The organism is Phreatobacter sp., from assembly GCF_016793595.1.
Taxonomy (GTDB): domain Bacteria; phylum Pseudomonadota; class Alphaproteobacteria; order Rhizobiales; family Phreatobacteraceae; genus Phreatobacter.
In genome coordinates, this window is sequence record NZ_JAEULY010000004.1 from 718782 (window position 1) to 942838 (window position 224057).

Consider the following 224057-nt stretch of genomic DNA (forward strand, 5'->3'; position numbering starts at 1 on the left):
GGCGGTCGGCGCGCGCCACGAAGCCTCGTTCCGCCGAGCGGTGATCCTCTCGGGCATCTGGGCCATTGCCTTCGGTACAGCCGCCTCTCTGGTCTTCTTCGGCTTCGGCGGGGCCGCCATCGACCTGATCTCGACATCCGAGGCGGTGCGCGCGGAGGCGCGGCGCTACCTGCCTTACGCGGCGCTGACACCCTTTACCGGGGTCATGGCCTTCCTATTCGACGGTGTCTTCATCGGCGCGACATGGTCCGCCGCGATGCGCAACTGCATGGTCGCCGCCTTCGTCACCTTCATTGCGGCGTGGTGGCTGCTGAAGGGCTACGGCAATGACGGGCTGTGGATCGCCTTCCTGATCCTGCAAGCCGTGCGCGGGCTCTATCAGGCCGCCGTGCTGCCGGGCCTCGTGCGGGCGACGTTCAGAACCTAGCTTTGCCTTGTCGCGTTTTCTTCACGCGAACCGGTACCCACTTCGCTCGAAAACGCTCCGGGTCAGCTCAGCTTCCAGTCGGCGTTCTGCGTGCCGACCACCGCGGCGATCGAAGCGTGCCCGTCGCGGCGCAGGCGCGCGAGGAGCCCGGCCTTGATATCCTCGACGAGGCCGAAACCCCTGAACACCATGGCCGAATAGAGCTGCACCAGCGTCGCGCCGGCGGCGATCTTGGCATAGGCGTCGTCAGCCGAGGCGATGCCGCCGACGCCGACCAGCGGGAACTGATTTTCGACCCGCCGATACGCTTCCGCCAGCATCTGCGTCGAACGGTCGAACAGCGGCGCGCCGGAGAGGCCGCCCGCCTCTTTTGCCGTCGCCTGATCGATCAGCGTATCCGGCCGGGCTATGGTGGTGTTCGACACGATCATGCCATCGACGCCGCGCCTGCGGCTGACCTGAACCATGTCGTCGAGGCCGTCGAGCGAGAGGTCCGGCGCGATCTTGACGAGGATGGGTCGGCCGGACGCCGCCCTGTCGCGCGCCTCGATGCAGCGCGCCAGCACCTCGTCCAGGAAGCCCGCCTGCTGGAGATCGCGCAGGCCCGGCGTGTTGGGCGACGACACGTTGATCGAGAGATAGGAAACGTGGGGCGCCAGCTTCTCGACCAGAAGGCCATAGTCGGCGATGCGGTCGGCTGTGTCCTTGTTGGGCCCGATATTGACGCCGACCACGCCGCTGCGACCCGCGCGGCCGGCAAGCCTCCGCGCGACGACATCGACGCCGTCGGAATTGAGGCCGTAGCGGTTGATGACCGCCTCGTCGGGCACGAGGCGGAAGACGCGCGGCTTCGGATTGCCGGCCTGCGGCTTCGGCGTGACACCGCCGACCTCGACGAAGCCGAAGCCGAGGCGCAGCGCCGCGTCCGGCACTTCCGCATGCTTGTCGAAGCCCGCTGCGAGCCCGACCGGGTTCGGAAAGGTCAGGCCGAAGGCGGAGACGCCGAGACGGCGGTCGTCATCGGCGCAGCGCGGGATCGGCAGCGCCTTCAGCGCCGTGATGGCGAGCTGATGGCCGGTTTCGGCATCGGTCGCGAGGAGCAGCGGCCGGGCTAGACGGGAGGCGAGCGAGAGCAGCGACATAGCCGGTGTTTGGCATTGTCGCGACGGGGCGGCAAGGGCTACGGGGGTCGCCAACCCTCTCCCATGGGGAGAGGGTTGGCGAGAGCCTCACAGCCTGACGATCTTGGCGTCCGCCGGCCATTCCAGCGTCTTCAGCGCCTGCGCCAGGTCCTCGATCAGGTCGTCAGGGTCCTCCAGACCCACCGACAGGCGCAGCAGGCCGTCGGTGATGCCCATTTCGAGCTTCTCTTCCGGCGTGAAGCGGTCGTGCGTCGTGGTCGGCGGATGGGTGATCAGGCTCTTGGCATCGCCGAGATTGTTGGAGATGCGGATGATGTTCAGCGCGTTCGACACGCGGAACGCGCCGGCCTTGCCGCCCTCGACCTCGAAGGCGATCAGCGTCGAGCCGCCGCGCATCTGGCGCTGCGCCAGCTCGTATTGCGGGTGATCCTTGCGGCCGGGATAGATGACCTTCGTGACTCTCGGCAGTTCGGCCAGCGCATCCGCCACCTTCGCCGCGTTCTGCGTCTGCCGCTCGACGCGCACCTGCAGCGTCTCCAGCGATTTCAGCGCCACCCAGGCGGTGAAGGGGCTCATGGCCGGGCCGGTCTGGCGCAGGTACTGGTAGATATAGTCCTGGATGAACTGCTTCGAACCGAGGATCGCGCCGCCGAGGCAGCGGCCCTGCCCGTCAATGTGCTTGGTGGTCGAATAGACGACGCAGTCGGCGCCAAGCTCCAGCGGGCTCTGCAGCAGCGGCGTCGCGAAGACGTTGTCGACGGTCACCTTGATACCGGTCTTCTTGGCGATCTGGCAGATAGCCGCGATGTCGTAGACTTCCAGCGTCGGGTTGGTCGGGCTTTCGAGGAAGAAGACCTTGGTGTTCGGCCGCACCGCCGCCTGCCACTGGGCGAGGTCCGCGCCATCGACCAGCGTCGACTGGACGCCGAAGCGCGGCAGCAGGTTCTCGATGATGTAGCGGTTCGAACCGAACAGCGCCTTGCACGCCACGATGTGGTCGCCGGCGGAGAGCTGGCCGAATAGCGCCGCGTTCACCGCCGCCATTCCGGTCGCGGTCGCCTTGGCAGCCTCGGCGCCTTCCAGCAGCGCCATGCGATCCTCGAACATCTGGACGGTCGGGTTCGAGAAGCGCGCGTAGATGAAGCCGGGATCGGTGTTCTTGAAGCGTGCTTCGGCCTGTTCGGCGGTCTCGTAGACGTGGCCCTGCGTCAGGAACAGCGCCTCGGAGGTCTCGCCGAACTCGGAGCGCAGCGTGCCGCCGTGGACGAGGCGGGTCGCGGGCCGCGCGCGGGCGGGATCGAACGGCTTCTTCATGGCGGACCTCAGGCGCGCTGCGGGGCACTTGTCCCCGGAAAAAACAAAACCCGACCTGGCAAAAGCCGAGGCCGGGTTGATCCCGTGCGCCCGGCCTTTTAGCGAGATGTTTAGCGTGGATCGCAAGCCGGCCGGCCAAATCTCCACGTCGTGGTCAGCTTGGTAGGATTGCCGAGAGAACGCGTCAAGTGTTTTGTTCGTTTTGACGAACGTTTTGTTCGTCGGGAGTTCGCCGGATGGTCGAGGACATGGCTCAGGGCATTCTGCCGGCTCAGGCGATCGAGGAACTGATGGCGCGCGGCGCCATCCGCATCGCGCGGGCGCTGGATGTCGATCAGGTGCAGCCCGCCTCCCTTGACCTCCGCCTCGGCTATCGCGCCTACCGCATCCGCGCGAGCTTCCTGCCCGGCCCGAACACGACCGTCGCCGACCGCCTGCAATCGCTCGCGTTGCACGAGATCGACCTTGCGCGTGGCGCGGTGCTGGAAACGGGCTGCGTCTATCTGGTCGAGCTGCTGGAGGGGCTGGCGCTGCGCGACGGCATTTCCGCCACCGCCAACCCCAAGAGCTCGACCGGCCGGCTCGACGTGTTCACCCGCGTCATCCTCGACCGGGCGCAGGCCTTCGATACGATCCCGGCCGATTATGAGGGGCCGCTCTATCTGGAAATCTCGCCGCAGACCTTCCCGGTGCTGGTGCGGACGGGATCACGGCTGTCGCAGATCCGCTTCCGGCGCGGCCGGGCGGAACTGACGCTCGACGAGATCAATGCGCTGCAGGAGACCGAGCGCCTCGTCGACACCGGCGCGCCGGTCGTCGGGCCGGTCGGCATCGCTGTCTCCATCGACCTGATGGGCGAGGCCTGGGGCGGGCTGCTCGGCTATCGCGCCAAGCGCCATTCCAGCGTCATCGATGTCGACAAGAAATCCGCCAATGACGTGCTCGACTTCTGGGAGCCGATCCAGGAGCGCGGCAAGGGCGAGATGATCCTCGACCCCGACGAATTCTACATCCTCGCCTCGAAGGAGGCCGTGGTGGTGCCGCCTGACTATGCGGCGGAGATGCTGCCCTTCGACCCGCTGGTGGGCGAGTTCCGGGCGCATTACGCGGGCTTCTTCGATCCCGGTTTCGGCCATGCCGCCGCCGGCGGACGCGGCGCCCGGGCGGTGCTTGAAGTGCGCTCGCGCGAGGTGCCGTTCATTCTGGAGCACGGGCAGATCGTCGCCCGTCTGGTCTATGAGCGCATGACCGAGCGGCCGCGCAGCCTCTATGGTGAGGTCGGCTCGAATTATCAGGCGCAGGGCCTGAAGCTGTCGAAGCACTTCCGGTCGGAAGATTGATCGCGCTCCGAGCCCGCCAAACCCTCTCCCATCGGGAGAGGGTGGCACCGGCAGGTGTCGGGTGAGGGGTTCGGACCCTCACCTCGACTCGAAATAGACGCGACCATTCCGTTGAGGACTTTCCCCTCACCCGCCTGCTCCGCAGGCACCCTCTCCCATGGGAGAGGGTTCATTCTGCTCACACCCCCGACAATTGCTGCTCCACCAGCCGGGCGAAGCAGCTCGCGCCGATCGGCAGCAGTTCGTCGTTGAAGTCGTAATGGCCATTATGGACCGGCACCGCCTTGTGCATGTCGGTGACCTGCCCAAGCAGCATGAACGCGCCGGGAGCCTTCTCCAGATAGTAGGCGAAATCCTCGCCAGCGGTCAGCGAGGGCAGATCGGTCTTGATGAGATCGTCGCCGACCACGTCGCGCGCCGCCTGCTCGAAGGCGGAAGCCTCCTCGATCGTGTTGATGGTCGGGGGATAGGAGCGCTTGTAGTCGAGTTCCAGTTCGATGCCGTGAGCGGCGCAGAGGCCGTTCACCGTCTGGTGGAACAGTTCGTCCATCGCCTTGCGGGTCGAGGGCTTCAGCGTGCGGATCGTGCCGGAGATAGTGACGATCTCGGGGATGACGATCTGCGAGGTGCCCGCAAGGAACTTGCCGATGGAGAGGACGACGGTATCGTGCGGGTCCATGCGGCGGCTGACGAGGTTCTGCAGCGCCGTGTAGATCTGCACCGCGCAGGGCAGCGGGTCGAGGCCCTTGTGCGGCTGGGCGGCGTGGCTGGAGCGGCCCTTCAGCGTCATGGTGAAATAGTCGACGGCGGCGAGCACGGTGCCCGGACGGATGGCCGCCGTGCCGAGAGGCAGATCCCAGGAATTGTGGATGCCGTAGACCTGATCGCACGGGAACTTCTCGAACAGGCCGTCGCGCAGCATCTCGGCGGCGCCGGTCAGCCCCTCCTCCGCCGGCTGGAAGATGAGATGCACCGTGCCGGAGAAGTTGCGGGTTTCGGCGAGGTAGCGAGCCGCGCCCAGCAGCATGGTCGTGTGGCCGTCATGGCCGCAGGCATGCATGCGGTTTTCGTATTTGCTCTTGTGCGCGAAGTCGTTGAGCTCCGGCATCGGCAGCGCGTCCATATCGGCGCGCAAGCCGATCTTGCGGTTGCCGGGACGGCCGTGGATGACGCCCATCAGGCCGGTTTTGCCGAAACCGCGATGGACCTCGATGCCCCAGGATTCCAGCTTCTCGGCGACGATGCCCGACGTGCGGACCTCCTCGAAGCCGATTTCCGGATGAGCGTGGAAATCGCGGCGCCATGCGGTCATCTCGTCGTGGTAGGATTTGATGCGGTCGATGACGGCCATGGCGGACTCCTGATGCTGGAAGCCCGGAGGCTATCGGCGGCGGCGCGCCGCTGTCGAGCGCCCGCGCGGCAGCGCAGCCTTGCGGTGGCCAATCTTGCCTGCGGCGGCCTAGCGCGGCATTCGCCCCGCCGGAACCGGCACGCGACGGCCGCCGATGTCGATGAAGGCGCAGGCGAGCCCGAAGACTTCAGCGAGCCTCGCCTCGGTCAGCACCTGGTCCGGGGCCCCGAAAGCCGCCGCCCTGCCCCCGTCGAGCACCAGAATGCGGTCGGCGAAGCGCGCTGCCATGGTCAGGTCGTGCAGCACGGCGACGACGGTGCGGCCTTCGCCAGCCAGCGCGCGCATCAGGTCCATCACCTCGAACTGATGGGCGGCATCCAGCGCGGCGGTCGGCTCGTCGAGCACGAGCAGCGGCGCGCCGGTGGCCAGCACGCGCGCGAGCATGACGCGGGCGCGCTCGCCACCGGAGAGTTCCGTGACCGGGCGGCTCGCGAAGCCGATGAGGTCGAGCCGCTCCATCGCGGCATCGACCGCCGCGCGGTCGGTGGCTGAGAGCCGGCCGAAGGGATCGCCGTGCGGCAGGCGACCAAGGCCCACAGCGTCGCGCACCGGCAGCGCCCAGGCGAATTCGGCGCGCTGCGGCAGGTAGCCGATGCGACGCGCACGCTCACCGGCCGCAAGCCCCGCGATGTCGATGCCGTCGAGGCTGATCGTGCCACCATGGAGCAGCAGCCCGGCGAATGCGCGGAGCAGGCTGGTCTTGCCGGCGCCGTTCGGTCCGACGATCACGGTGAGGTTTCCGGCCGGCACGGCGGCCGATACGCCATCGACAACCGTGCGGCCGCCGAGGTTCACGCTCACGCGGTCAAGGACGAGCCCGTTCATGCATCCTCCTCCGACCGCCGCGACTTGAGGATGCGCCAGAGGAAGAAGGGCACGCCGACCAGCGCCGTGACGACGCCGGTCTTGATCTCGGTGGTGGCCGGGATCAGTCGGGCGACGATATCGGCGGCGGTCAGCAGGGCCGCGCCGGCCAGTGCTGCCGGCAGCAGGATGCGCGCGGGATCGGAGCCGACAGAGCGGCGCACCAGATGCGGCGCGACCAGCCCGACGAAGCCGATGGCGCCGGTCACCGACACGGCCGCGCCGACGCCGAGCGCGAGGCCCATCGCGACCACGAGCCGCGCGCGGGCGACATTGGCCCCGAGGCTCGCCGCCACCTCCTCGCCGAGCGTCAGGGCGCGATAGGCGCGCGCCTGCGAGACCAGCAGCACGGCTCCCGCCACCATGAAGGGACCGGCCAGCGCGACATGGACGAAGGAGCGGTCTTCCAGCGACCCCAACAGCCAGAAGGCGATCTCGAGCGCGGCGAAGGGGTTCGGGGCGAGGTTAAGGACCAGCGCCGTCGCCGCGCCGAACAGGCTGTTGAGCGCAAGGCCAGCCAGCAACAGGATGGTGACACCCGCCCGGTTTCCCGCCACCAGGAACAGCGCCGCCACCGAGACGAAGGCGCCGGCCATGCCCGCCGTCGGCATCCAGAACGACAGGACCGACGCGCCGCCAAAAGCGAGCATGGCGGCCGAAGCGAAGGCGGCGGCCGCAGGCGCGCCGAACAGGGTCGGCTCGGCCAGCGGATTGCGGACGAGGCCCTGAAGCGCCGCGCCGGCAAGGCCGAGCGTCGCGCCGATCATCAGCGCGAGAATGGTACGCGGCAGACGGATGTCGTGGACGATGATGCCAGCGGTCGTGTCGCCGCCGGCGAGGGCATACAGCACGTCGAACGGCGGCAGCCAGACCGGGCCGACCATCAGCGACAGGCCGGCCAGAAGGATGCAGAGAAGCGCGAGCGCCGCCGTCACGATGTCTCCCGGCGGATCAGCTTCGCCGGAACGTCAGGTAGCACGGTTTGCGCCCTTCGCGCAGGGCCTTGGCCTCGTAGCGGGTCGATTCCCAGTTCGGCCAGGGCGTCGTCCAGTCGGCGGCCTTCGTGGCCGCAAAGGCGAAATCCGGCGAGCGCAGCAGCCGCTCCAGCGTCCATGCGGCGTAGTGCTCGATATCGGTGGCGAAGCGGAACTCGCCGCCCGGCTTCAGCACGCGGGCGAATTCGGCAACCGTCTGGTCGGAGACGAAGCGGCGCTTGTTGTGCCGCGTCTTCGGCCAGGGGTCGGGATAGAGCAGATAGACGATGTCGAGCGAGGCATCCGGGAACCACGGCAGCAGCAGGCCAGCATCCTGCGTGTGCAGGCGGACATTGCCGATCGTCTTGCGCTCGATCTCGGCGAGCATCTTGGCCATGCCGTTGATGAACGGCTCGACACCGACGAAGCCGAGATGCGGGTGGGCGGTCGCCTCGCGCACCAGATGCTCGCCGCCGCCGAAGCCGATCTCCAGAACGTGGCCCTCGACCGGCCGGGAGAAGAGGCCGGCGAGATCGCAGGGCGCGGCCGGATCGACGCGCAGGCGCGGCAGCAGGGTCTCGAACAGGTCGGCCTGATGCTGGCGCAGGCCCTTGCCCTTGCGCCGCCCGAAGAAGGAGCCCTGCCCCGAGAGGCGTTTATCGTCGGTCATCGCAAGTCCAGATATGACGAAGGGGGCCATGCGGCCCCCTTCGAGAACGCGTTCGGGAGCGTCGCCTCAGCCGGCGACGGCTTCCTTCAGCTTGGCGACGAGGTCGGTCTTCTCCCAGGAGAAGCTGCCGTCGCGGCCAGCCTTGCGGCCGAAATGGCCATAGGCCGAGGTCTTGGCGTAGATCGCCTTGTTCAGGCCGAGATGCTCGCGGATGCCGCGCGGCGAGAGGTCCATGACCTCGGCCAGCGCCTTCTCCACCTTCGCCTCGTCCACGCCCGGCTTCGCGGTGCCGTGCAGATCGACATAGATCGACAGGGGCTTGGCGACGCCGATGGCATAAGCGAGTTGGATGGTGCAGCGGTCGGCGAGCTTGGCCGCGACGACGTTCTTGGCAAGATAGCGCGCGGCATAGGCGGCCGAGCGATCGACCTTGGTCGGATCCTTGCCGGAGAAGGCGCCGCCGCCATGCGGGGCCGCGCCGCCATAGGTGTCGACGATGATCTTGCGGCCGGTGAGGCCGGCGTCACCGTCCGGGCCGCCGATGACGAACTTGCCGGTGGGGTTGATCCACCACTTGCAGTCCTTGGCGATCTCGAGGCCGTTGAGCGTCTCGCGGATCACCGGCTCGACGATCTTCTGCACGTCCTTGGAGGTCAGCTTGCCGTCGAGATGCTGGGTCGACAGCACGATCTGCGTGACCGCGGCCGGCTTGCCGTTCTCGTAGCGGATGGTGACCTGGCTCTTGGCGTCCGGGCCGAGCTTCTCGCAGCCCTTCTCGCCCGCCTTGCGGTACTTGGTGAGGTTCTCGAGGATCTTGTGGGCGTAGTAGATCGGGGCCGGCATCAGTTCCGGGGTCTCGCGGCAGGCATAGCCGAACATGATGCCCTGGTCGCCCGCGCCAACATCCTTGTTGCCGGCCTCGTCGACGCCCTGCGCGATGTCGGCGGACTGGGGATGAAGAAGAACGTCGATCTTGGCCTTCTTCCAGTGGAAGCCGTCCTGCTCGTAGCCGATCGCCTTGATCGCCTTGCGCGCCACCGACTTGAACTTGGAGGGATTCACGACCGGATTGCCATGGGCATCCTTGATCGCCTTGCCGTCCTTGTCCTTCTTCAGGAGCGTGTCGGGAACGCGGACTTCACCGGCGATCACGACGCGATTGGTGGTCGCCAGCGTCTCGGCGGCAATGCGCACATTCGCTGCGTCGAGACCGGTCTTGGCGGCTTCCTTGAAGATCAGGTCGACGATCTCGTCGGAGATGCGGTCGCAGACCTTGTCCGGATGGCCCTCGGACACGGATTCCGACGTGAAGAGATAGGAACTGCGGGACACGAAAGTCCTCCGAAAAGCAAGCCGCGGGGATCGCGGGAGCGAGGCGCCGTCGTTATCGGTGGCGCCATGAACCGGAATTGAACAGCCGCCCGCCCGACGAGGGCGCGCGGTCGCCAAGGGACGGCATGGTCGTCCGACGCCAGAGCGCGCGAGGTTCTCGCAACAGCCGTGGCGGCGGTCAAGCCTGAATATGGCAAAAAGGCCGGTTCGTTCGCAGAAAAGAACGCGGACGCTGCCGAAAGGTCGCTTTTCGGCCGGATCACCGCCGGCAGGCGTGTCAGGTGGGCTCGTCTTCCGAGCCAGCCACCGCATTGACGAGATCGACGATCTTGCGCCGGACCTTGGCATCCTTGATGCGGATGAAGGCCTGATTCAGCGACAATCCTTCGCTGGTGGACAGGAAATCGGCGACGTAGGAGGCGCCGCTCGCTTCCGCGAACCCGCCCTCGGGCAGCGGCTCGCCGGTCGGCGCGCCGTCGAAGAAAAAGGACACCGGCACGGAGAGAATCGTGCCGATCTGCTGCAGGCGGCTCGCGCCGATGCGATTGGTGCCCTTCTCGTATTTCTGAACCTGCTGAAAGGTCAGGCCGAGGCGCTCACCCAGCTTTTCCTGACTCATGCCCAGCATCATGCGTCGCATGCGGACGCGGCTGCCGACATGCTTGTCGATGGGGTTCGGCGCCTTCTTGACCATCAAACTCTCCATGCCTCCTCAGCCCATGCCGCGAGGCTGCCGCATCCCCCCATGCGGCCGCCTTACCCCCCCAGGTCACTTGCCACTAAATGCAATGCAGTCCAAGGAGCTTTCCTGCTTATGGCGAATTGTCCAGATCGTTACAAGTAAACCTCAAGGGCGTTCGCCGCGCTTCATGCAATCGGAGGTCGCGGGCGCGACCGTCTGATCAAAGCAAGGAAAAGACCGAACAGCGCGACGAACAGCGGCACATGTCCGGCACGGGCAAAAACGGTCGCCGGCAGAGCAGCCGGCAGGTCCGCATCCAGCGCGTCGCGGGCGCCTAGCGGTAGCGACCTGACCGTGCGGCCAAGCGGGTCGATCACCGCTGAAACGCCGTTATTGGCCGCGCGAACCAGCGGCAGACCCTCCTCGATCGCGCGCACCGCGGTCTGATGCAAGTGCTGGTAGGGGCCGGGCGTGAAGCCGAACCAGGCGTCGTTGGTGACGTTGAGCAGCCATTGCGGACGACGCTCCGTGGAGGTCACAGCGCCGGGAAAAATCGCCTCATAGCAGATCAGGATGCCCACCGGCGGAGCACCCGGAACGGCAATCGTGCGCCGCCTGTCGCCCGCGGAGAAACCGCCACGCTGACGCGTGAGGGCCTCAAGGCCGAGTTCCTCCAGCCGTTCCTGGAACGGCAGATATTCGCCGAAGGGAACCAGATGCACCTTGTCGTAGGTCGCCATGATCGCGCCCTGATGGTCGATCACATAGGCGGAGTTGAAGACGCGCGGCTCCCGCCGTCCGGGCAGCGGCTCGTCGGGCCGCGCCGCGCCGGTGATCAACGTGACGCCCGGCGGCACGAGGTCGGCGATTTTCGCCAACGCCTCGCGGTCCCAGATCAGGAAGAAGGGAAAGGCGGATTCCGGCCAGATCACATGGGTCACATCACGGATTCCCGACCGCTCCGGCGACGCGGCCTTGTCCGACAGCGCAGCATAGCGCGCGAGAATCTCGTCGCGGGCCTCGGGGCGGAAGCGCTGGTCCTGCGGAATATCCGGCTGGACGATGCGGAGCTTCACGCCGGGAACGCTGGCGATCTGGGCGGTCGAGACGCGCCAGCCGCCGAACAGGGCGAGGCACATGAGCGCAAGCGCGGCGCCGATGGGGATCGCGACCCGGCGCGGCGTCTCCTCGGGGTCGTCGCCGAGAACGCAGGGGCTGGCGAGAACGATGATCGCGACAAGCGTCAGACCATAGACGCCCACATAGGCCGCGCCCTGCGCGAGCCAGGCATATTGCGTCAGCGCGTAGCCGTAGAGGTTCCACGGAAACCCCGTCAGCACCGAGCCGCGGAGGAATTCGCCGAGCGTCAGGCCGAATGCCAGCGCCAGGACGCGCCTGCCGCCCGGCCGCCAGAACAGGCGCGCGATCGCCGCGCCGAGGGCGGTGAACAGGGCCAGCCCGGCCGGCAGCAGGGTGACGGCGGCGGGAAGAAGCCAGGCGAAGCGGTCGGCTTCGACGAGGAAGGCGGAACCGACCCACCAGAGCCCGGCCAGATGGTAGCCGAAGCCGAACCACCAGCCGGTGCGTGCCGCTGCGAGGATCGTGCGCCAGCCGCCGCCGGCCGCCGAGGCGCCGTCGAGAAGCCAGACGAGAACCGGGAAGCTGATCGCAAGAACCGGCAGGACGCCGAAGGGCGGCATGGCCAGCGCGCCAAGCGCGCCAGCGCCGAAGGCCAGCGCCGTCCGCCGCCACCCCCAGGTGAGAATGACCGTGCGGGCGAGCGACTGCACCGTCACGGGCGGCGGCTCCGCGCGGCAGCGGACGATTCGGTGTCGCGGTCGCTCATGGTTCCCGTGTCGGCCACCTCCCCCGCGCGGTCAAGCGCGGCGGCAGTCAGCTGGCCTTGCGGATATCGGGCGAGACCGAATCCGGTGCGGCAGGCCCCTGCCGATCCTGGCTTGCAGGGGCCGGAAGCGAATCGGGCAGTGGTGGCGACGGCATGGCGACGGACACCGGGGTCGAGGCCGCGGCGGCAGCCGCTGCCTGTTCCTCCTCGTCCTTGCGCCGGCCGCGCGCCGGCTTGTCCACGAGCCCCCTGCCACGGGTGATCTTGACCCGTTTCACGCGCCGCGGATCGGCATCGATCACCTCGAACTCGAACTCGCCGGGGCCGGCCAGCAACTCGCCGCGCACCGGCACATGACCGGCCAGCACGGTGAGATAGCCGCCGAGCGTATCGACCTCGTCGGCCACCTGCTCGCCGGGATCGAACTCGGCACCGAGCGCCTCGCGTACTTCATCGAGCGTCGCGCGCGCATCGGCGACGAAGGCGCCGTCGGCGGTTGCCGCGATGGTGCGGCCATCGTCGACGTCATGCTCGTCCTCGATATCGCCGACGATGCTCTCGACGATATCCTCCATGGCGATCAGGCCGTCCGTGCCACCGTACTCGTCGACGACGAGGGCAAGCTGGATGCGGGTCGCCTGCATGCGGGCCAGAAGGTCGATGGCCGGCATGGAGGGCGGCACGAATAGGATCGGGCGGATCAGCCGGGTCGAGGCCAGCGCGACGCCAAGGTCGACCGCGCCGAGGTCGAGGTCGCCTGTCACGCGGGATGTTTCGGATTTCGGCTCGCGCTTCGGCGCAACCACCTCGTCGGCCGCCTTGGCATCGGCTCTGGCGCGGCTGCGCTTTTTCTTCGTCGCCTTCTTGGCCTCGGTGAACAGGTGCTTCACCAGATCCTTGATGTGGACCATGCCGACAGGATCGTCGAGCGCGTCGTCATAGACCACCAGCCGGGTATGGCCGGCATCCTCGAAGGTCTGCATGAGGGCGGCGAGCGTGATGTCTTTCTGCACCGCATTGATGTCGGCGCGCGGCTGGGCGAGATCGACGACCCGGCTCTCGCGCAGATCCAGAATGTTGCGGAGCATGGAGCGCTCTTCCGGCGAAAAGCCGTCGGAGGCGGGCGTATTGTCCTCGAGCACGTCTTCGAGATTCTGGCGCACGGTGGCGCTGGACTTCAGACCCAGACGGGTGCGCAGCCGGTCGATCCAGCGCTCCTGGCGCTCACCATTCCGCTCCGCAGGCGCTCTGGCGGCCTCCGGAGCGGTCTCTGGTTGGGGCGCGGCCTCGGCCGCGGTGCTTCGGTATCGACTGTCGCTAGGGTCGGGCATCGGGTCCTTCGGGCATCATTCGCCCGGCGGCGTGTGGGTCCTTGATTCCAAGGCCGGCCAGAATAGCGGTTTCGATGGCTTCCATCTCCAGCGCCTCCGGTTCGGTCAGGTGATCATAGCCCAAAAGATGCAACAAGCCATGGACCGTCAAGAGGACAAGGTGGTCGCGCGGCGCGACGCCCTCCTCCACCGCTTCCCTTTGCAGGGTCTCATAGGCGATCACGACATCGCCCAGCAGCGGTCCATGAGGGGCGGGAAAGGACAGCACGTTGGTCGGCTTGTCCTTGGCCCGGTAGTCGCGGTTGAGGTTCCGGACCGTCGCGTCGTCCGCCAGCGCGATGGACAGTTCCGCATCCGCCGGAACGCGGCCGGCGACATGCGCCGCGGCCGCGCGGACAGCGGTACGCACCACATCCTCGGCCTCGGCAAGGCCGTCCCAGAGATCGCTGAGGACGGCGATATCCGTCTGGATCGCCTCGTCCTCGTCCTGGCGCTCGCTCATCCCTCGCGCATGCGCCTCGGCTTGTGGGGCGCGGCGTGCTCGCCGGCGCGCGTCGCGGCCTCGTAGGCCTTGACGATGCGGCCAACCAGCTCGTGGCGCACCACGTCATCCTCGGAGAAGTAGCACTGGGCCAGGCCCTCGACGTTCTCCAGAAGGTCCAGCGCCTCGGCGAGGCCCGACTTCATGCCCGAGGGCAGATCGACCTGACTCGGGTCGCCGGTGATGATCATGCGCGAGTTCTCGCCGAGGCGGGTCAGGAACATCTTCATCTGCATGGATGTCGTGTTCTGGGCCTCGTCGAGGATCACCACCGCGTTGGTCAGGGTGCGACCGCGCATGAAGGCGAGCGGCGCGATCTCGATCATGCCGGACTGGATGCCGCGCTCGACGCGGGGAGCATCCATCAGGTCGTAGAGGGCGTCGTAGATCGGCCGCAGATACGGATCGACCTTCTCCTTCATGTCGCCGGGCAGGAAGCCGAGCCGCTCGCCGGCCTCGACCGCCGGACGCGTCAGGATCAGCCGGTCGACCATGCCCTTGTCGAGGAGGGCCACCGCCTGCGCCACCGCCAGCCAGGTCTTGCCGGTGCCCGCGGGACCTATACCGAAGACCAGCTCGTTGCGCTTGAGCGCTCGGATATAGGCGTCCTGCGCGGGCGTGCGCGCGCGGACCGTGCGCTTGCGTGTGACGATCTCCTCGTGGCCGATGCGCGGCGCGCCGTCGGCCTCGAACAGCGACCCTTGAGAGGTCGTCATGCGGATCGCACCGTCGACATCGCCGAGATTGATGTCGTGGCCGGTCTTCAGCCGCGCATAGAGATTTTCGAGGACGGTCTTGGCCTGCTCGCAGCGCTCGGCCGGGCCGACGAGATTGACCAGATTGCCGCGCGCAGCGGCCTGGATGCCGAGCCGCTTCTCGATGAAGGCGAGGTTCTGGTCGTACTGACCGAACAATCGGCTGGCGAGGCGGTTGTCGTCGAAGGAGAGCGTGATTTCGGCCTCGGCCGTGTCATCGTGCGTCGCAAGCCAAGGAATGTTGCGCCCGCTGTCCGGCCCGAAGCCGCCCCCTGTGGGATTTTTCAAACCCGCCGTCCTTCGTTCATGAGGTTCTGCTGGAACTCACTCTGCCGCATGCACTGCCATCATATGGTCGCTCTCCCGCCGATCGCCACCGGCTTCGACAAGGTCGCCGTCAAGGGAGTTTGTCTTGGCTCCCGTGATTCGGACAGGGACGATCGTGCCAGCGAGAGACGACGGTCCGATGACCTGCACCGGCGACAGATAGGGCGAGCGTCCGACCATCTGGCCGGGCTTGCGGCCCGCCTTCTCGAACAGGACGTCGACGACCCGCCCGACAAGGCTCGCCTGGAATGCGTGCTGCTGCGCGGTGATCAGCGCCTGCAGTTCGTGAAGCCGCGCCGTCTTCAGGGGCTCGCCAAGCTGGCCGTCCATCTCGGCGCCCGGCGTGCCCGGTCGCTGCGAATAGGAGAACGTGTAGGCGGAAGCGAAGCCGATCTGGCGCACGAGGTCCATCGTATCCGCAAAATCGGCGTCGGTCTCGCCGGGGAAGCCGACGATGAAATCCGAGGACAGGGCGATGTCCGGGCGCGCCTGCCGGATGCGGTCGACGAGGCGGAAATAGTCGTCTCGGCTGTGCTTGCGGTTCATCCGCTTCAGCACCGCCGTCGATCCCGACTGCACGGGCAGGTGCAGATAGGGCATCAGCGTATCGAGGTCGCGATGCGCCTCAATCAGGTCGTCGGTCATCTCGCGCGGGTGGCTGGTCGTGTAGCGCAGGCGCGCGACGCCGGGGATTTCGGCGAGGCGGTAGAGAAGCTTCGCCAGCGTCCACTCGACGCCGTCCGGCCCGATGCCGTGATAGGCGTTGACGTTCTGGCCGAGCAGAGTGATCTCGCGCACGCCGGCCTCGACGAGCTTGGCGGCTTCGGCAACGACCTGCGCCACCGGCCGGGACACTTCTGCGCCGCGCGTATAGGGCACGACGCAGAAGGTGCAGAACTTGTCGCAGCCCTCCTGAACGGTGACGAAGGCGGTGAGGCCGCGCGACCGCGTCTTCGCCTCGGACGCCGCTGGCAGGACCTTGAACTTGTCCTCGACGGGAAATTCGGTGTCGACCACGCCGGGCTTCGCCCTGGCGCGGGCGATCAGGTCGGGCAGGCGGTGATAGCTCTGAGGACCGACGACGAGGTCCACGACCTTGGCCCGTTTGACGATCTCCTCGCCCTCGGCCTGCGCGACGCAGCCGGCCACGCCGACGAGAACCTCACGCCCCAGCGCCTTCGCCTCGTCCTTCAGCACGCGCATGCGGCCGAGCTCGGAATAGACCTTCTCGGCGGCGCGCTCGCGGATGTGGCAGGTGTTGAGGAGGATGAGATCGGCCTCCTCGGGCGTCGCGACCTCGCGATAGCCCTCGGCGCCCATGACATCGGCCATGCGCTGGCTGTCATAGACGTTCATCTGGCAGCCATACGACTTGACGTAGACGGCCTTCGGCTGGGGCTTGGTGTCGGTCTCGCTCATCTCGTGCTCCGAAGAGCGGAGCTATAGCGAGTTGGACGCCGTGCGTTAAGGGGGATGCCGTCGGCGGTACCGCCGACGGCTCGGGCCGGCTCAAGCCGCGCGGATATTGCCGAGGAATCCGGACACCTCGCGGCGCAGCGTGCTCGCCTGCTCGGAAAGCGCGTTCGCCGCCTGCAGGAACTCGCTCGCGGAATTGCCGGTCTGGGTGATCACCTCCGACACGCCGACGATATTTCCGGCCACTTCATTGGCGCCGATATAGGCCTGCTGCACGTTGCGGGCGATCTCGCCCGTGGCGGCCGTCTGCTCTTCCACCGCGGCGGCGATCTCCGCCGCGACATGATTGATGTCGCGGATATTGCTGGCGATACCGGTGATCGCGCCAACCGACCCGGTCGTCGCCTCCTGGATGGCGCCGATCTGGCGGGCGATTTCGGTGGTTGCCTTGGCGGTCTGGTCGGCGAGCCCCTTCACCTCGGCCGCGACAACCGCGAAGCCCTTGCCGGCCTCGCCGGCCCGCGCGGCCTCGATGGTCGCGTTGAGGGCGAGAAGATTGGTCTGCGCGGCCACGCCGCTGATCAGCTCGACGATCGCGCCGATGGCGTTCACCTTGCCGGCCAGTTCCTGGATGTTGGCGGCCGTGCCGTCGGCGGTCGTGACCGCCTCGTTCGCCATGGTCGCGGAGCGCGCCACCCGGCCGCCGATCTCGCGCACGGAGGCCGCCATTTCCTCCGCAGCGGCGGCCACTGTCTGGATGTTGCCCGAACTCTGCTCGGACGCGGCGGCGATGGCCGAAGTCTGGCTGGAAGCCTCCTCGGCGGATGCCGACAGGCCCTTGGCCGCCATCGACAGCTGTTCCGCCGAGGCCGAGACGGCGGAGACGATGCCGCCGACCGCAGCCTCGAACTCGTTGGCCACCTGATGCATCATCGCCCGCTGCGCCGCCTCGGCGCGCACCTTCTCCGCCTCCTGCTCCGCGCGCAGGGCAAGGTTGTCGCGGGCCGACTGCTTGAATATCTCCAGAGCGTTGGCGAGCTTGCCGACTTCGTCGCGCTGGCCGGCGGCCGGCACTTCGATGTCGAGATTGCCCTCGGCGACCGCCATCATCGCCCCGGTCATCCCGACCAGCGGGCGCACCACACCCCAGACGACCAGCCAGACGGCGAAGGCGAGACCGAGGATCGCGCCGATCGAGCCGACCAGACCGACGATCCAGAACGCCCTGGCGCCGGCTGTTTCCATCGCCGCCGATTCATCGACGAAGCTCTTCTGGATCACCTCCTCGATCGCTTGGATCGTCACGCGCATGCTCGAGACGAGACCGGCGGCTTCGAAGGCGATGCGGCCGGACTTCTCGAGATCACCGGCATTGGCGGTGACCAGCACCTGTTCGTGTTGCCTGTGGTAGGCCTCCAGACTGGTCCTGATCGAAGCGAGCTGAGCCGTGAACTGGCCGCGCCGATCGTCATCGGCGATCTCCTTCAGCCGCTGATCGAAGCGGCGGCTTTCATCCGCGGCCTGATCCTGGAAGCGGCGGCGCTGGTCAGCCGGCAGATCCAGCGGAATGAACTCGACGGCGCGGGCGTAGGACAGGAGATTGGCCGTGCCGCGCCCGGCGTGCTGGAGCATCTCGCTGGCGTGCTGGACACTGCGGCCACTGCTCAGCGCCAGGGACACTCCGGAAAGGCCGGCCGCGGCGACCAGCCCGGCGACGACAATCAGGAAACCGACAGCTGTGAGTAGCTTCGGGCCGATGCTGATATTGCGGAGCCACGCCATGGGTTCGTCCTGCGCTGGAGAAGACCCGATATGGCGTAACGAATCAGGGTTAACTCTTTCAAAATGCCGCGATTTTCGGCAAAAAATCACACGCTGAACGGGCGAGCCCGCACGCTATGCAATCGTGGCGCGCGCCACAGGCAGCGCCCACGGTACGGAGGTGCCATCTGCCTTTATCTCAACCTTGGATTCAGCGCGTCTCGCAGCCAGTCGCCGAGCAGGTTCACCGACAGGACGAGCCCGGCGAGCACCGCGCCGGGGAAGATCACCACCCACCATTCGCCCGAAAACAGAAACTCGTTGCCGATCTGGATCAGCGTGCCGAGCGAGGGCTGAGTCGGCGGCAGGCCGACGCCGAGGAAGGACAGCGTCGCCTCGGTGATGATCGCGAGCGCCAGATTGATCGTCGCGATGACGAGCACCGGCCCCGTGACATTCGGCAGGACGTGCCGGAACAGGATGGTCGGCCGCGACAGGCCGATCAGACGGGCTGCCTGCACGTACTCCTTGTTGCGCTCGACCAGCGTCGAACCGCGAACGGTGCGCGCGTACTGGACCCAGAAGGACAGCCCGATCGAGACCACCAGCACCCAGAAGATGATCGTCTCGGAACGCTGGTTGCCGAACAATGCGCGTGTCGTGCCGTCGATCAGCAGCGCGATGAGAATGGCCGGGAAGGTCAGCTGCACGTCGGCGATGCGCATGATGAGGCTGTCGGCCGCGCCGCCGAAATAGCCGGCGATCAGGCCGAAGGTGATGCCGATGGTGGCGGCCAGAAGCACGCCGAGGAAGCCGACGATGATCGAGATGCGCAGCCCGTAGAGGATCGAGGAATAGACGCAGCGCCCCTGCTGGTCGGTGCCGAGCGGAAAGCGCCATTCGCCGTCGGCAGTCCAGGCCGGTGGCTTGGAGCCGTCGAGCAGGCTGAGCGTCGCGGGGTCGAACGGGTCGTTGGTGGCGATCAACGGCGCCAGAATGGCCGCGAGCACAAGGACCAGCGCGACGAAGGCCGCCAGCATGGTCACCCAGGAGCGGGTGAAGGAGAACCAGAGGTCGGAATCGAGGAAACGCCGGAAGGCCGACGCCCGGGCTTCGGCAGAAGGTGCGGATTCGCTCATGGCCATGTCCCGCCCCTCAAGCCGGCCGCCCGGCGATCCGGATACGCGGATCGACGGCGACATAGAGGAGATCGACGATGAGGTTGATGACCACGAACAGCGTCGCGACCAGCAGCAGATAGGCGGACATGATGGGGATATCGACGGTCTGCACGGCCTGCAGGAACATCAGCCCCATGCCCGGCCACTGGAACACCGTCTCGGTGATGATGGCGAAAGCGATGATGGAGCCGATCTGCAGGCCGGTGATGGTGATGACCGGGATCATCGTATTCTTCAGCGCATGGCCGAAATTGATGGCGCGGCTGGTGAGGCCGCGGGCGCGCGCGAACTTGATGTAGTCGGCGCGCAGCACCTCCATCATCTCGGAGCGCACCAGCCGCATGATCAGGGTCATCTGGAACAGGCCGAGCGTGATCGACGGCAGGATCAGCGAAGACCAGCCCTGAAGCGTCAGGAAGCCGGTGGTCCACCAACCGAGGTCGACGACACCCTGCCGGCCGAACGATTTCAGGAGCCCGAGCGATACCGGGAAGACGAAGATCAGGATGATGCCGATCAGGAATGTCGGCAGGGATATGCCGACCAGGGATATCGTCTGGAACAGCTTGGTCAGCGCGGAATTGGGCTTGAGCCCGGAATAGACGCCCATGGGAATGCCGACGAACAGGGCGAACAGCGCCGAGACCAGCGCCAGCTCCATGGTGGCCGGGAAGCGTTCTGCGATGAGTTTGGCGACGCTCTGCTTGCTCTGGTAGCTGACGCCGAAATCGAAGCGCGCGGCCTTGCCGACGAAGCGCGCGAACTGCACGACGACCGGGTCGTTCAGGCCGAGCTGGCGGCGGATTTCGGCGCGCTGCTCGGGGGTCGTGTCCTGCCCCACCATCTGGTTGACGGGGTCGCCGACGAAGCGGAACAGCGAGAAGGCGATGAGCGAGACCGTCAGCAGAACGACGACGGCCTGCCCCATGCGCCTCAGGATGAAAGCGAGCATCGCTCCCCTCGAAACGAATGGGAGCGGCGCGAGCGCCACTCCCGTTGCGGAACTGTGCCGGGCGCGCCGCGCCCGGCGATACGGATCAGCGCTTGTTCACCCAGTGGAACAGGAACTGGTTGTCGGCGCGCTGCACGAGCTCGACATTGCGCGCCACGCCCCAGGCCAGAGCCTGCTGGTGCAGCGGGATGTGGCTGAATTCCGAGGTCATGATGCGATAGGCCTGGGCGATCAGCGCACTGCGCTTGGCCGGGTCCGCCTCGACCAGGATCTGGTCGGTGAGGGAATCGACCTGCTGATTGCAGTAACCGCCGAAGTTGAACGCGCCGCGGCCGCCCGAAGCCGCGTCATCGCGGCAGCGCACGAGGTTCTGCAGAACGTTCCACGAGTCGAAGGAGCCGGGCGTCCAGCCGAGCAGCGAGAACGACGAGTTGAACCCGCCGGTGGCCAGCACCTTGGCGAAGTACTGCGCGCGGGGCACGAAGTTCGGATTGATCTTCACACCGACGCGGGCGAGCATCGCCGTCACCGCCTGGCAGATCGCGGCGTCGTTGACGTAGCGGTCGTTCGGGCAGTCGAACATGATCTCGAAGCGCGTGCCGGTCGGACCGCCCTGACGGGGATAGCCGGCCTCGTCGAGCAGCCGGTTCGCGGCGGCCAGATCGAAGGGCGTGCGCGTGAACTGGCTGGAGCCTTCATAGATCAGCGGCGAGATCAGCAGCGCGGTCGGCGTCGCGGCGCCGCGCATGACCTGACGGCGGATCGCCTCGATGTCGATGGCCTGGAAGAACGCCTGGCGGACGCGCACGTCCTTGAAGGGGTTCTTGCCCTTGACCGAGGAGGCGACGAGCTCGTCGCGGCGCTGGTCGAAGTTCAGGAAGATGGTGCGCAGCTCAGGCCCTTCCATGACGCGGGCGTTCTGGCTGGCATTGACGCGCTGGACGTCCTGCAGCGGCACCGGATCGATCACATCGACCTCGCCGGAGAGCAGCGCCGCCACGCGCGTGGGCGCGGACGTGATGGGCGTGAAGACCACCTCGGCGAGGTTATGCTCGACCTTGCCCCACCAGTTCGGATTGCGCTGGAAGACCGTACGCACGCCGATCTGATGCTGGGCGATGCGGAACGGACCGGTGCCGTTGGCATTGAGCGTCGCGAAGCTCGGCGTCGCCGCCGACGCCGAAGTCGGCTGGACGGCGCCGTTCGCCTCCGCCCACTTCTTCGACATCATGTACCAGGTGTCCCACTCGTAGTGCAGGATCGGGTTCGGCTGCTTCAGCTTGAAGTCGACGGTGTGGCTGTCGACGGCCACCACCTCGACATTGGCATCGATGCGCGAGCGGAGGTCGGAATTCGCCGCGCGCACGCGCGTCGCGGAGAACACCACGTCCTCGGCGGTGAAGTCCTCGCCGCCGTGGAACTTGACGTTGCGGCGCAGATGGAAGCGCCAGCGGAGACCGTTGTCGAGGATCTCCCAGCGCTCGGCGAGGCCGGGGATGATCGACAGATCCTTGTCGCGGCGGGTCAGGCCCTCATAGGCGTTGCCCTGCAGCGACAACGTGGTCGTCTCGTTCAGGCTGTAGGGATCGAGCGTGTTCAGGTTGCCCTGGAAGGCATAGCGCAGGGTCTGGCCCTGGGGCGCCTGCGCCGTGGCGGCGGTGTTCCAGCCGGCAATGCCGGCGCCAATGGCGAGCGCGAGGCCCGCCGAAAGAAGCAAACGCTTCGTGGTCATGTCCTGTCCCTCTCCCGGGGGTGCTTGGCGGCCGAGACGTGTTGGTCCGTCGGGGGCCTGCCGGAAGCGCGCACATTACAGGAGATGCATTGCCCGGAAAGGGGGGGGTGCACAACAAATTCTCTCGCGTTTCCGGCCGGTTCGGATAACGCCCGTTTCGCCGCGTGCGGCGGCTGCCGCTATTGCGGATCGAGCGGCGCCGCACCCGAAGGCGATCCATCGGCGGCAAGCGTGATCTTCTGCACCCGTGCCTCGGCGTCCCGCAGCAGCGCCTCGCAGCGTTTCTTCAGCGCCTCGCCCCGCTCGTAGATGGCAATAGAATCCTCCAGCGGCACATTGCCGCCCTCAAGCTTCTGGACGATTGATTCCAGTTCGCCCAGCGCCTTCTCGAAGGGCATGGCGGCGACGTCCGCGTGCTTGTCGGCTCCAGCCTTGTCGGCCATGTCGGGCTCCGGGGAATCGGTTCGCTATCCCCGCATCAATGCCATGACATGGGCGCCGACGGAACGGCCGAGGCCTTCGAGGTCGTAGCCGCCCTCCAGAAGCGAGACGACGCGCCCGCCGGCCATCTCGTCGGCGGCCTCCATCAGCTTTTTCGTCGCCCAGGCGAAATCGGCCTCGGTCAGGTTAAGATTGGCGAGCGGGTCGCGCTCATGGGCGTCGAAACCGGCCGAGATCAGTACGAGATCGGGCTTGAACGCGCGCAGCCGCGGCATGATCGCGACCTCGAAGGCCTCGCGGAACGGATCCGAGCCGTCGCCCGCGCGCAGCGGCGCATTGACGATCTGGTTGTAGGCGCCCGTCTCGTTCAGCGCGCCCGTGCCGGGGTAGAGCGGCATCTCGTGGGTCGAGAGGTACATGACGCTCGGGTCGGACCAGAAGATGTCCTGCGTGCCGTTGCCGTGATGCACGTCGAAATCCATGATCGCGACGCGCTCGGCGCCATGCACGGCCTGGGCATGGCGGGCGGCGACGGCGACGTTGTTGAACAGGCAGAAGCCCATGGCGGTCGCCGTCTCGGCGTGGTGGCCGGGCGGGCGCGTCGCCACGAAGGCATTGGACGCCTTGCCCTTCATCACCTCGTCCACCGCGAAGACCGCTCCGCCCGCCGAGCGCAGCGCCGCGTCGAAGGAACCGGGCGAGAGCGTCGTATCGCCATCGACATGGACGAGCCCGACGAAAGGCGTCGCGTTCTGCAGGCGCTCGACGAATTCGGGCGGATGGACGCGCACGAGCTGGGCGACCTCGGCGAGCGGCGCTTCGTCGCGGGCGAGGTCGGAGAAGCGCTCGTGCTCCAGCACGTGGGTGATGATGCGCAGCCTGTCGGCGCGCTCGGGATGGCCGAAGGGCGTCTGATGCTCGAGGCACTGGGGATGAGAGAGAAGCAGCGTCGTCACCTGGAGATGTCCCTTTGCTGCACTCTCGCGGTCCTTTGGGGCCGGCGTTTCCACGATCTCCATGAAATAACGCATCGAAGGCCCGGCGCAACCGCGTCGCGCGGCCGAGTGACGCATGCCGGCTGCGCACGCGAACGTGATCGCGCGCGCTGCGGTAGCCGGCCTGCGGCAGTGCGGAATCCGGTTTTCGCCCGGCGGGGCCTATGTCAGCATCGTGACAATCGGCAGATCACTCGGGGATTCCCATGATCCGTGCATTGGTCCTGGCAGCCGCATTGACGCTTGCTACCGCCGGCACGGTGACGCCGCAGACGCGGCAGGCCGCCGCCGAGGTCGACCTCCAGCTCGTCCTCGCCGTCGACATCTCCTATTCGATGGACCCCGAGGAGCAGAGGCTGCAGCGCGAAGGCTACCTGCAGGCCCTGGTTTCCCCGGACGTGATGGACGCGATCCGGCGCGGCCTGATCGGCAGGATCGCCGTCAGCTATCTGGAATGGGCCGGCGCGCACGAGCAGCAGGTGGTGATCGGCTGGCGGATCATCGACGGGCCGGAAACCGCCCACGCCTTCGCCGAGGAGCTGCGCGGCAAGCCCTATCGGCGCGCCTTCCGTACCTCGATCTCCGGCGCGATCAACGCCAGCGTCAGCCTGCTGGAGAGTTCGGGCCTGCGCTCGCAGCGGCGCGTCATCGACGTTTCCGGTGACGGCTCCAACAATAATGGCCCGCTGGTGGAGCCGACGCGCGACGCCGCCCTCGCCAAGGGCATCGTCATCAACGGCCTGCCGATCATGCTGTTCCGGCCGAACAACCGCTATGCCGATGTCGCCAATCTCGACGCCTACTATCAGGACTGCGTCGTCGGCGGCCCCGGTTCCTTCGTCATCCCGATCAAGACACCGGAGGAATTCGTGCCCGCGACGCGGCGCAAGCTGATCCTCGAGGTCGCCGGCATCGCGCCGCTCTGGACGCCGGACACGCCCATGGTCGTTCCCGCGCAGAGCGAGCGGACGGATTGCCTGATCGGCGAGCGCATCTGGCGCGAGCGCTGGGAGCGGAACTGATCAGCGCGTCGCGAGGCGGAGCTTCGTTCCCCACGGATCGGCCGTCTCGAAGCCATCGCCCATGGCCGTGACCGTCAGGCCGGCCTCGCGCAGGCGGCGCTCCTGAGCAGCCAGCATGTCGGCATTCTCCGCCTCCAGCGAGAACCAGCCGAGCCCGGTGGCAGCGGCATCGCGCGGGCCCGCGCCCCGGCTCTGCCAAACGTTCAGGCCGAGGTGGTGGTGGTAGCGGCCGGAGGACATGAAGGCCGCGCCGCTGCGCTGGCGCGTCGGCGCCATTCCCGCCGCACCGTAGAAGGCAGCGGCGGGCGCGAGATCACCGACGCGCAGGTGGACATGCCCGATCCGCAGGCCGTCCGGGGCCGACGCATAGTCGTTGACGCGGATATTGGTCAGCGAGACGAGGTTGTCGATGTCGAGCTGGTCGGTGCTCATGATCACCGAGCCCGCCTCCCAGCGCCACTCATCCGGCGCGCGGTCGGCGTAGACCTCGATGCCATTGCCTTCGGGATCGTCGAGATAGATGGCCTCGCTGACGCTGTGGTCGGAGAAGCCGGTCAGGCGCACGCGGTTCGAGGCGGCATGAACCAGCCAGCGCGCGAGATCGCGGCGGGTCGGCATCAGGAACGCGGTATGGAAGAGACCGGCCGAGCCGGGCAGTTCGAAGGGGGCGGAGGGCTTGTGGTCGAGCACGAGCAGGACGCTTCCGCCGGCGCCGAGTTTTGCCTGCCCTTCGCTCCGCCCGATCACGGCGAGGCCGATGACGTCGCGGTAATAGGCGGTCATCCGCTCCAGATCCTGCACGACCAGCGACACCGCGCCGATGCGCAAGGGCGTGCGGTGGGCGAAAAGCACGGCTGCCGCTTCGCCGCGCGGGCCGGGGGAGATGCCTTCGGCGCGCGCGCCGGCGGCTGCCGCAGCAGCCATCGAGGCCGCGCCCGCCAGTTCCAGCAATCGCCTGCGTGTCGGTCCGGTCATCGCCCGCCCCAATCTCAACGATCAATCGTCCGCCGGTAGCACGGGGCGGGGTCGCAGGCACTTCACGTGCATGTCAGCCGGGGCGCCTCGCCGGATTGACCGCCGCCGCGATCCGGGACGAAGCTCGGCGCGTCCGGAGCCGTGGTCGGCCTCCCGCGGAGCCTTCAATGTCGCTCGAACTCTATTCGGCCTATCTCCTCGCCACCCTTGTCATCGTGCTCGTGCCCGGCCCGAGCGTCACGCTGATCATCGCCAACGGGCTGACGCACGGCACACGGGCGGGCCTGCTCAACGTCGCCGGCACCCAGGCCGGCCTCGTTGTCATGATCGCCGTGGTCGGTTTCGGCCTCAGCGCCGCCGTCGCGACCATGGGGCACTGGTTCGAGTGGCTGCGGCTCGCGGGCGCTGCCTATCTGATCTGGCTCGGCTGGAAAATGATCCGCTCGGCGGGCAAGGGCGCGAACGGCATCGGCCGGACGAGCGCGCCACGCGGCGGCTTCTTCCTTCAGGGACTGGTCGTCGCCCTGTCGAACCCGAAGACCCTCGTCTTCTTCGGCGCCTTCTTCCCCCAGTTCATCGACCCGGCACGACCCTACGGCTTCCAGATCGCCATCATGGGCGTCACCGCGCTGGTCATCGCGGCGGTCTCGGACAGCGCCTACGCGATCGCGGCGGCGCGGACGGGGCACACCGTCTCGCGGGCAGGCATCCGCCTGATGTCGCGGATCAGCGGCGGCTTCCTGATCGGCGGCGGCCTCTGGCTGGCGGTGTCGCGCTCGCGCTGATCTGCCGCGCGAACGGTCCTCTTGCCTTGGCATGCGCTTCGGGCTTGTCTCGGCGCCCGAATTTCCAGGAGGACACCATGGACTTTGGCCTTTCCGACAAGAAGGCGCTCGTGCTGGCATCGAGCCGCGGCCTCGGCCTCGGCATCGCCGAGGCGCTGGCAGCCGAGGGCGCGACCGTGATGCTGGTCGGCCGCACCGCCGACCGCATCAAGGCCAATGCCGAGGCGATCACGGCGCGTGGCAAGGGCAAGGCCTATGGCATCGCCGCCGATCTCGGCGCGCCGGGCGCGGTGGACGAGATCGTCGCCCTCGCCGAGAAGACGCTCGGCCAGATCGACATCCTCGTGAACAATACCGGCGGCCCGCCCGCCAAACCCGCGACCGAAGTCGCCGCCGACGAATGGGGCAAGCTGTTCAAGGTGATGGTGGAGCCGGTGTTCCAGATCACCGCCAAGGTGCTGCCGGGCATGCGCGCCCGCAAATGGGGCCGCATCCTCACCGTCGCCTCCTCGGGCGTCGAGAACCCGATCCCGAACCTCGCGCTGTCCAACGCGCTGCGCTCGACCATCGTCGGCTGGTCCAAGACGCTGTCGACCGAGGTTGCCAGGGACAATGTCACCGTCAACATGATCCTGCCGGGCCGCATCGCGACCGATCGCATCAAGGAGCTGGACGAGGCCAATTCCAAGCGCTCGGGCAAGTCGATGGAGGAGATCCAGACCGCCTCGATCGCGACGATCCCCGCCGGCCGTCTCGGCACGGCCGACGAGTTCGGCGCGACCGCCGCGTTCCTCTGCTCGAACCAGGCCGGTTACATCACGGGCTCGAAGATCCGCGTCGACGGCGGCGCGACCAAGAACGTGTGATCCAAAGCCTCGCCGCCTGTTCCGTGCGCTGATGCAAACGGGACAGGCGGCGGTGCGGGTCGCCACCGGCCCGAACCCGCGCTAGCCTCGCAACATCATCCCGATGCGAAGCGAGGAGCGTCCCATGTCCTTCTCTCCCTCCCCCGATCCGGCCCTCGGCGACAAGCTCGCCTGCGACGCCATCGACATGCTGATCGTGCCGCGCACGCACGACCTCGGCGGTTTCACGGTCCGGCGCGCCCTGCCCTTCGCCAAGCGGCGCATGGTCGGTCCCTTCATCTTCTTCGACCATATGGGTCCGGCCGAGTTCAAGGACGGCGGCGGCATCGACGTGCGCCCGCACCCCCATATCGGCCTCTCCACCGTCACCTACCTGTTCGAGGGCGAGATCCAGCACCGCGACTCGCTCGGCACCTACGTTCCGGTCCGCCCCGGCGACGTGAACCTGATGACCGCCGGGCGCGGCATCGTCCACTCCGAGCGCACCGACCCCGCCCTCAAGGCGAAGGGCCACAAGCTCCACGGCATCCAGAGCTGGGTGGCGCTGCCGAAATCCCACGAGGAGATCGCGCCCGGCTTCGACCATGTCGACGAAAAGGCGCTGCCGGTGATCAGGGGCGAAGGCAAGACGATCCGCGTGGTCATGGGCACGCTCTACGGGGAGACCTCGCCGACGACGCAGAACTGGGAGACGATCTACGGCGACGTCGTGCTGGAAGCCGGCGCGAAACTGCCGGTCGATGCCGACACCGACGAGCGCTGCATCTATGTCGTGTCCGGCGAGATCGACCTGCAGGGCGACATCTTCCGCGAGGGCCAGCTTCTGGTGCTGCGCCCCGGCGACCGCATCACGCTCTCCGCCGTGACCCCGGCCCGCATCATCCTGTGCGGCGGGGCGACCATGGACGGCCCCCGCCACATCTGGTGGAACTTCGTCTCCTCGTCCAAGGAGCGGCTGGAACAGGCCAAGGAGGACTGGAAGCAGCGGCGCTTCGACATCGTGCCGGGCGACGAAGAGGACTTCATTCCGCTTCCAGAATGATTATTTTCCTTGACCAGCGTCACGCTGCCTGATAGGGTTTCCGGCATGTTCGGAAGGTGCGCCCACGCTTCCCGATCAGGCATCGTTCCGCCGCAGACATGGGGTCAGGCCGGCGTCAGGGCCCTCGCCTCGAACTGGGTGAACGCCGCGAAGGCATCGGCCGCATACATGAGCGAAGGGCCGCCGCCCATCTGGATCGCCACGCCGAGGGCCTCGGCAACCTCCTGCCGGGTTGCGCCAAGCTTCACCAGCGCTTCGGCGTGATAGCCGAGGCAGCCATCGCAGCGCGCCGCGACACCGAGCGACAGGGCGATCAGCTCCTTCGTCTTCTTCGAGAGCGCGCCCTCCTTCATCGCGGCCTGCGTCATCGACGAGAAGCCGGCCATGGTCTCGCCGGCTTCCTTGCGGAGCTCGCGCAGGCCGGCGGAGAGGGAACGGGTGATTTCGGGATAGGACTTGGACATCGAGGCTCCTTTTGAATTAGGTATTGCTAATATAATTGATCACTAATATATTCAAGCCACAATGGACGCATCCCCCACGACCATTCCGCAGATGGACCTGACCACGATGGAGGCGAAGGCCGGCGAGGCCGCCGCCCTGCTGGCCAATCTCGCCAATGCCAAACGGCTCATGGTGCTGTGCCATCTCGCCTCGGGCGAGAAGTCGGTGACGGCGCTGATGCGTCTCGTCGGCCTGTCGCAATCGGCCCTGTCGCAGCATCTCGCCCGCCTTCGGGCCGACGGGCTGGTGGCGACCCGGCGCGAGGCCCAGGTCATCCACTACCGGATCGCGCATCCGCTGGTGCTCACCCTCATGCGCAGCCTCTACGAGGCCTATTGCGCCCCCCAGAGCCAAGGAGCCACGCCATGACCGCCAACACCGTCTCCGCCACCACCCTGTCGCAGTGGCTCGCCGCCGACGAGGCGCTGGTGATCGACGTCCGCGAGCCGGCGGAATTTGCCGGCGGCCACATCCCGGGCTCCCTGTCGGTGCCGATGTCCCGGCTCGGCGACATCGATCTGGCCGAGCCCGGCCGGCGCAAGGTGGTGCTCGTCTGCGCCTCCGGCCGCCGCAGCGACATGAGCTGCGCCAAGGTGGCGGAGCGGACGAGCATGCCGGTCCATTCGCTGAGCGGCGGGCTCGCCGCGTGGCGGCAGGCCGGCGGGGCGGTGGAGGGCTCCGGCCGCAACGTGCTGCCGCTCGACCGCCAGGTGCTGATCGGCGCCGGCACGGTGGTTCTGGCCGGCGTCGGGCTCGGATCGCTGGTCCATCCGGGCTTCTATGCCCTTTCGGCCTTTGCCGGCGCCGGCCTGATCGTTGCCGGCACGACCGGTTTCTGCGGCATGGCGCTGATCCTCGCGCGGATGCCCTGGAACCAGACGCCGAGGCCGGCCTGAGCCGTGCCCTGCCTGCGCCAATAAGCCGCCCTGCCCCTGCTGCATTGCGATCCCCAGCTCCGTGGTGTACCCCTCGACGCTCCGCGACAGCATCCGAAGCGTCCCGCACCGCAGCCGGTGACACGAGTGACAGACCGCCCAGCAACGCCTCTCCTCGATACGATCCGCATCCCATCGGACCTGCGAAAACTGCCGGAATCCCAGGTCCGGCAGGTCGCGGACGAATTGCGCGCGGAGACCATCGCGGCGGTTTCGGTGACCGGCGGCCATCTCGGCGCGGGCCTCGGCGTCGTCGAGCTGACGACCGCGCTGCATTACGTCTTCGACACGCCGGCCGACCGGATCATCTGGGACGTTGGCCATCAGGCCTATCCGCACAAGATCCTGACCGGCCGGCGCGACCGCATCCGCACGCTGCGTCAGGGTGGCGGCCTGTCCGGCTTCACCAAGCGGTCCGAAAGCGAGTTCGACCCGTTCGGCGCGGCCCATTCCTCGACCTCGATCTCGGCCGGGCTCGGCATGGCGGTGGCCCGCGACCTGTCAGCCAAGAAGAACCACGTCATCGCGGTGATCGGCGACGGCGCGATGTCGGCCGGCATGGCCTACGAGGCCATGAACAATGCCGGCGCGCGGCACGAGCGGCTCATCGTCATCCTCAACGACAACGACATGTCGATCGCCCCGCCGGTCGGCGCCATGTCGGCCTATCTGGCGCGGCTCGCCTCGGGCAAGACCTATCTCAAGCTGCGCGACATCGGAAAGCAGCTCACCAGCCGTCTCGGCAAGACCATCGACCGCACGGTGACCCGCGCCGTGGAGCATGCGCGCGGCTTCGTCACCGGCGGCACGCTGTTCGAGGAGCTCGGCTTCTACTATGTCGGCCCGATCGACGGGCACAATCTGGACCACCTGCTGCCCGTTCTGAAGAATGTCCGCGACGCGGATTTCGGACCGATCCTCGTCCATGTCGTGACCCAGAAGGGCAAGGGCTATGCTCCGGCGGAGGAGACGCCCGACAAGCTCCATGCGGTGGCAAAGTTCGACGTCGTCACCGGCGCGCAGGTGAAGGCCAAGGCCAATGCGCCGAGCTACACCAAGGTCTTCGGCGAGAGCCTGATCAGGCAAGCCGCGAAGGACGAGAAGATCGTCGCGATCACCGCCGCCATGCCCTCCGGCACCGGCATCGACCTGTTCGAGAGAGCCTTCCCGGCCCGCACCTTCGATGTCGGCATTGCCGAGCAGCATGCGGTGACCTTCGCCGCCGGCCTCGCGACCGAAGGCTACAAGCCGTTCTGCGCGATCTATTCGACCTTCCTGCAGCGCGCCTACGACCAGGTCGTCCACGACGTGGCGATCCAGGGCCTGCCGGTGCGCTTTCCCATCGACCGCGCCGGCCTCGTCGGCGCCGACGGCGCGACCCATGCCGGCTCCTTCGACGTCGCCTATCTCGGCTGCCTGCCGGGCATGACCATCATGGCGGCGGCCGATGAGGCGGAACTCGTCCACATGGTCGCGACCGCCGCGGCCTATGACGAAGGCCCCATCGCCTTCCGCTATCCGCGCGGCGAGGGCGTCGGCGTCGACATGCCCGCCGAAGGCGTGCCGCTGGAGATCGGCCGTGGCCGGATCGTCAGGGAAGGCACCCGCATCGCGCTGCTGTCGCTGGGCACGCGGTTGTCGGAGGCGCTGAAGGCGGCCGAGGAACTCGGCGCGCTCGGCCTCTCGACGACGGTGGCGGACGCGCGCTTCGCCAAGCCCCTCGATATGGATCTCGTCACCCGGCTCGCGCGGGAGCACGAGGTGCTGGTGACCATCGAGGAAGGCTCCATCGGCGGCTTCGGCTCGTTCGTCCTGCATGCGCTCGCCGACCGGGGCCTCATGGACGGCACGTGCCGCGTGCGCTCCATGGTGCTGCCGGACGCCTATCTCGACCACGACAAGCCCGAGGCCATGTATGCCAAGGCCGGCCTCGACGCGAAGGGCATCGTCGCCAAGGTCTTCGAGGCGCTCGGGCGCGAGGTCGTGCCGGCCGCGGTTCCCGGCGCGCTCAGGGCGTGAGCGGCCGCCGGCTCCGCGCCGACCTGCTGCTGGTCGAACGCGGCTTCTTCGACAGCCGCGCCAAGGCGCAGGCGGCGATTGCCGCCGGGCTCGTGATCGCCGCTGGAAAGCCGGTGCGCAAGGCCTCCGAGGACATCGACGCAATGGCTGACATCGTTGCCGAGGCGCCGCATCCCTGGGTGTCGCGCGGCGGCATGAAGCTGGCGAAGGCGCTGGAGACGTTCAAGGTGCGGCCGCTGGACCGGGTGTGTCTCGATGTCGGCTCCTCCACCGGCGGCTTCACCCATGTCCTGCTGACCGAGGGCGCAAAAATGGTGATCGCCGTCGATACCGGCCGCGACCAGTTCCACGCCTCGCTGCGCGGCGATAGCAGCGTGACGCTGATGGAGGGCACGGACATCCGCAAGCTGACGCGGGATGCGCTGCCCGCCACGCCCGATCTCGCCGTCATCGATGTCAGCTTCATCTCGCTGAGACTGGTCCTGCCGGCGGTGTCCTCACTGCTTGCCGCCGATGCTGAGCTGATCGCGCTGATCAAGCCGCAATTCGAGGTCGGCCGGGCTCACGTCGGCAAGAACGGCATCGTCACCGACGAGGCCGCGCGCGACGCGGCGGTCGCCGGCATCCGCGCCGAGGCCGAGGCGCTTGGCTGGCGGATCGGCGGCATGATCGACAGCCCGATCGCCGGCGGCGACGGCAACCGGGAATTCCTGATGCACGGGTTGCGGCCATGAGCGAGCGCATGACCATTTCCCATGTCGGCCATCGCGGCGACGGCGTCTCGGACGGGCGCTTCGTGCCCTATTCGCTGCCCGGCGAGGTGGTGGAGGTTGCAGGCGATGGCGAGCGCGCGGCCCTCGCCCGCATCGTCACGCCGAGCCCCGACCGGGTCGAACCGCCCTGCCCGCATTTCGGCACCTGCGGCGGCTGCGCTCTCCAGCACTGGGCCAGCGCCCCCTATCTCGACTGGAAGCGCGACATCGTTGCCGCCGCCCTGCGCCAGCACGGCCTTGGCGCCGAGATCGCGCCGGCCATCGACGCCCATGGCGAGGGGCGCCGTCGCGTGACGCTGCATGCTCGACGCGGCGACGGGCGGCACCTCAAGGTCGGTTTCGCGGCGGCGCGCAGCCACGCCATCGTCGCCATCGATGCCTGTCCCCTGCTGGCGCCATCCCTGGACGGGGCCCTGCCGGCGGCGCGGACGATCGCGGCGGCGCTTGAGGGGATCGGCAAGCCGCTCGACATCCAGATCACGGCGACGGCCCAGGGCCTCGACATGGAACTGCGCGGCGCGGGCCGGCTCGCCGAGAAGGAGCGCCTCGGACTGATCGCCGCCGGCAATGCGGCACGCCTCGTCCGCCTGACAAACCATGGCGACCTCGTGATGCAGCGCGAGCCGCCGACCGTCGCCGTCGACGGCATCCGCGTGCCGCTGCCGCCGGGGGCCTTCCTGCAGGCGACGGAAGCAGGCGAGACGGTGCTTGCCGGCCTCGTGCTGGAGGCGGTCGGCAAGGCGAAATCGGTCGCGGACCTGTTCTGCGGCATCGGCCCCTTCGCCCTGCGCCTCGCGCGGCGGGCGAAGGTTCTGGCGGCGGATTCCGATGCACAGGCGGTTGCGGCGCTTGCCGCCGCCACGCGCAATGCCTCGGGGCTGAAGCCGATCCGCGCCGAGGCGCGCGACCTGTTCCGCCGCCCCTATCTGACCAGGGATCTGAAGGGCCTCGACGCCGTGGTCTTCGATCCGCCGCGGGCGGGCGCGGAGGCGCAGGTCGCCATGCTGGCCAAGGCGGATATCGGCCGGATCGTCGCGGTCTCATGCAATCCCGGCACCTTCGCCCGCGACGCGGCGATTCTCGTCGCGGCCGGCTGGAAGCTCGGCACGGTGACGCCGGTCGACCAGTTCAAATGGTCGGCCCATGTCGAGCTGGTCGCAAGCTTCACCCGCTAGGTGCGGGGGGCGGCGGCGCGCGCCAGACGGTCGCGGATAGCTTCGCCCAGCCCCTCGCGCGGGATCGGCATGACCGCGATCCCCTTGGTCCCTGACACATCCAGCGCGCGCAGGTGGCCGAACAGATTGGCGGCAGCTTCGGCGAGGTCGCCGGTGGGCGACAGGTTGAGCACACGCGTCGCGCCCGGCAGCGGGTCCGGGCCGAAGGCCAGCAGCGCCTCGCCCGGCGACACCTCGCTGATATCGAGGCGGATCGCCGCGCTGGGCGCATAGTGCGAGGCGAGCATGCCGGGCGCGATGGTCGTTTCATCCGAGGCGGCCGCCAGCGGCCGGCCGATCACGGCTTCGATGGCCTCGCGCGGCACGCCGCCGGGCCGCAGCAGGACAGGTTCCTCGCCAAGGCAGGCGACGATGGTGGATTCGACGCCGACCTCGGTCGGGCCGGCATCGAGGACAGCGTCGATCCGGCCGTCGAGATCGGCCAGAACGTGGGCCGCCGTGGTCGGGCTCACATGGCCGGACCGGTTGGCCGAGGGTGCGGCGACGGGACGGCCTGCGGCGTTCAGCAGGGCGCGGGCAACCGGGTGGCTCGGCACGCGCAGGCCCACCGTGTCGAGCCCGGCGCGGGCGAGATCGGAAATGCCGGCCTCCGCCGCCATGGGCACGACCAGCGTCAAGGGGCCGGGCCAGAAGACGCAAGCGAGCGCCTCGGCATAGCGGTCGAAGACACCCAGCTTCAGCGCCTCCGAGGGCTCCCCGACATGGGCGATGAGCGGGTTGAAGCTCGGCCGGCCCTTGGCCTCGTAGATCGCCGCCACGGCTCGCCCGTCGGTCGCATCCGCGCCGAGGCCATAGACCGTCTCGGTCGGCAGGGCGACGAGGCGGCCGTCGCGCAGGAGGCGCGCGGCGTCGGCGATGCCGGCGGCATCAGCGGTGAGCAGGAGGGTTCGCGACGCGGACATGGCGGGGCGCTTAGCACGCGCGCGCCTGCGCCGTCATCCGTCCGGCGTCCTTGCCGGCCCCGTGCTCGGGACCTAAAGATCGGCCGACCGGAGAATTGCCATGACCTATCGCGCACCCGTCACCGACATGATCGCCACGCTGAAACAGGCGGCTGGCCTCGATCAGGCCATAGCGGAGGGCCTCTACGGCGACCTGACGCTGGCCGATATCGAGGCGATCCTGGAGGAGGCCGGCAAGTTCGCGGGCGAGCGCATCGCGCCGCTCAACACGCTCGGCGACAAGCACGGCACGCCGTTCAAGGACGGGCAGGTCACCATGCCGCCGGGCTGGAAGGAGACCTATACGGACTGGTCGGCCGCCGGCTGGAACGGGCTGATGGCAGATGCCGATTATGGTGGGCAGGCCCTGCCCTGCATCATCAATTCCGCCTGCCTCGAAATGTGGAACGCCGCCTCCGGCGCGTTCGGACTCGGGCCGCTGCTGACGCAAGGGGCCATCGAGGCGATCACCGCCCACGCCTCGGACGAACTCAAGGCCAAGTATCTGCCGAAGATGGTGTCGGGCGAATGGACCGGCACGATGAACCTGACCGAGCCCTCCGCCGGCTCGGATCTTGCGGGCATGCGGACGAAGGCGGTGCGTGCCGGCGACGGCACCTATCGCATCACCGGCTCGAAGATCTTCATCACCTATGGCGAGCACGACCTGACCGAGAACATCATCCATCTGGTTCTCGCCCGCCTGCCGGACGCGCCCGCCGGCACCAAGGGCATCTCGCTGTTCATCGTGCCGAAGTTCCTCGTTGGCGAGGATGGCTCGATCGGCGAGAGAAACGACGTGCGCTGCCACTCGATCGAGCACAAGCTGGGCGTCCACGCCTCGCCCACCTGCACCATGGTCTATGGCGACAAGGACGGCGCCATCGGCTGGCTGGTCGGCGAGGAGAACCGCGGCCTGATGGCCATGTTCACGATGATGAACAATGCCCGCCTCGCGGTGGCCTTGCAGGGCGTCTCCATTGCCGAACGGGCGACGCAGCAGGCCATCGCCTATGCCGCCGAGCGCCGGCAGGGTCGCGCTCCGGGCTATACCGGCGAAGGCATGGGCCCCATCGCGCTGCACCCCGACGTGCGCCGCATGATCGGCACGATGCGCGCCTATACCCGCGCCGCCCGCGCCATCTGCTACCGCCTCGCCTCGGAGATCGACCGCGCGCATCTCGGCAAGACGGCGGAGGAGCGCGCGGCCGGCAATGCCCGCGCCTCGCTGCTGACCCCGGTCGCCAAGGCCTTCTCGACGGATATCGGCAACGAGGTCGCGTCCATCGGCGTGCAGGTCCATGGCGGCATGGGCTTCGTCGAGGAAACGGGCGCCGCCCAGCACATGCGCGACGCGCGCATCTACGCGATCTACGAGGGCACCAACGGCATCCAGGCCATCGACCTCGTGACCCGCAAGATCGGCCTCGAAGGCGGCGCGCTGGTCGATGCCGAGATCGCCCGCATGCGCAAGGTGATCGCCGATGTCGCCGGCACCAATGCCGCCGATTTCGGCCGCACCGCGCCGCGCCTGACCGAGGCCGTGGATGCGCTGGAGCGCGCGACGAAGCACCTGCTCGCCGCGCTGAAATCGGATCAGGCCGATGCGCTCGCGGGGGCGACGCCCTATGCGCGACTGTTCGGCCTTGCGCTCGGCGGCACGTCGCTCGCCGAGAAGGCGCTGGCTGCGCGGGCTGGCACTTCGGATGCCGTCCGCGCGGAGGCGACCGGCCTCGCCCGCTTCTTCGCCGAGAACCTCGCCACCGCCGCCTCCGGCCTTGCCGAGAGCGTCGTTTCCGGCGGCGCCAGCATCACCGACCTCGACATCCCGCTCGCAAGCTGAAGGCCACCATGACCGATCACGTCAGCATCACCCGCCAGGACAACGGCGTCGTCCTCGTCCGCATGACGCGGCTGGACAAGAAGAACGCGCTGACCGGCGCCATGTACGATACGATGCGCGGCGTCATCGAGAACGCGGCGGCCGAGGGCACCCGCGCGGTGGTCTTCGCCGGCGGTCCCGGCGTGTTCACCTCCGGCAACGACATCGCGGATTTCGTGCAGCGCTCGGCAGGCGGGGCCAAGGGCTCGCCGGCGGGCGACTTCATCAAGGCGCTGGCGACCGTCGAGGTGCCGATGATCGCGGCGGTGGACGGCCTCGCCATCGGGGTCGGCACCACCATGATGCTGCACATGGACCTCGCCTATGCGAGCCCGAACGCGCTGTTCCGCATGCCCTTCGTCGATCTGGGGCTGGTGCCCGAGGCGGCCTCCTCGCTGCTGTTTCCGCGTCTCGCCGGCATCAAGAAGGCGACCGAGTACATCATGCTGGCCGAGCCCTTCGGCGCGAAGGAGGCCGAGGCGATCGGCCTCGTCAATCAGGTGGTGACGCCCGAGGAGCTGGAGGCGAAGGCGCTGGCGGCCGCGGCAAAGCTCGCCGCCAAGCCGCCGCAAGCGCTGGCCCATACCCGCCGCCTGCTGCGCAAGGGCTCGGAAGAGACCCGCGCCCGCATGGACGAGGAAGGCGCGCTGTTCGCCGAACTGCTCAGGGGCGACGAGGCGAAGGGCGCCTTCATGGCCTTCATGACGCGGAAGTAGCGGCTCCCCGCAAGACGGGGCGCCTCCTGGCATTGCATATCGCACGCAAAAGGGAGGAGACCGTCATGAGCCTCAACGGCAAGACGCTGTTCATCACCGGTGCCTCACGCGGCATCGGCCTTGCCATCGCGCTGCGCGCCGCCCGCGACGGCGCCAATATCGTCGTCGCGGCGAAGACCGAGACCGCGCACCCGAAACTGCCCGGCACGATCTACTCGGCGGCCGAGGAGATCGAGGCGGCCGGCGGCAAAGCCCTGCCGCTGGTGGTCGATGTGCGCGAGGAGGAGAGCGTCGCCGACGCCGTCGCCAAGACGGTGGCGAAATTCGGTGGCCTCGACATCGTCGTCAACAATGCCTCGGCGATCAATCTCGCGCCGGTCGAGAAGCTCGACATGAAGCGCTTCGACCTGATGCACCAGGTCAATGCGCGCGGCACCTACCTGACCTCGAAATGCGCGATCCCGCATCTGAGGGCGAGCGCGGCGGCGGGACGCAATCCGCACATTCTGGCGCTGTCGCCGCCGCTCGACATGAACGTCAAATGGTTCGCGGGCACGACCGGCTATTCCATGGCCAAGTTCGGCATGAGCCTCGTCGTGCTCGGTCTGTCGGGCGAACTGAGGGGCGCGGTCGGCGTCAACGCGCTGTGGCCGCGCACCACCATCGCGACCTCGGCGATCAAGAATCTGCTCGGCGGCGACAACCTGATGGCGATGAGCCGTTCGCCGGAGATTCTGGCGGATGCCGCCCATGCCATCTTCTCGAAGCCGTCGAGCTTCACCGGCAATTTCCTGATCGACGACACGTTCCTCGCGGGCGAAGGCGTCACCGATTTCGACCGCTACCGGATGGACCCGGCACAGGCGCTGGCGCCCGACTTCTTCGTGCCGGACAGCATCGCGCCGCCGGCGGGCGCGACCTACGGGCCGCTGAAGGGCTGAGAGACCTCAGGTCTCCAGCATCTCCGTCGCCTTGATCTCGATGCCGAAGCCGCCGAGACCGACATAGTGGCGGGTCTTGGAGGCGAGCAGCCGGATCTGCGTCGCGCCGAGATCGCGCAGGATTTGCGCGCCGAGGCCAATCTCGCGCCACTGATCGTCGCGCAGCTTGGCCGAACCGTGGCTCTCGTGCAGGTCCGGCCCCGGCGCGGTCGCCGCCAGCGACTGGGCGGGAACCCCGGCCGTGCCGTCGCGCAGGTAGATCAGCACGCCGCCCTTCTCGGCGAGCTTCTGCATGGCGCAGTCATTGACGCGGTTCTTGCCGAAGACGTCGCGCAGCACCGTCTCGCGGTGCAGGCGGACCAGCGTCGTATGGCCCTCCTCGATCTCGCCGAAGACGACGGCGAGATGCTCGACGCGGTCGTAGGGCGTGCGGTAGGCGATGCCGCGCGCCGGGCCGTAGGGCGTTTCGATCGGGAATTCGCCGGCCCGCTCGACCAGCTTGTCGCGCGCCTGCCGGTATTTGATGAGGTCGGCGACCGAGACCATGACGAGGCCGTGCTTCTCGGCGAAGGCGGTGACCTGCGGCCCGCGCGTCACCGTGCCGTCGTCGTTGACCAGTTCGCAGATGACGCCGATGGGCGGCAGCCCCGCGAGCTTGCAGAGGTCGACGGCCGCTTCCGTATGGCCGGAGCGCATGAGCACGCCGCCATCCTTGGCGATCAGCGGGAAGATGTGGCCGGGGCGGACGAAATCGACCGCTCCGACATTCGGATTGGCGAGCGCGCGCACCGTCGCGGTGCGGTCGTCGGCGGAGATGCCTGTCGTGGTGCCGTGGCGGTAGTCGACCGAGACGGTGAAGGCCGTGCCGTGAGGCGAGTCGTTCGAGGACACCATGGGGTCAAGGCGCAGGCGCTGCGCCTCGCCAATGGTCAGCGGCGTGCAGACGATGCCCGAGGTATGGCGGACGATGAAGGCCATCTGCTCGGGCGTGCAGAGCGAGGCCGCGACGATCAGATCGCCTTCGTTCTCGCGGTCGTCGTCGTCGGTGACCACGACGATCTGGCCCTTGGCGAAGGCGTCGAGAGCGGCCTTCACGCGTTCGGTCGCTTCCAGCATGGCTCTCTCCTCGTCGCGCGGCCCCTTGAGGCCGATGAAATCGTTGGGGGTGACGGCGCCGCCGGTCAGTTCGGCAATGCGCTCGGCCGTCTCGCGCGACATCCAGGGCGTCTCGCCGTTGCAGAGCGCCGTGATCGTGCCCGGCGAAACGCCGAGGCTCTTGGCAAAGGCGACGCGGGTGATGCCGGCGCGGGCGAGCCAGATATCGAGCTTCATGCCCGGAAGATGAGCGCGGCAGGAATTTCAGTCAAACTGAAATTTTGCAGAACCTGCCCTGCATTTCGGCAGAGGTGAACGACTTCAGCCGTTCTGGCCGCGATGCCTGAGATAGTGATCGGCTATCACGCAGGCGACCATGGCCTCGCCCACCGGCACGGCGCGGATGCCGACGCAGGGGTCGTGGCGGCCCTTGGTGAGGATGTCCGTCTCGCCGCCCTTTTTGTCGATGGTCAGGCGGGGGGTCAGGATCGAGGAGGTCGGCTTCACCGCGAAGCGCGCGACGACGGGCTGTCCGGTCGAGATGCCGCCGAGAATGCCGCCGGCATGGTTCGACAGGAACAGCGGCTTGCCGTCATTGCCCATGCGCAGCTCGTCGGCATTCTCCTCGCCGGTGAGCGCGGCGGCGGCGAAGCCGGTGCCGATCTCGACGCCCTTGACCGCGTTGATGCCCATGAGGGCCGCGGCGATCTCGGCATCGAGCTTGGCATAGATCGGCGCACCGAGACCGGCGGGCACGCCTTCGGCCACCACTTCCAGCACGGCACCGATGGACGAGCCGGATTTGCGGATGCCGTCCAGATAGGTCTCGAAAAACTTCGCCTTCTCGGCGTCGGGACAGAAGAATGGGTTGTTGCCGATCTCGTCCCAGTCCCATTTGTCGCGGTCGATGGCGTGCGGACCCATCTGGACCAGCGCGCCGCGCACGGTGAGGCCGGGCACGACCTTGCGCGCGATGGCTCCGGCGGCGACGCGCGCCGCCGTCTCGCGCGCGGAGGCCCGCCCGCCGCCGCGATAGTCGCGGATGCCGTATTTCGCCTCGTAGGTGAAATCGGCATGGCCGGGGCGGAACTTGTCCTTGATGTCGGAATAGTCCTTCGAGCGCTGGTCGGTGTTCTCGATGACAAGCGCGATCGGCGTGCCGGTGGTGACCTGCACGCCCTCGTCATTGGTCATGACGCCCGAGAGGATCTTCACCTCGTCCGGCTCGCGGCGCTGGGTGGTGAAGCGCGACGTGCCGGGCTTGCGGCGGTCGAGATCGGCCTGGATGTCCTCGGCGGTGAGCGGGATCAGCGGCGGGCAGCCGTCCACCACGCAGCCGAGCGCCACGCCGTGGCTTTCGCCGAAGGTGGTGACACGGAACAGGTGGCCGAAGGTGTTGTGCGACATGGTCGGGGATTACAGCCGCGCGCGACGGCGGGCAAGCGCCGCCTAGCGCGTCTGCTCCAGCACGCCGCCGACGCGCAGGGCCTTCGCGGAGGTCGCCAGCCCGTTCGCGCCGATCTCGACGACGATGCCGGACAGCGTGCCCTCGCCCCCGGCGGGCTCCAGTTTGCCGCCCGGCGTCTTCTCGCGCATGCGGCGCAGCGGCTCGGTCTTGTCCATGCCGATGACGCTGTCGTAGTCGCCGCACATGCCGATATCGGTCTGATAGGCGGTGCCGCCCCTGAGCACACGATGGTCGGAGGTCGGGATATGCGTGTGGGTTCCGACCACCAGCGAGACGCGGCCGTCGAAGATGTGGCCGAACGCGTTCTTCTCGGAGGTCGCCTCGGCATGGACGTCGACCACGATGGCATCGGCCACGCGGCCGAGCGGCGCCGCCTCGATCTCGCGCTCGACGGCGACGAAGGGGTCGTCCAGCGGGTCCATGAACAGGCGGCCCATGACGTTGATGACCAGCACCTGCGCGCCGTTCTTCGCCTCGATCAGCGCCGCGCCACGGCCGGGCGTGCCGGGCGGGTAGTTGGCGGGACGCACCAGCCTCGGCGCGCGGTCGATGAAGACGAGCGCCTCGCGCTGGTCCCAGGAATGGTTGCCGAGGGTGACGCAGTCGCAGCCGGCGTCCAGCAGGTCCTGGTAGATGGCCTCGGTAATGCCGAAACCGTGGGCCGCGTTCTCACCGTTGATGACGACGCAATCGAGCTTCAGGTCGGAGACAAGACCCGGCAGCCGTTCGGTGACCGCGACACGGCCGGACTTGCCGACGACATCGCCGAGGAAGAGGAGACGCATCAGAAAGCCCTGAACCCGGTCTCGGTGAGAAGGAAGTCGAGCCTGCGGTCATGGGGCTCGTGGGGCACGGCGTCAACCTCCTGGCACGAAAAGGCGATGCCCACGGCGATGCGCGGCGCGATGCGGTCGAGCCGCGCCAGCGCGAAGTCGTAGTGGCCCTTGCCGTAGCCAATGCGGTTGCCGGCGGCGTCGAAAGCGGCGAGCGGGGTCAGGAGAATGTCGGGGTCGAGCTCGGCCGCCTCCGGCCCCGGCCCAAACGTGCCGAAGCCCATCGGCACGAGGTCCGCGCCGCGGATCAGCTCACGGAACACCATCGGGCCCTTGCGGTCCGGGAAGGCCGGCAAGGCGAGGCGCGCGCCGGCGACGCGGAGGCGATCCATGAGCGGGCGGGTGTCGATCTCGGACTGGATCGGCAGGAAGCCGGAGACGATCTTGCCGGCCACGGAAATGCGGTCGAGCGGGAAGGCCTCGGAGATCGCAAGCGCGGCCTCGATGCGGAAGGCGGGATCGAGCGCATCGCGCCGGGCGAGCGCCGCTTCGCGGAGGGCGGCCTTGAGAGAAGCGGTCATGACGACCGCATCACTGCCAGAGCCCGCGCCGGTTGGGAAGCGGAGCCGCTCCGCCGTCGGACAAGCGATCCCGGGAACCTACCTAAGTAGGTGGGCGCCGTGTGCCCAAGTCCACGGACAAGGGCAGGAACAGCTCCCATGAGATCGATAAGGCCCCGGGGAAAATGTGCCCTGACGTGCGTCGCAGCTCCAGGACACAAGATAGGGCCGAAGCCGCGCCGGCGAAAGAGCCGGCAGGCCCGCCCCACGCGAAATCGGCGTGGGCGAAATCAGCGCTGCCATCCGGCCTTGCCGGTTGACGCTGCGCACCATGGCGGCTGAATAGGCTGAGATTTCGAGGAACGCCCGCCCGCCATGCCTCTGCCGAAGCCATCAGCCGCTCTCGCTCCACCCATGCCGGCCGATCTGATCCGGCGCTTCGCCGCCATCGTCGGCGAGCGCTACGCGATCACAGACCCCGACGACCAGGCGCCCTATCTGCGCGACGACCGTGGCCTCTATCACGGCCGCACCCCGCTGGTGGTCCGGCCGGGTTCGACCGATGAGGTCGCGGCGGTGATGGCGCTGGCCAACGAGACCGGCACGCCGGTCGTGCCGCAGGGCGGCGCCACCGGCCTCGTCGGCGGCCATGTGCCGCACGAGACCGGCGCGGAGATCGTCCTGTCGCTGAACCGGATGAACCGGGTCCGCGCCGTCGATCCCGCCGGCAACACGATGACGGTCGATGCCGGCGTGACACTGCAGCAGGCACAGGATGCGGCGAGCGAGGCGAACCGCCTGTTCCCGCTCAATATCGGCTCCAAGGGTTCCTGCACCATCGGCGGCAACCTCTCGACCAATGCCGGCGGCACGCAGGCGGTCGCCTACGGCATGGCGCGCGACCTCGTGCTCGGCCTCGAAGTGGTGCTGGCGGACGGGCGCGTCTGGCATGGCCTCAGAACGCTCAAGAAGGACAATACCGGCTACGACCTGAAGCACCTGTTCATGGGCGCGGAAGGCACGCTCGGCGTCATCACCGCCGCCGTGCTGAAGCTCTATCCCGCGCCGCGCTCGATCGAGGCCGCGTGGGTGGCTGTCCCCTCGCCCCATGCGGCGCTGACGCTGCTCGGCCGCGCGCAGGAGAAGGCCGGCCCCTCGGTGACCGGCTTCGAGCTGATGCCGCGGAACCTGTTCGGCTTCGTGCTGAAGCATCTGGCGGGCGCCCGCGACCCGTTGAGCGCGCCTTCGCCCTGGTACGTGCTGATGGAACTGTCGAGCGCCTCCGCCGCCGGCCTGCGCGAGACGCTGGAGGAGATTCTCGCCAGCGGCTTCGACGAAGGCATCGTCACCGACGCCGCGCTCGCCGACACGATCGACCAGCGCAACGCCTTCTGGCGGCTGCGCGAGGGCATGAGCGAGGTGCAGAAACTTGAAGGCGGCTCGATCAAGCACGACGTCTCGGTGCCCGTCGCGGCCGTGCCCGCCTTCATCGCCGAGGCCGTGGCCGCCTGCGAAGCCTATCTCGACGGCTGCCGCCCCGTGCCCTTCGGCCATCTCGGCGACGGCAACATCCATTTCAACGTCAGCCAGCCCATCGGCATGGAGAAAGCAGCGTTCCTCGACCACTGGGACAAGGTGCAGACCATCGTCCACGACATCGTCGGCAAATTCGGCGGCTCGATCTCGGCGGAGCACGGCATCGGCCGCATGAAGCGGGACCTGCTGCCCGGCGTGAAGGACCCGGTGGCCATGGAGATCATGCGCGCGGTGAAGGACGTGCTGGACCCGAAGCGGATCATGAACCCCGGCAAGGTGCTGTAGCAGTCAGAACAAACTCCCCTGCCCGCCATCCCCGTCCGTCTTCTTCGGCACCGCCCGCTTCGGCTTCGCCGGCGCAGGCTTTACCGCTTCCGCTTCCCCCGCCGGGGCCTGAACCTCCGGCCCGTCGTTCGAGACCTTGTTCACCGCCGGGCCGATGCGGACCAGCTCCAACTCGGTCTGGAGCGGCGGCGACAGCAGCGCCTCGGCGCGTTCGGTGCTCGTCGCGGGGTCGAGCCATTCGTTCCAGTTGGCGGGGTCGAGGATGACGGGCGTGCGGTGATGGATCGCCGCCATCGGCCCCTCCGCCGCTGCGGTGATCAGCGCGGCTGTGTCGATCTCGGAGCCGTCGGGCGACACCCACGTCTCCCACAGGGCCGGAAAGGCGAAGGGACCGCCATCGGGACGCCTGATCACATAGGGCGTCGATGTCTTGCCGGCGCGCTGCCACTCGTAGAAGGCGTCGGCCGGCATCAGCGCGCGCCGCCGCAGGAAGGCGGCCCGGAACGAGGGCTTCTCGCGCGCGCCCTCCGAGCGGATGTTGAAGACCAGCGGGAAATCCTTCGGATCCTTCACCCAGCCCGGAATGAAGCCCCAGCGCATCAGCACGAAGCGCCGCCTGCCCTGTTCGATGGTGACGACGGGTACCGGCTGGGTCGGCGCGATATTGTAGCGCGGCGGAAAATTCGGCCGCTCGTCATAGCCGAAGGCCTGCTGCATGGCCTCGGGGCTCATCTTGACCGCGAACCGTCCGCACATGCGGCCAACCTCCCTCGTCCAGCGTCAGAAGCGCCGCCCGGATTACCGGCGCTTAAGCCTTCCTTCACCGCAGCCATGCCTCATTGTGGCAGATTCCGGGGCTGCCTTATCTCAATGCTCGACGACCTTCTCCAGGATGCACCGCCAGTGCTGACGGCCGAGCGCCTGCGCGCGGCCAACATCCATCCGGAGACCAAGCTCGCCACCGACTATCTGAACCATTTCAACGAAGTCATCATGCTTCTGGAACTGGTGCCGTCGATGCCGGACTGCATCGACGATGTGCTCGGCTGGCAGCCCGCCACCTACGAGGAGCATTTCATCCGCTCCAGCTACCGCGACAAGGAACTGGTGCTGGAAGCCTTCGCCCAGGCGCCCGTCGCCTCGCGCCGCCGCTTCCTCGCGGTGGTCGAGGAGATGAACCAGGTCATGGCCGACACGATCGGCCAGCTCACCGCCCAGGGGCCGACCGCCGTCGCCGGCTTCATCGCCGAGGAAGCGGCCGACCGGCTGAAGCATCTCGCCGCCCGCGCCGCCGGCCTGATGAACGCCGTGATCGAGCAGGACGAGGATGTTCTGGAACCGGCCTCGGCGCAGGATGCGATCGACGCGCTGATGACGCGCTGATCCGGAAGACCATGTCGGACCGCTCCTATCCTGCCCGCCCGATCCTCGCCGCCTCGACAGCGGTGATCCGCGATGGACGAATCCTCGTGGCCCAGCGGGCCAACGCCCCCGGCGCCGGGCTCTACAGCCTGCCGGGTGGCCTCGTGGAGGTCGGCGAAACGCTGGCCGAGGCGGCGGCGCGCGAACTGATGGAGGAGGTCGGGGTCGTCGCCGCGCCGCTGGCGATCTGCGGCCATCGCGACATCATCGCCCGCGACGCGCAGGGACGCGTCGAGCGTCATTTCGTCGTCGTCACCTTCGCCGCGCGCTGGACCGAGGGCGAGGGCGCGACAGGGCCGGAAGCGGCCGATGTCAGATGGGTCACGCCGGACGAGCTTGTTGCCCTGCCGACCACGGACGGGCTCGGCGAGATGGTGCGCGCCGCCTTCGCGGCGCTGGGCGGATAAACCGGGCCGTCAACCGTTTCCGGCGGTTCCGGTTGCGCGGCTCCGCCGCCTCGCTCATATCTCGCTCATGCCAAGGCTCGTCGCCGCCCTCGTGATCGCGCTCCTGCCCGCGCCGGCCCTCGCGCAGGCGCAGCGTCCGGCGACGCCGGCGGCCGCCCCGCCACAGCCGGCAGCGGTGCTTCAGGCGCCCTACGAGCCGCAACTCATGCGCCTCGCCGAGATCATGGGCGCGCTGCACTATCTCAGGACGCTCTGCCGCGCACCCGAGACAGGCGCTTGGCGGCGCGAGATGCAGGCGCTGCTGGATGCCGAAGCCGCCGGCGGCGAGCGGCGCGAGCGCCTGACCCAGAGCTTCAATCGCGGCTATGCCGGATTCGAGCAGACGCACCGCACCTGCACCGACGCGGCACGCCTCGCGACCCGGCGCTATATCGACGAAGGCCACCGCATCGTGGTCGATATTACCGGCCGCTACGTCAACTAAAGCGCTGCCCCCACAGTGTCATTTCGGGAACGCCGCGGATTTATTCACCGGCGTTAACCTTCCGGTCAGAATTGGCGCGACCCACCCCCTGCCCGTGGTAGGGTTTCAGCGATGGGACAAGGCCGACGAACAGGCCCGACGTGGACGCGATGATGCATTTCCTACCCGCTGCTGCCGCCCGCTCCGTGGAGGCCGAAGACCAGCGCCATGCGGCCATGGGCTACGTGTCCGAGGCCTTCGCCGAGGCGCGCCTCGACGGGCTGGATACCGACTGCATCGCGCAAGCCGCCCTGTTCGCCTCCTTCGTCGAAATGGTCGCCACCTATGGCGAGGAGGCCGCTGCCGTCTTCGCTGAACGGCTCGCCGAGCGCGTGCGCAATGGCGAGTTCACGGTGGACCGCTCCTCGCACTGACCGCCCTTTCCCCCGAGGCCGACGTGACCCCGCGCAGAACCGCATTGCTGGCAGGGCTCGTCTCGACGATGGTGCTCGGCGTGGCGGTCGCGCAGATCATGCCGGCCGACCGCCACCGCATGCCCGATCCGCAGCTCTCCGGCTCGTCGACGACCATCAGGCCGTCAATCCGCGACGTGACGCCACGGACTGGCGAACCCGCAGCAGGTTCCGCGCAGGCGCCCGCGCCCCAGGTCCAGCCATCGCCTGCCCAGTCATCCCCCGCCCCGGCCCAGCCGCGAGCGGCCCAGCAAGCACCGACGCCACCCCGCCCGGCTCCCCGGCCGCCGGCTTCGGTCGACCTGCTGCCCGACAACGAGGACTTGCGCGAACGGGTCGGCTCGATGCGCGAAAAACTGATCCTCGCGGCGAAATCCGGGAACATCGAGCGCCTTGGCATCGTGTTCCAGACGAACGAAACGATGCCGGTCTTCGCGCGCGGCGGCGAGCGCGACCCCATCGCGTTCTGGAAGCAGGCCTCGGGCGACGGCAACGGCCACGAGATCCTGGCGATCCTGCTCAACATCCTCGACCTGCCGCCGGCCCTCATCAACAAGGGCACGCCGCAGGAAATGTATGTCTGGCCCTATCTCGCCCATGTGCCGCTGGCGAACCTGACGCCGCAGCAATCGGTCGACCTCTACCGGCTGATGACGGCGCAGGACGTGCGCGACATGCGCACGCTGAACGCCTGGGTGTTCTGGCGGATCGGCATCGGGCCGGACGGGACGCTGCACTATTTCCTGGCCGGCGAGTGATCCCGACCTGAGGCCTATTTCCGCGTCAGACTCTGGAGAATGCCGCGCAGTTCCGCCGCATAGGTCTGCTCGCCCTCCTTCGACCCCCAATAGGTGAGGATGACAGCGGCGGAGGGGCTGATGATGAAGACGCTGACGCTGATCTCGATATTCTCGTCGTCCTCGTCCTTGCCGGAATAGGCAAGGCTGACGGCATCCATGCCGTTGATCTGAGCAGCCTGCTGGCGCTGGGTCGAGACGTCGATCCGGACACCCTGGCCGACGAGATAGGCGAGCGTCTGCTTCACCGCGTCCTCGGCATTCTCGATCGCGGCAGGGCGGACCGCGACATAGATCTCGTCGTCGGCGCTGGTGGCTTCGACCCCGCGCTCGGTGACGGTCGGCGACCAGGCATCGGGCAGCGTGACCTGGGCAATGGCCGGCGAGCCGAGCTCATAGGTCGCGGCGGTGGCTGGAAACGCCGCGAGACAGACGGCGGCAAGGGTCGCGAGCAAGGCGGTGACGACGGCGCGCATGGAACCTGTTCCCCGGATGGACAAGGGGCCAGACTGGCAGCAGGCGGCGCTGCCTGTCGTCTCATCCCGCGCAAGGATCGCGTTTATTCCAGCCGGCGCGTCAGAGCGGCGCGTCGAGCACCAGAGCGGTCCAGGAGATGTCGGAGCGGCCCAGCATGTCCGGGTAGCTGGCCATGTGGCGCGCGGCGAAGCCATGGCCGGCGGCGAGCACGGCCGTTTCCTCCCCCGACACGTCGAACATCCGACGGCCCGGCGGCACGGGACCGTGGCGAAGCGTCATGAACAGACGGCCCCCCGGCGCGGCCAGCGCGGCGAGATTCGCCATCGCGCGCGTCCGCTCGCCCGCGTCGAGATGCATCCAGACGGCGGTGAGGAAGATCGCATCGAACCGTTCGCCGAGCGCCATCACGGCCGCAAGGTCCGGCAGCATGTCGTCGATCCAGGCGATGCCACGGCCGGCATGCAGCCTTTGGCCATGGGCCCGCAGTTCCGCGGTCGGCTCGACGGCGGTCACCGCGAAGCCGCGCGATGCCAGCGCCGCCGCGTCGCGGCCGGTTCCCGCGCCGATATCGAGCGCACGGCCCGGCGGCGGCAGATAAGGCAGGATCGCCGCGTGCACCTCCTCGAAGGTGACGCTCTCATACTGGGCGGCGAGCTTGTCCGCCTTCTCGGCATAGCCGGCCGTCGAATTGCCTTGCGCCACGTCGCCACCTTCCTCCACCCGCCATATGGGGCCGCCCCGACGGTCCGCCAGATGCAACAAGCCCGGCCTTGCGGGCCGGGCTTGTCGGATGAACGGGCGGAGGCGCGCCGGGCGAACTCAGTAGCGCGCGACGACCGCCGAGGGGCCGGTGGAGAACAGGTAGCTCACGCCGAGGCGGACCGTATGGGTGTCGAGCTTGTGGCGGGTCTGAGCGCCGGCCACGCCAGTCGTCGAATAGGTGCGCCCACCGTAGTTCGCGTAGAGATATTCAGCGCGAACGGCGACGTTCTGGGTCACGGCGTAGGCGAGACCGGCGCCAACCGTCCAGCCCGCGCGGGTGCCGCCAAACCGCGTGTTGGGGGCGCAGAGATCGCTGGGCCCGAAGGCCGTGCAGCCCGTCGCATTGATGAAGGCGAGACCGCCGGTCGCGTAGACCAGCGCGCGATCGATAGCGAAGCCGGCCGTGGCACGCACGGAGCCGTCCCAGTTGCCGCGGATGCGTGCGACCCGGAGCCCGGAATTCACGAAGGTCTCGCGGCTGGCATTGCCGAGCCAGGACAGATCGCCCTCAAGGCCAAGCACGAAATTGTTCGCGAACTGGTGGCGATAGCCAACGTGCCCGCCAAGCTTGAAACCCTGCGGCGTGGCGGAGCCGAAGAAGATCGGGGCGCCAGGATAGGAGACATAGCTCGGGCCGGCCCAGTAGCCGGCATCCGCACCGGCGTAGAAGCCGGACCAGTTGAACACCGGCGCGATCACCGCCGCCGCGACGGGCGCGCGCGGCACGCCGAGATCGGCAGCGGCGGCCTGACCGGCGAGAGCGCCAATGGCGGCGAATGCGAATGCGAGCTTCTTCATGGTCTGGTCATGCTCCCAAGCGGGCACCGGGCCCGATTCCGTAGGGGAACCCAATACCATGCTACCGGATTCCCGCAGGGAAAAAGCCGCAACAGAGAAGCATATCCCGCAAGATGTTGCAGCATTGCCACTCTGGACCACGGACCGGGTCCGCGGGAGGGGGCGCAGCCCTCTACCGCTGGTCCTGAAAGCGCACGGGCCGCCCGCCCGAGGGCGTCACGAGATCGCCTTCCCACATGACGCGGCGGCCACGGATGACGGTGCCGACCGGCCAGCCGGTGACCTCGACGCCGTCATAGGGCGTCCACTGGCTTTTCGAGGCGATCCAGCCATTGGTGATGGTCTGTTTCCGCTTCAGATCGACGACGGTGAAATCGGCGTCGTAGCCGGCGGCGATGCGGCCCTTGCCGGCAATGCCGAAGATGCGCGCGGGGCCGTGGCTGGTGAGATCCACGAAGCGCTCCAGCGTGAGCTTTCCGGCATTCACATGGTCCAGCATGGTCGGCACCAGCGTCTGCACGCCGGTCATGCCGGACGGCGAGGCGGGGTAGGTCTTGGCCTTTTCCTCCAGCGTATGAGGCGCATGGTCGGAGCCGAGCACGTCGACGATGCCCTGCGCGATGCCCTTCCAGATGCCGGAGCGGGCGCGCTCGTCGCGCACCGGCGGATTCATCTGGGCCAGCGTGCCGAGGCGCTCGTAGCAGTCGGGGGCGACAAGGGTCAGGTGATGCGGCGTCGCCTCGCAGGTGGCGACATCCTTGTGCTGGCGGAGATAGTCGATCTCCTCGGCGGTGGAGATGTGCAGGACGTGGATCTTGGCGTTGAAGCGTTTGGCGATGCCGACGAGGCGCTCGGTGCAGGTGAGCGCGGCGATCTCGTCGCGCCAGACCGGATGCGAGCGCGGGTCACCCTCGATGCGCTCGCCCTTGCGCTCGCGCAGGCGATATTCGTCCTCAGAATGGAAGGCCGAGCGGCGGCGCGTGTTCCTCAGGATCGCCGCGACGCCGTCATCGTCCTCGACCAGCAGCGAACCGGTGGACGAGCCCATGAACACCTTGATGCCCGCCGCGCCCGGCAGGCGCTCCAGCTCGGCGACGTCCTTCGCATTGTCGTGCGTGCCGCCGACCCAGAAGGCGAAGTCGCAGTGCATCCGATCGGTGCCGCGCTTCACCTTGTCGGCCAGCGCCGCCTCGCTGATGGTCAGCGGATCGGTGTTGGGCATCTCGAAGACGGCGGTCACGCCGCCCATGACAGCCGCGCGGGAGCCGGATTCCAGGTCTTCCTTGTGGGTCGGGCCGGGCTCGCGGAAATGAACCTGGCTGTCGATGACGCCGGGCAGGATGTGCAGGCCGGTGCAGTCGACCACCGCGCCGGCCGAGCCCTGCGAGAGGTCGCCGATGAAGGCGACGCGGCCTGCGGTGACGCCGATGTCGCGCTGGCCGCGGCCATCCTGATTGACCACCGTGCCGTTCCTGTAGATCACGTCATAGTTCGGCATGGCATCCTCCCGGCAGGCGGCCGGGCCTTGCTCCCGGCGCGGCCTCGCTTATGTCGGAGAACGACAACGGTGCCAAGCGAACGAAAGGCATTCCGATGCAGACGGCATTCCTGCCCGAACGCGGCGTCATCCGGCTCACCGGGGAAGACCCGGCGAAATTCCTGCAAGGGCTCGTCACCTGCAATGTCGAGGCGATCCCCGCCGGGGAGGCGCGGTTCGGCGCGTTGCTGACGCCGCAGGGCAAGATCGTCGCCGACTTCTTCGTCGTCCCGGTGCCAGAGGCCATGGGTGGCGGGCTCATGATCGATGCGCCGCGCGCGCTCGTCCCCGACCTCGCCCGCAAGCTGACCTTCTACCGCCTGCGCGCCAAGGTCGGCATCGAGGACCAGTCGGACCAGCTCGGCGTGACCGCGCTCTGGGACGCCGAAAGCGCGCCGGAGACCGCCGGCATCGTGGCGCGGGACCCGCGCCATCCCGCGCTCGGCTGGCGGCTGATCTCGGCCCTGCCCGCGACAGCCGACCCGCACCAGGCGGCCTGGCAGGCCCATCGCGTGCGACTGGGCATTCCGGAAGGCGGCCGCGACTTCGCCTATGGCGACGCCTTCCCGCACGAGGCGGACATGGACCAGCTCGCCGGCGTCGATTTCGCCAAGGGCTGCTATGTCGGGCAGGAGGTGGTGAGCCGCATGCAGCATCGCGGCACGGCGCGCACCCGCGTCGTTCCCTTCGCCTATCCCGACCATGCGCCGATGGAAGGCATCGACGTGATGGCCGGCGGAAAGGCCGTCGGCACGATGGGCTCGGCTGCCGGGGGACGGGCGCTCGCCAAGGTGCGGCTCGACCGGATCGAGGATGCGCTGGCGGCTGGAGACGCGATCACCGCGGGCGGCATCGCGCTGACGCCGTCGAAGCCCGACTGGGCGCGGTTCGCCTGGCCGGGCGAGGTTGCCGCGACGACCTGACCAGCTCCCGAAACGCTGAAGGCGGCGGGTTGCCCCGCCGCCTCCTTCCGCCGTGGCGGAGCGATCACCAGTAGCGGCGCACGCGCTCGCACTCGCGGGTGACGTTGTAGACCTCATAGCGGCAGTTGGTCGTGGTGGCGGTGCCGCCCTGCGGAGCCGCCCGGCCGCGCCGCGGCGGGATCTGGATGTTCGGGGCATCGACGAGGCCGGGGATATCTCCGCCGCCACCGCCGCCGCCACCGCCGCCACGGGCGAGAGCCGCGCCGGACATGGCGCCGCCGACGACGAGGGCAAGGGCACCGGCCACTGCAAACCTTCTGGACATGGACATGGTCATTTCCCCTTCGGTTTCGGCGGTTCCGGCACCCTTGCCGCTCGCCTGATGACCATCAGTCGCGGCGGCCGGAAAAGAGGTTCAACGACGCTGCCGCAACGTTCGGCGTCCCTGAGGCGCAAAAGGAAAGGGCGGCGCCGTGAGCGCCGCCCTTCGCATGAACCCCCAGTCAGGCGAGATCGCCCGCCCGGCCCTCACATATGGATGGCGCGCTTGTCGACGGCGAGCGCCGCTTCCTTGACCGCCTCCGACATGGTCGGGTGGGCGTGGGTGGAGCGGGCCAGGTCTTCCGCCGAACCGCCGAACTCCATCAGCACCACGGCCTCGTGGATCATCTCCCCGGCCCCCGCGCCGAGGATGTGGACGCCCAGAACCTTGTCGGTCGTGGCGTCCGCCAGCACTTTCACGAAGCCGTCGGTCGTGCGGTTGGCGCGGGCGCGGCCATTGGCGGTGAAGGGGAACTTGCCGACATTGTAGGCGATGCCGGCGGCCTTCAGGTCCTCCTCGGACTTACCGACCGAGGCGACCTCCGGATAGGTGTAGACCACACCGGGAATGCAGTCGTAATTCACGTGGCCTGCCTTGCCGGCGATGATCTCCGCCACCGCGATGCCCTCGTCCTCGGCCTTGTGGGCGAGCATCGGCCCGCGCACCACGTCGCCGATGGCGTAGATGCCCGCGACATTGGTCTTGAAGTGGTCGTCGATGACGACGCGGCCGCGCTCCAGCGCGACGCCGACGCCTTCGAGCCCGAGCCCTTCGGTGTAGGGACGGCGGCCAATGGCGACCAGCACCACATCGGCCTCCACGGTCTGCGCCTCGCCGCCGGCGGCCGGCTCGACGGTGAACGCCACGCCCTTCTTCGAGGATTTGGCGCCGGTCACCTTGGCGCCGAGCTGGAAGGTCATGCCCTGCTTGCCGAGGAGGCGCTGGAACTGCTTGGCGACCTCGCCGTCCATGCCCGGAAGGATGCGGTCGAGATATTCGATGACGTGGACCTCGGCGCCGAGGCGACGCCAGACCGAGCCGAGCTCGAGGCCGATGACGCCGGCGCCGATGACGACCAGCTTGCCCGGCACCTTGGAGAGCTCCAGCGCGCCCTCGGAGGAAACGATCTGCTTCTCGTCGATGGCGACACCCGGCAGCGGCGTCACGTCCGAGCCGGTGGCGATGACGATAGACTTCGCCTCGACCTCGGTGACCTTGCCGTCCTCGGCCGTCACCTTGACCTTGCCCGGCGCGGCGATCGTGCCGAGGCCGAAGTGCTGGTCGATCTTGTGCTTCTTCATCAGGAAGGCGACGCCGTTGACGTTGCCGTCGATGGTCTCCTGCTTGTGAACCATCATCTGCTTGAGGTTCAGCTTCGGCTCGGGGATGTCGATGCCGAAGGCCTTGAAGCCATGACCGGCTTCGTCGAACAGTTCGGAGGCGTGCAGCAGCGCCTTGGACGGAATGCAGCCGATGTTCAGGCAGGTGCCGCCATGGGTCTTGCGCTTCTCGACCACGGCCACTTTCAGGCCGAGCTGGGCGGCGCGGATGGCGCAGACATAGCCGCCGGGGCCGGTGCCGATGACGACGAGATCGTAGGACATGGATCAGTTACTCCGGAAAACGGATAGGCGTGGCGCTCAGAAGCGCCCGCCGGAAGCGTTGATGAACGAGCCGGTGCAGTAGGAGGCTTCCTCCGACAGGAGCCATAGCGCGGCGCGCGCGATCTCCTCGGGGTCGCCGATCCGCTGCATCGGGATGGTGGGGCGGATGCGTTCGACCCGGCCGGGATCGCCGCTTGCCTCGTGGATCTCGGTGGTCACCATGCCGGGACGCACCGCGTTGACGCGGATGCCCTCCATGGCGACCTCCTTGGCGAGGCCGATGGTGAAACTGTCGACCGCGCCCTTGGTGGCGGCATAGTCGACATATTCGTTGGGGCTGCCGAGCGTCGAGGCGACGGACGAGATGTTGACGATTGACCCGCCCTTGCCGCCCCGCTTCGTCGACATGCGTCTGACGGCCTCGCGGGCGCAGAGGATGGTGCCGACAACGTTGATCGCGACGATCCGCTCGAGGCGCTCGACGGTGTAGTCCTCGACGCGGCCGGACTTCGAGACGACGCCGGCATTGTTGATCAGGCCGGCAAGCGTGCCCATGCGGTCAGCGGCGGCGAAAATATGCTCGACATCGACGTCGACCGAGATATCGCCGCGCACGGCGACCGCCTGCCCGCCATCGGCATTGATGCGCGTGACGACGTCTGCCGCCGCCTCGGTGTCGTTCGCATAGTTGACGACGACGCCGTAGCCGTATTCGGCAGCCAGCAGCGCGCAGGCGCGGCCGATGCCGCGGCTCGATCCGGTAACGACGCAGACGCCCTTGGACATGGTGTTCTCCTGGTTGGGCGGCCGGCTCCGCGCCGGCCGCGCCGATCAGAGATCCATCACGAGCCGCGCCGGATCCTCAAGACTCTCCTTGACGCGCACGAGGAAGGTCACGGCTTCCTTGCCGTCGACGATCCGGTGATCGTAGGAGAGCGCCAGATACATCATCGGCCGGATCTCGATCTTGCCGCCGATGACCATCGGGCGCTCCTGGATCTTGTGCATGCCCAGGATGCCGGACTGCGGGGCGTTGAGGATCGGCGTCGACATGAGCGAGCCATAGACGCCGCCGTTCGAGATCGTGAACGTGCCGCCCTGCATCTCCTCGATCTTGAGCTGGCCGTCGCGGGCGCGCCGACCGAAATCGGAAATGGTCTTCTCGACCTGGGCGATGCCCATCTGGTCGGCATCGCGCACCACCGGCACGACGAGGCCCTTGTCGGTGCCGACGGCGACGCCGACATGACAGAAGTTCTTGTAGATGATGTCGGTGCCGTCGATCTCGGCATTGACCGCTGGGATGTCCTTCAGCGCCTGAACGCAGGCCTTCACGAAGAAGCCCATGAAGCCGAGCTTCACGCCGTGCTTCTTCTCGAACAGGTCCTTGTACTGGTTGCGCAGCGTCATGACCGCCGTCATGTCGACCTCGTTGAAGGTCGTCAGCATGGCGGCCGTGCTCTGGGCCTCCTTCAGGCGGCGCGCAATGGTCTGGCGCAGGCGCGTCATCTTCACGCGCTCCTCGCGCGGCGCGTCCGCGGCGCTGGAGGCCGGACGGGCAGCGACGGGAACGGCCGCCGGAGCGGGCGCGGCCGAAACGCCGGTCGCAATCGCGGCGAGCATGTCGCCCTTGGTCACGCGGCCGTCCTTGCCGGAGCCAGCGACTGCCGAGGCGGCGACCCCGCTTTCGGCGGCGAGGCGAGCGACGGCCGGGCCGTTATCGGCGGAAGCCGCCTTGGCCGGCGCGGCGGCCGGAGCGGCCTTGGGGGCCTCGGCCTTGGGCGCTTCAGCCTTGGGAGCCGCCTTGGCGGGAGCGGCAGCGGCCGCACCCTCGGCGATCTGGCCGAGCAGCGCCGACACGCCGACCGTCGTGCCGGTATCCGCGACGATCTCCGCCAGCGTGCCAGAGGCCGGCGCGTTGATCTCGAGCGTCACCTTGTCGGTTTCGAGTTCGACCAGCGGCTCGTCCTGCTTCACGGCCTCGCCGGGCTTCTTGAACCACTTGGCGACGGTCGCCTCGGTGACGGATTCTCCAAGGGTCGGAACGCGAATCTCGGTGGCCATTGTGCAGTCCCTTGCGGGCCTCTCTCATCTCGATTTCAAACGGGCCGGCGCGGCATCCGCGCCGGGCGGAATTCAGGCGAAGGCTTCGTCCAGGAAAGCCTGGAGCTGGGCGTTGTGGCGGGACATCAGACCCGTGGCGGTGGCGGCGGAGGCCGGGCGGCCGACATAGCGGGCGCGCTTCGACTTCGACCGGGCGGTGCCCAGCACCCATTCCAGATAGGGCTCGACGAAGGTCCAGGAGCCCATGTTCTTGGGCTCTTCCTGGCACCAGATCACCTCGGCGTTCTTGAACCGGGAAATCTCGGTGGCCAGCGCCTTCAGCGGGAACGGATAGAGCTGCTCGACGCGCATCAGATAGACGTCGTCGATGCCGCGCTTGATGCGGTCCTCGTAGAGGTCGTAGTAGACCTTGCCCGAGCACAGCACGACCCGCCGGATCTTCTTGTCTTCGACCAGCTTGATCTCCTGGTTCGGCAGGATTTGCGCATCGTCCCACAGCACGCGGTGGAACGAGGTGCCAGCCTCCATCTCGTCGAGCCGCGACACGGCCCGCTTGTGGCGGAGCAGCGACTTCGGCGTCATCAGGATCAGCGGCTTGCGGATCTCGCGCTTCAGCTGCCGGCGCAGGATGTGGAAATAGTTCGCCGGCGTCGTGCAGTTGGCGACCTGCATATTGTCCTCGGCGCACATCTGGAGGAAGCGCTCCAGACGCGCGGAGGAGTGCTCGGGCCCCTGCCCCTCGTAACCGTGCGGCAGCAGGCAGACGAGGCCCGACAGACGCAGCCACTTGCGCTCGGCCGAGGAGATGAACTGGTCGAACACCACCTGCGCGCCGTTGGCGAAGTCACCGAACTGGCCTTCCCAGAGGGTCAGCGCATTCGGCTCGGCGAGCGAATAGCCATATTCGTAGCCGAGCACGGCCTCCTCCGAGAGCATCGAATTGATGACCTCGTACTTGGCCTGGCCCTCGCGGATGTTGTTGAGCGGCGTGTAGCGGGCTTCCGTCTGCTGGTCGATCAGCACCGAGTGGCGCTGGCTGAAGGTGCCGCGCTCGCAGTCCTGGCCGGACAGGCGCACGCGATGCCCCTCGTCGACGAGGCCGGCGAAAGCCAGAGCCTCGCCGGTCGCCCAGTCGATGCCCTCGCCGGTCTCGATCATCTTGCGGCGGTTGTCCATGAACCGCTGGATCGTGCGATGGGCGGTGAAGCCCTCCGGGATGGTGGTGATCGCCTTGCCCAGCTCGACCAGCTTGGCATGGTCGAGGCCACTCTGGCCGCGACGCGGATCATCATCGGTCGACAGACCGGCCTTGACGCCCGCCCACTTGCCGTCGAGCCAGTCGGCCTTGTTCGGCTTGTAGGACTGGCCGGCTTCCATCTCGGCGTCGAGGCGCTGACGCCAGTCGGCCTTCAGCTTGTCGATCTCGCCTTCGGTGATGATGTCCTCGGCGACGAGCTTCTTCGAATAGACATCGAGCGTCGACGGCAGGCCGCGGATCTTCTTGTACATCAGCGGCTGGGTGAAGGCCGGCTCGTCGCCCTCGTTGTGGCCGAAGCGGCGGTAGCACCACATGTCGATGACGACCGGCTTCTGGAACTTCTGCCGGAACTCGGTCGCGACCTTGGCGGCGAAGACGACCGCTTCCGGATCGTCGCCGTTGACGTGGAAGATCGGCGCCTCGACCATCTTCGCCACATCCGAGGGATAGGGCGAGGAGCGCGAATAGCGCGGATAGGTGGTGAAGCCGATCTGGTTGTTGATGATGAAATGGACCGAGCCGCCGGTGCGGTGCCCCTTCAGGCCCGACAGGCCGAAGCACTCGGCCACGACGCCCTGACCGGCGAAGGCGGCATCGCCGTGGATCAGCAGCGGCATGACGGCCGTGCGGTCCTCGGGCGAGCAGCCATGCTGGTCCTGCTTGGCGCGCACCTTGCCGAGCACGACGGGATCGACGATCTCGAGATGGGACGGGTTGGGGGTCAGCGACAGGTGGACCCTGTTGCCGTCGAACTCGCGGTCCGACGAAGCGCCGAGGTGGTACTTGACGTCGCCGGAGCCTTCCACGTCATCGGGGGCGTAGGAGCCGCCCTTGAACTCGTGGAACAGCGCGCGGTGCGGCTTGCCCATGACCTGGGTCAGCGTGTTCAGGCGGCCGCGATGGGCCATGCCGAGCACGATCTCCTTCACGCCGAGCTGGCCGCCGCGCTTGATGATCTGCTCAAGCGCCGGGATCATGCTCTCGCCGCCGTCGAGGCCGAAGCGCTTGGTGCCGGTATAGCGGATGTCGAGGAACTTCTCGAAGCCCTCGGCCTCGACCAGCTTCTGCAGGATGGCGCGCTTGCCCTCCTTGGTGAAGGTGATCTCCTTGTCCGGCCCCTCGATGCGCTCCTGGAGCCAGGCCTTCTGAGCCGGATCGGAGATGTGCATGAACTCGACGCCGAGCGTCTGGCAATAGGTGCGCTCGAGGATGCCGACCATCTCGCGGATGGTCGCGAATTCGAGGCCCAGCACCTTGTCGATGAAGATCGGGCGATCGTAGTCGGCCTCGGTGAAGCCGTAGGAACGCGGGTCCAGTTCCTCGTGGGTCTTCGGCGGGTCGAGGCCGAGCGGGTCGAGATTGGCGTGGAGGTGGCCGCGCATGCGGTAGGCGCGGATCAGCATCAGCGCGCGCACGGAGTCGCGGGTCGCCTGCTGCACCTGCTCGGCGGAGATTTCGCCACCCGAATCCTTGCCGCCCTTGGCCTTGTCGGCGGCCCTGGCCTTGATCTTGTCGCCGACCGCCTTCTCGATCGCGGCCCAGTTGCCGTCGAGCGCGGAGATCAGCTCGCCATTGGCTGCGATCGGCCAGTTGGACCGCGCCCAGGAGGGGCCCTCGGCGTTCTTGACCACGTCGCCCTTGTCGTCGCCGAGCGACTTGAAGAAGGCCTGCCAGTCGGCATCCACCGAGGCGGGGTTCTTCTCGTACTGCGCGTAGAGGTCCTCGATATAGGCGGCGTTGCCGCCATAGAGGAACGAGGTGAGCGCGATGGTCTCGTCTTGGCGTGCCATGATCGGTTCCCGCAGCGGAGCACCCATATGGCGCTCCGGTTTACGCTGTGCAGAAACGCCTTGAGGCGTTCCCTTCAATGGTCGAACCCGGCCCGAAACGGGCCGGGTTTGTGGTCGAAATCGGTCTCAGCGCTTCTTCTTCAGCACTTCGACCAGGGTCTTGCCGAGGCGCGCCGGCGACGGCGAGACGCGGATGCCCGCCGCCTCCATCGCCGCGATCTTGTCCTCGGCGCCGCCCTTGCCGCCCGAGATGATCGCGCCGGCATGGCCCATGCGGCGGCCGGGAGGCGCGGTGCGACCGGCGATGAAGCCGACAATCGGCTTCTTGCGGCCGCGCTTGGCCTCGTCACGGATGAACTGGGCGGCGTCTTCCTCGGCCGAGCCGCCGATCTCGCCGATCATGACGATCGACTCGGTCTTCGGATCGGCGAGGAACATCTCCAGCATGTCGATGAACTCGGTGCCCTTGACCGGGTCGCCGCCGATGCCGACGGCGGTGGTCTGGCCGAGGCCCTCGCTCGAGGTCTGGAAGACAGCCTCATAGGTAAGCGTGCCGGAGCGCGAGACAATGCCCACCGAACCCTTGCGGAAGATGTTGGCCGGCATGATGCCGATCTTCGACTCGCCGGCGGTGACGACGCCCGGGCAGTTCGGGCCGATCAGGCGCGACTTGGAACCCTCGAGCGAGCGCTTCACGCGGATCATGTCCTGCACCGGGATGCCCTCGGTGATGCAGACGATCAGCGGGATCTCGGCGTCGATGGCCTCGCAGATGGCGTCGGCGGCGCCCGGCGGCGGCACATAGACGACGGAAGCGTCCGCACCGGTCTTGGCGCGCGCCTCGGCGACCGTATCGAAGACCGGCAGGCCGAGATGGACCTGGCCGCCCTTGCCCGGCGCCACGCCGCCCATCAGCTTGGTGCCATAGGCAATGGCCTGTTCCGAATGGAACGTGCCGTTCTTGCCCGTGAAGCCCTGCGTGATGACCTTGGTCTTCTTGTTGATCAGAATGGACATTCCATACTCCTGTGCGACCCGGCTCAGCCGCGTGCGATGAGATTGGTGAGCCAAGGGCCCGCAACGAACGATCCGGCGAAGACGGCCGCGCCGAGCAGCGCCACCCACTTGCCGATACTGCGCTTCTCTTCGAGAAGGTCTGTGATGAAGGTGCCGGCGAGGTCTGACCCGTCGGGGACGACGCGACGGACGAGCCGCCGGACGAAGGCGCTCGGGATTGCATCGATGGTGCGGCCAACGAAAGCCTCGCCGGTTTTCACCGCGCCGCTTTCCTTGACCGTCGTGTAAGCGCCCGTGGCCTGCAGGCGGGAGAAGGCCCTGACGGCGATCCCGAAGCAGACGAACTGGATCAGACCCCAGACGAGAATCGCCAAGCCGATCACAGCAATCAGCGCCGTCACCATCTCTCGACCCTCGACACCCGCCTGACGCTACCGCACACCTTAAGACGGCGCGCGGACCCGACCGGGCCCGCGCGCCGGCTTCACATCACTTCTTGCCCTTGGCCGGAGCCTTGGCGGCGGCCTTGGGAGCAGCCGCCTTCTTGGCCGGGGCCTTCTTGGCGGGAGCTGCGGCGGCCTTGGCCGGAGCCGCGGCAGGAGCAGCGGCGGCCTTGGCCGGAGCCTTGGCAGGAGCCTTGGCCTTGGCAGGAGCCTTCGCCGGAGCCTTGGCGGCGGCCTTCGGAGCCGCGGCCTTGGCCGGAGCCTTGGCGGCAGCCTTCGGAGCCGCGGCTTTCGCCGGAGCCTTGGCGGCAGCCTTGGGAGCGGCGGCCTTGGAAGCGGCAGCCTTGGCCGGAGCCTTCGGAGCAGCAGCCTTGGCCGGAGCCTTCGCCTTGGCCGGAGCCTTCGCCTTGGCCGGAGCCTTGGCAGCGGCGGCCTTGGGAGCCGCAGTCTTCTTGGCGTCCGCCTTGGCGGCGGCAGCCTTCGCGGGGGCCTTGGCCGCGGCCGGAGCCTTGGCCTTGGAGGCGGACTTGGACGCGGTCTTGCTACCCGTAGACTTGGATGCTGCCTTGCTCATTGTCTTCCTCTCTGGTTTTTTGGCGTCAGGCCGCTTGGCCGTAGCCTTCGGGGCCTTGGGCGGCGTGCTGCCCCCCTTGCCGCCGTTGCGGACCGCACTGACGATCTTCTGAGCGGCATCGTCCAGATCGTCGGCCGGGATCACGTTGAGCCCGGACGTGCGGATGATCTGCTTGCCTTCCTCGACGTTGGTGCCTTCGAGGCGCACCACCAGCGGCACCTTGAGCCCGACCGCCTTCACCGCGGCGATGACGCCGCGTGCGATGACGTCGCACTTCATGATGCCCCCGAAGATGTTGACCAGGATGCCCTTCACGTTGGGGTCGGCGGTGATGATCTTGAAGGCCGCCGTGACCTTCTCCTCGGACGCGCCGCCGCCGACATCGAGGAAGTTCGCCGGCTCCTCGCCGTAGAGCTTGATGATGTCGAGGGTGGCCATGGCGAGGCCTGCGCCGTTGACCATGCAGCCGATCGTGCCGTCGAGCGCGATATAGGCGAGGTCGAACTTCGACGCCTCGATCTCCTTGTCGTCCTCCTCGGTGATGTCGCGGAGCGACACCACGTCGGGGTGGCGATAGAGGGAGTTGGAGTCGAAGGAGACCTTTGCATCGAGGACCTTGAGCTGGCCCTGCTTGGTAACGATCAACGGGTTGATCTCGAGCATCTCCATGTCCTTGGCGACGAACGCCTTGTACAGGATGCCCGCGACCGCCTCGGCCTGCTTGGCGAGATCGCCGGTCAGGCCGAGCGCCTTTGCGATGGTGCGGCCGTGATGGGCCATGTAGCCCGTCGCGGGATCGACCGAGAAGGTGAAGATCTTCTCGGGCGTGTCGTGCGCCACCGCCTCGATGTCCATGCCGCCTTCGGTGGAGACGACATAGGCGACGCGGCCAGTCTCACGGTCGACCAGCATCGAGAGATAGAACTCCTTCGCGATGTCGGAGCCGTCCTCGATGTAGAGCCGGTTGACCTGCTTGCCGGCGGGGCCCGTCTGGATGGTGACGAGGGTCGCGCCGAGCATCTGCTTGGCGAAAGCCTCGACTTCCTCGACCGACTTCGCCAGGCGAACGCCGCCCTTCTCGCCAGCCGACTTTTCCTTGAACTTGCCCTTGCCGCGACCGCCCGCGTGGATCTGGGACTTCACGACCCAGAGGGGACCACCGAGCTTCTTGGCTGCGTCCTTGGCCTCGGAAGACTTGAAGATGGCGATGCCGTTGGAAACGGGAGCGCCAAACTCCTTCAAGAGCGCCTTGGCCTGATACTCGTGGATATTCATCTGGAACCCTTGTGTCTGGCGGCCCGCCCGCCCTGAAGGTCTCGAGGCCGCTCGACGGGCAGCCGCTTGATTGCGACTGCCGTGGACGCGAACACCACAAAACGCTTAAACCGCGATGGTTACCCAACCGTCGACGACGGAGCGTCGACGGCCATTGTCGCAGTACGCTGACGCGTACACCTACTCGACGCGCACAATCGCCCGGAAAAAGAGCGATTACTTGGCGAGATCGGGGGCGATGGTCTTGCAGGCGTCGACGAGGCCCTTCACCGAAGCGACGGACTTCGCGAACATCTCCTGCTCGCCCTTGTCGAGCTCGAACTCAACGATCTTCTCGACGCCGCCGGCGCCGATCAGCACGGGAACGCCGACATACATGTCCTTCACGCCGTACTGGCCGGTCAGATAGGCAGCCGACGGCAGCACGCGCTTCTTGTCCTTGAGGTAGCTTTCCGCCATCGCGATGGCGGAGGCGGCCGGCGCATAGAAGGCCGAGCCGTTGCCGAGCAGGCCGACGATCTCGCCGCCGCCCTTGCGGGTGCGCTCGACGATGGCGTCCAGCTTCTCCTGCGTCAGCCAGCCGGACTTGACGAGCTGGTTCAGCGGCACGCCGCCGACCGTCGAGTGGCGGACCATCGGAACCATGTCGTCGCCATGGCCGCCGAGCGTCCAGGCGTGAATGTCCTCGATGGAGACGCCGGTGGCCTCCGCCAGGAACAGCTCGAAGCGCGACGAGTCCAGCACGCCGGCCATGCCGACGACCTTCTCGGCCGGCAGGCCGGAGAACTTCTGCAGCGCCCAGACCATGGCGTCGAGCGGGTTGGTGATGCAGACGACGAAAGCGTTGGGGGCGAACTTCTTGATGCCCGCGCCGACCTGCTCCATCACCTTCAGGTTGATGCCGAGGAGATCGTCGCGGCTCATGCCGGGCTTGCGCGGCACGCCGGCGGTGACGATGCAGACGTCAGCGCCCTCGATGGCCTCGTAGGACCCGGTGCCGCTCATCTTGGCGTCGAAGCCCTCGACGGCCGATGCCTGCGCGATGTCCAGCGCCTTGCCCTTGGCCGTGCCTTCCGCGATGTCGAACATCACGATGTCGCCGAGCTCTTTCAGGCCGGCCAGGAGAGCCAGGGTTCCGCCGATCTGGCCGGAGCCGATCATCGCGAGTTTCTTGCGCGCCATGGAGGGGTCTTTCGCTGAATGGTGTTGCGGTCGCGGAGGCTCCGCTTGCGACACCTCGATATCCAGAATTCCAGCGCCCTTTCAAGCTGTGCTTTGATTCGTCATATCCGTGTGACGTGAGTCGCGCCCGCCGTCAAATATCGGCCCCGGCGGAGCGCGGATTTCTGCCCCTGCCTCAAGGCTTTATCGACCCCTGTTGCAGCCATGCCGCACCGTGGTCGGCGGCCTCGGGCGCGCCGACGCCGGCGAACGCCCAGGCCGCCCTGTTTCGCTGCAATGCAGAATCACCAACTAACAAATTACAAAATTTGTAATATGTAACAACGCCGCGATAACAGCGGATTGCGGGCCTGATCGATCCGGACGGGGGCGCCCGCCGCTACACACCGCCGGCGACGAGGGTGCGGACAGCCGCCCGGATGATGACCGCATAGCGCTGCTCCAGCTGGCTGCGCGGAAGGTCGCGGGTCTCCATGACCAGCACGGGATGGACGAAGCGCTGCATGGCGTCAGCGACGAAGGCAGCCGCCCGCTCCTCGTCCTTCACCTGAAACGGGCCGGCGAGCCCCTCGTCGATGATGGAGGCCAGAAAGGCCCTGAGGCGCGCCCTGTGCGCCATCACCGTGTCGCGCCGCCCGTCCCAGAAGGTCGCGAAGGCCGAATAGATGGCGGGATCGCGGTCGAGGCCGTCGCGCTGCGCCTTGGCCCAGGCGACGAGGAAGCGTTCGAGCTTGTCGTCGGCGGGATCGGGAGCGCTGGCGATGTCGCCGAGCATGACCTCGACGCTGCGCGCCCAGGCGACCACCACCGCCTCGACGAGGCCCGCCTTGGAGGGAAAGAAGCGATAGACGTTGGCGTGGCTCATGCCGGCTTCGCGCGCGACCCCCACCACCGTCACCTTGTCGGGCCCGAAGCGGCGGATGTGCTCGGCGGCGATGGCGATCAGGCGCGCCTCGACGCGGTCTTCATGGGAGGCTGGCGCGGTCGCGAAGGATCGGCGGGACACGGGATCGTCTCACGTTCTGCGTGCCGGACTGCAATGGCCGGCGCTACATCAGAAGGAATAGAGCACTCGCGAGCGCCATGACCAGCGTTGCCGTCCAGCCTCCGACGACCAGATGCGGCGGCAGCGCCAGCCGGCCCATGGCGCGCGGGTTGGTGGCGACAAGCATCGTCACGACCATGACCGGGGCGGCGAGCAGGCCGTTCAGAACGGCGCTCCAGTAGAGCGCCTTGATCGGGTCGATGCCGATCAGGTTCAGTCCCATTCCCGCGAAGGTCGCGGCTGCAATGGTCGCGTAGAACCATCGCGCCTCCTTCGGCCTGCGATCGAGCCCTTCATCCCAGCGGAACAACTCGCTCACCGCATAGGCGGCCGACCCCGCCAGGACCGGAACGGCCAGCATGCCGGTCGCGATGATGCCGGCGGCAAAAAGGACGAAGGCGAACGGCCCCGCGATCGGCTTCAGGGCCTCCGCCGCCTGCGCCGCGGTGTCGATCTGCGAGATGCCGTGCGCATGCAGCGTCGCGGCCGTCGCGAAGATGATGCAGAGCGCGATGGCGTTGGATATGCCCATGCCGACGAGCGTGTCGTCCCGGATGCGCCGAAGCTCGGCGCCCGCCTGCCGCGGCGCGAGGCAGAGCGCCTTGATGTGGCGGCGCCGCAATTCCTCGGTTTCCTGCGCGGCCTGCCAGAAGAACAGGTAAGGGCTGATGGTCGTGCCGAGCACCGCCACGAGCGCGAACAGGTGATTGCGGTCGAAGGCGAAGCTCGGGACGAGCGTGCCGCGCAGGGCCGCGCCCCAGTCGACTCCGGCCGTGAAGACAACGGCCACATAGGCGAACAGCGACAACGTCGCCCATTTCAGGTAGCGGGCATAGGCCGCGTAGCTGATGAGGGTTTCGGCCAGCAGGCACACGACACCGAAGGCCACCATGTAGGCAAGCACGGGCCCGCCGATGAGCAGCGCGACCGCGGCGGCCATGGCGCCGAGATCGGCCGCCAGATTGAAGATGTTGGCGACCAGGAGCAGGCAGACGACCCCGGCCAGCACCGGCCGCGGATAGTGCCGCCGCAGGTTGGCCGCGATACCCCTGCCGGTCACGCAGCCGATGCGGGCGCTCACCGCCTGGATCGCCGCCATGAGCGGAAAGGAGAACAGCATGGTCCAGGCGAGCCCGTAGCCGAACTGCGCCCCCATCTGGCTATAGGTCGCGATGCCGCTGGGATCGTCGTCGGCCGCGCCGGTGACGAGGCCGGGGCCCAGTCGCGCGGCCAATCCGGGGGCGAAAGTTTCGGGCACGGTCTCGTTGTCCATGCCCGACGCCCCTCAAGTCTCGACGATGCCGCCGGTATCGGCGGACAGATTCTGGCGGCGGGCATGTGGCAGAGCCAGATAGTCGTCGGAGCGCATTTCGATCAGCCGTGACGCCGTGCGGTGGAACTCGAACTCCTCGGTTCCCGTCTCGGAGAGATAAAGCCGGTGCGGCTCGGCGCCGGCGCTCGCCACGAGCTTGACCTGATTGTCGTAGAGGGCATCGATCAGGATGATGAAGCGCTTGGCCTCGTTGCGCTTGTCGAGCCCCCGCATGACCGGAATGCGATCGATCAGCACCGTGTGATACTGGTGGGCGATGGCGAGGTAGTCCGCGCCGCCAAGCGGCCTCTCGCAGAGGTCGGCGAAGGAAAAGCGCGCGACGCCGTGGGCCTGCAGCGGCACCGCCACCTGCCGGCCCTTGACCGCCAGCCCGGCCGGCTCGCCCGCCGCGCCGCCGGTCAGGCGCTGCCAGGCCGTGTTCATCGCCGCGTCGGCCTCCGGCCCCGCCGGGGTGATCCAGACGGGCTGGCCCGCCAGCTTCTCAAGGCGGAAATCGGTGCGCGATTCGAGCTTCACCACTTCCATGCGCTCCTGCATCAACTTGATGAAGGGCAGGAACAGCGCGCGGTTCAGCCCGTCGCGGTAGAGCAGGTCCGGCACGACGTTGGAGGTTGCGACCACCACGACGCCCTCCTCGAAAAGCCGGCCGAACAGCCGGCCGAGGATCATCGCATCGGCGATGTCGGTGACGGAGAACTCGTCGAAACAGAGCAGCCAGGCTTCCTCGGCGAGGTCGGCGGCCACCGGCGCGATGGGGTCATCGCCCTTGACCTCGCCGGCCTTCAGCTTCTGGCGATAGGCGTGGATGCGCTCGTGGACATCCGCCATGAACTCGTGGAAATGGGCGCGCCGCTTGCGTTTGACCGGGCTCGCCTCGATGAACAGGTCCATCAGCATGGTCTTGCCGCGGCCGACATCGCCCCAGACGTAGAGGCCGCGGACCGGCTGGCGCTTCTCGCCGCGCGAGAACAGCCAGGCAAGGCCGGTCGACTTGCGGCGGGTCAGCCGATAGTCCGCCAGCTCCGCATTCAGCGCGTCGAGCCGCCTTGCGATGGCCAGCTGCGCGGCATCAGCGGAAATCTCGCCGGCATCGACCAGCGACTGGTATCGGTTGAGCACTTCGGCCATGGGAACCAGCCAATAAAGGCCGCTTCCCGCGCCCGCAAGCGGCACAGGGGCGCGCAAGCGCATGCGAAGGCATGCAAATCCGCCTGTGCGTCCCTCCTTTGTCTCATTCCAGACTCGTTGCGTCGCAGCGTCCAGTCCCTTAAACAGACCGGTGATTTCCGGCGGCGCCCGATCGCGCTTCCGCCGCCCGCCCGAGGTTGCCTTCCATGGCCGATTCAAAGCACGTGATCGAACGCCCGCTTTCGCCGCATCTGCAGATCTACCGGCCGATGCTGACGATGATGATGTCCATCGTCCATCGCGTCACGGGAATGGCGCTGTTCTTCGGCACGATCCTGATGCTCTGGTGGCTGATCGCCGCCGCCACCGGCCCGACCGCCTATGCCACCTTCCAGTGGGCCGCCGGCTCGCTCATCGGCCGGCTCGTGCTGTTCGGCTACACCTGGGCGCTGTTCCATCACATGCTCGGCGGCATCCGCCACTTCATCTGGGACACGGGCCGCGGCTTCGGCGTCAACGAGCGCGAATGGCTCGCCCGCGCCACGCTGATCGGTTCCATCGCCCTGACGATCCTGATCTGGATCGTCGCCTATGCCGTCCGCGGCGGCGTCTGAGGAGGTTCAGCCATGTCCGAAGCCAAGAGCTCCATGCGCACCCCGCTCGGCCGCGTCCGCGGTCTCGGCTCCGCCAAGTCCGGCACCGAGCACTTCTGGATGCAGCGGGTCACCGCCGTCGCCAACGTGCCGCTGACCATCTTCGTCGTCGGCCTGATCATCTCGACCGCCGGCTCCAACTATGCCGCCGTCAAGGCGACCCTCGGCTCGCCCGTCGTCGCCATTCCGCTGATCCTGTTCGTGATCTCGGTGACCTGGCACATGCGGCTGGGCATGCAGATCGTCATCGAGGACTACGTGCCGGCCGAAGGCACCAAGATCGTTCTCCTGCTGCTCAACACTTTCTTCTGCGTGACGGTCGGCCTCGGCTCCGTCTTCGCCATCCTGAAGCTTGCCTTCGGCGTCTGAACGCCGACCTTAAGACTGGAGCTCGACCATGGCTCAAGCTGCCGCCCCCTCGACCGCCGGCCGCGCCTATGACGTGACCGACCACACCTATGACGTCGTGATCGTCGGCGCTGGCGGCGCGGGCCTTCGCGCCGTCGTCGGTTGCGCCCAGGCGGGCCTGCGCACCGCCTGCATCTCCAAGGTGTTCCCCACCCGCTCGCACACGGTTGCGGCGCAGGGCGGCGTCGCCGCCTCGCTCGGCAATATGGGCGAGGACCAGTGGCAATGGCACATGTACGACACCGTCAAGGGGTCGGACTGGCTCGGCGACCAGGACGCCATCGAGTATCTGGTGCGCAACGCGCCCGCCGCCGTCTATGAGCTCGAGCACTGGGGCGTGCCCTTCTCGCGCACCGAGTCGGGAAAGATCTACCAGCGCCCGTTCGGCGGCATGACCACCCATTTCGGCAAGGGCACGGCGCAGCGCACCTGCGCCGCCGCCGACCGCACCGGCCACGCCATGCTCCACACGCTCTACGGGCAGGCGCTGAAGAACAATGCCGAGTTCTTCATCGAGTATTTCGCCATCGACCTGATGATGGGCGAGGACGGCCGCTGCCTCGGCGTCGTCGCGCTCAAGATGGACGACGGCACGCTGCACCGCTTCCGCGGCCGCCAGACGATTCTCGCCACCGGCGGCTACGGCCGCGCCTATTTCTCGGCGACCTCGGCCCATACCTGCACCGGCGACGGCAATGCCATGGTGCTGCGCGCCGGCCTGCCGCTGCAGGACATGGAATTCGTGCAGTTCCACCCGACCGGCATCTACGGCTCGGGCTGCCTGATCACGGAAGGCTCGCGCGGCGAAGGCGGCTACCTCACCAATTCCGAGGGCGAGCGCTTCATGGAGCGCTATGCCCCCTCGGCCAAGGACCTCGCCTCGCGCGACGTCGTCTCGCGCTCCATGACCATGGAGATCCGCGAGGGCCGCGGCGTCGGCAAGAACAAGGACCACATCTTCCTGCACCTCGACCATCTCGATCCGAAGATCCTGCACGAGCGCCTGCCGGGCATTTCCGAGAGCGCCAAGATCTTCGCGGGCGTCGATGTGACCAAGGAGCCGATCCCGGTCATCCCGACGGTCCACTACAATATGGGCGGCATCCCCACGAACTATCACGGCGAGGTGCTGACCAAGAAGGACGGCGACCCCGACGCCGTCGTCCCCGGCCTGATGGCCATCGGCGAGGCGGCCTGCGTCTCCGTCCATGGCGCCAACCGCCTCGGCTCGAACTCGCTGATCGACCTCGTGGTGTTCGGCCGCGCGGCCGGCCTGCGCGCCGCCGAAACGGTGACGCCCGGCGAGAAGCATCAGGACCTGCCGAAGGACGCCGCCGAACTCGCCCTTTCGCGCCTCGACTATTTCCGCCACGTCTCCGGCGGCACCTCGACGGCCGAGATCCGCGACCGGATGCAGCGCGTCATGCAGTCGAACTGCGCGGTGTTCCGCACCGGCGAAGTGCTGCAGGAAGGCAAGAAGCTGATCCACGACGTCTGGCAGGGCGCGTCCGATATCGGCGTCACCGACCGCTCGCTGATCTGGAATTCCGACCTGATCGAGACGCTGGAATTCGACAACCTGATCTCGCAGGCCGTCGTGACCATGGACTCGGCCGCGAACCGCGAGGAAAGCCGCGGCGCCCACGCCCGCGAGGACTTCCCGGACCGCAACGACAAGGACTGGATGAAGCACACGCTCGCCTTCGCGGACACCGAGAAGAAGACCGTGACCCTCGACTACCGCCCGGTCCACACCTACACGATGACCAACGAGATCCAGTACATCGAGCCCAAGGCCCGCGTGTACTGAGGCCTCATTGGAGCCCGCGAGCACCATCGACTGGGAAGCTTTCGCCGGTTGGGCGATGACGGCGGCGCTGTTGCTCGCCGTCATCGGCATCGCTTGGTTCGTCCGATGGCGACGCGACCCCAAGGGTTTCGCGGGAACCTGGTGGCGAGGCCCCGCCAGCAGCTCCCAGGCGAGCCACGGAACGGGTGGAAAAGGACCCGGCGGTGGTCGCCCCTGAACCTGTTCCGGGCATGTTGATCCCGCTCTCGGGTTGACGGCGGCCGTCTGAGCCGGCACATGCGCGGCCTCCGGCATTTGCGAAGATCGGAAGGCCGCACTTGATCATTCTCGGCTTCTACCAGTCGCACGACGCCTGCGCGGCCCTCTACGACGACTACCGTTGCATCGCCTCGGTGGCGCTGGAACGCGCGACGCGCATCAAGACCGACGGCTATCGCTTCCCGGCGGAGGCAGTCGCCGAATGCCTCGCGCAGGCGGGGCTCAACGCGGGGGCCATCGAGGCCGTCGCCTATCCACGCATGCGCTATCCGGCGGCGGACGTCCTGCGCTCCGCCCTGCCGTTCGGCGGCCTTCTCCCCGTGCGCAAGGTCGATCCGATCGCGCCGCTGCGTGCCGGCAAGGTGCAAACGCTGGCCGATGTCGTTGATACCGATGCCTTCGCCGCCCGCCATGGCTGGCCGGCTTCCGCCAAGGCCTATTTCTACAATCATCACCGCGCGCATGCGCTTAGCGTCCTCGCGCACATGCCGGCCGACGACGTGCTGCTCTACACGTCCGACGGCGGCGGCGACGACATCTTCTATTCCGCCCGCGTTCTGAAGGACGGCAAGCTCACCGACCTGTTCGGCGGCGAGGCGGACACGCTGGCGCGGCGCGTGCCGCAGCGCCCCGGCGACAGCCTCGGCAAGCTCTATGCCTATGTCACGGAGGCGCTCGGCTTCCGGTCGCTGCGCCACGAGGGCAAGGTTCTCGGCCTCGCCGCCTATGGCAAGCCTGTTCATGCCGATCGGCTGACGGGCCTCTATGCCGTCTCCGACGACGGCCAGATCCATTGCGCGCTGCCGCGCTGGCGCATCCGCATGCTGGTCAACAGCCTCGCGAAGAAGACCTCGCGCGAGGACATGGCGGCGAGCGTCCAGCAGACGCTGGAGACGGTGACGCTGGCGGCGCTGGCGAAGATGCTGGCGCGCCACCCCGTACGCCACCTCGGCCTCTCGGGGGGCGTCTTCGCCAATGTGAAGCTGACCCAGCGCATCGCCGAGCGCTTCGACCTCGACGAGATCTTCGTCTATCCCGCCATGTCGGATCAGGGCGAAGCCGATGGCGGCGTGCTCGAATTCCTGCTGGAGCGCGACGGGCTCGATACGTGGCTCAAGCACCGCGAGCGGCTCGCCACCGTCTATCGCGGCCGCGACTATTCCGCCGATGTCGAAGCGGTCTTCGGCTCCGGTGCGGTGAAGCGCCCGGTTGGGAACGCCGTCGAGGAAGCCGCCGACCTGATCGTCGCGGGCGAGACCGTCGGCACCTATCTCGGCCGCATGGAATACGGGCCGCGCGCCCTCGGTGCCCGCTCGATCATGGCCAGCGCCGTCGACCGCACCATCAACGACTGGCTGAACAAGCGGCTCGACCGCACCGACTTCATGCCCTTCGCGCCCGTGGTGCTCGCCGAACGCGCCAAGGATCTGTTCGATCTGCCGGACGAACTCGCCTACACCGCCAATTTCATGACGGTCACCTGCAACGTGAAGCCGGAATGGCGCGAGCGCATCCCGGCCTGCGTCCATGTCGATGGCACGGCCCGGCCGCAGCTCATCCATCGCGCGCAGAACCCGGTCTATTACGACGTGATCGCCGCCTATGAGCGGCGCACCGGCATCCCCGCCGTGATCAACACCTCGTTCAACGTCCACGAGGAGCCGATCATCAACAAGCCGGAGGAAGCCCTGCGCGCGTTGAGGGAGAAGCGCGTCGACCATCTTCTGTCCGAGACGGCGATCTGGTCGCTTGCCTGAGAGGCAGCCCGAGCAGCGGCCAGACAAAGCCTATACCCATCCGTCATGCCCGGCCTTGTGCCGGGCATCCGCGACTTCATTTCCGAGCGGCGCTGTTCAAGGCGTGGATGGCCGGCATAGCCGGAACCGAAGTCCCGGCGTTCAAGATTGAATGACGGCGGCCAGAGGCCGCCTGTGCCCGGCCATGACGTGGTTGGCCGCATACGCTCCAAGGAGAGCTGAAACAGAGGGCGCCTTCCGCACGCCGTCAACGCGACATATTGGGGCGGTGATATAGGCCGCATCCTGCACGGGAGCCCCGATGCGCCGCCTCGTCCGCCCCTTCATCGTCCTCGCCGCTCTCGTCATCCTGCTGGAGACGTGGATCTGGGAGCGCGTCGGGCCGATCATCGCCCGGCTCGTCGAACTCCTGCCTCTCAAGGCGGTGAAGCAGGCGATTCACGACGGCATCCAGCGCCTGCCGCCCTACGCGACCCTCGCGGTCTTCGCCATTCCCGCCATCCTGCTGTTCCCGTTCAAGCTGGCGGCGCTGGCGCTGATCGCGCGCGGCCACCTGATCCTCGGCGGCGGCGTGTTCTTCCTCGCCAAGGTGGTCGGCGTCGGCAGCGCCGCTTTCCTGTTCGACGCCTGCAAGCCGAAGCTGATGCAGATTCCGCTGTTCGTCTGGGCCTATGAGCACTGGCTGCGCTGGCTCGCCTGGGCGCACGGCCACATCGATCCGATCAAGGAGCGCATCCGCCGCGTCACGCGCATCCTGAGCGGCGGCCGGCCGAACCGCGCGCTGCGCCTGCTGATGCGCTTCCGCCGCTCGCGCCGCGAGCGGATGCGGCCGGCCAGCGCGCCGACCGGCGCCTGATCCCGTCAGGCCCTCGGGTGGGCGCTCTCGTAGACGCGCAGCAGCGCCGCCGTATCGACCTCGGTGTAGATTTGCGTCGTCGACAGCGAGGCGTGGCCAAGCAGTTCCTGGATCGAGCGCAGGTCCCCGCCCCGCCCGAGCAGATGCGTCGCGAAGGAATGGCGCAGCGCGTGCGGCGTCGCCGTTTCGGGCAGGCCGAGCGCGCCGCGCAGCCGCTGCATGGCAAGCTGGATGATGCGCGGCGATAGCGGCCCGCCCTTGACGCCAACGAAGAGCGGATCATCCGCCCCGAGCGCGAAGGGGCAGAGGCGGCGATAGTCCGCGATGGCGTCCGCGACCTTCGCGATGACCGGCACCTGCCGGACCTTCGCGCCCTTTCCCAGCACGGTGACCTGCCCCGGCTGCCCGGCGAGCGGCGCGTCCTTCTGACGAAGGCCCAAAGCCTCGGAAATGCGCAGGCCCGAGCCGTAGAGCAGGGCCAGCACGGCGGCGTCGCGCGCGATGACCCAGGGCTCGGCATCCTCATGCTCGCGCGTGCCGGCCGAGGCCACGCGCCGCGCGGCGGCAACGTTCAGCGGACGAGGCAGGCGGCGCGCCGTCTTCGGCGTGCGGACGGCGGAAAAGGCGGCCATGCGGCCCTCGCCCTCCCGCTCCAGAAAGCGTGTGAAGGAGCGTACCGCCGCCAGCGCCCGGCCAATGGAGCGGGCGTCCAGCCCGTCCGCTCGGCGCTTCGCCATGAAGGCGCGCACGTCGCGCGGCGCGGCCTCGCCCATCGCCCTGAGCGAAACGGCGTCGCCGTTATGTCCGGACAGGAAGCCGAGGAAGACGCGGACGTCGCGGCCATAGGCTTCGAGCGTCTTGGGAGAGAGCCGCCGCTCGGCGCCGAGGTGCAGCAGCCAGCGGCCCATCGCCGTCACCGTGTCGGGAGCGGCGCCGGGAACGAGCGCGTCGGCGGGAAGGTCGAAAGCGGCCATGGCATCACCCTGCCATGGCCCGGTTCACATGGCGTGAACGGTCAGTCGGCTCCACCCTTGCCGAGATCGCCCATGTGCTTCTGGATGTAGAGCTGCTCGCCGATGGTCTTGATCACCTCAAGCTGCGTCTCGAGGAAGTCGATATGGCCTTCCTCATCGCTCATCAGCTCGATGAACAGGTCGCGCGAGGGATAGTCCTTCACCGTCTCGCAATAGGAGGCGGCCTCCTGATAGAGCTTGCGCGCGCCGATCTCGGCCTTCAGATCGCAGCCGATGATCTCCTTCACCGTCTGGCCGATCTCCAGCGGATCGAGCACCTGCAGGTTCGGGTGGCCTTCCAGGAACAGGATGCGGTCGATGAACTTGTCGGCGTGGACCATCTCCTCGATGGATTCCTTGCGCCAGTATTTCGCGAGGTCGTTGAACCCCCAATTGTCCAGCATGCGATAGTGCAGCCAGTACTGGCTGACGGCGGTGAGTTCGCTCCTGAGGCCCTTGTTGAGATAGTCGATGACCTTCTTGTCGCCCTTCATGGTCGCCTCCGCTGGCAATTCCGCTCGGGTCCTGCGACCCGGCGCCAGTTTAAAATCATTCTAGATATTGAAGCAAGCGAGTTCGGCCGACCGTCACGGCGCGGCAGGGCATAGCGGACAGACTGTCGGATGGTTGTCCCGCCTATTCGGCGGCGACGAGGTGCTCCGCCTCATGGTGCGCGCAGGCGCTCATCGGGCAGGTGTTGCAGGCGGAATCGGCGCCAGCCTCGCGCATGATGGCTCGAATGGTGCGCGCGCAGCGGCCGCAATCGGGGCTGCAGCCGAGACAGGCATAGACCTCGCCCACCACTTTCGGACATTCCGGACCGTCACCGAGACAGGCCCGGATGTCATGGTCACTCAGCACATTGCAATGGCAAACGATCACTGCGGGTCCTCGGAGCGGCGCAACAGGGCTGATCGCCTTTGTTGACCGCATCTGTCAGCTTTCTAATTCGGGTCCCGAGCAAATTCAATCAAGAGCCCGCACATTAGAGCCGTTGTAGAAAAAGCCGCAAACCTCCGCGCCGCCATTCCAAATGTCGCTGGCCGGGATTCCGCTCACGTGATCTTTGATCTGCATCATCGCCATTCCCTTGGCGCGCGCCGCGCGCTAGGCCATCGGCATGAGCCCTCCCCGCTACGCCGACGTGCTGATTCCGGTCGCCGTCGACCGGCCCTACAGCTACCGGATCCCCGACGGGATGGAGCTGGCGCCGGGCGACGTCGTGGCCGTGCCGCTCGGCCCCCGCACGACGCTCGGAGCCGTCTGGGCGCTGCGCGACCAGCCGGGTGGCGTCTCGCACAATCGCCTGAAGGACATCGCCTACCGCTATGACAGTGCGGCCGTGCCCCATGCCGTGCGCCAGCTCTGCGACTGGATCGCCGACTACACGCTGGCCCAGCGCGGCATGGTGCTGCGCATGGCGCTGCGCCATCCCGACGACCTCGCTCCCCCGAAACCGCGCGTCGGGGTCCGGATTACCGAGGTGCCGCCGGGGCGGATGACTCCGGCGCGGAAAAAGGTGCTGGCCGCGCTGGCCGACGGGCTGGCGCGCGCGAAGGGCGAGGCCGCGCGCGAGGCCGGCGTTTCGGGGGGCGTCATCGACGGGCTCGTCGACGAAGGCGCGCTGGAGACCGTGCTGTTGCCGGCGGAAGCCGTCGCCGAGCCGCTCGATGCCGACTACGCGACGACCGTGCTTAACGCGGCGCAACAGGCTGCCGCCCGGCACCTGCGCGATGCGGTCGCGGCCCGGACCTTCAGCGTCGCCCTGCTCGACGGCGTCACCGGCTCCGGCAAGACGGAGGTCTATCTGGAGGCGGTCGCCGAGGCGCTGCGGCAGGGCCGGCAGTCGCTGATCCTCGTTCCCGAGATTGCGCTGACCACGCAGTTCCTCGACCGTTTCGCCGAGCGCTTCGGCCACCGGCCCGCCGCCTGGCATTCCGGGGTCGGCGCGACGCGGCGTGGCCGGGTCTGGACTGGCGTCGCCGCAGGCGAGGTGCCGGTGGTGATCGGGGCGCGCTCGGCGCTGTTTCTGCCCTTCGCGGACCTTGGCCTGGTGATCGTCGACGAGGAGCACGAGGGCGCCTACAAGCAGGATGACGGCGTTCACTATCATGCGCGGGACATGGCGGTCGTGCGCGCGCGCCTGCACGACATCCCCGTCGTCCTCGCCTCGGCGACGCCCTCGGTGGAAAGCCGCGTCAATGCCGACAAGGGCCGCTACGCCCGGCTCGTCCTGCCCGAGCGCTTCGGCGGGCGCGAGATGCCGACAATCGCCACCGTCGATCTCAAGACCGCCGGCCCGGCGCGCGGGCGCTGGATCGCCCCGGCGCTTGAAGCCGCGATCCGGGAGACAAGGCAAGCCGGCGAGCAGTCGTTGCTGTTCCTCAACCGGCGGGGCTATGCGCCGCTGACGCTCTGCCGCGCCTGCGGCGAGCGCGTGCAGTGCCCGAATTGCTCGGCCTGGCTGGTCGACCATCGCTTCCGCCGCCGGCTCGTCTGCCACCATTGCGGCTTCAACATGCCGCCGCCGGACCATTGCCCGAAATGCGAGGCGGTCGACAGTTTCGTCGCCTGCGGGCCGGGCGTCGAACGGCTCGCGGAGGAATGCGCGACGCTGTTCCCGGATTCGCGGCTGCTGGTGCTGTCCTCCGACATGGCCGGCGGCATCGAGCGCATCCGGCAGGAGATCGAGGCTGTGGCGCGCGGCGAGGCCGATATCGTCATCGGCACCCAGCTCGTCGCCAAGGGGCACAATTTCCCGCATCTCGCACTGGTCGGCGTCATCGATGCGGACCTCGGACTGTCGAACAGCGATCCGCGCGCGGGCGAACGCACCTTCCAGCTGCTCCAGCAGGTGGTCGGTCGCGCGGGCCGGGCCAAGGATGGTTCGCGCGCGCTGATCCAGACGCACCAGCCGGACCATCCGATCATCCGCGCCATCGTGCGCGGCGACCGCGAGGGCTTCTACGCGGCCGAGATCGCCATGCGCGAGGAGGCGCGCCTGCCGCCCTTCGGCCGGCTCGCGGCGCTGGTGGTTTCGGCGGAGGCGCAGGCGGACGCCTTTGCCTATGCGCGCGCGCTTGTCCGCTCCGCTCCGCCGAGCAGCGATGTCCAGGTGCTCGGACCCGCCGAGGCGCCGCTGGCGCTGGTTCGCGGCCGGCATCGCGTCAGGCTGCTGGCGCGCTCCGCGCGGGCCTTCGACCTGTCGGGCTGGATGCGCGGCTGGCTGTCGCGGGTCGAGGCGCCGCGCGGCAATGTCCGGCTTGAAATCGACGTCGATCCGCAGAGCTTCCTTTAACCAAAGCGCACGCACGGCGAGATTGCGACGGGCCCCGTTGAACCGAACCGAGGGTTGCCGCGACCCATGGTCATCGCCGGGGCAATGAGCCTGCGGCACTCACGACGAGGACCCAGACCATGACCAGCTTCCGCAAGTTCGCGCTCACCGGCGCTCTCGCTCTCGCCCTCGGCTCGGCCTTCACCGGCCTCGCCAACGCCCAGGCCGCCGGCGGCGGCGGTGGTGGCGGCGGTGGTGGTGCCAGCGACATCGCCGCCACCATCGAAGCGCCGGTCACCCACGCGACGGTTCCGGGCGGCCCGAGCCGCGGCGGCAGCGCCCCGCAGGCCCGCGAAATGACCTGCGGCTACGAGCTGTTCCGCGGCCGCTACTGCGAACCGACCCGTCGCTGATCCAGCGATCTGCAAGACGGATCTGCAAGACGGACCTGCAAGACGATCGAGGGCGGTGGGGAAACCCGCCGCCCTTTTCGTTTGTAGTGGCCGTTGCGGCGGAGCCCGGCACTCCCCATCCGCTGGCGATGGACTGACGGACGGGCTTCATGGGCTGGTGCGGCTGACAACGGCAATCCGCGCCCGGCGTGGCGGGAGCTGCCGGCGGATGGCCCATGCGGAACAGCTTCCTCCGGGGTCTGCCGGTCAGGGCACAGCCTGGGCGCCCGTCGTGCTCCGGCTGCCGGGGATCAGTCCCAGGGATCAGTCCTTGGCTTCGATCTTGCCGGGCTCCACCGGCGGCGGCACCACTGCCTGCGGCGACGTCGCCGTCGGCGGCACGGTCGCCTGACGCGGTCCCTGCTGCGGAACCTGAGCCGTATCCGTTCCGGCGGCAGCCGGCGCCTGCGCCGTGTCGGGAGCCGGCACGGCGGGTGGAGCGGCAACCATCGGCGTGGCGGGCGCTGCCTGCGGCACGGCTGCGTTCAGCGCCGGAACCGGATCGGCCAGACCCGCGCCGAGCTGCGGATTCGGCGTCGCGCCGTGTCGCGCGGTCTGCTGGAGGATCTCGCGCACCTGCGTCGGATCGAGATCCGGCTGGCGCTCCAGTAGCAGCGCGGCGATGCCGCTGACATGGGCCGCGGCGACCGAGGTTCCCGACGAGATCTGATAGCCGCCGCGCGGCGCGGGCAGCAGAATCTCGACGCCCGGCGCCGCCACCGAGACGTGGTTGCCGCGCGAGGCGGCGTCGAACAAGCGGCCCTGCTGATCGGTCGCCGTCACGGCGATGACATTGGGGTCGGCGGCCGGGAAGGAGACGGGGGCGGTCGCGCCTTCGTTGCCCATGGCCGCGATCAGCACCACGCGCTTGCCGGCGGCGTTCTGGATGGCGCGGGTCATCATCGGGTCGCGCGGGCCGGCGAAGCTCATGTTGATCACGCGCGCGCCCTCGCGCACGGACCAGTCCATGGCTCCGAGGATGTGGTAGCTGGTGCCCTGCGCACCGGCGGCCTGGCCGGGCGCGAAGGCCCGCGCCGCGAGGATGTTGGCGCGCGGCGAGATGCCGGTGAGCTGGGCGTGGGCGACGATGGCGCCGGCCATGCCGGTGCCGTGCTCATGCGGCTGGAACGCGCCGCCGACCGCATCGAAGCTCTTGGCGACGCGGCCCGCCATCTCGGGATGGGTCGCCTCGATGCCGGAATCGATCACCGCGATCGGCACCTGCTCGCCGCGCGACAGGAGGTGCGCTTCAGGCAGGCGCAGCGCCTCGACGACATATTGCAGGGCGGCCGCGCCGCTGCGCGTCGTGGAGGCGCTCTGCAGCCGGAACACGTAGTTCGGCCGCTCGAAAATGTAGTTCGGCTGGACATAGGCGACGCCGGTGGCGCGCGTCATGGCGCGGATCGCCGCCGGCACCGTCATGCGGTTGGGCACGCGATAGCGATGGACGACGGTGCCGACCAGTTCCGACTGCTGCTCGGCGATCAGCGTCAGGTTGTAGCGGCGCACCACGTTGCGCATGGCGGCGGGCGGCGCGTCGGCGCGCATGACGAAGAGCACCTCATCCGGCACGTAGCGGCGCTCGCTCGACGGCGGCATGCCTGGCACGTCCTGGGCATTGGCCGACCGTGCGGCGGAGATCAGCGCCGGGGCCGCCATGGCGGGGCCGACGAAGCGCGGGCCGGGGCCGCCGGGCCCGATGGGCGGCGGACCACCGGGCGGCAGACGCCCGCCGCCACCCGGCGGCACGACCACGACCGGAGGCACGAAGGGCGGAATGACGACGACCGGCGGACGGCCGGGATAGCCCGGACGGCCGGGGCGCGGGGGGCGCCCATCGGAGCCTCCGGCGGAATCGTTCGGGCGACCGGGACGGCCGGCGCCGGGTGGGCGGTTGCCCGGCGGGCGCGACACCATGCCGTCGCCGCGGGAACCCGGCCGACCGATGGAGCCGGGACGACCGTTTCCGCGGATCGGACCATCGGTGAAGCGGCGGGGACCACGGCCAGGATAGGCCTCGAGACGCGGGCCGCGCTGGCCGCGCATGCCGCCGAAGCGGTTCGGATCGACCATGCGGCCACCGGGCGCGACCATGCCGGGGCCGCGCATCGACGGCACCCGCCCCATGGACGGGGCGCGGTTGGGCACGCCCATGCGCGGCCGCGCGCCACGGAAACCGCCACCGCCGCCGACGCCGAAGCCGCCGATGGAAATACCGAACTGGGCCTGTGCCGGGCGCGCGTCGACGAGAGTGAGGAAGGTGGAGCCGGCCAGCAACGCGAGGAAGCCGGCAATCACGCCGGTCCTTCCGGACGGGAGCAACGGACGATCGGATGTCTGATCCGTCATGGCCGCACCTCACGAGAAACGAAAGCCGTGCCGAGCTTAGGCCGCGAATATTTCTGTTTGACTGCGCAACGCCCCCTGCGGGCGCGATGCGTCAGGAGGCCGGGCCGACGAAGCGCACGATGGCCGGCTGGCCACGCAGCGTCTGGATGACCCGGTCGAGATCCGCCTGGCTCATGCCGGCATCGCCGACGCGCACCCGGTAGAAACCGCCCGGCCGCGGGCCTTCGATGATCGTGCCGCGCACCTGCTCCAGAAGCCGGGTCATGTCGCCGGTATTGGCATCGGCGTTGAAGCCGATCAGCACGAAGGTACCGGCGGCGCGCGCGCCGGCTCCCGAGGGGCCGTGCGAGGCGGTCTGGAACTGGGCGGGGCCGCCGATGAAGCCGGAGCCGATGACGCCGGCCTGCACGACGAGCGCGAGAGCGGCGGCGCCGGCGGCATAGGCCAGCGTGCGGGGGGCGAGCATGGACAGCTTCTCGCCGAGCCAGTCGGCGAAGGAGGCTTTGGCGCGGGCCGCGACATGGGCGAGCTTGGCGGGTTCCGCCTCGACGCGCTTCATCAGGTCGTCGAGGACGCGCGCGGAGGGGCGGGGCGAGGCTTCGGCCAGCGCGAAGGCGGCGTCCTGGTCCTCGCGGACGATCTCCAGCTCGTCGCGCAGGGTCGCGTCGGCGGCCATCGCCGCCTCGACGCGCGCGGTGTCGGCCGGCGAGAGCGTGCCGGCGGCGTACCAGGGGAGCAGCTCGGAAATGGCCCGGCGCTCGGCATTGTCGATTTCACTGCGCGTCGTCATGGCCAACCTCGGTCGACTCCGGCGCTCTGCATGAGCTCCTGGAGCCTCTTGCGCGCATAGAACATGCGCGTCTTGACGGTGTTTTCCGGGATCTGGACGATCTCGGCCACTTCGGAGATCGATTTCTCCTGATAGTAGACGAGATCGACAATCTCCCGGTGCTCGGGCGAAAGCTGGTCAATGCAGCGGCGGATCGCATGTGCCTTGTCCACTTTCTGAGCCACCACCTCGGGTGTGTCCGCGTCGTCCGCGATCGCGCCGGCCTTTTCCTCGTCCAGTTCCGCTTCCGTCGTCTTCCTCAGCGAGGACAACGCCTTGAACCGGGCCATTCCGAGGATCCAGGTCGAGACGCTCGATCGCCCCTCGAACCTGTCGGCCTGACGCCACACGTCCAGGAAGACTTCGCCGATCAGGTCTTCAGCCTGCCCTTCGTCCTTGATGAACCGGAGTATGAACCGGAACACGCGAACATTATGACGGGCATAGAGGGTCCTGAAGGCGAGACGATCGCCCTTGGCAACCCGGAGGATGAGATCCTGGTCGCTGTCAGACTGCATCGTCACTCCCGAGCCGGTGGGCTCGCAGCATCAGTCGCGGCAACCGGCGAAAAGGTTCAAAGGCCATCGTCAGGTGTCTTGGTGGCCGAGGGATTCTGTCGCGCCCCGTCGATCGGGACCCCACGTAACATGACGAAACATAAGGCGAGGTCAACGGGGGCCGGATCATGCCGGACCGGCGGAATCGAGCCCCATCTGCCAGAAATCGGCCTCCAGCCGCGAAGCCGCGCCGAACAGGCCGGCAAGCTCGGTGAAGCGCCGTTCGGTCATGGCCCGCGCGGCGAAATCGTCGAGGCGGCGGCGGGCATTGGCGGCGACGCCCTGATAGCCCTCGCCGGCATATTCGCCGATCCATTCGCGATAGGGGTGGTTGCCGAGAGCCTCGATGCCGTTCGGAGCCAGCGCGCGGCCGATCTCGGCATAGCCGACGACGCAGGGCGCGAGCGCGACGTGGAGGTCCATGAGGTCGCCGGCAGCGCCCGCATCCAGCACGAAACGGGTATAGGCGACGGTCGCCTGATGCTCGGGGGCCGCCTCGATATCGGCGCGCGACAGGCCCCAGCGGGCGCAGAGGCGGACGTGGAGCTCGGTCTCGTGCAGCACGGAGGCGAGCCCCTCCTGCGCCGACCGTATGTCGGCGAGGGACCGGCTCTTGTAGGCGGCGAGCGCATAGGCGCGCGCGAACTGGATCAGGAACAGATAGTCCTGCACCAGATAGGCGCGGAAGGCCGCCTCGGGCAGCGTACCCGCCCCGAGCTGGCGGACAAAGTCGTGATCGACATAGGCGCGCCAGTCGTCGGCAGCCGCCGCCTTCAGCCGGTCGAAAATGTCCATGCGCCGATTCCCGTATGCCGCGTCCGGGTGGTTGTAGGGCAGCCGGGCGGCAGCGGCCAGACCGGACCCCTCAGCGCGGGATCAGCGCCCAGTAGTCGAGGTCGAGGATGACGGCGGGATCGTAGTCCTCGCCGGTCTTCAGCGGGAAGTCGACGCAGGGCCGGTCCTTGGTGGCCACCGTGCGGATGCGCAGCGCGCCGACATCGTCGCGGCCGGGCAGGTCCTCGACGGCGAGGATTTCCGACCAGGCGAAGACCGTGTTGCCGGCGAAGAGCGGGGCGACATGCCGGCCACCATTGATCGCGGCGATCTGGAAGGCGTTGGCGAGGCCGTTGAACGACAGGGAGCGCGCCAGCGAGATGACGTGACCGCCATAGATGAGGCGGCGACCGAAGCGGCCCTGCCCCTCGGTGAACTGGTTGAAATGGACCTTGGCCGTGTTCTGGTAGAGGCGCGTCGCCATCATGTGCTCGGCTTCCTCGACCGTCATGCCGTCGACATGGTCGATCCTCTCGCCGACCTGATAGTCGCGCAGCAGGTGGCGCTGGCCGGAGAGCCCGCTGTCCCACTCCGCCGGGTCGATGATCGGACAGGCATCGCCGAGCTGGTCGGGCTCCAGCGCCTTGGGCAGGGCCGGCACCTCCTCGGCGAGAATCCGCGCGGCGTCGTCGCGCTTCCTCACCATCACCCAGCGGACATAGTCCAGCACCTCGTCGCCGTGCTGGTTGATGCCGGTGGAGCGGACATAGACGACGCCGGTCTTGCGGTTGGAGTTCTCCTTGAGACCGATCACCTCGGAGGTGGTCGACAGCGTGTCGCCGGGATAGACCGGCGACAGGAAGCGGCAGCCGGCATAGCCGAGATTGGCGACGGCGTTCAGCGACACGTCCGGCACGGTCTTGCCGAAGACCGTGTGGAAGACCAGCAGGTCGTCGAGCGGGCTCTTCGGATAGCCGATCTGCCTGGCGAAGGCGTCCGAGGACTGGACCACGAAGCGCGTGCCGTAGAGCGCGGTGTAGAGCGCGGCATCGCCCGTGGTCAGGGTGCGCGGCGTCGCGTGGCGCAGCGTCTCGCCAAGGCGGAAGTCCTCGAAATAGCGGCCCGGATTGGTCTTCGGCATGGTGGAACTCCCCTCGCCCCGATTTATGGCGTGCTGCGCTGCGAAATCCAACAGGACGAAGGGAGGGGTGAGGCGTCGGCCATGCCGCCCGTTCACAAGCCCTCCCGCATCCGCTATCGAACGGGATCACCCTTCGCCCGCGAACCGACAGGCGTCCATGGCTTCCGTATCCGTTCCCGGCCGGCCGAAACTGGTCCTCGCCTCCGGCTCGCCGCGCCGGCTGGCGCTGCTGCAGCAGGCCGGCATCGAGCCGGACACGCTGGTACCCGCCGAAATCGACGAGACGCCGATCCCGCGCGAAAGCCCGCGCAAGCTGGCGCAGCGGCTGGCGCGCGAGAAGGCTTCCGAGGCCGCCCGCCGCCTGCGCGACGATGCCGACTGGGAGGGCGCGGTGATCCTCGCCGCCGACACCGTGGTCTGCGTCGGCCGGCGCATCCTGCCGAAAGCGGAGAGCATCGACGAGGCCTCCGCCTGCATCCGCCTGCTCTCGGGCCGCTCGCACCGCGTCTATACCGGGCTCTGCCGGGTCGACCAGCGCGGCCGCACGACCACCAAGCTCGTCGAGACGCGGGTGCGCTTCAAGCGGCTGTCACGCGAGGAGATCGAGGCCTATCTCGCCTCGGGCGAATGGCGCGGCAAGGCCGGCGGCTATGCCATCCAGGGCATTGCGGGGGCCTTCGTCGTCAGCCTTGTCGGCTCCTATACCAATGTGGTGGGCCTGCCGCTGGCCGAGGCGGTCGGGCTGATCGGCGCGACCGGCTATCCCGTGACGCTGGGCTGGATCGCGAAGGGCTGAGGCCCTATCTGGATTGGCATGAACCCCGTCAACGACAACGACCAGCCGGTCGATCCGCCGAAAGCCTGCGCCATCTGCGGCAAGCCGGCGACCGTGCGCTACAAGCCGTTCTGCTCGAAACGCTGCGCCGACGTCGACCTCAACCGCTGGCTGAAGGGCGCCTATGCCATCCCGGCGGTGGAAGACCCGGACGAGGATGGTTCCGAGCCGCCGCGCGGCTAGAACACCGACCAGCCCGTCCGCGCCGCGAGCCGTTCGAGCGCCAGCGAACCGACCAGCGAATTGCCGGCGGCGTTGAGCCCCGGCGACCACACCGCGATGGAGGCCCGGCGCGGCGCAATGGCGAGAATACCGCCGCCGACGCCGCTCTTGCCCGGCAAGCCGACGCGATAGGCGAAATCGCCGGAGGCGTCGTAGTGGCCGCAGGTCAGCATGACCGCGTTGATGCGCCGGGCCGTCTCCTCCCGCGCGACCCGGTCGCCGTCGACGGGATCGAGCCCGCCATTGGCGAGATAGAGCCCGGCGCGCGCCAGCTGCCGGCAGGTCATGGCGATGGCGCACTGGTGGAAGTACACGTCGAGCACGTCGTCCACGGGATGGGCGAGATTGCGGAAGGCGCGGATGAAATTGGCGAGGCTGCGGTTACGGAAGCCGGTCTAGGCCTCCGAGCGCGCCACCTCGGCGTCGAAGGCGATGCCGCCGTCATCGGTCCGCTCGCGCAGGAAGCCGAGAATCTCGTCGATGACGATGCGCGGCGACCGGCCGGCCATCAGCACATCGGTCGTCACAAGAGCGCCGGCATTGATGAACGGGTTGCGCGGCACGCCGCGCTCCTGTTCGAGCTGGACGATGGAGTTGAAGGCGGAGCCCGAGGGCTCGCGTCCCAGCCGCTCCCACAGCTTCTCGCCGAGCCGCTCGAGAACCATGGTCAGTGTGAAGACCTTCGACACGCTCTGGATGGAAAAGGCGATGTCGGCATCGCCCGCGGCGGCCGTCTCGCCCTCGCAGGTGATGATGGCGATGCCGAACTGCTTCGGACCAACCTTGGCGAGCGCCGGGATGTAGTCGGCGACTTTGCCCTCGCCGATGCGGGCCGCGACATCGGCATGGACGGCCGCTACGAGGGCGGAAAGATCGGCGCTGTTCGACATGAAGACCCCCCGCCAGCGTGGACCGGGTCCGACGACCCCGTCCACGTCTCTCATGATCGCATTTTCCTCACGCGAACCGGCGACCACTTCGCTTGAAAATGCTTCCTAGCCAAGGGGGTCTCGCGAGGCGAGCGGCACGCCGGACCCAACGGCGCGCCACTCGCCTTCCGGAACAGGTTGCGACCAGGGGAGATCGCGGGCCTGCTCCACTTCCGTCAAATGCGGCTCAGCGCACCTGGATCGCTCCGTTCGGGTTCACGATGACGGCGGTCGCCTGGCAGAGGTTGACGCCCCAGCGGGTGACCTGCGCGCCGTTCTCGTAGCGGACGCGGACGTCGAAGATGCAGTAGCCGGAATGGAAGTCCGGCTGGACGCGCAACGAGGAGCGCGGCGCGACCATGGAATCGCCGAGCAGGTCGCGGCCGAACGAGCGGTCGTCGCGGTGGGTGGCATAGACGCTGTGGATGGCGACGCTGCCCGAGGTGTTCACCACATCGAACCAGCGCTGGTAGCCGTCGCGGGCCTGGGCGGTGGCGGCGGCGCCACCGGCGAGGGCGAGCGCGACGGCGGCGATCTTGAGCGACTTCGAGATGGACATGCGAATCTCCCTTGTCAGGTGGGCGCCGGCCATCGGCGTCCTCGGGGCCTGTTGTGCGGGAGATCGGCGGCCGGCGGCATTGCGCCGGGTTGCAGGGAGTTGAGAGAGGTTGGCGTCAGAGCATCGCCAGCGAGCGCTTGGCGCGCGGCGGCGGGAAGGCCCTGTCGATCTCGGCGAGGTCTTCGGCGGTGAGGGTCAGCGCGGCAGCCGGGCGGTTCTCCTCGACATGCGCCGGCGAGCCCATCTGCGGAATGGCGCAGACCGTGCCGCCGCGCAGCGTCCAGGCGAGCGCGACCTGTGCCGGCGTCGCGCCGGGGTGGCGGGCGGCAATGGCCACCAGCGCCGGATGCTTCGGCAGCCTGCCCTGCTCGATGGGCGAATAGGCCATGATCGGAATGCCGCGCTTCGCCTGCCACCCCGACAGGTCGAACTCGATGCCGCGCCGGCCGCAATTGTAGAGCACCTGATTGGCGGCGACCTTCGCGCCGCCTTCGACCTCGATCAGTTCCTCCATGTCGTCGACATCGAAGTTGGAGACGCCCCAGTGACGCAGCTTGCCGGCGGTCTTCAGCCGCTCGAAGGCACCGACCGTCTCGGCCAGCGGGATCGAGCCGCGCCAGTGCAGGAGGTAGAGGTCGATGCGGTCGGTGCCGAGCCGGCGCAGCGAGCGCTCGCAGGCCTCGACCGCGCTGCGCGCGCCGGCATTGTGCGGATAGACCTTGGTCACGACGAAGGCCTCGTCGCGCCGCCCCTTCAGCGCCTCGCCGACCAGTTCCTCGGAGGCGCCGTCGCCATACATCTCGGCCGTGTCGATCAGCGTCATACCGCTGTCGAGGCCGGCCCGCAGCGCCCGGACCGCGTCGGTACGCCGCGCGGCCTTGTCCGCGATGGTCCAGGTGCCCTGACCGAGAACGGGAATGGCCTCGCCCGTCGGCAGCGTCGTGGTGGCGATAGTCTCGACCATGGCCGGCTCCCCTTGCGGAGCCGGCCGCCCGGCTCACTGCTGGGTGGGGATGTTAGCCTCGCGGATGACCCTTGCCCATTTCTCCGTCTCGGCCTTGAGGAACTGGCCGAACTCGGCCGGCGTCTGCACGGCCGGCTGGGCGCCGAACTTGCCGAAGCGGTCGATGGTGTCCTGTTCCTTCAGCGCGCGGACCATGGCGGCGTTGATCTTCTCGACGACCGCCGCCGGCGTTCCCTTCGGCGCGACGACGCCCGACCAGGAATGAGCGGAATAGCCGGGCAGGCCCGCCTCCTCCATGGTCGGGATATCCGGCAGCAGCGACAGCCGCGCCGGGCTGATGCCGAGCGCCTTCACCGTCTTGGCCTCGACCTGCGGCACGGCGGTCGGCCCGTCCGAGAACATCAGCTGCACGTGGTTGCCGAGGAGGCTGTTCATGGCCGGCGCGCTACCGCGATGGGCGACGTGCAGCATGTCCGTGCCGGTCATGCTCTTGAACAGTTCGCCGGAGAGATGCGTGCCGCCGCCGACGCCGGCCGAACCGTAGGAGAGCTTGCCGGGATTGGCCTTGGCGTAGGCGATCAGCTCCCTGATGTTGTTCACGGGAAGCGAGGGATGGGCGCAGACGATGATCGGGAAGATGCCCGCGCCGCTGACCGGAACGAAGTCCTGCAGGAAGTTGTAGGGCAGGCTCGCCTTGAGGCTCGGATGGACCGAGTGGTGGATGGCGCAGATCAGCAGCGTATGGCCGTCGGGCTCAGCCCGCTGGACCGCCTGCGCGCCGATCACCGCATCCGCGCCCGGGCGGTTCTCGATGATGACGGCCTGGTTCCAGTATTCGGAGATCTTCTGACCGATCTGGCGCGCCGTGAGGTCGACGGGACCGCCGGGCGGGAACGGCACGATCAGCGTGACTCGCTTCGTCGGAAAATCGGACTGCGCGCGGGCCGGCAGGATCGAGGCGGCGGCGAGCGCGCCCGTGCTGGCGAGCACGGAGCGGCGGCTAATGGACGGCATGGGCAGTTTCCCCGGGAATGGTCTCGTTGCCCGGAATGAAATATCATTTCATTCACTGGCGCAAACAGGCCGGATGGGAGAGCGGCAATACCGCCCTCCCCGCATCGCGCCGGCAAAGACGCGTCTCAGTCGACCTTGGCGCCCGAAGCCTTCACGACCTCGGCCCAGCGCGGGATTTCCGTCGCCATGCGGGCCTGAAGCGCCTCGGGGCCCTTCATGGTCGAGGTCGCGCCCATTTCCTCGAAGCGCTTCACGAAAGCGGGGTCCCGCCCGATCTTGATATGCGCGTCGGTCAGCCGCTTGGCGATGTCGGCCGGCAGACCCTTGGGCGCCAGCATGCCCGACCACGAGGTGACGTCGAAATCGGGCACGCCGCCCTCGATCATGGTCGGCACGTTGGGCAGGCCGCCCCAGCGGCGGGCGGTCGAAACCGCGATCGGCTTGATCGTGCCGCCCTGGATCTGGCCGGTAATGGTCGGCAGGTTGTCGAACATGAAGTCGATGCGGCCGGCGATGAGGTCCTGCACCGCCACGGCGCCCGTGCGGTAAGGCACATGGAGCAGCTGAAGCCCGACCTTGCGCGACAGGAACTCGGTGGAGAGATGCGCGGTCGTGCCGAGGCCCGGCGTGCCGTAGGAGACCTTGCCCGGCCCCTTCTCCTTCGCCCAGGCGATGAATTCCTGGACGGTCTTCACCGGGTTCGACGGATTGACCACCAGCACGTTGGGAATCTCGTAGATGTCCGCGATATAGGTAAAATCGGTGCGCGGATCGAAGGGCAGCGTGCGGTAGAGCTCGATATGGGCGGACAGCGGCCCGATCGTCGAGACGCCGATCGTGTAGCCGTCGGGCTCGGCGCGGGCGATGGCGTTGACGCCGACATTGCCGGCGGAACCCGGACGGTTCTCGATGACAACGGTCTGGCCGAGTTCCTTGGACAGGTACTCGCCGATGACGCGGGCGAGCACGTCGGTCGAGCCGCCCGGCGGGAAGGGCACGATCATTCGGATCGGCCGGTTCGGCCAGGCGCTTTGCGCCGAAGCCGCGCGGAGAGCCGGCGCGGCAAGCGCGCCGCCGAGGACGGCGAGGGTCGTGCGGCGTGAAATCATGATCGGGTATCCTCCTGCGGAATGCGGTCGTCTTCGTTGGGACCGGCCAGCGCGGGCGCGGCCGGTCCAAATCGCCAATGCACATAGAGTGCAGGGCCGAACCGGAAAGGTGCAACCCGCGAGGCCGCGGCCAGCAGGCCACCCAGCGAAACCCTGCCCCTCGCGGTGGCGCCTTTCCCCAAGGGCGCATGGCGGCTATGGTCCGCCCTCAATGTTGCACTGCACGCGGCGAGAGCGGCAGGCGCACCCGATCCGGACCCTATCATGGCCTCCCTCTCGGAGCCCGCCGCGCGCGACCGCGCCGGGCTCGGCTTCCGCTCCTTCGTCGCGCTGATCGCCGCCCTGATGGCGACCAATGCGCTGGCCATCGACGCCATGCTGCCGGCCCTGCCGGAGATCGGCGCGGCGCTCGGCATCACCGAGCCCAACGACCGGCAGTGGATCGTCACCGCCTACCTGCTCGGCTTCGGCGCGGCACAGATCGTCTATGGCACGCTCGCCGACCGCTATGGCCGGCGGCCGGTACTGCTCGTCTGCCTCGCCATCTACGCGCTGGCGGGCTTCGCGGCCGCGATGGCGACGACCTTCGACCAGATGATGGCGGCACGCGTGCTGCAGGGCATCGGAGCCGCGGGTACGCGCGTGCTCGCCGTCTCCATCGTCCGCGACAGCTATTCCGGCCGGCAGATGGCGCGCGTCATGTCGCTCGCCTTCATCGTCTTCCTCGCCGTGCCGATCCTCGCGCCGTCGATCGGGCAGGTCATCGTGCTGTTCGCGCCGTGGCGCTGGATCTTCGGCCTGCTCGGCGTGTTCGGCGTGGTGGTGGGCCTGATCGCGGCGCGGCGCCTGCCCGAGACGCTGCACCCGGAAGACCGCGTGCCGATCGAGGCCGGGCCGGTGCTGGCGGCATTCCGCGCGAGCCTCACCAACCGGCTGGCCATCGGCTACACCTTCGCGATGACCTTCATGATCGGCGGGCTGTTCGGCTTCATCAACGCGGCCCAGCAGATCTTCGTCGACGTGTTCAAGGCGCCGGACCTGTTCACCATCATTTTCGCGGCGATCGCGCTGTTCATGGCGCTGGCCTCGTTCCTGAACTCGCGGATCGTCGAGCGGTTCGGCATGCGCCGCGTCTCGCACAGCGCGCTCCTCGCCTATATCGGCGTGACCATCGTGCATGCCGGATTCGCGCTCACCGGCCACGAGACGATGTGGGTGTTCGCGGTGCTCCAGGCGGCCGGCATGTTCTGCTTCGGGCTGGTGGCGTCGAATTTCGGCGCCATGGCCATGGACCCGCTCGGCCATGTCGCCGGCACGGCCTCCTCGGTGCAGGGCTTCATCTCGACCGTCGGCGGCGCATTGATCGGCTTCTTCATCGGCCAGCATTTCGACGGCACGGCGACGCCCACCGTCATCGGCTTCGCCGTCTGCGGCGTGGCGGCGCTGGTCATGGTGCTGTTCGCCGAGAAGGGCCGGCTGTTCCGGCCGCACCAGCAGGCGGCAACGCCGGTCAGGTGACAGGGCTGACCGGCTCCGCCGCCGCATTGTCGCGGCGGGGCCACCTCGGCTAGAATGGCCGCACTGCGCGAGGCCCGCCGCCGCATCCGGCATCGCATCCCCACGAGGATCGACCGATGCCGACAGACGCCTCCGAGGCCGCTATTTCCGCACGCGCCATTGCCCACGACCGGGCGACCTGGCTCGACCCCGTCACCGGCGCCGCCCTCGACCAGCGCGCCCTGATGGCGACAATGGCGACGAAGCGCGCCGTACTGCTCGGCGAGACCCACGACATCGCCGAAATCCACCGCTGGCAGGCCCATGTCGTCGCTCATCTGCACGGGCTGAACCCTCAGATCGCCGTCGGCTTCGAGATGTTCCCGCGCCGGCTCCAGCCGGTGCTCAACCGCTGGGTGGCAGGCGAACTCTCCACCGCCGATTTCATCGTGACGAGCGAATGGGATCAGGTCTGGGGCTTTCCGCCGGACATCTACCTGCCGATCTTCCACTATTGCCGGCAGCACAAGGTGCCGATGCTGGCGCTGAACTGCCACCGGCCGCTGGTCACCCGCGTCGGCAGGGAGGGCTGGGATGCGATCCCCGAGGACGAACGCGACGGCCTGACGCCCTCGGCCCCGGCGACGCCGGCCTACCGGCGCTACCTGTTCGAGCTGACGGGGGCGGCGAACCGCGCGCCCGGCCAGTCCGGTCCGCTGCAAAGCCCCGACGATCCCGGCTGGGACCGCTTCGTCAGGGCGCAGCAGACCTGGGACCGGGCCTTTGCCTGCAACATCGCGAAGGCGCTGGCGGCCGGCACCGCGAAGCTCGTCGTCGGCATTATCGGGCGGGGGCACCTCGAATATGGCGGCGGCACGCCCTACCAGCTCGCCGATCTCGGCGTGAGCGACGTCGCCGTGCTGCTGCCGAACCAGAATGCGGAGCTGACTGTGGAACCCGACCGGCGGCTGGCCGACGCTGTGTTCCGGCTGGACGTGCCGGAGCCGGCGGCGGAGCGGCGGGGACGGGCAAGGCTGGTGGCGGGGTGAGGGTAGAGAGACTCCAGACAGCCGTTGCGGATTACGGCTTTTGGTCTTATTGTAGGAATTATCTCTTGACTTGGCCTGAGACCTTCGGCATGATCCGCCGCCACTGAGACGGGAGGACCGCATGAAGCATGTCATCGTTGTGCTGATCGCCATGTTCCTCTCGGCCAATGCCGCGCTTGCCGACGAGGCGGTGCAGCTTTCCGGCGGCTATGGCCTCGTCAACGCGCCGCGCGCGCCCCGCGCGACAATCGTGCTGATCCCCGGCGGCAACGGCCATCTCGGCATCCGTGCCGATGGCAGTTTCTCAAGCCTGCGCGGCAACCAGCTGGTGCGGACGCGAAAGGCCTATGCCTCGGCCGGCGTCGCCTCGCTGGTGGTCGACAGCGGCGTGTCGATCGCCTCCGCCGTCGCCTATTTGCGACAGCGGTTCGGCCGGCCGGTGACGGTGGCCGCCACCAGCAGGGGCTCGCTCAGGATTTCGGAGGCGCTCGGCGCCCGGCCAAACGGCATCGTCATCACCGCCGGCTTCCTCGATCAGGTGCGCGGCCAGATCGGCTCCCCCGGCGCGCTGCCCGCGACGCTGGTGGTGCATCACCGCCGCGACGGCTGCCATGTGACGCCGCCCTCGGGCGTCGAGCCGTTCAAGGCCTGGGGGGGCCCAAGGGTGCGGGTCGTCTGGATCGATGGCGGGCAGGACCGGGGCGATCCCTGTCAGGCCGGCGGGTATCACGGCTTCGCGGGGAATGACGGGAGAGTGGTGGGGGTGGTCGCGGGGTTTGCGAAGGGTGTGAGGTAGGCCCGCCGGCGCGAGACCGCCGCAGCCGCCGGCGAGCGACACGGCTCGCATGGCCCCGCCCTACCCCGCACCGGATTTTCTCGCCGCCTGTCGCGATTTTTGCAGGCTGAGCGCGCCGTCGCGCGAAATGGCGTAGTCGCCGCCATTGCGCGACACGATCAGCCGCTTCGCGCGCAGCGATTGAAACTCCGGAAAGCCGTAGCCTTCGAGAAACCAGCCCTCCCGGCTGATGAAATCGGCCGCGACGGGCCGGTTCCTGCTGTCTCTTTCGAGCACGATTTTGCCGCCCGTCGACAGCATGTCGAGCGCCCGGCGCTCGGTCTTCGAAATGTTCATGATCGTTCTTCGCCGCGCACCGCGAGATGACACTCGCGGGCGGCGTCCCGAATGAGAGTGCTGGCAGGCGCGGGGGTCCGCCCGCGCCCGGCGGTATCAGCGCGTCAGGCGCATGTGGACCACCGCGAAGGGCAGCCCCTCGCTGTCGGCCGCGCTGCGGCTGGTCTCGGCGAAACCGAGCCGCCCGTAGCATGCGCGCGCGCCGTCATTGGCGGCATAGACGTCCAGCGCGAGTTCGCCCTTCAGCGCATGGGCATGGGCGATGAGCAGACGGCCGATACCCGCGCCCTGCACGCCCGGCGCGACAAACAGCGCGCCGATGAAAGCGCCGATCAGCCCGATGAAGCCGACGGGCTCGCCGTCGCGGACGGCCACCCATGTTTCGGAATCGGGCAGATAGGTGCGCTCGACCAGCTCCTGCTGCGCGCGCAGGCGCGCCTCGCCGAGGAAGGGATGAGCCCGCAGGGAGGCGTCGAGCCAGATGGCCGACAGGGTGTGAAGGTCCGTTGCCTGATAGGCACGGATCGAGATGTCCGGATTGTTCACGATGTACCGTAGTGTTGACTATGCGCAAGAACGCACGGCTCCACGAGCCGGCGACGAGGCCGCGAAACGCGGTTCAGAACTCAACCTCTGCGCATAAATCTCCTTCTACAGACCGGGCCGCGTGTAGCGCCGGGCCGGCCTCGCGTCAATCGCGGCGCGGCGGGCCGGGCGGCGAGATCGGAGCTTGCCATGTCCGGCCCGATCACCACCTTGACACCGCTCTCCCCCCTCCCCTATGGTCCGCGCCTCTTTCAATCGGAGCCGCACGCCGTGCGTTTCATCCTTATTGTATCCGGGGCGCCATCGACGGACGTGTGAGACATCACACGGCGGCCGAACGGTGGCGCTCAACACAAGGTCCCTCGCGGGGCCTTTTTTGTTGCCCGGAACGACCCCGACACCTACAGACCCGACACAGCCTCTTTTCAGGAAAACGACCATGTCCCGCGAGATGACCGGAGCCGAAATGGTGGTGCAGGCCCTGATCGACCAGGGCGTCAACACCCTCTTCGGCTATCCCGGCGGCGCCGTGCTGCCGATCTACGACGCGCTGTTCCAGCAGGACTCCGTGAAGCACGTGCTGGTCCGCCACGAGCAGGGCGCGGTGCATGCTGCCGAGGGCTTCGCGCGCTCCTCCGGCAAGGTCGGCGTGGTGCTGGTCACCTCCGGCCCCGGCGCGACCAATGCGGTGACCGGCCTGACCGACGCGCTGATGGATTCCATCCCGATCGTCTGCTTCACGGGACAGGTGCCGACGCACCTGATCGGCTCGGACGCCTTCCAGGAGGCCGATACGGTCGGCATCACCCGCCACTGCACCAAGCACAACTACCTCGTGAAGAGCATCGAGGACCTGCCGCGCGTGCTGCACGAGGCCTTCTATGTCGCGCAGAACGGCCGGCCCGGCCCTGTCGTCATCGACATTCCCAAGGACATCCAGTTCAAGACCGGCAAATACGAGAAGCCGCGCGACAACCAGCACAAGACCTATCGCCCGCAGATCAAGGGCGACCTCGCCAAGATCAAGGCGGCGGTGGAGATGATCGCGCAGGCCAAGCGTCCGGTCTTCTATACCGGCGGCGGCGTGATCAATTCCGGCCCGCATGCCTCGGCGCTGCTGCGCGAGCTGGTGCGCGCCACGGGCTATCCGATCACCTCGACGCTGATGGGCCTCGGCGCCTATCCCGCGCACGACCCGCAGTGGCTCGGCATGCTCGGCATGCACGGCACCTACGAGGCGAACCTCGCCATGCACGACTGCGATGTGCTGGTGAATATCGGCGCGCGCTTCGACGACCGGATCACCGGCCGCGTCGACGCCTTCTCGCCGAACTCGAAGAAGATCCACATCGACATCGACCCGTCCTCGATCAACAAGACGGTGAAGGTCGATATCGGCATCGTCGGCGACTGCGCCCACGTGCTGGAAGACATGGTGCGGCTGTGGAAGGACGTCGCCGGTCAGGTCGACAAGCCGGCGCAGAAGGCCTGGTGGCTGCAGATCGACGGCTGGCGGGCGCGCAAGTCGCTCGCCTACAAGAACTCCAAGGACGTCATCAAGCCGCAATATGCGCTGGAGCGGCTGGAGGCCCTGACCAAGGACCGCAAGCGCTTCATCACCACGGAAGTCGGCCAGCACCAGATGTGGGCCGCGCAATATCTGCATTTCGACGAGCCGAACCGCTGGATGACCTCCGGCGGCCTCGGGACGATGGGCTACGGCCTACCGGCGGCGGTGGGCGTGCAGCTCGCGCACCCGAAGGACCTCGTCGTCTGCGTCGCGGGCGAGGCCTCGGTGCTGATGAACATGCAGGAGATGTCGACGGCCGCGCAATATCGCCTGCCGGTGAAGATCTTCATCCTCAACAACGAATATATGGGCATGGTGCGCCAGTGGCAGGAGCTGCTGCATGGCGGGCGCTATTCGGAGAGCTATTCGGCGGCGCTGCCGGACTTCGTCAAGCTCGCCGAGGCCTATCACGCCAAGGGCATACGCTGCGACGACCCGGCGAAACTGGATGCGGCGATCATGGAGATGATCGACTATCCGGGCCCGGTGATCTTCGACTGCCTGGTGGCGAAGGAAGAGAACTGCTTCCCGATGATCCCCTCGGGCAAGGCGCATAACGAGATGATCCTCCCCGATTTCGAGGGCGATACCGGCGAGATCATCGACGCCAAGGGCAAGCAGTTGGTGTGAGGCGGTCCGCCGCCTCCGCTCCGCTCATCACAAAGAACAAGCCATGACCCAGTCCCAGTCCGCCTACTTCCTGTCCGACGCCCAGCCGCCGACCCGCCGCCATACCCTGGCGGTGCTTGTCGACAACGAACCGGGGGTTCTAGCCCGCATCGCGGGCATGTTCTCCGGCCGCGGCTACAATATCGAGAGCCTGACGGTCTCCGAGACCGAGCACGAGAAGCACGTCTCGCGCATCACCATCGTGACGACGGGCACCGAGAAGACGATCGAGCAGATCAAGACCCAGCTCGACCGGCTGGTGCCGGTCCATCGCGTGGTCGATCTCACCGTGCAGGGCGAGGCGCTGGAGCGCGAGCTCTGCCTCGTCAAGGTGCGCGGCAAGGGCGATGCCCGCGTCGAGGCACTCCGGCTCGCCGGCGCCTTCGGCGCGCGGACGCTGGACGCGACGCTCAACTCCTTCGTGTTCGAGCTGACCGGCACGACCGAGGAGGTCGAGCGCTTCATCCGCCTGATGGGCGTGGTCGGCCTCGTCGAAGTGTCGCGCACCGGCATCGCGGCCATGAGCCGCGGCGCGGAAGGCATGCTGGAAGCGACCTTGCCGGACGGCGCGCAAGGACGCTGACTGGGAGCATTCTCAAGCGAAGTGGGTACCGTTTCGCGTGAAGAGAATGCGACCTGCTAACAAGACCGGCCATCCTGTGCCGATCCGAGGCTGAAGCCATGCCGACGCATCTGTCCGTCAACGTCAACGCCATCGCGCAGCTGCGCAACCGGCGCAACCTGCCCTGGCCGAGCGTGGTGGGGCTTGCCCGCATCGCTTTGCAGGCGGGCGCGGCGGGGATCACCGTCCACCCCCGGCCGGACGAGCGGCACATCCGGCGTGGCGACGTGTTCGCGCTGGTGGCGATGATCCGCAACGAATTCCCGAAAGCCGAGTTCAACATCGAAGGCTATCCGGACGAGCGGTTCCTGGCGCTGTGCGAGGAGGCGAAGCCCGATCAGGTGACGCTGGTGCCGGACGATCCGGCGCAGGCGACCTCCGACCACGGCTGGGACGTGGCGAAGGACGGCGACCTGCTGACGCGCGTGAACAGGCGGCTGAAGGCGGCGGGCTTCCGCGTCTCGCTGTTCCTCGATCCCGACCCGGCGCTGGTGGCCGGCGCCAAGGCGACCGGGGCCGACCGGATCGAACTCTATACCGGCCCCTATGGCGGCTCGTCCGACCCGGACAAGGCGCAGGCCGAGCTCGCCAAGCTCGCCGCGACGACCGACGCGGCGGTCGCGGCGGGGCTCGCCGTCAATGCCGGCCACGACCTCACCCTCGACAACCTGCCGGCCCTCATCGCCCGCGCGCCGGCCATCGCCGAGGTGTCCATCGGCCATGCGCTGACCGCCGATGCCCTCACCTACGGCATGGCGGAAACGGTCAGGCTCTACCAGAAGGCCTGCGGCGGCTGAACGCCGGCTTGCGCCGGGGATCGCGGTAGGCTAAAGAGCCGAACCGTAACGTACGGTACGGTTCGCTCCCGCCTATCGGCACCCATGACTTCAGCCGCCAAGACCCTTGCTTCCGAGCCTTCGGGCGCCGATCCGGCCGAGCCCACCGCCCGCCAGGCGGCGGTTCTCGACGCTGTGCTGATGCTGATGCAGGAGAAGGGCGGCCAGCTCACCATGGCAGCCGTCGCACAACGGGCGAGCTGCTCCAAGGAAACGCTCTACAAGTGGTTCGGCGACCGCGACGGCCTGCTGACCGCGGCGGTGCAATGGCAGGCCTCGCGCGTGCGCGCCGGCCGCTACGACCGGCAGAAGCTCGATGCGTCGAGCCTGCGGGACAGCCTCAGCGATTTCGCCGCGAACTGGCTGTCGGTCATTTCCAGCGCCACCTCGATCGCGCTGAACCGCGTGGCGATCGCTCACGCGGCGTCGAAGCAGAGCAATCTCGGCCAGATCGTGCTCGACAACGGCCGCTTCGCCATCGGCGACCGGTTGAAACCCGTGCTGGAGGAGGGCCGAGCCGCCGGCCTCTTGGCATTCGACGATACCGAGGCGGCGTTCCGCACCTTTTTCGGCCTTGCGGGCCGCGATGTGCAGATCCGCCTGCTGCTCGGGGACAAGCTGAAGCTCGGCAAGGCCGAGATCGCGCGGGACGCGGCTGCCGCGACCGATCAATTCCTCACCCTCTACGGCCGGGCGAGCCCCGCGCCGGCCACCGCCTGACAACGACGACCCAACCCCGACAACGCCAAGCCAATCCAAGTCAGACCAAGGAAGGAACCATCCCATGCGTGTCTATTACGATCGCGACGCCGATCTGAACCTGATCAAGTCCAAGAAGGTCTGCATCGTCGGCTATGGCAGCCAGGGCCATGCCCACGCGCAGAACCTGCGCGACTCGGGCGTCAAGGACGTGATCATCGCGCTGAAGGCCGGCTCGGCGACGCGCGCCAAGGCCGAGGCCGCCGGCTTCGCCGTCATGACCCCCGCCGAGGCCGCCAAGGTCTGCGACATCATGATGATGCTCACCCCGGACGAGCTGCAGGCCGACATCTACCGCGACGACCTCCATGGCAACATGAAGCAGGGCGCGGCGATCATGTTCGCCCACGGCCTCAACGTGCACTTCAACCTGATCGAGGCCCGCAAGGATCTCGACGTGCTGATGGTCGCCCCGAAGGGCCCCGGCCACACCGTGCGCTCGGAATATCAGCGCGGCGGCGGCGTGCCGACCCTCATCGCCATCCATCAGGACGCCTCGGGCAATGCCCATGACCTCGGCCTGTCCTATGCCTCGGCGAATGGCGGCGGCCGCGCCGGCATCATCGAGACGACCTTCAAGGAAGAGTGCGAGACCGACCTGTTCGGCGAGCAGGTCGTGCTCTGCGGCGGCCTGGTCGAGCTGATCAAGGCCGGCTACGAGACGCTGACCGAGGCCGGCTACGCCCCGGAAATGGCCTATTTCGAGTGCCTCCACGAGGTGAAGCTGATCGTCGACCTCATCTACGAGGGCGGCATCGCCAACATGAACTACTCGATCTCCAACACGGCCGAGTACGGCGAGTACGTCACCGGCCCGCGCATCATCACGGCCGAGACGAAGGCGGAGATGAAGCGCGTGCTGACCGACATCCAGTCGGGCAAGTTCACCCGCGACTGGATGCTGGAGAACAAGGTCAACCAGACCTCGTTCAAGGCGACCCGCGCCCGCATGGCCGCCCACCCGATCGAGGAAGTCGGCGCCAAGCTGCGCGACATGATGCCCTGGATCAAGGCCAAGGCCCTCGTCGACAAGACCAAGAACTGAGCGGCTTCTCGACGGACGGGCGACTGACGCGCCCGTCCTTTGGGATCAAGGCCAAGGCCCTCGTCGACAAGACCAAGAACTGAGCCGGCCGAAACACTCTCGACGGACGGGCGACTGACGCGCCCGTCCTGTCGGGATCAAGGCGAACCTGATCGCACGACCTCAAGGGCGGCTTCGGCCGCCCTTTTTTGCACGAAAGATTTTTTTTCCGCGTGCACCACACGATGCGCGGCGATTCCCTCGGGCCAATCGCAGTCATCTGGCGGTATTATGATGCCGACAAACGGTGCCCTGATGCCGTCGGACGGTGGCCTGATGCCGGCCGGCGGCGCCATTCATCCTACACTCATCCGTATGTCTGCATTCTTGGTCACTATCCCTTGGCGGGTTGTCACAGATCGCGTTACCACCTTACCGTGGGGAACAGTTCAAGAGATTCTGCCACACTCATGACCTACCCCAGTTTCCGCGTCCTATCCGGCACAATCGCCGTCAGGGAGAGCCTGATCGAGCTCTACGAGGCGCGCCGGCGCGGCGACGGCGACGGCTTCGCCGCGGGCTTCGCGGAGGACGGCGTCTTTCACATTCTCGGCGACACCCGGCTGCTTCCGGAGACCGGCCCCCGACACGGCCGCCGCGACATCGCCCGCGTCATCAAGCAGTGCTACCGGCAATACGAGTATGTCGACGCGCTGCTCATCGACGTGATCGTCGACATCAATCTCGCGGCCATACGCCGCCATCTCACCCTGCGCAGCCGCGAGACCGGCGCCGTCGGGGAGTTCGACGTGATGGATTTCATCCGCCTGCGCGACGGCGAGATCGTCGAGCTGACACAGTTCATGGACACCGCCTCTCTCGCCGTCATGTCCGGCAGGGTCTAGCCATGTCCAAGCCCTCCTCCTTCGCCAGCGAGACGACACGCCGCAAGGCGCTGTTCGAGGCTGTTCACGCGCTCTACGATGCGCGTCAGGCAGGCGATTTCGAGGAGTATCTCAGCTATCTGGCGCCCGATGCGCGGATGACGGTCATCGGCAATCCGGTGCTCAATCCGCAATCCGGGCTGAGGGTCGGCCGCGACAGCATCGACCGCTATATCCGCCAGGTGCACGACGAGAACGTCTATCTCGGCCACGGCATCGACCACATCATCACCGAGGGCGACCACGTGGTGGTGCGGTGGCACATGGACCTGCGTCTCGCCCAGAACGGCCGGGAAGCCCGGTTCGACGCGCTCGACTATCTGCGCATCCGCGACAACCGGATCGTCGAGGTGACGCAGTTCTACGACACCGGCACCATGGCCCTGCTCAAGGGACGCGTCCGGATCGCCTGAGCGCGAATCGAAAAGGGCGGCCAGGGCCGCCCTTCCCGACATGCACCCGACCGGATCAGAACCGCACGCGATCCTTGATGGCGGTCAGCGCCTGCTGGTTGACCGACGTGCCGGTCATGCGGCGCTCGAAATCGGCCCAGTCGCGGAAACGGCCCTTGCCGCGCTCGGTGACGATGGCCTGCGCGCGCGCCGCGCCGATCTGCGGCAGGGCGTCGAGTTCGGCGGCGGTGGCGCTGTTGAGATTGACCCGCGCCGCCTGGTTCTGGGCAGCGGGAGCGGCGGCCGCCGGGCGGGCCGGCGTCGTGGCGGCGGGAGCGGCAGCGGCCGGGCGAGCCGGAGCCGCGGGCGTCGTGGCCGGCGTCGTGGCCGGCGCCGTGGCGGCGGGACGGGACGGCTGCGTCGTGGAGGGCTGGGTCGCCGTCTGGGCGAGAGCCGAACCGGCAAGCAGGGCGGAAACCGCGGCGGCGGTGAGGATGCGCGAGAAAGTCATGGGATGGTCCATCCGCAAGCCCGGCCGGAATTCCTCCCGAGATCCGCGGCGACGGCCGGGCAGGCCACCGCGGAAGACTGCCGGAGCTGATCGCCTCGACCCGGTGATCACGCACCCGGACCATGACCGGCATTTGATGCCTTCGCTGCTTTCTTGTGGCCTTCCGGTGAACGGCCGTTGAACGAAGTACCTGACGTGATGGCAGGGTTCACCGATGGGAATTGGCGCGGGCCGGCAAGGCCCGCTAGCGTGACGGCGCTTCATACTCGCCCTCCGCGGAACGCCGCCATGAACATCCTGTCCATCCAGTCCTGGGTCGCCTACGGCCATGTCGGCAACGCCTCGGCCGTCTTCCCCATGCAGCGCCTCGGCCACGAGGTCTGGGCGATCCACACCGTGCAGTTCTCGAACCATACCGGCTATGGCGCCTGGAGGGGCCGCGTCTATGACGGCCCGATGATCGAGGAACTGGTGGACGGCATCGCCGAGCGCGGCGTGCTCGGCCGCTGCGACGGCGTGCTTTCCGGCTATATGGGCTCCGCCGATATCGGCACCGCCATCCTCGATGCGGTCGCGCGCGTGCGCGCCGCCAATCCGAAGGCGCTCTATTGCTGCGATCCGGTGATCGGCGATGTCGGGCGGGGCGTTTTCGTGCGGCCCGGCATTCCCGAATTCATGCGTGATGCCGCCGTGCCGGCGGCCGACATCATCACACCCAACCAGTTCGAGCTGGAATATCTCACCGGCCGCACAGTGACGACGCTCGCCGATGCCAAGGCCGCCGTGGCCGCGCTTCAGGCGCGCGGGCCGAAGACGGTGCTCGTCACCAGCCTCCTGACCGAGGACACGCCGGCGGATTCCATCGACCTGCTGGCGTCCGGGCCGGCGGGCGCGTTCCGCGTCCGCACGCCGAAGCTCGGCGTCTCGGTCAATGGCGCGGGCGACGCCATCGCGGCGCTGTTCTTCGTCCATGCCGCCGGAACCGGCGATGTCGCCAAGGCGCTGTCGCTCGCGGCCTCCTCGACCTTCGGGCTGCTGACGCGCACGGCCGAGGCGGGGTCGCGCGAAATCCTCACCGTCGCGGCGCAGGACGAGTTCGTCGCGCCGAGCCGGATCTTCACGCCCGAGGCCGTCTGACGCTCATGACCCGCCGCTTTCACACGCTCGACGTCTTCACCGGCACGCCGCTCGCCGGCAATCCGCTCGCCGTGGTCCACGACGCCACGGGTCTCGACACGGCCGCGATGCAGAAGATCGCCGGCGAGTTCAACCTGTCGGAGACCGTCTTCATCCTGCCGGAGGCCGCGCCGGGCCACCGCGCCGACATCCGCATCTTCACGCCGGGCGCGGAGCTGCCCTTCGCGGGCCACCCGACGGTCGGCACAGCGGTCCTGCTCGCCCAGCTGGATGGCCTGTCTCCCGGCGCCGAGACCCGCTTCGTGCTGGGGGAGAAGGCCGGTCCGGTGCCCTGCCACGCCGTCCGCCATGCCGACGGCCGCTATGAGGCGACGTTCGAGGCGCCGCGACGGCCGGCCGTGATCGGGCCGGCGCCGGATCCCGCCCAGCTCGCCGGCATCCTCGGCCTGACGCCCGGCGATATCGGCTTCGACGGACATCGCCCGAGCCGCTATGGCGCGCCGGTGTCGTTCTGCTACGTGCCGGTGAAGACCCGCGCGGCCATGGACGCCATCCGCGTCGATACCCGCTGGTGCGCCGAGACCTTCGCCGCCATCGGCGAGAACCACCCCGCGATCTTCGCCTATACCCGCCAGACCGTGGACCCGGCCGCCAGTTTCCACGCGCGCATGTTCGCGCCCGGCCTCGGCATCGCCGAGGACCCGGCGACGGGATCGGCGGCGGCGGCCTTCGCCGGCGTGCTGGCGGAGTTCGACCGGCCAGCGGATGGCACCCATGCCGTGGTCATCGAACAGGGCTTCGCCATGGGCCGGCCGAGCCGGATCGCGCTCGGCCTGACCATCGAGGGCCGGGCGGTGACCCGCGTGACAATCGGCGGCGGCGCCGTGATGGTCGCCGAGGGCCGGCTCCACCTCTGAGATCCGCCCAAAGAAAAACCCGCCGGACGGAGCCCGGCGGGTTTGCTATCCGATTGAACGCCGATCAGCGGCGGTAGCGGCAGACGCGCTCGCCGTAGCGGTTGACCCAGCAGCGACGACGCGGCGTCGTCTCGGCACCGATGATCGCGCCGGCAACACCGCCGATCGCCGCGCCCGCGAGAGCGCCACCGCCCGTGCCGGTCGCCAGACCGCCGATGATCGCGCCGGCGCCGGCGCCGATCGCGCCGCCCGCGGCGGCCCGCTCCTCGCGCGGCGTGCACGCGCCAATCATCAGGGCCGCGGCGCCGACCAGAGCCAATTTCTTCAACATCGAGAATCCCTCCTGCAAAGCCCCTTCCCGGGGGACGACCATAGGGGACCACCGGGCCATTTGCCAAGCCGCCGTCCGTTCAGCTTTAACAGACGGTAACGCCTGTTTCGCAGGGCCGGAGGCTCCGGCGGAAGCGGCGAGCAGCCTGCCATCGCGCGAGGACAACGCCCTGGCCGTTCCCCGGTTCCGCCGCATCCGCCACATCGACGCCACGCTCGACGCGAGCCCCTGGGCCTATGCCGAGCGGCAGAGGCCGGCGATCGACGCCGCCTGGGCGGCCGCGACCGCCGCCAATCCGGCGCTGTTCAACGGTCGCGTGCTGCTGATGAGCGGCGGCGGGGTGACAGGGGAGCGGATGACCGGCCGCTACCGGCCGGTCCTCTACGCCGAATTCCTGCACTACATGCGCCATGGCGAGGCCGACGGTCGCACCAAGAACGGCTTCGCCCTCGCCGGCCTCGTCGCGTCGGACGGGGCGCTCGCCATGGGAGTGATGGGCGCCCATACCGCCAATGCCGGCAAGATCTACTTCCCCGGCGGCACGCCCGATCTCGACGATCTCGTCGATGGCCGCGTCGATCTCGCGGGAAGCGTGCGCCGCGAGCTTGGGGAGGAAACGGGCCTTCGCACCGATGAAGTGACCTTCGACGACGGGTTCTGGCTCTACGAGGACGACAAGCGCCTCGCCTTCACCAAGATCGTCCGGTCGCCGCTGGCCGGAGACGCCCTGCGCCAGACAATTCTCGGCCGGCTTGCCGCCGAGGCGCAGCCGGAACTCGCGGACATCCACCTGGTCCGCTCGGCCGATGACCTCATTCCCGAGCGGATGCCGGCCTTCCAGCTCGCCTTCTGCGAATGGTGGCTTGCCGGTGGCGCGGCGGAGGCCGCTCAGCCCGGATAGCCGTAGCGGCGCTTGACGGCCGACAGCGCGGCGCTCGCCTCGCCCGAGCGGCCGGCGGCGCAGGCTGCCTCTGGCCCGCGCAGGTCGGCGATCACCCGGCCATGAACATCGCGGGCGACGTGGCCGGTGGCGAGGTCATTGTCCATCACCGCGCGGAAGCGGGTGATCTCGCCGGAGCAGCCGGCGCCCTCCGGCAGGCGGAAGTCCGGGCGCGTCACATACTGGGGGGACGACCCCTGCGCGACCGGCTGAGGCGCGAGCGTCTCGGAGGTCGACTGGCAGGCGGCAAGCGCGAGGGTGCCGGCAAGGACGAGAAGGGTGGCGCGGATCATGAAGGGCCCCGGAGGCGAAGAATCGGCACGCGCCAATCTAGGCCCCGGTGCAGGTCGCGCAAGGCGGCGGGCCGAAATCCGGCCGCTGATGGCGTGACGCGGTCCGCCATGCCCGGCACAAGGCCGCGCATGGCGAAACAGATGCGGATCGGGAGCGGGCGCTCCCTGAGCGGCGCCTCAGCCGAGCGGCTTCAGGCCCCGCTCGATCTGCGCCCGCTTGGCTTCCAGGAACGGCGGCAGCGCCAGCTTCTCGCCGATCGTGGCGAGAGGCTCGTCGACATCGAAGCCCGGACCGTCGGTCGCGATCTCGAACAGGATGCCGTTCGGCTCCCGGAAATAGAGGCTGCGGAAATAGTAGCGGTCCACGGGCCCCGAATTCGGGATGCGCATGCCCTGCAACCGCTCGGCCCAGCCGCGATATTCGGCCTCGTCGGGCGTGCGGAACGCGACGTGATGGACCGAGCCCGCGCCCTGCCGCGCCTGCGGCAGATGCGGCTCCACCGCGACGTGGTACTCGGCGGCCGGACCGCCGTCGCCCATGGCATAGACATGGACAGGCGAGGCGCTCGGCAGCGTGTATTCGCGCACCTTGGTCATGCCGAGGACGTGGGTCAGCACGAGGTCGGTCGTCTCGAGCACCGGCACGCTGGCGGTGATCGGCCCGAGACCGCGAATCTGGTGCTCGGCCGGCACGCCGCTGGCGTCCCACGGATGGGCATCGCCCGCGCCGCCATCGTTGATGAGAGCGAGGCGCTGGCCTTCCGGGTCCTCGAAATCGAGGGTCAGACGGCCGTCGCGGACGGCGGGTGCGTCGTGCTTCACGCCCTTCTCGGCGAAGCGCCCGGCCCACCAGCGGATGGTCGCCTCGCCGGAGACGCGCAGCGCGGTGCGGATGATCGAATTGGTGCCGCGCCGCTCGCGGTCCACCGGCCACTCGAAGAAGGTGACGTCGGAGCCGGGGCTGGCGACGCCGTCGCCGTAGAACAGGTGATAGGCCGAAGTGTCGTCCTGGTTCACCGTGCGCTTGACGAGGCGCATGCCGAGAACGCCGGTGTAGAAGGCGTGATTGCCCGGCGCATCGGCCGAAACGGCGGTGAGGTGATGGATGCCGGTCAGGCGGATGCCGGCCGGCGCGGATGTCGCGTTCAGGTTCGCAGTCGTGGTGGTTGTCGTGGTGGTTGTCGTGGTCATGGAGCTCTCCTCCTCAGATGGACAAGAGATCGGTCACCGCCGGCCGCGCGGCAAGGCGCCGGACCGCTCCATCGACGCAAGCTCAGCTTGCAGCGGTGCCATCCGGGGCGGCCTTCGGCGCCACCGCCCGGCCCCGGCCCTTTCTCATGAGGGAGGGCCGCAGTAAGGTCCCGGCCAAGGCCGCGGGCGCCCGAGCGCCAAGACAGAGCCGCATCTGGGACGACACTGGGAGATTCAGGCCATGACCACCCTTGCCAGCGCCCAGCCGGCCATTGCCGGCAAGAGCGGCCCGTTCCGCGCCGATCAGGTGGGCTCGCTGCTGCGCTCGCAGCCGCTGAAGGAGGCCCGCGCCGCGCGGGCCGCCGGCAAGCTGGACGATCTGGGGCTTCGCACGGTCGAGGACAGCGAGATCAAGAAGCTGATCGCCAAGCAGGAGGCCATCGGCCTGCAAGCCATCACCGACGGCGAGTATCGCCGCTCCTGGTGGCACTATGACTTCCTCTGGCAGCTCGACGGCGTGACGCGCGTGGAGCTCGATCAGGGCATCCAGTTCGCGGGCGTGCAGACCAAGGCGGAGGCGCCCAGGGTCACGGGGCGCATCGGCTTCACCACCCATCCCTTCATCGACCATTTCAAGTTCGTGAAGGCGAACACCTCGCGCACGCCGAAGATGACGATCCCCTCGCCGTCCATGCTGCACTACCGGGGCGGCCGGAAGCTCATCAATATGGGCCTCTACCCGGACATGAGCGAATACTATCAGGATCTCGGCCAGGCCTATCGCAACGCGGTCCACGCCTTCTACGACGCCGGTTGCCGCTACCTGCAGCTCGACGACGTCTCCTTCGCCTATCTCTGCGATCCCGAGCAGAAGCAGATGCTGGCCGAGCGCGGCGACGACCCCGACAGGCAGGGTGAGATCTATGCCGGCATGGTCTCGGCGGCGATCGGCGGGCGGCCGAAGGACCTGCTGATCACCATGCACCTCTGCCGGGGCAATTTCCGCTCCACCTTCGTCGCCTCCGGCGGCTACGAGCCGATCGCCGATCTCCTGTTCAACACCATGCCGGTGGACGCCTATTTCATGGAATGGGACACCGAGCGGGCCGGCGGCTTCGAGCCGCTGCGCTTCCTGCCCAAGGGCAAGGCGGTGGTGCTCGGCCTCGTCACCTCCAAGACCGGCACGCTGGAGAAGAAGGACGACATCCTCAGGCGCATCGACGAAGCCGCGAAATATGCGCCGCTGGAGCAGCTCTGCCTGTCGCCGCAATGTGGCTTCGCCTCGACGGAGGAGGGCAACACGCTGGCCGAGGACGAACAGTGGCGGAAGCTGGAAATGATCGTCGAGATCTCCCGCGAGGTGTGGGGATAGCGGCGGGCTCGCCTGCGCCGCGCGCTCTACCGGCGCATGGCGGGAGCGGAGATGCTGGCGGCCGTCAGATCACCTACCGGATGCTTCCATGACCTCGCCGACCGGCCCCGCAGTCCCCCAGCACAATTCCCTCAGCGCCGCCGACAGCGAACCGGCCAGGCTCGGCATCATGGAGGGCTGCCCGCCGCCGGCCGACAAGGTGGTGAGGATGGCCGACGGCTCCGCGCGCACCTTCCCCAAGATGCGCTGGGCCTACAGCAACATGCGCCAGCTGACGCCGACCAAGGCGGTGTCGCGCGGTCCGGGGCCGGCTTTCGAACTGCCGCGCGCCGAGCAGGATCTCACCGGCGTCAAGGCGACGACGATGGACGGCAAGCCGACGACGTTCGGCGCCATGATCGCGGAGACCTATGCGGACGGCATCTGCGTGCTTCATCGCGGCCGGGTCGTCTTCGAGCGCTATTACGGCGCGCTCAGCCCCGAGAAGCAGCACATCTGCATGTCGGTGACCAAGTCGTTCATCGGCACGCTGGCCGAGATGCTGGCCGACGAGGGCGCGATCGATCCGGCCTCGTTGGTGACGCGCTATGTGCCGGAGCTGAAGGGCAGCGCCTTCGGCGACGCCACGGTGCGGCAGGTCATGGATATGACCACGGGCATCAAATATACCGAGGTCTATACCGACCCGAACTCGGACATCGTCGCCTATCGCCTCGCGGGCGCGGCCATGCGCGATTCGAACTATGGCGGCCCGCAGAGCTATTACGACTACCTGCCGACCCTGCCGAAACAGGGCGAGCACGACGTCCAGTTCACCTACAAGACGGTCAATACCGAGGTTCTCGGCTGGATTCTGAGGCGGGCCAGCGGCGCTTCGCTGTCCGACCTGCTCTCGGAGCGCATCTGGTCGAAGCTCGGCGCCGAACAGGACGGCCATTTCCTCGTCGACAGCGTCGGCACGGAAGGCGCGGGCGGCGGCCTCAACGTCACGCTGCGCGACCTCGCCCGCTTCGGCGAATGCATGCGGCAGGGCGGCGCGTTCAACGGCCGGCAGATCGTGGCGGAGCGGGCGGTGGACAGCGTCGCAGCCGGCGGCGACCCCGCCAAATTCGCGCCCGCCGGCTATGCGACGCTGCCCGGCTGGTCCTACCGGTCGCAGTGGTGGGTGAGCCACAACGAGCACGGCGCCTACATGGCCCGCGGCGTTCACGGCCAGTCGATCTATGTCGACCCGAAGGCCGAAATGGTCATTGCCCGCTTCGCGTCCTTCCCGATCGCCGGCAATGTCGCCAACGACCCGATCACCCTGCCCTGCTTCATGGCGGTGGCGCGGGCCCTGACGGCCTGACGGCGAGCGGAAGGCCGCCGCAACATTTCAGTCGCGTTGCAGAGGCCGGTCCGAGGTCACGACAAAGCCACGGACCGGCGAAATCTTGCAGAAATCGCCCTTGCCTATACCGTCGGTGCGACCCTGCCGCACGGTAGGTGCCGGGGCGCGCCGAATTGGAGATGTTTCGCCGATGTCGCTGCTGCCCCGCCTGACTGTGCGCCTCGCGCTGATTGCCTGCTGCGCCTCCTTCATCCAGATGCCGGCCGCCGACGCCCAGCAGCGCCGCCGTCAGGCGCCGGCCGCCAGCGCCGGCGAGGTGACGGTCGTCAACCGGGCGAACGCCACGCTTCAATATCTCTATGTCACGCCCATCACCGAAGCGGCCTGGGGCGATGATCGCCTCGGCAGCGAGACGGTGGCGCGCAACCGCCGTCACCGCTTCAATCTCGACGGCTCCGAATGCCGGCATGACGTCCGCGCGGTCTATGAGAACGGCTCCGAGGAGAGCCGTTTCGGCATGGACCTCTGCCAGCGCCCTGAAATCACGCTCAACGGCCGCACGCAGACCACGGCGGCGGACCTCGCCCGTCCGGGCCCCATCGCGCTCTATCTCGTCCGCAACCGCTCCGGCAGCGCGCTCCAGACGCTCAAGCTGGTCTCGCCCAACGGCGATGAGAGCGAGGACCTGCTCGGTTCGGCGGTGCTCGAGGACGGCCACACCTTCACCGGCCGGCTGCTGCGCTCGGCCGGCTGCACCTTCGATGTCGTCGCGACCTTCGACGGCGCCGGCGAACAGACGATCTCCGGCCGCAACCTCTGCACCGCGCGCGACGTGACGTTCACCGCGGAAGCGCCGCCGGCCGCCGAGCGCCGCCAGCCGCGCGGCGGCGATGCGCGGGCGCCGGCGGGCGAGCCGCTATCCTTCGTCGTGCAGAACCGCAGCTCGGTGCCGGTCCAGAATCTCTACATCCGCCAGCGTGGCGCCGGCGGCTGGGGCCCCGACCGTCTCGGCAACGAGGTGATCACCGCGCGCGGCGCGTTCAATCTCACGATGCCGCGCGGCAATTCCTGCGAATATGACGTGCGCGTCGTCTTCGACGGCAACCGCCAGGATGTCCGCAACGGCGTCAATCTCTGCGAGACCACCGAATATGCCGTGAACGGCCCGGCGATCGTCGCCGGACGCGGCCAGCAGAAGCAGCGCCCCAATGCCCGCGCCGCCCAGCCGCAGGTCTCCCAGATCGTGGTGCTGAACGAGGGCGAACGCCCGGTCGAATCGCTGTTCATCTCGTCATCGCGCGTCTCGACCTGGGGCGACGACATGCTCGGCGCCAGCCGCATCGCACCGGGCGAGCGCTACACTGCGCGCGTCGAGCGCGACGACCAGTGCAATTACGACTTCCGCATCGTCTATCAGGGCGGGCGCGAGGAGCGGCGCATGCGGCAGAACATCTGCTCGCGCCGGGAGATCGCGTTCGGCGGCGCCAACGCCTTCCGCATCGACGGCGGCGGTCCGGAGAACGGCCGCAAGGTGGTGCTGACCAATACCGGCCGCGGCGACATCCGCGAGCTTTACCTGACCCCGGTCACGGACACCCACTGGGGCGACGACCGCCTCGGCTCGGAGCTTCTGCCGCGCCGGTTCCGGCTCGAACTGCGCCTGCCGGAAGAGGGCGGCTGCCGCTGGGACCTGCGTCTCGTCTATGAGGGCGGCCAGTCGGTCGAGAAGCGCGACCAGGACCTGTGCGCCCAGCCGGAACAGGCCGTCGGCCGCGCCGGCCGACCCGGCACCGTCGCCTCTACCGGCACCGGCTTCTACATTTCGAGCTCCGGCCACGTGCTGACCAACCACCATGTCGTCGATGGCTGCTCGACGGTCGCCATCTCGCGGCCGGGCGGGCAGCGCGTGCCGCTGCGCCTGATCGGCGCGGACGAGGGCGCCGACCTCGCGGTGCTGGTGCAGGAGGGCGCCACGGGCACGCCGTTCCTGAACCTGCGCGGCGGCGGCGCGGGCAAGCCCATCCGGGCCGGCGAGCGCGTCGTCCTGGTCGGCTATCCCGCCCGCTCGCAGCTCGGCGGCGTCAACGTCACCGAGGGCATCGTCTCGGGCCTGCGCGGCGCGCTCGGCGACCAGAGCCGGTTCCAGTACACGGCACCGACCCAGCCGGGCAATTCCGGCGGCCCGGTGCTCGACGCCTCAGGCCTGGTGGTCGGCGTGGTGGTCTCGCAGATCGACAAGATCTCCGGCGAGCGCACCGCCCAGAACATCAATTTCGGCATCAAGCTCGACCTGGTCCGCACCTTCCTGAACGCCAACAGCGTGACGGCGTCGGACGGCGAGCCGGGCGCCGCGCTGGCGGCCGCCGACATCCTGCAAAATGCCGACGACGCGGTGCTGCCGCTCGACTGCCTGGAATAGAGACCGGTCAGATCCCCCTTGAAATGCCAGACGGCCCGGAGCGATCCGGGCCGTTCCCGTTTGCGCGGGGTGGCATTGTGTCTAGGGCCAGCGTCGGCCGAGCACCTTCGCGGCAATGAACACCGCCGCGATCGCAACGAACACGCCGGCGAGACCGTCGAGGATCCAGTGATGGTCGAGATAGACGCTCGCGACCATCATCGACCCGGCATAGACGACATGGACCGGCCATGTGCGCCAGGTCGCCTTGCGGATCGCGGTCAGCAGCCCGATCAGCGGAAAGACCACGTGCAGCGAGGGCATGGCGCCGAAGGCATTGGCGGCGCGGCCGTAGAACTGCTTGAAATAGGTGATGCCGAGCAGGTCGTCGACGCGCAGGAGGCCCGCCGCGTTCGCCGCCGCTTTCACGTCGATGGCGCAGCCGTTGAGGCGGATGTACCAGGGCGGCGCGGCCGGCACGATCAGCCACATGGCGAAGCCGATCAGATGGGCGATGGCGAAGGCCCAGAGATAGAAGGCCATGCGCTCGCGGTCGCGGACATAGAGGTAGAGCGCGTAGAGCGGCACGACATAGAGAAACGCCGCATAGGGAACCGCGAAGAACAGGTCCCAGAACGGCGAGGTGTGCTGCTGGAGCCAGTCGCCGGGCGTGACGTTCGGCGCGACCGCGAAGAGTTTCAGTTCGAGGTCGCGCAGGTCGCAGCCATGGACGCGCGCGGGCGTGACGAAGATCGGGATGACGAAGCGGATAGCGTCCGAGGCGAGCGCCACAAGCACGCCGGGATAGAGCGCGGCGGTGATCTGCTGGCCGGTGCGGTTGACGAGGCCGATGACGAGCACCGCCCCGGCGATCAGGACATGTTCGGGGCGCAGCTGGCCCGCCGGGATCATGGCGAGGGCATAGAGGGCCGGCGCCAGCGGCGCGAACCACCAGCGGCCCCAGAGGGCGGTGAGCCGATTGTCGGTCAGGGTCATGGGACGGTCAGGGAGCAGCGTCGGGGCGCGTATCCGGCCCCCTCGCATCGATGACGTTGCGCGCGACCCGCAGGGCATCGGCCGCGGCGAGCACGCTGAGGATGCCGGTCAGCGCGATGCCGACCAGCGTCAGGGCCGGCGACAGGAAGCTCAGCAGCATGGCCACGGCGATCAGCGCCATGCGGTCGCCCCGGCGCATCCAGAGCGGGGGGAGCTGCACCTTCAGGCCCTCGCAGCGCGCCCGCACATAGGACACCGTATAGGCGGCAAGCAGGGTGAAGGCCGGCACCACCGCCATCCAGCCGGAGGTGGCGTAGAGGACGATCAGCCCGAGCAGCGGCGCGGCATCGGTGATGCGGTCGACGGTCGAATCGAGCAGCGCGCCATAGCGGCTGACCGTGCCGGTGGAACGCGCCAGCGGGCCATCGAGCATGTCGAAGACGCCGGACAGCAGCAGGAACAGCGTCGCCCAGCCGAGCGCGCCATAGGCCGCGAAGACGCCCGACAGCAGCGCCGGCACCAGCGACATCAGCGTCATCATGTTGGGAGTGATGCCGGTTCGGGCCAGAATCGCGGCGGCCTTGCCGAGAACGGAGACGAACGAGGCACTGCGGGCGACGTCCTGAAGCGAGGCGCCCCTTTCGAGGCTCGCGAGGAGGCGCGAGACCCAGCTTTCCGACATCAACCCGGCTCCCCGTTTGCCGCCCGCGGTGCTATCTACCCTCTCCCCTGCCCGAAAGCGAGCCGAGGTGACTATGCGCGATCCCGTCGGGATCATGGCGGCCGCGACGTGCCGGTGATCCGCAATGCTCTGATGCGCTTCCGGCGGATGACGCCGGCAAGGCTCTATCAGGATCATGCCCGCGCGCGCAAATTGCTGCGCGAGGCGCCGCCGGCGCGCGCGCCCTCGCCCGCGCGGCCGGAACGGCTGGTGGTGACGCTGACGACCGTTCCGGAGCGCATGGACCGGCTCCAGCCGGTGTTCCGCAGCCTGATGGACCAGACGGTGGCCGCCGACCGCATCGTGCTCGCCCGGCCGGCCGTGTCGAGGCGCTCGGGCCAGCCCTATCCGCCGCTCGATCCGCCCTTTCCGGGCGTCGACGTCATCGACTGCGCCGACGAGGGGCCGGCGACCAAGCTCCTGCCGGCGCTGAAGGCCGAGCCCGAGGCGGCGATCCTCGTCGTCGACGACGACGTGATCTATCCGCAGGATTTCATCGCGCAGATGCTCGACTGGCACCGCAAACTGCCGAAGGCGGCCATCGGCTGGCGCGGCTGGCGGATCGTGCCAGGCCGGCATCCCAAGCGCTTCCCCCATGTCTTCGCGACCGCGCTGGCCGCACCCGAGCCGGTGGACATCCTGCTCGGCACCTGGGGCTATCTGATCCCGCCCGGCGCCTTCGACGCGTCGGTTCACGACTTCTCCGGCTATCCGGACGGCGTGCGCTTCGTCGACGATGTCTGGTTTTCCGGCCATCTCGCCCGCCGAGGCGTCGAACGACTGGTCATTCCCGGCCGTGGCCTGCCCATCGAGACCGAGGCGTCGAACCTCGCGGCGCTGACATTCGGGCCGAACAGTTCGGGCACCAACGATCTCGCCGCCATCGAGGCGTTCCGGCAGTGGTGGTGAGGCGGGCCGCAGGCGACCCGCCCCTTCGCCTCATTGCGAGCGGCGTGACAGCGACACCGCATAGGCTTCGGCGCGGATCGCGAGGATCGGGTCGTCCGAGGGGTCGATGCCGGCCGGCAGCAGCACCGGATTGAACATCTGCGCGTCGCAGGCGCCCGCCATGCCCGCCGCCTGGACGCCGGTGATCCTGAGGCGGCCGACCTCGACCGTCTGGCGGTCGGCCGGCCAGGCGGCAACGGCATCATTCAGCGGGTCGCCGGCCCGAGGGATTTGGAGCAGCACCCGCCACTCCGCCGGCGCGCGGGCGACGCGCTCGCGCAGTTCGGCCTCGAGGAAGGTCGGCCCCTTCGCCGTGCGCTCCTCCATTGTCAGGCCGACGCGGCCCGCGACCGGCTCGAAGGTCCAGCGGGCGTGCTGCTTCTGACCCTGCCGGTTGGTGAAGACGAAGCTGTTGACGCCGAAATAGGCCGAGGTCGCGTAGCTGGCCGGCGGCGGATTGTCCCGGAGGTAGGCGATCTGCGGCATCCAGTCGGGATTGGCGGCATTGGCGGCGGCGATCGCCGGAGCGTTCATCTGGCGGGTCTGCGGGTCGGGCGCGCGCACCTTGAGGAAGGCGAGGAAGCTCTCCGGCGTGCGCGCGGTGAAGACCGGCGTGTTGATCAGGACGAATTCGTGATTGCCATCGAGCGACAGCGACAGGCCGCGCACGCTCGGGCCGTTATCGGGAGCCATCGGGCTGCCGCCACCGATGGAGAAGCGCGCGACGACGGCCGAACGCTTGTTGCGCTGGAGCGTGTCGGCGGTCGTCAGGCGCTCGGCATTGCCGTTAGCGACGAAATCGCCCACGGCGCAGAAGCCCTTGGCGCCGCTCCGGCGACGACCGGCATGGGTGCCGAAGACGCCCTGAAGGCCATCGACGAGCTGGGCTGACAGCGGCTCGGACGACATGGTCGGCGAGGCCATGGTCGGCGAAGGCATGGTCGGCGAAGACATGGTCGGCGAAGACATCGGCGCGGCCATGGGCGCTGAAGGCATGGGCGCGGCCGGCATCGGCGCGGCCGGCATCGGCGCTGAGGGCATGGGGGCAGCTGGTTGCGTTTGCGCATGCGCCACGCCGGACAGGGTCAGGGTGCCGAGGGCGACGGCCATGGCCGTCGAAGCGAAGAGGCGGATCGGGTGAGGCATCGGGGCGCGCTCCAGTGAGTTGCACTCGGAGTTTCGGCAGGCCGCCGCCGGCCGTTACGGCAATTTTCTTTCGTTGTGGAACCGTCCGGCCCGCGCGGCGGCCTTGCACGAGCCCGGGCAACCGCTCCTTAAAGCCTCGCTGCTAGGGTTCCGGCCGCCATTCCGCCGGAAACCGTTCATGAGCCTCGCCGAGACGCCTGCCTCGCTCAGCCACAGCGCCGGCCGCTGGGGCATGGCCGTCTTCACCGGCGCGGTGTTCACCAGCGCGGCGCTGCTGTTCGCGGTTCAGCCGCTATTCGCCAAGATGGTGCTGCCGGTGCTCGGCGGCTCGCCGGGCGTCTGGTCGGTCGCCATGGTGTTCTTCCAGGCCGTGCTGCTCGCCGGCTACGCCTATGCCCATGCGCTGACCCGGCTCCTGCCGCTCAAGGGCGCCATCGTCGTTCACCTCTGCGTGATGGCGGTCGCCTCGCTCGCCCTGCCGCTGGCGGTGGCGCCCGGCTGGGGCCGCCCGCCCGCCGACGGCGAGGCGCTCTGGCTGCTCGGCCTGTTCACCGCCTCCATCGGCCTGCCGTTCTTCGCGCTCTCGGCCAACGGGCCGCTGCTGCAAGCATGGTTCGCCCGCACCGGGCACACGCAGGCGGCCAATCCCTATGTGCTCTATGCGGCCTCCAATGTCGGCTCGTTCATCGCGCTGTTCGCCTATCCCTTCCTGATCGAGCCGCTATCGACGCTGGGATGGCAGACGGCGTGGTGGACCCAGGGGTTCAACATCCTGATCGCGCTGATCGCCGGCTGCGGGCTGGTCGCGATCCGCACGGCGGGCGATGCAGGCATATCCGCCGCGGTCGCGAGCACCGCCGAGCCCGCCCCCGCCGCGCGCACCATTCTCGGCTGGATCGGCCTGTCCTTCATCCCCTCGGCGCTGCTCGTCGCGGTCACGGCGCACCTGTCCACCGACGTCGCCGCCGCGCCGTTCCTCTGGGTGATGCCGCTCGGCCTGTTCCTGCTCACCTTCGTCCTGGTGTTCCGCGACCCGCCCGCGATCAGCCAGCGCACCATGCTGGCGATCCAGCCGTTCCTGATCGCCGCCGTGGCGGTTTCCATCGCGCGGCCGACGCTGTTCGGCTCCATCGCGCTGGTCGCGGCCGTCCATCTCGCCGCCTTCTTCGTCACGGCCATGGTCTGCCACGGCGAACTCGCCGCCCGCCGCCCGGCACCGCGCCACCTCACCGCCTTCTACCTCTGGATGTCGTTCGGCGGCGTGCTCGGCGGCATATTCGCCGGCCTCCTCGCGCCGCGCATCTTCAGCTGGGTGATCGAATATCCGCTGGTCCTCGTGCTCGCCGTGCTGTGCCGACCCGGGGCGAGCCTCGACGCCTTCAGGAGCGACGGCGTCGCAAAACTGCTCGCGGCGCTCTGCCTCGTCCTGCTCGTGCCGGCCGGCCTCATCGGCGTTCCGCCGCTGGCCGCGTTCGCCGTCGGCGCGACGCTCGCCACGGGTCTGTCGCTGGTGGGAGCGCTCGTCTGGCGCGACCGGCCCATCCGTTTCGCCCTGCTGCTCGTCCTCGCGCTCGGCGTGATCCGCGTCTACCACCTCGACACCGGCGAGAGCCGCACGACGCGCAGCTTCTTCGGCGTGCACCGCGTCGTTGTCACCGATGACGGCCGCTTCCGCCTGCTCCAGCACGGCACGACCTTCCACGGCGCCGAACGGCTGGTGGATACGAGCGGCCAGCCGGTTCAGGGGCCGCCGGAGCCGCTGACCTATTACCATCGCGAGGGGCCGCTGGCCGGCGCGATCTTCGCCGCGCGCGAGCGCCTCGGTCGGCCGCTGCGCGTCGGCGTCGTCGGCCTCGGCAGCGGCTCGCTCGCCTGCCACGCCCGTCCGGGCGACGAATGGCGCTACTACGAAATCGACTCGGAAGTCGTCCGCATCGCCCGCGAGGAATTCTCGTTCCTGCGCCGCTGCACGCCGAACGCGCCTGTCGTGCTGGGGGACGCCCGCCTGACCCTGACCGAGGGCGAACAGGGCATCTATGACGTGCTGGTGATCGACGCCTTCTCGTCCGATTCCATACCCGTCCACCTGCTGACCCGCGAGGCCATGGCGATCTACCGGCGCAAGATCGCGCTCGGCGGGGTCATCACCCTGCACATCTCCAACCGGCACATGCATCTCGCCCCGATCGTCGCGGCGATCGCCGCCGAGCACGGCCTCGTGGCGCGGATCAACAATTACGCCTCGAGCCCGGATCGGGTCGCCGACATGCGCCTCGCCATCACCGCGGCGGTCGTGGCGGAGCGGCCGGCGGACCTTGCCGGCCTCGACGAGGCGCAGGGCTGGCGTAGCGTCGAGGCGGCCGGCGTCAGGCCGTGGACCGATGACTATTCCAACGTCATCGGCGCGATCATCGCGCATTACCGGAAATAGGGCGGGGCCGGGCCCCCTCCCCCTTTCAAGCGAAATGCTCTAAGAGCGCGGCGATGTCTGCCGCCAGCCCCTCCCCGACCCGCGTCGCCCTGACGGTCGACATGGAGCCCGACTGCCCGCCCTTCCTGTGGACGTGGCGGGGCGTGACCGAGGGCGCGCCGAAGCTCATTGACCTGTTCGCCCGGCAAGGCATCGAGACGACGTGGTTCACCACGGGCGACACCGCGCGGCTCTATCCGCAGTCGGTGAAGGCGGTGGTCGATGCCGGCCACGAGCTCGCCTGCCACGGCGTCACGCATCAGCGCTTCGACTGGATGCCGAAGGACAGCGCGCGCTGGGAGATCCAGGAATCGACGAAGCGGCTGCGCGATTTTGCCGAGATCACCTCGTTCCGCGCGCCCTATCTGCGCTTTCCCGGCCATTATCTCGATCTTCTGGAGGCCGAGGGCTTCCGCCTCGATTCCTCGCAGGCGCTCTACAAGAAAGACGTGCCGGGCGTCGAGAACGGCCCCTCGCTGGTCCGCATCCCCGCCTCCATCACGTCGAGCGCCCTGCGCATCCCGAAGCTGCTGCGCGAGTTCTTCCTGAGCCGGAAACCCGATCCGGTGGTGCTGTTCGTCCATCCGTGGGAGTTCGTCGACTTCCGCCAGTCGAACCTGCGCCTCGATTGCCGCTTCCGCACCGGGCAGCCGGCGCTCGACGCGCTGTCCTCGGTGATCGATTTCTTCAAGGCGCGCGGCGCGACCTTCACCACCATGCGCGCCCTCGGCGAGGAGGCGCATCAGCGCCGGACACCGCAGGCGCAGAAGGCTGCCGCATGACGACGCCCGCCTCTCCCGATATCGCCGCGCCGGCCCCGTCCCGCCGCCTGTGGTGGGTGCTCGGCTGGTGCGTGCTGGCGGTGTTCTTCGCCATCGCCGCCTTCGCCCTGCCGTGGAAGGACGTGATGTCCGCGCTCGCGGCCGCGAAATGGCAGTGGGTGGCCCTCGCCGTCGTGGTCATCGTCGCGGGCTGGCCGCTGTGGATCCTGCAATGGTGGCTGCTGGCGCCGTCCGCCCACCGCCCGACCTTCGCGCGGATGGCGCAGGTGACGGCACTGACCGGCACCGCCAACACCTCCCTGCCCATTGCCGGCGTCGTCGCGGCGGTCGGCTTCCTCATCGCCCGGGGCCGGCTGCCGGCGAGCGCCGCCGCCTCGCTCTATGCGGTGGACCAGCTGCTGACCGGCTTCGCCAAGCTCGGCGTGCTGGTGCTGGCGGCCTGGCTGGTGCCGGTGCCGGACTGGCTGCGCGCCGGCCTGCTGACGCTCGCGGGCGTCATGGCCCTGTTCACGCTGGCCATGCTGGCGGCCGCCCATGGCGGCGAGCTGATCCATCGCCTCGCGGCGAGGCTGACGGGCCGGCCGGCGCAGTTCGTGCACCATTTCGCGGATTTCGTCGCCCATCTCGAACCGATGCGCAGCCCCCTGCTCGGCTTCTCGACCACGATGCTGGCCTTCGCCAAGAAAGCCGTCGAGGTGCTGTCCGTGCTGATCATCCAGGTCGCGGTCGGCATCGAGCCGTCGATCGCGTCTGCCGTGCTGGTCACGGCCGCGCTCAGTCTTGCCACCATGGCGCCGATCTCGCCCGGCCATCTCGGCGTCTACGAGGCGACCGTCATCTTCTGCTACCAGTTCATGGGCGTGCCGCTGCCGCTCGCCACCGCCGCCGCCTTCCTGCAGCACGGCGCGGGCTTCGTCGCCTCGTTCGCCGGCATCGGATATCTGAGCTGGGCGCTGCCGCGTGACGAGCGGGGCGCGCGGACGCTCTAGGAAATCGCGGCCATCGCGGCGCGGTACTCGGCCTCGTAGCGCGGCGCGAGTTCGACCCAATCGACGCCGGGCGGCGGCGCGGCGGCCGCCGCGGTCAGCGCAAGGCGCTTCGCGGGATCGATGATCATCGCCCTGATATCGGCCGCCAAAGCCGTGTCATCCTCGGCCAGCAGCGCATCGACGCCGTGATTGAGGAAGTCGCGTGCGCCGGATTGCGCCATGGTCAGGACCGGCAGGCCGGCGGCGCGTGCCTCCAGCGCCGCGATGCCGAAGGATTCGAGCTTCGAGGCCAGCACGAAGACATCGGAGCGGTGCAGAAGCGCGCGGATCGCCTCGCGCGGCTGGCGGCCGGCAAGGATCACGGACTGCTCAAGTCCTGCCCCGCGAATGATGCGCTCCAGCGCGCCCCGCTCGTCGCCGTCGCCGACGATGGTGAGCCGCGCGGAGCCCGGTGGCAGGCCCGAGACCGCCTCGGCGAAGGCCTTGACCAGCCAGCGCGCGCGCTTGCGTTTCTGGAGCCGGGTAACGGAGATGAACTCGACGGGCGGACCGCCTTCTTCACCTCTGCCCGGTGGGGAGGTGGGAGCGAAGACTTCCGGCCGCTTCCACCAGTCGAGGTCGATGCCGTTCGGCAGGATGCCGATGTCGCGGGCCTTCACCAGCGGGCGCATGGCTTCGGCCGCCACCGTCGAGACCGTGGTGAAACGCACCGTCGAGGTCGAATAGCCGTGCATGGCGTCGAGAAACCACAGCGGCACGTCGTAGTATTTCAACACCGAATGGAAGCTCGCCACCGCCGGCAGCCGATGGCGGGTGCAATATTGCATCGCGTGGTGGGCGATGGGCGCGACATTGCCAACCTGGATATGGATGACGTCGTAGCCGCCCCCGGCCATGGCCTGCCGCAGCGCCCGGAAGACGCCGGGCGTCACCGCAATGCCGAATCCGGGAAGACGCGGCCCGGGCAGACGCTCCACGGGGATTCCGTCCACCTCGGGCTCGCCGGGCACGCCGCAGATGACCCTGACGTCGTGGCCGCGTGCCATCAGCGCCAGCGCGAGGTCGCGCATCTGCATCTCGATGCCGCCGACGCGCGGCACGAACCAGTCGCTGACCAGGGCGATCTTCAAGGGAGATGTCTCACGAATGCCGGCGGGGCCTCACGCATAGCCGCGATCGCGGAACCATGTCCACGCATCGCGGAAGGCTTCCGTCGCCGGGCGCGGCGCATAGCCGAGGTCGCGCACGGCTTTGGCGCTGGAAAAATGGTGCGGCAGGCAGGAAACCGCCGCCGAGGCGGAATTCAGCTCCGGCTCCCGGCCGGTCAGCCGTCCCAGCAGGTCGCCGGCGCGGCCGGCCGCCATGACCAGCGCCGGGGGCGCGGTCAGGACCGGACCGCCCCGGCCGGCAACCCGCCGCATCCGCCGGAACGCCTCCGCATAGGTCAGCGCCTCGCCGGACAGGACGTGGCGACTGCCGGACGGCGCGCTCCGGGCGGCGGTCAGGATCGCCGCCGCCACGTCGCCGGCATGGCAGAAATCATTGCCGCCGGGCGGGGCGATGCTCATCGGCCCCCGGCATGCCGCCAGCATCAGCCGGCCCGACGAGGGCTTCCAGTCCCACGGGCCGAGAAGGAAGCCGGGATGGACGATCACCGCGTCGAGGCCCCGGCCGGCTTCGGCCAGCACCGCCTCCTCCGCCTCGCGCTTGCTGGCGGCATAGGCCGTGTCGAGCGCATGAGGCGGCGCCGGATCGCCCGCGCCGGGCGCCTCGCGCGTGCCCCAGACGAGGGTATCCACCGTTGAAACGTGGACGAGGCGCACGCCGGAAACGCGGCAGGCGGCCGCGAGCCGGGCCGTCGCCAGCGCATTGTCCTTACGGAAGGCAGCCATGTCCGCGCGCCCGATGCCGACCCGCGCGGCGCAGTGGATAACCGTGGAAGCGCCCGCGACCAGGGAAACCAGATCGGATTCGACCAGATCGGCCTCGATCCTCCGACAATCGAGGCCGTCGAGCGGCTGGCGGGGGCTGGAAGGGCGAACGAGCGCCGCCGCCTTCCGCCCCTGCGAAAGCGCCTGCCGCAGCAGCGTATTCCCGAGCAGCCCCGTGGCTCCGGTGACGATCAGCACGGGACCCCTTCAAATGACAAAGCAATGAAGTATAAGGGGCGCCGCGCAGCCGGTGATTTTCGGCCCAAGCGCCTGGAGATCATTCGTGTCACGGTCTGCTATTCGTGTTGCCATCGTCGGCGTCGGCAATTGCGCCGCGTCCTTCGTCCAGGGCCTCCACTACTACAAGGACGCCAAGCCGGGTGAATCCATTCCGGGCCTGATGAACGTCGAAGTCGGCCCCTATCATATCCGCGACATCGAGATCGTGGCGGCTTTCGACATCGACAGCCGCAAGGTCGGCCATGACGTCGCCGAGGCCATTGTCGCAAAGCCGAACAATACGATCCAGTTCGCCCGGGTCCCCGAGACCGGCGTGACGGTGCGGCGCGGCCCGACGCTGGACGGTATCGGCAAGCACCTCGTCGGCGTCGTGACCGAATCGAAGGAAGAGCCGGTCGATGTCGCCGCCGCCCTCAAGGCCGCCAGGGCCGAGGTGATCATCTCCTACCTGCCGGTCGGCTCGCAGAAGGCCAGCGAGTACTATGCCGAGCAGGCGCTGGCCGCGGGCTGCGGCTTCATCAACTGCGTGCCGGTGTTCATCGCCTCGAACCCGGACTGGGCCAAGCGTTTCGAGGACAAGGGCCTGCCGATCGTCGGCGACGACATCAAGAGCCAGGTCGGCGCGACCATCGTCCACCGCGTGCTCGCCCGCCTCTATGAAGAGCGTGGCGTCAAGATCGACCGCACCTACCAGCTCAATTTCGGCGGCAATACCGACTTCCTCAACATGCTGGAGCGCGAGCGCCTGACATCGAAGAAGAAGTCGAAGACGCAGGCCGTCTCCAGCCAGATCGACGTGCCGCTGGCCGCCGACAACATCCATATCGGCCCGAGCGACTTCGTGCCGTTCCTCGACGATCGCAAGATGGCCTATATCCGCCTCGAGGGCACCGGTTTCGGCGGCGTGCCGCTGAACATGGAGCTGAAGCTCGAGGTCTGGGATTCGCCGAACTCCGCCGGCGTCGTCATCGACGCGGTGCGCTGCGCCCGCATCGCCCTCGACCGCAAGATCGGCGGCCCGATCGGCGGCCCGTCCAGCTATTTCATGAAGTCGCCGCCGAAGCAGTTCACCGACAAGGAAGCGCGCACGCGCACGCTGTCCTTCATCGAAGGCACCGACTGAGCGGCGCTTTCGCCGCTCCTCCGCTCCAGGGACTGGACGGTTTCGCCCCATGATCATCGCCCGCCGGATCGCCAAGGCACATGACGGGCGACCGGTGGTCAGGGGTGTCGATCTGGCGCTCCGGCGCGGCGAGGTCGTCGGCCTGCTCGGGCCGAACGGAGCGGGCAAGACCACCACCTTCTCGATGATCGCCGGCATTCAGGTGCCGGACAGCGGCGTCGTCATGCTGGACGACGCCAATATCACGCGGCTGCCGCTGTTCATGCGCGCGCGGATGGGGCTCGGCTACCTGCCGCAGGAACCCTCGATCTTCCGGGGCTCGTCGGTCGAGGACAATATCCTCATCACGCTGGAATCGATCGTCGCGGGGCGCGCGGCATGCAAGGCGCGGCTGGACGAGCTGATCGGCGAATTCGGCCTCGACCATGTCCGGCACGCCAAGGCGGGCGGCCTGTCCGGCGGCGAGCGGCGGCGGCTCGAAATCGCCCGCACGCTGGCGAGCGAGCCCTCGTTCATCCTGCTGGACGAGCCGTTCGCGGGCGTCGATCCCATCGCGGTGACGGAGGTGCGGCTGCTGGTCCGCAAGCTCGCGGGACGGGGCATCGGCGTGCTGATCACCGATCACAACGTGCGCGAGACGCTGAGCCTCGTCGACCGCGCCTATATCCTCGCCGACGGGCTGATCCTCGCCTCCGGCGCGGTCGAGCGGATCGTCGCCGACCCGCGGGTGCGGGCCGCCTATCTCGGCGTCGATTTCGAGCTCTGAGCGGCTGTTGCCGCCGCGCAACAGAGTGCCCGCAACAGGCTTGCGCCGCCAGACCGCCACAATCCGGCAACCTCCGCGCCTTCGCAGCGACACCGTCCGTTAATCATGCTCGTTCATGATCTCGGCAGTAACCGAAAGGCCGCTACCATGCAGCTCTTCGACGGAGTTGGTCTCGCTATCGCCCTTGCCTGCGGACTGCTTGCGGTCCGCGTGATGGCGGGCGTCTGAGCGTTCCCTTTGCCGCGCCGTCTTCGCGCGAACCGGTCCTCACGTCGCTCGACGGCGCTCTAGACGACACCCAGCCGCCACAGGCCAGCCACCACCGCCAGCGCGAAGATCGCCGCGACGGCATCGTCGAGCATGATGCCGAGACCATCATCGACCTGCCGGTCGATCAGGCCGATGGGCCAGGGCTTGGCGATATCGAACAGCCGGAACGCCAGAAAGCCCGCCAGAACCGCCCATCCGCCGGCAGGCGCGAAGGCGAGGACCGCCGCCATGGCCCAGGTCTCGTCGAAGACGATGGCGGGATGGTCGTGAACGCCGGCACTGGCGGCCGCCGTCCGGCAGGCCCAGACGCCGATCAGGAAAGTCGCGACCAGGATGAGCCCGGAGACGATGGCCGGCAGCATCGCCAGCAGCAGGCCGGCGGGAATGCCGACCAGCGCGCCGACGGTTCCCGGGCCGTAGGGAAACAGCCCGGCGCCGCCGACAATCGCCAGCATGTGCGCGGGATGGGCGGCCACGAAGGCGATATCGACCGGCGCCAGCGCGCCGGCGCCCTCGTCCTGCGCTGTGGTCATTCGGCGATCCCCTCCGCCGGCGCATCGCCATAGAGGCGATAGCGCTTGCTGATCCTGCCGCCGGCATTCTCGATGATCCGGCTCATGCGGACATTGTCGTCGAGAATCCAGCCCATCTCAATCTCGCCATCCACCGGGTTGGCGCTGATCAGGTTGGCGATGGCGACGATCGGCAGGCTCGCCCCCAGCAGCGTGTCGCGCAGGTCGGCATGCACGCCGAGCAGCGTGACGCGGCCGGTGCGGTAGGTGTGGGTCATCAGCCGCCAGATCAGCCGCGCCCAGTTGAACGGCAGCAGCCGGCCGCCGAAGCCGCGAATCAGCTCGTAGGCGTTGGGCAGCGCGAAGGCGAAGGCGACCGGCTTGCCGTCCATTTCGAGGATGATGCCGTAGCTCGCCTTCATCACCGGACGGGCGATCTGAAGCAGGGTCGCGAGTTCCGCGGTCGCCAGCGGGATGAAGCCCCAATTGTCCTTCCAGGACGCGTTGAACAGCTCGGTCATGATCGCCGCCTCGGCCCCGAGCTTCCACAGGTTCAGATGGCGGACGGTCACGCGGCTCTGCTGCGACAGGCGGGCGACGCGCGCGCCGGTCCAGCGCTGGGCCACGGTCGACGAGATCGAATAGGCCAGAAGGTCCTTGACCGGCGCGAGACCCGCCTGCTCCACCAGCGCGCCGAGATAGGGCGGATGCCAGGGCATCAGCACCATGTCGCCGTGCTGCTGCCCCTCGATCTGGACGCCGGCTTCCTCGTTGATCGAATAGGTGAAGGGGCCTTCGATCCGGTGGCGCCCGCGCTCCGCGTGCCAGCGTCGGGCGGTCGCGATGAGGGCCGCGACCACCCGCGGGTCGTCAACCGCGTCGAGGCAGCCGAAATGCCCGGTTCCCGCACGTTCCGGCGGGGTCAGCCGGTCGAACTGCGCGGAGATGCGGCCGAGCGGGCGGCCATTGCCATCCTCGGCGATGAACAGGGCGACCTCGCCATGGGTGGCGAACGGCGCCCATTTCGGGTGAAGCAGCAGCTTGCGTTCGAGATCGACGGGCGGCTGATAACCCGCGATCCCGGAATAGAGCTCTCGCGGTATGCGGATGAAGCGGCTAAGGTCGCGGGGTGACTTTGCTTCGACGATCTGCAAGCGGCTGTATCCCCGATCGGCGCCTGGGCGATCCGCCAATAGGCCCGCGCGACGGGCTCGGTCTCTACACGCTTATGCCGCGCCGCGCCAGCATGGAGCCGGCTGCGTGAACGCCTATGCCGTGCTTGTCCGGCGCCTGCGCTCGCGCCTCGACCTGACGGGCCGCTCGCGGCCGTTTCCGCGCCAGCAGGGCAACCGCATCAAGCGCGAGGTTGTCGTGCAGGTGGCGCTCGTCCTGCTGCTGATCGAGAGCATCTTCGTCGCCGAACAGCTCATTTCCGGCCTGCTGGAGGAGGTGCTGAAGATTCGCGCCTCGCTCGGCAGCACGCTGGTCCTGATGACCGCCATGCTGCCGCAGGTCTTCGAACTGGCCTTGCCGACCGCCATCCTCATCGCCGTCTACCGGGTGTCGCTCAGCCTGCGCGAGGACCGCGAATTCCTCATGCTGTCGAGCCTCGGGATCCCGCCGCACGGGCTCATCCGCCTCGTCATCCGCATCGGCATCGTCGCCCAGATCACCGCCATCGCGGTCGGCGGCTTCATCGACCCCCTGTCGCGCTACGGCTTCCGGCTGGTGATGTTCGCCGCGCAATACAATGCCCTGATGGGCGGCACGATCACCGCCAGCCGCCTGATCGAGACACGCGTCGGCACCGTCGCGGTCACGCCCCGCCCGGATGGCGAGCCGCGCCCGCGCCTGTTCGTCCGCCAGACCAATCCGGACGGTACCGAGCGCGTCGTGGTCGCCAACGGCTCGCGCCTGACCGGGCCGGACGTCAGCGGCCGCGTGGCGCTGCATCTCTACGATTTCGTGGTCGACGACTTCGCCGCGCCCAGTCCCGGTTCGCCCCGCCCGCGGATCGCGCCCGTCTCGTCGCTGCGCGGCATTTCAACCCAGCAGAGCATGATCATCGACGACGTGGTTCCCTTCGATCCACGCGGCCGCAACACCGCCGAGCTGACGCTTCCCGAGCTGATCTCGACCGCGGGCAGCAACCCGGCCCACCGGCTGGAGCTCGGCAAGCGCCTCGGCCGCAGTTTCCTCTGCCTGCTCGCGCCGCTCATCGCCCTGCTCGCCTTGTCCATCACCAGTCGCGCCAATCAGGCCTTCGTCCTGCCGCTTGCCTGCGCCGGGCTGATGGCGACGGAGATTCTCGGCACCACCGCCCTGTCCCGGCTCATCGCCATGGGGCCCTGGGCGATGATGGCGATCATCCTCGCCGGCGCGATGGCCGTCGGCGCAATTCTGGTGGGTGTCATCGCGATCCGGTCCTCGGCCGTCGCGCGACCCGCCCTCGGCCGGTCATGACCGTCTTCGACACCGCGCGGCCGCAGCGGCGGACGAGGCGCTTCGCGCTCGTCCTGTTCGGCACCTATACGCGCACGCTGGTCATCGCCCATGCCCGGCACATCGGCACCGTCACCGCCGCGCTGCTGATCGTTGCGATGACCCTCGACCTCGCCCCGCGCGCGGAGTGGATCGCCTCGCAGGCGCCGTCACGCGGCGCGCCCGCGCTCGTGCTGCATTTTCTCTGGTATCTGGCGCTGCGGATGTCCGACCTGATCGGCAACCTGCTGCCGCTCGCCTGTTTCATGGGCCTGTTCTGGTCCGAAATCACGCTCACCCAGTCACGCGAGCGCGTCATCATCTGGAACGGCGGCCGCTCGCCGCTGCAGACGCTCGTGCCGCTCGCCATTCTCGGCGTCGTTTTCGGGGCGCTGCAGGTCACGGCGCTGTCGGTGCTGCGCCCCGGCGCCGTGGCGATCCAGATCGAGCAGAATCTCGGCGAATACGGCCGGCGCTTCGATCGCCGCCTGCACCCGGAAGCGCGGCAGTGGGTCACCCTGCCCACCCATCTCATCCACGCGCGGATCGACTATCGCGCCAGCCGGATGGTCGATGTCCAGGTCTTCGAATTCTCCGATACCGGCAGGCTCAACGGCCGCATCGAGGCCGCCTCCGCCGAGCCGACCTCGACGCATGGCCGCTGGCGCTTCCATTCCGGCAGCCGGTGGGACGCGCCCGATGCCGCGCCCACGAGCCAGCCGACCGATACCGGCGCAACCCGGCGGTTCGACGTGGAGGATGACGACCTGCCGGTCGATCCGCTCTGGCTCGCCAGTTTCGGCATCGACGCGCGCTACCTGCCGAACGGCGTCCTCGCCTCCCTCGCGACAAGGGCGGACATACCGGACGCCTCGGGATACCGGACCTGGCGGCAGGTTCGCATCGCGCAGTTCTTCCTGCCCTTCGGCATGCTGCTGCTCGCCTCCTGCCTCGCGACGGCGCTGATCGCCCAGCGAACCGCCTTCAAGCCGATGATCCTGATCGGCCTTGCCGGCTATTTCCTCTATGTCTCCAACAATATCGTCGTCTGGCTCGGCGAATATGGGCAGCTGCCCGCGATTTTCGCCGCCTGGCTGATGCCGCTCGCCATGGTCGCCTCGGGGCTCGCCCTGATGACATGGCTCGAACGGCGCGGCCGGGCGTCATGAGCCGCGCCTGCGTGAAAGTACCCGCATGATCCCGCTCGTCCTGCACCAGACCTGGAAATCCGCCGACCTGCCGGCGGATCTGGCCGCGTTCCAGCAGAGTTTCGTCGCGCGCAATCCCGGGATCGCGCTGCGCTTCTACGACGACGCGGCCATGGCAGCCTTCGTCCACACGCGATTTCCGCGCCATGCCGCGCTGTTCGATTCGTTCCGCTTCCCCGTCCAGAAGGCGGACTTCTTCCGCCTGCTCGTGGTCCTCGACCAGGGCGGCATCTACGCCGACATGGACATGGAATGCCTTGCCCCCTTCGGGACCTTGCTCGACACGGACAAGGCGGTTTTCGGGGTGGAGGCGACCGTCACGGCGACCCGGCAGGCGGAGCTCGGCTACGACCAGCCCTACCAGATCGCCAACTGCATCTTCGCCGCTCCCGCGGGCAACGATTTCATGGCGGCGCTGGTGGACGACATGGCGGCGGCCATCGCGGCGCGGCCGGTCGATGCCGTCGGCGGCATCGAGGATGCCACCGGGCCGAAGGCGCTGACGCGGTTCTTCTATGCCCGCCGGCCGAAGGATGTCGCCGTGCTGCGGCAGATCTACTGGGTGCCGCCCGACCTCTACGCCGACACGCCCCTGCTCAACGGCCGCGTGCGCTGCCGCCACCACTTCAAGGGCAGCTGGAAGGGTGCGGGCGGGGTCATGTCGCTGAAGCGCCGGCTGATCGAACGCAACCCGCTTCCCAATCCCTTCCCCGCCGGGCTCTGGCACGATTTCGGCTGGTGACGCCGGCCTTGGCGCCGGTCACATGTCCAGGCGGATTCGCTCGCGCACGGCTTCACCCGAGGCAATGTCGAAGCCGTGGATGTCGACATAATGGACCTTGGGGATGAACCGTCCGCGCTCGGCCATGGCATAGGCATAGACGATGCGGACCGTGCGCTGGCCGATCTTCATCACCGCGCGCGGCTTGCCGTCCTCGCCGATCTCGACGACGGCGTCGCGGTCGCGGTAGCTCGCCAGCCGGGCCGAGTAGCGGCCGTCGGCCACGCGCTGCGTGCTGACCCCGAAGGCGAAGACCCGCTCGAAGAAGGACAGCGGCCGGCGCGCGCCGTCGGCGTCGTTGTAGCGGCGCCAGAACACCTCGACGGGATTGCGCGGGTCGAGCTTGCCGTCCGGCCCCTGCTTCGCGAGATAGACAAGGACGTTCTTGTCGATGGCCTGCTGGATATAGACCAGCATGCCCGGATCGGCCGGCACGGGCAGGTCGGGGCGCGCTACCGGCAGGGAGCGCGAGACGCTGATCTCGGAGCGCCGGACGGCAATCGGCGGCAGGCTGTCCTGTGCAAGGGCGGGCGCGGCGACCGCCCCGCCCAGTGCCGAAAGGATGAGGCCGCGGCGGTCGATTCCGGTCATGCTCCCGAATTCTCCGTTCATGCCCGTGGAGACCGTCCGCCATGCCGGCGGCCGGGACGCGCCGCCTGGCGCCATGAGGCCCTAGATAGGACGGGAAGAACGGTTTAGGAAGGCGTCCGGCCCGGCCCAGGCGCGGCACTGGACAACCGTGCCCAAGCGTGCGACGCAACCGTAACGGTTCACAAAGGTCCAAGAATGACTGAATCTGCTGCCGCGTTCGAGAGCGACCAGTTGACGCGCGACCTCATCGAGGTGATCGCGAAGGAAGGCATGGTCGATATGGCCGGGGTCGGTCCGGAAACCACTCTCGCCTCGCTCAACATTGCCAGCGTCGACTACATGATGATCCTCGCCGCCATCGAGGAGAAGTTCTCGGTCTATATCCCGATGGACGAGAGCCTGGCGGAGGTGAAGGATGTCGGCGGCCTGCTGGGCGTGCTGAAGCAGCGCATTCTTGCGGAAAAGAAGGCCTGACGTGTCGTCGCGTGAGGTCGTGGTCACCGGCATTGGCGCGGTGACGGTCGCCGGTTTGGGCGTGGACGCACTCTGGAAGGCGGCCTCGGGCGGCGTTTCCGGCGCCAACCCGATGGCGCTGGCGCGCGACTTCGGCCACGTGATCAAGAACGCCGCGCAGGCGCCGGCCGTCGACATCGCCGACTATCTGCCGGGCACCAAGCCGGCCTATTTCGACCGTGTCACCGCGCTCGCGCTGGTCGCGGCCATGGAAGCGGTCAGGGATGCCGGCCTTGCCGATGCCGGTCCGCTCGGCAAGCGCACCGCCGTCGTGGTCGGCACCGGCATCGGCAGCCTCGGCACCATCGAGGAGGCCGCCTACAACCTGATCCAGGGCCGCCGGCCCGACCCCTTGAGCGTGCCGCGCGCCATGACCAGCGCCGCCGCCTCGCATATCGGCATGGTCTACGGCTGCACCGGCCCGAGCTTCGTCATTTCGAGCGCCTGCGCCTCCTCGGCCCAGGCGCTTGGCATCGCCTTCCAGATGCTGCGCGCCGGCATGTGCGACCGCGCCATCGTCACCGGCGCCGAGGCGATCATCACCACCGGCGGCATGAAGGGCTGGGAGGCGATGCGCGTGCTCAGCCCGGACCTGTGCCGGCCTTTCTCGAAGGGGCGCAACGGCCTGCTGCTCGGCGAGGGCAGCGCGGTGCTGGTGCTGGAGACGGCGGAGCTGGCGCGCGCCCGCGGCGCGCGCGTGCGGGCAAGGCTGCTCGGCTACGGCACCACCAGCGACGCCAAGGACATGCTGCGCCCGGACGTGGATGGCGCCTCCGAGGCGATGGCGCTGGCGCTCGAGGATGCCGGCATCGCGGCCGGCGACATCGACTATGTGAACGCCCACGGCACGGCGACGCTGCTCAACGACGCCACCGAGAGCGAGGCGCTCGGCCGCATCTTCGGCAACCGCCTCGGCTCCGTCCCGGTGACCTCGACCAAGCCGATCCACGGCCACACGCTCGGCGCCGCCGGCGCGATCGAGGCGATCGTCACGATCCGCGCGATGGAGGAGGGCCGCGTGCCGCCGACCATCAATTTCCTTGCGCCGGACCCGAACTGCCCCGTGGACTGCGTGCCGAACGAGGGCCGCTCCCAGCCCATCGGGCTGGCGATGAGCAATTCCTTCGCCTTCGGCGGCATCAATGCCGCGCTGGTGTTCGGACGCGCCGCTTGAGCCTCGTCGGGCAATCGGCCTCTGCGTCGCTGACCGTTACCGTCACGGCCGAAGCACTTGCCGGATTCGCCAGAGGCATCGGCGCATCGGGTTCGGGCCAGCGCCGGCCGACGACATTTCCGATCTCCTGGCTGACGCAGCCGGCCGTGGTCGATGCCGTGCGGCAAATGGCGGCCGACCGGCCGGCCTCGCTGCCGGTCCACGAATTGCAGACCATCGAGACACTGGCGGAGGCGCCGCTCGGCCAGCCGCTGATGCTCACAGCGACCGCGACCCGCACGGACGCCGACCGGATCACGCTTCAGGCGGTTCTGGCCGATGCGGGCGGCGCGTCGCTGACGCGTCTCCACGCCATCCTCAGGCTGGTGCCATGAGCGAAGCGGGAAAACCGGCGACCGGCGAAGCGGAAAAAGCAACGACCGGCGAAGCGGGAAAACCGACGACCGGCGAAGCACTCGCCATCGGCCACACCTTTCCCGACCATCGCTGTGGCGTGATCGATGCGGCGCGCGTTTCGACCTATGCGACCGCCTCCGGCGACGACAATCCGATCCATACCGACGAGGCAGCGGCACGGAGCATCGGCCTCGGCGGCACGATCATCCAGGGCATGCTGCTGATGGCGCTCGCCGACGAGGCGCTGGCCGCGTGGCGCCCGGACTCCGCCTGCCAGCGCCTGACGGCGCGCTTCGCGCGGCCCGCGCCGACCGGCAGCGAGGTCGTGATCGGCGGCCGGGTGGTGAAGACCGAGGCAGTCGACGGCGCGGAACTCGCCACGCTCAGGATCATGGTCAAGGACGGCAAAGGCGCCGTCCTCGCCATGGCGGAAGCGGTGATCGCGAACTGATTCCGATCAATCGCGGATCAGGCGGTGCGCGCCTCGACCGTCAGATCGCTGAGGATGCCGAGGAAGCGCTCGATATCCGCGTCGGTATGGGCGGCCGACACGGAGAAGCGCAGCAGCACCTCGCCGCCCGGGGTCGCCGGCGGCACCAGCAGGTTGACGTAGATGCCGCGCTCCAGGAGGCCGCGCCAGAAGCCGATGCCCTGCACCAGACCGCGCATCTTGATGGCGCCGACCGGACCGGGCTCGGCGCAGAGCGAGTAGCCAAGACCCTTCACGCCCGAGCAGAACTTCTCGGCCTTGCGCCAGAGGTCGGCGCGCAGCTCCGGCTCGCCGCCGATAATGCCAATGGCGGTGCGGGCCGAGGCGACCACGGCCGGCGGCAGGGAGGCGGTATAGAGATAGGCGCGCGCCATGAACCGCAGCGCCTTCAGCGCCGGGTGCGAGGTGACGCAATAGCCGCCAATGACGCCGACGGCCTTGGAGAAGGTGCCGACGACGGCATCGACCAGATGCTCGGCGCCCTGCTCTTCGGTGACGCCACGGCCGTTCTTGCCGTAGAGGCCGAGACCGTGCGCCTCGTCGACCACGACCAGCGCGCCGCGCGCCTTGGCGACTTCGGCCAGATCCTTGACCGCGCCGAGATCGCCCCAGACCGAATAGAGGCCTTCCAGAACCACGACGATGCGCGAGGCGGGAACGGTCGCCTCGTCCAGCATGCGGCCGAGGTCTTCCGGATCGTTGTGGCGGAACGGCTTGAAGGTCGCGCCGCTGGCACGGCAGGCATCGATGATGCTGGCGTGGCAGAAGGCATCGTAGAGGATCAGGTCGCCCTCGGCGGCCAGGCCGCAGATGGCGCCCATATTGGCCATGAAGCCGGTGGAGAAGATCACCGCGTCCGGGCGGCCATAGAAGTCGGCGATCTCGCGCTCCAGCAGCGCATGGCCGATCTGGTTGCCGCTGGCGACGCGCGAGGCGGTCGAGCCGGTGCCCCACTGGCGCAGGGCCGTTTCGGCGGAAGCGATGCAGCGCGGGTCGAAATTGAGGCCGAGGTAGCTGTTGGTGCCGAACATCGTGGTCCGGCGGCCCTCGATCACGGCGCTGACGGGGCTGTCGAACTGGTCGACCTGGACGCGCAGCGGGTGGCTGCCCTCGCCGACGGAGCGATTGATGATGTCGCCCAGCGTCGCCACGCGGCGCAGGATTCCGGAAAGCTGGGCAGTGGCGGCGACGGTGGGCGCTCCGTTGTCGGGATGCGCGTTACTATCGGACATGAAACAGCTTCGCCTTCGTTCGTCACCGAACCGTCAAATGACGGATTCAGTCGCTATAAGTTGCTTGTCGGGAACGAGCAAGCCTCGGGCCAATTCGCACACGACCAACACGAGCCGCCCGAAAATACCGGGGCGGTGCCAAAATATTCAACGAGGTCAACGACGTGTGCCGAATCCCGCCTTCGGCGACAGCCCTGCCCATCACGTTCCTTAACAGATCATCTCTTAAGGCCGAAATAAAGTGACATGCCCCATCGGAAGATCGGGCCGGGAACGAGGTTGCGCGCGGCCACGAGGACGCGCTGCGGCGCCGGGCCGACCACCCGGCGCGCGCCGGAGCGGTTTCCCTCGACAAGTCCGGCAACGAGACCGGCGACGGCTGCGGGCGGCGCGCCTGCCTTCTCGTCCTTCTCGTACATGGCGATGACCCGGGCAAAGTCGGCGGCATAGGGTGAGGCGGGGTCGGTCGCCGCCGTGGCGCGCACCCGGTTCTCGACCACCGGGGTCGCGGTGTCGCCGGGCGCAACCAGCGTCACGGCGATGCCGAAGCCTGCCACCTCCTGCCGCAGGGCCTCGGTCAGGCCCTCGACGGCGAATTTCGTCGCGGAATAGATGCCCTGGAACGGCATGCCGATGCGTCCGGCGAGCGAGCCGACATTGACGATGAGGCCGGCGCGGCGCTCGCGCATGCCCGGCAGCACGGCCTTGGCGACGCGCACCGGGCCGAGGACGTTGGTCTCGAAGCTCCGCCGCGCCTCTGCGATGGAGGTGTCCTCCACCGCGCCGGAGACGACGAGGCCGGCATTGTTGACGAGCACGTCGATGCGGCCCGCCTCGGCGAGGACCGTGGTGACGGCGGCAAGGACGGAGGCGTCGTCCATGACGTCCATGGCGACGAGCCGCCATGGCGCGGCGTGAGCCTCCGGCCGGCGGCTGGTGCCGTAGACCCTGTGCCCGCGCGCGTGAAGGAGATCGGCGATGGCTCTTCCGATACCGGACGAGGCTCCCGTCACCAGGACGACTTTGCCGCTCATGAAGACCCCCGCCGCGCGATTGGACGGCGGTTGTTTAGCCTGCCCGGGCGCGCGGCGCATCAGGCGCGGCGCCGGATTCCCGTGGCGGTGTCGTCAGGGGCGCGCGATGAGCGCCGCGCCGTAGAGGCCGAGCGCGAAGACGGTGTGGCCGAGAATGTTCAGCGCCCGGATCTGCATGGCGTTCGGACGCTTCACCGCCGCGATGCCGGCCCCCATGCCGGGTTGGAGGATGAACCAGCCGCAGCCGATGGTGACATAGCCGACGACCAGCGCCGGAATGAAGGTCGGCGCATGCGCCCAGCCGAGCCCCCAGATGGCGAGGAGGGCCGCCGCGAAGACGATGCCGACGGCATAGTGGAACACCCAGCCGATGGCGAGTTCGCTGGCGATCGGCGCGGCCTTGCCGATATCCGCATGGACGAAGGTGCCCTGCGGCAGATGGCCGACCCAGCGGCCCACCATCGCCCAGTTGGGTGGTGCGATGCCGAAGGCTTTGCTGAGGAACAGCGCCCAGATGTCGAGGAGCGCGGTCGCGGCAACGCCCAGCACCACCGATCGCCACAGAAATTCGCCCATGCGCCCCTCCCCGGCCGCTCGTTGCAGGCCGTTGTCGAGGGCAGTCTGGACGATCGGATCGGCCGCGGAAAGACGCGCGGGGTTTGCGAATGGCTGGATTGCGGATGCGATCAGCGGGCGATCCTGTCGCGCCCGAGGAGCCTCAGCGCCGCATTCCGCCCGCCGCGCAGCAGCGGATAGAGCAGGCGCGACAGGCGCGGATGGCGAAACAGGGCGGCATTGGCCCTGTTGAACAGACCGCTGCGGGTCGACAGCAGGGCGAGGCGGTTCAGCACGTCGCCGCCGAACCAGGTGTTGCCATCGAGACGCAGGATCATGCCTTCGTTGATGTCCATGCCCCCGGCGGCATGGAGGCGCGCCAGATCGGGGCGCATGCGCGCATCGATCAGCGCGACCGGGCCCGCCGCCTCGATGAGGCGCGCATGGGCGACATAGCGCGCGCAGAAGGGGCACTCGCCGTCGTAGAGCAGGTAATTGTCGGACGGGAGGTCATCGGCCATGGTCCATGGATAGCACGGACAGCCCGGCCACCCGCTGCGCCTGAAACGACCTCAAGCGAGGTGATGCTTCATCTCCGGCCGCGCCTTCAGCTCGGCGCCCTGCCGCCCGATGATCTTGGCGATGCGCTCGGGCGCGAAGCCGATATCGACGAAGGCCGGCGCGGTGTTCGCGACCTCGTGGTACTCGGCGATCAGCCCGCCCTGGAGCCGCATGATCGCGACGCCCTCGAACATGGCGCGGCGCCCCTCCGCTTCCGGCAGCTTCGACCGGTAGGAGAAGGTGTAGCGGGCATAGAGGATGCGGCCGTCCGTCACCGGCTCGTGCATGTCCCAGCGGAAATCCTCGGCGGTCCGGTAGAACCAGTCGTCGATCAGCTCGGCGATCCGGGCGCGGCCCTCGAAAGCGCCGTAGAAGACGTCGTGATAAACGCCGTCTTCGGCGAACAGGCCGGCCAGCGCCTTGCCGTCGCGACGCACCACCGCGTCGCAGAAGATCTTGAGAACCGCCGATACGTCCATTCAGCGCAGGCCCGCATTGATCTTCGCCAGCGCGGCGCCGCCCGGCACGATGTCCCGGTCGGCCATCGCATTGAGCGGCTTCTTCGCCGTGCCGAGCCGCGCATGCATGTCGCTCGCCTCGTCGTCGATGAAGATGAGGCCGGTCGCGATCTCGCCGCTGCGGCCGAGCCGGTAGATATGGCTCATCGCCGCGCCGCGGTCGTGGATGTCATAATCGGCCGAGAGCTTGCGCAGGCGGATGGTGGAGCCGTCGTGGAGGCGCACGTCCTGCGCCTCCCCTTCCGGATAATCGACGGCGATGGGCGCCTGCGAGGTGATGAAGTCGAGCGTGTTCAGCTCGGCATTGTGCGCGCGCACATAGTCGAAGCTCTTGGTCGAGCCCTGGTGGTTGTTGAAGGCGATGCAGGGCGAGATGACGTCGATGAAGGCCGCGCCCTGATGTTCGAGGCCGGCCTTGATCAGCGGCACGAGCTGGTCCTTGTCGCCCGAGAACGAGCGGGCGACGAAGGTCGCGCCGAGTTGCAGCGCGATGGAGACGAGGTCGATGGGCGAATCCGGGTTGTCGATGCCCTTCTTGCTCTTCGAGCCCTTGTCGGAGGTCGCCGAGAACTGGCCCTTGGTGAGGCCGTAAACGCCATTGTTCTCGACGATGTAGAGCATGTTCACCGCGCGACGGATGGCGTGCGCGAACTGGCCGAAGCCGATGGAGGCGCTGTCGCCGTCGCCGGATACGCCGAGATAGATCAGCTCGCGGTTGGCAAGGTTCGCGCCGGTCAGCACCGAGGGCATGCGGCCGTGGACCGAATTGAAGCCATGACTCTGGCCGAGAAAATAGGTCGGCGTCTTGGACGAACAGCCGATGCCGGACAGCTTGGCGATGCGGTGCGGCGGCAGCGACAGCTCGAAACAGGCCCGCATGATCGCCGACGAGATGGAATCGTGACCACAGCCGGCACAGAGGGTCGAGATCGAGCCCTCGTAGTCGCGGTGCGAGAAGCCGAGCTCGTTGAGCTCGATATCGGGGTGACGGAACTTCGGCTTGGCAAGATAGGTCACGAGAGAACCTCGCGCTGCTGGGGCGGACGAATGCTCGTCGCCTTCTCGGCAATGGCCTTGGCGATGAAGCGGGCGGTGATCGGCGTGCCGTCGAAATGCAGCACCGGCACCAGCTGGGCCGGGTCGATGCCGCATTCGACCATGAGCAGCGTGCGCATCTGCGCGTCGCGGTTCTGCTCGACGACGAAGACGAGGTCGTGGCCGGCGATGAAGTCGGTTACCTCCGGACCGAAGGGGAAGCCCCGGACACGCAGCGCATCGACATGGACGCCGCGCGCCGAGAGGATCTGCAGCGCCTCGTCCATGGACGGCCCGGTCGAGCCGTAGTGGATGACGCCGAGCCGCGTCGGTTTCGCGGCCCTGGCGAGGATCGCCGGCGGCACCAGCGTCTTCGCCGTGTCGAACTTGCGCAGCAGGCGCTCCATGTTGTCGACGTAGGGCGCGCCCTCCTCGGTGTAGCGGGCGTAGCGGTCGCGGGTGGAGCCGCGCGTGAAGAAGGAGCCACGCGTCGGGTGGGTGCCGGGATAGGTGCGGAAGGGGATGCCGTCGCCATCGACATCGAGATAGCGGCCGAAATCGCGCCCCGACTCCAGCTCCTCCGCCGTCATCACCTTGCCACGGTCGAGCGCGCGGGCATCGTCCCAGGCGAAGGGCGAGCACAGGTGCTGGTTCATGCCGATATCGAGATCGAGCATGACGAAGATCGGCGTCTGCAGCCGGTCGGCGAGGTCGAAGGACAGCGCGCCGAACTCGAAGGCCTCGCCGGGATCGCGCGGGAACAGGAGGACGTGCTTGGTGTCGCCATGGGCCGCATAGGCTGCGATCAGCAAGTCCGACTGCTGCGTGCGCGTCGGCATGCCCGTGGAAGGACCGCCGCGCTGAACGTCGAAGATGACAGCGGGAATCTCCGCGAAATAGGCGAGGCCGAGAAATTCCTGCATCAGCGAGATGCCGGGGCCCGACGTCGCGGTGAAGGCGCGCGCGCCGTTCCAGGCGGCGCCCACCACCATGCCGATGGAGGCCAGTTCGTCCTCCGCCTGCACGATGGCATAGCGCTTCTCGCCCGTATCGGGATCGATGCGCAGGCGCTTGCAATAGGTCTCGAAGGCCTCGGCCAGCGAGGTCGACGGCGTGATCGGATACCAGGCGCAGACGGTCGCGCCGCCATAGACCGCACCGAGCCCCGCCGCGGCATTGCCCTCGACGAAGATGCGGTCCCCGATCCTGTCGGCGCGCCGGACGCGCAGCCCGATCGGGCAGGCGAAATGGTCGCGGGCATAGTCGTAGCCGATATGCAGCGCCTTGAGGTTCGGCGCGATCAGCTTGTCCTTGCCCTTGAACTGCTCGCCGATGAGCTTCTCGACCTCCTCGATGGCGATGTCGAGCAGAGCCGCGAGCGCGCCCACATAGATGATGTTCTTGAACAATTGCCGCTGGCGCGGGTCGGTGTAGGTGCGATTGACGATGTCGGTCAGCGGCATGCCGAGGACGACGATGTCGTCCCGGAACTTCGACGGCGGGATCGGCCGGGAGGAATCGTAGAACAGGTAGCCGCCGGGATCGATCGAGGCGATGTCCTTGTCCCAGGTCTGGGGGTTCATCGCGACCATCATGTCGAGGCCGCCGCGCGCGCCGAGATGGCCCGCCTCGGTGACGCGCACCTCGTACCAGGTCGGCAACCCCTGAATGTTCGAGGGGAAGATGTTGCGCGGCGCGATCGGCACGCCCATCCGCATCACCGAGCGGGCGAACAAGAGGTTGGCGCTGGCGGAACCCGATCCGTTCACATTGGCGAAGCGGATCACGAAATCATTCACGCTCTCGATCGGCATGCATGCCCCGCATGTGTCATTTCGATCAGTGATTTCTGCATGTCCCAGGCGCCGGTCGGGCAGCGCTCGGCGCACAGGCCGCAATGCAGGCAGACATCCTCGTCCTTGGCCATGATGCGGCCGGTCTTGAGCCCGGCGGCGATATAGATGGCCTGGTCGAGATTCTCCGCCGGCGCGCTCAGCCGCTGGCGGAGGTCCTCTTCATCGCCGTCCTCGGTGAAGGTGATGCAGTCCATCGGGCAGATGTCGACGCAGGCATCGCATTCGATGCAGAGCTTGGCCTCGAACACGGTCTGGGCGTCGCAGTTCAGGCAGCGCTGCGCCTCCGCATAGCCGAGCTTCGGATCGAAGCCGAGCTCGACCTCCTTGCGGATGTCCTTCAGCGCGACGTCGTTGGCGAGCGTCGGCACCTTGAAGCGCTCGTCCACGGCGATGGCATTGTCGTAGGACCATTCGTGGATGCCCATCTTCTGGCTGATCAGGTTCATCAGCGGCGGCGGGCGGTCCGCGACATCGGCGCCCCGGCAGAAGGCGTCGATGGAGACGGCCGCCTCGTGGCCGTGGGCGACGGCCCAGATGATATTCTTCGGTCCGAAGGCGGCGTCGCCCCCGAAGAAGACGTTGGGGCGGCTGGACTGGAAGGTCTTCTCGTCGACCACCGGCATGCCCCACTTGTCGAAGGCGATGCCGGCATCGGCCTCGATCCAGGGGAAGGCGTTCTCCTGACCGACCGCCACCAGCACGTCGTCGCAGGCGACGAATTCGTCGGGCTCGCCGGTCGGCACCAGCCTGCGGCGGCCCTTGTCGTCATAGTCCGCCCTGACCTTCTCAAAGGTCATGCCGGTGAGGCGGCCGTTCTCGTGCTCGAAGGTCTTCGGCACCATGAAGTTGAGGATCGGGATGCCCTCGTGCATCGCGTCCTCTTTCTCCCATGGCGAGGCCTTCATCTCGTCGAAGCCGGAGCGGACGATGACCTTCACCTCCTCGCCGCCGAGACGGCGCGAGGAACGGCAGCAGTCCATGGCTGTGTTGCCGCCGCCGAGCACGATGACCCGCCGGCCGATGGCCTCGATGTGGCCGAAGGCGACGGAGGACAGCCAGTCGATGCCGATATGGATATTGGCCGCGGCTTGCCTGCGCCCGGGCAGGTCCAGATCGCGGCCGCGCGGCGCGCCGGTGCCGACGAATACGGCGTCGTAGCCCTCGTCCAGAAGCGCCTTCATGCTGTCGATGCGGCGGCTGGCGTGGAACACCGCGCCGGCCGAGAGGGCGAAGCCGACCTCCTCGTCGATGACGCTGTCGGGCAGGCGGAATTTCGGGATCTGCGAGCGCATGAAGCCGCCCGCCTTGGCCTCGCCGTCGAAGACCACGACGTCGTAGCCGAGCGGCGAGAGATCGCGCGCGACGGTGAGGGAGGCCGGCCCCGCGCCGATGCAGGCGATGCGCTTGCCGTTCTTCGTCTCCGGCGGCTTCGGCATGTAGGCGGCGACGCCGTTCTTGTAGTCGGCCGCGACGCGCTTCAGGCGGCAGATGGCGACCGGCTCCTCCTCCACGCGGCCGCGCCGGCAGGCGGGCTCGCAGGGGCGGTCGCAGGTGCGCCCGAGGATGCCTGGAAAGACATTCGACTTCCAGTTGATCAGGTAGGCGCCGGTATAGTCGCCCGCGGCGATCCTGCGAATATATTCGGGGACCGGAGTGTGGGCCGGGCAGGCCCACTGGCAATCGACGACCTTGTGGAAGTAATTCGGGTCGGAAATGTCTGTAATCTGCACTCACGTCCTCCCGCGCCGAACAACCCGCCGGCCGGCGTCACGGTCGTACATGCGCGACAAGGACCTGTTGCGCGCATGCGCTGCAATTGCCAGTCGACAGGGCAAACCGGCTCGCGCCGGTCCTCAACCCTTGAATAAGTCTGAACAGAAAATGGGCATCATGTCGATGACCCGACTGGAATATTTCCGTGATGGCGAACAGACCGCGCAAGCCGGTGGGCGGGAACCGGAGCGCGGGTCGACATGGTGCGATTTTCATTGCTCCGCACCATGGCGCGCGGGTCGGAACCTGGGCCCGGGCCCTTTTCCGTCAAACAGCGGCCAGTCTTCGTTCCCAAAGGGAACGGCCGCGAATAATGCACTGCAATAATATTCGCGCCGGACGGGAGCGCCGACATTGTGCGAAGCACAACGATTTCTCCGACTTCGTGAGTATCCGCATCTAGGACTAAATCGATTTTTGTCGTTTACTGACCCGAGCGCCCAGCCGGCACCCGCCTCCGACGCCAGCGCGGACGAGGTTTGCGAATTTCGCAGAAGAAGCGGCACGGCGTCATCGTGCGCGGCAGAACGGCCGCTCATGCCACGCGGGAGGATTTGGGAATGCCTAAGCATCATCTGACTCGTCGGCGCTTCATCGCGGCCTCGGCCCTGGCGTCGACGGCCTTGTCTGCCCCCTTCGTCCGCGGCGCCCACGCCGCCGGCAAACTGTCGATCGGCTTGTGGGACCATTGGGTTCCCGGCGCGAACAAGGCATCGACCGACGTGGCCCAGGCCTGGGCGGCCAAGGAGCGCGTCGAGCTGACGATCGACTACATCCCCTCGCAGGGGAACAAGAACCTCCTGACCATCGCCGCCGAGGCGCAGGCCAAGTCGGGCCACGACATCCTCGCCATGCCGACCTGGTGGCCGCATGCCCAGGCCGACCTGCTCGAGCCCTGCAACGACATCATGACCCAGCTGATCGCGCAGAACGGCGCGGTGAACGGTACGGTGCAGTATCTTGGCCGCGTCGGCGACAAGTGGCTCGGCGTCCCGGCGACCATCGGCTCGCAGATCAAGGGGCCCTGCTCGCGCATCGACCTGATGAAGCAGCATGCCGGCATCGACGTGCAGGCGCTCTATCCGGCCGGCGGCCCGCCGAACGCCGACGCCTGGAACATGGACGCCTACCTGAAGGCCGCGGAGGCCTGCCACAAGGCCAACCTCGCCTTCGGCGTCGGGCTCGGCGAGACCACGGACTCGGTCGACACGGCCGGCGCCTTCTTCCAGTCCTTTGGCGCGGCCCTGGTCGATGCCAAGGGCGAGCTGACGGTGAAGTCGGATGCGGTCCGGCAGGCGCTCGACTACTGCGTCAAGGTGGCCCGGTTCTATCCGGCCGATGCGCCGGCCTGGGACGACGGGTCGAACAACCGCTGGCTGGTCTCCGGCCGCGGCGCGCTGATCATGAACCCGCCGAGCGCCTGGGCCGTTGCCAAGCGCGACGCGCCGCAGATCGCCGCGCAGTGCTGGACGCACGGCATGCCGGTCGGCCCGCGCGGGCGCTACGCGCCGTTCCTGCCCTATTTCTGGAACATCTGGAGCTTCTCGCAGAACAAGCCGGCCGCCAAGAGCCTGCTGGTCGCCCTGTCGCAGCCGGCGGCCGTGGCGAGTTTCGTGGCGGCCTCGGCCGGCTACGACATTCCCTCGTTCGAGAAGCTCACGACGCTGCCGACCTGGGCCGAGGAAGGGCCGCCCAAGGGCACGCTCTACCACTACCCGAACCCGCACAACCACCAGACGCTGTCGATCGCGGCCGCCCCGGCGCCGCCGAAGATCGCCCAGCAGATCTACACCCAGGCGACGCTCACGAAGATGATCGTCCGTCACCTGCGTGGCGAACCCATGGAGCGGACGCTGTCATGGGCGGAGAGCGAGGTCGAAGGGTTCCTGCGCGGTTGATCCGCGCCAGTCTGAGGCCGATCGGAGGGCGCCCGGCGGCGTCCTCCGCCATGACCCGGTGGCGCGTCGGCGACCCGCCGCCGGGACAAATCACCTGCCTGTCCACCCGAACGACACGCATGCGAGGCGGCGACATCCGATGGCAGATGCAGTCCTGACGTCCAGCACCCAGACCAGCCGGACCTTAGCCAGGCCGGGCGCGGTCAGGCGCTTCTTCCAGCGCAAGTCGACCATCGCCTTCCTGATGGCGCTGCCGCTAATCATCGTGATCTTCGGGCTGGTCATCTACCCGGCCTTCTACGCCATCTATCTGTCGACGCTCAGGAAATCGATGGCGAGCGTGGCCTGGATGCGCAACTGCTCCTGGCTGCCGGACGCGATCTGCACGCGCATGCCGTTCGGCAACATGCAGTTCCTGTTCACGCGCGAAACCTTCTGGATGGTCGTCTACCAGTCGTGCCTGTTCGCCATCACCGCGGTGATCTTCAAGGCGCTGTTCGGTTTCATCATCGCCCATTTCGTCCACAACATCCCGGCCAAGGGCCAGCGCAAGTGGCGCGGCATGCTGCTGATCCCGTGGGTCATCCCACCGGCCATGTCGACGCTCGCCTGGCTCTGGCTGTTCGACCCCTCCTACAGCGCCTTCAACTACGTGCTGAGCGGCATGGGTTTCGGCCGCATCCCCTGGACCGGCGACGCCAACTGGGCGCGGTTCTCCGTGATCCTCGTCAATATCTGGGTCGGCGCGCCGTTCTTCATGATCATGTATCTGGCGGCGCTGAAGTCGGTGCCCGATCAGCTCTATGAAGCGGCCGAGATCGACGGCGCCAACTGGTGGCAGCGCATCTGGTACGTGACGCTGCCGATGATGCGCAACATCATCGCCATCACCGCGCTGTTCTCGACCATCGTCACCTTCGCCAATTTCGACATCGTGCGCGTGCTGACCGCCGGCGGGCCGCTCGACCAGACCCATCTGTTCGCCACCTGGGCGTTCCGGATCGGCATCGAGGGCAGCGACATCCCGCTGGGCGCATCCATCTCGCTGTTCATGGTGCCGATCCTGGCGGTCGCCGCCGTCTTCATCCTGCGCGACATCAACCAGCGGGGTAACGAGGCATGACCGCCGCCGCCATGGCACCCGACAAGAGCGCTCCGACCCGCAAGGTGCAGTACGGCTCGATGAGCCGTGACCGGGCCTGGGCGCTGCGCTGGTCCTATTTCTTCCTCGTCATCTTCGCGGCGTTCTTCCTGCTGCCGCCGATCTACATGTTCATCACCTCGCTGAAGACCAGCGCGGAAATCTCGGCGGCGACCAATCCTTGGTGGGTCTTCAACCCGACCCTGTCCAACTACGTGGAACTTCTGACCAAGCGCGAGTATCTGGTCTTCTTCAAGAACTCGGTCATCGTCTCGGCCTCGGTCGTCACCATCACCATGCTGATCTCGATTCCCGCCGCCTTCGCGCTGTCGCGCATGCGGTTCTGGGGCTCGGCGACGCTCGCGACCGGCGTGTTCCTGACCTATCTCGTGCCCGACACGCTGCTGTTCATCCCGATGTTCAAGATGTTCGCGGCCTTCCACGAACTCACCGGCATCCAGATGCTCAATCGCTGGTGGATCCTGCTGGTGGTCTATCCGACGCTGACCGTGCCGTTCTGCACCTGGATCATGATCGGCTATTTCGCCTCGATCCCGAAGGAGCTGGACGAGGCGGCGATCATCGACGGCGCCAGCTGGTTCCAGACGCTGACCCGCATCTTCATCCCCGTGGCGCTGCCGGGCATCATCGCCGCCACCATCTTCGCCTTCACGGTGAGCTGGGCGCAGTTCCTCTATCCGCTGGCCTTTACCACATCGGTCGACCAGCTGGTGCTGCCTGTGGGTATCATCACGACGCTGATCCGCGGCGACGTCTTCGCCTGGGGCCAGATCATGACCGGGGCGCTGCTCGGCGCCCTTCCCCCCCTGATCATCTACGCCTTCCTCATGGACTATTACATCGCAGGCCTGACCGCCGGCGCGACCAAGGGCTGACGGGAGACATTCGACAATGGCAGGCGTCACTCTGAGGAACATCGTCAAGCGCTACGGCGATGTGGAGGCCGTGCGCGGCATCAATCTCGACATTGCTGACGAGGAATTCGTGGTGCTGGTCGGCCCGTCGGGCTGCGGCAAGTCCACCACGCTGCGCATGATCGCGGGACTGGAGGACATTTCCGACGGCGACATCGCCATCGACGGCGATGTCGTCAACGACGTCCCGCCGAAGGACCGGGACATCGCCATGGTGTTCCAGAACTACGCGCTCTATCCGCACATGACGGTGGCGGAGAACATGAGCTTCGGCCTGCGCCTGAAGCGCTACCCCAAGGCCGAGATCAAGGCGCGGGTGGACGAGGCCGCGCGCATCCTCGACATCAGGGAGCTGCTGGACCGCAAGCCCAAGGCGCTTTCCGGCGGCCAGCGCCAGCGCGTCGCCATGGGCCGCGCCATCGTGCGCAATCCCAAGGTCTTCCTGTTCGACGAGCCCCTGTCGAACCTTGACGCCAAGCTGCGCGTGCAGATGCGCACCGAGATCAAGAAGGTGCACCTGAAAGTGCGCACGACCACGGTCTACGTCACCCATGACCAGGTGGAGGCCATGACGCTGGCCGACCGCGTGGTGGTGATGAACCACGGCCGCATCGAGCAGATCGGCCCGCCCAACGAACTCTACCATCACCCGAAGACCCGCTTCGTCGCCGGTTTCATCGGCTCGCCCGCGATGAACTTCATACCCGTGCAGCTGGAACAGGCGTCCGGCGGGCTGACCATGCGCCTGTCCGATACGATCACCCTGCCCGTGCCGGCGGCCCGCACCGAGCGCTACAAGGCCTATGCCGGGCAGGCCGGCCTGGTGCTGGGCCTGCGCCCCGAGCACATCGTGGACGCGCAGTCCGCAGCCGGCGCCAACATCGTGCCCTTCGACATCAGGCTCGACGTGATCGAACCGATGGGCAACGAGACGCTGGTCTATTTCACCCTGTCCGGCGAGGCCATGTGCGGGCGCGTCAGCCCGGAAGCGGGCGCAGCCGATGGCGAGCCGCTGAAACTCGCCGCCAACCTCAACCACATGCATCTCATCGATGCGAAGGGCGCGGTTCTCTAGGCTGGTCGTTTCGGCACGTCAGATCGCCGCGCCCACGGGCCATCAGCTCATCGCGAGGTCGCCGAGCATGGCCGCGATGATGGTTCCGGCGAGCATGAGATCGACGCTGCGGCGCGCCGGGGAGGACCGTGTCAGCATGCCGCTCAGCGCCACGGTGAACGCGGCGGCGCCAACCAGCGCGCTGGTGCCGGGCAGTTGCAGGTCGAAGAAGAGGCCGACCGCCAGGATCGTGCCCACGGCGACCAGCGTCGACATGACGATGGCGATCAGGCCGAAAGCGCCGTTGAGATCGGTGAAGCGCAGCGCCGCCCGTTTCAGCATCGAGACCGGCCGCGGGGGAACGCTGGCGTCGTAGGCGGAGCCGAGCGCCCGCGCGCTGGCGAGGAAAGCGAGAGCCGCCGCGCCGGGCAGCAGGGCGACGAGGGCAAAGCGCCGGTCGGTCGCCAGCCGCTCCATACTCACGGCCCGCTCGACGAAGCCGAAGGCCGTCAGCATGACCGAGCCGAGGGTGAGGCCCGCCGTCGTCACCACCTTGGCGACGTCCACGAGCAATTGCTCCCGCCCCAATTCCATCGCCTGCGGCTGGACGGTCATTGCGGCTTCCCCAACTGATCCCGGTGGGGACCAGTATGGGGGCGGCATGTTAACGGCGCTTTTCGATCCGGCGGGGCCGGATCAGGCCGGTTTGAAGTCCAGCGCCACACCGTTGATGCAGTAGCGCAGGCCCGTCGGCGGCGGCCCGTCCGGGAAGACGTGGCCGAGATGACCGCCGCAATTGGCGCAATGGACCTCGGTGCGCACCATGCCCCAGGACCGGTCGACGGTCTCCTCGACCGAGCCCGGCACCGGCTGGTCGAAGCTTGGCCAGCCCGTGCCGCTCTCGAACTTCTTGGCCGCGACGAACAGTTCCTGCCCGCAGCCCGCGCAGGAAAAGGTGCCGGCGCGCTTCTCGTAGTTGAGCGCGCAGCTTCCCGGCCGTTCCGTGCCGTGGCCGCGCAGCACCTGGTACTGTTCGGAGGTCAGGATGCGGCGCCATTCCTCGTCCGTCCTGGTGACGGGGAAGGTCTTCTCGGCGGCAGCGGTCATCGTATCGTCTCCCTTGAACCCGAACAAAGCGGCCAGTCTCGACAGCGTCGTCATCGCGCCCTCACTCCGCCGCGGCCACGGCCGCGCGGCGGCCGCGCGGCGCTCCGGAGCGCTCGCGGTTTCGCCCCCGCATGCGGACGGCATTGACCGCGACGAGAGCGAAGCCGGCAAGTCCGACCCACAGGGCCGGCCGGATGCCGAAGGCGACATCAAGATTGGCGTAGAGGATGCGCGAGGCCATGACGCCGGTCATGGTCGCATACCACAGCGCCTCGAGAAGCGCCGTGGCGACGGCGGATATGATGGCGAGGGCCGTCAGTTGCAACGGCCCGACGGCGATCCCGAACCGGCGCATCAGCCTGAAGCCCATGAGCCAGACGAAGAAGCCGAGCATCAGAACCGGCTCCGACACGTCCAGCTTGGTTTGCAGAAAGAAGTGCCAGATGGCGAGGAAGGCGATCGGATAGGTCAGAAGGTGCAGCCGGTTCCACCTGGCGCTGCCGAGCCGCCGGATCATTGCGTCCGTGGATGTCGCGGCCAGCGCGATCAGGCCGAGAAGGCCGACGAAGCCGATGGTCAGGTAGAAGCGCAGGACGATCTCGCTCGCGACCTTCTGCAGGTTGAAAGCCTGCTCGACCACGTAGAAGGCCAGGTGGGACGCGGCATAGGCGGCGACGGCGACGCCGATCATGCGGCGCACCGCGATCAGCTTCGGCCAGTCGGCAACGAAACGGAGCGGCGTCACCAGAAGCGACAGCAGCAGGAAGCGCACCGCCCAGTCGCCGGACTGATGAATGGCCGAGGTGATGGGCTTGGAGCCGAGCGTGCCGGTCGCGCCTTGCGCGGCGATCCACAGCCCGGGCGCGATGACGCCCAGAAACACGGTCAGCTTGAGGGCGGAGAATTTCCCCGCCCGGTCGTTCCACGGCAGCATGCAGCGTCCTCTGATGGCCTGATGTCATGCCATACGCGCGGCGACCGCAAGAGGTTACGTCAGGCTGCCTCACGGTGACGTGAGAGCGGAGCCCTCACTCCGCCGGGCCACCCTCCAGCCAGACCTTGCCACGCTTGTACAGCGCCTCGACCTCGGGCCCGCGCAGGCCCGGCATGTCGCGTTTCACGGTGTAGCCGATCTTGGTCTGGATATAGGCGAGGTGCCGGTAGCCCTCGGGGAACTGCGCGAGCAGGTCCGGGTCCAGCGACAGCTTCGCGTCGGGCAGCACCGGGTCCAGCCGGTCCTTCTCGTAGATCGGCTGGCGCATGAACACGCCCCAGCGCCCGTCGCGCTTCTCGATGAAGTCGTAGAAGCGGCCGGTGCAGACGACATCGCAGACGACGCCGTCGACCGGGCCGCGCTGCGAGATGGTCATCTTGGTCTGGGCGATGGCGCGGTTGCCGGCGCGATCGATGGTCGTGCCGCCGAGGAAATGCAGGATCGAGACGCCCTTGGCCCAGCCTTCCCGGCTGGCGCGGATGAAATCGGCCGCCGGCCCCTGATACCAGGTCGCATTCATCCGCCCGTCCGGGTGCCAGCAGGTCAGGAAGCGGTCCCAGTCGCCGGCGTCGCGCCAGAGCGCCCAGTTCTCCACGAGATCGCGGATGGCGAGGCGCTCGATGATGTCTTCGGTCATGGGATCACCAGTCGTGAGATATGCCGGGGCCTGAGAGCCACCCCCTCGTCATGCCCGGCACATGGCCGGGCATGACGATCTGGGTAGAGGGTTGAAAATCAGAACGGATAGGGGCGCGGGCCGGTCTGGATGGTGATCCAGCGAAGTTCGGTGAAGGCGTCAATGCCGGCCTTGCCGCCGAACCGCCCGTAGCCCGACGCCTTGACGCCGCCGAAGGGCATCTGCGGCTCGTCGTGCACGGTCGGCGCGTTGATGTGGCAGATGCCGCTCTCGATGCGCTTGGCGACGCCCAGCGCCCGCCCGATATCGCGCGAGAAGACCGCCGCCGAGAGCCCGTACTCCGTGTCGTTGGCGACGCGGATGGCCTCCTCGTCGCCGTTGACGCGCACCACCGTCACCACCGGGCCGAAACTCTCCTCGCCATAGATGCGCATGGCCGGCGTCACCTTGTCGAGGATGGTCGCCGGCATGACCGTGCCCTCCAGCGAGCCGCCGGAGGCGAGCGCCGCGCCCTTGCCCGCCGCGTCGTCGATCAGCGTCTTGACGCGCTTGGCGGCTTCCGCCGAGACCATCGACCCCAGCACGACATTGCCGGAGCGCGGGTCGCCATAGGGCAGCGACTTCGCCTTGGCGGCGAACTTCTCGACGAAGGCATCGGCGATCTTGGCATCGACCACGATGCGCTCGGTCGACATGCAGATCTGACCCTGGTTCATGAAGGCGCCGAAGGCCGCGGCCTTCACGGCCTCGTCGAGGTCGGCATCGTCGAGGATGACCAGCGGCGCCTTGCCGCCAAGCTCCAGCAGCGCGGGCTTGAGGTAGCGCGCCGCCGTTTCCGCGATGATGCGGCCGACATGGGTGGAGCCGGTGAAGTTGACGCGCTTCACCGCCTTGTGGGCGATCAGCGTCTCGACCACCTTGGCGGCATCGGCCGGGGCATTGGTGACGACGTTGACGACGCCTGCGGGGAAGCCGGCATCGCGCATCACCTGACCGATGAGCTGATGCGTCGCCGGGCACTGCTCCGAGGCCTTGAACACGACCGTATTGCCGCAGGCGAGCGGCATGGCGATGGCACGCACGCCGAGAATGACCGGCGCGTTCCACGGCGCGATGCCGAGGATGACGCCGACCGGCTGGCGCACGGCGAGCGCGAGATTGTTCGGCTTGTCGGTGGGGATGACGTCGCCGGTGATCTGCGTGGTCATCGCTGCGGCCTCGCGCAGCATGCCGGTGGCGATGCCGATGTTGAACATCGCCCAGCCCTTGGTGGCGCCGGTCTCGGTCATCATCGCCGCGACGAAGTCCTCGGCGCGCTGCTGCATCAGGTCGGCGGCCGCGTTGAGCTTGGCGCGCCGCTCGTTCGGGCCGAGCGCCGACCATGTCGGGAAGGCTGCGGCGGCGGCATCGACGGCGGCAACGGCATCGGCGACGGTCGCGGCGGCGGCGCGGGTCGCGACCTGGCCGGTCATGGGGTCGAGGCGATCGAAGGTGCGCCCGTCGGCGGCGCCGGTCTCGCGGGCATCGATCATCAGGTTGACGTGTTTCATGGAACTCTCCGGATACGCGGGGACTGGGGCGGCCACGGCGGCCGCGCTGGAAAACATGGCCGCATTTGAAGCGGGAACGGGCGGGGGCGCATCGCCGGTCGCCGGCAGGGGTGGCGGCGAGAAGATCGGCGGCGGCGCGACGGCGGGCGCTGCATCGTCATTGGCCGGAGCCACGCCGCCGAGATAGGCGGCGGCGACCTGCGGGTCGTCGGCCAGATCGGCGGCCCTGCCCTCGCCGACGATGCGGCCATTGGCGATGAGATAGGCCCGGTCGGCGAGCTTCAGGCAGCGCTTGGCGTTCTGCTCGACGATCAGGATCGCCATGCCGCGCGCCTTGATCTCGGCGAGACCCCGGAACAGCTCGCCGGTCATGACCGGCGAGAGGCCGAGCGAGGGTTCGTCCAGCATCAGAAGGTTCGGCCGCGACATCAGCGCCCGGCCGATGGCGACCATCTGCTGCTCGCCGCCGGACATGGTGCGCACGGCCTGCGATAGGCGCTCGGCGAGACGGGGAAAGAGGTGGAGCACGTCGTCGAGGGTCGCGGCCTCATAGGCCCGCGCGCGCTTCGGGAAGGCGCCGAGCATCAGGTTCTCGCGCACCGTCAGGTCGCCGAAAATGCCGCGCCCCTCCGGCACCAGCGCGATGCCCTGCTCGACGATGCGGTGCGGATCGGCGGCGCGGATCGGCAGTCCGTCGAAGGTGATCGACGTGCCCTGCCCCGCCGGCATCAGCCCGGCAATGGCTTTCAACAGCGTGGTCTTGCCCGCGCCGTTGGCGCCGAGAATGGCGACGGTCTCGCCGGCCGCGACCGAAAGCGCGACATCGTCCACCGCGCGGTGCGGGCCGTAGGAAACGGAGAGGCGGGCGACCTCAAGCATCGTCGTCTCCGAGATAGGCCTTGACGACATCCGGGTCGGCCAGCGCCTCGGCCGGCGTCCCTTCCGCGATCTTGGTCCCGGCATTCATCACGATGCAACGGGTGCAGAGCGCGCGGATGGCGTCCATCACATGCTCGACCATGACGATGGTCAGCCCGTCGCGGGCCAGCGAGGCGATCAGCGCGATACCGTCCTTCAGTTCGGTCGGGTTGAGGCCGGCGAGCCACTCGTCCAGCAGCAGGAGCTGCGGATGCGCCGCCAGCGCCCGGGCCAGTTCCAGCCGCTTCTGGTCGATATAGGTGAGGCTCGCGGCGCGCTGGTCGGCGCGCGCGGCCAGGCCCACGCGGGCGAGCAGCGGCAGCGCCCGCTCCTGCGCCTCCGACGGCGAGCAGGGCCGTGCCCCGAACATGGCGCCGATGGCGACGTTCTCGGCCAGCGTCATGGTCGGCATGACGCGGACGAGCTGGAAGGTGCGGGCGATGCCGGCGCGGGCGATGCGATGCGCGCCGGTCCGCTCGATGCTCTGACCGTCGAAGACGATGGCGCCGGAATCGGCGGAGAGGTTGCCGGTGATCAGGTTGAGCGCGGTGGTCTTGCCGGAGCCGTTCGGGCCGACGAGGCCGACCACCTCGCCGCGCGGGATGGAAGCGGTCAGACCCGAGACAGCCTTCAGGCCGCCGAAGCTCTTGGAGACGCCGTGGAGTTCGATGAGCGGCTGCATCGCCTCACTCCGCCGGATGCGGGCGGCGGCGAACCGCGCGCGCGAGCTTGTCGCGGCCCTGGTCGATCAGCCCGACCACGCCGTTCGGCACGAAATAGACGATCACGAGGAAGGTCAGCCCCAGCAGGATCGAGAAGGAGTTGGGGAAGTTCGCCTGCAGGATCTCGAACAGGATGGCGAGCGGCACGACGCCGAGGATCGGCCCGTAGAGCCTGGCCGCGCCGCCGAGCAGCGCCATGATCAGCACCTGGAAGGAGATGATCGGATTGAAGGCGATGGACGGGTCGATATAGGTCCAGCGCGGCGCCATGATCGCGCCGACGACGGTCATGAAGGTCGCCGACACCACGAAGACCGCGACCTTGGAGATGGTGGTGTTGACGCCGGAATGGCGCGCCACTGTCTCGTCCTCGCCGATGGCCCGTAGCGCCCACCCCAGCCGCGAGCGCTGGATGGCGTAGCCGGCGAGCAGGACGAGGACGAGCAGGCCGAGCAGCATCCAGAAGATGCCCTGCTGGTTCACGTCGATGAAGACGAAACGGCCGACCGTGCCGCCGAACTTCGCCTCGGCCCAGGTGACGAGCTGGCGGACGAGTTCCGCGAGACCGAACGTGAAGATGACGAAATAGACGCCGGAGAGCCTCAGCGTCGACAGGCCGACGACGGTCGCGACCACCGCGCCGATCAGCGCCGCCGCCGGATAGACCAGCGGCAGCGGCAGCTTCTCGCCGAGGAAGGCCATGGTGTAGGCGCCAAGCCCGAAAAAGGCGGCGGTGGCCAGCGAAACATAATGCGTCGGCCCGGAGAACAGCGCCCAGGCCGTGGCCAGCACCGAGTACATCAGGATGTTGACGATGAGCGCCATCCAGTAGGAGCCGGCGACCGCCGGCAGCGGCGCGAGGAGCGCGGCTCCGGCGAGCACGACGAGCGGAAAGATCCAGTCCCTCGCGGTCCAGTTCCTGAGGATCATCTGGCGGCCTTTCCGAACAGGCCGGTGGGCTTGACCAGCAGGATGGCGAGGAACAGGGCAAAATTGACGGCGAGCGTCAGGCCGCTGTCGAGGAAGGCGGCGGTGAGCGCCTCGGCAAGGCCGAGGATCAGGCCCGCGACCAGCGCGCCGAAAATATTGCCGACGCCGCCCATGATCACGACGATCAGCGCCTTCATGGTGAAGACCACGCCCATGGCGGCGTTGAAGGTCAGGAACATCGAGACCAGCACGCCGGAGCCGGCCACCAGCGCGCCGCCGAGCGCGAAGGCGAAGGCGGCGTAGGTGGTGGTGTCAATGCCGACCAGCGGCGCGGCGGCCGGGTTGACCGAGACGGCGCGGACCGCCGTGCCGATGCGCGTGCGCATCAGGAACAGCGTCAGTCCCAGCGCGATGGCGACCGCGATGCCGGCTGCGAGCAGGCGGTTCAGCGCCACGGTGGAGCCGATGATCTGAACGGGCACGGCGAGGTAGGAATAGGAGACGTAGGAGCCGCCGAAGACCACCAGCATGATGCCCTGCACGACGAACAGCAGGCCGAAGGTCGCGAGGATGGAATCGACCTCCAGCGCCCCCGGCGATTTCGCCCGGCGCACCAGCGGCGTCATCAACAGGCGGTAGATGCCCCAGTTGAGCGCGAAGGACAGCGGCATGGCGACGGCCAGCGCGAGGATCGGGCTGAGGCCGCTGGCCGAGAACAGGAGATAGGCGGCGAAGGAGCCGGCGATGGTGAACTCGCCGTAGGCAAGGTTCATGATCCGCGCGACGCCGTACTGGAGCGACAGCCCCATGGCGACCAGCGCGTAGATGCCTCCGAGGATCAGCCCCGACAGGATGACGTCGACGAGGAACATTCAGACCGTCTCCGGGAACCCGCCGCCCGTGGGCGGCGGGCAGGTTTCACACATGGCGTCAGGCGGTCGGCCAGGCCGGCTTCGGGAAGACCGGGGCCTTGGTGCCGCCGACCTTGGTTGGGGCCAGCGCCACGAACTCGCCCTGCTGCCACTGGCCGACCCACCACTGGTCGACACGCTGGTTCTTGTCGAACTTGATCGTGCCGAGGATCGTTTCGAACGAGTTCGCGCCGATGTCCCGGATGATCGCCGCCTTGTCGAGGCCGACACGTTCGATCGACTGGGAGAGCACTTCCAGCGTCGAATAGGTCGTGGTCGAGGCCCAGCGATCCGGCTCGCGGCCGACGATGCGGTTGTGGCGGGCGATGTAGTCGCGGATCTTCGGGTTGGTCACGTCGACGCCGCCGATGCCCATGACGCCCTCGGCATTGGCGCCGAAACGCTGCTTGTAGAGCGGGAAGGCCGTGCCGACGGCGGTGTAGAACACTTTCGGGTTGAGCCCGCCGATGCGCGCCTGCTCGGTCAGCGCCAGCGTGTCCGGCGGATAGGAGAAGGCGAGGAACATGTCGGGCTTCAGGCGCACCGCCTCCGAGATGATCGGGGCGAGGTCCTGCGTGCCCGGCGGGTACTGCCGGTCCATGACCACCTGGAAGCCGGCCTTGGCGATGCCGGCCCGCGCGGCGCTGACGAGTTCGAGGCCGAACTGGTCCTGCACCGAGGCGAGCGCCACCGTGTTGCCGAGGCCCTTGTCCTTCAGCGTCGCCAGAAGGTCGGTCAGCGCCGTGATCGCGGTCGAGGGGCGGTCGAGGAACAGGAACATGTTGTTCCAGCGCGCGACCAGTTCCGGCTGCCGCTCGACGAAGAAGGTCGAGGCGAGATGCGGGAAGCCGCCACGGTTGAACGAGGGCGCGACCGCGAGGTTCATCGCCGTGCCCCAAGGCGGGAACAGCAGGTCCACCTTGTCCTGGTTGACCAGCCGCTCGATGTTGCGGACCGCCTCTTCCGACTGCGAGCGATCGTCATATTCGACGAACTCGACCATGCGGCGCTGGCCGCCGGGCAGCTTGAGGCCGCCGGCATCGTTGGTCTCCTTCAGCCAGAGCTGGTAGTTCGGCAGCGTGGTCACATTGGCGCCGCCGGCATTCGGCCCGGTCTTGGAGATCGAGAAGCCGATCTTCACCGCGCCCGCCTGCGCGCGGACGTAGGGGGCGGCCAGCGTCGTCGCGGCGATGCCGCCGACCACGGCGCGGCGGCTGGGTGTCAGTCGTGTCGTCATGTCTGCCTCCTCAGGTCCCTCTGATTTCCCGTTATTCGCGGCTTCGGATGCTTCTGCGGCACCCGTCCCCTCGGCACGCGCTGCTACTGGCTGATGCGGATATCGGCCGCCTTGATCACCGGTTCCCACAGGCGCAGTTCCGCCTGCATGGCGTCGGCCAGTTCCTGCGGGGTCGAGCCGACCGGATTGGTGCCGATCTCGGCGAGGCGCGCGACCACGGCGGGGTCGTGCAGCGCCGCCTTCAGCCCGGCCGACAGGCGGTTGACGATCTCGGGCGGCGTCTTCGCCGCCGTGAAGAAGGCGAACCACGAGTTCATCTCGTAGCCGGGAACGATGGACGAGATGGTCGGCACGCCCGGCAGCGCCGGCAGCGGGTCCTTGGTCGAGACGCCGAGCGGGCGGATGGTGCCGCCACGGATCTGCGAGGCCGACACCGTCAGCGTGTCGAACATCACGTCGAGGCGGCCGCCGATCAGGTCGTTCATGGCCGGGCCCGCGCCGCGATAGGGCGCATGGACCATGTCGACCTTGGCGAGATATTTGAACAGTTCGCCGGCCATGTGGATCGACGACCCGATGCCGGCCGAGCCGAAGGTCAGCTTGCCGGGATTGGCTTTCGCACGCGCCAGCAGGTCGGCGGCCGATTTGTCGGGCGAGCCCACCGGCACGACCATGACGTTCGGCACGGTGATGCCCATGCCGACCGGCGCGAGGTCCTTGTAGGTGTCGAGCGGCATGCGCGCATAGAGCAGGTGGTTCACCGCCACAGCGCTGGAGGTGATCAGCAGCGTATGGCCGTCGGGATCAGTGCGCGCGACCTCGGCGGAAGCGAGATTGCCGCCGGCCCCGCCGCGATTCTCGACGACGACGGCCTGCCCCCATTCCCTGGTCAGACGCTCGGTCAGGTGGCGCGTCACGATGTCGGCGGCCCCGCCCGGCGGAAACGCCACGACGATGCGGATATTGCGGTTTGGCCAGCTTTGCGCCCGCGCCAGCCCCGGGCTCGCCAGCAGCGCGGCGGCTCCCGCGGCTCCGGCCATCACGCGACGCCTGTCGAGGCGCTTTGTCTCGTCCATCGTTTCCTCCTCGTCTTTTCCGTCAGCGGTCGTTCGGTGCCGCCGATCGGGGGGATCATATCTTGCGCGCTGCGCCTATCCGTCCATCAAATGGGGCAGCCAGACGTCGAGAACAGCCGCCCGGCCCTCGATTTTCACCGCATGCATGGCGGCGGCGACGGCCTCCTCGACCTCGTCCGGATGCCTGACCTTGCGAGCATAGGCTCCGCCGGCGGCATGGGCGATTTCGGAATAATCGGGAGGCGGATCGAAGGCGACGCCGATATCGTCGGAGCGACTTGCATGGCCGGACGGGTGCACGGCCAGCGTCGAATAGCGGGGCGCGCGCCAGCCGCGATTGTTGAACACGACCTGCAGGAAGGGCGTGCGGTACTGTCGCGCCATCCAGTGGACCGTCGAAGGCTGCGAGAACATGTAGGAGCCGTCGCCGGTCAGCGCGATGACGGTCTTGCCCGGTTCCGCGAGCTTGGCGCCGATGGCGGCCCCGCCGGTCCAGCCGAGATTGCCGCCGCCGGAATTCAGCATCTGCCCGGCGCGCGTCGGCGCGATGTGGTTGACCACCACGGGATAGTTGGTGATGCCCTCGTTGAGGACGATGGTGTCGGCATCGACATGGGCGCGGACGCAGGCGGTGACATATTCGGCCGTCAGCACGTCACCCGTGGGCTTGCGCTCCGCCTCGGCCACGGCCTTCTTCCGCTCGGCATGGCGGGCGGCGAAATGGGCGCGGCGCTCCTCGATCCTCGCCTGATCCAGCGGCACGCGGTCGAGACCGGCATTGAGCTGGGCCAGCGCCGTCTCGGCATGGGCGCGGAACACGCGGCGCGCGGGGATCGACCAGAGCGGCATGTCCTGCTTCAGCGGATCGACATCGATATGCCAGATCTTCGCGCCGGCCTGCGGCTTCGAGATCGAGGGTATCCACGGCACGTCGGAATCGATGACCACCACCACGTCGGCCTCGGCCAGACGCGGATTCTGGCGCGGCTCGTTCCACTGGCAGCCCTGATACATCGGGTCGTCGTGCGGCAGGTTCACCGCATTCGGCACGCTTTCCAGCACGCCGATGCCGAGCGGCCCGGCAAGGCGCTGCAACTCGGCGACCGCCCGCTTGTTGCGCCCGAGATAGGACGTGACGATCAGCGGGCGATGGGCGCCGGCAAGGTCGGTCAGCAGCGCGTGGACGGCTTCCGGCGGCAGGGCGGCCGGCGCGATCGGCGCCCAATCGGCCACGTCCTGCTCGACGCGCGGAACCTCCTCCTCCATGACCTCGCGCGCGCCCATCAGATAGACGGGCCCCTTGGGGTCGGAGTGAGCGAACTGCATGGCCCGCCAGGTCATCTGCTTGATGTTGCGGCCGGTGCGCAGCTCGGCGTCGTAGCGCATGTAGCCGCGCACGAGGCCGCGCTGGTCGTGGACATCCTGAATCCACTGGATGAACTCGTTGCGGCTGCCCTTCAGTTCCCCGAACTGCGTGTAGGGCGACGACCCCGCGAAGATCAGCACGGGCACGCGGCCCTTCGAGACGTTGTGGACCGCGCCGGCCAGAGACTGCGTGCCGCATTCGACATGGACGACGACGGCCTGCGCGCGCCCCGTCACCTGCGCGTAGCCCTGCGCAGCGGTCAGCGCGACCATCTCGTTCGGGCAGGTGATGACCTTCGGCACCTTCCGGCCGGAGACCTTGGCCTCTGCCAGCGCCTCGACGAGGCCGGGATGATCGCTGCCGAAATTGGAAAACAGATACTCGACGCCGGAGGCGGTCAGGGCTTCGAGAAACGCGGTCGAGGCTGTGTACATGGAGACCGGGGGACGGCACCTGGGGAACTGCGCGGATAATTAGTTGGATATCCAACTGTTCGAGTCAAGACTAACTTGCGGGGCGCCGCCCCCCATGCGACATTCCGACCGATGCGGACCGATCAGGTCCAGGAGCCCATGACCCATACGTCCTCACTTCCCGACCCCTCGACAGCCGCCGCCACCGAGGGACGCGAACGTTCGGAAGAGGCGGCGAGGCTCGGCCCGCTCAGCGATTTCATCGGTTTTCACCTGCGCATGGCGCAGGAAGCCTCGTTCCGCGCCTTCTCGCAGCGGGTCGGCGATCCCGGCCTGAAACCCCGGCGCTTCGCTGTCATGACGCTGATCGCGGAAAATCCGGGCCTGACCCAGACGGCGCTCGGCAAGGCCAGCGGCCGGGACAAGTCGACCCTGACCTCGACGCTCGACGATCTCGTCAAGCGCGGCCTCGTGCTACGGGAGCGGGCGGTAAACGACCGGCGCAGCTACACGCTCCACCTCACGGAGAAAGGCAGCGTGCTGCAACGCAAGCTGATGAGCCGCGCGATCGAGCACGACCGCGAGCTCGACCGGATCGTCGGCCCGGACAAGAAGGCCGAACTCCTGATGCTGCTCCGGCGGATCATCACCGAACTCGGCTAGGAAACGGCCTGACCCGCGCCAATCCATATTGGCTTTGGCGGCCGGAAAGCTGTAGGAGGCGTGCTCCCACGCATTCACAGCTCTTTGCCAGCCCCTTTGGCGCCGCCGTGCGAGCGCCCGTCAGGATGTGCCGACCTTGGCCGAACCCACAATCCCTCCCGTGCTCGCGGCGGCGCTCGCCGCCCGCAACTATGTCGAACTGACGCCGGTGCAGCGCGCCGTGCTGGACGCCGATGCCGGCGACCGCGACCTCCTGGTCTCCGCCCAGACCGGTTCGGGCAAGACCGTCGCCTACGGCCTCGGCCTCGGCGCGACGCTGCTGGACGAGGATGGAGGGCTCGGAGAAGCCGCCGATCCGCTGGCGATCATCGTGGCGCCGACGCGCGAACTCGCCCTGCAGGTTCAGCGCGAGCTCGCCTGGCTTTATGCCGAAGCCGGCGCGCGCATCGTCGCCTGCGTCGGCGGCATGGACCCCCGGCGCGAGAAGCGCATGCTGGAGGAAGGCGCGCATATCGTCGTCGGCACGCCGGGCCGCCTGCGCGACCATATCGAGCGCAACGTCCTCAATCCCTTCGACGCGAAGGCGGTGGTGCTGGACGAGGCCGACGAGATGCTCGATCTCGGCTTCCGCGACGATTTGGAATTCATCCTGAACGCCACGCCGGAGACGCGGCGCACGCTGCTGTTCTCGGCAACCCTGCCGGCGGGCATCGCCACGCTCGCCAAGCGCTACCAGCATGACGCGCTCAGGATCGCGGTCACCGGCGGCCGCGAAGGTCATGCCGATATCGAATATCGCGCCATCCGCTGCTTCCCGAACGAGGTCGAGCACGCCGTCGTCAACGTACTCCGGCTGATCGACGCGCCGGGCGCGATCATCTTCGCCAACACGCGCAATTCCGTGCGCCACCTGCAGGCGACGCTGGTCGAGCGCGGTTTTTCCGCCGTGTTCCTGTCGGGCGAACTCGGCCAGCACGAGCGCAATCTCGCGCTGCAATCGCTGCGCGACGGCCGCGCCCGCATCTGCGTCGCGACCGATGTCGCCGCGCGCGGCATCGACCTGCCGAACCTCGGCCTCGTCATCCATGCGGAACTGCCCCACGACGCCGAGGTGATGCAGCACCGCAGCGGCCGCACCGGCCGCGCCGGCCGCAAGGGCGTCAGCGTCCTGATCGTGCCGACCTCGCGCCGCCGCCGCGCCGAGAGCCTGCTCGCGGAAGCCCGTATCGTCGCCGAATGGTCGGCGCCGCCGACTGCGGAAGAAATCCGCGCGCTGGACCGCGAGCGTGTCCTCGCCGATCCGCTGCTGACGGAGGCGCCGTCCGACGACGACCGCGTGCTCGCCGAAACGCTGATCCAGCGCAAATCGCCCGAGGACATCGCCTTCGCGCTGGCGCGCGTGCTGCGCTCGCGCCTGCCCGAGCCGGAGGAGGTCTCCGATCCCGGCATCCGCCCGGCCGGCAAGGAGCGCGGCCCCCGCGCCGACCGCGACATGCAGATTGCCGGCGACATGGCCTGGTTCCGGCTCGACGTCGGGCGGCAGAACCGCGCGGACCCGAAATGGATCCTGCCCATGCTCTGCCGGCGCGGCGGGATCACCCGCCAGGACATCGGCCAGATCCGCATTCAGGATACCGTCACCGAGGTTCAGATCGCAGCCAACAAGGCGGTGGACTTCCTCGTCAACGCCCGCAAGGGCAATGCCGACGATGTCTTCATCGCCGCCGCCGACGAGCGGCCGGAGCCGCGCGGGCCGCACAAGTCGCGCAAGCCCCGGAGCGACGGCCCTGCCCGCCCGCCGCGCGACGACGACTTCAGGCGTGGCCCGAAAGGCCCCCCGCGCGGCAAGGCCGAGCGCGGCGGCTTCAAGCACAAGCGCAAGCCCGGCAAGGGGCCACCCCGCTAACCTGGGTCAGTCGGCCACGCCGAGCCGGCCGATCGCCGGCAGATTGATCGCGGGCCGCCGGATGTCGATGCCGAGGATCGCGCCGAACAGGTTGATCTCGACGCCCTCGTGCCAGCCGACCGTCAGGCCGGCATAGCCGCCGAGCGTCGCCTGGAAGCCGAGCCCGCCGATGGCCGGGCGCAGCCAGCGGCCGTCATGCGGATAGTCCTTGCCGATGGCGGTCGCCGGCAGGTGCGCCTGCAATTCCGGCGCGGCAGCCAGCACCGCCGCGACGAAGGTGTTGGAGTTCGGCCCCGGCCATGCCCGGTAATCGCCGACATTGCGCCAGGCATAGGCGGCAACCGCTTCCCTGATGCGCGGAATGGCCCCGGCCGCCGCCTCGCCCGTCACCGACAGCACGACCTCCGGCACCTCGCCGAACCAGCGGGCGTCGGCGGCGAAGCCGTTGACGCGGATCGGCTGGCCCCAGGCGGTGTAGTCGAACCGGTCGTAGCGGGCGGCTCCCGCCTCCTTCACCACGATCCATGTGTGGGTGGCGAAGATGCCGCGCCAGCGCACCGTGCGCGCCGCGAAGACGTGGACGGAGGCTCCCCGGTGCGGTTCAGGCGGCGGCAGAAGGCCGGCGCTGGCCCGTCCCGAGGCCGACCAGTCGGGGGCACGGCCCTCGATCCAGTAGGCCGCCGAGGCGATGGCGATCGGCAGGACGAACAGGGCGGCGAAGACGAACGCCAGCCGGCGCGGCCAGCGCCCGGCGGGGCGCGCCAGACGCGGCTCAGAACTCGACGTCGAGCTCATCGATCTCTTCGGGCTCGTGCTTCGCCGCGCCGATCCATTCCTTCATCGGCGCCCAGTCCATGATCGTGCGGCAGTAGCTGGCGGCCGCCGCATCGATCGGCACGTCGTAGGTGTAGAAGCGCATGCAGACCGGCGCATACATGGCGTCGGCCACCGTCGGCGTCGCGCCGAACAGGAACGGCCCGCCATAGGTCTTCAGGCATTCGCTCCAGATGGCCAGAATGCGCTCGATGTCCGGCTGCGCGCCGGCCCAGACCTTGAAGCCCTGATAGCGGGCCTTCAGGTTCATCGGCAGGGCCGAGCGCAGATTGTGGAAGCCCGAATGCATCTCGCCGGAGACCGAGCGGCAATGCGCGCGCACGGCGCGGTCCTCGGGAAACAGGCCGGCTTTCGGGAATTTCTCGTTGAGATATTCCGCCAGCGCCCAGGTATCCCAGATCTTCGCGCCCTCGTCGGTGAGCGCCGGCACGAGGAAGGACGGCGAGAGCAGCAGCAGTTCGGCGCGCTGGCCGGGATCGTCGAGGGAGACCGGCACTTCGTCGAAGGCGATGCCGCTCATCTTGCACAAGAGCCAGCCGCGCAGGGACCAGGACGAGTAGTTCTTGCTCGACAGGGTGAGCGTTGCCTTGGCCATGAGCGACCTCCCGGGAGAGTAAACCGCATCGATGCGGCAACTCTGTGGAAAGAATACTCTCGCAGCGCAGCAAAAAGTGCACTAGCTTTTTTTGATCGATGCCAATGTGGCGTCCTGCAAACCGGCTGGCCCATGATCTACGGCGCATTCGACATGCAGATGCGGCTGTTCGAGCCATTCCGCGATGCAGCACGCATGGCGATGGCGGCCTATGGCCCTGCCCTCTCGGCTTCCGGCGGGCGGCTCGGCCGCGAGACGCTCGCGACCTGGGAGCTGATTTCGCGCATGGGCTTCACCCATACGCGCCCCGCCTATGGCATCGACAGCGTCGTTGTCGGCAACCGCGAGGTGGCCGTCACCGAGGTTCCGGTTCACTCGACCGCCTTCGGCACGCTGCTCAACTTCAGGAAGGACATCGCGGTCACGCAGCCGCGCGTTCTGCTGGTGGCGCCGCTCTCCGGCCACTTCGCCACGCTCCTGCGCAACACGGTCCGCACGCTGCTGCAGGACCACGACGTCTACATCACCGACTGGCACAATGCCCGCGACATCCCGTGGACGGCCGGGCGCTTCGGCTTCGACGAATATGTCGAGCACCTCATCGACTTCCTCCATGTGCTCGGCCCCGGCGCGCATGTCGTCGCCGTCTGCCAGCCCTGCGTCCAGGCGCTGGTCGCCGCTTCCGTCATGGCGCAGGCCGGCGACGAGCATGCGCCGCGCAGCCTCACCCTGATGGCCGGGCCGGTGGATGTCCGGATCAACCCGACCAAGGTCAACGAACTCGCCTTCAATCATTCCTACGAGTGGTTCGAGACCAACCTGATCTCCACCGTGCCGCTGCCCAATGCCGGCGCGGGCCGGCGCGTCTATCCCGGCTTCCTTCAGCTCATCGCCTTCATGTCGATGAACCAGCAGCGCCATGTGAAGGCCCATCTCGACCTGCACGGCCATATCGCCCGCGGCGAGACCGAGAAGGCGGAAGCGATCAAGACCTTCTACGACGAGTATTTCGCGGTGCTCGACCTGACCGCCGAGTTCTATCTGGAGACCATCGACAAGGTGTTCCAGCGCGCCCTGCTGGCCAAGGGCGAACTGGCCTACAAGGGCCGCCCGGTCGACCCCTCCGCCATCACCCGCACGTCGCTGCTGACCGTCGAGGGCGAGCGCGACGACATCTGCTCGCTCGGCCAGACGGTCGTCGCCCACGACCTCGCCTCGCGACTGAAGCCGTTCCGCAAGCGCCACCACATGCAGGCCGGCGTCGGTCACTACGGCGTGTTCTCCGGCAAGAAGTGGGAGGGCCAGGTCTATCCCATCGTCAGGAACGTGATCCTCGCCAGCGAATAGCGCGCTGGTCCCGGCAGCAGCGGGCAGCTAAGGATCGGTCCCGCCTCCGATCCGCCGGACCCGCCCATGACCATCGGTTTTGCCGTCCATCCCAAGCCCCACGCCAACGATCCGGCCCTGCTGGACGCGGCCCGTGGCATTCCCACCCCACTGCTCAGCGACAACATGGCCCGCGTCTATGGCGCGGGCGCGGCCCTCCGCCCGATGCATGACGGCACGCCGCTCCTCGGCTTCGCGGTGACGGTGAAGACGCGGCCCGGCGACAATCTGATGGTCCACAAGGCCATCGACCTGTCGGGGCCGGGCGACGTCATCGTGGTCGATGCGGGCGGCGACCTGTCCAACGCGATCATCGGCGAGATCATGCTGACGCTGGCGCTGACGAACGGCATTGCCGGCTTCGTCATCGACGGAGCGATCCGGGATTCCGACGCCATCGCGCGGTCGTCCCTGCCGGTCTTCGCGCGCGGGGCGAACCATCGCGGCCCCTACAAGGACGGCCCCGGCGAGATCAACGTGGCGGCCGTGATCGGCGGCCAGACGGTGATGCCCGGCGACGTCATCGTCGGCGATGCCGATGGCGTCCTCGCCCTGCCGCGCGGGGACGTCGGCGCGATCTGCCGCCTGGCGCGCGAGCAGATGGCCCGCGAGGATGCGACCATGCGGCAGATCGCCGATGGCACCATCGACCGGTCGTGGGTGGATCAAACGCTGCGCGCGAAGGGCGTCGCGGTCTGAGGGCTTTCAGGGATGACTTCGACCCGGCGCCTCATTCAGGCGCAGCAATCGAACATGCCTGAAAGCTACCGGACCAGCGTTACGCTGTCAAGGATAAAATTCCCAAACTGTCTCAACCAATGCGGCGCGCGATACCGCCGTCAACCAGCACTTCCGCCGGCCGGTCGTGGCTGAGAAAGCCGGTCGGGCTCGCGGAGACGCCATAGGCTCCCGACTGGAGGATCGCGACGAGATCGCCGGCCACAAGGGCCGGCAGGCTCGCTTTTCGGGCCAGCGTGTCGAGCGGCGTGCAGAGCGGGCCGACGACCGAGGCAAGCTGCCTCCCGGCGGCTCCCATCCTGTTCGCGGGGACGAGGGGGTAGTCCCGCTTGACGATCATGCCGAGATTGCCGGAGGCGGCGAGGTGGTGATGCATGCCGCCATCGACCACAAGGAAGCGCTGGCCGCGCGAAACTTTCGCGGCGATGACCGAGGACAGGTAGATACCCGACGGGCCGACGAGATAGCGCCCCGGTTCGACGACCACTGCGGCGTCGCGGAGGAACGGGTCGGCGGCCTTGGCCGCGATCAGCGCCGGTACCGCCGCCTTGAGAGCGGCAAGGTCCAGCGCGCCGTCGCCCTGGAAATAGGGAATGCCGAGCCCGCCGCCGAGATCGACCGTATGAAGCGGCCGTCCGAGCCGGCGCGCGATCCGGCCGGCGACATCGAGCCCGTGCCGCCACTGGGCCGCCAGCACATCGGCATCCAGGATCTGCGTTCCCGCGAAGAGATGAACGCCGGTCAGGTCGAGGCGGGATGAGGCCGCGAGGCGGTCGACGACGGCGTCGGCCTCCTCCTCGTCGAAGCCGAAGGGCGCGGGCTTGCCGCCCATCCGCATCGCGCCGCCCTGCACTTCCGCCACCGGATTGACGCGGATGGCGACCGCGACATGCCGGCCAGCCGCTTCGGCGACGGCCTCCAGCACGGCGATCTCCTCGAAGGATTCGAGGTGGATCTCGCCGATGCCGTCGCGGACGACTTCCTCAAGCTCGTGGCGGCGCTTGCCGGGGCCGGCGAAGAGGATGTCCCTCGGATCGGCGCCGGCCTGCCGGGCTGCCCGATATTCGCCGAGCGAGGCGATCTCGACGCCCGCGCCTTCCGCGAGCAGCAGCCGGACGATCTCGACGTTCGGATTGGCCTTGATCGAATAGTGGATGCGCGCAAAGCCTGACAGCGCATCGGCAAGGCCGCGATAGGCGCGGCGGATCAGGCCGGCATCGTAGGCATAGAGCGGCGTGCCGAAATCGCGGGCGAGCTGACTGGCCGTCACGCCGCCGACCATGAGATCGTCGCCCTCGCGGCCGAACTGCGTGGCGAGGATTCCGTCGATCAGGGAAGTCTCAGCGGCCATTGTCGGCCCGCTCGCGAACGAGACCGATATAATCGACCTTGCCGTTGGGAGTGACCGGCATGCGCTCGATCAGTTCGATGGCGCGCGGCACCATGTAGGGCGGCAGCCGCTCGGCGACGGTCTGCAACACAGCGACAGCATCGACAGGCGCATTGGCGACGCCCACCGCATGGACCTTCTGGCCTGCGAAGGCGTCGGGCAGTCCGATCACCGCCACCTGCGCGAAGCCGCCGACCGCCATCAGGCATTCCTCGACCTCGGTCGGGCTGATGCGGTGGCCGGACGACTTGATCATCGCGTCGTTGCGGGCGACGAAATAGAGGAAGCCGTCCTCGTCCATGGTCACGAGATCGCCGGAATAGCAGACCGTTTCGCCGCCTTGCGTTGCCGGGATGAAGGGGTGCGGCCGCAGCACCTCGGCGGTGGCGTCCGGCCGGTTCCAGTAGCCGAGCGAGACGGTCGGCCCGCGATGGACGAGAATGCCCGGCTCGTGCGGCGCGGCGCGGCAGCCGTCAGGCGTCACGACAAGCATCTCGCATTCGGGAATGGCCTTGCCGATCGAGGTCGGTCGGCGGTCGATCTCCTCTGGCGGCAGGAAGGTCGAGCGGAACGCCTCGGTCAGGCCGTACATCAGGAAGATGCGCGTTGCCGGCAACTTCTCGCGCAGGCGCTTCACCGTCTCGGACGGCACCGCGCCGCCGGAATTGGTGATGTAGCGCAGGGTCGACAGGTCGGTCTTCGACAGCGAGGGCGTCGCGCGCGTGAGGATCGCCCAGATGGTCGGGACGCCCGCAATGCCGGTGATGCCCTCGCGCGCGATGGCGCGCGCGATCTCGTCGCCGAACTGGAATGTCAGCAAAACGATGCGCGCCTGCTGCTCAACGGCAGTCAGAAGCTGGTTGAGGCCGTAGTCGAAACTGAACGGCAGGAGCGAGAGGATGCGGTCCTCGGCGGTGATGCCGAGATAGGTGCGCACGATGCGCGTGCCGGCGATCAGGTTGCGATGGCTGAGCATCACGCCCTTGGGCCGGCCGGTGGAACCGGAGGTGTAGAGGATGGCGGCGAGGTCCTCGCCGATGGCACTGGAAGCGGGAACAGGCCCGTCGACCGGCATTGTCCATTCCGGCCCGTCCATGGTCACGACCGCGAGGCCCGCGAGATCGGCCAGAGCGTCGCCGAGCCCCTCGGCCATGGCGGCATTGGTGAGCAGCAGGTGCGCGCCGCAATCCTCGACGATATGGCGCACCTGCTGCGGCTTGAGGAGCGCATTGACCGGCACGAAGACCGCGCCCGCCGCGCTCGCCGCGAAGATCGCGACACATTCCTCGATACTCTTCGGCAGGAAGATGGCGACACGGTCGCCGCGCCCGATGCCGCGAGCGCGGATCCGCGCCGCCCCGTGCCGCATCGCCTCCGCTAGGCCGGCATAGGTCAGCGACCGCTCCCGGTCGACCACGGCGATCCGCCCGCCGGCCGAGGCCGCGCGTTCGACGAGGTGATGAACGAGGTAGGGCTCGCCGGTCACGCGCGGGCACGCTCCACGAAGCGTGCGAGATGCCCGATCGTGTCGAAATTGGCGGGATCGAAATCGTCGTCGGTAAGCTCGATGCCGAAGCGGTCGGCGAGGAAAGTCATCAGTTCGAGAATCCCGAGGGAGTCGATGGCGCCGGAGCCGAGCAGCGGCGTCTCGGCGGTCAGCTCACGGTTCGTCAGCGCGGGAAAGCGTTCCCGCAGAAAGCCGGCAATCGCCCCTGTCGTCGTCTCCGCCTCGCTGGCCAACATGCGCCCCCCTTCGGTCGTCCTCGATCCTTCGGACCATTGTCAGATCTGAAGGAAAACAAATTCCGAATAGGCGTGGTCGATCATGTCCGGCGGCAGGTCTCCACGGGCGAAGGTCGGCGGCGGACTCGCCGTAAACCAGGCTCCAAACGCCGATTCTCCGGGCTTTGCGGGGATTTCGACGAACAGCAGCCCCTGCGCCAAAAGGTAGCGGGCAACGGCGCCGATATTGTCGCGCACCGCGCTCTGGCTGGGCGCGTAGACGAGCCTCGCGGAGGGCAGACCCTTGCGGCGGGTGGGCGAAAAAACCAGCGGATGGACGCTGCCGCCGACCCGCAACAGCGCCGCGATACAGCCGAGTTCGATATGCCCGGCAAGGAGGCTCGCGGCGCCCGGATCGAGCTCGCGCATGCCCGCCTCGTCCGCCGCGCCGACCGACGCGGCTGCGTTGAACTGCATGGCGGAAAGCACGAGCGCGACCATCAGCACGCCCTCATGCCGCCGGACGAAGCCGAGCCGACCGATCATCTCGCGCACCGGTTCGCTCGGCGTCAGGTCCGTGAAGACATCCACCTGCTCCGCGAGAACCTTCTGGAGCATGCGCGGCGCAAGCCAGCGGTGCTGCTCGTCGACATACCAGCTCGACAGATTGAGCACCGAGCGAGGCTTGCCGCCCTCGCCGGTCCTCTGGCTGCGCATGGTCAGGATCACGCCCGCGGGCGTGCCCTTGACCTTCATGACATAACCGAGCGGGGTCGCCGATACGGTCTTGTGGTATCGGGACAGACGTTCCAGGCCCGATTGCCAGAACTCGGCCGAGCGCGAAGGAAAGCCGCGCGACAGAATAGCGGCGGCCGCGTCAACGTCCCTATCCTCTATGGGCTCCAACATGGCGGCAATCTAACGAGCGAAATCCGAATGTCGCGCGCAATTGTTGAATATATTTAATCGCACAACCACAATAATCCCTTTACCAAACAAACGTCAGTCAATTGCGGCGAAATGCCTTGCCGCCAGGACTGGTCGAAAATGGCGCAAACCATCAAATGGGTTGCCACGCCGCACCTGCAGCCGCCTCGACTATCCCTTCATCGTCCAACGCTAGGTCAGACGGTCCGATCAGGCCAGATCGGACGGCTGCGTCATAGTGTCGGAGCAATGGCGGGCCGCGCGACGAGGCGCCCGACCGACAGCAGCGGGCTCAGGACCGCGGGAATGCCGGATGCCGCAGCGGCGCGCCGTGTGCTTGCAGTATTGGTTTTCGCATTCCCGAAAGCCAGCCCATAGCGCCAAGAAGTCATCGTGCATCGCAACATTAATCCATTTAATTTTGCGTTGCGACATGCCCTTTTGCTGTTGGATCGATCCAAACATTTCTGCATACTCCCGCGACGACCCGCGCCAGAACGGGCATCCGAACGATCGCCAAGGGAGGAAATCCAATGAAGCGCAGGCAAGTTCTTTTCGGGCTCGGGGCGGTCTCGGCGACCGCGATCGTTGCAGGCCCATCCATTCTCCGCGCGCAGGCGCCGATCACCCTGAACGGTGCGTCACAGTTCAACGACGACCACGCCTTCACCAAGGCCCTGGTGCGGTTCGAGGAGCGCGTGAAGGCGCTCTACGGCAAGCCGATCAATTTCAACCTTCACAAGAATTCGTCGCTGGGCCTCGAGAAGCAGTATTTCGAATACATGGCGCAGGGCCGCGCGGTGGACTATGCCATCGTCTCGCCGGCGCACATGTCGACCTTCGCCCGCTCGGCGCCATTCATCGACGCCCCCTTCGTGTTCCGCGACGTCGAGCACATGGGCAAGGTGGTCAAGGCCGGCATGCTCAAGCCGATCGAGGAAGAGGTGGAGAAGCGCGCGGGCGTGCGCCTGATCGGCCATGCCGGCGGCGGAACGCGCAACATCTTCGCCAACAAGCCGTTCAAGAACATCGCCGAGATGCGCGGCCTGAAGGTGCGTGTCCAGGGCGCGCCGATCTGGTCGCGGACCTTCTCCGCAGTCGGCATGTCGCCGACCGTCATCGCCTATAACGAGGTCTACAACGCCATCCAGAACGGCGTCATCCAGGCCGGCGAGAACGAGGCGGCCGGTGTCGAGGCCATGAAGTTCTACGAGGTCGCGCCAAACCTCGTGCTGACCCAGCACGCCGTGTCGATCCGGCCGCTGTGCTTCTCGATGAAGACGCTTGGAACGCTGCCCAAGGACCTTCAGGACGCCATTATCCAGGCCGGCACCGAAGGCGGCGAATATGGCCGGCAGGTGGAATCCAGCGAGGACGGGCAGAAGCTCGAGGCCCTCGAGAAGGCCGGCCGCCTGAAGCGGATCGCCTTCGAGGAGCGCGACCAGATGAAGAAGCTCACCGATCCGGTCATGGCGGCCTACGCCAAGGAGATCGGCGCGGAAGGCGTCTTCGGACAAGTCAACAGCGCCTGATCCCGACCCGCAGCCCCCACCCCGCCCCGATCTTCGCGGCGGGGTGTTCTTTCTGCAAGGCGCGACGCCGACCGGCGGTTCATGGCGTCTGCTGGCCTGAAGGCATGTCATGACATCAAGCGATTCCATGCCGCCCGAACCGGCGCCCGGCCTCTGGCGGCGGTTCACCGCGGCCTACGCCTCCCTCCTCAACCATCTCGTGGTCGCATCCATCGCGGTGCTGCTCGTTCCGGTGAGCCTGCAGATCTTCTCGCGGCACACGGCCCTCATCCCCAGCTACATCTGGACCGAGGAGATGGCGCGCTTCCTGTTCGTCTGGACCATCTCGATCGGCGCCATGATCGGGGTCCGGGAATCGACCCATTTCGAAGTGGACGTCATGCCCGAACTGCCGCCGCGGCTGGAGGCCGTGGCCCGGCTGACGGGACGCATCGGCATCCTCGTGCTCGCCTGCGTCTTCGTCTTCGCCGGCATCAAGTTCGTCGAGTTCGCGTGGTGGCGCATCTCCGAACTCGCGGAGCTGCCGCTCTGGCTGATCCATCTGCCCTGGCCGCTCATGGGCGTCACCTGGATCGTCTTCCTCGGCGAGCAGATGCTGGACGACGTGCTGATCATTCTCGGCCGCAAGGCGCCGCCCAGGAAGCAGGATCTCAGCGAGATCGACGCGGGGACGCTCAACATATGACCGGAGCAGCCCTCACCGCGGGACAAGCGGCATTCATCCTCTTCGGCGCCTTCTTCACGCTGATCGCGCTGCGCGTGCCCGTCGCCTTCGCGCTCGGTCTCGCCTGCCTGCCGATCCTCGCCATCGAGCCGCGCCTCGACACGATGGTTCTGATGTCGGAGAGCTTCAACGCCTTCAACTCGTTCATCCTGCTGGCGGTGCCCTTCTTCCTGCTCACCGCCAACCTGATGAATATCGGCGGCATCACCGACCGTCTCCTGAAACTCTCCCGCACCATGGTCGGTCACTGGCCCGGCGGGCTCGCGCAGATCAATGTGGTCCTGTCGCTGTTCTTCGCGGGCATTTCGGGGTCGTCCACGGCGGATGCCGCCAGCCAGTCGAAGATCTTCATCGAGGCTCAGCGGCGCGAGGGCTACGATGACAGTTTCTCGGTCGCGATCACCGCCGTCTCCGCCGTGCTCGCCGTCATCATCCCCCCATCCATCCTGATGATCGTGTGGGGCGGCATCCTGACGACCTCGATCGGGGCGCTGTTTCTCGCGGGCATCATTCCCGGCATCCTGATCGCCGGAGCCCAGATGGCGACCGTGCATATCTACGCGACCCGCCGCGGCTATCCGACCTATCCGCGCGAGACATGGCGGGCCTTCATCTGCGCCTGCGCCCATTCGTTCCTCGCGCTGATGACGCCGGGCATCATCATCGGCGGCAAGATATTCGGCTGGTTCACGGCGACGGAATCGGCCGCCATCGCGGTGCTCTATGCCGGCGTTCTGTCGTTCATCGTCTACCGCGAGATGGACGCCAAGGGGCTCTATGCGGCGCTCCTCGACACCGGCAAGCTGACCGGCATCATCCTGTTCTGCGTCGGCACGGCGAGCTGCTTCGGCTGGCTCCTCGCCTACTACAAGATCCCCGAGGCGATCCTCGCCGGCGTCTCGGCCTGGAACATGGGCTTCATCGCCACCGGCTTCTTCGTCGCCGGCGTGTTCCTCGTCGTCGGCTGCTTTCTCGACGCCATTCCCGCCATCATCATCTGCGGGCCGATCCTCCAGCCGCTCGCCAAAGCGGTCGAGATGGACCCGGTTCATTTCGCCATGATCGGCATCGTCTCGCTCGCCTTCGGGCTGGTGACGCCGCCCTACGGGCTCTGCCTCATGATCGCCTGCGCCGTGGCGGGGATACGCATGCGCGCGGCCATCAAGGACACCGTGATCATGCTGATCCCGCTGCTTCTGGTGCTGGCGCTGGTCATCGTCTGGCCGAAGGTGACGCTGTTCCTGCCGAGCCTGCTCTCGCCGGAGATGCTGAACTGATCGACGCTTGCCGGCGGACAAGACCAAGGGGTGCATGATGGATTTCACGGGCAAGGTGGCATTCGTCACCGGCGGCGCATCGGGCATTGGCGAAGCGGCGACGCGGGCCTTTGCCGATGCAGGCGCGAAGGTCGCCTTCACGTACGTATCCAGCGGCGCCAAAGCCAACGCGCTGGAGAAGGACATCAGGGCGGCGGGCGGGCAGGCGCTGGCCATCAAGGCGAACCTGACACGGGAAGACGAGGTGGAGGCGGCCTTTGCCGCCGCCGTGCGCGCCTACGGGACGCTCGATGTGCTGTTCGCCAATGCAGGCGGCATCCTCGACCGGAAGTCGACGGCGGAGTCCGATCTCGACCTGTGGAACCGCACGTTCGACGTCAACGTGATGACCACCTATCTCGCCTGCCGCGCGGCGGCGAAGATCATGGCGGAGAAACGGTCCGGCGCCATCGTCACCATGTCGTCGCAGGCGGCGATGAGCGGCGGCGGGCCGGGCGCCATGCATTATGCGGCGTCCAAGGGCGCGATCCTGACTTATACGCGGGGACTGGCCAACGAACTCGGGCCGCTCGGCATCCGGGTCAACGGTGTCGCGCCCGGCCTGATCGCGACGCGCTTCCACGTGCAGTTCAACACGCCCGAGGGACGCCGGCAGACGGTGGACACGACGCCGCTCCGGCGCGAGGGAACGGCCGAGGATGTCGCCAACCTCGTGCTGTTCCTCGCCTCCGACAAGGCCTCGTTCATCACCGGCGAGACGGTGCAGATCAACGGCGGCCGCGGCATGTACTGACCGGGCGAACGCCTAGCGCTGCGCGTCGAAGAAGGCCGCGATCTCGGCCGCGACCCATGCCGGCCGCGTGACGGTCGGCACATGGCCGGCCCCTTCGGCCACCGAAAGGCGCGCGTTCGGGATCAGCTCGGCCAGCTTTTCGGATGAGGCCAGCGGCGTGATCACGTCGCGGCTGCCATGCAGCACCAGCGTGGGGAGTTCGATCGAGCCCAGCCGCGCTTCGAGTTCGATGCCTTCAAGGCATTCGAGCAACTGAATGGCGGCGGGGCCGTTCGAGCGACCGACGATCTGCTTGCCCCAGGCCCGCTCCGCCTCCGCGTCCTCCTCCGGCACACAAGCATTGACGAAGGCATCCATGGTTGCCGGAAAGTTCGCGCGGCAGCCGGCGATGAGCTGGTCGCGCTGAGCGTTGCGCTGGCCGGTATAGCGCCCGTCGACGATGACGAGGCCGGAGAAGCGCTCGGGCCGGCGCAGCACGGCCTCCAGTACAATGGCCGCGCCGGCGGATTCCCCTGCGACCACGCACTGGTCAATGCCGAGCGCGTCCATCACGGTGAACAGGTCGCCGACCAGCGCCTCGAAGGTAATCGCGGAGGTGGTGCAACGCGTGCCGCCGGTGCCGCGATGATCGTAGGCGACGGTCCGCCACGTGCGACTGAGAATCTCGAACGGCGGCAGCCAGAGTTCGCCACTGCCGACCCAGCCGCCATGGGACAGGATCGTCCGCGATCCCGCGCCTAAGGACGAGACGAGAAGGTCCGCATCCGCCGTTCTGACAAACATGCACCCTCCCGCAAGGACGACGAGCGGCCCGCTTCTTCGGCGGACCGCTCCGATCCGTCACCGGATCATGACAGGAGGCAGACGCAATGCCAATATTTCGGTCAGATGGTCACGCCGCCGTCGACGACGAGGCTCTGGCCGGTCATGTAGCTCCCCGCCTTCGAGCCGAGATAGACGGCCGCGCCGGCGATCTCGTCGGGGTCGCCGATGCGGCGCAGCGGCGTCTCGCGCTCGCGCGCCTCGCGGGCGTCCTTGTCCTCCCACAGCGCCTTGGCGAAGTCGGTCTTGATGAGGCCCGGCGCGATGCAGTTCACCCGCACGTTGTGCGGCCCGTATTCGTGGGCGAGGTTGCGGGCGAGCTGCATGTCGGCCGCCTTCGAGATGCAATAGGCGCCGATCACTTCCGAGCCGCGCAGGCCGCCGATGGACGAGACGATAATGATCGAACCGTCGCGGCGGGCGATCATTTCCGGCACGACCATCGAGATCAGCCAGTTATTGGCGACGATGTTGTTGGTGAGGATCTTGCCGAAGGCATCGTCGGTGATGCCCGCCATCGGCCCGTAATAGGGATTGGAGGCGGCGTTGCAGACCAGCACGTCGATGCGGCCAAGCTGCTTGCGCGTCTCGTCGACGAGGCGCTGGAGTTCCTCCTTGGAGGAGATGTTGGCGGGCACGACGATGGCGCGGCCGGCGCCGTGCTTCGCGTTGATGGCGTCGGCAACCTCCTGGCAGGGCGCCGCCTTGCGCGAGGAGATGACGACCCTGGCGCCGTGCTCGGCCATGCGCTCGGCGATGGCGCGGCCGATGCCGCGGGACGAGCCGGTGATGACCGCGACCTTGCCGGTCATGTCGAAGAGATTCATGCGAGACCTCCCTGGAATTGTTAGTTCGCGCGCCAGCGAACCCGCCGCTGTTCGTCATGCCCGGCCTTGTGCCGGGCATCCACGACTTCCTCGATCGTCGTGTTCAGGTCGTGGATGGCCGGGGCAAGCCCGGCCATGACGAGGCGTCATCGTCGTGACTGCTGCGCAGCCGACCTCCCCCCGACCGGGGGGAGGTCGAACGCGGCTTCAATGGTTGGTGTACTTGCCCATCTCGATACGCGCGATGGAGCGGTTGTGGACCTCGTCCGGGCCGTCCGCCAGCCGCAGCGTGCGGATGTGGGCATAGGACTTGGCGAGACCGAAATCGGTGGTCACGCCGCCGCCGCCATGGGCCTGGATCGCATCGTCGATGATCTTCAGCGCCATGCGCGGGGCCGCCACCTTGATCATGGCGATCTCGAGCTTGGCGACCTTGTTGCCGACCTTGTCCATCATGTCGGCCGCCTTGAGGCAGAGCAGGCGCGTCATCTCGATGTCGATGCGGGCCTCGGCGATGCGCTGCTCCCACACGGACTGCTCCGAGACGCGCTTGCCGAAGGCCGTGCGCGACTGGATGCGCTTGATCAGCTTTTCGAGCGCCAGTTCCGCGACGCCGATGGTGCGCATGCAATGATGGATGCGGCCCGGCCCGAGACGCCCCTGAGCGATCTCGAAGCCACGGCCCTCGCCGAGCAGCAGGTTCTCCGCGGGAACGCGGACATTGTCGAGGATCACCTCGGCATGGCCGTGAGGCGCGTCGTCGAAGCCGAAGACCGGCAGCATGCGGACGACCTTGAAGCCGGGCGCATCGGTCGGCACGAGAATCTGCGACTGCTGTACGTGCTTGGCCGCGCTCGTGTCGGTCTTGCCCATGACGATGGCGACCTTGCAGCGCGGGTCGCCGATGCCCGACGACCACCACTTGCGGCCATTGACGACATATTCATTGCCGTCGCGGCGGATCGAGGTCTCGATATTGGTGGCGTCCGAGGAGGCCACCGCCGGCTCCGTCATCAGGAAGGCTGAACGGATCTGACCGGCCAGCAGCGGACGCAGCCACTGTTCCTTCTGGGCCTTGGTGCCGTACCGATGCAGCACTTCCATATTGCCGGTGTCGGGGGCCGAGCAGTTGAACACCTCGGAGCCGAAGCCGACGCGGCCCATCTGCTCGGAGCACATGGCATATTCGAGATTGGTCAGGCCCGCGCCGTGGAACTCGCCCTCGTCGTGATCCTCGGAGGGCGGCAGGAACAGGTTCCAGAGCCCTTCCTTCTTCGCCCTGGCTTTCAGCTCCTCCAGCACCGGCACGACCTTCCAGCGGTCGTTGTCGCCGTCCATCTGCTGGTCGTAGGTCGGGATGGCCGGATAGACGTGGGCGTCCATGAAGGCCATCACGCGGTCGCGCCAGTAGCGCTGGCGCTCGGACATCGAGAAATCCATGTTTCCTCTCCTCTTGATCGTCAGGTTCGTGCGGGATTGATCAGGGCGCGGCGGACCAGCGCGATGAACTCGGTGCGGATGCCGGCGAGGTCGACGCCGTCGGGGTCGAGCACCCACTGGGCCATGATGCCGCGCAGCGCCGCCGACAGAATCAGCGCCTGCGTGCGGGCGTCGATGTCCGGCCGGATGTCGCCGGCCTCGATGGAATTGCGGATCAGGCGGCCGAAATCGGTGGCGGATTCACGGTTGAAGGTGGCGACCGCCTCGGCAAGGGCCGGCTTGTGGGCAGCCCCCATCAGCACCGCGAGATAGGCGCGCATCTTGACGAGGCCGACCGCCGGGCGGTCGAACGAGGCATCGATCGTCGCCATCAGCATGGCGAAGCCGGACGTGCCGCGCTGACGCTCGCGGCGCAGAACGTTGAACTCGTCGTGGATGGCTTCGGCCATCGCGGCGAGCAGTTCGTCCTTGGAGCCGAAATAGTGGCCGGCGAGGCCGCGGCTGTAGCCGGCGCGCTCGCCGGCCTCGGCCAGAGTCAGGCCGTCGATGCCCTTTTCCGCGACGAGTTCAGCCGCCGCCGCCAGCACGCGCGCCTCGGCTTCGGCACGGCGTTCGGCCTGCGTCCGCCGGCGGCGAATCTCCACCGGCCCGTCGGGCGGCGGCGTTTCGCTGCGTGAAGCGCGGGCGGCGCTCATCCCTGTCGTCTCCGCAATGTTATTTGCTTGCTAACAAACAAATAACATTGCGAGGCAGTGGTCAATACGGGTTTTCACCGAGCTGGCATGGTCGCGCGCCAGCACCCGCGCGAGCCCGCGTCAACGAAACCGGGAGAACTGGCGCAATCCGACGTGTCAGACCGCCTGATCCCTTGAAACCGACCGGCCAGCGAGGCATAGGCTCATTCATGCGCGGTCCCATCGCTGCCCCCGCCTCGCGGGTGAATCTCAAGCGTCTCGCCGATGCCGTGGGCGTGCACCCCTCGACCGTTTCACGCGCGCTCGATCCGGCCAAGCGTCATCTCGTCGCCGAGGATGTCGCCGAGCGCATCGTCCAGGCCGCCCGCGAACTGGGCTACCGGCCGAACCCCCTGGCGGCGAGCCTCAGAACCCGCCGGTCGCGGCTGGTCGGCGTGCTGGTGCCGGACATCACCAATCCGGTCTTCTCGCCGATCATTTCCGGGATTGCGGCGGTGCTCGGCGCCGAGGGCTACTCGACCATCGTCGCCGATGCCGGACAGGAGCCGGAGCGCCGGCTGACGCTGATCGACGACCTCATCGCCCGGCAGGTGGACGGGCTCGTCATGGCGACGGTGAGCCGCGACGATCCGAGCCTCGAACATTGCCTCGCGCAGGGCGTGCCGGTGGTGCTGGTCAACCGCGCCGACGATCACGACCGCGCCTCGGCCGTCGCTTCCGACGACATGAGCGGCATGCAGCTCGCCGTCGCGCATCTCGCCGGCCTCGGCCACCGCGCCATCGGCCATCTCGCCGGCCCCGCCCTGCTCTCGACCGGTCATCTGAGGCGGCTCGGCTTCGAGGTCGCCATGGTGGAGAACCGGCTCCCGGTGCTCCCGGGCGCCATCGTCGAGGCACGCGCCTATGACCGCGACGAAGGCGAGCGGGCGACACTCACGCTCCTCAAGGCCGTGCCGCAGATCACCGCCATCGCGGCGTCCAACGACCTTCTGGCGCTCGGCGCCTATGCGGCGCTGAAGAGCCTCGGCAAGGAGTGTCCGCAGTACATTTCCATCGTCGGGCACAATGACATGCCGCTGGTGGACATGGTCCACCCGCCGCTCACCACGGTCAGGATCGGCCCGCGCGACATGGGCTGCGAGGCGGCGAAGCTGTTGCTGGAGCGGATGAGCGGCGCGACCGGCGCTGTCAGGCGCGTCGCGCTTCAGCCCGAACTCATCGTGCGCGCCTCGACCGCGCCGCCGCGCAAGTCCGCCTGAGGATCAGGCCTGCTCGAAGCGGATCGGGTGCGCGCCCTTGTAGAGCACCTGACGGCCGAGCGGGTGGACGTTCTCGAGGCCCTCGGTGATCGTCATGAAGTGGTTGCCGGCGAGCTGGCCGGCCTTGGAGGCGAAGCAGACCGGCCCGTAGGCGAGCAGGATCTCCGTCTCGCTGACGCCGCCGGGATAGAGGATGAGCTGGCCGGGCGCGGGGTAACTGGTGGCGTTCTCGTAGCCAACGCCGAAATCGAGATCGCCGAGCGGCATCCAGACGCCCTCGCCGCTCCAGCGCACGTGGACGATCTCGCTGACGAAGGGCATCGCCTTCATGAAGGCCGCGCAGGTGGCGGGGGCCGCGTCGATCTCGAACTTGGCGCGGAAGACATGCTCGCCGGCGGTGATCTTGATGTTCATGGAGTGCTCCGGAAATCGCGTCCCGACAAGTGCATGGCCGGCGGAGCGGGCGCAAGAGCCAATCCGCCTGCGAAACTCCCGCATGCCCGGGAGCGGCTGCCGCGACGGCCATGTTTGCGGCACAAGGAATGGGAAGCCGCGCGAAGACGCGGGCATGAGGGAGATGCACCATGAAGCGCCTGCGCGTCGGCATTATCGGGCTCGGCAATGCGGTGGAGCCGCATGCGAAAAGCCTTCTCGACCTGAGCGATCGCGTGGAGGTGGTGGCCGCCGCCGCGCGGACCGCCGAGCGCGCGCGGGCCTTCGCCGCCCGGTTTCCGTTCCCGACGACATCGGACATCGACGCGGTGATCGCCGACCCCTCGATCGATGCGCTGTGGATTCTCACGCCGCCCAACTCGCATGTCGAACTGGCGAGCCGCGCGGCGGCGGCCGGCAAGCATGTGCTCTTGGAAAAGCCGCTCGACATCACGCTGGAGCGCGCCCGCGCCATCGTCGCGGCCATGCGGCAGGCGAAGCGGACGCTCGGCGTGACGCTGCAGCACCGCTTCCGGCCGGCAACGCTCCGGCTGAAGGAGATCGTCCGTTCCGGCGCCCTCGGCGAGATCGGCGCGGCGACCTGCATCGTGCCGTGGTGGCGGCCGCAGAGCTACTACGACCAGCCCGGCCGCTGCACCATGGCGCGCGATGGCGGCGGCGTGCTGATGACGCAGGCGATCCACACGCTCGACCTGTTCCGCTCGCTGGTCGGCGACATCACGGTGACGGCCGCGACGGCGGCCACCACGAAGGTTCACCGCATGGAGACCGAGGATTTCGCCGCGGCGCTGATCCGCCTCGGGAACGGCGCGCCCGGCATCATCCAGGCGACGACAGCGGCCTATCCCGGCGGCGAGGAGCGCATCGAGATCATGGGCACGAAAGGGACCGCCTGGCTCGCCGGCGGCAATCTGAAGGTCGCCTACCTCGACGGGAGTGAGGAGATCGTGCGGCAGGAAGGTCCGACCGGCGGCGGCGCCAATGTCATGGACTTCCCCCACGATTGGCATCTGAACCTGATCACCGATTTCCTCGACGCCATTCGCGACGGGCGCGACCCCATCGTCTCGGGCGAGGAGGCGCTGAAGAGCCAGGAACTGATTGGGGCGATATTGGCGAAGGCGGGGTGGTCAGCGCGGTAGGGGCGGTGACCGATAAGCTCGCCGGCTGCGATCATTCTCCCCTTGTGGGAGAAGGTGGCGCCGCATAGCGAGAGGCGAACGCATCTCGCGTACGCTCGATGCTTCTGCGCCGGATGAGGTGCGATGCCGCACCCCTCACCCGCCCGCTGACGTGGGGACCCTCTCCCACAAGGGGAGAGGGATGCGATCACGTCCTGCCTTATCGGGAAGCGGCACTAGGCCGGGCGAGGAATAGGGCGCGAGCAACCTCTCAAAGATCCTTGAAGCCCTTGCCCTCCGCTGCGAGCTTTTCCAGCAGCGCCGAAGGCTTGAAGTCGGCGCCGTGGCGGCCCTCAAACTCCTGCATCACCTTCAGCACCTCGGGCAGGCCCACCGTGTCGCCGTAGAACATCGGGCCGCCGCGATAGACCGGCCAGCCATAGCCGTTGATCCAGACGGTATCGATGTCGGAGGCGCGGATCGCCTTGCCCTCCTCGAGGATCTTCGCGCCCTCGTTGATCATCGGATAGATGCAGCGCTGGAGGATTTCCTCGTCCGAGATCGGCCGGCGATTGATGCCCTTCTTCGCCGCGAGATCGAGGATGATCTTCTCGGTGACCTCGGAGGGCTTCGCCACGCGATTCTCGTCGTAGTCGTAGAAGCCGGCACCGGTCTTCTGGCCGCGCCGGTCCATCTCGCAGAGGAGTTCGCGCGGCGTCTCGCCCTTCGAGGTCTCGCGCGACCAGCCGATGTCGAGGCCGGCGAGATCGCTCATGGCGAAGGGGCCCATGGGCAGGCCGAAATCGTAGAGCACGCGGTCGACGTCCCAGGGCATGGCGCCTTCGAGGATCAGCTTGTTCGCCTCGCGCTGGCGCTGGGCGAGCATGCGGTTGCCGACAAAGCCGTGGCAGACGCCGACCAGCACCGCGACCTTGCCGATGGTCTTGGCGAGGCCCATGGCGGTGGCGATGACGTCCTTCGCGGTCTTCTCGCCGCGCACCACTTCCAGCAGGCGCATCACGTTGGCCGGCGAGAAGAAGTGCATGCCGATGACGTCCTCCGGCCGCTTCGTCATGGCCGCGATCTGATCGACGTCGAGATAGGAGGTGTTGGTGGCGAGGATGGCGCCCTTCTTGGCGATGCCGTCGAGCTTGGCGAAGACCTCCTTCTTGATCTCCATGTTCTCGAAGACCGCCTCGATGATCAGGTCGCAGTCGGCGAGCGCCGAGAGGTCCAGTGTCGGCGTGAAACGGGCCATGCGCGTCTCGACATCGGCCATGGTCAGGCGGCCACGCTTCGCCGTGTTCTCGTAATTCTTGCGGATGACGCCGAGGCCGCGGTCGAGCGCCTCCTGCTTCGTCTCGACGATGGTGACGGGAATGCCGGCATTGATGAAATTCATGGCGATGCCGCCGCCCATCGTGCCGGCGCCGATCATGCCGACCTTGGCGATCTTGCGGGTGGGGGTCGTCTCCGGCACGTCGGGGATCTTGTTCGCCTGGCGCTCGGCGAAGAAGGCGTAGCGCTGGGCGCGCGACTGCACGCCCGGCATCAGGCGCATGATCGTGTCGCGCTCGAAGACGAGACCCTCGTCGAAGGGCATGTTCACCGCCGCCTCGACGCACTGAATGCAGGCTTCCGGCGCCTCGAAGCCGCGGAACTTTCGGGCATTGGCCTTGCGGAAGGCGGCGAAGACCTCCTTGCCGGCGCCGAGCTTCTCGGAGCGGTCGCGGACCTTCTTGAGCGGCGCGTTCTCCGCGATGAGCTGGTTGGCGAAGACGATGGCGTCGGCGCGCAGGCTCTGCTCGCTGGTCACGGCATCGACCAGCCCGTGGCTTGCCGCCTCGCTCGCCTTCATCGGCTCGCCAAAGGCGATGGCCTCCAGCGCGCGCTCGACGCCGACGAGGCGCGGCAGGCGCTGCGTGCCGCCAGCGCCCGGCACGAGGCCGAGCTTCACCTCGGGCAGGCCGAGCTTCGCGGAGGGCACCGCGACGCGGTAGTGGCAGGACAGCGCCAGTTCCAGACCGCCGCCGAGCGCGGTGCCGTGGATGGCCGCGACGATCGGCTTCGGCGAGGCTTCGAGGATGGCGTTGACCTCGCCGAGCGGCACGCCCTTCGGCGGCTTGCCGAACTCGGTGATATCGGCGCCCGCGATGAAGGTGCGACCGGCACAATGGATGACGATGGCCTTGACGGCGGCGTCCGCGCCCGCCTTCTGCACGGCTTCGGCGATGCCGGTGCGGACATTGGCGGAGAGCGCGTTCACCGGCGGCGAATTGACGGTGACGACGGCCACCTGGCCCTCGGTGGCGAGATCGACGACTTCGTTGATGGCGGCCATGGGACAGCTTCCTGATTTCGGATCGGACGAATGGGTGAGGATGGGGCTTAGCGCGGGCGCTGGCCGGCGAAAGGCAGCGTCGAGGACAGGCCGCCATCGACCGGGAAAGCCTGGCCGTTGACGTAGCTCGCCTCGTCGCTGGCGAGGAACAGCGCCATGGCGGCGATCTCCTCTGGCTGGCCGGGACGGGTCAGCGGGTTGAGCTGGCCGAGCTTGCCTTCCGTGCCGCGCTCGCGGGCATGGTTGAAGATCGGGGTGGTCATGCCGGTCTCGATCAGGCCGGGGCAGACGGCGTTGACGCGCACGCCCGAGCCGTAAAAGGCGTTGGCGGTCGTCTGGACCAGGCTGATGACGCCGGCCTTCGATGCCGAATAGGGCGAGCCGCCGGCATTGGCGCGGAGCGCGGCGACCGAGGCCGTGCAGACGATGGAGCCCTTCCCCTGCTTGATCATCAGCGGCGCGACGTGGCGGATGGCAAGGAAGGGCCCGATCAGGTTGACCCGCAGGATCTCCTGCCACTGCTCGACCGTCTGTTCGAAGAAGGGCGTGAGGCCGCCGGATATGCCGGCATTGGCGTAGATGGCGTCGATGCCGCCGAACTCGGCTACGGCCTTCTCGACATAGGCTTTGACGTCGGCCTCGCTGCCGGCATCGGCCGCCGTTGCGACAGCCCTGCCGCCGGCCTTGCGGATTTCCTCCGCCACGGCCTCGACCTTGTCCTTCTCGCGATCGACGCAGAGGACGGCGGCGCCTTCGCGCGCGAACAGGCGCGCGCTCGCGCGGCCGATGCCGCTCGCGGCCCCGGTGACGATGGTGCGCTTGCCTTCGAGCCTTGCCATGGCGTTCTCCCGGATATCGTTCTGGTTATGGGGCGGCCGCGTCCCAGCCCGCGATCACCGAGCGGATCAGGGTCACGAGCGCCAGCGGCTGGTCGATCAGCACATGGTGCCGCGCCTTCGGAATCTCGATGAACATGGTGCCCTTAGGCGCGGTGGCGCGCACGAAGGCCTTGATCTCGTCGGGGAACAGGACCGAGTCGGAGCCCCAGGTGATCGCGAGGCGGCACTTCGCGCCGGCCAGATCGACCGAGGAGTCGTTGCGCTTCAGCCGCGACCACATGAACGGGTCGAAACGCCAGGTCCAGCCGCTGGAACCGTCCGGCTTCGCGACCTCGCGCAGCGAATGACGGGCAATATAGTCGACGATATAGAGGTTCTCCGCCGCCTGCGCCGGCATCAGGCGGAAACGGGCCAGCGCATCGACGAAACTGTCGTAGAGGACCGTGTCCCGCGGCGGGCGCGACGGCGGCCTGTCGATTTCCCGCTTGGCGCGCATCTCGTTGGAGAGGAACGGCGAGTCCACCGTGATCAGCCCGCCGATGCGCTCGCCGAACCGCGCGGCGAAAGCCATGGCCGGGAAGCTGCCGAAGGAATGGGAGACGACGACCGGCTTGACCGGCCCCTCGTCGAGCCCCGTCGCATCAAGGGTCGACAGCATCTCGGCGCAGAGCAGGTCCATCGAATAGGCGTCGCGCCAGTCCGAGCCGCCCATGCCGGACCATGACGAGGCGACCACGCGATGGGTCTTCGCGAAGAAGGGCGCGAGGTAGCTCCACCAGTCGGCATGGGCCGAGCCGCCGTGCAGCATCAGCAGGCCCGGCTTGCCGCGCTCGCCCCATGCCAGAGTCTCGATGGTCACGCCGGCGCCCTGATGCGACGAGCGCTCCGGCTGAACCGCGATGGCCTCATCGAACCAGGCCGGCGCTGGTGGTTTTTCGCCATGGAAGGGCACCAGCGGCGCTGGCTTCGGTTCGGCTGCCATCGGATCGTCTCGGCGTCTTGACGTTAACGGCAAGCATTCATCCGCCGCCGGACGGCCGCAATAGGCCGAACGGACGGCGGAACGCTGCCCTGCCCATCGGCGGAGGACGTCCCGCCGCGGCTCCGGATCAGCCGGATTTCTTCGCCAGATGCTTGAACATGACCGCGCGGGCCTCGTCGTCCATCTGTGCCTTGAAGGTGAACTTCTCCTTCAGCGCCACGGCGCGCTCGGCCGCCGGCCGGGCACTGATCTCGTCGAGCAGCCGCTTGAGGTTCGGGTAGTTCCGCCAGGCGTCGTCGCCGAGAATGAAGGGCACCATGCGGGCCCAGCCCCACAGCGCCATGTCGACGATCGAATAGGCGCCGCCGACCATGTAGGCGTTCTGCGACAGGTGCTGCTCGACCACCGCATAGTGCCGGTCGGTCTCGAACTGATAGCGCGTATGCGCGTAAGGCACCGGCTCCGGCGCGAAGTGCTTGAAGTGCACAGCCTGACCCGAATAAGGGCCGATGCCGGTGGCGACGAACATCAGCCAGGACAGCAGTTCGCCGCGCGCCTTGGGATCGTTCGCGGGGATGAACTTGCCGGTCTTCTCGGCGAGATAGAGCAGGATGGCGTTGGAATCGAAGACGACGGCGTCGCCGTCGACGATGGCCGGCACCTTGCCGTTCGGATTGATCTTCAGGAACTCGGGCGAGAACTGGTCGCCCCTGCGCGTGTCGATGGCGACGGGCTCGTAGGGAAGGCCCGCCTCCTCCAGGAACAGCGCGACCTTGGTCGGGTTCGGCGAACCGTTGAAATAGAATTTCAGCATGGATGTTTCCTCGGGGGCGTTCGATCAGGCGGCCGACATGGTGAGCGGCGGGCCGACATCGTCGGGAATGGGGCAGATGTAGGGATTGGCGCGGGTGCGGGCGGCAAGGTCCGCCTTGGCAGCAGCCATGAGCGCGGGGTCGGTCAGCACGGCAGCGCCGGTGGCTGCCATGGCCTTCGCCACCTGCACCATCGCCTTGTGAGCGGCCGGCATCTTGCCCTGCGCCACGATCTGCCAGGTGTGGAATGGCGTGCCGACGGCAACGGTGGGCGCATGGGCCTGCACGGTCGGCACGACCCAACTGACATCGCCGACATCGGTCGAGCCGATCAGCGGGTTGCGCTTGGCGTCTTGCGGAACCGTGAAGTCGGCCAGCGGGCGGTCCCCCGGCTCAAGCCCGATCGTGTGATAGACGCTGGCAATATCCTGCGGCGTCAGCGTGCCCTGGATCTCGCGGGCGAAGGTCTGATCGGCATCGTCGAAATGCGGCGGGCCGAGATCTTCCAGAATGCCCTGCAGCGCGTTTTCCAGCGGCGTGTTGCCAACGATATTGGAGACGGCGCTGACGATCTTCATCTCCATCTTCGTCTCGGTCATCAGGGCGGCGCCCTCGGCGATCTTGCGCACGCGGCCGACCAGTTCGAGCATGCCCGGGAGATCACGCGCCCGGATGGAGTAGCGCACCCGCGCATGCGCCTGCACGACGTTCGGGGCGATGCCGCCGGTGTCGAGCAAGGCGTAGTGGACGCGCGCATCGGACGGCATGTGCTCGCGCATGTAGTTGACGCCGACATTCATGAGCTCCACCGCATCGAGGGCCGAGCGGCCGAGGTGCGGCGAGGCGGCGGCGTGCGAGGCCTTGCCGGTGAAGATGAAATCGGCGCGGGTATTGGCGAGGGAGAGCGGCGGGGCGACCTCCCACCACGACGAGGGGTGCCAGGTGATGGCGACGTCGGCATCCTTGAACGCGCCCGAACGCACCATGAAAGCCTTGGCCGCGCCACCTTCTTCCGCCGGGCAGCCGTAATAGCGCACGCGGCCGGGCAGGCCCGTCTCCGCCAGCCAGTTCTTCATGGCCGTGGCGGCGAGAAGGGCGGCCGAGCCGAGCAGGTTGTGGCCGCAGCCATGGCCATGGCCGTTCGTCTCCATGGGGCGATGCTCGGCGACGCCCGCCTCCTGCGAAAGGCCCGGCAGCGCGTCATATTCGCCGAGGAAGGCGATGACCGGGCCGCCCTCGCCCGCCTCGCCCATGACGGCGGTCGGAATGCCCGCGACATTCTCGGTGACGCGGAAGCCTTCGGTGCGAAGCTGGGCCGTGTGCTCGGCGCAGGAGCGCACCTCGGTGTAGCAGACCTCCGGCATGCCCCAGACGCGGTCGGAGAGTTCGATCAGCCGGTCCTTCGCCGCGTCCACCTGCCGCCAGAGATCGTTGCGATTGTCCATGATGCCCTCGTCGCTTCGCGAAGGCGGCATATCAGCGCGCGGGGGCGGGAGAAGTCCAGCGCGGCATGTGCATGGATGATCACATCAGGCTTCAGTCGGCGAAACGCGGGGCGCGTTTTTCCATATTGGCCTTCACCGCCTCGACCTGGTTGGCGCTGCCGAGCAGCTTCTGCTGTTCGACCGATTCCATCAGGAGACCGTCAGCGGGGCTCGACACATTGGCGGCGTTCAGGAGGCGCTTCGCCGCGCGGACGGCATCCGGGTTCTTCGCCGCGATGTCGCGTGCGGCAGCCAGCGCCGCGGCGCGCGGGTCGGTCTCGATGCGGGTGACGAGCCCGAGCGCCAGCGCCTCCGCCCCGGCGACGATGCGGCCGGTATAGGTCAGGTCGCGCACGACATCGTCGCGGCAGAGATGACGTAGAAGCTGGGTGCCGGCGACGTCCGGCACGAGGCCCCACTTGATCTCCATGACCGAAAGCTTGGCGTCGGCCGTGGCGAAGCGCATATCGGCGCCGAGCGCCACCTGAAGCCCGCCGCCCAAAGCGACACCATGGACGGCGCAGATGACCGGCACGGCAAGCTCGCGCCAGCACCACGCCGCCATCTGCGGCCGGTTGGCGATGCCGTGCGTGCGGGCGACGAGATCGCGCAGCGAAGCCTCGCCGCCGGACTGCATGGCCTGAAAACTCTCGAAGTCGAGGCCGGCGCAGAAGGCCCGGCCCTCACCTGAGAGCACCGCCGCGCGCACGCCCTTCGTCTCGTTCACGAGGCGCGCCGCCTCGATCAGCGCATCGAACATGGCGGGGTCGAGCGCGTTCATCTTGTCGGCGCGATCGAGGCGGATGTCGGCGACGCCGTCCGCGATGGTGACGGCGATGCGGTCGCGGATGCGCGTGGCGGTCATTGGCGTTGTCTCCCTGCCGCCATTGTGGGAGCGGCGTGCAGGAGAATGAAGCCGGCCGTTCGTCAGGCCCGCAGCGCCTCGCCCAGCGCCTGCGCAAGGTCGCCGCGCGGTTCGGCGCGGACGTCCGACAGGCCGAGCCAACGCGCCATCAGCCGGAGTTCGGCCGCCAGCGGGCCGGCGACATTGCCGGCCTTCGCGCCGTCTTCCAGATGCGCCGCCTGTACGACCAGCACGGAGCCCGTCCGGTCGGCCTTCAGGTCGACGCGGGCCGCCAGCGTGTCGCCGAGCAGGAATGGCAGCACGTAGTAGCCGTGAACGCGCTTGTCGGCCGGCGTGTAGATTTCAAGGCGGATGCGCGCGCCGAACAGGCCCTCAGTGCGCTCGCGCTGCCAGACCAGCGGATCGAAGGGCGCGAGCAGGGCGCGCGCCTCGACCTTGCGGGGGATGCGCGCATCCCTCGCAAGATAGGCGGGGTTGCGGAAGCCCTCGACCGCGACGGGGATCAGGTCGCCAGACGCGACGAGGTCCGCGACCGCCAGCTTCGTATCGGCCACTTCCAGCCGGTAATAGTCGCGCAGGCAGCGTTCGGTGGCGATGCCGAGGGCGATGGACGACAGGCGGACGAGCTCGCGGTTGGCGTCGGCGTCGGAGGGTGTCGGCGTGTCGAGAACGACCTGCGGCAGCACCCGCTCGGTCACGTCGTAGATGCGCTCGAAGGCGCCGCGCCGCATGGCGGTCGTGACCATGCCGGCCCAGAACAGCCATTCGACGGCCATCTTGCCCTCGGACCAGCCCCACCAGCCGCCCTCCCCCTTGTGGTCGTGGGACAGTTCGGAGGCCGCCATCGGGCCGTGCCGCTCGATCTCGCGGTGGACCTGATCGATCAGTTGGCGCCGCTCACGGCCGAATTTCGAGAGGCCGGTGTAGATGCCGCTGCCACTTGCTGCCCGCGCCATGCGGAAGCGGAACAAGGGCTGGATCGCCACCGGCAGGTAGGAGGCTTCATGCCCCCAATATTCGAACAGGACGCGCCGCCGGCCGGAATAGGCGAGCGCGTCGATGTCGCTGGTTGCATAGGGGCCGAGGCGGGAGAAGCCGGGAAGCGTGTGGGCGCGGGCGACGACGTTGACCGAGTCGATCTGGACAACGCCGAGCCGCTCGATCATGCGTCTGAGATGCCGCTTCTCGGCGACCGCGGAGCCGCGCCCCTCGCCGTGGCCGGCGAGATCGAAGCCCTGCGCGGCAATGGCGATGCGGCGGGCCTGTTTCAGGGAGAGGCTGTCGGAGCGACGGGACATGGCTGCACTGGCAATCGTTACAGGTCGGGCGGAAGCCTGTCAGTGGGGATAGATCCGATGCCACCCGAAAGCTGTCAGGAGGCCGAAGGCCGGACTGGATCAGGCACTGGGCCACCCCACTGCCGATGCAATGCACCCATCTTGTCCCCATGGGGTAAAGCTTGCGCTAGTCTCCGCGCCACGAACAGGAGCAGTCCATGCAGCAGCGCCCCCTCGGCCGTACCGGTCTTTCCATCGCCCCGCTGGTCTTCGGCGGCAATGTCTTCGGCTGGACGGCGGACGAGAAGACCTCGTTCGACCTGCTCGACCGCTTCGTCGATGCCGGGCTGAACGCGGTCGATACGGCGGACGTCTATTCCGCCTGGGCGCCGGGCAATTCCGGCGGCGAGAGCGAGACGATCATCGGCCGTTGGATGAAGGCGCGTGGCAGCCGCAACAGGATCGTTGTCATCACCAAGGTCGGCTCGCCCATGGGCGAGGGCAAGAAGGGCCTCTCCGCCCGTTACATCGCCGAGGCGGTGGAAGCCTCGCTCAAGCGGCTCCAGACCGACGCCATCGACCTCTACCTGTCGCACTGGCCGGACCCCGACACGCCGCACGAGGAGTCGCTTGGCGCCTATGACAAGCTGAAGCAGGCCGGCAAGATCCGGGCGGTCGGCTGCTCCAATCTCGACGCCATGCAGCTCAAGGCCTCGCTCGACGCCGCGAAAGCGAAGGGCCTGCCGCGCTACGACGTGCTGCAACCCGAATACAATCTCTACGACCGGGAGAAATTCGAGGGGCCGCTGGCTGACCTCTGCGTCGGGGAGGAGATCGGCGTCATCACCTATTTCTCGCTGGCCAAGGGCTTCCTGTCCGGCAAGTACCGTTCGGAAGCCGATCTCGGCCAGAGCCCGCGCGGCGAGCGGGGCGTCAGGCCCTATCTCAACGACAGGGGCTTCCGCGTGCTGAAGGTGCTGGACGAGGTCGCGGCAGCGCATGGCGCGAAACAGGCCGAGGCGGCGCTCGCCTGGCTGATGGCGAAGAAGGCGGTGACCGCGCCGATCGCCAGCGCCACGCGGCTCGACCAGATGGACAGTCTCATCAGGGCGGTGTCGCTGAAACTGTCGGACGCGGAAGTAAAGGCGCTGGATGAGGCGGGCGCCTAAGGCACCAGTCCGCAGCCGCCACGGCTGCCGGGCAGGACAATGAGCGCGCCGCTGTCGTAGAGCGCACGCACGCCCTCGCGGCCGGAGACCGCCGCGAGGACGAAGAGGCCGCCGACGCGGACGAGGCGGATATGGTCGGGGTCGATCCGGCTGAGCAGGTCCGACGGCGCGCCGATAGCGACCACCATGGCCTCGCCGGGACGCGCGACCGCGATGGCCGCCATGACGAGCGTCCAGAGGCCGAGCGCCGCCGCGGCGGCGAGAGTGAAGCCGCGTGCGGCGCGCCAGCGGCGGGCCAGAGGCTCAATAGTCGTAGAGATGCTCAAAGGAGCCTCCCTCGCGGCTTGCGGACTGCATGGCCTCGCCGAGGCGCTCGACGGGAACGTCGAGGCCGACGCGCTGCCAGCCCGGTCGTGCCTGAACGATGAAGCCAAACAGCCGCTGGGCGTCCGGCACCGCAAGCTGATCCTTCATCGGGATGACCAGCGTCACCAGCGCGCGGCGATTGCCGGCGATCTCGGTGAAGCAGCCGCCCTTCACCACCACCCGTCGGGCGATGTCGGTGAAGGCGCGGTAGCGGTCGGTCTCGATCAGCACGCTGGCGGCCGGCTCGCCGATGACCGTGATGCCGGGCATGGCCGCGAGATCGGCGGCAGCGAGCCCGGTAACGACGCTGCGGATGCGCAGGTCGGCAGGCGAGAGACCCGCGGCCTGCGCAATCAGCGCGGAATAGCCGGCCTTCACGCCCCATTCCGCCGTCAGCGCGACGCGCCGCTCGAGGGAGCGGACGGTGCTGTGGTCTCCGAAAGCCGTCTCGCGCCAGAACTGGGCCACCGTGGATGCGAAGGGAAACTGATACCAGGGCGTCTGGGTGAGGAAGGCGGCGTAGCGGTCAGCGACCCCGGAGGCGAAGCGATCCTCCGCGTTCTTCTCAGGCCCGCGCCACCATGCGGTGGCGCGTCCGATGGTTTCCTCCCAGGCGCCCTTGACGATCATCTCGGCCGTGAACGAGACGCCGATGATGTAGAGCATGGCCTTCATGTCGCCGGGCGTTGCCCGCTGCCGGGTCGTGCGGGTGGTGATGTCGCAGAGGCTCGACCAGAAGCCGAGGATCGAGGCCGTGTAGGAATAGGCGTGCTCGTCCGAGGTCTTCAGCACGCCGGCGAGATCCTCATAGGCGTGGACGATGTACCATTCGGGATAGGACAGGTAGCTGTTCACCTCCGGCCGCCGCCACGGCAGCTCGGTGATGACGCGCGGCGTCGCATCGGCCGTCGACTGCGGCAGGGACTGGCAACGGGCCTCGATATAAAGGATCGGCAGGGCGGAGATCGCCAGCAGGCCAACCGCGACCAGAACCAGCTGCCCGGCGGCATGGAGAACGAGCTTGAGCGCGATCCTCACGCCCGCGCCTCCGTCTCGGCCGGCGCGAGGGCGAAGCCGACGAAGGCCGCGACGCCGCCGAGCACGATATGCGGGGTGTTGGCGAGAACCCTGAAGACGAGCGGCAGGTCGAGGACGCCATAGATCAGGATGCCGAGATCGAGATAGCCGGATCCGGTGGCGAGGCCGAGCAGGCCGTCGAGGCAGTAGAGCACACCGAAGACACGCAGGAACGTCACCGCCGCGCGGGTGGAGAGCCACGCGGCGATCGCGGCCCAGGCGGCGGAGGCGAAGTGCAGCGCGTCGTCATAGATGTCGAGGGCGAAGATGCCGAAGGCCCTGCCCTGCGCATCGGTGAGACCGGGAATGTAGTTGAGCAGCGTCACGAGACCGAGGATCACGGCATAGGCGGCTGCGATCTTGCGGGGGAGCGTCATGGGCGGGTCCTTCTGCACTGCCGGGTTGCTGGCATCGTCACGCGAAATAGACGTCCCACATCGTGTTGCGGAACAGCAGGCCGGGATCGATCTCGCGCTTCTTCGCGACGAACCGGGCGACGCCGGGATAGGCGCGCTCCACCTGGTCGCGGCGCGCATGCAGCCGATATGGCAGGTAGAACGAGCCACCGATGGCGATGACGCGCTCGATCAGCGCTTCGGTCATGGCGAGCATGTCGGCCTCGGCCTCCGGCGTCACCGATTGCGAGAACAGCATGACCGCGGCGATGCGCGGCACCGGCGCATAGGAGAGCGCGCTGACGGCATCGGCCTTCACGTAGCGCAGCGTGACGTTCAGGAGGTCCTGCCGCGAACGCAGGATCACCTCGCGACAGGCGGTGAGAAACGCGTCGAAGCGATCCGGCGCGACGAAATACTCGTGCAGGATGTCGGTGCGCAGCGGGTCGCGGCCGGCAAGGTTCGCCACCGGCTCGTTCATCAGCGTGCTGCGCGTTGCGATGCCGGAGGAGATGGCGGGATTGCCAACCGTCTCCGCCGCCCAGCGGGCGCGCTTGCCCGTCTCGCTGCCGATCTGCGCGCGGAAGATCTCGCGCGACGCCGAGGACATCAGGCCGCCAGCGGACACGGGCGGCAGGCGTGCCGGCTGATTCGGCACGGGACGATAGGTGATCATCAGCGCCTGGCGCAGGAAGTCGCGCCGCGCGACCGACAGCCGGCCATAGGCCATTTGCACAGTCGGGTCGCCGTCGATGGCCGCAACGAAACGGGGACTGAACTCGCCGGCCGGCATCAGCTCATTGGTCGGCCGCAGCAGCGCGTTCGGCACCATGTCCACGACCATGTCGAGGATGACGCCGAACAGGCCGTAGCCACCCTGCGCGAGGCCGTAGAGCTCGGCATTCTCGGTCGGCGAACAGGTGACGATAGTGCCATCCGCCAGCATCAGGCGGAACGACCTGACCGTCGCGCCGAACGGGCCGAAGGGCACCGGCCAGCCATGGGCATTGACCGACAGGGTGCCGGCCGTGGCGAAGTCGGCATTGGACTGCATGACCGCCGGCGAAAAGCCGGCCCGATCCAGTTCCTGGAGCAGGTAGATCCAGCGCGAGCCGGCATGGGTGCGATAGGTCCTGGCTGCAGTGTCGAGTTCGCAGAGCTTCGTCTCGAAGGTGGCCGCGGTCGCGTTGCGATAGAGGCTCTGGCCGCCCATCGAATGGCGCGCGCCACCGACCACGAAGGCGCGGTTACCGGCCCGCGCCTCCTTCATCTCCCGGCGCAGGCGCTCGACGAAGGCAGTCTCGGGGTCGTCGCCGACCACCCAGTGTCGCGCCACCGGCGTCGGCGACAGGCGGCTCGCGTCGTTGAGCACGATGCGCTGCTGGGCAGCGGCGGCGCGCGGCATCAGCGTGGCACCCGCGGCGGCTGCGGCAAGCCTGACGATGGTGCGACGGGTCAGCTTCGCCATGGAGCCTCGGAGCTTTGAAACCTCGGTGCAGTATCGCGCCGAACCGGCCGCGCGGGCGAATCGGGCGGCTGCAGACTGGACCCGCCGCGTTTCCAGCGTGTTGCTAGGCGGGCAGTCTCGATCCGGTATCCCGGTACGGCGCATAATCACAATCGCGCCCGTTGCGACAATCCACCTGCAGAGACATGCCAATGCTTCGCTGCAACTATTGTCTTTGCCGCCCAGACAAGGCAAAACGCTAGGGAATTATTGCGCAATAATTCGTCTGGACGGATGACGCCCCGAATTCGTCCAGACCTCGCGCGACCCGATATCGTCATTCATCTCGCGGCAGGCATTCCAGCACCGCGGTATCAACCGGTTGCCCTGTGGAACGATGGCTCGCAGCCTCCTGATCAGCGTCGTGGCGTTATGCGCCCTGGTCATGACCGGGACTGTCGCCGCCGCGCAGTGGAGCGTGCGCGAGTTGCCGGGTCCGGCAGGAACCGGCCCGGCCATCGAGATGTCCTATCGCAGTTCGGGGGAGCGGCTGACGCTGCTCTGCAGCGCGGGCGCCGCCTTCGTCTCCTTCGCGCCCGGCTACCGCCTGCCGGCGCAGCCGGAAGGCGTGTTCGAGGGCAGCTACAGCGTCGACAACGGCCCCTCAAAACCAATCCGCTGGCGCGTCACCGGCACCTCGGCTTTCGTCACCGCGCGGTTCGCCGAGAGCTTCCTCTCCGACATTGCCGGCGCGATGCAGGTGTTCATCCAGTTCCCGGGCGTCGAGCAGACCTACGATCTCTCGGCGCTGGCACCGCATGCGCGCAAGATCAAATCGGTTTGCCGGCTGTTGGACGGCGACTGAGCAGCCATCGGCCAAGGGACGGAACCAGTCGCCCGTGCTATGCGTTGCCGGTCGCGTTCGGCGATCCGTCTCGCCGTCTCGCGAGCGGGATTTCGGGATGCGGCGCGACGCCATTGCATCAAGGAGATCGATCATGCCCGGCATAAGCACGACACGCCGCCTGGCCCTGTCCGGCTTTGCAGTCATGCTGCTGACAGCCGTCGCGGGCGGCAGCGCCATGGCGCAGGGGCGCGGATGGGGGCCCGACGGCATGGGCCCTCCCGGCCAGCGGCGGCACGGGTGGGTTCCCCCGGGCCATCGGCGCCGGGGCCGGGTGCCTCCTGGTCACGGCCGCCGGCGCGGTCCGCCGCCCGGCCGCGGCTGGCGTCGCTGGATGTGACGCTTGCGCGGCGGTGCGGGCGGGCCGGGACGATCGGCGCATGCCGAGAGTGAACCCGGCCAGCGCTGCGACTGCTGGCGCCTGGAGCGGCCGCGCGGCGATCATCGTCTGAAGCTCACCCGCGCGGCTGATCATCACCTCCGTATCGATGCCGGCCGCCTTGAGCCGCCGATTGGCGGTCGTGGCGAACCGCGCCACGGTGCTCTTCGCCAATTCGCCGCGATTGCGATTGACGGCCATCGTCGTCGCCCGCGTTGGTCGAGGAGGCAAAGCGCCGGCATCAGCGACGTTCCATTACGCGCCCCGGCCGCAGGCCGGATTCAGCACGAGGCACGCGCCGGATGTTCCGGCGGTCGCCATCTGTCGATATCATGGAAGAAATGGTGCCCAGGGACGGAGTCGAACCGCCGACACTGCGATTTTCAGTCGCATGCTCTACCAACTGAGCTACCTGGGCGACCCGTGCACGCGGGGCCGTCAGACAGCCGTCACGTTGCAGTGCGCGGCGGCTTATAGAGGCTCCGCCGGGCGCTGTCCACCCTGCTCGGGCACGGATTATTCTCATTCGCTTTCCGAGGTCCCGGCGGCGGCTCTTGCCACGGGCCGGCACGGGCGGCGAGCATGATGTTGCGGCGCTCCATGGCGTCAGCACGGCGGGAGGGGACCCGATGACGCAGCCTCGCCGAACGGCACGGCCAGAATCAGGCGGCACAGATTCTCATCGCGCCCACGCCGGCCGATACGCCGTCGATTCGGCGCTCGCCGGAATGGATCGGGCGGTCGCGGTCCGCCTCGGAGAAGTGCGCGATCTCGTTCTCGCCACGGCAGCGGCGACGCCCGGCGTCGGACGCATCGAGCAGGCGTTGAAATGGGGCCAGCCGAGCTTCCTGACCGCCGAGACAGGCAGTGGCAGCACCATCCGCATGGATGCCGCAAAGGGCCGCCCCGGCGGCTACGCCGTCTATTTCCACTGCCAGACCGATCTCGTGGAGACGTTTCGCGGACTTTATCCTGATGTCTTCCGCTTCGAGGGCAATCGCGCTCTGCATCTGGACGCCGCGAACCCGCTGCCCGCCGAGGAATTGAGGCATTGCCTCGCGCTCGCGCTCACCTATCACCAGCGCAAGGCCGGCACGCGGTAGTCCGAAAAGAAAATGCCCCGACGGCAGGGCCATCGGGGCAGTCGGAGGTCATGCGGGGCATGCACGGCAGGAAGGAAACGCGTCAGAGGACGACGACGCGGGTGCCGACGCGAACGCGGCTGTAGAGGTCGACGACATCGTCGTTGAGCATGCGGAAACAGCCGGAGGACACCGCCTGCCCGATGGTATGCGGCTCGTTGGAGCCGTGGATGCGATAGAGCGACGAACCCAGATACATGGCGCGGGCGCCGAGCGGGTTGTCGGGGCCGCCGGCCATGAAGCGCGGCAGGTCGGGGCGGCGCTGCAGCATCTGGACGGGCGGGCGCCAGTCCGGCCACTCGGCCTTGCGGGAAATGGTGTGGGTGCCACGCCAGTCGAAACCGGGACGACCGACGCCGATGCCGTAGCGGATGGCCTGGCCGTTGCCCATCACGAAGTAGAGGCGGCGCTCGGCGGTGTTGACGACGACAGTGCCGGGCTCATAGGCGCCGGCGAAAGCGACGACCTCGCGCGGAATGGCGGGCCGGGCGGCCGGCTGGTGCGTCGGTTGCTGGAACGCCATCGGCTGGCGGGTGTTCGGGTCGATCATGATGTTCTGGAAGAAGGCGTTGGCCGGAGCGGCCGAGGCGAAGGCAGCAAGCGACATTGCTGCCGCGAGAGCGAGGCGGCGCATGATGGATCTCCTGAATCCGGAAAGTTCTTCTTGATGCGTTTTGCGACGAGAACGGCTTGGCCGGCGGGAAGTTCCCGGCGGATCAGCGCGTCGCAGCGTCGGTATTGACGGTGCGGATCTGGCGCAGATGCTGGCCGGCGGCCGACGTCTGGCAGTTCTGCGGAATGTGCGGCCAGGCATGCTGGGCGCAGGCGGAGCGTTCGGCGGCCTGCGTCCGGTCGCCCTGGATGGCGGCAACCTGCCGGGGAGCCTCGGTGCGCGCGGGGGCGGCATCCAGACGGTTCCTGAAGCCGTTGAAGGCGCCGAGCGCATGATCGATGTCGGCGGCGGTGTGGGCCACCGTCAGCGAGGGAGCGACGTTGACCGCCGCGCGGCCGGCGGGCGCCAGAACGAGAGCGGCCGCCATGCCAAGGCCCGCGACCGCGGACAGTGCCAGAAGCTTCGACATCTTGTTCATTTGCGCATCCCCCAGTCATGGCCCGTGGGCCCGGTCTCTCCGATGGGTCGCGGCGACGTCGGGGAAAGTTCACCGGTTTCTCGTCGCCCCGCATCATCGGGATGAACGAAACCTAGAGGCGCGGATTTTCGCGGGAGTGTCTTGGACGGAAACACCGCATTTCAATCGGAAATGCACTGTTTCAAGGCTTGCAAGGCCGTGTCGGCGGCCGATCGCGACTGTTTCGCGCAGGGCTCAATTGTTTCAGGAACGGCGCGATGACGGCGCGCGGGGCGGGCGGGATGCCGACCGTCAGCGCTTCTCGCCATCCGGCATGAACATGTAGCCGGCGCCGCGCACCGTCTTGATGAAGGCCGGCGTATCCGGGTCCGGCTCGATCTTCTTGCGGATGCGCGTGATGCGCACGTCGATGGCGCGGTCGAAGGCATCGGGGTCGCGCGCGCCGGCAAGATCGAGAAGCTTGTCGCGCGACAGCACGCGGCGCGGATTTTCGGCGAAAGCCTTCAGCAGATTGAACTCGGACGAGGTCAGCGCGTGCTCGTCGCCCGCATCGTCACGCAGGACATGGGCGGTCAGATCCAGCGTCTTGGTGCCGAAGCGAACGGTCTCGCGCTGGCCGATCTGGCCGGGCGCCTGCGCAGGCGCGACGGCCCGGCGGAGCACGGAACGGATGCGCGCGAGCAGTTCGCGCAGTTCGCAGGGCTTGGCGAGATAGTCGTCGGCGCCGAGCTCCAGCCCGACGATGCGGTCTACGGGGCTCGCGGTCGCGGTCAGCATGATCACCGGCACGGGCATGCGCCGCTTCAGGTCGCGGATGACGGAGAGACCGTCCTCCTCCGGCATGTTGAGGTCGAGCACGACCAGATCCGGCCGGTCCGACTGGATTGCCTGACGGAGCGAGGCGGCGCCGTCGCAGAGGGTCACCCGAAAGCCGTGCATCTTCAGGTAATCGCCGACCATGTCGCGGGCGGCCGGCTCGTCGTCCACCACCATGATGTGCTGACCGGGGCTCAAGACGGCACTCCTGCAACGCTCGGCGGCAGCGTGATGGCGAAGACCGAGCCCCTGCCCGGCCCGTCGCTGCTCGCCGTGATGCGGCCGCCGTGAAGCTCGATGATGCGGCGGCAGATGAACAGGCCGAGGCCGGTGGAGCTCTCCCCGCCGGTCGGCTTCGCGGACAGGCGCTGGAAGCGGCCGAACAGGCGCTGCTGGTCCTCGGGCGAGAGACCGGGCCCCGAATCCGCGACGGCGACCCGATGACCCGCCTCGGAGGAGGTCAGCGAGACGTGGATGCGCCCGCCGGCCGGCGAATATTTGATCGCGTTGGAGACGAGATTGTCGATCGCTTCGCGCAGGCGGTCCGGGTCTGCCCGGCCGGGCATGCTGTCCGGCCCTGAGAAGACCAGCATCTGGCGCTTGCGTTCGGCGAGCGGCGCGTTGGCGTCGATGACCGCGGCGACGATGGCGACGGCGTCGATGTCGGCGGGGCGCAGCACGATGTCCTCGGCGTCGAGCATGGCGTCGTTGATCAGCTCGTCCACCATCGAGGTCATCCGCGCGACCGAGGAGCGGATCTGCTCGATCTGCGTCAGGGCGCGCGGGATGTTCGGCGGATCGAGGCCGAGCAGCTCGCCCATCATCTCGGAGCGGCCGAGGATGACGCCGAGCGGGTTCTTCAGGTCGTGGGCCACCGTGCCCAGCACCTCGGCCTTGTGGTCGTTGGTGCGCTTCAGCCGCGCCCATTGCATCGTCAGCCGCTCGTTGGCGACGGTGAGCTGGCGTGTGCGCTCGGCGACGCGCTGCTCCAGCGTCTCGTTGGCGGCCTGCAGCTGCTCGTAGAGGATGATGTTGTCGAAGGCAGTGGAGAGGCGCCCGCAGAACACCGCGACCAGCGTGCGGTCGGTGTCGCTCAGCGGCTTGTCGGACTGGAGCGCCACAACGATCTCGCGGCCGCTTGCCGTCTCGATATAGAGCACGGTCTGATGGCCGTCGAAGGCGTGCCGGCGGCGCTCGAAGGCCGAGCGGACGAGCCCGGCCATGGCGGCGTCGAGGCCCGCCTCGCCCACCTCCGCAACGGTGGAATAGACGCCGGAGCCGGCGAGGATCGCGAAGCCGTCGCGGCGGTCGTCGCGCAGCACGAGAATGCCTTCGCACTGGGCCTGAACGAGCCCGGCGATCTGCGTCAGCACGCCGGCGGCGAGCTTCCGCATGCTCTTCAGGTCGAACAGTTCGGAGGCGGCATCAACGATCAGCTCAAGCCCGCGCCGCGTCTCGACGAGACGCATGAGCTGCTGGTAGCTGCGGATCGCCGCGGTCAGCGCGGTGAACAGCTTGTCGGCGGTGAGCTCGGTCTTGGCCTTGTAGTCGTTAATGTCGTAGTCGACGATCACCTGCCGCTCGGGCGCCTGGCCCGGCTGTCCCGTCCGCAGGATGATGCGGACCGTGTCGTTCTTCAGCACGTTGCGGATGTACTGGACGAGTTCGAGCCCGGCGCCGTCGCTCTCCATGACCACGTCGAGCAGGACGACGGCCATGTCGGGATGGGCGGCCAGCAGGTTGCGCCCCTCCATCGCCGAATAGGCCGACAGGAGTTCCAGCCGCGAGCCGCCGAGGACATAGTCGGACAGCGCGTAACGGGTGCCGGAATGGACCGCCGCGTCGTCGTCGATGATGGCGACCTTCCAGCGGTGCTGGTCCTCCGGCAACGCCGGGGCTTCGTCCTCCAGCACCTGAATCAGGTCGTCGTCGCGGTCTTGATCCTGCATCGGCCCTCTGAGCGGCTCGTTCGCGGGTTCGGACATCATGCGGCTTCCGTTCGCTCCGCGGGGTCCTGCGGCGCCGTCAGCGGCAGGACCATGCGGAACGTCGACCCGGTTCCGGGCGTCGATGACAGGGCAATACGCCCGCCGAGCCGGCGAGTCACGATGTTGAAGACAATGTTGAGGCCGAGGCCCGTGCCGCCTTCGCCACGGCGGGTGGTGAAGAACGGGTCGAAAGCCTGCCGCTGGACCTCGGGCGTCATGCCGATGCCGTCGTCCTGGAAGACCACGACCACGGTGTCGCCGTCCTGCGCGGCCTCGATGCGGAACTCGCCCCTGCGGCCCTCCGGAAAGGCATGGGTGAGCGCGTTGATGAACAGATTGGTGACGACCTGCCCATAGGGGCCGGGATAGGAATCGAGCACGATGCCGGCCGGCACCGAGACGGTCAGCGAGACCGGCGCCCGGCGCAGCGTCGGACGAAGGCTCTGGACGATCTGATCGGTCGCCTCGGCCAGATCGAACGAGCGCCGCTCGGCATGGCTGCGGTCCACCGCGACCTGCTTGAAGGCCTGGATCATCTCGCCGGCGCGCTGGAGGTTCAGCGACAGCTGGTTCGCGGCCTCGCGGCTGCCCTGGACGAACTCGGTGAGTCTGGAGCGGCGCAGCTCGCCGCGCTCGACATCGCCGGCAAAGTCGTCGATCCGGCGCGACAGCGTGGAGGCGACGGTGAGGCTGATGCCGATGGGGTTGTTGACCTCGTGGGCGACGCCCGCGACCAGTCCGCCGAGCGCCGCGAGCTTCTCGGCCTCGACGAGGCTCTGCTGGGTCTCGCGCAGGTCGGTCAGCGCCTGCTCGGCACGGTTCTTGGCGGCGACGAGGTCCTGTTCGGCCCGCTGCTTCTCGATGGCGTTCTGGCGGAACACTTCGACGGCGCGGGCCATGCGGCCGATATCGTCGGTCGCCGAGAGACCGGAGGGCGGCCGGGCGAGGTCGCCGCGAACGATGGCCGTCATCGACCCCGCGAGGTCGTCGAGCGGAATGCGGATGGATCGGGCGATCAGCGTCCAGATCACCGCGACGAAGGCGAGGAAGATGCCGGCGACGCCGACGGCCTGAACGAAGACGATGCGCAATGTCTGGTCGAGGCGCTGCTGGGCCGCGTCCTCCTGCCCGCGCACGCGCTCGGCGACCTCCTGGATGACGGTCGCCATGACGGCCTGGTTGCCGTCGATCTCGACCTGTAGCAGCCGGTTCTGCATGCCCAGCACCTGCACCATGCGGCTGAAGCCGGCGCGGAGCGATATGGTCCGCTCCGCCAGCGCCTTGAGCGCGGCGCGCTGGAATTCGGTCTCGGCGAGATCGACCATGACCGGCGCGGTGGTCTGGATCACCTCGATGGAGCGGGCCGCCTCGCGTTGCGCCTGCACCGACTGGGTGAGGTAATAGTCGTTGATCGCGACGAGGAAGACCGAGAAGGCCTCGCGCGACTTGCCCAGCGAGGGCGCCACCAGCGCCGAGCGGTCGGCCATGGCGGTCTCGACCACCGAATAGAGCTGCGACAGTTCGCTGGCGGGCTTCCTGATCTCGTTCTCATAGATCGACGAGATGGTCTCGCGCACCGAGCGCAACTCGTCGAAGCCGAGCATGAAGCGCTCGGTGACGCTGGTGACCGAGCGCGCCGGATTCTGGAGAGCGAGATCGATCTCCTTCTCCAGCGCCAGCTTGGCGAGCAGCGCCTTGCGCCGCTGTTCGATCTCGCCGAGCACGGCCTCGTTGGGCAGGGCGAAATAGCGATGGATCAGCGTCTGCAGCCGGCCGGCATCGTTCTCGATGGAGGCCAGCAGCCGATCGACCCGCCGCGCTTCCTGGAGGTCGCTCCAGGCGATGCGGATGGCCCGCGCGCCGGAGCCGATCAGCAGCATCAGCAGGGCGATGAAGGCGAGGTTCAGGATGACGACGGTGGCGATGCGCCAGCGCACCGGGATGCGGCGCAGCATCTCGGAGGCCGCGTCGAGCCGGCCGCGCAGCGACCGGACGGCCGGGCGCTCGGCTTCGCGCTTCGCCAGCGTCGCATCCATCAGCGGGCCTGACGGATGCGCTCGACGAGAGCGGCGAGATGAGGCTCGCCGGCAAAGCGGGCGAACAGCGGCTGGACGGCCGCCTCGAAGGGCGCGCGGTCGGCCAGCGCAACGACGGTGACACCGGAGCGTTCGGCATCGGTGCGCGAGCGCGCCTCAAGCTCCTGCCACTGCTTGCGCATCCAGGCGGCGGATTCCCGGGCGGCGGCGCGGAAGGTAGCCCTGTCGTCGTCGGTGAGACTCTCCCAGGCGCGCTTCGACATGACCAGGACTTCCGGGCTCATCGTGTGCTCGGTCAGCGTCAGGTGGCGCGCCGCTCGGAAATGGTCGGTGGTCACATAGGACGGCCAATTGTTCTCCGCCCCGTGGATCAGGCCGGTCGACAGTCCGATGCCGACCTGGCCGTAGGGCAGCGCCACCGGCTCCGCGCCGAGCGCGCGCATCATTTCCACCATCAGATCGGACTGCTGAACGCGGATGCGCAGGCCTTTCAGATCGGCGGGCGTCCGCACGGGACGGACGGTGTTGTAGATGGAGCGCGCGCCGGAATCGTAGAAGGCGAGGCCGATCAGGCCGTGGCGCTCGAAGCTCGCTAGAATGTCCTCGCCGACGGGCCCGTCGAGTACCCTGTGCAGATGCTCCACCGAGCGGAACAGGAAGGGCAGAGCGAGGATATTCGCCTCGGGAACGAAGCTCGCCAGCGGCGCGACATTCGTGCGGTTGATGTCGATGGCGCCAATCCGGGTCTGCTCGATCGTGTCCTTCTCCTCGCCGAGCTGGCGTGAATGGAAGATGCGCAGGCTGTGACGGCCACCGGTGCGCTCGCGCACCAGCCGGCCCATCAGTTCGAGCGCCTGGACGGTCGGGTAGTCGCCGGCCTGGGTATCGGTGACACGGAACTCGCGCGCAACCGCCGGGACGGCGGTCATCAGCAATCCCGCTAGAACCGCCAGCGCCTGGCCGAGCCGCCGGCTACTGATCAGAAAGGCCATGGTTTCCCGCCTTCGACGGTGGCATGCGAACCGACACGAGAAACCCACATTGCCACAGGAATCGGGTCCTTCGCCATGGGCAAGGACGGCCGGGCACCGATGCCTCGTTGCCAGCCGCCCCCGGGGATCGGGCGCGCACCCGAGAATGGTATTGTTTCACTCCTGTGTCGCGCGGGCGGCGGTGCTGCTGCCGATGGCCGCGGCCACGACATTCGCCGGAAACGCCGCGCCACGATGGTCCCGCCGACGGGTGGTCGCTGGCGGAAGCGGCCGCTCCCTATCGTCGTGCTGGAGTGCGCCGCATGAAATCGTCCCTGACCCTTGCGCTCGGCGCCGGCCTTGCCGTCGCCCTCGCAGGGATCGCGATGGCTCAGGAACCGATCGGCATTCCCGAATGCGACCGCTTCATCACCAGCTATGAGACCTGTGTGACCACCAAGGTCCCGGCGACCTATCGCGGCACCTTCGCCCAGCAGGTCGGCCAGTTGCGCACGACGTGGCGCGCTCTGGCGCAGGACCCGCAGACCCGCGACCAGCTCGAACAGATCTGCCGCACGCAGGGCGAGCAGATGCGCCGCGGCCTCGAACCTTTCGGCTGCCAGTTCTGACGCCCCTCAGGCCGCGCGCCTGACCGCCCGCCATTGCCCCGGCGAGACGCCGTAGGCCTGCTTGAACTGGCGGGTCATGTGGCTCTGATCGGCAAAGCCGCAGGCGGCCGCCGCGTCCGCCAGCGCGTCGCCCGCCAGCAGGGCCGCGCGAACCCGATCGAGCCGGCGCATGGTCAGGTAGCGATAGGGGCTGGTGCCGAGCTGGGCGCGGAAATGCCGCGCCAGTTGCCAGCGGTTCATGCCGGTGGCGCGCTCCAGCTCCTCGGCTTCCACCACCCGGCCGCAATGGGCGTCGAGAAGGTCGCGGGCGATGTCGACGGCGCGCGCGGCGACCACGCCAGCGGAACCGCGCGGCACGCCCGCCAGCGCGGCCATGGCCTCCGCCAGCGCCTGCACCGCCTGGTCGGTCTCCAGCGGCTCCATCGCCCGATCGGCGGCGGCGAGCGCGCCTGCCGCGGCCACCACCATGCGCGGATCGCCCGTTACCGGCGTCGGGACGAAGGGCAGGCTGCGGACCACGCCGCCCAGCGCCTCGCGGATCAGGCGCGGCTCGACATAGATCATCCGGTAGGTGAAGCCGGTTTCGATGCCGGAACGGCCATCGTGGACCTCGTCGGGATGGAGCACGATCGCCTGCCCCGCGAGGCTGTCGCGGGACGCGCCGCGATAGGAGAAGCACTGGACGCCCGACAGCGTCAGCCCGACGGCATAGGTGTCGTGGCGGTGCGGATCGAAGGCATGTCCGGTGAAGAAGGCCTCGATCCGTTCGAGACCGGGCCCGGCCGGCAGCACGCGCACCGCGTCGCGCGGCCCGCACGATCGTTCAAGACCCTCTCCCGCCAGACCTGCCAGCCTGTCGCCCATGACGATAGCTGATCCCTCGATAGCCGATCCCTCGATAGCCGCCGCAGAAGCGCCCATCCGCTTCGATACCAAGTTCGTGGTCGTCGTGCGAGACGACCTCGCCGTCTGGCAGAAGCTCAACGTCGCCTCGTTCCTCGCGGGCGGCGTGACCGGCGCGGAGCCACAACTCCTCGGCGAGCCCTACCGCGACGCTTCCGACAAGGTCTATGGCAGGCTCGTCCGCCAGCCGATCCTCGTCATGACCGGCAGCGGCGCCGAGATCGCGACCGCGGTGCGCCGTGCCAAGGAGCGGGGTCTGCTACCCTCCATCTACACTCACGCGCTGTTCGCGACCGGCCACGACGCGGCCAACCGCGCTGCGGTAGCGGCAGTGACGACCGAGGCGCTCGATTTCGTCGGCATGGCCGTGCACGGCGACCGCAGGGATATCGACAAGGTCACGAAGGGGCTGAGCCTGCACCCCTGAGCGCGGCACGGTTGCATTGTCGTGAGAGGCGAGAGCCGGACGGGACCCCATATGGGAACGGACCAGGCCGGCGCTGCGCTCGCCTTTCATGTTCGCCGCAGCCCGCCATCAGGAGCAGCCCATGCCCGCCGCCTTCCGCGACAACGCCGCCGAAAGCCGTTTCGAACTGACGGAAAACGGCCATCTCGCCTTTGCCGACTATCGCCGGCAGGACGGCCTGCTGGTCATCGACCATGTCGAGGCGGCGATGCCGCTGCGCGGCACCGGTGCGGCGGGCCGCCTCATGGAAGAGGTGGTGAGGCTCGCGCGCGCCGAGAACCGCAGGATCGTGCCGCGCTGCGGCTACGCGGCCGGATGGCTGCGGCGCCATAGCGAGCATGCCGGGCTGGTCGCCTGACCGGGCGAGACGCCCCTACCCCACCATCTTGCCGGGATTCATGATACCGGCGGGATCGACGGCCCGCTTCAGCGACGCCATCAGCGCCAGCGCCGCGTCGCCGTGCTCGGCGGCGAGATATTTCATCTTGCCCTGCCCGACGCCGTGCTCGCCGGTGCAGGTGCCCTCCATGGCCAGAGCCCGCTCGACGATGCGGCCCATGAAGGCCTTGCAGCGTTCGACGCTCTCGGGGTCGTTCTCGTCCATCAGCGGCAGGACGTGGAAATTGCCGTCGCCGACATGGCCCACGATGGGGGCGATCAGCCCGTTCTCCTCGATGTCCTTCTTGGTCGCATCGATGCATTCGGCGAGGCGCGACAGCGGCACGCACACGTCGGAGGACTGACCCTTCCAGCCGGGCCGGATCGCCAGCGCGGCCCAATAGGCGTCGTGGCGCGCCTGCCAGAGCCGGCTGCGGTCCTCCGCCCGGGCCGCCCACTGGAAATCGTCGGCGCCATAATCGTCGGCGATGGCGCGGAACCGCTCGACCTGCTCGGCGACGCCGGCCTCGGTGCCGTGGAACTCGAGCAGCAACAGCGGCTTCTCGGGCAGCGACAGCTTGGAATAGGCGTTGACCGCCCGCACCTGCACCTCGTCCAGAAGCTCGATGCGCGCGACGGGAATGCCGGTCTGGATCGCGACGATGGTGGCGTCGGCCGCATCTTTCACGGTGGGGAACGAGCAGGTCGCCGCCGAGATCGCCTCGGGTATGCCGTGCAGCTTCAGCGTGATCTTCGTGACGATGCCGAGCGTGCCTTCGGAGCCCACGAAGAGGCGCGTCAGGTCATAGCCGGCCGAAGTCTTCTTGGCGCGCCGGGCGGTCTCGATCACCTCGCCGGAGGGCAACACCACTTCCAGCGCGATGACATTGTCCTTCATCGTGCCGTAGCGCACGGCATTGGTGCCGGACGCGCGGGTTGCGGCCATGCCGCCGATGGAGGCATCCGCGCCAGGGTCGATGGGGAAGAACAGCCCCATGTCGCGCAGATGCTCGTTGAGCTGCTTGCGGGTGACGCCGGGCTCGACCACGACGTCGAGGTCCTCGGCGTGAACCGCGATGATGGCCTTCATGGCGGAGGTGTCGACGGATATGCCGCCATAGGGCGCGTTGACATGACCTTCCAGCGAGGAGCCCGTGCCGAAGGGAATGACCGGCATGCCGTGGCGCGAGGCGATCCGCATGACCGCGACGCAGTCCTCGGTGGATTCGACGAAAACCACCACGTCCGGCGGCTGGTTCGGGATCCAGGTCAGCGTATGGGCGTGCTGCTCGCGGACGGCCTGCGATGTCACGGCACGGTTGCCGAAGGCCGCGTGCAGCTCGGCGATCGCGGCCGACAGCGCGGCGGGCTCCGGACGGGTGCGGGCGGGAGTTGCGGGCATGGGATCATCTCCGATCGCCGGCCGGCTCGCCCGGCCTGTCATTGTCAGGCGGGACTTTAGGAGGGAGGAAGCCGCTGGGGAATGGCCCGGCGCGCGATGCAGCCGGCCGCGGGGCCGATGGACGCGGCGGCAAGGCTTCGCTAATCGACTGCCATGAGCGCTTTCGACCTATGCCCCGATACCGGCCTGCCGATCACGCCGCCCATGGCGGTCCGTCCGGAGATGATCGACTATAACGGCCACGTGAACGTCGCCTTCTACGTCAAGCTGTTCGACGAGGGGCTCGATACCCTGTTCGAGCGGATCGGACTGTCCGGGCACTACGTGAAGACGCGCAACATGAGCTTCTTCGCGCTGGAGGCTCACATACGCTACCTGCGCGAGGTGCATCTCGGCGACCCCGTGCAGGTGCGGATTCAGGTGCTCGATCTCGACGAGAAGCGCATCCACTACTGGATGGAGCTGATCCACGCCGAGGGGCGCTGGCTTTCGGCGACGATGGAATCGATCTCGCTGCACATCGACATGGGCACGCGCCGCGGCGCGCCCTTCCCGCCCGACATCATGGCGCCGCTCAGGGAATGGCACGTCACGACGGCGCGGCGCGGGCGTCCCGAGGGCGTCGGCCAGACGATCGGCATCCGCCGCAAGGGCTGAGAGATCAGCGGCCGAAGGGCAGTGTGAAGGAACCGCCGAGCGTGGTCATGATGCCCGCGCGGCGGACCTCGTCGACCGAGATGGCGTTCAGCATGGCGCGGGCGGCGCGCTCGGCGCGGATGCGGCGGTATTCGTTCCAGGCCTTGGCGAGAGCGGACAGAAACATCGGATACTCCTTGGTGGCGCTGCCACCGACGAAAGAGCCCCGCGCGATCGCGGGGCCCCGGACAGTCCTGACGGACGGACAATCCTAGAGGCTGGTCATCATCGACCGGGTACGGCGGATCATCTGGTCCCGCGTCATGCCGAGCCTGGACAGCTCGCCATCGGTCAGGTGAGCCAGATAGCCGTTGACGTAGGTATTGGCGCGCAACTCCTGCGCATCCACGATCGTGTTCCAGAGCGTGCGCCAGAAGCCGGGCGTGGCCGTTGCCGAGGCCCCGGATGCGATCTTGCCGGCGGTGGCCGAAACGGTGTCGATCTTGTCGAGTGCAATGGTAGCCATGGTGGTCTCCTCTGAAAGAGCGGGCGACCTCGAGGCTTCCTCCCTTTCGACCTCGCCAATATTGTTGCATTGCAGCGAAATGAGTAGATTGTGCGCTGCACAATCAGCCTTGCAGCCAATGCATGGCTTTCGGAAACGATCTGTTAACGGCCTGAAACGGCAAGTTTATTTCACAAGCTCGAACCATTCGTCCTCGGTCATCACGATGACACCGAGGTCGCGCGCCTTGTCGAGCTTGGAGCCGGCTCCGGGACCCGCCACGACATAGTCGGTCTTCTTGGAAACGGAGCCCGCGACCTTCGCCCCGAGCCGCTCGGCCATGGCCTTGGCCTCGTCGCGCGTCATCTTCTCCAGCGATCCCGTGAAGACCACGGTCTTGCCGGCGACCGGCGTGTCGGCCTTCGGCTTCTCCACCTCCTGGACATGGAGCTCGGCCACAAGGCGCTCGACCATGGCGCGGTTGCGCGGCTCGCGGAAGAAGTTGGCGAGAGCGTCGATGACGGCATCGCCGATCTGGTCGAGCGAATCGAGCTCGTGGCGGGCCTCTTCGTCGCCATCGGCGAGCTTGACGGCGGCATCGTGGAAGGCGGTCCAGGTTCCGTAGGCGCGCGCGAGCACGCGCGCGGTGGTTTCGCCGACATGGCGGATACCGAGCGCGGCGATGACACGGTCGAGCGCCACCGTGCGGCTGTTCTCGATGGCCTCGAACAGGTTCTTCGCCGAGAGCGCGCCGAAGCCCTCCTTGTCCTTGAGCTTCTTGAGGTTTTCCGCATCACGCTTCGCCAGCGTGAAAATGTCCGCCGGCTCGCGGATGCGCAGATCCTCGTCCTCGAAGAAGAAGGGCAGCCGCTCGGCGCCAAGACCTTCGATGTCGAGCACGCGGCGCGAGACGACGTGGCGAAGCCGCTCCACGGCCTGCGCAGGACAAGCGAAACCGCCGGTGCAGCGCCTGACAGCCTCCCCCTCCTCGCGGACCGCCGGGCTGCCGCAGGCCGGGCAGGAGGTCGGGAACGAGTAGGGCCTCGCATCCGCCGGCCGCTTCTCCGGAACCACATCCAGCACCTGTGGGATAACGTCGCCGGCACGCTGGACAACGACCGTGTCGCCGATGCGGATGTCGTGCTCGCGGAAGCGCGCGCCATCCGTGCCGATGCCCTTGATGTAATCCTCGTTGTGCAGCGTGGCGTTCGAGACGACCACGCCGCCGACGGTGACGGGGCGCAGCTTGGCGACCGGCGTCAGAGCGCCGGTGCGACCGACCTGGATGTCGATATTGTCGAGGATTGTCGTCGCCTTCTCGGCCGCGAACTTGTGCGCGATGGCCCAGCGCGGCGAACGCGAGACAAAGCCAAGGCGCGCCTGCAGTGCAAGGTCGTCGACCTTGTAGACCACGCCGTCGATGTCATAGCCGAGTGTGGCGCGCCTCTCGCCGATCATCCGGTAGTGCGCGAGCAATTCCTCGGCGCTGTGACAGACGACGGTGAGCGGATTGACCGGAAACCCCAGTTCCTTGAACCAGGCGACCATGCCCGACTGGGTGTCGCGCGGGCGCGCGGGCGCGATCTCGCCCCAGGTATAGGCGAAGAAGCGCAGCGGCCGCTGGCGGGTGATCTCCGGGTCGAGCTGGCGCAGGGAGCCCGCGGCGGCATTGCGGGGATTGGCGAAAAGCGGCAGGCCTTTCTCCTCCTGCCGGGCGTTGATGCGGCGGAAATCCTCGTGGGAGAGATAGACCTCGCCGCGCACTTCCAGCACGTCCGGCGCGCCCTTCAGAGCCTGCGGCACCTCGCCGATGGTGCGGATATTGGCGGTCACGTCCTCGCCGACGGTGCCGTCGCCGCGCGTGGCGGCGACCGCGAGGCGGCCGTTCTCGTAGCGCAGCGAACAGGACAGTCCGTCGATCTTCGGTTCGGCGGTCATCGCCACCGGCGCATCGGCGTCGAGACCGAGAAAACGGCGGACGCGGCCGACGAACTCCGCCACTTCCTCGTCCGAAAAGGCATTGGAGAGCGACAGCATCGGCACGGCACGGGTCACCTTGCCGAATTTCGACGAGGGCGCCGCCCCGACCCGTTCGGTCAGGCTATCGGCCGATTTCAGCGCGGGAAAGGCCGCCTCGAGCGCCTCGTAGCGGCGGCGCAGGGCATCATAATCGGCATCCGTCAGGGTCGGCGCATCGTCCTGATAGTAGAGCCGGTCCGCCTCGGCGATGACCTCGCCAATGCGCTCGTGCTCGGCGCGGGCCTCGCCGGGCGACAGCGTCTCGACAGGAGCATCGGAAGCGGCGGGTTTTGAACTGGGCATGATGCGCTGAGACTCGGCAGATTCCCTGACTGAGGCCTCGAGCCTCCTCCTCGTCATGCCCGGCCCTGTGCCGGGCATCCACGACTTTGTCAGCCACTGGGCCGGCAATGACGATAAAGCCGTGGATGGCCGGGACAAGCCTGGCCACGACGTTCCCGGGACGGCTGCTGCCAGACACTGGCATTCACCGCCTGGTCGACGCGCCGAACGCCATCACTCCACGATGCCAAGCTGGATGCCTTGCGACGCGCCCTCGCGGATCACCGCCTCGCCCGACGGCCACCAGTAGGAGACGATGCCGGTGACGCCATGACGGCGGAGCGCCGCGGGTGTCGCGGTCCACTCCTCCGCGAGGCTGCGAACCCCGGAGCGCGGATCACGCCGGTAGGGCGGGTCGTAGGTGATCGAGCCATCGACGCCGATCTCCCGGAAGAAGGCGCGGGTCAGCGACAGGAGGTCACGCTCCTCGCCGTCGCCGAACAGGCCGCCGAAGGCTCCGGGCGCGATGCCGCCATGGAAAATCACCAGCGCGTTCGGGGCTACCGCCTTGGTGCGGGCGGCGGGAAACAGGAAATTGGCGCAGGAGGAGATGCAGCGGCGCTGGACCACCAGCAGCAGGCCGCGGGCGCGGACGACGCGCGCGAGACGCACGGCCGACGTCACCTCGCCGCCGTCGGAGGTCACGACCATGGCCGTCAGACTACGCTCGGTGAGCAGCCGCGCGGTCGCCTCCGCGCTGTCTCGGTCGATATCGCCGGAGAAACACAGCGTCGTACCCGCGACCCGGATCGGAGCACCCGGCGTGGATTCGCAGGCCCGGACCGGGTCCGCGACGGATGCCGGCTGCGCGCAAACCGGGCCGTTCAGAAACAGGAAGCCGAGAAGGCCGGCGCGGAAAGCTGCGTGACGCAATGCCATGAGGCGAAACCACCTGCCGAAAGCGGCGTTCCGATGGCCGGTCAGCCGACCTTGAGGAGTTTCTCCGCGGCGGCGCGCGCCTCGTCGGTGATCGTCTCGCCGGCGAGCATGCGCGCGAGCTCCTCGCGACGCAGGTCGAAGCCGAGCGGCTTGACGCGCGTCGCGGCGCGCTGGCCGGTCGTCTCCTTCGCGATCAGGTAGTGGCGCGTCGCCTTGGCGGCGACCTGCGGCGCGTGGGTAACGGAGAGCACCTGCACCTTGCCGCCGAGCCGGGCGAGGCGCTGGCCGATGGCATCCGCCACCGCGCCGCCGACACCGGTATCGATCTCGTCGAAGACGAGGGTCGGCGCGGAACCCTGATCGGCCAGCACGACCTTCAGGGCCAGCATGAAGCGGGAGAGTTCGCCGCCCGAGGCGACCTTCATCATCGGCCCCGGGCGCGTGCCGGGATTGGTCTGGACCCAGAATTCGGCACGGTCGATGCCTTCCGGTCCTTCGGCCTCGGAGGCGATTTCGGTCGTGAAGCGGGCGCGGTCGAGCTTCAGGGGCCCGAGTTCGCCATTGACAGCCGTATCGAGCTTTCTCGCAGCCGTCTTGCGCTTCGCGGAGAGCGCCGCCGCGATCCTGGCATAGGCGGCTTCAGCCTCCGCAGCCGCCTTGCCGAGCGCGACCAGCCGGTCCTCGCCGGCGTCGAGAGCCGTGACATCGGCGAGATAACGCTCGGCGAGCGCCGATAGCCCCTCGACCGGCACGGCATATTTGCGCGAGGCGGCGCGCAGGGCGAACAGCCGCTCCTCGATGCGCTCCAGCTCGCGCGGATCGAACTCGGCGGCGCGCTGGGCGGCCTCGACGGCGGCGCGAGCATCCTCGATCCGGTCCAGCGCCTCGCCGAAGGCCTTGACGATCGGCTCGACGAGGGCCGGCGCCTGTGCCGCGCGGCGCTCCAGCCGCCGCCAGGCGGCGCCGAGCGAGGGAACCGCGGAGGTCGGGCCGGACAGGACGTCCATGGCCTCGGACAGGTCGGAAGCGATCTTCTCGGAGGCCATCATCGCCTGCCGGCGTTCGGCGAGCTGCGTCTCCTCGCCCGGCTCGGGTTTCAGCTTCGACAGCTCCTCCACGGCGTGGCGAAGGAAGTCGCCGTCGGCGCGCGCCTTGGCGAGGCGAGCCTGGGCTTCATCGACGCCCCTGCGCGCCTCGCGCCAGCCCTTCCAGGCGGCGCGAACGGCATCGGTCTCCTTCGCCAGGCCGCCGAAGGCATCGAGCAGCGCGCGGTGCGCCTCCGGCTCGACCAGCGCCCGGTCGGCATGCTGGCCGTGGATCTCGACCAGCGCCGCGCCAATGGCGCGCAGCACCTGCACGCTCGCCGCCTGATCGTTGACGAAGGCGCGGGTGCGCCCATCAGCCAGCTGCACGCGGCGCAGGATCAGGTCGCCCTCGGTGTCGAGGTCGGCCTCGGCGGCGATCTTCCGGGCGGGATGGGCGAGCGGCACGTCGAAGACCGCCGTCACCTGCCCTTGCTCCTGTCCGTGGCGGACAAGCGTCGCATCGCCGCGCGCGCCCAGCGCCAGCGAGGTTGCGTCAAGCAGGATGGACTTGCCGGCGCCGGTTTCGCCGGTCAGCACCGACAGGCCCTCGGCGAAGGTCAGATCGAGCCGGTCGATCAGGACGATGTCGCGGATCGAAAGCTGGACGAGCATGGGGCTGTTCGCAGATTCCCGGCGAGCGGCAAGGCGCGCCGGATTCGGCGCAAGACGACGTCCTCTGGCTTATCGCGAACGGGACGGGAACGGAAGGCCGTCAGCCGGTGATGCGCCGCATCGCGCGGCTGATCCAGGAGCCCGTGTCCTCGCGCGGCGTCAACCCCTGGCCCTGGATCAGCGCGTAGCTGTCCTTGTACCACTGGCTGTCCGGGAAATTGTGCCCGAGCACCGCCGCGGCGGTCTGCGCCTCGTTGACGATGCCGAGCGCCATGTAGCACTCGACGAGGCGGGCCAGCGCCTCTTCGACGTGGCGGGTCGTCTGGAACTGCGAGATGACCGTGCGGTAGCGGTTGATCGCCCCGGCATACTGGCGGCGGTCGAGATAGTAGCGCGCCACGCTCATCTCGCGGCCGGCGAGCTGGTCGCGGGCGACCTCGATCTTGCGGCGGGCGGCGGTCGCATATTCCGACTGCGGCCACTTGCGCGTGACCTCTTCGAGAATCACCAGGGCGCGCTCGGTGCGGGCCTGGTCGCGCTGCACGTCCGGGATCTGGTCGTATTGCGCGGCGCCCATCAGATATTGCGCATAGGCGGCATCGTTCGAGCCCGGGTGGAGCTGAATGTAGCGGCGCGCCTGATTGATGGTCTCTTCGTAGTCCTGGGACTCATAATAGGAGTAGGCGGCCATGATGAGCGCGCGCTTGGCCCATTCCGTATAGGGATGGGTGCGGTCGATCTCCATGAACTTCAGCGCCGCACGCCGCCAGTCACGGCGGTTCTGCAGCGCGATGCCCTCGTTGTAGAGCTTCTCGGCCGGCTCGTCCGGCAGGCTGGACGGATCAGGCCCGGCAAAGAGATTGCCGAAGGACGGCATGCCGGAGCACGCGCCGAGCGGCAGGGAAATGGCCATGACGGCTGCAAGGACGATAGCGCGGGCACCGATGCCACGCGCAGGCTTCACCGAGCCGCCGATCTCCCCGACACGCTTCTGCAAGGTCACGAACCTTCCCCGAACCACGTTATGATGCGGACCCGAAGGCCCGGCACGGCTCATAACCGAATTTGCAAGGCAGGGCTATTGCCCGGCGGCCACGTTCTGAACAGGAGTTGAGGCCAGATTGCGGCGGCTCAGTTGGCATCCGGCCCGTAGGCCGGTACCGCGACGCCGAGATCGGCATGGCCGCGCTCGCGGCGCACCACCGGCTCGACGAAGGCAAAGGCTGTCGGATCGGCGAACAGCGTCTCGATCAGCTTGACGTTCATGCGATGACCGCCGCGGAACGACCGGAACCGGCCGATAATCGGCGCGCCGGCCAGCGACAGGTCGCCGACGGCATCGAGCAGCTTGTGGCGCACGAATTCGTCGCGGAACCGCAGGCCCTCGGGGTTGAGGATGCGGTCGTCGCCGACGACGACCGTATTTTCCAGCGAGGCGCCGAGCGCCCGGTTGGCGGCCCAGAGCTTGGTCACGTCCTGCATGAAGCCGAAGGTGCGGGCGCGGGAGACATCGCGGCGGAAAGCGCCGGCGTCGAGATCGAGACCGTAGACCTGGCGGCCGACGAGAGCATTGTCGAAATCGATCTCGACTTCGAGCTTGAGGCCACGGTTCTGGCTGCCGGCCTCATGCGGGTGGAGTTCGACGCAGCCGCGCTCGGTCTCGAGCACGATGGACTTGAGGACCTTGATCGCCTTGCGGTTAGCGGCGAGCTGACGAAGGCCGACCTGGTCGATGGCGGCCACGAAGGGCGCGGCCGAACCGTCGAGGATCGGCATTTCCGGTCCGTCCACCTCGACGAGGCAGTTATCGACGCCGAGGCCGGACAGGGCGGCCATCAGGTGTTCGATGGTGGCGACACCGCCGCGATCGGGCTGCCCGAGGACCGTCGACAGATCGGCGGAGGACACGTTGCGGAAGATCGCGGGAATTTCGACATGGTCCTGGTCGGACCGCAGGAAGCAGATGCCGGTGCCCGCTTCGGCGGGATGCAGCGTGACGGAAACCGAAGCGCCGGAATGGACGCCGATGCCATCAAGCTGGATGGACTCGCGAAGCGTTGTCTGCCTGGCAGTCTTCATTTCCAACCGTCTCTGCCATCAGCCGGACGCGTGCTGGACGCTTCGACCCGATGACCCCAACATGACCTCGTCGATCCGGCTCCGATATCCGTTACCCGGCTCGGATCTTGCTGCGGCGCAACCGAATCGCCACGAAGATTCGTTCTGGATCGACGGCGCGGAACATAGACAGGCCCGTCATGAGGGCCAAGTCACGCTTTGTGTCCGACTGTTACCAAAATTCGGTCGCATTTCCGCGAAGCCGTTAAGAGGATAAAAAGGGCGTGTTAACAAAAACTTACCCGGGCGCACCGCACCCGGGTAATGTGACCGCCTGCAAGATTCTGCAACAATCGGACAGAGCGCCCGCCGCGGCTTCAGTTCGCCTGACGGCGGAGGAAGGCCGGAATGTCCAGATGGTCGTCCTCGGAGCGCGGCTGCTGCGCTGCGGGACGGCCGTGAATGTCGAGCCCGGCGGGCTCCCGGCGCATCTGCGGAGCGGGGGCGGGAGCACGCACCGGCGCGGGCGCGCGGGCGGGCTGCACCGGCTGGACCGCGCGCGGCATGGGAGCCGGCGCCGGCTCGGCATCCGCCTTGCGGGTGAAGCCGATCGACTGAAGCTTCTCCATCAGCGAGGTGCGCTTCTTCTCCACCGGATTGTCGACGGCGCGCTGCTGGACGACCGGCTCGGCGCGGATCTGGTCGCGCACGACGCGCGGCAACTCCTCGGCCGTCGGCATTCGGACGGGACGCATCGGCTTCTCGGCCGCCGGCGGAATGAAGTCGCGGGCCGGCAGCGGCTCGTCGCGCGGCGGCATCAGCGGAGCATCGAGCTCGACCGGGGCCTCGCGGAACAGAGCGGGCTTGGCGGCGACCGGCTGAAGCACGACCTCGGCCTCGGTGACGACCGGCGCGGGGGCAAGAGCCTCCATGACCGGGGCCGGCTCGGCGGCGCGGGTCTCGATCACCGGCGCGGCGGCCGGAGCCGGCTGCGCCATCTGACCGATGCGCTGGGCGCTCTGTTTCAGGCGGGCGGTCATCTCGGCGATGGTCGGCTGGGCGGCCTGCTGAGCGGCGAGATCGATGCCGGTGGCAACGACCGAGACGCGGATCGTGCCGTCGAGAGCGCCGTCGAAGGTGGCGCCCAGGATGATATTGGCCTCCGGGTCGACTTCCTCGCGGATGCGGGTCGCCGCCTCGTCGACCTCGAAGAGGGTGAGGTCGTTGCCGCCGGTGATCGAGATGAGGAGGCCGCGCGCGCCCTTCATCGAGGTCTCGTCGAGCAGCGGATTGGCGATGGCGGCCTCGGCGGCGGTGATCGCCCGGCGCTCGCCGGTCGCCTCGCCGGTGCCCATCATGGCCTTGCCCATGTCGCGCATGACGGCGCGCACGTCAGCGAAGTCCAGATTGATCAGGCCTTCCTTGACCATCAGGTCGGTGATGCAGGCAACGCCCGAATAGAGCACCTGGTCGGCCATGGCGAAGGCGTCGGTGAAGGTGGTCTTCTCGTTCGCCACCCGGAACAGGTTCTGGTTCGGGATGACGATGAGCGTGTCGACCGACTTCTGCAGCTCGATGATGCCCGAATCCGCCGTCTTCATGCGGCGCACGCCCTCGAAGTGGAAGGGCTTGGTGACGACGCCGACGGTGAGGATGCCGAGCTCGCGGGCGACGCGGGCGATGACCGGGGCAGCGCCCGTGCCGGTGCCGCCGCCCATGCCGGCGGTGATGAAGGCCATGTGCGAGCCGGTGAGCTGGTCACGAATCTCGTCGATGACCTCCTCGGCCGCTGCGGCGCCGACTTCCGGGTGCGAACCGGCGCCGAGACCCGAGGTGACCTGCAGGCCCATCTGGATGATCCGCTCGGCCTTGGCCGAGGACAGCGCCTGCGCGTCGGTGTTGGCCACGACGAAGTCGCAGCCCTGAAGGCCGCCCTCGATCATGTTGTTGACGGCATTGCCGCCAGCGCCGCCGACGCCGAACACGGTGATCCGGGGCTTCAGTTCCCGAATGTCGGGCATCTTCAGGTTGATGGTCATTGGGAGCCTCGTTCGAATCACTCGCGCGACAGCCACGTCGCTTGTCTAACTCAGGTTGCGCAACCGGTGGCACCGGCCTTGCCATTTTTTTCGTCCGGGCCGCCAAGGAGTGCGGACCGGACGCATGTCAGAAACTGTCCCGTATCCATCGGCCGACACGGTTGAAGTAGCCGTCCGTGCCGGTGGCGGCGAAGAAGCGCCGCTGCGGCTCGAAATGCTCCATGCCCGCGATCTGCGGATAGACGGTTAGGCCGACGGGAGCCGCGAAGGGCGGGCCCTTGGCGCTGTCGGGAAGGCCGGTGATGCCGACCGGGCGCGCGACCCGCACCTGCCGGCCGAAGACCTGGGCGGCGAGATCGGCGAGGCCCGGCAGCTGCGCGCCGCCGCCGGTCAGCACGACGCGGCGGCCGGCCTCGGCCGCGGCGCCCGCCGCAGTCAGCCGATCGCGGACCATTTCGAGAATCTCGTCGATGCGCGGGCGGATGATGCGGATCACCTGCGCGCGGCTGACGGAGTGGGGGATGTCGCGGTCGTCCTCGGAGATGGACGGCACGGTGATGATGTCGCGCTCGTCGGACTTGGCGGCGAAACAGGCGCCGTTCAGCACCTTGATCCGCTCGGCATCCGACAGTCGGGTCGAGAGACCGCGCGCGAGGTCCATCGTGACATGATGCGAGCCGACCGCGACCGCGTCGGCATGGACGAAATGGCCGCCAGCGAAAACCGACAGCGTCGTGGTGCCCGCGCCCATGTCGAGACAGACGGTGCCCAGCTCGGCCTCGTCGTCGGTGAGTACCGACAGACCCGAAGCGAGCGGAGCGGCGACCAGAGCCTCGACGGTGAGATGGCAGCGCTCGACGCAGAGCATCAGGTTGCGCGCTGTCGCCATGTCGCAGGTGACGACATGCATGTCGACGCCGAGCGAGGAGCCGAGCATGCCGCGCGGGTCCTTGATGCCGCGGGTATCGTCGAGGCGGAACCCGATGGGCATGGAGTGCAGCACCGCCCTGCCCTGCCGGATCGAATGATCGGAGGCGGCCTGAAGCACACGGTGCAGGTCATGATCCTGCACGCGGGGCGCCTGGCAGGTGACGCGCGCCTCGTACTGTTCCGAACCGAGCCGGCCGGCGGAGACCGTGACCACCACCCGGTCGACCTGGACCTCGGCCATGCGCTCGGCGGCGTCCACCGCCTGCCGGATGGAAGCCTCGGCCTTGGCCATGTCGGCGACGGAGCCAGCCTTCATGCCGCGGGCGCGGGTGTGGCCGATGCCGAGGATCTCCGCCTTGTGCGTGCGGTTCGGCAGGATGTCCGAACCCTCGCGCGGGCGCAGCTTGACGATCATGCAGACGATCTTGGACGTGCCGATGTCGAGCACGCACATGATGGCGGAGCGCTTCGGGGACACCGGCCGCATCCGCGGCGTCAGGCCATGACGGAAGGGGCTCGTCATGTGCGCTGACCCTGTGCTGCGCGGCGGCGGGCCCGCTCGCGGTCTCGTTCACGCAGCGCCGCCTCGTGCGCCTTCATGGCATCTTCGGACAGGCGCACCGTGACGCGATCCGGCACGCGCATGTCGATGGAAGCGACATCGCGGCTCATCAGCCGGCGCTCGGCGTCGAGCCGGGCGAGATCGGTCATGGCACGGTCCATGTTCTCGTCGGGAAGACGCACGTCGATGCCGTTCTTCAGGACGAGGTTCCAGCGCCGCTCCGCCACCAGGACGGCGGCGCGGACCGACTGGGCGACGTGGGGATGATCGCCGAGCAGACCGACGATCTCGCGGGCGCGCGCCTCCGCGCCCTTGCCGACCAGCAGCGGCAGGGTCTGGAAGCGCGAATCGAGGTGGTCGAGGATGACCGTGCCGTCGGCGGCGATGACGTGGATGCGGCCTTCGCGCTGCCACAGCGCGAATGGCTCGCGCTCGGTGATCGAGACGAGGAGCTGGTCGGGGTAGAGTTTCTGGATCGTCGCATCGGCGATCCAGGCATTGGCCTTGAGGCGCGCGCGGGCCTGATCCGGATCGAAGAACAGGACCGACGACGACGGCGTGATGCCGGCGACGTCGAGAATCTGGTCATGGCTCATCTGGCGGTTGCCGGTGAGCTTCACGCCACGCACCTGCATGCCGGCGGCATTGGCCATTGAATCGCCGACACCGATCAGGAAGCCGTTGACGGCCGGCCAGTGGCCGCCGCGCTGCACGCCGTAGAGGCCGGTCGCCGCGAACAGCGCGAGCGAGGCGAAGAGGCCGGCGCGCCGGGGTATGTGCATGTTGGCGATGCGGATCGAGACGCGGCGCATGAACAGCGACAGCCCGCCGGGGCGGGCAAAGGGGTCGCGCTCGCCGGCCGCATGCCGCTCCCGCAGCTCGCGGGCACGAAGCCTGCCGCCGGCAGCCGCGAACGCATCCGCCCCGGCCCCGGAGAGCCTGGCGATCAGCGATCGAGAGAAGCGTCCTGCACCATCCATTCGACCAGCTCGGCGAACGATATTCCTTCGTGAGCGGCCATATCGGGGACGAGCGAAGTCCCGGTCATCCCGGGCTGCGTGTTGACTTCGAGACAGACGAGCGCCCCGGTTCCCCCGGGCGTATCGTCGTATCGGAAGTCCGCACGGCTGACCCCTTTACAGCCGAGCGCCTGATGCGCTGCGAGGGACAGTCTTTGGACCTCAGAGTAAATATTTGGTTTAAGCGGCGCTGGAATCAGGTGCTGGGAGCCTCCCGGCGCATATTTCGCGTCATAGTCGTAGAAGGTCCCGGCATACGTGATCTCGACGACGCCGAGAGCGCGGTCGCCCATGACGGCGCAGGTCAGCTCCTTGCCGGCGATGAAGGGCTCGACGAGAACCGTTTCGCCGAGGCTCCAGTCGGCGGAATGGAGCTCCTGCGGCGGGTGGTCGTGCTCCTTCGTGACGATGAACACGCCGAGGGAGGAGCCGTCGGTATTCGGCTTGATCACATAGGGACGCGGCAGAAGATGCTCGCGGGCCGCCTCGCGGCGGGAGACGATCAGACCGCCGGGAACCGGCACGCCGGCGCCGGCCATGATCTTCTTGGCCATGGCCTTGTCCATGGCGAGCGCCGAGGCCATGACGCCCGAATGCGTATAGGGGATCGCCATGACCTCGAGGATGCCGGCGAGAGTGCCGTCCTCGCCCGGCCGGCCATGCGTGACGTTCAGCGCCACGTCGGGTTTCAGTTCGGCGAGCTTCTGCGCGACGTCGCGGCCGACATCGACGCGCGAGACCCTGTAGCCGAGCGATTCCAGCGCGTCCGCGCAGGCCCGGCCCGAATTGAGCGATACTTCGCGTTCGGCGGACCAGCCGCCATAGAGGACGGCGACATGCGGTTTGGTCATCGGATGATCCTTCCGTCAGGCCAGCGGCACGCCGACCCGCTTGATTTCCCACTGAAGCTCGACGCCGGACATGTCCAGCACGCGCCGGCGCACCTCCTCGCCCAGCCGCTCGATGTCGGTGGAGGTCGCCTCGGGCGAGGCGATGAGGAAATTGGTGTGCAGTTCGGAGACCTGCGCGCCGCCGATCCTCAGGCCACGGCAGCCGGCCGCATCGACCAGCTTCCAGGCTGAATGCCCCTCCGGATTCTTGAAGGTTGAGCCGCCGGTGCGGGTATTGACCGGCTGGGTGGCCGAGCGCTGCCGGGTGATCTCGTCCATGGCGGCGAGCAGTTCGCCGGGATTGCCGGGCGTGCCACGGAACAGGGCCGAGACGAAGATCGCGTCATCAGGCGCGCCGGACTTGCGATAGGCGAACTTCATGGCGGCATGATCGTAGGTCTCGGTGTGGCCATCGCGACGGATGGCGCGGGCCTCGACGAGAATGTCCGTGACTTCGCCGCCATAGGCGCCGCCATTCATGCGCAGCGCCCCGCCGATGGCGCCGGGAATGCCGCGCAGGAAGGTGAAGCCGGCAATGCCCGCCTCCGCCGCCGCGCGTGCAACCTTGACGTCAGGCGCGCCGGCGCCCGCACGCACAAGGTGGTCATTCAGCACTTCCGTTTCGGCGAACGGCTTTGACAGTTTGATAACCACGCCGGGGACACCGCCGTCGCGTACCAGAAGGTTCGAGCCAAGGCCGACCGGCATGACCGGCCAGTCCGGCGGGATGTGGCGAAGGAACTCGATGAGGTCGATCTCGCCCGCCGGCTCGAACAGGAGCTGCGCCGGCCCGCCGGTGCGGAACCAGGAGAAGGGCTTCATCGAGGCATTGGCCGTCACCGCGCCCTGCAGGCCGGGGACCAGCGCGCGGACGACGGGCGTGAGATCCTCGAAGGCCATGCTCAGCTCTTCTCGCCGTCGATGCGCGCAATAGTCCCCTGCGCAATGGCGACGACGGTCTCGCCATCGCCGGAGACCGTCACGATTTCGCAGGTGCAAGCGGCGAGGCGCTTGCCGCCGGACGCGACTTTCGCGCGCGCCACCAACCGCTCACCCTTGGCCGGGCGCAGGTAATTGATCTTGAACTCGGCGGTCAGGCAATCGCCCAGCATGGAGCCGCCCGCATAGGTCAAGGCATTGTCGGCGAGGTAGGCCAGTACACCACCATGGACGAAACCATGCTGCTGGCGATGATGGTCGGCGATGACGAGCGAAATCTCGGCGCGCCCCGGCTCGAAGACGTCGAGCTCCGCGCCGATCAGCCGGCTGAATGGCTGGCTGTCGAGGACCGAGCGCCCGAAGCCCAGCATGTCGCTCGTCACGCGCCGTTACTCCTTCGCCAGCTTCTCAAGCTCGCCCGGCAGGGCATAGGCCCACTGGGTAATGTTGCCGGCGCCGAGGCAGATGACGTAATCGCCGGGCTTCGCCACGCCCGCGACGAGGCTTGCGAGCTGCGCCGGGCTCTCCATGGCGACCACGGACTTGTGCCCGCGCGTCTTGAGGCCCGAGACGAGGTCGTCGCGGCTCGCGCCGGGGATCGGCTGCTCGCCGGCCGCATAGACATCCGCCACGATGACGTGATCGGCGTCGTTGAAGCAGGTGCAGAACTCGTTGAACAGCGAGGCGAGGCGCGTGTAGCGATGCGGCTGCACGACGGCGATCACCTGTTTGTCGGTGGAGGCGCGCGCGGCCTTCAGAACCGCTGTTATCTCGACGGGGTGGTGGCCGTAATCGTCGAAGATCAGCGCGCCATTCCACTCGCCGGTCCTGGTGAAGCGGCGCTTGACGCCGCCGAAGCCGGCCAGCGCCTTCCTGATCTGCGGCGCGGCCATGCCGAGCTCGCGCGCGACCGCGATGGCGGAGGTGGCATTCAGCGCATTGTGCCGGCCGGGCATGGGCAGGACGAGATCCTCGATCTCCTCGGTTACCGCACCGGTGCGATCGCGGAACTGCACCTTGAAGCGGCACTGGCCGCCGGTCAGGTCGATGTCGAGGATGCGCACGTCGGCCTGCGGGTTCTCGCCATAAGTAATGACGCGGCGGTCGGCGATGGAGCCGACCATGTCCTGCACGACGGGATGGTCGATGCACATGACGCCGAAGCCGTAGAAGGGCAGGTTCTCGATGAAGTCGCGGAACGCCTTCTTCACCGCGTCGAAATTGCCGTAATGGTCGAGGTGCTCGGGATCGATATTGGTGACGATGGCAACATCGGCCGGCAGTTTCAGGAATGAGCCGTCGCTTTCATCTGCCTCCACCACCATCCAGTTGCCGGCGCCGAGGCGGGCATTGGTGCCGAGCGCGTTGATGATGCCGCCATTGACGATGGTCGGGTCGAAGCCGCCGGCATCGAGAAGCGTCGAGACCATGGAGGTGGTTGTGGTCTTGCCGTGCGTGCCGGCGATGGCAACACAGGATTTCAGCCGCATCAGCTCGGCCAGCATCTCGGCGCGGCGCACGACGGGAATGCGCCTCTCGCGCGCGGCGACAAGTTCAGGATTGTCCTTCCTGATGGCGGTCGAGACCACCACGACCTCGGCCTCGCCGAGATTTTCCGAGGCATGACCGATGGAGACCGTCGCGCCGCGATCCTTCAGCCGCTTGATCGTGTAGCCCTCGGCCGCGTCCGAGCCCTGCACCTTGTAGCCGAGGTTGAGCAGAACCTCGGCGATGCCGGACATGCCGATGCCGCCGATGCCGATGAAGTGGATGGGTCCGATGTCGCGGGGCAGTTTCATGAGGCTTGTCCTGCCGGGGTGATTCCGGCGGTTTTGAGGACGAGGTCGGCCAAGCGGCCCGCGGCATCCGCATGGCCCTGCGCTTTTGCATTGGCAGCGGCCGCGGCGAGCGGCGCCGGATCGGCCAGAAGGCGGGAGAGCTCGCCTGCCAGCCAGCCGGGTGTGAAGTCGGACTGCCTGACCACGGTCGCGGCCATGGCCGAGGCGAGCGTCGCCGCGTTCATGAGCTGGTCCTGATCGAGCGCATGCGGCAGCGGCACGAGGATCGAGGGGCGGCCGATGACCGAAAGCTCCGCCACCGTCGAGGCGCCCGAGCGCGCGATGACGAGATGGGCGTTCGCCAGCCGCGCCGGCAGGTCGACGAAGAAGGGTGCGACCTCGGCGGCGACGCCAAGCCGAGCATAGGTCGCCTGAACGTCCTGCTGGTCTTCGGTCCGGGCCTGCTGGACCACGTGCAAACGGCTGCGCAGCGCCGGGTCCATCAGTTCCAATGCCGGCGGGACGATCTCGCTCATGACGCGCGCGCCCTGGCTGCCGCCGAAGACGCAGAGTCGGAAGGGTCCGCCCGGCTGCGGCGCGTCATAAGGCGTCGCCGCCGCCTCGATGACCATGGGACGCACGGGATTGCCGGTAAAGGCCGCCTTCTTCGCCAGCGCAGGATCGGAATCCAGCACACCGGGAAACGATGTCGCGATGGCCGTCACCCTGCCGGAGAGCTGGCGGTTGGCGCGGCCCATCACGGCGTTCTGGTCGTGGATGACGGTCGGCACGCCGAGCTGGGTGGCGGCGAACATCGGCGGCAGGGTCGGATAGCCGCCGAAGCCGACGACGGCGGCAGGCCTCAGCACGCGGACGATCTTGCGGGCGTGCATGTACCCGCGTCCCAGCGTGAACAGGGTCTTGGCCAGCGCCAGCGGGTTCTTCGAGCCGATGGTCGCGGATTCCACGATGTGGGTCGCACGCGCCGGGAACGCCCGGCCATATTTCTCCGCCCGCTCGTCGGTGACGAGATCGACGATGCAGCCGCGCTCGATGAGCGCCACGGTCAGCGCCTCGGCGGGAAAGAGGTGGCCGCCGGTGCCGCCGGCGCAGACCAGGATCAGGGGCTGGCTCATGTCAGGCGCGGCTCGCCTGATAGTGGCTGACCTCGGCCATGGTCTCGGCGCGCGGCCGCCGTCGCGTCAGGCCGATCAGCATGCCCATGCCGAAGGCGAGCGCGATCAGCGAGGAGCCGCCATAGGAGACGAAGGGCAGCGTCATGCCCTTCGGCGGAATGAGGTGCAGGTTGACCATCAGGTTGATGCAGCTCTGCAGGCCGAACAGCATGGCAAGGCCCGCCACCGCGAAGCGGCAGAACGGATCCTCGTCGTCATGGGCGTGTTTCAGCGAGCGCAGCACGACGAAGGCGAACAGCAGGACGATGACGAGGCACAGGATGGTGCCGAACTCCTCGGCGGCCACCGCGAAAATGAAGTCGGTATGGCTGTCCGGGATGATGCGCTTCACCGTGCCCTCGCCCGGGCCCTTGCCGAACCAGCCGCCCTGCTGGAAGGCGTCGATGGCGACATCGACCTGGAACGTGTCGGCCGTACCGGGCTCCATGAACTTGTCGATACGGCGGCGCACGTGAGGAAACGAGAAATAGGCGCCGACGAGACCCGCCGCGCCGACGCCCGCGAGGCCGAAGACCCAGAGCCAGCGCATGCCGGCCATGAAGAACAGCGCCGCCCAGACCACCGTGATCAGCGAGGTCTGGCCGACATCCGGCTGGAGCACCAGCGGCGTGACGGCCGCCGCCAGCAGCATCATGGCAAGGATGTTGGCGGGCATTTCCGGCCGCTTGGCGCTCTCCGCGAACAGCCAGGCGGACAGCACCACGAAGGCCGGCTTCATGAATTCGGACGGCTGGAGGCCGATGCCGGCGAAGTTCAGCCAGCGACGCGCGCCCTTGATCTCGGCACCGACGAACAGGGTCGCGACCACCAGCACGAGCGCGCCGAGAAAGGCGACGAGCGCCAGCCGCCTGATCCAGTAGGGCGTGAGGAAGGACGTGCCGATCAGCACGATCGTCGCGGGGATCAGGAAGAAGACCTGCCGGTTGACGAAGTGGAACGTGTCGAGGCCGATCCGGTGAGCCACGGCCGGAGACGCCGCCAGCGACAGCACGATGCCCGCGAGCATCAGGCCGAACAGGGCGGAAAGCAGCAGCCGGTCGACCGTCCACCACCATTCGCCGAAGGCCGTGCGTTCAGCCCTGGAGATCATGCGCCGTCCCCGATATCCGACCGGACTTGCCCGACTGGCGAGCGTTTGGAAGGAAATCTAAAGGCTTCCGCTCAACGCTTCGTTAACCGCGCGAAGGCGGCTCAGAACCAGTAGGAGCGGATAGCGGCAAGTGTCAGCACCACGCCGGCAAGAATCACGGCCGCCCGCACGACGGGCGCCGGCAGGAAGGGCAGGAGCCGCCCTCCCGCGATGCCGCCGATAACCGAACCCGCCAGCATCACCACTGTCGGCGGCCAGGCGATCAGGCCCTGCCAGATGAAGATTCCCACGCCCGCGACGCTGACCGCCGAGCCACAGAGGTTCTTCAGCGCATTGGCCGTGCGCGGCTGATCCCCATGGCGGACGAGAGCGATGGCGGCCATCAGCATGACGCCGAGGCCCGCACCGAAATAGCCGCCATAGGTACAGATGGCGAAGATGAGCGCCCGCCTCGGCCCGGCCGGCGCGGCGCCCCGGCCAGCCGCAAGCCTCTGTCGGATCGCCGGCCCGAAGGCGAAGATCGCCGTCGCCCCGCCGATGAGCGGCGGCACGAGCACCATGAACAGCCGCTCGGGCGTGACGAGCAGGATCACGGCACCGACCGCCCCGCCGATGAGCCCGGCGAGGACCCATTCCGTGAGCGTGCCGGTGTCGCGCGGCAGAGCTTCGCGATCCGCGACGGCGGCCGCGAGGTGACCCGGCGTGACGGCGAGCGCATTGGAGGCGTTGGCGACCACCGGCGGCAAGCCTGCCGCGAGCATGGCCGGGAAGGTGATCAGCGAAGCGCCGCCCGCAATGGCATTGACGATGCCGCCCGCGAGCCCGGCGGCGAAGAGAAGGATGACGGCAAGCGGTTCCATGGCAATGCTCCGCCGGCTTCATAGCGGGCTGGACGACGTCGCGTCTGGAACGAAAGTGACGCTGTCTCCTGCCGGTTCAGGCGATGAAGCCGCTGCGGTAGGCGGCGGGTGTGATGCCGAAGGCACGCCGGAACACGCGGCCGAGATGGCTCTGATCGGCGAAGCCCGCCGCCGCTGCGGTCTCGGCAGGCGGCACCTGCGCCCTCAGAAGCGAGCGGGCGTCATTCAGCATGGCCGCGAGGCGATAGGCATGGGGCGTGACGCCGACCGAGCGGCGGAAAGCGCGGATGTAAGTCTCGCGTGCGAGACCCTTGGCGAAAGCCGTCGCTGTCACCGAAGCGGCCGGAGATATGGAATTGATCGCCGGCCCGCCCATGCCTGTCGGCACCGCGGCGATCAATCGACGGAGAACGATCTCGGTCGGCGCCGCGCAAATGTCTTCGGGAGCGCGAAAGACGAGTGGCCTGCCGACGCCGAATGGCAGGTCACAGCGGACGTATAGATTGTGGCAATCGACGCTGCTGCTCTCCGCAGGTGATCGATGCGGCAGGCCGGGCGGCAAGATCAGCCCGCAACCGGCATCGACGACGATCAGCCCATGGGCCGTCTCGATCCGCCGCCGCCCGGAGCGGACCATCATGACCTGCGCCTCGTCGTGAAAGTGCCAGCCGAGCGCCGGCGTCGGCCCGCACTGCCAAACCGCTTGTTCGACAATGCTCGCAAGGGTGCGCCGGCCATAGCGCCAGCCCTGCCCCGCGTCGCACATGGCTCACGCCTTCTCGATACCCGGCATGGCGAGCACGAGGTCGCGGAAGGCCTTGCCGCGTATCTCGAAATTCGGGAACTGATCGTAGCTCGCGCAGGCCGGCGAGAGCAGCACGACGGGATCGGCGGCGCCGTCCGTGGCGGCATCGGCGGCGGCGGCCGCGACCGCCTTGTCCAGCGTGCCGGCAATGACGTGCGGATAGTCACCGAGCGTCGCGGCGAATTCCTCGGTCGACGATCCGATCAGGTAGGTCTTGCGGATGCGCGGGAAGAAACGGGCGAGCGAGGCGATGCCGCCCTCCTTCGGCTTGCCGCCGGCGATCCAGTAGATGTCGGAGAAGGCGGCCAGCGCCTTCTCGGTCGAGTCCGCGTTGGTGGCCTTGGAATCGTTGACGAACAGGACCCTGCCGATGCGGCCGACCTGCTCCATGCGATGCGGCAGACCGGGAAAGCTCATCATGGCGCGAACGATGTCGTCACCTGTCAGACCGAGCGCCTCGCA

General features: G+C 68.1%; 216 protein-coding genes, 1 tRNA gene, 1 other RNA gene, 3 pseudogenes and 1 riboswitch (2 of these 222 cut by a window edge). Of the genes and pseudogenes, 81 read left to right on the plus strand and 140 right to left on the minus strand.

Going from position 1 to position 224057, the window contains the following annotated elements; all coding sequences use genetic code 11:
• Positions 1-427, plus strand: the final stretch of a protein-coding gene (locus JNK84_RS07570; RefSeq protein ID WP_293422345.1) for an MATE family efflux transporter. It extends 905 nt beyond the left edge of the window; 427 of the gene's 1332 nt are visible here — the last part of the coding sequence; its start codon lies off the left edge, out of view; it ends in the stop codon at positions 425-427.
• 62 nt (positions 428-489) lie between these two features.
• Here the strand turns inward: JNK84_RS07570 and JNK84_RS07575 are convergent, their stop codons facing one another.
• Together JNK84_RS07575 and JNK84_RS07580 are read right to left on the minus strand one after the other, a co-directional pair.
• Positions 490-1563, minus strand: coding sequence for a quinone-dependent dihydroorotate dehydrogenase (locus JNK84_RS07575; protein ID WP_441343223.1), 1074 nt, complete (start codon positions 1561-1563; stop codon positions 490-492).
• Positions 1564-1656: 93 nt separating this feature from the next.
• Complete coding sequence (locus tag JNK84_RS07580; RefSeq protein ID WP_293422351.1) at positions 1657-2883, minus strand: O-succinylhomoserine sulfhydrylase; 1227 nt, start codon at positions 2881-2883, stop codon at positions 1657-1659.
• 78 nt (positions 2884-2961) lie between these two features.
• Positions 2962-3040, minus strand: a riboswitch (SAM riboswitch).
• A gap of 91 nt (positions 3041-3131) precedes the next feature.
• Between JNK84_RS07580 and JNK84_RS07585 the strand changes: the two genes are divergently transcribed.
• Positions 3132-4223 (plus strand): 2'-deoxycytidine 5'-triphosphate deaminase, encoded by a 1092-nt coding sequence (locus JNK84_RS07585; RefSeq protein ID WP_293422354.1) that lies wholly within the window; start codon positions 3132-3134, stop codon positions 4221-4223.
• Between the two features lie 178 nt (positions 4224-4401).
• On the opposite strand, the gene JNK84_RS07590 is transcribed toward JNK84_RS07585, so the two are convergent.
• From JNK84_RS07590 to JNK84_RS07670, 17 genes are all read right to left on the minus strand, one after another.
• Positions 4402-5574 (minus strand): M20 aminoacylase family protein, encoded by a 1173-nt coding sequence (locus JNK84_RS07590; protein ID WP_293422357.1) that lies wholly within the window; start codon positions 5572-5574, stop codon positions 4402-4404.
• Between the two features lie 108 nt (positions 5575-5682).
• Positions 5683-6459, minus strand: a complete 777-nt coding sequence (locus JNK84_RS07595) for an ABC transporter ATP-binding protein (protein WP_293422360.1) — start codon at positions 6457-6459, stop codon at positions 5683-5685.
• Complete coding sequence (locus tag JNK84_RS07600) at positions 6456-7433, minus strand: FecCD family ABC transporter permease (protein ID WP_293422363.1); 978 nt, start codon at positions 7431-7433, stop codon at positions 6456-6458. The genes JNK84_RS07595 and JNK84_RS07600 overlap by 4 nt, the downstream gene beginning before the upstream one ends.
• A gap of 16 nt (positions 7434-7449) precedes the next feature.
• The gene (gene trmB, locus JNK84_RS07605) at positions 7450-8142 is read right to left on the minus strand and encodes a tRNA (guanosine(46)-N7)-methyltransferase TrmB (protein ID WP_293422366.1); all 693 of its coding nucleotides are present in this window, start codon (positions 8140-8142) and stop codon (positions 7450-7452) included.
• Between the two features lie 66 nt (positions 8143-8208).
• Complete coding sequence (gene metK / locus JNK84_RS07610; protein WP_293422369.1) at positions 8209-9474, minus strand: methionine adenosyltransferase; 1266 nt, start codon at positions 9472-9474, stop codon at positions 8209-8211.
• A 277-nt stretch (positions 9475-9751) separates the two neighbouring features.
• Positions 9752-10168 (minus strand): helix-turn-helix domain-containing protein, encoded by a 417-nt coding sequence (locus JNK84_RS07615; protein WP_293422372.1) that lies wholly within the window; start codon positions 10166-10168, stop codon positions 9752-9754.
• A 173-nt stretch (positions 10169-10341) separates the two neighbouring features.
• The gene (gene lnt / locus JNK84_RS07620) at positions 10342-11952 is read right to left on the minus strand and encodes an apolipoprotein N-acyltransferase (protein WP_293422375.1); all 1611 of its coding nucleotides are present in this window, start codon (positions 11950-11952) and stop codon (positions 10342-10344) included.
• Between the two features lie 97 nt (positions 11953-12049).
• Positions 12050-13333: a hemolysin family protein gene (locus JNK84_RS07625; protein WP_293422378.1), complete on the minus strand. Its 1284-nt coding sequence runs from the start codon at positions 13331-13333 to the stop codon at positions 12050-12052.
• Positions 13320-13835: an rRNA maturation RNase YbeY gene (ybeY, locus tag JNK84_RS07630; RefSeq protein ID WP_293422381.1), complete on the minus strand. Its 516-nt coding sequence runs from the start codon at positions 13833-13835 to the stop codon at positions 13320-13322. The genes JNK84_RS07625 and ybeY overlap by 14 nt, the downstream gene beginning before the upstream one ends.
• Entirely contained in the window at positions 13832-14869 is a 1038-nt protein-coding gene (locus JNK84_RS07635; protein WP_293423524.1) for a PhoH family protein, read from the minus strand. The genes ybeY and JNK84_RS07635 overlap by 4 nt, the downstream gene beginning before the upstream one ends.
• An 84-nt stretch (positions 14870-14953) precedes the next feature.
• Positions 14954-16375 (minus strand): tRNA (N6-isopentenyl adenosine(37)-C2)-methylthiotransferase MiaB, encoded by a 1422-nt coding sequence (miaB, locus tag JNK84_RS07640; protein ID WP_293422383.1) that lies wholly within the window; start codon positions 16373-16375, stop codon positions 14954-14956.
• A gap of 90 nt (positions 16376-16465) precedes the next feature.
• Positions 16466-18154, minus strand: a complete 1689-nt coding sequence (locus JNK84_RS07645; RefSeq protein ID WP_293422385.1) for a methyl-accepting chemotaxis protein — start codon at positions 18152-18154, stop codon at positions 16466-16468.
• A 173-nt stretch (positions 18155-18327) separates the two neighbouring features.
• Positions 18328-19272 carry an ABC transporter permease gene (locus tag JNK84_RS07650; protein WP_293422387.1) on the minus strand — a complete coding sequence of 315 codons (945 nt, stop codon included), beginning with the start codon at positions 19270-19272 and terminating at the stop codon, positions 18328-18330.
• 16 nt (positions 19273-19288) lie between these two features.
• Positions 19289-20266 (minus strand): ABC transporter permease, encoded by a 978-nt coding sequence (locus tag JNK84_RS07655; RefSeq protein ID WP_293422389.1) that lies wholly within the window; start codon positions 20264-20266, stop codon positions 19289-19291.
• Between the two features lie 85 nt (positions 20267-20351).
• On the minus strand, positions 20352-21998 hold the full coding sequence (locus JNK84_RS07660) for an ABC transporter substrate-binding protein (protein ID WP_293422391.1): 1647 nt from the start codon (positions 21996-21998) through the stop codon (positions 20352-20354).
• A 179-nt stretch (positions 21999-22177) separates the two neighbouring features.
• Positions 22178-22441: an exodeoxyribonuclease VII small subunit gene (locus JNK84_RS07665; RefSeq protein WP_293422393.1), complete on the minus strand. Its 264-nt coding sequence runs from the start codon at positions 22439-22441 to the stop codon at positions 22178-22180.
• A 24-nt stretch (positions 22442-22465) separates the two neighbouring features.
• Positions 22466-23395 carry a histone deacetylase family protein gene (locus JNK84_RS07670; protein WP_293422395.1) on the minus strand — a complete coding sequence of 310 codons (930 nt, stop codon included), beginning with the start codon at positions 23393-23395 and terminating at the stop codon, positions 22466-22468.
• A gap of 245 nt (positions 23396-23640) precedes the next feature.
• Between JNK84_RS07670 and JNK84_RS07675 the strand changes: the two genes are divergently transcribed.
• Entirely contained in the window at positions 23641-24456 is an 816-nt protein-coding gene (locus JNK84_RS07675) for a DUF1194 domain-containing protein (RefSeq protein ID WP_293422397.1), read from the plus strand.
• On the opposite strand, the gene JNK84_RS07680 is transcribed toward JNK84_RS07675, so the two are convergent.
• The gene (locus tag JNK84_RS07680; RefSeq protein WP_293422399.1) at positions 24457-25431 is read right to left on the minus strand and encodes a VOC family protein; all 975 of its coding nucleotides are present in this window, start codon (positions 25429-25431) and stop codon (positions 24457-24459) included. It abuts the gene before it with no gap.
• A 167-nt stretch (positions 25432-25598) separates the two neighbouring features.
• On the opposite strand from JNK84_RS07680, the gene JNK84_RS07685 reads away from it, so the two are divergent.
• From JNK84_RS07685 to JNK84_RS07695, 3 genes are all read left to right on the plus strand, one after another.
• Positions 25599-26216: a LysE family translocator gene (locus tag JNK84_RS07685; protein WP_293422401.1), complete on the plus strand. Its 618-nt coding sequence runs from the start codon at positions 25599-25601 to the stop codon at positions 26214-26216.
• Between the two features lie 77 nt (positions 26217-26293).
• Positions 26294-27082 (plus strand): SDR family oxidoreductase, encoded by a 789-nt coding sequence (locus tag JNK84_RS07690; protein ID WP_293422403.1) that lies wholly within the window; start codon positions 26294-26296, stop codon positions 27080-27082.
• Between the two features lie 124 nt (positions 27083-27206).
• Positions 27207-28124 carry a pirin family protein gene (locus JNK84_RS07695; protein WP_293422405.1) on the plus strand — a complete coding sequence of 306 codons (918 nt, stop codon included), beginning with the start codon at positions 27207-27209 and terminating at the stop codon, positions 28122-28124.
• A 104-nt stretch (positions 28125-28228) separates the two neighbouring features.
• On the opposite strand, the gene JNK84_RS07700 is transcribed toward JNK84_RS07695, so the two are convergent.
• The gene (locus JNK84_RS07700) at positions 28229-28588 is read right to left on the minus strand and encodes a carboxymuconolactone decarboxylase family protein (RefSeq protein ID WP_293422407.1); all 360 of its coding nucleotides are present in this window, start codon (positions 28586-28588) and stop codon (positions 28229-28231) included.
• Positions 28589-28649: 61 nt separating this feature from the next.
• On the opposite strand from JNK84_RS07700, the gene JNK84_RS07705 reads away from it, so the two are divergent.
• The 5 genes from JNK84_RS07705 to JNK84_RS07725 all read left to right on the plus strand — a co-directional run bounded on the left by JNK84_RS07705 (position 28650) and on the right by JNK84_RS07725 (position 33530).
• Positions 28650-28997 (plus strand): ArsR/SmtB family transcription factor, encoded by a 348-nt coding sequence (locus JNK84_RS07705; RefSeq protein WP_293422409.1) that lies wholly within the window; start codon positions 28650-28652, stop codon positions 28995-28997.
• A complete protein-coding gene (locus JNK84_RS07710; protein ID WP_293422411.1) occupies positions 28994-29524 on the plus strand; it encodes a rhodanese-like domain-containing protein in 531 nt (176 codons plus the stop codon). The genes JNK84_RS07705 and JNK84_RS07710 overlap by 4 nt, the downstream gene beginning before the upstream one ends.
• Before the next feature lie 126 nt (positions 29525-29650).
• Positions 29651-31582, plus strand: a complete 1932-nt coding sequence (gene dxs, locus JNK84_RS07715; RefSeq protein ID WP_293422413.1) for a 1-deoxy-D-xylulose-5-phosphate synthase — start codon at positions 29651-29653, stop codon at positions 31580-31582.
• Entirely contained in the window at positions 31579-32316 is a 738-nt protein-coding gene (locus tag JNK84_RS07720; RefSeq protein WP_293422415.1) for a TlyA family RNA methyltransferase, read from the plus strand. The genes dxs and JNK84_RS07720 overlap by 4 nt, the downstream gene beginning before the upstream one ends.
• Positions 32313-33530 carry a class I SAM-dependent RNA methyltransferase gene (locus tag JNK84_RS07725; protein WP_293422417.1) on the plus strand — a complete coding sequence of 406 codons (1218 nt, stop codon included), beginning with the start codon at positions 32313-32315 and terminating at the stop codon, positions 33528-33530. Before JNK84_RS07720 ends, JNK84_RS07725 begins: the two co-directional genes overlap by 4 nt.
• On the opposite strand, the gene JNK84_RS07730 is transcribed toward JNK84_RS07725, so the two are convergent.
• Complete coding sequence (locus JNK84_RS07730; RefSeq protein ID WP_293422419.1) at positions 33527-34492, minus strand: L-threonylcarbamoyladenylate synthase; 966 nt, start codon at positions 34490-34492, stop codon at positions 33527-33529. The genes JNK84_RS07725 and JNK84_RS07730 overlap by 4 nt on opposite strands.
• Positions 34493-34592: 100 nt before the next feature.
• On the opposite strand from JNK84_RS07730, the gene JNK84_RS07735 reads away from it, so the two are divergent.
• The 3 genes from JNK84_RS07735 to JNK84_RS07745 all read left to right on the plus strand — a co-directional run bounded on the left by JNK84_RS07735 (position 34593) and on the right by JNK84_RS07745 (position 38070).
• Positions 34593-36374, plus strand: coding sequence for an acyl-CoA dehydrogenase (locus tag JNK84_RS07735; RefSeq protein ID WP_293422421.1), 1782 nt, complete (start codon positions 34593-34595; stop codon positions 36372-36374).
• 8 nt (positions 36375-36382) lie between these two features.
• Entirely contained in the window at positions 36383-37129 is a 747-nt protein-coding gene (locus JNK84_RS07740; protein WP_293422423.1) for an enoyl-CoA hydratase-related protein, read from the plus strand.
• Between the two features lie 65 nt (positions 37130-37194).
• A complete protein-coding gene (locus tag JNK84_RS07745) occupies positions 37195-38070 on the plus strand; it encodes an SDR family oxidoreductase (RefSeq protein WP_293422425.1) in 876 nt (291 codons plus the stop codon).
• 6 nt (positions 38071-38076) lie between these two features.
• Here JNK84_RS07745 and ribB read toward each other — a convergent pair whose 3' ends face one another.
• The 5 genes from ribB to ssrS all read right to left on the minus strand — a co-directional run bounded on the left by ribB (position 38077) and on the right by ssrS (position 42180).
• Positions 38077-39402 carry a 3,4-dihydroxy-2-butanone-4-phosphate synthase gene (gene ribB / locus JNK84_RS07750; protein WP_293422427.1) on the minus strand — a complete coding sequence of 442 codons (1326 nt, stop codon included), beginning with the start codon at positions 39400-39402 and terminating at the stop codon, positions 38077-38079.
• A gap of 84 nt (positions 39403-39486) precedes the next feature.
• Positions 39487-40572 (minus strand): chorismate synthase, encoded by a 1086-nt coding sequence (gene aroC / locus JNK84_RS07755; RefSeq protein ID WP_293422429.1) that lies wholly within the window; start codon positions 40570-40572, stop codon positions 39487-39489.
• 42 nt (positions 40573-40614) lie between these two features.
• A complete protein-coding gene (locus JNK84_RS07760) occupies positions 40615-41418 on the minus strand; it encodes a TIGR00282 family metallophosphoesterase (protein ID WP_293422431.1) in 804 nt (267 codons plus the stop codon).
• The gene (locus JNK84_RS07765; RefSeq protein ID WP_293422433.1) at positions 41418-41987 is read right to left on the minus strand and encodes a 5-formyltetrahydrofolate cyclo-ligase; all 570 of its coding nucleotides are present in this window, start codon (positions 41985-41987) and stop codon (positions 41418-41420) included. Before JNK84_RS07765 ends, JNK84_RS07760 begins: the two co-directional genes overlap by 1 nt.
• A gap of 38 nt (positions 41988-42025) precedes the next feature.
• Positions 42026-42180: non-coding RNA, 6S RNA (ssrS, locus tag JNK84_RS07770), on the minus strand.
• Positions 42181-42341: 161 nt separating this feature from the next.
• On the opposite strand from ssrS, the gene JNK84_RS07775 reads away from it, so the two are divergent.
• Entirely contained in the window at positions 42342-43787 is a 1446-nt protein-coding gene (locus JNK84_RS07775; RefSeq protein WP_293422436.1) for an FAD-binding oxidoreductase, read from the plus strand.
• 3 nt (positions 43788-43790) lie between these two features.
• Here the strand turns inward: JNK84_RS07775 and JNK84_RS07780 are convergent, their stop codons facing one another.
• A complete protein-coding gene (locus JNK84_RS07780; protein ID WP_293422439.1) occupies positions 43791-44543 on the minus strand; it encodes an SOS response-associated peptidase in 753 nt (250 codons plus the stop codon).
• A 114-nt stretch (positions 44544-44657) separates the two neighbouring features.
• Here JNK84_RS07780 and JNK84_RS07785 point away from each other — a divergent pair, with 114 nt between their 5' ends.
• The 5 genes from JNK84_RS07785 to JNK84_RS07805 all read left to right on the plus strand — a co-directional run bounded on the left by JNK84_RS07785 (position 44658) and on the right by JNK84_RS07805 (position 47310).
• Positions 44658-45170, plus strand: a complete 513-nt coding sequence (locus JNK84_RS07785; protein ID WP_293422442.1) for a hypothetical protein — start codon at positions 44658-44660, stop codon at positions 45168-45170.
• Positions 45171-45181: 11 nt separating this feature from the next.
• Positions 45182-45616 (plus strand): NUDIX hydrolase, encoded by a 435-nt coding sequence (locus JNK84_RS07790; protein WP_293422445.1) that lies wholly within the window; start codon positions 45182-45184, stop codon positions 45614-45616.
• 67 nt (positions 45617-45683) lie between these two features.
• On the plus strand, positions 45684-46100 hold the full coding sequence (locus JNK84_RS07795) for a TIGR02301 family protein (RefSeq protein ID WP_293422448.1): 417 nt from the start codon (positions 45684-45686) through the stop codon (positions 46098-46100).
• Positions 46101-46252: 152 nt separating this feature from the next.
• The gene (locus JNK84_RS07800) at positions 46253-46513 is read left to right on the plus strand and encodes a hypothetical protein (RefSeq protein ID WP_293422451.1); all 261 of its coding nucleotides are present in this window, start codon (positions 46253-46255) and stop codon (positions 46511-46513) included.
• 23 nt (positions 46514-46536) lie between these two features.
• Positions 46537-47310, plus strand: coding sequence for a hypothetical protein (locus JNK84_RS07805; RefSeq protein WP_293422454.1), 774 nt, complete (start codon positions 46537-46539; stop codon positions 47308-47310).
• A 14-nt stretch (positions 47311-47324) separates the two neighbouring features.
• Here the strand turns inward: JNK84_RS07805 and JNK84_RS07810 are convergent, their stop codons facing one another.
• The 4 genes from JNK84_RS07810 to JNK84_RS07825 all read right to left on the minus strand — a co-directional run bounded on the left by JNK84_RS07810 (position 47325) and on the right by JNK84_RS07825 (position 50884).
• Complete coding sequence (locus tag JNK84_RS07810; RefSeq protein WP_293422457.1) at positions 47325-47825, minus strand: hypothetical protein; 501 nt, start codon at positions 47823-47825, stop codon at positions 47325-47327.
• A 100-nt stretch (positions 47826-47925) separates the two neighbouring features.
• Positions 47926-48528 carry a class I SAM-dependent methyltransferase gene (locus JNK84_RS07815; RefSeq protein WP_293422460.1) on the minus strand — a complete coding sequence of 201 codons (603 nt, stop codon included), beginning with the start codon at positions 48526-48528 and terminating at the stop codon, positions 47926-47928.
• 117 nt (positions 48529-48645) lie between these two features.
• Complete coding sequence (locus tag JNK84_RS07820; protein WP_293422463.1) at positions 48646-49386, minus strand: outer membrane protein; 741 nt, start codon at positions 49384-49386, stop codon at positions 48646-48648.
• Between the two features lie 172 nt (positions 49387-49558).
• Positions 49559-50884, minus strand: coding sequence for a dihydroorotase (locus JNK84_RS07825; RefSeq protein ID WP_293422467.1), 1326 nt, complete (start codon positions 50882-50884; stop codon positions 49559-49561).
• Positions 50885-50979: 95 nt separating this feature from the next.
• Between JNK84_RS07825 and ygfZ the strand changes: the two genes are divergently transcribed.
• Positions 50980-51846, plus strand: a complete 867-nt coding sequence (gene ygfZ, locus JNK84_RS07830) for a CAF17-like 4Fe-4S cluster assembly/insertion protein YgfZ (protein WP_293422470.1) — start codon at positions 50980-50982, stop codon at positions 51844-51846.
• A 64-nt stretch (positions 51847-51910) separates the two neighbouring features.
• Here ygfZ and JNK84_RS07835 read toward each other — a convergent pair whose 3' ends face one another.
• From JNK84_RS07835 to zapE, 12 genes and pseudogenes are all read right to left on the minus strand, one after another.
• A complete protein-coding gene (locus tag JNK84_RS07835) occupies positions 51911-52171 on the minus strand; it encodes a hypothetical protein (RefSeq protein WP_293422473.1) in 261 nt (86 codons plus the stop codon).
• Between the two features lie 203 nt (positions 52172-52374).
• On the minus strand, positions 52375-53772 hold the full coding sequence (lpdA, locus tag JNK84_RS07840; protein WP_293422476.1) for a dihydrolipoyl dehydrogenase: 1398 nt from the start codon (positions 53770-53772) through the stop codon (positions 52375-52377).
• Between the two features lie 36 nt (positions 53773-53808).
• A complete protein-coding gene (locus tag JNK84_RS07845; protein WP_293422479.1) occupies positions 53809-54558 on the minus strand; it encodes an SDR family oxidoreductase in 750 nt (249 codons plus the stop codon).
• A gap of 45 nt (positions 54559-54603) precedes the next feature.
• Complete coding sequence (gene odhB, locus JNK84_RS07850) at positions 54604-55836, minus strand: 2-oxoglutarate dehydrogenase complex dihydrolipoyllysine-residue succinyltransferase (protein ID WP_293422481.1); 1233 nt, start codon at positions 55834-55836, stop codon at positions 54604-54606.
• A gap of 72 nt (positions 55837-55908) precedes the next feature.
• Positions 55909-58884, minus strand: coding sequence for a 2-oxoglutarate dehydrogenase E1 component (locus JNK84_RS07855; protein WP_293422484.1), 2976 nt, complete (start codon positions 58882-58884; stop codon positions 55909-55911).
• 126 nt (positions 58885-59010) lie between these two features.
• Positions 59011-59901, minus strand: a complete 891-nt coding sequence (sucD, locus tag JNK84_RS07860; protein WP_293422487.1) for a succinate--CoA ligase subunit alpha — start codon at positions 59899-59901, stop codon at positions 59011-59013.
• A 23-nt stretch (positions 59902-59924) separates the two neighbouring features.
• Positions 59925-60305: a hypothetical protein gene (locus JNK84_RS07865; protein WP_293422490.1), complete on the minus strand. Its 381-nt coding sequence runs from the start codon at positions 60303-60305 to the stop codon at positions 59925-59927.
• 700 nt (positions 60306-61005) lie between these two features.
• Positions 61006-62193 (minus strand): annotated as a pseudogene (gene sucC, locus JNK84_RS07870) (ADP-forming succinate--CoA ligase subunit beta); the annotation flags it as partial.
• 216 nt (positions 62194-62409) lie between these two features.
• Positions 62410-63375: a malate dehydrogenase gene (gene mdh / locus JNK84_RS07875; protein ID WP_293422493.1), complete on the minus strand. Its 966-nt coding sequence runs from the start codon at positions 63373-63375 to the stop codon at positions 62410-62412.
• Positions 63376-63754: 379 nt separating this feature from the next.
• Positions 63755-64381, minus strand: a complete 627-nt coding sequence (locus JNK84_RS07880; protein WP_293422496.1) for a TetR/AcrR family transcriptional regulator — start codon at positions 64379-64381, stop codon at positions 63755-63757.
• Positions 64382-64424: 43 nt separating this feature from the next.
• On the minus strand, positions 64425-65693 hold the full coding sequence (locus JNK84_RS07885) for an NRAMP family divalent metal transporter (protein ID WP_293422499.1): 1269 nt from the start codon (positions 65691-65693) through the stop codon (positions 64425-64427).
• Between the two features lie 12 nt (positions 65694-65705).
• The gene (zapE, locus tag JNK84_RS07890) at positions 65706-66881 is read right to left on the minus strand and encodes a cell division protein ZapE (protein WP_293422502.1); all 1176 of its coding nucleotides are present in this window, start codon (positions 66879-66881) and stop codon (positions 65706-65708) included.
• A gap of 206 nt (positions 66882-67087) precedes the next feature.
• On the opposite strand from zapE, the gene sdhC reads away from it, so the two are divergent.
• From sdhC to JNK84_RS07915, 5 genes are all read left to right on the plus strand, one after another.
• Positions 67088-67495 (plus strand): succinate dehydrogenase, cytochrome b556 subunit, encoded by a 408-nt coding sequence (gene sdhC, locus JNK84_RS07895; RefSeq protein ID WP_293422505.1) that lies wholly within the window; start codon positions 67088-67090, stop codon positions 67493-67495.
• A 12-nt stretch (positions 67496-67507) separates the two neighbouring features.
• Complete coding sequence (gene sdhD / locus JNK84_RS07900; RefSeq protein ID WP_293422508.1) at positions 67508-67903, plus strand: succinate dehydrogenase, hydrophobic membrane anchor protein; 396 nt, start codon at positions 67508-67510, stop codon at positions 67901-67903.
• Positions 67904-67931: 28 nt separating this feature from the next.
• Positions 67932-69752 (plus strand): succinate dehydrogenase flavoprotein subunit, encoded by a 1821-nt coding sequence (sdhA, locus tag JNK84_RS07905; protein ID WP_293422511.1) that lies wholly within the window; start codon positions 67932-67934, stop codon positions 69750-69752.
• A 317-nt stretch (positions 69753-70069) separates the two neighbouring features.
• A complete protein-coding gene (locus tag JNK84_RS07910) occupies positions 70070-71767 on the plus strand; it encodes a carbamoyltransferase C-terminal domain-containing protein (protein WP_293422514.1) in 1698 nt (565 codons plus the stop codon).
• A gap of 301 nt (positions 71768-72068) precedes the next feature.
• Positions 72069-72623, plus strand: a complete 555-nt coding sequence (locus tag JNK84_RS07915; protein WP_293422517.1) for a hypothetical protein — start codon at positions 72069-72071, stop codon at positions 72621-72623.
• A 5-nt stretch (positions 72624-72628) separates the two neighbouring features.
• Here JNK84_RS07915 and JNK84_RS07920 read toward each other — a convergent pair whose 3' ends face one another.
• Both JNK84_RS07920 and bfr read right to left on the minus strand, forming a co-directional pair.
• On the minus strand, positions 72629-73597 hold the full coding sequence (locus JNK84_RS07920; RefSeq protein WP_293422520.1) for a tyrosine recombinase XerC: 969 nt from the start codon (positions 73595-73597) through the stop codon (positions 72629-72631).
• A 41-nt stretch (positions 73598-73638) separates the two neighbouring features.
• Entirely contained in the window at positions 73639-74130 is a 492-nt protein-coding gene (gene bfr / locus JNK84_RS07925) for a bacterioferritin (RefSeq protein ID WP_293422523.1), read from the minus strand.
• A gap of 626 nt (positions 74131-74756) precedes the next feature.
• On the opposite strand from bfr, the gene JNK84_RS07935 reads away from it, so the two are divergent.
• Both JNK84_RS07935 and JNK84_RS07940 read left to right on the plus strand, forming a co-directional pair.
• Positions 74757-76934 carry a primosomal protein N' gene (locus tag JNK84_RS07935; RefSeq protein ID WP_293422526.1) on the plus strand — a complete coding sequence of 726 codons (2178 nt, stop codon included), beginning with the start codon at positions 74757-74759 and terminating at the stop codon, positions 76932-76934.
• A 119-nt stretch (positions 76935-77053) separates the two neighbouring features.
• A complete protein-coding gene (locus JNK84_RS07940; RefSeq protein ID WP_293422529.1) occupies positions 77054-77326 on the plus strand; it encodes a hypothetical protein in 273 nt (90 codons plus the stop codon).
• Between the two features lie 303 nt (positions 77327-77629).
• Here the strand turns inward: JNK84_RS07940 and JNK84_RS07945 are convergent, their stop codons facing one another.
• The 5 genes from JNK84_RS07945 to JNK84_RS07965 form a co-directional block, all read right to left on the minus strand.
• Positions 77630-79663 (minus strand): S8 family peptidase, encoded by a 2034-nt coding sequence (locus tag JNK84_RS07945; RefSeq protein WP_293422532.1) that lies wholly within the window; start codon positions 79661-79663, stop codon positions 77630-77632.
• A 142-nt stretch (positions 79664-79805) separates the two neighbouring features.
• A complete protein-coding gene (locus JNK84_RS07950; protein ID WP_293422535.1) occupies positions 79806-80504 on the minus strand; it encodes a hypothetical protein in 699 nt (232 codons plus the stop codon).
• Positions 80501-81061, minus strand: a complete 561-nt coding sequence (locus JNK84_RS07955; RefSeq protein WP_293422538.1) for a sigma-70 family RNA polymerase sigma factor — start codon at positions 81059-81061, stop codon at positions 80501-80503. The genes JNK84_RS07950 and JNK84_RS07955 overlap by 4 nt, the downstream gene beginning before the upstream one ends.
• Before the next feature lie 165 nt (positions 81062-81226).
• Positions 81227-81895 (minus strand): TenA family protein, encoded by a 669-nt coding sequence (locus JNK84_RS07960; protein ID WP_293422541.1) that lies wholly within the window; start codon positions 81893-81895, stop codon positions 81227-81229.
• Positions 81896-81965: 70 nt separating this feature from the next.
• Complete coding sequence (locus tag JNK84_RS07965; protein WP_293422544.1) at positions 81966-83015, minus strand: MaoC family dehydratase; 1050 nt, start codon at positions 83013-83015, stop codon at positions 81966-81968.
• A 157-nt stretch (positions 83016-83172) separates the two neighbouring features.
• On the opposite strand from JNK84_RS07965, the gene JNK84_RS07970 reads away from it, so the two are divergent.
• Entirely contained in the window at positions 83173-83811 is a 639-nt protein-coding gene (locus tag JNK84_RS07970; protein WP_293422547.1) for a Maf-like protein, read from the plus strand.
• Between the two features lie 18 nt (positions 83812-83829).
• Positions 83830-84033 carry a DNA gyrase inhibitor YacG gene (gene yacG / locus JNK84_RS07975; protein WP_293422550.1) on the plus strand — a complete coding sequence of 68 codons (204 nt, stop codon included), beginning with the start codon at positions 83830-83832 and terminating at the stop codon, positions 84031-84033.
• Here the strand turns inward: yacG and JNK84_RS07980 are convergent.
• The 5 genes and pseudogenes from JNK84_RS07980 to JNK84_RS08000 form a co-directional block, all read right to left on the minus strand.
• Positions 84030-84962, minus strand: a pseudogene (locus JNK84_RS07980) (glutaminase). The gene yacG and the pseudogene JNK84_RS07980 overlap by 4 nt on opposite strands.
• A gap of 226 nt (positions 84963-85188) precedes the next feature.
• Entirely contained in the window at positions 85189-85560 is a 372-nt protein-coding gene (locus JNK84_RS07985) for a hypothetical protein (protein ID WP_293422553.1), read from the minus strand.
• Positions 85561-85675: 115 nt separating this feature from the next.
• Positions 85676-86524, minus strand: coding sequence for an aldo/keto reductase (locus JNK84_RS07990; RefSeq protein ID WP_293422556.1), 849 nt, complete (start codon positions 86522-86524; stop codon positions 85676-85678).
• Positions 86525-86557: 33 nt separating this feature from the next.
• Entirely contained in the window at positions 86558-87538 is a 981-nt protein-coding gene (locus tag JNK84_RS07995; RefSeq protein ID WP_293422559.1) for a Bug family tripartite tricarboxylate transporter substrate binding protein, read from the minus strand.
• Positions 87539-87663: 125 nt separating this feature from the next.
• Entirely contained in the window at positions 87664-88647 is a 984-nt protein-coding gene (locus JNK84_RS08000; protein ID WP_293422562.1) for a Bug family tripartite tricarboxylate transporter substrate binding protein, read from the minus strand.
• A 264-nt stretch (positions 88648-88911) separates the two neighbouring features.
• Here JNK84_RS08000 and JNK84_RS08005 point away from each other — a divergent pair, with 264 nt between their 5' ends.
• The 3 genes from JNK84_RS08005 to JNK84_RS08015 all read left to right on the plus strand — a co-directional run bounded on the left by JNK84_RS08005 (position 88912) and on the right by JNK84_RS08015 (position 91989).
• On the plus strand, positions 88912-90165 hold the full coding sequence (locus tag JNK84_RS08005; protein WP_293422565.1) for a multidrug effflux MFS transporter: 1254 nt from the start codon (positions 88912-88914) through the stop codon (positions 90163-90165).
• 116 nt (positions 90166-90281) lie between these two features.
• A complete protein-coding gene (locus JNK84_RS08010) occupies positions 90282-91193 on the plus strand; it encodes a ChaN family lipoprotein (RefSeq protein WP_293422568.1) in 912 nt (303 codons plus the stop codon).
• A gap of 121 nt (positions 91194-91314) precedes the next feature.
• A complete protein-coding gene (locus JNK84_RS08015) occupies positions 91315-91989 on the plus strand; it encodes an alpha/beta hydrolase (RefSeq protein WP_293422571.1) in 675 nt (224 codons plus the stop codon).
• Between the two features lie 60 nt (positions 91990-92049).
• Here JNK84_RS08015 and JNK84_RS08020 read toward each other — a convergent pair whose 3' ends face one another.
• Together JNK84_RS08020 and JNK84_RS08025 are read right to left on the minus strand one after the other, a co-directional pair.
• Positions 92050-92325: a YjhX family toxin gene (locus tag JNK84_RS08020; RefSeq protein ID WP_293422574.1), complete on the minus strand. Its 276-nt coding sequence runs from the start codon at positions 92323-92325 to the stop codon at positions 92050-92052.
• A 96-nt stretch (positions 92326-92421) separates the two neighbouring features.
• Complete coding sequence (locus JNK84_RS08025) at positions 92422-92871, minus strand: GNAT family N-acetyltransferase (RefSeq protein ID WP_293422577.1); 450 nt, start codon at positions 92869-92871, stop codon at positions 92422-92424.
• A gap of 439 nt (positions 92872-93310) precedes the next feature.
• Here JNK84_RS08025 and JNK84_RS08030 point away from each other — a divergent pair, with 439 nt between their 5' ends.
• The 7 genes from JNK84_RS08030 to JNK84_RS08060 all read left to right on the plus strand — a co-directional run bounded on the left by JNK84_RS08030 (position 93311) and on the right by JNK84_RS08060 (position 99708).
• Positions 93311-95071, plus strand: coding sequence for an acetolactate synthase 3 large subunit (locus JNK84_RS08030; RefSeq protein WP_293422580.1), 1761 nt, complete (start codon positions 93311-93313; stop codon positions 95069-95071).
• A gap of 43 nt (positions 95072-95114) precedes the next feature.
• The gene (gene ilvN, locus JNK84_RS08035) at positions 95115-95693 is read left to right on the plus strand and encodes an acetolactate synthase small subunit (protein WP_293422583.1); all 579 of its coding nucleotides are present in this window, start codon (positions 95115-95117) and stop codon (positions 95691-95693) included.
• 98 nt (positions 95694-95791) lie between these two features.
• Positions 95792-96529, plus strand: a complete 738-nt coding sequence (locus JNK84_RS08040) for a pyridoxine 5'-phosphate synthase (RefSeq protein ID WP_293422586.1) — start codon at positions 95792-95794, stop codon at positions 96527-96529.
• An 84-nt stretch (positions 96530-96613) separates the two neighbouring features.
• Complete coding sequence (locus tag JNK84_RS08045; protein ID WP_293422589.1) at positions 96614-97288, plus strand: TetR/AcrR family transcriptional regulator; 675 nt, start codon at positions 96614-96616, stop codon at positions 97286-97288.
• Between the two features lie 64 nt (positions 97289-97352).
• Positions 97353-98372, plus strand: coding sequence for a ketol-acid reductoisomerase (gene ilvC, locus JNK84_RS08050; RefSeq protein WP_293422592.1), 1020 nt, complete (start codon positions 97353-97355; stop codon positions 98370-98372).
• Between the two features lie 449 nt (positions 98373-98821).
• Positions 98822-99256: a nuclear transport factor 2 family protein gene (locus JNK84_RS08055; RefSeq protein ID WP_293422594.1), complete on the plus strand. Its 435-nt coding sequence runs from the start codon at positions 98822-98824 to the stop codon at positions 99254-99256.
• A 2-nt stretch (positions 99257-99258) separates the two neighbouring features.
• Entirely contained in the window at positions 99259-99708 is a 450-nt protein-coding gene (locus JNK84_RS08060; RefSeq protein ID WP_293422597.1) for a nuclear transport factor 2 family protein, read from the plus strand.
• 55 nt (positions 99709-99763) lie between these two features.
• Here the strand turns inward: JNK84_RS08060 and JNK84_RS08065 are convergent, their stop codons facing one another.
• Positions 99764-100198 carry a ComEA family DNA-binding protein gene (locus JNK84_RS08065; protein WP_293422600.1) on the minus strand — a complete coding sequence of 145 codons (435 nt, stop codon included), beginning with the start codon at positions 100196-100198 and terminating at the stop codon, positions 99764-99766.
• A 288-nt stretch (positions 100199-100486) separates the two neighbouring features.
• Here JNK84_RS08065 and pdxY point away from each other — a divergent pair, with 288 nt between their 5' ends.
• Together pdxY and JNK84_RS08075 are read left to right on the plus strand one after the other, a co-directional pair.
• The gene (gene pdxY / locus JNK84_RS08070) at positions 100487-101335 is read left to right on the plus strand and encodes a pyridoxal kinase PdxY (RefSeq protein ID WP_293422603.1); all 849 of its coding nucleotides are present in this window, start codon (positions 100487-100489) and stop codon (positions 101333-101335) included.
• A 5-nt stretch (positions 101336-101340) separates the two neighbouring features.
• Complete coding sequence (locus JNK84_RS08075; protein ID WP_293422606.1) at positions 101341-102252, plus strand: PhzF family phenazine biosynthesis protein; 912 nt, start codon at positions 101341-101343, stop codon at positions 102250-102252.
• Positions 102253-102316: 64 nt separating this feature from the next.
• On the opposite strand, the gene JNK84_RS08080 is transcribed toward JNK84_RS08075, so the two are convergent.
• A complete protein-coding gene (locus JNK84_RS08080) occupies positions 102317-102583 on the minus strand; it encodes a glycine zipper domain-containing protein (protein ID WP_293422609.1) in 267 nt (88 codons plus the stop codon).
• A 316-nt stretch (positions 102584-102899) separates the two neighbouring features.
• On the opposite strand from JNK84_RS08080, the gene JNK84_RS08085 reads away from it, so the two are divergent.
• Complete coding sequence (locus JNK84_RS08085; protein ID WP_293422612.1) at positions 102900-103484, plus strand: NUDIX hydrolase; 585 nt, start codon at positions 102900-102902, stop codon at positions 103482-103484.
• Here the strand turns inward: JNK84_RS08085 and JNK84_RS08090 are convergent.
• Positions 103472-103816, minus strand: coding sequence for a hypothetical protein (locus tag JNK84_RS08090; protein ID WP_293422615.1), 345 nt, complete (start codon positions 103814-103816; stop codon positions 103472-103474). The genes JNK84_RS08085 and JNK84_RS08090 overlap by 13 nt on opposite strands.
• A gap of 177 nt (positions 103817-103993) precedes the next feature.
• Positions 103994-104938, minus strand: coding sequence for a ring-cleaving dioxygenase (locus JNK84_RS08095; protein WP_293423528.1), 945 nt, complete (start codon positions 104936-104938; stop codon positions 103994-103996).
• Between the two features lie 310 nt (positions 104939-105248).
• Between JNK84_RS08095 and JNK84_RS08100 the strand changes: the two genes are divergently transcribed.
• From JNK84_RS08100 to JNK84_RS08110, 3 genes are all read left to right on the plus strand, one after another.
• The gene (locus JNK84_RS08100) at positions 105249-106379 is read left to right on the plus strand and encodes a 5-methyltetrahydropteroyltriglutamate--homocysteine S-methyltransferase (RefSeq protein ID WP_293422618.1); all 1131 of its coding nucleotides are present in this window, start codon (positions 105249-105251) and stop codon (positions 106377-106379) included.
• A gap of 88 nt (positions 106380-106467) precedes the next feature.
• Positions 106468-107727: a serine hydrolase domain-containing protein gene (locus JNK84_RS08105; protein ID WP_293422621.1), complete on the plus strand. Its 1260-nt coding sequence runs from the start codon at positions 106468-106470 to the stop codon at positions 107725-107727.
• Between the two features lie 172 nt (positions 107728-107899).
• A complete protein-coding gene (locus tag JNK84_RS08110; RefSeq protein WP_293422624.1) occupies positions 107900-110128 on the plus strand; it encodes a S1 family peptidase in 2229 nt (742 codons plus the stop codon).
• Positions 110129-110209: 81 nt separating this feature from the next.
• On the opposite strand, the gene JNK84_RS08115 is transcribed toward JNK84_RS08110, so the two are convergent.
• Entirely contained in the window at positions 110210-111103 is an 894-nt protein-coding gene (locus JNK84_RS08115; RefSeq protein WP_293422627.1) for a phosphatase PAP2 family protein, read from the minus strand.
• 7 nt (positions 111104-111110) lie between these two features.
• A complete protein-coding gene (locus JNK84_RS08120; RefSeq protein ID WP_293422630.1) occupies positions 111111-111785 on the minus strand; it encodes a CDP-alcohol phosphatidyltransferase family protein in 675 nt (224 codons plus the stop codon).
• Positions 111786-111899: 114 nt separating this feature from the next.
• On the opposite strand from JNK84_RS08120, the gene JNK84_RS08125 reads away from it, so the two are divergent.
• A complete protein-coding gene (locus tag JNK84_RS08125) occupies positions 111900-112733 on the plus strand; it encodes a hypothetical protein (protein WP_293422633.1) in 834 nt (277 codons plus the stop codon).
• Positions 112734-112763: 30 nt separating this feature from the next.
• Here the strand turns inward: JNK84_RS08125 and JNK84_RS08130 are convergent, their stop codons facing one another.
• Positions 112764-113681, minus strand: a complete 918-nt coding sequence (locus JNK84_RS08130) for a catalase family peroxidase (RefSeq protein WP_293422636.1) — start codon at positions 113679-113681, stop codon at positions 112764-112766.
• Here JNK84_RS08130 and JNK84_RS08135 point away from each other — a divergent pair.
• The 4 genes from JNK84_RS08135 to JNK84_RS08150 all read left to right on the plus strand — a co-directional run bounded on the left by JNK84_RS08135 (position 113680) and on the right by JNK84_RS08150 (position 118159).
• Positions 113680-113913: a hypothetical protein gene (locus JNK84_RS08135; protein WP_293422639.1), complete on the plus strand. Its 234-nt coding sequence runs from the start codon at positions 113680-113682 to the stop codon at positions 113911-113913. The two genes, JNK84_RS08130 and JNK84_RS08135, sit on opposite strands and share 2 nt — an antisense overlap.
• Before the next feature lie 183 nt (positions 113914-114096).
• Positions 114097-116349, plus strand: a complete 2253-nt coding sequence (locus JNK84_RS08140; RefSeq protein WP_293422642.1) for a fused MFS/spermidine synthase — start codon at positions 114097-114099, stop codon at positions 116347-116349.
• Between the two features lie 53 nt (positions 116350-116402).
• Complete coding sequence (locus JNK84_RS08145; protein ID WP_293422645.1) at positions 116403-117170, plus strand: polysaccharide deacetylase family protein; 768 nt, start codon at positions 116403-116405, stop codon at positions 117168-117170.
• Positions 117167-118159, plus strand: coding sequence for a lysylphosphatidylglycerol synthase transmembrane domain-containing protein (locus JNK84_RS08150; RefSeq protein WP_293422648.1), 993 nt, complete (start codon positions 117167-117169; stop codon positions 118157-118159). The genes JNK84_RS08145 and JNK84_RS08150 overlap by 4 nt, the downstream gene beginning before the upstream one ends.
• Here the strand turns inward: JNK84_RS08150 and JNK84_RS08155 are convergent.
• Positions 118156-119289 (minus strand): glycosyltransferase family 4 protein, encoded by a 1134-nt coding sequence (locus JNK84_RS08155; RefSeq protein ID WP_293422651.1) that lies wholly within the window; start codon positions 119287-119289, stop codon positions 118156-118158. The genes JNK84_RS08150 and JNK84_RS08155 overlap by 4 nt on opposite strands.
• 30 nt (positions 119290-119319) lie before the next feature.
• Positions 119320-120288, minus strand: a complete 969-nt coding sequence (locus JNK84_RS08160) for an NAD-dependent epimerase/dehydratase family protein (RefSeq protein WP_293422654.1) — start codon at positions 120286-120288, stop codon at positions 119320-119322.
• Between the two features lie 85 nt (positions 120289-120373).
• Between JNK84_RS08160 and JNK84_RS08165 the strand changes: the two genes are divergently transcribed.
• Both JNK84_RS08165 and lptB read left to right on the plus strand, forming a co-directional pair.
• A complete protein-coding gene (locus JNK84_RS08165) occupies positions 120374-121453 on the plus strand; it encodes an inositol-3-phosphate synthase (protein ID WP_293422657.1) in 1080 nt (359 codons plus the stop codon).
• Between the two features lie 49 nt (positions 121454-121502).
• Complete coding sequence (gene lptB, locus JNK84_RS08170; RefSeq protein WP_293422660.1) at positions 121503-122219, plus strand: LPS export ABC transporter ATP-binding protein; 717 nt, start codon at positions 121503-121505, stop codon at positions 122217-122219.
• A 287-nt stretch (positions 122220-122506) separates the two neighbouring features.
• On the opposite strand, the gene JNK84_RS08175 is transcribed toward lptB, so the two are convergent.
• Complete coding sequence (locus tag JNK84_RS08175; RefSeq protein ID WP_293422663.1) at positions 122507-123022, minus strand: phosphatidylglycerophosphatase A family protein; 516 nt, start codon at positions 123020-123022, stop codon at positions 122507-122509.
• Entirely contained in the window at positions 123019-124155 is a 1137-nt protein-coding gene (locus tag JNK84_RS08180; RefSeq protein ID WP_293422666.1) for a hypothetical protein, read from the minus strand. The genes JNK84_RS08175 and JNK84_RS08180 overlap by 4 nt, the downstream gene beginning before the upstream one ends.
• 106 nt (positions 124156-124261) lie before the next feature.
• Here JNK84_RS08180 and JNK84_RS08185 point away from each other — a divergent pair, with 106 nt between their 5' ends.
• The 3 genes from JNK84_RS08185 to JNK84_RS08195 are packed head-to-tail and all read left to right on the plus strand — an operon-like array spanning position 124262 to position 127432.
• Positions 124262-125464, plus strand: a complete 1203-nt coding sequence (locus JNK84_RS08185; protein ID WP_293422669.1) for an LptF/LptG family permease — start codon at positions 124262-124264, stop codon at positions 125462-125464.
• Positions 125461-126651: an LptF/LptG family permease gene (locus JNK84_RS08190; protein WP_293422672.1), complete on the plus strand. Its 1191-nt coding sequence runs from the start codon at positions 125461-125463 to the stop codon at positions 126649-126651. Before JNK84_RS08185 ends, JNK84_RS08190 begins: the two co-directional genes overlap by 4 nt.
• A gap of 25 nt (positions 126652-126676) precedes the next feature.
• Complete coding sequence (locus tag JNK84_RS08195; protein WP_293422675.1) at positions 126677-127432, plus strand: glycosyltransferase family 32 protein; 756 nt, start codon at positions 126677-126679, stop codon at positions 127430-127432.
• Positions 127433-127450: 18 nt separating this feature from the next.
• Here the strand turns inward: JNK84_RS08195 and JNK84_RS08200 are convergent, their stop codons facing one another.
• Entirely contained in the window at positions 127451-128062 is a 612-nt protein-coding gene (locus JNK84_RS08200; RefSeq protein ID WP_293422678.1) for a DUF4833 domain-containing protein, read from the minus strand.
• 195 nt (positions 128063-128257) lie between these two features.
• On the opposite strand from JNK84_RS08200, the gene JNK84_RS08205 reads away from it, so the two are divergent.
• Genes JNK84_RS08205 through JNK84_RS08220 form a run of 4 tightly spaced genes read left to right on the plus strand, consistent with a single transcriptional unit; the run spans position 128258 to position 130596 of the window.
• Complete coding sequence (locus JNK84_RS08205; RefSeq protein ID WP_293422682.1) at positions 128258-128536, plus strand: acyl carrier protein; 279 nt, start codon at positions 128258-128260, stop codon at positions 128534-128536.
• A gap of 1 nt (position 128537) precedes the next feature.
• Complete coding sequence (locus tag JNK84_RS08210) at positions 128538-129749, plus strand: beta-ketoacyl-[acyl-carrier-protein] synthase family protein (protein WP_293422685.1); 1212 nt, start codon at positions 128538-128540, stop codon at positions 129747-129749.
• The gene (locus tag JNK84_RS08215; RefSeq protein WP_293422688.1) at positions 129746-130123 is read left to right on the plus strand and encodes a hypothetical protein; all 378 of its coding nucleotides are present in this window, start codon (positions 129746-129748) and stop codon (positions 130121-130123) included. Before JNK84_RS08210 ends, JNK84_RS08215 begins: the two co-directional genes overlap by 4 nt.
• Positions 130120-130596 carry a MaoC family dehydratase gene (locus JNK84_RS08220; protein WP_293422691.1) on the plus strand — a complete coding sequence of 159 codons (477 nt, stop codon included), beginning with the start codon at positions 130120-130122 and terminating at the stop codon, positions 130594-130596. The genes JNK84_RS08215 and JNK84_RS08220 overlap by 4 nt, the downstream gene beginning before the upstream one ends.
• A gap of 17 nt (positions 130597-130613) precedes the next feature.
• Here the strand turns inward: JNK84_RS08220 and JNK84_RS08225 are convergent, their stop codons facing one another.
• The 8 genes from JNK84_RS08225 to JNK84_RS08260 form a co-directional block, all read right to left on the minus strand.
• Complete coding sequence (locus JNK84_RS08225; RefSeq protein WP_293422694.1) at positions 130614-131867, minus strand: aminotransferase class I/II-fold pyridoxal phosphate-dependent enzyme; 1254 nt, start codon at positions 131865-131867, stop codon at positions 130614-130616.
• Positions 131868-132085: 218 nt separating this feature from the next.
• Positions 132086-132901 carry an SDR family oxidoreductase gene (locus tag JNK84_RS08230; protein ID WP_293422697.1) on the minus strand — a complete coding sequence of 272 codons (816 nt, stop codon included), beginning with the start codon at positions 132899-132901 and terminating at the stop codon, positions 132086-132088.
• A gap of 93 nt (positions 132902-132994) precedes the next feature.
• Positions 132995-133477, minus strand: coding sequence for a DUF2938 domain-containing protein (locus JNK84_RS08235; RefSeq protein WP_293422700.1), 483 nt, complete (start codon positions 133475-133477; stop codon positions 132995-132997).
• Between the two features lie 110 nt (positions 133478-133587).
• On the minus strand, positions 133588-133977 hold the full coding sequence (locus tag JNK84_RS08240) for a DCC1-like thiol-disulfide oxidoreductase family protein (protein WP_293422702.1): 390 nt from the start codon (positions 133975-133977) through the stop codon (positions 133588-133590).
• 51 nt (positions 133978-134028) lie between these two features.
• Positions 134029-134496, minus strand: coding sequence for a nuclear transport factor 2 family protein (locus tag JNK84_RS08245; RefSeq protein WP_293422704.1), 468 nt, complete (start codon positions 134494-134496; stop codon positions 134029-134031).
• Positions 134497-135552 (minus strand): 2-oxoacid:ferredoxin oxidoreductase subunit beta, encoded by a 1056-nt coding sequence (locus JNK84_RS08250; protein ID WP_293422706.1) that lies wholly within the window; start codon positions 135550-135552, stop codon positions 134497-134499.
• Positions 135549-137384: a 2-oxoacid:acceptor oxidoreductase subunit alpha gene (locus tag JNK84_RS08255; RefSeq protein WP_293422708.1), complete on the minus strand. Its 1836-nt coding sequence runs from the start codon at positions 137382-137384 to the stop codon at positions 135549-135551. Before JNK84_RS08255 ends, JNK84_RS08250 begins: the two co-directional genes overlap by 4 nt.
• A complete protein-coding gene (locus JNK84_RS08260) occupies positions 137366-139156 on the minus strand; it encodes an FAD-dependent oxidoreductase (protein ID WP_293422710.1) in 1791 nt (596 codons plus the stop codon). Before JNK84_RS08260 ends, JNK84_RS08255 begins: the two co-directional genes overlap by 19 nt.
• 603 nt (positions 139157-139759) lie before the next feature.
• Between JNK84_RS08260 and JNK84_RS08265 the strand changes: the two genes are divergently transcribed.
• The 4 genes from JNK84_RS08265 (at position 139760) to JNK84_RS08280 (ending at position 144248) form a co-directional block, all read left to right on the plus strand.
• On the plus strand, positions 139760-141097 hold the full coding sequence (locus JNK84_RS08265; protein ID WP_293422712.1) for an ABC transporter substrate-binding protein: 1338 nt from the start codon (positions 139760-139762) through the stop codon (positions 141095-141097).
• Between the two features lie 139 nt (positions 141098-141236).
• On the plus strand, positions 141237-142220 hold the full coding sequence (locus tag JNK84_RS08270; RefSeq protein WP_441343212.1) for a carbohydrate ABC transporter permease: 984 nt from the start codon (positions 141237-141239) through the stop codon (positions 142218-142220).
• A complete protein-coding gene (locus JNK84_RS08275; protein ID WP_293422714.1) occupies positions 142217-143134 on the plus strand; it encodes a carbohydrate ABC transporter permease in 918 nt (305 codons plus the stop codon). Before JNK84_RS08270 ends, JNK84_RS08275 begins: the two co-directional genes overlap by 4 nt.
• A 16-nt stretch (positions 143135-143150) precedes the next feature.
• Entirely contained in the window at positions 143151-144248 is a 1098-nt protein-coding gene (locus JNK84_RS08280; RefSeq protein ID WP_293422716.1) for an ABC transporter ATP-binding protein, read from the plus strand.
• Positions 144249-144290: 42 nt separating this feature from the next.
• On the opposite strand, the gene JNK84_RS08285 is transcribed toward JNK84_RS08280, so the two are convergent.
• From JNK84_RS08285 to JNK84_RS08340, 12 genes and pseudogenes are all read right to left on the minus strand, one after another.
• The gene (locus JNK84_RS08285) at positions 144291-144842 is read right to left on the minus strand and encodes a hypothetical protein (protein WP_293422718.1); all 552 of its coding nucleotides are present in this window, start codon (positions 144840-144842) and stop codon (positions 144291-144293) included.
• Between the two features lie 81 nt (positions 144843-144923).
• Entirely contained in the window at positions 144924-145334 is a 411-nt protein-coding gene (msrB, locus tag JNK84_RS08290; protein WP_293422720.1) for a peptide-methionine (R)-S-oxide reductase MsrB, read from the minus strand.
• 61 nt (positions 145335-145395) lie between these two features.
• On the minus strand, positions 145396-146268 hold the full coding sequence (locus JNK84_RS08295; protein WP_293422722.1) for a sulfite oxidase heme-binding subunit YedZ: 873 nt from the start codon (positions 146266-146268) through the stop codon (positions 145396-145398).
• A 94-nt stretch (positions 146269-146362) separates the two neighbouring features.
• Entirely contained in the window at positions 146363-146965 is a 603-nt protein-coding gene (locus tag JNK84_RS08300) for a nuclear transport factor 2 family protein (protein ID WP_293422724.1), read from the minus strand.
• Between the two features lie 98 nt (positions 146966-147063).
• Entirely contained in the window at positions 147064-148515 is a 1452-nt protein-coding gene (locus JNK84_RS08305) for an aldehyde dehydrogenase (protein ID WP_293423532.1), read from the minus strand.
• A 402-nt stretch (positions 148516-148917) separates the two neighbouring features.
• Positions 148918-149478: pseudogene (locus tag JNK84_RS08310) on the minus strand (ABC transporter ATP-binding protein); the annotation flags it as partial.
• On the minus strand, positions 149387-150115 hold the full coding sequence (locus JNK84_RS08315) for an ABC transporter ATP-binding protein (protein WP_293422727.1): 729 nt from the start codon (positions 150113-150115) through the stop codon (positions 149387-149389). The gene JNK84_RS08315 and the pseudogene JNK84_RS08310, both read right to left, overlap by 92 nt.
• Positions 150116-150119: 4 nt before the next feature.
• A complete protein-coding gene (locus JNK84_RS08320) occupies positions 150120-151085 on the minus strand; it encodes a branched-chain amino acid ABC transporter permease (protein WP_293422730.1) in 966 nt (321 codons plus the stop codon).
• Positions 151082-151957 (minus strand): branched-chain amino acid ABC transporter permease, encoded by an 876-nt coding sequence (locus JNK84_RS08325; RefSeq protein ID WP_293422733.1) that lies wholly within the window; start codon positions 151955-151957, stop codon positions 151082-151084. Before JNK84_RS08325 ends, JNK84_RS08320 begins: the two co-directional genes overlap by 4 nt.
• 58 nt (positions 151958-152015) lie before the next feature.
• Positions 152016-153233 carry an amino acid ABC transporter substrate-binding protein gene (locus tag JNK84_RS08330; protein ID WP_293422736.1) on the minus strand — a complete coding sequence of 406 codons (1218 nt, stop codon included), beginning with the start codon at positions 153231-153233 and terminating at the stop codon, positions 152016-152018.
• An 83-nt stretch (positions 153234-153316) separates the two neighbouring features.
• The gene (locus JNK84_RS08335) at positions 153317-154309 is read right to left on the minus strand and encodes a Bug family tripartite tricarboxylate transporter substrate binding protein (RefSeq protein WP_293422739.1); all 993 of its coding nucleotides are present in this window, start codon (positions 154307-154309) and stop codon (positions 153317-153319) included.
• A 75-nt stretch (positions 154310-154384) separates the two neighbouring features.
• Complete coding sequence (locus JNK84_RS08340; protein WP_293422742.1) at positions 154385-156109, minus strand: thiamine pyrophosphate-requiring protein; 1725 nt, start codon at positions 156107-156109, stop codon at positions 154385-154387.
• 138 nt (positions 156110-156247) lie between these two features.
• On the opposite strand from JNK84_RS08340, the gene JNK84_RS08345 reads away from it, so the two are divergent.
• Positions 156248-156751, plus strand: a complete 504-nt coding sequence (locus tag JNK84_RS08345) for a MarR family winged helix-turn-helix transcriptional regulator (RefSeq protein WP_293422745.1) — start codon at positions 156248-156250, stop codon at positions 156749-156751.
• Positions 156752-156887: 136 nt separating this feature from the next.
• Positions 156888-158657 carry a DEAD/DEAH box helicase gene (locus JNK84_RS08350; protein WP_293422748.1) on the plus strand — a complete coding sequence of 590 codons (1770 nt, stop codon included), beginning with the start codon at positions 156888-156890 and terminating at the stop codon, positions 158655-158657.
• A gap of 6 nt (positions 158658-158663) precedes the next feature.
• Here the strand turns inward: JNK84_RS08350 and JNK84_RS08355 are convergent, their stop codons facing one another.
• Entirely contained in the window at positions 158664-159452 is a 789-nt protein-coding gene (locus JNK84_RS08355; RefSeq protein WP_293422751.1) for a DUF3750 domain-containing protein, read from the minus strand.
• Positions 159430-160086 carry a glutathione S-transferase family protein gene (locus JNK84_RS08360; protein WP_293422754.1) on the minus strand — a complete coding sequence of 219 codons (657 nt, stop codon included), beginning with the start codon at positions 160084-160086 and terminating at the stop codon, positions 159430-159432. Before JNK84_RS08360 ends, JNK84_RS08355 begins: the two co-directional genes overlap by 23 nt.
• A gap of 132 nt (positions 160087-160218) precedes the next feature.
• On the opposite strand from JNK84_RS08360, the gene JNK84_RS08365 reads away from it, so the two are divergent.
• Both JNK84_RS08365 and JNK84_RS08370 read left to right on the plus strand, forming a co-directional pair.
• The gene (locus tag JNK84_RS08365) at positions 160219-161433 is read left to right on the plus strand and encodes a polyhydroxyalkanoate depolymerase (protein WP_293422757.1); all 1215 of its coding nucleotides are present in this window, start codon (positions 160219-160221) and stop codon (positions 161431-161433) included.
• Positions 161434-161499: 66 nt separating this feature from the next.
• Positions 161500-162171, plus strand: coding sequence for an RraA family protein (locus JNK84_RS08370; RefSeq protein WP_293422760.1), 672 nt, complete (start codon positions 161500-161502; stop codon positions 162169-162171).
• A gap of 112 nt (positions 162172-162283) precedes the next feature.
• Here JNK84_RS08370 and JNK84_RS08375 read toward each other — a convergent pair whose 3' ends face one another.
• Genes JNK84_RS08375 through JNK84_RS08390 form a run of 4 tightly spaced genes read right to left on the minus strand, consistent with a single transcriptional unit; the run spans position 162284 to position 166231 of the window.
• Positions 162284-163561 carry a type III PLP-dependent enzyme gene (locus JNK84_RS08375; protein ID WP_293422763.1) on the minus strand — a complete coding sequence of 426 codons (1278 nt, stop codon included), beginning with the start codon at positions 163559-163561 and terminating at the stop codon, positions 162284-162286.
• A complete protein-coding gene (locus JNK84_RS08380) occupies positions 163551-165086 on the minus strand; it encodes an AMP-binding protein (RefSeq protein WP_293422766.1) in 1536 nt (511 codons plus the stop codon). Before JNK84_RS08380 ends, JNK84_RS08375 begins: the two co-directional genes overlap by 11 nt.
• Positions 165083-165343 carry an acyl carrier protein gene (locus JNK84_RS08385; RefSeq protein ID WP_293422769.1) on the minus strand — a complete coding sequence of 87 codons (261 nt, stop codon included), beginning with the start codon at positions 165341-165343 and terminating at the stop codon, positions 165083-165085. Before JNK84_RS08385 ends, JNK84_RS08380 begins: the two co-directional genes overlap by 4 nt.
• A 39-nt stretch (positions 165344-165382) precedes the next feature.
• On the minus strand, positions 165383-166231 hold the full coding sequence (locus tag JNK84_RS08390; RefSeq protein WP_293422772.1) for a hypothetical protein: 849 nt from the start codon (positions 166229-166231) through the stop codon (positions 165383-165385).
• 551 nt (positions 166232-166782) lie between these two features.
• Here JNK84_RS08390 and JNK84_RS08395 point away from each other — a divergent pair.
• The 4 genes from JNK84_RS08395 to JNK84_RS08410 all read left to right on the plus strand — a co-directional run bounded on the left by JNK84_RS08395 (position 166783) and on the right by JNK84_RS08410 (position 170575).
• Positions 166783-167781: a TRAP transporter substrate-binding protein gene (locus tag JNK84_RS08395; protein ID WP_293422775.1), complete on the plus strand. Its 999-nt coding sequence runs from the start codon at positions 166783-166785 to the stop codon at positions 167779-167781.
• A 109-nt stretch (positions 167782-167890) separates the two neighbouring features.
• Entirely contained in the window at positions 167891-168466 is a 576-nt protein-coding gene (locus JNK84_RS08400; RefSeq protein ID WP_293422778.1) for a TRAP transporter small permease, read from the plus strand.
• Positions 168463-169782 (plus strand): TRAP transporter large permease, encoded by a 1320-nt coding sequence (locus tag JNK84_RS08405; RefSeq protein WP_293422781.1) that lies wholly within the window; start codon positions 168463-168465, stop codon positions 169780-169782. The genes JNK84_RS08400 and JNK84_RS08405 overlap by 4 nt, the downstream gene beginning before the upstream one ends.
• Positions 169783-169816: 34 nt before the next feature.
• A complete protein-coding gene (locus JNK84_RS08410; protein ID WP_293422784.1) occupies positions 169817-170575 on the plus strand; it encodes an SDR family NAD(P)-dependent oxidoreductase in 759 nt (252 codons plus the stop codon).
• 12 nt (positions 170576-170587) lie between these two features.
• Here JNK84_RS08410 and JNK84_RS08415 read toward each other — a convergent pair whose 3' ends face one another.
• The 4 genes from JNK84_RS08415 to JNK84_RS08430 all read right to left on the minus strand — a co-directional run bounded on the left by JNK84_RS08415 (position 170588) and on the right by JNK84_RS08430 (position 174359).
• Positions 170588-171358 (minus strand): alpha/beta fold hydrolase, encoded by a 771-nt coding sequence (locus tag JNK84_RS08415; protein WP_293422787.1) that lies wholly within the window; start codon positions 171356-171358, stop codon positions 170588-170590.
• Positions 171359-171459: 101 nt separating this feature from the next.
• Positions 171460-172224 carry an SDR family NAD(P)-dependent oxidoreductase gene (locus tag JNK84_RS08420; protein WP_293422790.1) on the minus strand — a complete coding sequence of 255 codons (765 nt, stop codon included), beginning with the start codon at positions 172222-172224 and terminating at the stop codon, positions 171460-171462.
• A 207-nt stretch (positions 172225-172431) separates the two neighbouring features.
• The gene (locus JNK84_RS08425) at positions 172432-173664 is read right to left on the minus strand and encodes an acyl-CoA dehydrogenase family protein (RefSeq protein WP_293422793.1); all 1233 of its coding nucleotides are present in this window, start codon (positions 173662-173664) and stop codon (positions 172432-172434) included.
• Between the two features lie 20 nt (positions 173665-173684).
• A complete protein-coding gene (locus tag JNK84_RS08430) occupies positions 173685-174359 on the minus strand; it encodes a TetR/AcrR family transcriptional regulator (RefSeq protein ID WP_293422796.1) in 675 nt (224 codons plus the stop codon).
• Positions 174360-174568: 209 nt separating this feature from the next.
• On the opposite strand from JNK84_RS08430, the gene JNK84_RS08435 reads away from it, so the two are divergent.
• Complete coding sequence (locus JNK84_RS08435) at positions 174569-175618, plus strand: LacI family DNA-binding transcriptional regulator (RefSeq protein WP_293422799.1); 1050 nt, start codon at positions 174569-174571, stop codon at positions 175616-175618.
• A 3-nt stretch (positions 175619-175621) separates the two neighbouring features.
• Here JNK84_RS08435 and JNK84_RS08440 read toward each other — a convergent pair whose 3' ends face one another.
• Positions 175622-176032: a DUF3830 family protein gene (locus JNK84_RS08440; RefSeq protein WP_293422802.1), complete on the minus strand. Its 411-nt coding sequence runs from the start codon at positions 176030-176032 to the stop codon at positions 175622-175624.
• 170 nt (positions 176033-176202) lie between these two features.
• Here JNK84_RS08440 and JNK84_RS08445 point away from each other — a divergent pair, with 170 nt between their 5' ends.
• Positions 176203-177213: a Gfo/Idh/MocA family protein gene (locus JNK84_RS08445; protein WP_293422805.1), complete on the plus strand. Its 1011-nt coding sequence runs from the start codon at positions 176203-176205 to the stop codon at positions 177211-177213.
• Between the two features lie 250 nt (positions 177214-177463).
• On the opposite strand, the gene JNK84_RS08450 is transcribed toward JNK84_RS08445, so the two are convergent.
• The 7 genes from JNK84_RS08450 to JNK84_RS08480 all read right to left on the minus strand — a co-directional run bounded on the left by JNK84_RS08450 (position 177464) and on the right by JNK84_RS08480 (position 185813).
• A complete protein-coding gene (locus JNK84_RS08450; protein ID WP_293423534.1) occupies positions 177464-179524 on the minus strand; it encodes a 3-hydroxyacyl-CoA dehydrogenase NAD-binding domain-containing protein in 2061 nt (686 codons plus the stop codon).
• A 56-nt stretch (positions 179525-179580) separates the two neighbouring features.
• The gene (locus JNK84_RS08455; RefSeq protein WP_293422808.1) at positions 179581-180372 is read right to left on the minus strand and encodes an SDR family NAD(P)-dependent oxidoreductase; all 792 of its coding nucleotides are present in this window, start codon (positions 180370-180372) and stop codon (positions 179581-179583) included.
• 25 nt (positions 180373-180397) lie between these two features.
• Entirely contained in the window at positions 180398-181354 is a 957-nt protein-coding gene (locus tag JNK84_RS08460) for an alpha/beta fold hydrolase (RefSeq protein WP_293422811.1), read from the minus strand.
• Positions 181355-181481: 127 nt separating this feature from the next.
• Positions 181482-182168, minus strand: a complete 687-nt coding sequence (locus tag JNK84_RS08465; protein ID WP_293422814.1) for a glutathione S-transferase family protein — start codon at positions 182166-182168, stop codon at positions 181482-181484.
• Between the two features lie 24 nt (positions 182169-182192).
• Entirely contained in the window at positions 182193-183611 is a 1419-nt protein-coding gene (locus tag JNK84_RS08470; RefSeq protein ID WP_293422818.1) for a M20 family metallopeptidase, read from the minus strand.
• A gap of 91 nt (positions 183612-183702) precedes the next feature.
• A complete protein-coding gene (locus JNK84_RS08475) occupies positions 183703-184515 on the minus strand; it encodes a crotonase/enoyl-CoA hydratase family protein (RefSeq protein ID WP_441343213.1) in 813 nt (270 codons plus the stop codon).
• A 62-nt stretch (positions 184516-184577) separates the two neighbouring features.
• A complete protein-coding gene (locus JNK84_RS08480) occupies positions 184578-185813 on the minus strand; it encodes a winged helix-turn-helix domain-containing protein (protein ID WP_293422821.1) in 1236 nt (411 codons plus the stop codon).
• A 197-nt stretch (positions 185814-186010) separates the two neighbouring features.
• Between JNK84_RS08480 and JNK84_RS08485 the strand changes: the two genes are divergently transcribed.
• On the plus strand, positions 186011-186961 hold the full coding sequence (locus JNK84_RS08485) for an aldo/keto reductase (RefSeq protein WP_293422824.1): 951 nt from the start codon (positions 186011-186013) through the stop codon (positions 186959-186961).
• On the opposite strand, the gene JNK84_RS08490 is transcribed toward JNK84_RS08485, so the two are convergent.
• From JNK84_RS08490 to JNK84_RS08505, 4 genes are read right to left on the minus strand one after another with little or no spacing between them, the layout of a single operon-like run.
• Positions 186958-187287, minus strand: coding sequence for a hypothetical protein (locus tag JNK84_RS08490; protein WP_293422827.1), 330 nt, complete (start codon positions 187285-187287; stop codon positions 186958-186960). The two genes, JNK84_RS08485 and JNK84_RS08490, sit on opposite strands and share 4 nt — an antisense overlap.
• Complete coding sequence (locus JNK84_RS08495; RefSeq protein WP_293422830.1) at positions 187265-188365, minus strand: hypothetical protein; 1101 nt, start codon at positions 188363-188365, stop codon at positions 187265-187267. Before JNK84_RS08495 ends, JNK84_RS08490 begins: the two co-directional genes overlap by 23 nt.
• The gene (locus JNK84_RS08500; RefSeq protein ID WP_293422833.1) at positions 188362-188781 is read right to left on the minus strand and encodes a hypothetical protein; all 420 of its coding nucleotides are present in this window, start codon (positions 188779-188781) and stop codon (positions 188362-188364) included. Before JNK84_RS08500 ends, JNK84_RS08495 begins: the two co-directional genes overlap by 4 nt.
• 37 nt (positions 188782-188818) lie before the next feature.
• A complete protein-coding gene (locus tag JNK84_RS08505) occupies positions 188819-190267 on the minus strand; it encodes an FAD-binding oxidoreductase (RefSeq protein ID WP_293422836.1) in 1449 nt (482 codons plus the stop codon).
• Positions 190268-190643: 376 nt separating this feature from the next.
• Between JNK84_RS08505 and JNK84_RS08510 the strand changes: the two genes are divergently transcribed.
• Entirely contained in the window at positions 190644-191111 is a 468-nt protein-coding gene (locus JNK84_RS08510; protein WP_293422839.1) for a hypothetical protein, read from the plus strand.
• A gap of 760 nt (positions 191112-191871) precedes the next feature.
• Here the strand turns inward: JNK84_RS08510 and JNK84_RS08515 are convergent.
• Positions 191872-191947, minus strand: a tRNA-Phe gene (locus JNK84_RS08515).
• Positions 191948-192257: 310 nt separating this feature from the next.
• On the opposite strand from JNK84_RS08515, the gene JNK84_RS08520 reads away from it, so the two are divergent.
• A complete protein-coding gene (locus JNK84_RS08520; protein WP_293422842.1) occupies positions 192258-192632 on the plus strand; it encodes a DUF1801 domain-containing protein in 375 nt (124 codons plus the stop codon).
• 82 nt (positions 192633-192714) lie between these two features.
• Here the strand turns inward: JNK84_RS08520 and JNK84_RS08525 are convergent, their stop codons facing one another.
• From JNK84_RS08525 to JNK84_RS08550, 6 genes are all read right to left on the minus strand, one after another.
• Positions 192715-193305: a L,D-transpeptidase gene (locus JNK84_RS08525; protein WP_293422845.1), complete on the minus strand. Its 591-nt coding sequence runs from the start codon at positions 193303-193305 to the stop codon at positions 192715-192717.
• 82 nt (positions 193306-193387) lie between these two features.
• Positions 193388-193762, minus strand: coding sequence for a hypothetical protein (locus JNK84_RS08530; protein WP_293422848.1), 375 nt, complete (start codon positions 193760-193762; stop codon positions 193388-193390).
• Between the two features lie 291 nt (positions 193763-194053).
• A complete protein-coding gene (locus JNK84_RS08535; RefSeq protein ID WP_293422851.1) occupies positions 194054-194776 on the minus strand; it encodes a response regulator in 723 nt (240 codons plus the stop codon).
• Complete coding sequence (locus JNK84_RS08540) at positions 194773-196566, minus strand: sensor histidine kinase (protein WP_293422854.1); 1794 nt, start codon at positions 196564-196566, stop codon at positions 194773-194775. Before JNK84_RS08540 ends, JNK84_RS08535 begins: the two co-directional genes overlap by 4 nt.
• Positions 196563-198602: a sensor histidine kinase gene (locus tag JNK84_RS08545; RefSeq protein ID WP_293422857.1), complete on the minus strand. Its 2040-nt coding sequence runs from the start codon at positions 198600-198602 to the stop codon at positions 196563-196565. The genes JNK84_RS08540 and JNK84_RS08545 overlap by 4 nt, the downstream gene beginning before the upstream one ends.
• A complete protein-coding gene (locus tag JNK84_RS08550) occupies positions 198602-199531 on the minus strand; it encodes a TRAP transporter substrate-binding protein (protein WP_293423538.1) in 930 nt (309 codons plus the stop codon). The genes JNK84_RS08545 and JNK84_RS08550 overlap by 1 nt, the downstream gene beginning before the upstream one ends.
• Positions 199532-199896: 365 nt before the next feature.
• Between JNK84_RS08550 and JNK84_RS08555 the strand changes: the two genes are divergently transcribed.
• Positions 199897-200202 carry a hypothetical protein gene (locus tag JNK84_RS08555; protein WP_293422860.1) on the plus strand — a complete coding sequence of 102 codons (306 nt, stop codon included), beginning with the start codon at positions 199897-199899 and terminating at the stop codon, positions 200200-200202.
• A gap of 6 nt (positions 200203-200208) precedes the next feature.
• Here JNK84_RS08555 and JNK84_RS08560 read toward each other — a convergent pair whose 3' ends face one another.
• The gene (locus JNK84_RS08560; RefSeq protein ID WP_293422863.1) at positions 200209-201066 is read right to left on the minus strand and encodes an AraC family transcriptional regulator; all 858 of its coding nucleotides are present in this window, start codon (positions 201064-201066) and stop codon (positions 200209-200211) included.
• Here JNK84_RS08560 and JNK84_RS08565 point away from each other — a divergent pair.
• Both JNK84_RS08565 and JNK84_RS08570 read left to right on the plus strand, forming a co-directional pair.
• Complete coding sequence (locus JNK84_RS08565) at positions 201065-201532, plus strand: DUF2000 family protein (RefSeq protein ID WP_293422866.1); 468 nt, start codon at positions 201065-201067, stop codon at positions 201530-201532. The genes JNK84_RS08560 and JNK84_RS08565 overlap by 2 nt on opposite strands.
• Before the next feature lie 121 nt (positions 201533-201653).
• Entirely contained in the window at positions 201654-201929 is a 276-nt protein-coding gene (locus JNK84_RS08570; RefSeq protein ID WP_293422869.1) for a GNAT family N-acetyltransferase, read from the plus strand.
• 15 nt (positions 201930-201944) lie between these two features.
• On the opposite strand, the gene JNK84_RS08575 is transcribed toward JNK84_RS08570, so the two are convergent.
• Entirely contained in the window at positions 201945-203351 is a 1407-nt protein-coding gene (locus JNK84_RS08575; protein ID WP_293422872.1) for an FAD-binding oxidoreductase, read from the minus strand.
• A 153-nt stretch (positions 203352-203504) separates the two neighbouring features.
• On the opposite strand from JNK84_RS08575, the gene JNK84_RS08580 reads away from it, so the two are divergent.
• Complete coding sequence (locus JNK84_RS08580) at positions 203505-204008, plus strand: thioesterase family protein (RefSeq protein WP_293422875.1); 504 nt, start codon at positions 203505-203507, stop codon at positions 204006-204008.
• Between the two features lie 4 nt (positions 204009-204012).
• Here JNK84_RS08580 and JNK84_RS08585 read toward each other — a convergent pair whose 3' ends face one another.
• The 19 genes from JNK84_RS08585 to murD all read right to left on the minus strand — a co-directional run.
• Positions 204013-204174: a hypothetical protein gene (locus JNK84_RS08585; protein WP_293422878.1), complete on the minus strand. Its 162-nt coding sequence runs from the start codon at positions 204172-204174 to the stop codon at positions 204013-204015.
• A gap of 84 nt (positions 204175-204258) precedes the next feature.
• Positions 204259-204513 (minus strand): hypothetical protein, encoded by a 255-nt coding sequence (locus JNK84_RS08590; protein WP_293422881.1) that lies wholly within the window; start codon positions 204511-204513, stop codon positions 204259-204261.
• A 165-nt stretch (positions 204514-204678) separates the two neighbouring features.
• Positions 204679-206814: an NAD-dependent DNA ligase LigA gene (ligA, locus tag JNK84_RS08595; RefSeq protein ID WP_293422884.1), complete on the minus strand. Its 2136-nt coding sequence runs from the start codon at positions 206812-206814 to the stop codon at positions 204679-204681.
• 213 nt (positions 206815-207027) lie between these two features.
• The gene (locus JNK84_RS08600) at positions 207028-207732 is read right to left on the minus strand and encodes a hypothetical protein (protein WP_293422887.1); all 705 of its coding nucleotides are present in this window, start codon (positions 207730-207732) and stop codon (positions 207028-207030) included.
• Between the two features lie 41 nt (positions 207733-207773).
• Entirely contained in the window at positions 207774-209429 is a 1656-nt protein-coding gene (gene recN, locus JNK84_RS08605; RefSeq protein ID WP_293422890.1) for a DNA repair protein RecN, read from the minus strand.
• A 100-nt stretch (positions 209430-209529) separates the two neighbouring features.
• Positions 209530-210432 carry an outer membrane protein assembly factor BamD gene (locus tag JNK84_RS08610; RefSeq protein WP_441343214.1) on the minus strand — a complete coding sequence of 301 codons (903 nt, stop codon included), beginning with the start codon at positions 210430-210432 and terminating at the stop codon, positions 209530-209532.
• A gap of 128 nt (positions 210433-210560) precedes the next feature.
• Positions 210561-211508 (minus strand): UDP-3-O-acyl-N-acetylglucosamine deacetylase, encoded by a 948-nt coding sequence (lpxC, locus tag JNK84_RS08615; RefSeq protein ID WP_293422893.1) that lies wholly within the window; start codon positions 211506-211508, stop codon positions 210561-210563.
• Positions 211509-211864: 356 nt separating this feature from the next.
• On the minus strand, positions 211865-213526 hold the full coding sequence (ftsZ, locus tag JNK84_RS08620) for a cell division protein FtsZ (protein WP_293422896.1): 1662 nt from the start codon (positions 213524-213526) through the stop codon (positions 211865-211867).
• Positions 213527-213653: 127 nt separating this feature from the next.
• The gene (gene ftsA / locus JNK84_RS08625) at positions 213654-214943 is read right to left on the minus strand and encodes a cell division protein FtsA (protein WP_293423542.1); all 1290 of its coding nucleotides are present in this window, start codon (positions 214941-214943) and stop codon (positions 213654-213656) included.
• 32 nt (positions 214944-214975) lie between these two features.
• The gene (locus tag JNK84_RS08630) at positions 214976-215998 is read right to left on the minus strand and encodes a cell division protein FtsQ/DivIB (protein ID WP_293422899.1); all 1023 of its coding nucleotides are present in this window, start codon (positions 215996-215998) and stop codon (positions 214976-214978) included.
• Positions 215965-216888: a D-alanine--D-alanine ligase gene (locus JNK84_RS08635; protein ID WP_293422902.1), complete on the minus strand. Its 924-nt coding sequence runs from the start codon at positions 216886-216888 to the stop codon at positions 215965-215967. The genes JNK84_RS08630 and JNK84_RS08635 overlap by 34 nt, the downstream gene beginning before the upstream one ends.
• A gap of 15 nt (positions 216889-216903) precedes the next feature.
• Positions 216904-217827, minus strand: a complete 924-nt coding sequence (gene murB, locus JNK84_RS08640) for a UDP-N-acetylmuramate dehydrogenase (protein WP_293422905.1) — start codon at positions 217825-217827, stop codon at positions 216904-216906.
• Between the two features lie 2 nt (positions 217828-217829).
• Positions 217830-218249 (minus strand): PaaI family thioesterase, encoded by a 420-nt coding sequence (locus JNK84_RS08645; RefSeq protein ID WP_293422907.1) that lies wholly within the window; start codon positions 218247-218249, stop codon positions 217830-217832.
• Positions 218250-218255: 6 nt separating this feature from the next.
• Positions 218256-219665: a UDP-N-acetylmuramate--L-alanine ligase gene (gene murC / locus JNK84_RS08650; RefSeq protein WP_293422909.1), complete on the minus strand. Its 1410-nt coding sequence runs from the start codon at positions 219663-219665 to the stop codon at positions 218256-218258.
• Entirely contained in the window at positions 219662-220780 is a 1119-nt protein-coding gene (murG, locus tag JNK84_RS08655; RefSeq protein WP_293422912.1) for an undecaprenyldiphospho-muramoylpentapeptide beta-N-acetylglucosaminyltransferase, read from the minus strand. The genes murC and murG overlap by 4 nt, the downstream gene beginning before the upstream one ends.
• A 1-nt stretch (position 220781) precedes the next feature.
• Positions 220782-221930: a putative lipid II flippase FtsW gene (gene ftsW, locus JNK84_RS08660; RefSeq protein ID WP_293422915.1), complete on the minus strand. Its 1149-nt coding sequence runs from the start codon at positions 221928-221930 to the stop codon at positions 220782-220784.
• A gap of 101 nt (positions 221931-222031) precedes the next feature.
• Positions 222032-222790 (minus strand): sulfite exporter TauE/SafE family protein, encoded by a 759-nt coding sequence (locus tag JNK84_RS08665; protein ID WP_293422918.1) that lies wholly within the window; start codon positions 222788-222790, stop codon positions 222032-222034.
• A 76-nt stretch (positions 222791-222866) separates the two neighbouring features.
• Positions 222867-223556: an AraC family transcriptional regulator gene (locus JNK84_RS08670; protein ID WP_293422921.1), complete on the minus strand. Its 690-nt coding sequence runs from the start codon at positions 223554-223556 to the stop codon at positions 222867-222869.
• A gap of 3 nt (positions 223557-223559) precedes the next feature.
• Positions 223560-224057 carry the 3' portion of a UDP-N-acetylmuramoyl-L-alanine--D-glutamate ligase gene (gene murD / locus JNK84_RS08675; RefSeq protein ID WP_293422923.1) on the minus strand. It continues 897 nt past the right edge of the window, so 498 of the gene's 1395 nt are visible here — the last part of the coding sequence; its start codon lies beyond the right edge, outside the window; its stop codon occupies positions 223560-223562.

Excerpts from the sequence above, each read along its gene's own strand:
- JNK84_RS07625 (WP_293422378.1), bottom strand. The coding sequence starts at position 13,333 with ATGCCCGACCCTAGCGACAGTCGATACCGAAGCACCGCGGCCGAGGCC.
- JNK84_RS08400 (WP_293422778.1), top strand. The coding sequence starts at position 167,891 with ATGACATCAAGCGATTCCATGCCGCCCGAACCGGCGCCCGGCCTCTGG.
- JNK84_RS07775 (WP_293422436.1), top strand. The coding sequence starts at position 42,342 with ATGCCTCTGCCGAAGCCATCAGCCGCTCTCGCTCCACCCATGCCGGCC.
- JNK84_RS08200 (WP_293422678.1), bottom strand. The coding sequence starts at position 128,062 with ATGACCGGAATCGACCGCCGCGGCCTCATCCTTTCGGCACTGGGCGGG.
- sdhD (WP_293422508.1), top strand. The coding sequence starts at position 67,508 with ATGTCCGAAGCCAAGAGCTCCATGCGCACCCCGCTCGGCCGCGTCCGC.
- JNK84_RS07730 (WP_293422419.1), bottom strand. The coding sequence starts at position 34,492 with ATGTCCGCGTCGCGAACCCTCCTGCTCACCGCTGATGCCGCCGGCATC.
- JNK84_RS08385 (WP_293422769.1), bottom strand. The coding sequence starts at position 165,343 with ATGTTGGCCAGCGAGGCGGAGACGACGACAGGGGCGATTGCCGGCTTT.
- JNK84_RS08110 (WP_293422624.1), top strand. The coding sequence starts at position 107,900 with ATGTCGCTGCTGCCCCGCCTGACTGTGCGCCTCGCGCTGATTGCCTGC.
- JNK84_RS07660 (WP_293422391.1), bottom strand. The coding sequence starts at position 21,998 with ATGACCACGAAGCGTTTGCTTCTTTCGGCGGGCCTCGCGCTCGCCATT.
- JNK84_RS08245 (WP_293422704.1), bottom strand. The coding sequence starts at position 134,496 with ATGGACGTATCGGCGGTTCTCAAGATCTTCTGCGACGCGGTGGTGCGT.
- JNK84_RS08100 (WP_293422618.1), top strand. The coding sequence starts at position 105,249 with ATGACCACCCTTGCCAGCGCCCAGCCGGCCATTGCCGGCAAGAGCGGC.
- JNK84_RS08530 (WP_293422848.1), bottom strand. The coding sequence starts at position 193,762 with ATGAACAAGATGTCGAAGCTTCTGGCACTGTCCGCGGTCGCGGGCCTT.
- JNK84_RS08500 (WP_293422833.1), bottom strand. The coding sequence starts at position 188,781 with ATGACGCTCCCCCGCAAGATCGCAGCCGCCTATGCCGTGATCCTCGGT.
- JNK84_RS08670 (WP_293422921.1), bottom strand. The coding sequence starts at position 223,556 with ATGTGCGACGCGGGGCAGGGCTGGCGCTATGGCCGGCGCACCCTTGCG.
- JNK84_RS08255 (WP_293422708.1), bottom strand. The coding sequence starts at position 137,384 with ATGCCGATCGAGAGCGTGAATGATTTCGTGATCCGCTTCGCCAATGTG.
- JNK84_RS07690 (WP_293422403.1), top strand. The coding sequence starts at position 26,294 with ATGGACTTTGGCCTTTCCGACAAGAAGGCGCTCGTGCTGGCATCGAGC.
- JNK84_RS07665 (WP_293422393.1), bottom strand. The coding sequence starts at position 22,441 with ATGGCCGACAAGGCTGGAGCCGACAAGCACGCGGACGTCGCCGCCATG.
- JNK84_RS07790 (WP_293422445.1), top strand. The coding sequence starts at position 45,182 with ATGTCGGACCGCTCCTATCCTGCCCGCCCGATCCTCGCCGCCTCGACA.
- murC (WP_293422909.1), bottom strand. The coding sequence starts at position 219,665 with ATGAAACTGCCCCGCGACATCGGACCCATCCACTTCATCGGCATCGGC.
- JNK84_RS08120 (WP_293422630.1), bottom strand. The coding sequence starts at position 111,785 with ATGTCGGAAAGCTGGGTCTCGCGCCTCCTCGCGAGCCTCGAAAGGGGC.
- JNK84_RS08485 (WP_293422824.1), top strand. The coding sequence starts at position 186,011 with ATGCAGCAGCGCCCCCTCGGCCGTACCGGTCTTTCCATCGCCCCGCTG.
- JNK84_RS08390 (WP_293422772.1), bottom strand. The coding sequence starts at position 166,231 with ATGTTGGAGCCCATAGAGGATAGGGACGTTGACGCGGCCGCCGCTATT.
- JNK84_RS07615 (WP_293422372.1), bottom strand. The coding sequence starts at position 10,168 with ATGGTCAAGAAGGCGCCGAACCCCATCGACAAGCATGTCGGCAGCCGC.
- JNK84_RS08445 (WP_293422805.1), top strand. The coding sequence starts at position 176,203 with ATGAAGCGCCTGCGCGTCGGCATTATCGGGCTCGGCAATGCGGTGGAG.
- JNK84_RS07700 (WP_293422407.1), bottom strand. The coding sequence starts at position 28,588 with ATGTCCAAGTCCTATCCCGAAATCACCCGTTCCCTCTCCGCCGGCCTG.
- JNK84_RS07995 (WP_293422559.1), bottom strand. The coding sequence starts at position 87,538 with ATGCCGTCCATTAGCCGCCGCTCCGTGCTCGCCAGCACGGGCGCGCTC.
- JNK84_RS07705 (WP_293422409.1), top strand. The coding sequence starts at position 28,650 with ATGGACGCATCCCCCACGACCATTCCGCAGATGGACCTGACCACGATG.
- JNK84_RS08560 (WP_293422863.1), bottom strand. The coding sequence starts at position 201,066 with ATGGGCGACAGGCTGGCAGGTCTGGCGGGAGAGGGTCTTGAACGATCG.
- JNK84_RS07825 (WP_293422467.1), bottom strand. The coding sequence starts at position 50,884 with ATGCCGAACTATGACGTGATCTACAGGAACGGCACGGTGGTCAATCAG.
- JNK84_RS08470 (WP_293422818.1), bottom strand. The coding sequence starts at position 183,611 with ATGGACAATCGCAACGATCTCTGGCGGCAGGTGGACGCGGCGAAGGAC.
- JNK84_RS08235 (WP_293422700.1), bottom strand. The coding sequence starts at position 133,477 with ATGGGCGAATTTCTGTGGCGATCGGTGGTGCTGGGCGTTGCCGCGACC.
- JNK84_RS08315 (WP_293422727.1), bottom strand. The coding sequence starts at position 150,115 with ATGCAGCCGCTCATCGAACTCCACGGCGTCTCCAAGAGCTTCGGCGGC.
- JNK84_RS07780 (WP_293422439.1), bottom strand. The coding sequence starts at position 44,543 with ATGTGCGGACGGTTCGCGGTCAAGATGAGCCCCGAGGCCATGCAGCAG.
- pdxY (WP_293422603.1), top strand. The coding sequence starts at position 100,487 with ATGAACATCCTGTCCATCCAGTCCTGGGTCGCCTACGGCCATGTCGGC.
- JNK84_RS07990 (WP_293422556.1), bottom strand. The coding sequence starts at position 86,524 with ATGGTCGAGACTATCGCCACCACGACGCTGCCGACGGGCGAGGCCATT.
- JNK84_RS07845 (WP_293422479.1), bottom strand. The coding sequence starts at position 54,558 with ATGTCCAAGGGCGTCTGCGTCGTTACCGGATCGAGCCGCGGCATCGGC.
- JNK84_RS07835 (WP_293422473.1), bottom strand. The coding sequence starts at position 52,171 with ATGTCCAGAAGGTTTGCAGTGGCCGGTGCCCTTGCCCTCGTCGTCGGC.
- JNK84_RS08570 (WP_293422869.1), top strand. The coding sequence starts at position 201,654 with ATGCCCGCCGCCTTCCGCGACAACGCCGCCGAAAGCCGTTTCGAACTG.
- JNK84_RS08545 (WP_293422857.1), bottom strand. The coding sequence starts at position 198,602 with ATGGATGCGACGCTGGCGAAGCGCGAAGCCGAGCGCCCGGCCGTCCGG.
- JNK84_RS08280 (WP_293422716.1), top strand. The coding sequence starts at position 143,151 with ATGGCAGGCGTCACTCTGAGGAACATCGTCAAGCGCTACGGCGATGTG.
- JNK84_RS08090 (WP_293422615.1), bottom strand. The coding sequence starts at position 103,816 with ATGATCCGCGCCACCCTTCTCGTCCTTGCCGGCACCCTCGCGCTTGCC.
- murG (WP_293422912.1), bottom strand. The coding sequence starts at position 220,780 with ATGAGCCAGCCCCTGATCCTGGTCTGCGCCGGCGGCACCGGCGGCCAC.
- JNK84_RS08115 (WP_293422627.1), bottom strand. The coding sequence starts at position 111,103 with ATGACCCTGACCGACAATCGGCTCACCGCCCTCTGGGGCCGCTGGTGG.
- JNK84_RS08665 (WP_293422918.1), bottom strand. The coding sequence starts at position 222,790 with ATGGAACCGCTTGCCGTCATCCTTCTCTTCGCCGCCGGGCTCGCGGGC.
- JNK84_RS08395 (WP_293422775.1), top strand. The coding sequence starts at position 166,783 with ATGAAGCGCAGGCAAGTTCTTTTCGGGCTCGGGGCGGTCTCGGCGACC.
- ygfZ (WP_293422470.1), top strand. The coding sequence starts at position 50,980 with ATGCAGACGGCATTCCTGCCCGAACGCGGCGTCATCCGGCTCACCGGG.
- JNK84_RS08040 (WP_293422586.1), top strand. The coding sequence starts at position 95,792 with ATGCCGACGCATCTGTCCGTCAACGTCAACGCCATCGCGCAGCTGCGC.
- JNK84_RS07740 (WP_293422423.1), top strand. The coding sequence starts at position 36,383 with ATGACCGATCACGTCAGCATCACCCGCCAGGACAACGGCGTCGTCCTC.
- JNK84_RS07985 (WP_293422553.1), bottom strand. The coding sequence starts at position 85,560 with ATGTCCATCTCGAAGTCGCTCAAGATCGCCGCCGTCGCGCTCGCCCTC.
- trmB (WP_293422366.1), bottom strand. The coding sequence starts at position 8,142 with ATGACCGACGATAAACGCCTCTCGGGGCAGGGCTCCTTCTTCGGGCGG.
- JNK84_RS08410 (WP_293422784.1), top strand. The coding sequence starts at position 169,817 with ATGATGGATTTCACGGGCAAGGTGGCATTCGTCACCGGCGGCGCATCG.
- JNK84_RS08295 (WP_293422722.1), bottom strand. The coding sequence starts at position 146,268 with ATGCTGCCGTGGAACGACCGGGCGGGGAAATTCTCCGCCCTCAAGCTG.
- ilvC (WP_293422592.1), top strand. The coding sequence starts at position 97,353 with ATGCGTGTCTATTACGATCGCGACGCCGATCTGAACCTGATCAAGTCC.
- JNK84_RS07680 (WP_293422399.1), bottom strand. The coding sequence starts at position 25,431 with ATGACCGGACCGACACGCAGGCGATTGCTGGAACTGGCGGGCGCGGCC.
- JNK84_RS07590 (WP_293422357.1), bottom strand. The coding sequence starts at position 5,574 with ATGGCCGTCATCGACCGCATCAAATCCTACCACGACGAGATGACCGCA.
- JNK84_RS07760 (WP_293422431.1), bottom strand. The coding sequence starts at position 41,418 with ATGCGTCTCCTCTTCCTCGGCGATGTCGTCGGCAAGTCCGGCCGTGTC.
- JNK84_RS08375 (WP_293422763.1), bottom strand. The coding sequence starts at position 163,561 with ATGGCCGCTGAGACTTCCCTGATCGACGGAATCCTCGCCACGCAGTTC.
- JNK84_RS08355 (WP_293422751.1), bottom strand. The coding sequence starts at position 159,452 with ATGAGCTCGACGTCGAGTTCTGAGCCGCGTCTGGCGCGCCCCGCCGGG.
- JNK84_RS08190 (WP_293422672.1), top strand. The coding sequence starts at position 125,461 with ATGACCGTCTTCGACACCGCGCGGCCGCAGCGGCGGACGAGGCGCTTC.
- JNK84_RS08060 (WP_293422597.1), top strand. The coding sequence starts at position 99,259 with ATGTCCAAGCCCTCCTCCTTCGCCAGCGAGACGACACGCCGCAAGGCG.
- yacG (WP_293422550.1), top strand. The coding sequence starts at position 83,830 with ATGAACCCCGTCAACGACAACGACCAGCCGGTCGATCCGCCGAAAGCC.
- JNK84_RS07915 (WP_293422517.1), top strand. The coding sequence starts at position 72,069 with ATGCGCCGCCTCGTCCGCCCCTTCATCGTCCTCGCCGCTCTCGTCATC.
- JNK84_RS08370 (WP_293422760.1), top strand. The coding sequence starts at position 161,500 with ATGACCATCGGTTTTGCCGTCCATCCCAAGCCCCACGCCAACGATCCG.
- JNK84_RS07685 (WP_293422401.1), top strand. The coding sequence starts at position 25,599 with ATGTCGCTCGAACTCTATTCGGCCTATCTCCTCGCCACCCTTGTCATC.
- JNK84_RS08430 (WP_293422796.1), bottom strand. The coding sequence starts at position 174,359 with ATGAGCGCCGCCCGCGCTTCACGCAGCGAAACGCCGCCGCCCGACGGG.
- ftsW (WP_293422915.1), bottom strand. The coding sequence starts at position 221,930 with ATGATCTCCAGGGCTGAACGCACGGCCTTCGGCGAATGGTGGTGGACG.
- JNK84_RS08075 (WP_293422606.1), top strand. The coding sequence starts at position 101,341 with ATGACCCGCCGCTTTCACACGCTCGACGTCTTCACCGGCACGCCGCTC.
- lpxC (WP_293422893.1), bottom strand. The coding sequence starts at position 211,508 with ATGAAGACTGCCAGGCAGACAACGCTTCGCGAGTCCATCCAGCTTGAT.
- JNK84_RS08285 (WP_293422718.1), bottom strand. The coding sequence starts at position 144,842 with ATGACCGTCCAGCCGCAGGCGATGGAATTGGGGCGGGAGCAATTGCTC.
- JNK84_RS08240 (WP_293422702.1), bottom strand. The coding sequence starts at position 133,977 with ATGGCCGATGACCTCCCGTCCGACAATTACCTGCTCTACGACGGCGAG.
- JNK84_RS08635 (WP_293422902.1), bottom strand. The coding sequence starts at position 216,888 with ATGACCAAACCGCATGTCGCCGTCCTCTATGGCGGCTGGTCCGCCGAA.
- JNK84_RS08015 (WP_293422571.1), top strand. The coding sequence starts at position 91,315 with ATGAAGCATGTCATCGTTGTGCTGATCGCCATGTTCCTCTCGGCCAAT.
- sdhA (WP_293422511.1), top strand. The coding sequence starts at position 67,932 with ATGGCTCAAGCTGCCGCCCCCTCGACCGCCGGCCGCGCCTATGACGTG.
- JNK84_RS08510 (WP_293422839.1), top strand. The coding sequence starts at position 190,644 with ATGGCTCGCAGCCTCCTGATCAGCGTCGTGGCGTTATGCGCCCTGGTC.
- odhB (WP_293422481.1), bottom strand. The coding sequence starts at position 55,836 with ATGGCCACCGAGATTCGCGTTCCGACCCTTGGAGAATCCGTCACCGAG.
- JNK84_RS08220 (WP_293422691.1), top strand. The coding sequence starts at position 130,120 with ATGAGCGAAGCGGGAAAACCGGCGACCGGCGAAGCGGAAAAAGCAACG.
- JNK84_RS08230 (WP_293422697.1), bottom strand. The coding sequence starts at position 132,901 with ATGAGCGGCAAAGTCGTCCTGGTGACGGGAGCCTCGTCCGGTATCGGA.
- mdh (WP_293422493.1), bottom strand. The coding sequence starts at position 63,375 with ATGGCGCGCAAGAAACTCGCGATGATCGGCTCCGGCCAGATCGGCGGA.
- JNK84_RS07855 (WP_293422484.1), bottom strand. The coding sequence starts at position 58,884 with ATGGCACGCCAAGACGAGACCATCGCGCTCACCTCGTTCCTCTATGGC.
- JNK84_RS08020 (WP_293422574.1), bottom strand. The coding sequence starts at position 92,325 with ATGAACATTTCGAAGACCGAGCGCCGGGCGCTCGACATGCTGTCGACG.
- JNK84_RS07960 (WP_293422541.1), bottom strand. The coding sequence starts at position 81,895 with ATGGACATTTTCGACCGGCTGAAGGCGGCGGCTGCCGACGACTGGCGC.
- JNK84_RS07795 (WP_293422448.1), top strand. The coding sequence starts at position 45,684 with ATGCCAAGGCTCGTCGCCGCCCTCGTGATCGCGCTCCTGCCCGCGCCG.
- JNK84_RS08520 (WP_293422842.1), top strand. The coding sequence starts at position 192,258 with ATGGATCGGGCGGTCGCGGTCCGCCTCGGAGAAGTGCGCGATCTCGTT.
- JNK84_RS08425 (WP_293422793.1), bottom strand. The coding sequence starts at position 173,664 with ATGGATTTCTCGATGTCCGAGCGCCAGCGCTACTGGCGCGACCGCGTG.
- JNK84_RS08335 (WP_293422739.1), bottom strand. The coding sequence starts at position 154,309 with ATGGACGAGACAAAGCGCCTCGACAGGCGTCGCGTGATGGCCGGAGCC.
- ybeY (WP_293422381.1), bottom strand. The coding sequence starts at position 13,835 with ATGAGCGAGCGCCAGGACGAGGACGAGGCGATCCAGACGGATATCGCC.
- JNK84_RS07935 (WP_293422526.1), top strand. The coding sequence starts at position 74,757 with ATGAGCCCTCCCCGCTACGCCGACGTGCTGATTCCGGTCGCCGTCGAC.
- JNK84_RS07735 (WP_293422421.1), top strand. The coding sequence starts at position 34,593 with ATGACCTATCGCGCACCCGTCACCGACATGATCGCCACGCTGAAACAG.
- JNK84_RS08405 (WP_293422781.1), top strand. The coding sequence starts at position 168,463 with ATGACCGGAGCAGCCCTCACCGCGGGACAAGCGGCATTCATCCTCTTC.
- JNK84_RS08270 (WP_441343212.1), top strand. The coding sequence starts at position 141,237 with ATGGCAGATGCAGTCCTGACGTCCAGCACCCAGACCAGCCGGACCTTA.
- JNK84_RS07695 (WP_293422405.1), top strand. The coding sequence starts at position 27,207 with ATGTCCTTCTCTCCCTCCCCCGATCCGGCCCTCGGCGACAAGCTCGCC.
- JNK84_RS08435 (WP_293422799.1), top strand. The coding sequence starts at position 174,569 with ATGCGCGGTCCCATCGCTGCCCCCGCCTCGCGGGTGAATCTCAAGCGT.
- JNK84_RS08225 (WP_293422694.1), bottom strand. The coding sequence starts at position 131,867 with ATGTCCGATAGTAACGCGCATCCCGACAACGGAGCGCCCACCGTCGCC.
- JNK84_RS08080 (WP_293422609.1), bottom strand. The coding sequence starts at position 102,583 with ATGTTGAAGAAATTGGCTCTGGTCGGCGCCGCGGCCCTGATGATTGGC.
- msrB (WP_293422720.1), bottom strand. The coding sequence starts at position 145,334 with ATGACCGCTGCCGCCGAGAAGACCTTCCCCGTCACCAGGACGGACGAG.
- JNK84_RS08130 (WP_293422636.1), bottom strand. The coding sequence starts at position 113,681 with ATGTCGTCCGAGCCGCTGTCAGCCCAGCTCGTCGATGGCCTTCAGGGC.
- JNK84_RS07725 (WP_293422417.1), top strand. The coding sequence starts at position 32,313 with ATGAGCGAGCGCATGACCATTTCCCATGTCGGCCATCGCGGCGACGGC.
- JNK84_RS08540 (WP_293422854.1), bottom strand. The coding sequence starts at position 196,566 with ATGATGTCCGAACCCGCGAACGAGCCGCTCAGAGGGCCGATGCAGGAT.
- JNK84_RS08195 (WP_293422675.1), top strand. The coding sequence starts at position 126,677 with ATGATCCCGCTCGTCCTGCACCAGACCTGGAAATCCGCCGACCTGCCG.
- JNK84_RS08005 (WP_293422565.1), top strand. The coding sequence starts at position 88,912 with ATGGCCTCCCTCTCGGAGCCCGCCGCGCGCGACCGCGCCGGGCTCGGC.
- JNK84_RS07785 (WP_293422442.1), top strand. The coding sequence starts at position 44,658 with ATGCTCGACGACCTTCTCCAGGATGCACCGCCAGTGCTGACGGCCGAG.
- JNK84_RS07645 (WP_293422385.1), bottom strand. The coding sequence starts at position 18,154 with ATGGCGTGGCTCCGCAATATCAGCATCGGCCCGAAGCTACTCACAGCT.
- JNK84_RS08555 (WP_293422860.1), top strand. The coding sequence starts at position 199,897 with ATGAAATCGTCCCTGACCCTTGCGCTCGGCGCCGGCCTTGCCGTCGCC.
- JNK84_RS07965 (WP_293422544.1), bottom strand. The coding sequence starts at position 83,015 with ATGCCGAAGACCAATCCGGGCCGCTATTTCGAGGACTTCCGCCTTGGC.
- JNK84_RS07820 (WP_293422463.1), bottom strand. The coding sequence starts at position 49,386 with ATGAAGAAGCTCGCATTCGCATTCGCCGCCATTGGCGCTCTCGCCGGT.
- sdhC (WP_293422505.1), top strand. The coding sequence starts at position 67,088 with ATGGCCGATTCAAAGCACGTGATCGAACGCCCGCTTTCGCCGCATCTG.
- murB (WP_293422905.1), bottom strand. The coding sequence starts at position 217,827 with ATGGCCTTCGAGGATCTCACGCCCGTCGTCCGCGCGCTGGTCCCCGGC.
- JNK84_RS08045 (WP_293422589.1), top strand. The coding sequence starts at position 96,614 with ATGACTTCAGCCGCCAAGACCCTTGCTTCCGAGCCTTCGGGCGCCGAT.
- ftsZ (WP_293422896.1), bottom strand. The coding sequence starts at position 213,526 with ATGACCATCAACCTGAAGATGCCCGACATTCGGGAACTGAAGCCCCGG.
- ftsA (WP_293423542.1), bottom strand. The coding sequence starts at position 214,943 with ATGCGGCCGGTGTCCCCGAAGCGCTCCGCCATCATGTGCGTGCTCGAC.
- JNK84_RS08600 (WP_293422887.1), bottom strand. The coding sequence starts at position 207,732 with ATGGCATTGCGTCACGCAGCTTTCCGCGCCGGCCTTCTCGGCTTCCTG.
- ligA (WP_293422884.1), bottom strand. The coding sequence starts at position 206,814 with ATGCCCAGTTCAAAACCCGCCGCTTCCGATGCTCCTGTCGAGACGCTG.
- lpdA (WP_293422476.1), bottom strand. The coding sequence starts at position 53,772 with ATGTCCTACGATCTCGTCGTCATCGGCACCGGCCCCGGCGGCTATGTC.
- JNK84_RS07585 (WP_293422354.1), top strand. The coding sequence starts at position 3,132 with ATGGCTCAGGGCATTCTGCCGGCTCAGGCGATCGAGGAACTGATGGCG.
- JNK84_RS08300 (WP_293422724.1), bottom strand. The coding sequence starts at position 146,965 with ATGACCGAAGACATCATCGAGCGCCTCGCCATCCGCGATCTCGTGGAG.
- JNK84_RS08480 (WP_293422821.1), bottom strand. The coding sequence starts at position 185,813 with ATGTCCCGTCGCTCCGACAGCCTCTCCCTGAAACAGGCCCGCCGCATC.
- JNK84_RS08305 (WP_293423532.1), bottom strand. The coding sequence starts at position 148,515 with ATGAAACACGTCAACCTGATGATCGATGCCCGCGAGACCGGCGCCGCC.
- JNK84_RS08145 (WP_293422645.1), top strand. The coding sequence starts at position 116,403 with ATGTCTGCCGCCAGCCCCTCCCCGACCCGCGTCGCCCTGACGGTCGAC.
- JNK84_RS08630 (WP_293422899.1), bottom strand. The coding sequence starts at position 215,998 with ATGGATGGTGCAGGACGCTTCTCTCGATCGCTGATCGCCAGGCTCTCC.
- JNK84_RS08575 (WP_293422872.1), bottom strand. The coding sequence starts at position 203,351 with ATGCCCGCAACTCCCGCCCGCACCCGTCCGGAGCCCGCCGCGCTGTCG.
- JNK84_RS08010 (WP_293422568.1), top strand. The coding sequence starts at position 90,282 with ATGCCGACAGACGCCTCCGAGGCCGCTATTTCCGCACGCGCCATTGCC.
- JNK84_RS08055 (WP_293422594.1), top strand. The coding sequence starts at position 98,822 with ATGACCTACCCCAGTTTCCGCGTCCTATCCGGCACAATCGCCGTCAGG.
- JNK84_RS07920 (WP_293422520.1), bottom strand. The coding sequence starts at position 73,597 with ATGGCCGCTTTCGACCTTCCCGCCGACGCGCTCGTTCCCGGCGCCGCT.
- JNK84_RS08345 (WP_293422745.1), top strand. The coding sequence starts at position 156,248 with ATGACCCATACGTCCTCACTTCCCGACCCCTCGACAGCCGCCGCCACC.
- JNK84_RS07940 (WP_293422529.1), top strand. The coding sequence starts at position 77,054 with ATGACCAGCTTCCGCAAGTTCGCGCTCACCGGCGCTCTCGCTCTCGCC.
- JNK84_RS08475 (WP_441343213.1), bottom strand. The coding sequence starts at position 184,515 with ATGACCGCCACGCGCATCCGCGACCGCATCGCCGTCACCATCGCGGAC.
- JNK84_RS07970 (WP_293422547.1), top strand. The coding sequence starts at position 83,173 with ATGGCTTCCGTATCCGTTCCCGGCCGGCCGAAACTGGTCCTCGCCTCC.
- JNK84_RS08440 (WP_293422802.1), bottom strand. The coding sequence starts at position 176,032 with ATGAACATCAAGATCACCGCCGGCGAGCATGTCTTCCGCGCCAAGTTC.
- recN (WP_293422890.1), bottom strand. The coding sequence starts at position 209,429 with ATGCTCGTCCAGCTTTCGATCCGCGACATCGTCCTGATCGACCGGCTC.
- miaB (WP_293422383.1), bottom strand. The coding sequence starts at position 16,375 with ATGAGCGAGACCGACACCAAGCCCCAGCCGAAGGCCGTCTACGTCAAG.
- JNK84_RS07955 (WP_293422538.1), bottom strand. The coding sequence starts at position 81,061 with ATGCAGTCTGACAGCGACCAGGATCTCATCCTCCGGGTTGCCAAGGGC.
- JNK84_RS07655 (WP_293422389.1), bottom strand. The coding sequence starts at position 20,266 with ATGCTCGCTTTCATCCTGAGGCGCATGGGGCAGGCCGTCGTCGTTCTG.
- JNK84_RS07595 (WP_293422360.1), bottom strand. The coding sequence starts at position 6,459 with ATGAACGGGCTCGTCCTTGACCGCGTGAGCGTGAACCTCGGCGGCCGC.
- zapE (WP_293422502.1), bottom strand. The coding sequence starts at position 66,881 with ATGGCCGAAGTGCTCAACCGATACCAGTCGCTGGTCGATGCCGGCGAG.
- JNK84_RS08175 (WP_293422663.1), bottom strand. The coding sequence starts at position 123,022 with ATGACCACAGCGCAGGACGAGGGCGCCGGCGCGCTGGCGCCGGTCGAT.
- JNK84_RS08360 (WP_293422754.1), bottom strand. The coding sequence starts at position 160,086 with ATGGCCAAGGCAACGCTCACCCTGTCGAGCAAGAACTACTCGTCCTGG.
- JNK84_RS08135 (WP_293422639.1), top strand. The coding sequence starts at position 113,680 with ATGGTCGGCGAGGCCATGGTCGGCGAAGGCATGGTCGGCGAAGACATG.
- JNK84_RS08505 (WP_293422836.1), bottom strand. The coding sequence starts at position 190,267 with ATGGCGAAGCTGACCCGTCGCACCATCGTCAGGCTTGCCGCAGCCGCC.
- JNK84_RS08455 (WP_293422808.1), bottom strand. The coding sequence starts at position 180,372 with ATGGCAAGGCTCGAAGGCAAGCGCACCATCGTCACCGGGGCCGCGAGC.
- JNK84_RS08415 (WP_293422787.1), bottom strand. The coding sequence starts at position 171,358 with ATGTTTGTCAGAACGGCGGATGCGGACCTTCTCGTCTCGTCCTTAGGC.
- JNK84_RS07710 (WP_293422411.1), top strand. The coding sequence starts at position 28,994 with ATGACCGCCAACACCGTCTCCGCCACCACCCTGTCGCAGTGGCTCGCC.
- JNK84_RS08365 (WP_293422757.1), top strand. The coding sequence starts at position 160,219 with ATGATCTACGGCGCATTCGACATGCAGATGCGGCTGTTCGAGCCATTC.
- JNK84_RS08550 (WP_293423538.1), bottom strand. The coding sequence starts at position 199,531 with ATGACCGCCGTCCCGGCGGTTGCGCGCGAGTTCCGTGTCACCGATACC.
- JNK84_RS08320 (WP_293422730.1), bottom strand. The coding sequence starts at position 151,085 with ATGATCCTCAGGAACTGGACCGCGAGGGACTGGATCTTTCCGCTCGTC.
- JNK84_RS08065 (WP_293422600.1), bottom strand. The coding sequence starts at position 100,198 with ATGACTTTCTCGCGCATCCTCACCGCCGCCGCGGTTTCCGCCCTGCTT.
- JNK84_RS08525 (WP_293422845.1), bottom strand. The coding sequence starts at position 193,305 with ATGCGCCGCCTCGCTCTCGCGGCAGCAATGTCGCTTGCTGCCTTCGCC.
- JNK84_RS07810 (WP_293422457.1), bottom strand. The coding sequence starts at position 47,825 with ATGCGCGCCGTCGTCACCGCCTTGCTCGCGACCCTTGCCGCCGTCTGT.
- ilvN (WP_293422583.1), top strand. The coding sequence starts at position 95,115 with ATGACCCAGTCCCAGTCCGCCTACTTCCTGTCCGACGCCCAGCCGCCG.
- JNK84_RS07580 (WP_293422351.1), bottom strand. The coding sequence starts at position 2,883 with ATGAAGAAGCCGTTCGATCCCGCCCGCGCGCGGCCCGCGACCCGCCTC.
- JNK84_RS08275 (WP_293422714.1), top strand. The coding sequence starts at position 142,217 with ATGACCGCCGCCGCCATGGCACCCGACAAGAGCGCTCCGACCCGCAAG.
- JNK84_RS08000 (WP_293422562.1), bottom strand. The coding sequence starts at position 88,647 with ATGATTTCACGCCGCACGACCCTCGCCGTCCTCGGCGGCGCGCTTGCC.
- JNK84_RS08420 (WP_293422790.1), bottom strand. The coding sequence starts at position 172,224 with ATGAATCTCTTCGACATGACCGGCAAGGTCGCGGTCATCACCGGCTCG.
- JNK84_RS08265 (WP_293422712.1), top strand. The coding sequence starts at position 139,760 with ATGCCTAAGCATCATCTGACTCGTCGGCGCTTCATCGCGGCCTCGGCC.
- JNK84_RS08140 (WP_293422642.1), top strand. The coding sequence starts at position 114,097 with ATGAGCCTCGCCGAGACGCCTGCCTCGCTCAGCCACAGCGCCGGCCGC.
- JNK84_RS08585 (WP_293422878.1), bottom strand. The coding sequence starts at position 204,174 with ATGTTTCTGTCCGCTCTCGCCAAGGCCTGGAACGAATACCGCCGCATC.
- JNK84_RS07745 (WP_293422425.1), top strand. The coding sequence starts at position 37,195 with ATGAGCCTCAACGGCAAGACGCTGTTCATCACCGGTGCCTCACGCGGC.
- JNK84_RS08340 (WP_293422742.1), bottom strand. The coding sequence starts at position 156,109 with ATGTACACAGCCTCGACCGCGTTTCTCGAAGCCCTGACCGCCTCCGGC.
- ribB (WP_293422427.1), bottom strand. The coding sequence starts at position 39,402 with ATGAAGCTCGATATCTGGCTCGCCCGCGCCGGCATCACCCGCGTCGCC.
- JNK84_RS08580 (WP_293422875.1), top strand. The coding sequence starts at position 203,505 with ATGAGCGCTTTCGACCTATGCCCCGATACCGGCCTGCCGATCACGCCG.
- JNK84_RS08150 (WP_293422648.1), top strand. The coding sequence starts at position 117,167 with ATGACGACGCCCGCCTCTCCCGATATCGCCGCGCCGGCCCCGTCCCGC.
- JNK84_RS08030 (WP_293422580.1), top strand. The coding sequence starts at position 93,311 with ATGTCCCGCGAGATGACCGGAGCCGAAATGGTGGTGCAGGCCCTGATC.
- aroC (WP_293422429.1), bottom strand. The coding sequence starts at position 40,572 with ATGTCGCACAACACCTTCGGCCACCTGTTCCGTGTCACCACCTTCGGC.
- JNK84_RS07765 (WP_293422433.1), bottom strand. The coding sequence starts at position 41,987 with ATGACCGCTTCTCTCAAGGCCGCCCTCCGCGAAGCGGCGCTCGCCCGG.
- JNK84_RS08325 (WP_293422733.1), bottom strand. The coding sequence starts at position 151,957 with ATGTTCCTCGTCGACGTCATCCTGTCGGGGCTGATCCTCGGAGGCATC.
- JNK84_RS07885 (WP_293422499.1), bottom strand. The coding sequence starts at position 65,693 with ATGGACAACGAGACCGTGCCCGAAACTTTCGCCCCCGGATTGGCCGCG.
- JNK84_RS07650 (WP_293422387.1), bottom strand. The coding sequence starts at position 19,272 with ATGAGCGAATCCGCACCTTCTGCCGAAGCCCGGGCGTCGGCCTTCCGG.
- JNK84_RS08590 (WP_293422881.1), bottom strand. The coding sequence starts at position 204,513 with ATGGCTACCATTGCACTCGACAAGATCGACACCGTTTCGGCCACCGCC.
- JNK84_RS07800 (WP_293422451.1), top strand. The coding sequence starts at position 46,253 with ATGCATTTCCTACCCGCTGCTGCCGCCCGCTCCGTGGAGGCCGAAGAC.
- sucD (WP_293422487.1), bottom strand. The coding sequence starts at position 59,901 with ATGTCCATTCTGATCAACAAGAAGACCAAGGTCATCACGCAGGGCTTC.
- JNK84_RS08565 (WP_293422866.1), top strand. The coding sequence starts at position 201,065 with ATGACGATAGCTGATCCCTCGATAGCCGATCCCTCGATAGCCGCCGCA.
- JNK84_RS07865 (WP_293422490.1), bottom strand. The coding sequence starts at position 60,305 with ATGGTGACGGCGCTGATTGCTGTGATCGGCTTGGCGATTCTCGTCTGG.
- JNK84_RS07950 (WP_293422535.1), bottom strand. The coding sequence starts at position 80,504 with ATGACGACGCGCAGTGAAATCGACAATGCCGAGCGCCGGGCCATTTCC.
- JNK84_RS08330 (WP_293422736.1), bottom strand. The coding sequence starts at position 153,233 with ATGACGACACGACTGACACCCAGCCGCCGCGCCGTGGTCGGCGGCATC.
- bfr (WP_293422523.1), bottom strand. The coding sequence starts at position 74,130 with ATGAAGGGCGACAAGAAGGTCATCGACTATCTCAACAAGGGCCTCAGG.
- JNK84_RS08460 (WP_293422811.1), bottom strand. The coding sequence starts at position 181,354 with ATGGCAGCCGAACCGAAGCCAGCGCCGCTGGTGCCCTTCCATGGCGAA.
- JNK84_RS08105 (WP_293422621.1), top strand. The coding sequence starts at position 106,468 with ATGACCTCGCCGACCGGCCCCGCAGTCCCCCAGCACAATTCCCTCAGC.
- JNK84_RS07675 (WP_293422397.1), top strand. The coding sequence starts at position 23,641 with ATGATCCGTGCATTGGTCCTGGCAGCCGCATTGACGCTTGCTACCGCC.
- JNK84_RS08465 (WP_293422814.1), bottom strand. The coding sequence starts at position 182,168 with ATGCTGAAATTCTATTTCAACGGTTCGCCGAACCCGACCAAGGTCGCG.
- JNK84_RS08205 (WP_293422682.1), top strand. The coding sequence starts at position 128,258 with ATGACTGAATCTGCTGCCGCGTTCGAGAGCGACCAGTTGACGCGCGAC.
- lptB (WP_293422660.1), top strand. The coding sequence starts at position 121,503 with ATGATCATCGCCCGCCGGATCGCCAAGGCACATGACGGGCGACCGGTG.